Raw genomic sequence first — 230,686 nt, 5'->3', positions numbered from 1 at the left:
CTGTTGGGTACCGACCCGGCGGATCGGGTGTGGGGCACCTGGGATGGCATGGTTGCCGGCTCCGAAGATGAGCCGATCCCGCTGATCGAGCTGGTCCGGCAAGTGTTCAACGACAAGGCGGCGCGCCAGGGGTTTCGGCCAAACGATGCCGTAGTGAGGTCGTTTATTGGTCAGGTTCTGATAGAAAGCGGTGCCCGCAAGGAGAGTTTCTCGGCAGCCAGGGCCGTCGGCCTGTTGCAGCTGCGACCCGAAGTATTGGCCGATTGCGAAATTGATGAACGGTTTCATCTGCACCGAATGGCCCAGGTAGACTGTGCAGTCAGGCTCTACCAACAAAACGACCGGAACTTGCGACCGGTTTTCGATGAACGCTTTGGGCATTTGCCATCCGCCCAGCGCGAACAGCTTTATTCATTGCTGCTGGTACAGGCCTACCACGGCGGTATCGGGCGGTTAATGCAGTTGCTGGGTGATGAAGAACCGGGACTCGCTGCCCAGCAGTTTGCCGCCAATGCAGAACGTTACAGTGCGGAAGACATCGCTCTGGGGCTGGTGTTTCATAACATGGGTCGCATCAGTCTGGGGCTCGATTCCCTGTTTTATCTGGTCGATGTGCGCATCGCTACCGAAGCCGTGTGCGACACCCGGCCCCAAGCGTGTGAGCCGGCTACTGACGCCACTCAATCGACCAGTTCTGATCCCGGGCAAAATGATTGACGGCCTGAATCGACGGAAACCACTCGCTTAACAAAACCTCAGATGCGCGGTCAGGCTCGGCGTAGACCACCAGGAACAGGGCGCCGGGTTCATCGGGGTCTTCACTGAGAAGGCAGTAACCGCGGTAATAATTGCCTTCGACAATCTCGCCGAGGCAATTGAGGTGCAGTGTCAGGCCCATCTCAGCGTTGCCCGGTGGCCAATTTTTCCATACGCCGGGCCAGGTCAAAATCCTTTTCCGAGATGCCGCCTGCATCATGGGTGGTCAGCTGTACTTTGACCGTTTTATAGACGTTGAACCATTCCGGGTGATGGTTGCTCTTCTCGGCCACGATGGCCGCCTGCGTCATAAAACCGAAGGCAGTGACAAAATTCGAGAAGGTGAACGTTTTGGTCAGCTTGTCGTCTTCGAGTTCCCAGGGGAACGCCAGATCGGTATTCAGTGCGGCCAGTTCAGACTTGCATTCAACCGGTGTGTAGGCGTCTGTCATGGTGGAGCCTCCTGATGTTCAAGTGTGCCCTCACCATAACAAGGTCACCTTCCGGTGTGAATTGCCCTGGTAGTGAAAGTGACCCATGGCAGGCCGGGCCCCGTACTGAACGGCAACACAATCATTGCGACAAGTGAGGAGCACTGCATGTTCGACACCCTGAAGGATTACAGCATTGTCTACTCATTTGACCGGACCGGGTATCAGCGTCATGCCCGGCACTTCAGTGCGATAGACAACGCGCGGCTGGCCGGAAAGCGGGTGCTTGTTACCGGTGGTACCAGCGGTATTGGGGCTGCGCTGGCGCAGCGCCTGGCTGCTGCGGGTGCGACGGTCCTGGTAACGGGCCGGGGGCAAGGGAAGTTCGACGAATCCGGTCTGGCAGACTTCGGCGTGGAGTTCATAGAGCTCGACATGACCCGGTTTGATCAGGTGGTGTCACAACCGCTGCCCGAGCTCGATGCCCTGGTCTGCAACGCCGGTGGCATGCCCGACAAACTGATGCTGGTTGAAGACCGCTACGATGTGATCTTTGCCTCTCAGGTGGTGGGTCACTACTTGCTGATTCGCCGCTGCATCGAGCAATCGCTGTTGCCCGAAGGCGCGCCAGTGCACCTGACCGCCAGCGGCGGCATGTACTTGCAGAAACTGGAACTGGGCGACTTGTGCTGGCAGCAGCACCCGTACGACAAGGTGAAGTCCTACGCCAACGCCAAGCGCGCCCAGGTCATACTGAACCAGGAACTGGCCCGGCAATTTCCGACGTATACCTTTTCCGCGTCACATCCGGGCTGGGTAGGCACAGAGGCCTTGCGTGAAGCCTTGCCCGGGTTCTCCAATAAGATGGGCGACCGGCTGCGCACCAGCGAGGAAGGGGCAGATACCATCTACTGGTGCCTGGCCGAGGGCCAGGCACTGCCCGCCGGCGAGTTCTGGTTCGACCGGAAAGCCCGCAAGGTCTATCCGTTTTTCTGGACCCGCGAATCGTTTGAGACCCGACAATCGCTGCTCGATTTGTGTGAAGATGCCTGGCTGCGGCATGGGCCGGCAGCGAGCTAAAAAGCGCGCCAGTCGATGAGGCCCGGGGCAATTCTGGTGTACACTATCGGTCTGTAAACCGGCCGACCGGAGTGTTGCCATGACTGCCCCGACTTCCAATCTCATTATCTTTGACACCACGCTGCGCGATGGCGAGCAAAGCCCTGGCGCGTCCATGACGCGGGACGAAAAGGTTCGCATTGCCCGAGCGCTGGAAAAGATGCGGGTCGACGTCATCGAAGCCGGTTTCGCAGCCGCCTCGAAAGGGGATTTTGACGCCATTAACGCCATTGCCCGCTCGGTACGCGAGAGCACGGTGTGCTCCCTGGCGCGGGCACTCGACGCTGACATTGAAGCGGCGGCCGGTTCCCTGGAAGGCGCAGAACGTGCGCGCATTCATACCTTTATCGCCACCTCTCCCATTCACATGAAATACAAGCTGAAGATGCAGCCGGATGCGGTGGTCGAGCAAGCCGTGCGGGCGGTGACCAAGGCCCGCCAGTACACCGATGATGTCGAGTTTTCCTGCGAAGACGCCGGGCGCAGTGAGCTCGATTTTTTGTGCCGCATCATCGAGCGGGCCATTGCCGCCGGGGCGACCACCATCAATATTCCCGACACGGTCGGCTACGCCGTGCCCGAAGCCTTTGGCCAACTGATTCACGACATCATGCAGCGCGTGCCCAATGCCGACCAGGCGGTGTTCTCGGTGCATTGTCACAATGACCTGGGTCTGGCCGTGGCCAATTCCCTGGCAGCCGTGTTGCAGGGCGCCCGACAGGTTGAATGCACTATCAATGGCCTGGGTGAGCGTGCGGGCAACGCCGCGCTGGAGGAAATCGTGATGGCGGTGCGCACCCGTCAGGATCTGTTCCCGGTCGATACCGGCATCGATGCCCGGCATATTGTGCCGGCCTCCCGCCTGGTGTCATCGGTGACCGGGTTTCCGGTGCAGCCAAACAAAGCCATTGTCGGGGCCAATGCCTTTGCCCACGAATCCGGCATCCATCAGGACGGTGTGCTCAAGCACCGCGAAACCTACGAAATCATGTCGGCTGAAGCGGTCGGCTGGAACGCCAACCGCATGGTGCTGGGCAAGCACTCGGGTCGCAATGCCTTCAAAACCCGCCTGGTGGACCTCGGTTACCCGTTTGAATCGGATGCCGAGCTGGTCGATGCCTTTACTCGCTTCAAGACGCTGGCCGATAAAAAACACGACATTTTCGACGAAGATCTGCACGCTCTGATGTCTCAGGTCGAGCAGGACACCGCCGTACCCGACCGGATTCAACTGAAGCACCTGGTCAGCCACAGCGTGATGGGCGAATCGCCACTGGCAACCGTGGTGCTGGACATTGAAGGCGAGTCGCATGAGGCCACCGCGGCCGGAGACGGCCCGGTCGATGCCAGCTTCAAGGCGATCGACAGTCTGGTGCATTCCGGTACGCAGTTGCAGCTGTATTCGGTGAATGCCATTACCGCGGGCACTGAAGCGCAGGGTGAAGTGTCGGTGCGTCTTGAGAAGGCCGGGCGCATTGTGAACGGGGCAGGCAGCGATACCGACATCGTAGTGGCCTCGGCCAAGGCTTACATCAAGGCGTTAAACCTCATCTTAAACGCCCCCGCCAAACCTCACCCGCAAACCACCGTATGACCGATTTTACGCCCCTTTCAGAAGCCAGTCGCCAGCACTATCTGTCGGCGATGGGGATCGATAGCTGGTACCCCAGAGTGCGGCTACCGGCCGCGCCGGAGCCGCTGGTGTTTGATCTGGATGACACCGATTACGCAGCACCGCCCGTCGAAACCGGTTCGGTGGCGGCTCAACCAGCGCCGGAAGCCTCGCCCGCCACCTCGCAACAACCGGGTGAGGTACCGATTGAGAAGAACCCAACTGGGCCGGCAAGCGCCGCTGACGCCGGTGCGGAGCCTGCGGGCCCCCAGGTGGTGCGCAGCAAGGCGGCCCCGGTACCCCGGTTTGCCTTGTCGTTGAGCGTGGTTGGCGATTATCTGATTGCCGATACCCTGGCCCGTGGCCTCAGCCAGCCGACCGACAGCGGCCAGCAATTGTTGCTGAACATCCTGGCTACACTCGGGGTGGGAGCAGCCGACGTGCGGACTCATCATGTGGTGCAATGGCCCCTGTTTACCAACCGCAAGGTGGACCAGGGGCTGGACCAGGCTCGGGTGTACGTGGATGAGAAACTCGACCAGTTCATCCGTCAGTATCAACCCTCAATGATGCTCTCGTTTGGCGCGGTGATGCCCAAGCTTCAGGGCTGGCAGCAGCCGCAAGGCGACTATGGGGATTTGCCCTGGGTGGGGTTACCGTCCCTGTACCAGATGCTGAACGAGCCGATGAAGAAGGCGATCTGCTGGCATCGAATCAAGCCACTGGTCCGGTCCATCGACCGGCCCGCCTGATGCAACTGGTTCAAGCCGACCCGGAGTCGATCGAACGGGTGTTGCAGATTAATCTCGGGGCTGGCCCCCATCCCTGGCCAGAATCGGCGCTCCGGCGAGCCCTTAGTGCCGGAGAGGTGTTGCTCGCCATCGCCGACGGCGCCACGGTAGCTTTTCTCGTCAGCCAGCCCGTTCTGGATGAAACCACCCTGATGCACCTGGCGGTCGCTCGCGAACACCAGCGCCAGGGGTGGGGGCGGCAGGTGATGCAAGGCTGGCTGGCGCAGCAGCGATTATCCGGTCAGCAACGCCTTTTGCTGGAAGTGCGACGGTCTAATCAGGCTGCCATTTCCCTTTACCAGTCGCTGGGTTTCGACACCCTTGGTCAGCGCCGCGGTTATTATGTGTCGACTGACGGCGTTGAAGATGCACTGGTGATGGCGTTCGATCTGGGCCCCGATGGGTCAGCGCACCGGTGAATCCACGGACTCTGTGAGCAAGGCACTCAATGCCTGAATGGGCATGGGCCTGGCGTAATAATAGCCCTGCATGATGGTGCAGCCATGGGTCTGCAGAAAATCCGATTGCTCCAGAGTCTCCACTCCTTCGGCTACCACGTTCAGCGACAGGGTTTTTGCCATCGCCAGAATCGCCTGGGTGATGACGGCGTCGTTCTGGTCGCCGGGCAAGTCCATTATAAAGCTCCGGTCGATTTTCAGCTCTTTCAGCGGTAACTGCTTCAACCGGGACAAGGATGAATAGCCGGTGCCAAAGTCATCAATCGAGAAATCGATGCCCCGTTCTCGCCAGCTTTGCATGGCTTTCAGGGTACGATCCAGGTTTTCCATGGTGGCCGTTTCGGTGATTTCGAACATCACCGCGGGCAGATCCGTTCTGCGCTGATCGATCAGGTGGTGCAACAGCGTCATGGTGTTGTCGTTCAGCAAGGTCAGGTGTGACAGGTTGATCGACAGTGAGGGCAGGGTAGCCCGGCTCAGCCCGGTCAGGTTCATTTCAGTCAGTGCCTTTCCCACCACACATTCGGTGACCCGGTGAATCAGACCCTCACGCTCTGCCAACGGAATGAACTGGTCGGGCGGTACCCAGCCCCGTTCGGCGTGGTGCCAGCGTACCAGTACTTCCGCACCGACCCATTGCGATGTCGATACCGACCATTGCGGCTGATAAACCAGCGTAAAGGCCTGTTGCTCAATGGCATCGCGCAGGTCTTTTGCCAGCGACAGTCGTTCCAGTAAGGTGCGCTTCAGCTCTTCATGGTAAAACGAATGCCGGTCCCGGCCCTGGTGTTTCGCCCGAGACAGCGCCATATCGGCCTGGCGCATCATGTCTTGCCCGGTGCGGGCATCTGTGGGGAATTCACAGGAACCGGCGCTGAGGGTGTGATTGAGCATCAAATCGTGGTCACTGCTGCGCATGACGCTGTATTGCAGCCAGTCGAGTCGCTCGCGCGTATCCTGGGTGCTGAGTCCGGCGGGTGACAGGAGTCCGAATTCATCACCACCGAGGTGGGCGATGTACCAGTCCTTGCCCAGCAGGTGCCTGAGTTGCCGGCCAACCAGCCTGAGCAGTTCGTCGCCCCGGGCGTGGCCCTGTTCGTCGTTGAGATCGGTAAATTGATCGATGTCCATCAGGGTCAGGGTAAATCGCTGATCGCGGGCCTGGCCGTTATGGCAGCGTTGAGTCAGCTCCCGGGTAAAGGCCAGCCGGTTGGGCAGGCCGGTCAGGCCGTCTTCCAGGGCGACGATCTCAATTCTATGCAGCGTGCGGTGCATCAGTATGTACAACAGCGTGCCCGTGGCCAATACAAAAAGGCCGCCTTTAATGGTCTGCACCCGGTTAAGCAGCCGTGGGTCGTTGAACAGCGCTTCGGCAGCCTGGTCGGAAAAGGCAATCCAGAGTAAGGCAATGACGAGATAGGTCAGGGTGATGCGTCCGGCGGGTCGGGTGAAGCGATGTCGCATGAAACCAGAGATCCTTACGCAAGGGCACGGTAGTAGGCAGGCAACGGACTGCCACATCAGAGCCGCGCTGAACCATCAATGCCCTGAGTGTAGCTGACGGTTTGGGGGGCGTCTTATTGACGTCAGACGCCGATCGGTTACTCCGTTCGCGCCATCTGCAGGCTGGTGACCTGGGCCAGATGGGTCAGAAAGAGGGTTTCGGTGCCGCTGCGGAAATGCTCCGGGCTGGTGTGTCCGAGCGCCAGCACACCGATGACCGCCTGATCTCGGGTGAGCGGAGCCAGGGCAATGGAGCCCACCTCGGTGTTGGCGAACAGTAGCTGTGTCAGTAACGGTTCCAGTGCGCCACAGACCGCCTTGCCCTGGTCGACGACGGCCGGAAAGGCCTCGGCGATCTGATTGCGGGAGGTTTGCAGCCAGCCATCACCGTCGCCGGGCGCGCGATCAAACAGGATGACGGTGGTCTCATGCACGTCGAAGTCGCGTTGTAGACCCTGTTGCAACCGTTCCAGCAAACCATTCAGGCGGGTTTCAGGGAGCAGCTCGAGAATCAGCCGTTGCAGTTTCAGAAACAGGCGGTCGTTGCGTTGCGCCACCTGGATAAACTGGTTCAGGCGGTCGATCAGTTGCCGGTTTTCCTGGCGCAATATCTGGTTCTGGCGCTCGATCAGCGAAATAGCGTCGCCGCTTTCATGACGCAGATGCAGCTTTTTCAGAAGATTGGGGTGATCTTCAAAAAAGCGGGGATGATGACGCAGGTAGGCTACGATCGCCTCCAGGTCCAGTGTTTCGGTATTCACCGATTCAGTCACCCGATCACTCCTTCGTATACGGTCTCTACCGGCCCGGTCATCAGCACGTTGCCTTCACCGGACCATTCAATCAGCAGCGTACCACCGGGCAAGGTGATGCGTACATGGTCCTGAAACCATTGGTTGATCACGCCGGCGACCATGGCGGCGCAGGCACCGGTGCCGCAGGCCAGGGTTTCGCCCACACCCCGTTCAAAGACGCGAAGGCGAGCGTTATGGGTGTCGATCACCTGCAGAAAGCCAACATTGACCCGTTGTGGAAAGCGGGCGTGGCTTTCCAGTTCCGGGCCCAGGGTGTCGACCGGCGCGGTGTCGACGTTGTCGACCCGAATGACGCAATGGGGGTTGCCCATGTTGACGGCGGCCAGGCTGATCTCGCTGCCATCGTTCAGGGTGACCGGGTACAGGTTGGCCCGATTGTCGGCCTCAAAGGGAATGCGGTCGGGCGACAGGCGTGGCCGGCCCATGTCGACGGTCACCTGACCATCGGCATGCAGGATCAGTTCGAGGTCGCCGCCGGCGGTTTCCACGCGAATACGCTCGGCGTGAATCAGCTGGTGATCCACGACAAAGCGGGCAAAACAGCGGGCGCCATTGCCACAGTTTTCGACTTCGGTGCCGTCGGCGTTGAAAATGCGGTAGCGGAAGTCACGATCGGGCCGGGTCGGGGGTTCAACCAGCAACAGTTGATCGAAACCGATGCCCATATGGCGGTCGGCCCAGCGCTCGATATCGGCTGCCTTGAAGTCAACCGGCTGAGTAACGCCGTCAATGACCATGAAGTCATTTCCAAGACCGTGCATTTTGGTGAATTTCAGCCGCATAGACCCTCAGCTTAACCGCGATTCGAGTTGCAGTTGATCTTGCAGTGTCTCGCGCTTGCGCACCAGCTGGGATTCACTGCCCTGCACCATGATTTCTGCCGCCCGGTTTCGGGTGTTGTAGTTCGAAGCCATGACCATGCCATAAGCACCGGCCGACATGACCGCCAGTACATCGCCGGGCGCCAGCGTCATGCGGCGATCCTTGGCGAGAAAGTCACCGGTTTCACAGATGGGGCCAACCAGATCCCACCGGGCCTCGGTGCCCTGGCGAGCTTCAACCACCGGTTTGACGTCCATCCAGGCCTGGTAGAGTGCCGGACGAATCTGGTCGTTCATGCCGGCGTCGAGAATGGCAAAGGCGTGGTCCCCGTTGTATTTCAGGTATTCCACGCGGGTCAGCATGACACCGGCATTGGCCACGATGCTGCGACCGGGCTCGAGAATCAGCGACAGTGACCGGTCGGCCAGGGCCGCAACAATGGAGCGGACATGGGCGGCGACATCGGGTTCTACATCGTCATTCTGATACTTCACACCCAGGCCGCCGCCAAGGTCGAGATGCCGGATCTGGATACCGAGTTCGGCCAGGTCGTCAATCAGCGCAAGCAAGCGACCGAGGGCATCGGCAAAAGGCGCTGTATTCAGAATCTGAGAGCCAATGTGACAGTCGACGCCGACAACCTCGATGTTGGGTAACTGCTGGGCGTGCTGGTACACGGGTATTGCCTGGTCGATGGCAACGCCAAACTTGTTCTGTTTCAGACCGGTGGAAATATAGGGGTGTGTCTGGGCGTCAACATCTGGATTGACCCGTAAGGAAATACGGGCGGTGGTGTTCATTTCACCGGCGACCCGGTTCAGCCGTTCCAGCTCGCCCTCGGATTCAACATTAAAACAATGGATGCCCACCTCCAGTGCCCGGCGCATTTCATGGCTCTGCTTGGCCACACCGGAGAAGACCACTCTGGCCGGGTCACCGCCTGCGGCCAGTACTCGTTCCAACTCGCCGATGCTGACAATGTCGAAGCCAGCACCGCACTGGGCCAGCGCATCGAGCACGGCCAGATTGGAGTTGGCTTTAACGGCGTAGCAGATCAGCCCCGGGTGTTCGCCCAAGCCGGCCAGGTACTGTTTGAACTGAGACTCGATGGCCGTGCGGGAATACACATACAGCGGTGTGCCGTACTGCTCGGCCAGGTGCATCAGCGGCACCGCTTCAACGGTCAGTTGACCCTGTTGATAGGTGAAGGCAGAGACGGGGTTGGTCGATGATGCGGTTTGAGTCATGGTCGCTGGTCAGTGTCCAAAGTCAGAGGTAAGGGTGGTCCGGGCGTCGTCAGCGGGGAGGTACAGGTCACCCTTTTGCCCGCAGCCGACCAGCAACGCGGTGGCGCTGAATATAACGGCGAGCAATGTCAGGGTCCGGTGCTTCATGCGTAAGACTGGCTTGATGGCTGTAAACCTGAAGTATACGCGAGCACCCGAGGCTCGCCCACCCTGACAATGCAGTTAGGAGTCCAGTCAGAGCGGGTAACTGAGGCACTCGGGGTTAAGGTCGGCGCCTTCAGCGCCCGGGCCGGGTATACTGTCGGGTATCAGAAAGCTAAGGAGCAAAACGAAGCATGCGAAAGGCAAGGCGAACGGGTATTTCCCGGCTGGCGATTGGGATGAGCGCGGGACTGGCGTTGTGCTCGGGTGGTGTGATGGCGGAAGAGATCAAGCTGTATAACCTGGCGGTGGGCGCTTCGGTCGGTTCAGCCCTGGTGGTGAATCTGGTCAACGCTCGCCAGGCGGGGCTGGATTTTGGCTGGGACGACGGCAAAGAACGCGCCCGGTTACTGTTGAACTGGTCACTGCCCGTCGAGCGCACCTATGGGCCACTCCAAGTTACAACGGGGCTGGAGCTTGCCCTGGGTTCCAGTACCTATAAAGACGAAGAGCAACCCATGGCAAACCTGACGCCGCTGTTCGACTGGTCACTGCCGGCTGGCCCGGGTCATGCCGTGCTGGAAACCGGTCTGGGTGCGGCGTATCTCAGTTCGACCTCATTGGGGCCAGACCAATACAGCACCTACTGGCACTTCAGTCAGATTTTGGGGGTGGGGTATGTCTATCAGAGCTGGCAACTGGGCTGGCGTTATCAGCACATCTCCAACGGCAGTATCGAGAAGCCCAACAATGGCCAGAATTTTCATGGTCTGGTGTTGAAGTACCATTACTAGGGCGTGTTGCCGCAACGCTCTAGTTTGAGGCGCTGGTGTCTTCCCAGGGGCGGCCGTTCAGGCGTTCGTAGATGATTTCCATGCGTTCGCGATCGGCCGCGAAGTCTTCCCGGGCTTCGGTTTTGCGCGCTTCAACGTGATCGATTTCAGCCTGATAGTCTGCGATTTCCGCTTCTATCTCGGCCATTTGCGTCAGTAATTCGGCATCCACCGCCTGCCCGGCCCGTTCCTGGTTGGCCGCCTGCGATTGCAGCGCATTGAACTCAGTGCGCAGAATGTCGATACGGTTATCCTTCAGCCGGATCTCCATATCCAGACGGCTCAGCCAGGTACGCATGGCCCGGTCAACATCGCCCGGGCTGCGGTACAGTTTGACCAGCTCGGCGTCACGCACCCGCTCTTCCTGAACCCGTTGCTCTTCTGCCCGGCGATTGCGGATCTCTTCTTCACTGAGCTGAGGCGCTACTTCGCGTAACACAACGCCTTTGTCATCAATGATCTCATAACCGTTTTTGACAAATTCCGGCGGGATGCTGCTGTTGATGACTGTCTGGCCGTCGGCATCCTTGTAGCGGAAAAACTGGCGCGCCTCGGCCGCCAGAGGTATCAGGCTCAGCGTCAGCAACAGGGCGATCAGTCGATTGGACATAGGATACTGACTCATGTGTATTCAGATCATGGGTGGCCACCGGGCCGCTGCAGGCTGGGCTGTCGGTGCGGCAAACACCGCCTGTACGCCTGTTAACCGGTGAGCCTGGTTATCCCATTGTGCCTAGAAGTTCCAGCGTTGTCATCGGTCGGCCAAGGCACCGGGTTCCGGCTTGCTGATCAGTTTAGTTCAGTCTGCTGAATTCACCCTGAATCACACCACGCCGTAACGCGCCCGGTAATCTTCAACAGCGGCCAGGTGCGGGGCGAACTCGGGCTGGGTGGCAACGTAATCTATGACCTGGCTAAACGTAATCACCGGAATGATGGGCAAGCCAAACTCGGCTTCAAGCGCCTGAATGGCCGACCGTTCTTCGCCGGGTGCTTTTTCCTGGCGGTCCATTGCCACAACCGCGCCGGCCAGTTGCGCCTTCGGGAATTGTTGCAGCAGTGCCTGAACTTCCCGGATTGCGGTTCCGGCGGTGATCACATCGTCGACAATCACGATGCGCCCTTCCAGCGGCGCTCCGACAATCTGGCCGCCTTCGCCGTGGTCTTTGGCTTCTTTTCGATTGAAGGCGTAGGGAACGTTGCGTTCATGATCGCGCTGCAATGCCACAACGGTGGTGGTGGCCAGCGGTATACCTTTATAGGCAGGGCCGAACACCAGGTCGAAATCGAGGCCGGAGCTGACCAGCGCCCGCGCATAGACCTGGCCCAGCCGGCTCAGTGCCTCGCCGGTCTGGAATTGGCCGGCGTTAAAAAAATAGGGGCTGACACGGCCCGATTTCAGCGTAAATTCACCGAAGGTCAGGGCGCCGGCATCGATGGCGAAACGGATGAAATCTTGTTGCCATTGAGGGGTCGAGGCTGTACTTCCGGTCGAAAATGGTCTATCCATGGTGTTAGGCCCTTGTATCGGCTGATCTCGAACGAGGCCCGGTCGGACCTGCTGGCGAGAGGCTTTGGACTCCCGCTGGGCGCGGCAGTATAGCGGAAAGGCGGTTTCGATTAAAAAGCAGAATGACAGAACGCGAAAAAAATAAAAAAAGTGAGCCCCGGGGCACCGGGGCAGGCTCGATACCGATTGCATACGGCGGTTTTGCCCCAACAAAAGGTAAAAGCCGGAAAAACCTTTAAAATCAGTGACGCGATCGCCGTTCAAAGCCGTGACAGTGCGGGTTTGCGCCGATATGATACGCGCGCTTGTTGACTGGATAGACAGGATGAAAGTCGTCACCCTTAATGTAAATGGCCTGGTGAACGCTGCCCAGCGCGGTTTTTTCGAATGGTTGGAAAAACTGGACGCGGACGTGGTGTGTGTTCAGGAGGTCCGTGCCAAGGAATATCAGTTGCCCGAGGCGTTTCTCGACGTGCCGGGCTACCATGCCTTTTTCTTCGATGCCGAGGAAGACGGCTACTCTGGTACTGCCATCTATAGCCGGGTTATGCCCAAAGCCATTATCCGCGGGCTGGGCTCGCCGCAATGGGATCTGGAAGGCCGTTTTATTCAGGCCGATTTTAATAACGTGAGCATCGCGTCCATTGCCGTACCTTACGCGCAGACTGAAGATGAGATTGAACACAAGCTGGCCTTTCTGGATGTGTTGCAGCAGCACATGAAGAAAACCCGGCGCAAGCGCCGCGAGTTTATCTTTGCGGGCAGCTATCAGATCGCGCATCGTTCAATCGATCTTGGCAACTGGGAAACCCATCAGCGTGAATCGGGCTTTTTACCCGAAGAACGCGCCTGGATGGATCAGGTAACCGGCCCCATCGGCTTTGTCGATGCGTTCCGTCTGATGAACCGCAAGGATCGCCAGCACACATGGTGGCCCTTCGATGAAGCCCAGGCCAACGGCATGCGGCTCGATTACCAGATGATCACCCCAAACATTGCCGACTTTGTACTCGACGTCGGCATAGTGCGCGAACCACGAATCTCGCCGCACCTGCCAGTGGTCATCGAATACGACATCGATTTTTAAACCAAGTCCCCGGGCTGGGCCAGGCTTGTCGGAAATGGTCCGCACCGGATACCGGGTGTGCCCTTGTGGGGTCGGCGTAGATCCCTCCATGGAGCCTAGACCGCAGCATCCCTGCTGCGGACTACCCCACAAGGACACACCCGGCACCCGCCGCTTGCTACCTCAACGACCTCCAATATCGATATTAAGAGCTATTAAGTTAGTGGATTGCTAGCTTTTTGCTTGATCCAATGAAGCCTGGGATCAGTGCTGGCTACCGGATAGGCGTACCCGGTGGCCAGCACGGCTGTGAGCCAAATCAATATATTAGGCCACTAAACCCGCATCAATTTTTCCAGTTGTCGGCAATTAAGCGCTTCGATCAGGTCGCTGCGCTCCAGCGTTGGGCGGCCGTTGAGGTCGGCCAGGGTTCGGGCTACTTTGAGGACGCGGTGGTAGGCGCGGGCGCTGAGCCCGAGTTTGTCGAGCGCTGAGTCGAGCAGGGTTTGTTCGGCCTGGCCCAGCTGGCAGGCTTGTTCCAGCTGTTTGCCGGACAACTCCGCATTGGCGCAGCCCTGGCGCTCCAGTTGCCGGGCCCAGGCCTGTTCTACCCGGGCGCGAACGACGGAGCTGGATTCCTCCTCGGTATTGCGGGTTAGCAGTGCCTTGGGCAGGGCCGGCACCTCGATGTGCAGGTCGATGCGGTCCAGAAAGGGGCCCGACAGGCGGGCCAGGTAGCGTTGCATTTGTTCGCGGGTGTAGCGTTGCGAGCGCGGGTCGTCCGGGCTGTAGCCGCCGGGGGTCGGGTTCATGGCGGCGACCAGTTGGAAGCGGGCCGGGAAGCTGGTTTGGCGCGCAGCCCGGGCGATGTGGACTTCACCGCTTTCCATGGGTTCGCGTAATACGTCGAGCACGGTGCGCGGGAACTCGGCCAGTTCGTCCAGAAACAGCACACCCCGGTGCGCCAGGGTGACTTCGCCGGGCCGCGGAATGGAGCCGCCGCCAATCAACGCGACGCCTGAGGCGGTGTGGTGAGGTGAGCGAAACGGACGCTGGCCCCAGTTCAGTGGCAGGCCGCAGATGCTTTGCACGCTGGCGACTTCCAGCGCCTCGCGCTCGCTCAGGGCTGGCAACAGGCCCGGCAGGCGGGAGGCGAGCAGGGTTTTACCGGTGCCCGGTGGGCCGAAAAACAATAAGTTGTGTCGTCCGGCGGCGGCGATTTCCAGGGCGCGTTTGGCGCTGTGCTGGCCTTTAACATCGGCCAGGTCGGGCTGCGGCAGTCTGTCGCTGGCGGACTCATACTGGGCCTGTGGCAGCGGCTTCTGGCCGCTGAAATGGCTGGTGACCTGCAGCAGGTGTTCGCCGTAACGGACGTCGCTGTCGCTGGCCAGTGCGGCCTCGGCAGCGTTGTCTTTGCTGGTGACCAGGCTGCGCCCGGCGTCGGTACAGGCGATGGCAGCGGGCAAGGCGCCAGGGCCGGGCCGAAGGTCTCCGGACAGTGCCAGCTCGCCCAGGAATTCGAATTCCTCGATTTTGTCGGCTGGCACCTGATTGCTGGCGACCAATATGCCCAGGGCAATGGCGAGGTCGAACTGGGCCCCTTGCTTGGGCAGGTCGGCTGGTCCCATATTGACGGTGATACGCCGGTCCGGGAAGTCGAATTGGCTGTTGATGATGGCGGAGCGAACCCGGTCGCGTGCTTCCTTGACGGCGGTTTCTGGCAGGCCAACCATATTGAAGGCGGGCAGACCGTTCGACAGGTGTACTTCAATGGTAACCAGCGGCGCGTCCATCCCGACGCGGGCCCGGCTGTACAGGACGGCGAGTGTCATCTTCTTCCCTGACTATTATGCTGAAGGGTGTTCGTTGGGCCGAACGCTACGACAGCCCGGGCGGGTGAGCAAGTCAGGGTGCCTGGCTCTGTGATCGAGTCGACCTTCATTGGTATGATGACGTCTGTTTTCACTTCGGTGGGTTTTTTCACCCCGACCTAAAGGAATGTCTGTGACCAAACCAATCAAATGGGGGCTGATGGCCGCCGTATCGGGTGTTTTGTTGGTATTGCTGGTTGTCTGGAGTGTTCAGCGCTATCAGGACCGGCTTGAACGGGAGACCCACGCACCTGAGCGCTTGCAGCAACGGCTGATGGCGGTGCAGGCGGGCGACGGTACCTTACAGGCAGAGGATCTGGAGGAGGTCGGATTGCGGGCGCAGGAGGAGGCTCGCATCCGCCAGTTGCTGGCACAGGATCTGTCGCAAACGCCACATCCCGAACCGGACCAGGCGGTGGCGTTGCTGACACCGGGGGCCGTGTCGCTGGTGGCGACGCAGGAAGGTTTACTGGCAGCGCTGACGCGACGGCTGCTTGCCCTGCCGCAGGGCGACTGGGTGCGTACCATTGTCGCTGCCGATCACTGGGAACTGGCGGTGGGTGACACCTGCCTGACATTGCGTGATCGTGGCACCGACGAGGCCTATTGGCGCTGGACCTCAATCAGTCGCTGCGAAACCGACTGATTCTCTCCGATTCCCAGATATCAATCGCCGGGCCCGGTGAGCTGGCAGCCGCGACCATGGCCGCGGCAACCTGGTCGGCCGCTACCGGCCGGTACTTCAGCAGGGGGCCAGACAGCGCTGGTTTGATCACCGCACCGAACGCCGCACCCAGGCGTTCCCCGAGCCTGAATTCTTCGCGGTTGCCGAGCAGCAGCGAGGGTCGCATGATCACCAGGCGATCGAACCCGAGGGCAATGAGCTCCTGCTCGGCTTCGCCTTTGGTGCGCAAATACAGCTGGCGGCTTTGCGGGTTGGCCCCAAGGCTGGATACGAACAGGCACTTGCGGACGCCCAGATCCCGTGCCCAGTGTGCGGTATTGACCACCAGGTCCCGGTCCAGCGCGACGAAGGCATCCGGGGAGCCCGCTTTTTTAAGGGTTGTCCCCAGCGCGCAGAACAGGGTGCCGCCCTGCAAATCCATGGCCGAGGCATCGGGCCAGGTCTTGAAGTCGGTATTTACCCAGTGCAAATGGCGCTGGTGTTGAGGCTGGGGCCGGCGCGTCAGTAGCCAGACCGGGTCGAACAGCGCCGGCGTCAGGTGGTGCTGCAGGGCGTTGCCAACCAGGCCGGTGCCGCCTACCACCAGCGCTGTGGCCGGGTGCTGTCCTTTGCTGGCGCTGCTCATGCCAGGCTCTCCTCGTAGTCGGTTCCCGGTTGTTTCAGTTTATGCACATTGAAGGTGTCGGCCGGTTCCGGTTTGGCGAGATAGAAGCCCTGAAAGAAATCCACACCCATGCCCATGAGTATCGACATGGTCGCTTCGTCGTGAACGTGTTCGGCCACGGTGCGAATGTGCAGGTCCTGACACAGCTGCACCACCCGCTTGACCAGGATGCGGTTCACCTCGCTGTCGACCAGATGGCGGATCAGGCTGCCGTCGAGTTTGATCCAGTCTGGTTTTAACCGCATCACCCGCTCCAGGTTTGAATAGGCACTGCCGAAGTCGTCAATCGCCAGCTTGCAACCCAGTCGTCGCAGTTCATGCAGAGTATAGGTGAAGCGGTCGAAATCACGCAGACTGTCCGACTCGACAATTTCCAGCGTCACCCGCTCGGCGTCAACGCCCCCTTTGAGCCAGTATTTCAGCCGGTCGATCAGGGCCTCATTGGCCAGATCTCGGGCGGTGAAATTCAGGGTGAACCCAATGTTGTGGGGTTTCATCAGGCGGAAGGTTTCGTCGATCATCACCATCGACAGGCGCGGGTAGAGCTGTGTCGGTTTGACCAGATCGAGGAAGCTGGCCGGGCTGTAAATGACGCCCTCGTGGCGCACCCGCATCAGTGCTTCGACGTGGTGAACCTGGCCCTGGCGATCAAACAGCGGCTGCACATAGGGCAAAATGTCGCCACTGCCGAGCGCCGTGCGGATGCGGCTTAGCCAGATCAGCCCGTCGCGTTTGCCCCGGTCGGTTCCCGGCAAGTCGATTGCCCGGGCGATGGGTAGCTGGTGCCGGTAGGCGTGGCGCCGTGCCTCGGAGGCCTTGATCAGCAAGTCTTCCGTGCTGTGCGTCATATCGGCAGGCAATTCAGCCCGGTGCGCGGTGCCTGCGGTCAGCAGAATGGGCAATACGTTCTGCACCACCTTGTCACTGAACAGATCCGACTGGTTCTGCATGCGCTCGGTGAGCTGTGCCATGCCCTTGTAAAAGCTGTTCATTGGACAGGCATCGGGCGCCACAATGAGAAATTCGTTGGGCGAGCCGCGGAACACCAGCGCTGTGGTTGGCAGTAATTCGGTAATGTCGGTTTGGATGGAAGCGCTGAGACTGCGCAGCAGCTGGTCGCCCACGCTGTACCCGTAGAGGTTGTTGATCTGGCGCAGGTTGTTGATTTTAAGGCTGCAGACCTGAACGATGGGCCAGGGGTCGTCATCACGCAGGCACTGCAACAGGGCCACCCGGTTGGCCAGCCCCGTCACACTGTCGGTTTCAAATTTACGCAGCAGTTCCTGGGTGGTCCGGCGGATGTCATCTTCCAGGTTGCGGTTGACCTGGTCGAGGTCTTCGACAGAGGCTTGTATCAGCCGAAACAATGGGGCCAGCGCGTGGCGCTCCAGCACCGGCATGGGGCGTTCCACCGCCGGGTCTTCGGCAATGGCGACCGTCACCAGGCTGTGTTGCAGCAATTGGGTACGCCCCTTTTCCTGCATCAGCTCGCCATAACAAAAGACCCCGCTGAGCGGGGCCATGGCCTGAAACGGTTGCAGTTCCCGCGCGGTCTCCTGGTGATCAGAGCGCTGTCGGGAGGCGCAATTGAAACTTAAGATCAACTCGGGCCGCCGCGAATGCAACGCCTCGGCGCCCCGGTTAACCTGCTCCAGCGTCATTGACGGGTGGCTGTAGGCGAAGCGAACCCGGTCGCCCTCCAGCAAGGGCGTGCTCATGATCAGGCCGCCGTCAGCCAGTTGGCGTATCGGGGCGCTCAGGGTGTTTTGTTTGTCGGTGACACGCATCAGCGGAAAGTTTTCATAATGCACCTCTTCGGAGGGCGCCGGGCTTGTCGTCCGGTCATCGACGAGTGGTTCGGTCAGATAACGTTCATACAGTGTCTGCGCCGATTGCTGGTCGAGTTCATAGAGGGTGTTACCGACGGCTTTGGTGACGGTCCAGGTTCGACCGATCAGGTGCCATTCCGAGTAGGATTGGGTCATAACATCGAGCGTTTCATTGCTCAGGGTGATGGTCAGGGCATGGTGCTGCAGAAACTGACCATCAGCGTAGAGCCACCCCTGTCCATCCACAGAACAACAACCACCGACCAGCGCCAGATTCGGGTACTGCCGGTTGACCCAGTGTGCCAGGGCGGGCACGTCGCCCTGTTCGGCGCTCATAAAGGTCAGCGCCAGTCGACTGTCGGTTCGGCACACAGGATCAAACAGCCGCTCACCGAATTCCCGTTCATCACCTTCCCAGCGCAGGTAGTTCAGGCGCAGGTCGGTTCGTTCAAATGTCATGAACTGCAGCAGCAGGGCTTGTTCGCGGACTTTCCCGTCGTGTATCAGTTGGGGGCCGTAAGCGCCGGCAACGGTAGCCATGGGCCAGAGCGCCTCGACCCAGGGCAGGAGGCTGGCAAGTTGGTCCGGTTGTGCGCTGGAGAAAGCCAGAATAAGCAGGCGAGCGTCGTCCTCAATCGCTTTCTGAAGCGCCGCCAATCGTGCCAGGCCGTCGTCAGTGTCGATTTGAATCAGGAGGGTGTGAATGCTCACTGCCATATTTTGGGCAAGTTTGTGATTGAGTTCTCGCAGTTTAGGGTAAAGCAGCGTTTGAAGGAAACCCCTGCTTCTTGAAAATGAGTCGCAATTGACGATTTAGCCCTCGTGAATTGACGGCGGCGTCCATGCCGGTAACCATAACGGGCTGAAGACCATGTGCCGTTGATCACCGAGTGCCTCCGTGAAGCCTGTAGACAGTCCCTCCAACCTTCCTGACGTCAGGGGTGCCCCCGTCTTGCCGACACAGGCGTCAAGCGAGCCGGAGCAGGCGTCGCCCTGGTGGGTCTACCTGGTTCAATGCCGTGATGGCACTTTTTATACGGGCATCACCACTGACCTGCAGCGCCGGCTGCGCCAGCATAATGGTGAACTGGTAGGAGGCGCTCGCTATACGCGGCCGCGCCGGCCGGTCACCCTCGTTTATCAGGAGGCCTGCCGTGATCGCAGCCATGCAGGCCAGCGGGAAGCTATCGTGCGCAAGCTCAGCCGGTTACGCAAACAGGCACTCGCAACCCAGAACAGGTCTGAGTAGCGCCCTGGCCAGCGCCGGTTGTCACCAGGCTGACATAAAAGGGGGGTAGCCTCCCTGGCGCTGGCGGGGTTCTTGCCTACACTCTGAAGGCAGCCCGGCACTCTGGTTGCTGCAACTCAACAGAACAAGACAGAATGATCGCACACCACGGCTCTGGCCTGGGGCGAGTGCCCGTCAGGAGATCACCAATGGGGTCACCATTGCCGGGGTTCAGCACTGCATTAGGGCTACAGACTGAATGCTTTGCACTGTTCTGAGGCCTGGTAATAAAGCCGTCATTTTCGGGTTTCGGTTTGCCACAGAACGGGTTAAAGTGGAAATTCAGGGTTGACCAACAGGTCAGGTCCTGCCAAAAAAAGAATGAAAGGAGACTCAAACATGAAAACGCTAGTACCTGCCTCGCTGGGTTTGACGGCCATCCTCCTTAGCGGCTGCGCCATGATGGGTCCGAGCTACGAGCCGGACACCGACTATCAACTGACCATTTTGCATACCAACGACCACCACGGCCGTTTCTGGCGCAACAGCGACGGTGAATACGGTATGTCGGCCCGTAAAACCCTGATCGATTCCATTCGTGCTGAAGTCGCTGCTGAAGGTGGCGAAGTGTTGCTGCTGTCCGGTGGCGACATCAACACCGGCGTGCCTGAATCGGATTTACAGGATGCCGAGCCCGATTTTAAAGGCATGGCCATGCTTGAATACGACGCTATGGCCGTGGGTAACCACGAATTCGATAACCCGCGAGACGTACTGATGCAGCAGGCTGACTGGGCCGGGTTCCCGTTCCTGTCAGCCAACATTGTCTATAAAGACAATGGAAAAACGTTGTTCGAACCTTATGAAATGTTCAACGTCCAGGGTAACCGCATCGCCGTTGTCGGTTTTACCACCGAAGATACGGTGAGAATTGGCAACCCCGAGTACATCGGCGACCTCGACTTCCTGAGTCCGTCTACGGTCGGTCGCACCCTGATACCCGAACTGGATGCCAAATCCGAGCTGGTGATCGCCGTAACTCACATGGGTCACTATGCCAATGGCAACTTCGGTGGCAACGCTCCGGGTGACGTGACCCTGGCGCGCAATGTCGACGGTATCGATGTCATTGTCGGTGGTCACAGCCAGAATCCACTGTTCGAGCCCGACGTTGTTAACAACACGCTGATTTTGCAAGCTTATGAGTGGGGCAAGTACGTTGGTCGTTTGGACCTGACCATTCGCAATGGTGAGATCGTCAACTACGAATACGACCTGATTCCGGTCAACCTGAAAGAAGACGACCAACTGCTGCGTCCGGAAATTGCCCAGAACCTGGAAATGCTGGCCATGTTGGCGCCCTATCAGCAGGCAGGCAGTGCCGCGCTCGATACCGTCATCGGTTCCGCGAATGGTGATTTCATTGGGGACCGCAGTGTCGTCCGTAACCAGCCAACCAATCTTGGTGTGCTGGTCGCACGCGCTCAGCGGGTAAAAACCCAGGCTGACGTGGCCGTCATGAACTCCGGCGGTATCCGTGCCGATATGGACGGAGGCGAGCTGACCTATAAAGACGTGCTGACCGTGCAGCCCTTCGGCAACATGGTTTCCTACGTCGATCTGAGCGGTGCCGAGTTGCTGGACTACCTCGATGTGGCCGCTTCCAAGCAGGCAGGCAGCGGCGCCTTTGCTCAGTTTGATGGCATTAACCTGCGCATCAGCAACGGTGAAGTAACTCGGGCCATTGTCAACGGTCGGGAAATTGATCCGAACGGTACCTACCGTCTTGCGGTGAATGCCTTTATGGCTTCCGGCGGTGATGGCTACCCGGTACTCACGGATCACCCGAACTATGTGAACACCGGCTTTGTTGACGCGGACGTCATGGTTGAGTTCATTCAGGAAAACAGCCCGCTGAACATTGCCAACTTTAACCCCGGTCTGTCAGTCGTTCGTCGCTAAACGACTCAGTACCTTTGGTATGGAAAGGGCCGCCAAGTGCGGCCCTTTTTTCGTTCTGCGTTCCGGCATGGCTTTTTCCAGGCGTGCTGCTACTATGGCCGGCCTTTCAGTGGAGATGCCCTTTGGTGGCGAACACTGACCGTTTTCCATTCGTCCATCAGAGTTCTGCACATGACCCATTCCCTTTCCCCGGAAGAGCTTCACGACCTCCAGGCACTGTCCCCCTCAGAGCGTTATGACTACCTGATCGAGCTGATACAGGCTGGCCAGAGCGTCTGGTCTCTGCGCAGCGATCAGGGCACCGTACTGATGTCCAGTGATGGTCAGGATTGCCTGCCCATCTGGCCGCATACCGAATGCGTGCAAGCCTGGATTAACGGTGATTGGGCCGATTGCACGCCCATGGCCATCGATGCTGCTGCCTGGGAACAACGCTGGTTGCCCGGTTTGCAGGCCGATGGCATTGCCCTGGCTGTCTTCCCGAGCCAGGACGATGAAGGCGTAGTGGTTGAACCCGATGATATGGCGGCCTCGCTGTCTGCCGGGTAAGCCAGTGCTGTCAGTTTCTTCCGATTGCCATGTAACGACGGTATTTTTGGTCTTTGTTTGATCAATTTCCCACCGCAGCGGTGGGAAACCGCTTCGCTTTAGGTACAATAGCCGCCCTCTGAAACCCTTGAAATCCTTGATCTAAAGCTGTCTTTGCGGTCAGTTTCAGTCAGTGATTATTGAGTTGTTGCGACCCGGGTCGGGGTCGGTATCGGCAGCCCATCTATACTTGTGGAGAGTGACATGTTTGAGAAAAACCAAACCATCGCCGATTTTGATGCCGACATCTGGCATGCCATGGAAGCGGAGCGCGAACGCCAGGAAGAGCACATCGAGCTGATTGCCTCAGAAAACTACACTTCGCCACGAGTCATGCAGGCGCAGGGCTCACAACTGACCAACAAGTACGCCGAAGGCTACCCGGGCAAGCGTTACTACGGCGGCTGTGAGCACGTCGATGTGGTTGAAAACCTCGCCATCGAACGTGCCAAGCAATTATTCGGTGCCGGCTACGCCAACGTTCAGCCGCATTCCGGTTCACAGGCCAATGCCGCTGTGTTTATGGCCTTGTGCGAGCCGGGTGATACTGTGTTGGGCATGAGCCTGGCACACGGTGGCCACCTGACGCACGGTGCCTCGGTCTCGTTCTCGGGCCGCATCTACAATGCCGTTCAGTACGGTCTCAACGCCGACACCGGCGAGATCGACTACGAGCAGATGGAAGCCCTGGCGCGCGAACACAAGCCGAAAATGATCATCGCCGGTTTCTCGGCTTATTCCCGCATCGTTGACTGGGCCCGTTTCCGCACCATTGCCGATGAAGTGGGTGCCTACCTGCTGGTTGATATGGCACACGTGGCTGGCCTGGTGGCCGCCGGGGTTTACCCGAGCCCGGTACCGTTTGCCGATGTGGTTACCACCACCACTCACAAGACGCTGCGCGGCCCGCGCGGCGGCCTGATTCTGGCGCGTGAAGACGAAGAGCTGAACAAGAAACTGAACTTCGCGGTCTTCCCGGAAAGCCAGGGTGGCCCGATGATGCACATCATCGCGGCGAAGGCGATCTGCTTCAAAGAAGCCATGTCAGATGACTATAAGGCTTACCAGGCTCAGGTGGTCAAAAATGCTCAGGCTATGTGCAGCGTCTTTATTGAGCGCGGCATCAACATTGTCTCCAACGGTACCGATGACCATCTGTTCCTGGTCGACCTGATCGGCAAGGAATACACCGGTAAAGAAGCCGACGCCGCACTCGGCGAAGCCAACATCACCGTCAACAAGAACGCCGTTCCCAATGACCCGCGCTCACCCTTTGTGACCTCGGGCCTGCGCATCGGTACCCCGGCGATCACCAGCCGCGGCTTTAAAGAAGCCGAAGCCAGTGAACTGGCCGGCTGGATCTGTGACGTGCTCGACGGCCTGGAAAAAGGCGATGCGTCAGCCGCCATAACCGAGGTGAAGGCCAAGGTACTGGCCATCTGCGCACGACTGCCGGTCTATCGCTGATTACCTGCCTCAGGGGTTAGTTTAAAAAGGGAGGCCACTGGCCTCCCTTTTTTAGTTCAAGTTCTGGAGCTCGGGTTGGCTGGGTGGCATGAGCTCGCAGCAGCCACCGGGTGCGCCCTTGTGGGGTCGGCGTGAACCTGTCCATGGCGGTCCGACGTCTCGGGCCTAGACCGCAGGATATGAATCCCCTCCATGGGATTCACCCTTCGGGCTCGCTGCGCTCGTGCTAAAACGCTCCCGGCGTTTTAGTCCATGCTGCGGACTTCCCCACAAGGGCGCACCCGGTAGCCGCCGCTTGCTTCCCCGGCATTTTTGAAATGTTAGTCATTTGAAGTATGGGCGTAGGTAGCTATGGATAACCTGGTATTGCGCAGCCATCTGGCGCTGCTGCTGGCGATGCTGCTGTGGGGCAGTTCTTTTATTGCCCTTAAGCTGGCAGTGAATGATCTGTCGCCCATGATCGTGATTTTCATGCGCATGGCGATTGGTGCGGTTGCCTTTCTGACCGTCTGGCCCTGGTTGCGGCACGGCTTTGTGTACCAGGCGGGTGACTGGAAGTATTTGTTGGGTATGGCGCTGTTCGAGCCATGCTTGTATTTCATTTTCGAAGCTCAGGCACTGCGTTACACCAGTGCCGGTCAGGCCGGGATGATTACCGCCATGCTGCCACTGATGGTGGCCATCGCTGCCTTCTTTATTCTCAAAGAACGCAGCGGCTGGCGCCAGTGGCTGGGGTTTGGCATTGCCGTGATCGGCGTCATCTGGATGACCCTGACCGGTGAAGACAGTGAGCAGGCTCCCAATGCCTTGCTGGGTAACTTTCTGGAGTTTCTGGCGATGGTCAGTGCGGTGGGCTATACCCTCCTGGTCAAGCATCTGACCCGGCGTTATTCCGCCTTTTTGCTGACCGCCCTGCAGTCGTTTGTCGGCACGCTGTTCTTTTTTCCGCTGGCGCTGGCATCGCCCTGGCCCGAGCAGATTTCCCTGTCGACCTTTGGCTTGCTGATTTATCTGGGCCTGATCATCACCCTGGGTGCTTATGGTCTCTACAACTATTCGCTGACGCATCTGAAGGCAACGGTAGCCGCCGGTTACACCAACCTGCTACCAGTATTCACCCTGCTGTTTTCGATGTTGCTGCTCGGTGAGCGGCTGGTGCTCAGTCAGTGGCTGGCCATCGGCCTGGTGTTTGTCGGTGTCTTTCTCAGTCAGGACCGAAGCCATCGGTTGCCGCCAGAAGTGCCACCCCCGGTGACGGGTTAAGCGGGTGTGCCACCCGGGTTGCCGTGAAGCGCTGTAAAATCGTCGGGACAATGCCGGGCACGGCTAATTGGCGGCAGTGCATTGCTCTGCGAGAGGGTCTGGGTCACCTTAGGTGGGCTCGACCCAATCGGCGGAGATGACAGCGTGCAACCCTATTCAGTACTGGATCTGTTTAAAGTCGGCCTGGGGCCGTCTTCCTCACACACCCTTGGCCCGATGCGGGCCGCCGAACGTTTTGTGCAACACCTGAAAGAGCAGGGCAAGCTGGATGCGGTGGTGCAGATTCGAGCGGATCTCTATGGTTCGTTAGCGCTGACCGGTATTGGCCATGGCACTGATAAAGCGGTTGTGTTGGGTCTGTGCGGGCTGGATGCCGCAACGGTCGATCCCGAAGTGGCGGACCATACGTTTTTGCAGGTGAGAACAGATGAGCGGCTACCTTTGCCCGGTGGGCCGGTGTTGCGTTTCACCATGGGGGAATGCGTCCGCTTTTTCACCGATATTTTTCTGCCCGAACACCCCAACGGCATGCGTTTTACCGCTGAAGATGAGCACGGCATCGTGCTGCTCAGTGAAACCTGGTACTCAGTGGGCGGAGGCGCCATCGCCAACGAACTGGCGAAAAACTCAGCCAAACGCGACCTGTTGACCGAGTTTCCGGATCAAAGACCTTACCCCTTCTTCAACGCAACCGAATTGTTGCATCAGGCTGAGACCCACAATCTGACCATTGCCGACATTACTCTGGCCAATGAAGTGGGGTTGGGAAGTTCGGAAGAGGACGTTTTAGCCTGGGCCGATCACATCAATGAGGCCATGGTCAGTTGCATGAACCGGGGCATGGACCTGGAAGGCCCTTTGCCGGGCGGTATTCAGGTACAGCGTCGTGCGGCCCGCATGGCCCGCTCGCTGCGCAAGCAGGCCGAAGAAGACCAGCTTGGTGTAATCGACTGGGTCAGTGTTTATGCGCTGGCGGTCAATGAGGAAAACGCGGCCGGCGGTCGGGTGGTCACGGCACCCACCAACGGTTCAGCTGGTGTGATCCCTGCGGTGCTGGCATACATTCACCATCACATGCCCCGATTAAACGCAGACGATGAGCGCCGCTTTCTGATGACGGCGGCTGCCATTGGCTGGCTCTACAAGCGCAACGCGTCAATTTCCGCAGCCGAGATGGGTTGCCAGGGCGAGATTGGTGTAGCCAGTTCAATGGCAGCGGCCGGTCTGGCTGAAGTGATGGGTGGCACGGCGGCCCAGGCTGAGCATGCGGCGGAAATTGCCATGGAACATCACCTGGGCATGACCTGCGACCCCATCGGGGGGTTGGTTCAGGTGCCTTGCATAGAGCGCAATGCCTTTGGCGCCGTCAAGGCCATTCAGGCCGCGCGCATTGCCTTGCGGGAACCGGGCGATCACTGTGTATCGCTCGATGAAGTGATCGAAACCATGCGTCAAACCGGCGAAGACATGGCCTCCAAATACAAGGAGACCGCCCAGGGCGGGCTCGCGGTTAATGTGGTGGTTTGTTGATATATAGTGCCAGGATTGCGTTCCAGCTACCGGGTGAGTCTCTCCGGGGTCGGCATGAACCCATCCATGGGGCCTAGACTTCGGCATCCATGCCTCAGACTTCCCCGGAGAAACTCACCCGGCAGCTGGCACTCAGTTCGGTGTATGTTCAAGCTCTATCTTTTCTGCTGCTAACCATCGCGACTATAAGTGTGGAAAACCTTTACTCAACGGTAAATGCAAAACCCGTCGGTTTGGCAATGCAAAAGTTTGCCGGCACCGTGTTACTGCCGTTATTGGCAATGGTTTCATCCGGGTCCGCTTCAATGGTCTCCAGCATCGCGACCATATCGGCAATGCGCAGATAGGCTTCCGATGAGGCGCTGATGGTGTTGCTGCCATCGTGGCTGGGGTTGACGATCCATTCGGGCAGAGTTAGCCCAGGCTCACCGTCGGCGGCATTGATTCGGTTCCTGACGTGCTGCATGAAATTGTTGCGCCGGTTGTTAAGGCTATTGGTCGGAAGGTTGAGCTGAGCGCTGGCATCACCGTTTTGATGGCACTCGGCACAGACTTCCAGGGTATCGTCGATGTAGTCTTCGTAATAATTGCCAGTGGTCGGACAGCCGGGCAGTGAAAACGCCATATCGTCGAAGCGAAGAGTGACTTTGCCCAGTGGCCCGTCGGATTCACCGATCAGGAAAATGCGGTAATCGCCGGGTACCGTTGCTTCCAGGCGCTCATCGTTACCCGGGTCATCGGGGTCTTCGGCATAGACCAGCTGCAAATCACTGCTGGCTCCGAGTGAGCTGAAGGTTTCGCGTTCCTTGTTGCCGCGCTGAAAGCCCCAGCTGTAGGCATAGAGCCGTTCGTAGGTTTCGCTGGCATCCAGAGTAATGCGGGCTTCGTATTCTTCTGGGTCATCTTCGCCACTGACTCTCACGAATTCTACGGAAAACTCGGGGGCTACAATGGGGTCAAAGGTGTCTTTGGTGGTCCAGGGGTCCCAGTACTGATCGCCGTATCGGCTATTGGATTCAGGGCCACAGGCAGCCAGCAGCAGGGCGGTCATTGAAATGGCCAGGGTAGACGCCTTAGACAGCAAGTAAGGGCGATCAGACATGGTTAGCATGCTCTACATCAAGGTATGAAGGTAAAGTCATTGTATGCTTTACTGAGTAAGAAACGGTGACCGGGTTCTAGGTTTGGAGCATTGCTGTCGCCAAATTGCGTCATATTTGGCCTTTTTGTTGGGGTTAGGAGCAGGGCAGGCAATCACGCGAGTCCCGGGAAACCGCAGCGAAGGGCTCCATGTTCGGCGGGAAGGCTGGCTTGGGTGGCGACCCTACCTTGAAGCACAGGCAAGAATACCTTCAACCAGCGCGGTGATAGAGCGCTCAGGCAATAAGAGAGAGTACCGATGAAGAAATCTGTAAAGGCGATGTTGGTGGGTGTGGGGGCTCTGGCGGCGGCCAGTGCCTGGGCTGAAGGGGATGCGGCAGCCGGTCAGGCCAAATCGGCTGTGTGCGCGGCATGCCATGGCGCTAACGGCATCTCGGCGGTGCCCATTTATCCGAATCTGGCGGGTCAGAAAGAGGCGTATCTGGCCAACGTGCTGGCGGCCTATAAATCCAAGGAACGCCAGGGGGCCAATGCGGCGGTGATGTGGGGCATTGCAGCGTCGCTGTCGGAGCAGGATATTGCCAATCTGGCCGCCTACTACGCGAGCTTGCCTGCTGGCGGTTAAAGACAGGGGTCGCATTTTTTGCGGTTTTTATCGCCACGATCGAACCTAAGCTCAGGGGGTGCATTGGCACCCCTTTTTTCTGCCCGGCCTGATGGGCTCTGGCTTCCAATAAGGTGCCCACAGTTACTGTGGATAAGTCTGTGGGTATACTCTTTACAGCTGGCTCGAATCGGCATGACAGTGATGTTACTCCGGCTTGGTCAAAAAATAGACATATTAAAAAAATACTAATAAAAACAACTAGTTATAGGTGTGTTCTGATCATTTTCTGGCCAGGTGGCCTGGCTCGCTGTGCCCGTTTTCAGTGCATTCGGTTTTGTGAATAAACACCCTCTCCGGAACCCGCATGGTTATCAGCTTCCTAAAAAGTCAACGATTTTGTCGTGGTGGGCGTGTCGCCAAATAGTCGGTAGCAGAGTACACTTTAGCGGCTTGAAACACGGTTCAGACACCGTCCTTCCTTACTGTCCGAATGAGTTCTAACCGATGCACTGTCCATTCTGTAAAGCACAAGACACCAAGGTCATCGATTCCCGGCTGGTTGCCGAGGGTGAGCAGGTGCGTCGTCGTCGCGAATGCCTTCAGTGTGGCGAGCGTTTTACCACCTATGAAGGGGCCGAGCTGGTGATGCCGCGCATTGTCAAACAAAACGGCAATCGTGAGCCCTTCGACGAAATGAAGCTTCGTGCCGGCCTGCAGCGGGCGCTGGAAAAACGCCCGGTCAGTGTCGAGGAAGTCGAGGCGGCGCTGGCGCGCATCAAGCAAAGCCTGCGGGCAACCGGTGAACGTGAGTTGCCGTCACGCCGGCTGGGCGAGGTGGTGATGAATGAACTGCGTGAACTGGACCAGGTTGCTTATGTGCGGTTCGCGTCGGTGTATCGCAGTTTTCAGGATTTAAACGAATTTAGAAGTGAGATTGACCGGCTTGAAAAAAAGCGGACCGAATGAGGGTAGTGTGACGGAGACTCAGTCTGACGAATTCTGGATGGCCCATGCGCTGACACTGGCAGCCCGGGGTATCACCACGACCATGCCCAACCCTCGGGTTGGCTGCGTGATCGTCCGAGATGGCCAAAACGTCGGTGAGGGGTACCACGTGCTGGCTGGCACCGGTCATGCCGAAGTGCATGCGCTGGCCGCCGCGGGTGATCGGGCGCGCGGCGCCACCGCCTATGTGACGCTGGAGCCCTGCAGTCATCACGGGCGCACACCGCCCTGTGCCGAGGCATTGATAAACGCGAAAGTCGCACGTGTAGTCTGCGCCATCGAAGACCCCAATCCCAAGGTTGCCGGCCGGGGGCTCGCGCAGCTTGAGGCCGCAGGGGTAGTGGTACGCTCCGGGGTGCTGAGCCAGGATGCCGAAGCCCTGAATCGCGGTTTTCTGAAACGCATGCGCACCGGCCAGCCCTGGCTGACGCTAAAACTGGCCAGCAGCCTCGATGGGGCAACGGCAATGGCCAGTGGTGAAAGCCAGTGGATAACCAGCCCGGCTGCACGAGCCGATGTGCAATGTGCCCGGTCAGAACGTTGTGCCATTCTAACCGGGGTTGGCACCGTTCGGTCAGACGACCCCAGTCTGACGGTTCGCCTGGAGGGCATCGATCGGCAGCCGGACCGGGTGATCCTAGATACCCACCTGAACACCCCGGCCAACGCCAAAATGCTGTCCCTGCCCGGCAGGACCTGGGTTTTGCATGGCAATGAGGCCCCTGAAGAGCGCAAAGCAGTACTTGAAGAGGCCGGCGCCCGCCTTGTGGTCTTGCCGCGCGATGCGGCCGGGCATCTTGACCTGACTGCGGTGATGATCTGGCTGGGTCAACAAGCCTACAACGAGGTTTGGGCCGAGCCTGGGGCAACACTGGCAGCCACTTTGCTACAGATGAACCTGGTGGATGAGTTGTGGCTCTATCAGGCGCCCGTGTTACTGGGGGCGGCAACCCGGCCGCTGTTTTCGGCGAGTCTGAGCACGCTGTCAGAGGGCTTGTTTTTTTCGATGGTGGACACCCGGGCGGTCGGGTCAGATCTGCGCCTGCAGTTACGCCCGAAACGCCATCGCCTGTAACACAGGAAAAACACCCCAAAACGCAGCCTGGCACGGCGAATCGCCTGCGCTTCTGGTATGATGACGACTTGTGAACGCCGGGCTATCTGCGCCGGCGGTGACGATGGACCCGGCAGTGGAATTGAACGTGGCGCTGAACAGCATCGAAGACATTATTGAAGACATTCGTCAGGGTAAGATGGTTATCCTGATGGACGATGAAGACCGTGAGAATGAAGGCGATCTGATCGTCGCGGCGGAAAAAATCACCCCTGAGATCGTCAACTTCATGGCCGGCAAGGCTCGAGGGCTGATCTGCCTGACACTGACCGGCGAGCGGTGCGATTTTCTCGGCCTGGAATCCATGGTCAAGAAAGACAATGGCTCGGCCTATGGAACGCCCTTTACGATCTCGATCGAAGCGGCTGAAGGGGTTACAACCGGTATTTCTGCGGCTGACCGGGCCCGCACCATTCAGGTCGCGGTCGATCCGAACAGCAAGCCCACCGATATCGTGCAGCCCGGACATATTTTCCCGCTACGCGCCCAGCCGGGCGGTGTGCTCAGCCGCGCTGGCCATACCGAGGCGGGCTGTGATCTGGCCCGCATGGCCGGTCTGATTCCGGCCGCGGCCATTGTCGAGATCATGAAAGAAGACGGTACCATGGCGCGCCGGCCCGATCTGGAAGCCTTCGCCGAAGAGCATGGGCTGAAGGTCGGCACCATTGCCGACCTGATCCATTACCGCATTCTGAACGAGCGCACCATCGAGAAAGTTGAGCAGCGCTCGCTGAGCACCCGCGCCGGTGATTTCAACGTGCAGGTATACCGTGACAGTCTCTGTGGTGGCACGCACATCGCACTGACGCTGGGTGGGCCATTCAAACCTGAGAACCCCACACTGGTGCGGGTACACGTAGCGCAGACGCTGCGCGATCTGCTGGGGGTTAACCCGGCCCGTGGCCACGGCTGGACACTCGATGCCGCCATGCACCGGGTTGCTGAAGAAGGCGCTGGCGTGGTGGTTTTGCTGGATGTTCAGGAAGCCCCGGATGTGATGACCGAATTGAAAATGATGCAGGGCGATGACCGCGCCAACACGCGCAACCCGAACGTCGACAAGTATGGCACCTACACCACCATTGGTACCGGCTCGCAGATTTTGCGCGAGTTGGGTGTGGGCAAAATGCGCCTGCTCAGTTCACCGATCAAGTTCGGCGGCATTTCCGGGTTCGACCTGGAAGTGGTCGAGTACATTCCGGCCGCAGGCGATGAAGCCTGAAGGCGACTAACCTGTTCACAACCGTTTCATGATTAACCGACGGCGACCCGGGTCGGGTCGTCGTTCAGACAGGATCAGACAATGACTGCTATGACTTCAAACATTACTACCCTGGAAGGCGACTTTTCTCCCAACGACGCCCAGTACGCCATCGTGGTGGGCCGCTGGAACAGCTTCGTGGTTGAGAGCCTGTTGGACGGTGCGCTCGATGCGCTCAAACGCCACGGCATCAAGGACGAGCAATTAACGGTCATTCGAGCGCCGGGTGCCTATGAGCTGCCCATCGTCTGCCAGAAACTGGCGGAAACCGAGCGCTACAATGCCATTATTGCCCTGGGTGCGGTGATTCGAGGTGGTACACCGCATTTCGATTTTGTGGCCGGTGAAGCGGCCGGGGGCCTCAATTCCGTGGCGCTGACGGCCAACATGCCGGTCGTGTTCGGCGTACTGACCGTCGATTCGATCGAGCAGGCCATTGAACGTGCAGGCACCAAAGCCGGTAACAAAGGTGCCGAGGCGGCCCTGGTGGCGTTGGAAATGGTCAATCTGTTCAAACAGATCGAGGGTTAAGGCATGACCCAGCGTCCCAACATGGCAGCCCGCCGCAAGGCCCGCCGACTGGCCATGCAGGCTTTGTATCAGTGGCATTTGTCGTCGTCTCCGGTCAATCAGATTGAGGCCGAGTTCATCACCGATCACGATATGGCCAAGGTGGATCAGGACTACTTCAGCGAAGTGCTGCGTGGCGTGCCCAGCACACTGACGGAACTCGATAGCTACATTGAATCCGTCACTGATCGCTCGGTTCGCGAGATGACACCGGTCGAGCTGTCGATTCTGCGCATGGGTGCCTACGAGTTGGTGCACCGCATCGACGTCCCCTTTAAGGTCATCATCAACGAAGGCGTCGAATTGTCGAAGCTCTTCGGTGCCAGCGAAGGCCATCGCTACGTCAATGGCGTGCTGGACAAGCTCTCGCAGCGGCTTCGGGCGACCGAAGTAACCGCCTCCCGGGCTCCCCGGGACTGAGTGCCCGGTTACCGCTGCGAACCAATACGGTTCGGCCTGGCCAGGCTACAGGCCAAAAAAAACCGCCAACAGGCGGTTTTTTAATGCACTGACGCTTTGCTAATCAGGACTGGGCGTCAGACAGATCCATCTGTACTTCGACGCGAATCTGGCCGCTTTCCGAGCCGCTGTAGCCGCGCACGTCCAGGGTGTAGGTACCTGCGGGCAGATACTCTTCCAGGCGGGAGTTGGTGCCGTCGCCACCATCATCGTTTTCCAGTGACAGGCCCGGGCCAACCAGCGAGATCAGGGTGTCGACGGCCGATGATGAGGCGTCGATGGTCACCGTACGCGCTGCGTCCAGCCTAATGGTGTAGGTCAGGCTGCTGCCCGCTTCCAGATCGCCATAGACAATGTCTCCGGCTCTCAGGTCTCCGCTGTTCATCATCTCGCCTTCGACAGCGCTGCTGTTGACGGTCAGGTCATACAGGCCGTTGCCGGAATAGGCGCCGACGGTGAGTGTGTAGGTGCCGGGTTGCAGAAGGGTAGTGATCAGCGAATTGGTGTCGCCGCCACCATCATCGTCGCTGAAGTTCACACCATTGCCCGACAACGCCAGCGTGGTATCGAAGCTGGCAGAGTTCAGCGCGATGCTGACTTCCGATGGCTCTTCGATGGTCAGGGAGTAGTCGTTGTCGTAGTCGGCGCGCATGCCAATCAGGCTGCTGTTCGGCGCGATAATGCCGCTGTTGCGAAGGTCGCCTTCGAACGGTGTGACCTGAGTGTTCAGGGTGTAGATACCGTCGACGGGGTAGCTGTCATAGCTCAGTGCGGTCACGGTGTAGGTGCCGGGCATCAGGATGGACGACAGCTGTGAATCGGTGCCGGCGCCATAGTCATCGTTGTCGAGCTGAACGTCGTCACCGGTGATCGACAGCATGGTGTCGAAATCCTCGGAAGCGAGGCTGACGACGACTTCTGACGGGTGCTCCAGTTCAAGGGTGTAACGGTTACCTTCGGCCGACAGCATCAGGCCAGTCAGCGTCTCACCGGCGTCCAGCAGGCCGCCGTTGCGAATCCCGTCCGGCAGTGTCGTACTGGCGGTGTCCAGCTGATAGAACTGGCCTTCATCGACCAGGGCATCGGCACACAGGGGCAGTTCGGCATCGTAGTAATCGTATTCACTGTAGGTTTCAAATTCAGACGTCGGCCGCCGGCCGGGCTGAAGAACCAGTTCGTATTCACCGGGCTCAAGATAGGCATCGAGTGTCAGGGTGCTATCGCCGCAAGCGGTGGCTTCGGTGTTGACGGCCGGTCCGGTCAGCAGCATGCCCAGTGAGCGACTTGCGTCGTTCAGGGTAAAGCTGATCTGGGTGGGCGAGTCGATGCTCAGCGGGTAGCGGGTCGGGCTGTTGTCTGATGCCAGCGAGCCGACCAGTGACTGGTCTGCACTCAGTGTATCGCTGCGTCCGGCAATGGGCTGGTCGATCAAACGGTAGGGGCCATAGGCTTCATCGCTGACGCCGTTGACGACCAGCAGCGAGCACTGGCCCGCGTCCGGCCCCATCAGAATGTTGACGGATTCGCTGGTTGCCGGATCGACGCTGGCCTGGTCAATCAACCAGCCTTGTTCGTTAAACAGGGTCAATTCGGCGGCAAAGGGTGCCTGGAAGCGATAGAAAGCCCGGGGTTCGGCATCGGTGGCGCAAAACCAGTGTGCCGAGTAGCGAGCGCCATTGTTCAGGTTGGCGGGGCTGGCGGTATTCAGTTCTGATTGCAGGCCTTCGCCGCTAACCAGTTGAGGGGCATCCACAAAACGGTCCGAACCGGTGGTCGCGCAACCACTGGCCACGGCCAGGGCGGTGAGTGCGGGCAGCCAGCGGGCAGTGCCATTGAGTAATCGAGGTGCAGAATGTGTCACTATTACGTCTCCATACGTTACTTGAAAACCTGCCTGTCAGTCGGCACTCCGGTCAAGCCAGCCGCCGGGTAAGGAGTTCGTCTGACTTCCTGGTCACACGCTCAAACCGGACAGCCCAATGCAGTCGGAGCACCACCGGGCAAGAATCGGCACTATAGGGCGCTTTTAAAGTCGGGTCCAGTCGCCCTGGCCCGGTTCGATCAGTGGTTCTCATTTTCTGGAATTCAATTGAGTGGTTATGGCCCGCAGAGGCACCGCCGGGAGCCGACGCTCGAATCGTGCGAACCCCTAATCTGATGTGGCCTATTCCTGCAACAGCGCCCATTGCTCGCGCAGGGCAAGCAGGTGGTCGCTCCAGAAACGCTGGCTGTCGAACCAGGAGAAGGCGCGCGGGAAAGCCGGGTCGTCCCAGCGCTGGGCTATCCAGAGGGTGTGGCGGATCATGTGCACGGTGCGCAGGGGCTCGAGCAACGACAGTTCCTTGCGCGGAAAGGGCCGGAACTGCTCGTAGCCTTCCTCCAGTTCGTTGATCTGCCGTGCCTGCTCCTGTTTGTCACCCGACAGCAGTTTCCAGATATCCTGGGCTGCGGGGCCCATGACGGTGTCGTCGAGGTCGACGATCAGTAACTGGTCGTCACGACTGAGGATGTTGCCAGCGTGAAAGTCGCCATGGATGCGAATCGAGGCAGCTTGCCGGAACAGCGGCTCGAACCGGCGCTGAATCAGCTCGGCGATGGGGGCCAGGGTGGCCAGGTAGTTGGCGCGCAGGTCGTCGGGCAGCAGAGGGCTGTCGGCAAAGAAACGTTGCGCCTGAATAATGGGTTCGATCAGCGACAGGCTGGGCCTGTGCTGGAATACGGCCGTCTCGCCAACATTGTGCAGTCGGGCCAGGTGCTGGCCAATGCGGTACATTTGGTCCGGGTTGTCCAGTTCAAAGGCATGGCCGGCGCGCATCTCGAAGCAGGCAAACCAAAAGCCGTCGCGCAGGTGAACGATGTCATCCCCCAGTTTCATCGCCGGGACCACCGGGATTTCTGCCTCGAACAACTGGTCGGTAAAGGTCAGCTCCTCGCGAATTTGCGCTTCGCTCCAGCGTCCTGGCCGGTACGCTTTCAGTACCACCGGTTTGGCCTCTTCAATACCCACCCGGTAGACCCGGTTTTCGTAACTGTTTAGTGGGTAAATGCGGTAATCGGACAGGGTTCCGAGCGATTCCAGCCAGTCGATGATGCGGTCCTGGCTGAGGGTGTCGAACGGGTGTGCAGAGGTAGACATGAGAAACCCAGACTGAAAAGAGCGCCCATTGTAGAGTATTTGCAGCGCCTGTCATTGTTCCTCTGGCCAGGGGCGTCCGGCGTCCGGTCAGTGATTTCCCAGTGGCGTCCGGGCGAGCGTCCACAGCTCGACATGAGTGGCCCCAGCCTGTTGCAGGGTGCGGGTCAGCTCGGCGGCCGTAGCTCCGGTGGTGAGCACATCGTCGACAATGGCGACCCGTTTGGGGGGTGGCTTCAGAACCCGGAAGGCATCTCTGAGTGTCTGCCGGCGTTGAATCCGGTTGAGGCCTTCAAGGGGTGGGGTTGGGTGTTGCTTGACCAGGCTGGTCCAGACCGGCAGGCCAGCCTGTCTGGCCCAAAAGTCTGCCAGCCATTCTGCCTGGTTGAAGCCCCGCTTGCGGGCTTTGGCCCGATGCAGGGGAACCGGTACCAGGGCGTCAACCCCTGGGGCATGCATGCCCTGATGCTGCCACCACTGGCGTGCTAGAGCCCGGGCGCTGGCCAGATCCCGGTGATATTTCATGCGATGAATCAGGAAGCGGGTTGCCCCTTCCAGAACCCAGCCGACCGTCGCTGTCTGCCAGGGTGGTGGTCGTTGCTGGCATCGACCGCAGAGGGTGCTCAGAGTGTTGGGAGCGGCGCAGCCCGGGCAAGGGTCAGGCAAAGGCTCTAGCCAGCTGGCACAGACGTCACAGAGATGGCTTTTGGCCGACCGCTGCTCGCACAGCGGACACAAACTGCTCATCACCTGTTCCAGCAAGGGGGTAAAGGCGGCTATAACAGGCCGCAGTTTGGCATCGTTCCCTGGCATTCCGGGGTGCTCCCTGACCTCCGGTGGCTGTTTCCGCCCGTAGAATGGGGGCGAGGCTTCAAAGGTGTCGGCCACCTGCAGGCTATTGTGAAGAGTTTTTACAAAATGTTACAGCTTGGCGAGGTGGGTTGGTTAAAATGTAACCACGTTATCCGATTAAATGACCGTATCTGTTTCCTCATCAGGGCTACGGAGCGGAAGTCAGTTCGCCCCGGTCAGGGCGGGCTAGTGGAGGTGGAATGATCAGCTCAGTCATGAACGCAGGGGTTGCCGGCATTCAGGGAGGTTTGTACTCGCTGAACCGCAGTGGTCAGCAGATCGCCCAGGCGAATGTGCCCCCGAGTGAAGGTGGGCCAGAGTCGATTGTGGAGCCTCTGGTGAATCAAATTCAGGCGACAAATCAGGTCCAGGCCAGTGCGCGCGTGGTTGAAGCGGGCTCAGAAACCCTGGGCACCCTGATCGATATCCGGGTTTAGCGGAGCGAAGCGTAAACGATGTCTACCGTCAGCGGCCTTTATCCCAACGCCATCACCCCAACGGTCAGTCCGTTCGGGGATTTGGCCCAGCGCGCGCAACAGCGCCGGGATAACGACGCGGCGGTGTTTGCCCCGGTTGAAGAAACCGAAACAACGGCACCGGGTCAGAATCGTTCGGACCGGCGCGATAGTCAGCCTTTGCCCGGCCAGAACTCGCCATCCAATGGGCCCTCAACCGCCAATGCAGCCCCATCTTCCCCGTCTGAAGGCCAAGCCCAGCCATCCAGTGAAACCACACCGGCCGACGACACCAGTGCTTTCGCACGCCAGCGTGACGAAGGCCGGGCGGCGCGGCAACAGGCCGAGCAACGTCAGCTGGATCAGGATCTGGAGACCATCCGCGAGCTGGCGGCACGGGACCGGGAGGTTCGGGCGCACGAACAGGCCCACCAGGCCGTTGGCGGTCAGTATGCCGGTGGTATGTCCCTGACCTTCGAACGCGGGCCAGATGGCAAGCGTTATGCGGTGGCCGGTGAAGTACCGATCGATATCAGCCCGGTGCCCGGCAACCCGGAAGCCACCATGATCAAGGCCGAGCAAGTTCGTCGGGCTGCACTGGCACCGGCTGAACCTTCAGCGCAGGATCGATCGGTCGCGGCCGCTGCCATGCAGCTGAAAATGGAAGCCCAGATAGAAGTGCGCCAGGAGCGCCGTGAAGACCTTGCACCGCAAGAAGCCGAGGCCGAGGATGATGCCGTTTCTGAAAGCAACGACAGCGCTCCGGCCATTTCAGGTGCGGAGCGGTCCGGCTCGGAAGCCAGTGACGAAGAAGACGCCTCTGAACGCGAAGCCGACACAGCGCGTGCTGGAGTTGATCTGGCGGCGGTGACCCGCAGCTTGCTGGATGCGCAATATCAGGCTCAGTCCCGGGCTGACACTCTGGGTCGCCAACTCGACTTCATGGTGTAGTGGCCGGGTTAGAATTTCTTCAGGTTAGGCCCGCGTCGCATTTCCGCGAAAATACTCAGCTCCCAGGGGCGCATGGCCAATACCATGCCGGTGCCGAAGGTATCCTCCAGCGGCAGTTTGCCGTCTTCCTTGCTCAGTTCGTCAAATTCCCTGGCCAGCCGGCGAATGCTGTTTTGCAGATGCAGGTTCGACTGACGAGACAACATACCGGCAACAAACACCAGCAACTCCCCGGCTTTGGGGTCGAACTTGCAGTTGAAGAAGTCGCGCGCCACATTCTGTTCGAAAAAGCGATACACCGGGCCGTTGTGAATCCAGCGGAAATCGCGTGACAGCTTGGTTTTCACGCGGTTGCCGGGCAGCAGTTCGATGATGCCGAGCCGATCGAGCCGGGCCAGCAAACGGGTTGCTTCAAATTCGTCGATCACATAGGTCGAGATAATGTCTTCGTATTCCCAGCGGTTGACCAGTAACTGCGCCACCAGCAACAGCTTGGGGTCGGATACCAGTTCCCGTTCGTCCTCTTCATTGAGCTCATCCAGCACCATGGTGCCTTCATGCATGCGTGCCATCAGGTAGCCGAGATCGGCACCGGCCATGTCGCAGATCTCTTCCAGACGATTCAGCGTGAAGTGGCGCTTGGAAAACATACGCTTAACGTTGGCTTCACTGAGATTCAGTTTCTCGGCAACCTCGGCGTAGGTGATTTTTCGCTCACGCAGCAGTTTTTTAAGGGTGTCGACGAGTTGTACAGTTTGAGACATGACGTCCTTGGTGAAGGTAGCGCAATATGCTACCAATAGTCGCACATCTTTAAACTTCATGTACAGCGCTTGTGGTTACCCTGAACGCGCCTACTATGGCTCTTGCACCGACACAGCGGCCTGCAACAATGACGCAGGCCGCATTTTCCAGGCGGCACAACCGGATAGCGCCGTCTGCGAGCGACCGGCAGGTCTTACGGAGTGAACCATGCTGAAACTGAACATAATGAGAGGGCTGGGGCGGCTGATCAGTCGTGCCTTATTGGGCCCGGTGCATGTGCATGGCAGTGATCCTAGAACAACCGATGTCGATGTAATACTGATGCCGCGCAGTCTGAGCCCTGCCGACGGCTGGTTGTTCTGGTCCCGCCTGAAACGCCCGCCACTGTTTGTGGATAATGGCCAAACGTCCAACGGCTGGGGGCGCTGGTGGCGTGTGAGTGGGCGGAGCCCCCGTACCGGCGGGGGCATCATGGAAGAGCGTCTTGCCGCCTTTTTGAATGCGGGTCGCTGTCTGGTGATCTCCATTAATGGTGAATCACCCGAAGAAATTGATCACACCCAGCGGTTGCTGCGTGGTCTGCACGATCATCACCGCCATTTACGGGTGCAGGTGTTGACCTTCAATTACGATTTCCGCCACACCCTGGGCAGCCCGATTCACTGGATCTGGCGTCCCGGTGCCATCGACATGGTGGTTGAACCGTTGCATATCCTGAAAGAGTTGCAGCGCTTGCAGAAGCTGGCCTGGTCGATCAAGGGTTACCAGACGTTGCCGCAATGGCCGCTGATATCCCAGTCTGGGCGGGTACCGTCCAGCCTGTTGTTGTCCTGGCACGAGGTTCGGGCGCAGCGTCGCTGGCGCTGGCCGAAACCGGTTGCCTGGCTCTGGTTACCCGGAGCGCTGATATCGGCCCTGTTCAATGCCGTGCCGTTGCTGGTTGCCTATGGCGTCAGTCACAGCGCCCAGCAATGGCGTATCGAGCGGCAGATTGCCTGGCTGGGGCCGCTGTATCTGATCAACCATGTCGTGATCTGGGTGTCACTGGCGGTATTGCTCGGGCCCTGGGCCTGGCTGTATGGCATCGTGATCGCCATGGGGTTGCAACCACTGGGGCGTCTGGCCGATGCCATTCTGCAACAGGATGAGCTCGGAGGGTCGCGTTCGGTGCGCGAACGCATGGTGAACTATTTCGATTAACCGGTCGTTGCGAAGGCAACTCCAGCCAGCGGTGGCTGCCTGATTCAGGCACAGGCAGTCAATTGCCTGGACACTGCCGGTGCTTGTTCGGTAAAATCCCCGAAATTTGGGCACGGCACCCAGATCGTTTAACGCACAAAATCAGCAGGCTGCTATAGTCAGGTCCAGCCGGTTGCTATTGCAAGAACCCTGTTGATGACGAACGTAAACGACAGCGTCTCAGTTTCGAAAACGCAGAATTGATTGATGGGCGAGATGAGGGTTTCTTCATCTCGCTTTTTTGCGAAAGGGGCTGGGGGAGTTGTCTGACTGGTCAGTTTAGCGGTTACCGTCCGAGAAATAGACCAGGCCGCGCCTTGCCAATGACCCTGGGGTCATTGCCCACTCGCACTGCAAGATAGAGGAACGGATCTTTGAGTACGCCAGCCATACTCGCACTAGCTGACGGCAGTCTGTTTCGGGGGGTCAGCATTGGCGCCCCGGGAGAATCGATCGGTGAGGTGGTGTTCAATACCGCCATGACCGGTTACCAGGAAATTCTGACAGACCCCTCCTATGCCCGCCAAATCGTTACCCTCACTTACCCGCACATCGGTAATACCGGCACCAACTCCGAAGACGAAGAATCGGACCATGTCTGGGCCGCCGGTCTGGTCATTCGCGATCTACCCTTATTGCACAGCAACTTTCGCAGCGAGCAGTCACTGCAGGAGTACCTGTTCGACAATAACGTGGTGGCCATTGCCGACATCGACACCCGTCGCCTGACCCGTCTGTTGCGGGAGAAAGGCGCACAAAACGGCTGCATCATGGCCGGTGATAACCTCGATGAAGACCGGGCGCTGGAACTGGCGCGCGGCTTTGCCGGCCTCAAGGGCATGGACCTGGCCAAAGAAGTCACTACCGGTGAGACTTATCAGTGGCGGGAAACCAGCTGGTCACTGAACGATGGTCACCAGGTGCGCGGCGACGATGAATTACCACTGCACGTCGTTGCCTACGATTACGGTGTGAAGCGCAACATTCTGCGCATGCTGGTCGACCGAGGTTGCCGGCTGACGGTGGTACCGGCGCAAACCCCGGCGGCCGAGGTGCTGGCGCTCAAACCCGACGGCGTGTTTTTATCTAACGGCCCGGGTGACCCGGAGCCCTGCGACTACGCCATCACGGCCATTCGCGAGCTGCTGGAAACCGACATTCCGGTGTTCGGTATTTGCCTCGGCCATCAGTTGCTGGGCCTGGCCAGTGGCGCCAAAACGCTGAAGATGAAGTTCGGCCACCACGGTGCCAACCACCCGGTGGAAGTGATGTCAGACAAGACGGTGATGATCACCAGCCAGAACCACGGCTTCGCGATCGACGGTGATACGCTGCCAGACAACCTGGTTGCCACCCACCGCTCCCTGTTCGACGGCTCATTGCAGGGTGTGCACCGCACCGACAAGGCCGCCTTCAGTTTCCAGGGGCACCCGGAAGCGAGCCCCGGGCCGCGCGATTGCGCCCCTTTGTTTGATCACTTCATCGAACTGATGCAAGCGGATCGCCGATGAACGGTTCACGCCAGACGCCAGCAAACGTCTCCCGTATTCCGTCCAGCCATCTGCTATGAGCGAAGCGAATCATGCCAAAACGTACTGACATCAAAAGCATTCTGATCCTCGGCGCTGGCCCTATTGTTATCGGCCAGGCCTGTGAATTCGACTACTCCGGCGCCCAGGCTTGCAAGGCCCTGCGTGAAGAGGGGTATCGCGTCATTCTGGTCAACTCCAACCCAGCCACCATCATGACCGACCCGGCCATGGCCGACGCCACCTACATTGAACCGGTGGTGTGGAGCGAAGTTGCCAAGATCATCGAAAAAGAACGGCCCGATGCCCTGCTGCCAACCATGGGCGGCCAGACCGCGCTGAACTGCGCGTTGGATCTGGAGCGAGAAGGGGTACTGGAGAAATTCGGCGTCACCATGATCGGTGCCAACGCCGACACCATCGACAAGGCCGAAGACCGCGAACGGTTCGACGACGCCATGATTGCCATTGGCCTGGAAACCCCCCGCCATGGCATCGCCCGGTCGATCGAGCAAGCCTGGGAAATATTCGAAGACATCGGTTTGCCGTGCATCATTCGCCCCAGTTTCACCATGGGTGGCTCCGGCGGCGGCATTGCCTATAACCGGGAAGAATTTGTCGAGATCTGCGAGCGCGGCCTCGACTTGTCACCGACGCGGGAACTGCTGATCGATGAAAGCCTGATCGGCTGGAAAGAATACGAGATGGAAGTGGTGCGCGACAAAGCGGACAACTGCATCATCGTCTGCGCCATCGAAAACTTCGATGCCATGGGCGTGCACACCGGCGACTCAATCACCGTTGCTCCGGCCCAGACGCTGACCGACAAGGAATACCAGATCATGCGCGACGCCTCCCTGGCGGTATTGCGTGAGATCGGTGTGGAAACCGGCGGTTCCAACGTTCAGTTCGGCGTGAACCCGGAAACCGGTCGCATGGTGGTGATCGAAATGAACCCGCGGGTCAGCCGGTCATCGGCGCTGGCGTCCAAGGCGACGGGTTTTCCGATCGCTAAAATCGCCGCCAAACTGGCGGTGGGCTACACCCTCGATGAACTGCAGAACGACATTACCGGTGGGGTGACACCGGCGTCGTTCGAGCCGAGCATCGACTATGTGGTTACCAAGATTCCACGCTTCGCGTTCGAGAAATTCCCGCAAGCCAACGACCGCCTGACCACCCAGATGAAATCGGTTGGTGAAGTCATGGCGATCGGACGCAACTTCCAGGAGTCGATGCAGAAAGCCCTGCGCGGGCTCGAAGTCAGCGCCGCTGGCTTCGACAGCAAGGTCGACCTGAATACCGACGAAGCCAACGACATCATCGTGCGCGAACTGAAAGAACCCGGCGCCGAGCGTATCTGGTACATCGGCGATGCCTTCCGGGCCGACTTCAGCGTTGAGGAAGTCCACCGCCTGACCGGCGTTGACCCCTGGTATCTGGTGCAGATTGAAGACCTGATCAACGAAGAAAAAGCCCTGCAGGAATCCGGCATGAAAGACCTGGATGCCGATGCGATGCGTCGTCTCAAGCGCAAGGGTTTCTCTGATGAGCGCCTGGCTCACCTGATGGGCGTCAGCGAAAAAGAGCTGCGCAAAAAGCGCTGGGCTCAGGGTGTTCGTCCGGTCTATAAGCGGGTGGATACCTGTGCGGCCGAGTTTGCCTCCAGCACCGCCTATATGTATTCCAGTTACGATGAGGAATGCGAAGCGGCACCGAGTGACCGCGATAAAATCATGGTGATCGGCGGTGGTCCGAACCGGATTGGCCAGGGCATCGAGTTCGACTATTGCTGCGTGCATGCGGCACTGGCAGCGCGTGAAGACGGGTTCGAGACCATCATGGTCAACTGCAACCCCGAAACCGTATCGACCGATTACGACACCTCCGACCGCCTGTATTTCGAGCCAGTCACGCTGGAAGACGTGCTGGAAATCATCGACCTGGAAAAACCCAAGGGCGTGATCGTTCAGTTCGGCGGCCAGACTCCGCTGAAACTGGCACGTGAACTGGAAGCCGCCGGCGCACCCATCATTGGCACCTCGCCCGATGCGATCGACCGGGCGGAAGACCGTGAACGTTTCCAGGTAATGATCGAAAAGCTGAACCTGCTGCAGCCGGAGAACGGCACAGCCCGCAGCCTGGAGCAGGCACTGACCATTGCCCGTCGCATCGGTTACCCGCTGGTGGTGCGTCCGTCTTATGTATTGGGCGGTCGGGCGATGGAGATCGTTTACGAAGAAGCCGAGCTTGAGCGCTATATGCGCGATGCGGTGAAAGTCTCGAACGATTCCCCGGTACTGCTCGACCATTTCCTCGATTCGGCCATTGAGATCGACATCGATGCGGTCAGCGACGGACACCAGGTGGTGATTGGCGGCATCATGCAGCACATCGAACAGGCCGGGGTTCACTCCGGTGATTCGGCCTGCTCACTGCCGCCCTACAGCCTGCCGCAAAAAGCGCTGGACCTGATTCACCAGCAGATCACCGATATGGCGCTGGAACTGAACGTCATCGGCCTGATGAACGTGCAGATGGCCTGGCAGGACGAGCAGCTGTACATCATCGAGGTGAACCCGCGGGCTTCGCGCACGGTGCCCTTTGTGTCCAAAGCCATTGGTGTGTCTCTGGCCAAGGTCGCGGCTCAGGTGATGACCGGTAAAACGCTGGCTGAAATCGGTTTTACCACCGAGATCATCCCGCACTACTACTCGGTCAAGGAAGCGGTGCTGCCGTTCAACAAATTCCCGGGGGTCGACCCGATCCTGAGCCCGGAAATGAAATCGACTGGCGAAGTCATGGGCACCGGCGATACCTTTGCCGAAGCCTTCGCCAAGGCGATTCTGGGCGCAGGCACCACCCTGCCGCAGAAGGGCACGGTGATCATTTCGGTGAAAGACCGCGACAAGAAAGCCATACTCGGCGTCGCCCAATCGCTCAGCGAGTTGGGTTTCGATGTTCGCGCTACCCAGGGTACGGCGCGTTACCTCGAAGAGCACGGGGTGTCGGTGTCGGTGGTCAACAAGGTTAAGGAAGGTCGGCCGCACCTGGTGGATATGATCAAGAACCACGAAGTGGCGTTTATCATCAACACCGCAGAAGGGCGTCAGTCGATCATCGACAGTTCTGAAATTCGTCGTAGTGCATTGCAGCACAAGGTTTATTACACTACGACGATGGCAGGGGCTGAAGCGTCTGTAATGGCCATGCGCCTTGCCGAGAATACACCGGTACGTCGGCTGCAGGACTTGCACGCCACCCAAACGTCAACCGCCTGACCGGCGAGCGGGCGTTACAAGAGGGTGCTTAACGGCGCCCTTTTTTTATTCTGTTCATAACCGGATAGTCGGGTAGAAGCTACTCGCCTGTCCGCCCGAGTTCACCACACCGGCCAAGGCGGCCGGTTCATCAGGCAGGGTAACTGTATGCAACGCTATCCAATGACACTAGAGGGCGAACTGGCTCTGCAAAATGAGCTGCGCGACCTGAAGACCCATCAGCGGCCGCGGGTAATCAAGGCCATTGCCGAAGCACGCGAACATGGTGACCTGAAAGAAAACGCCGAATATCACGCGGCACGGGAACAGCAGGGGTTCATCGAAGGCCGTATTCAGGAAATCGAAATGAAGCTGGGCAATGCTCAGGTGATCAACATTCACGATATTCCGCACACGGGCAAGGTCATCTTCGGCACCACGGTCACCTTGCTGAATCTCGACACCGACAAGGGCGTCACCTACAAGATCGTCGGTGAAGACGAGGCCAACGTTAAGGTGAACAAGATATCGGTCACATCCCCCATCGCCCGCGCCCTGATCGGCAAAGAGGAAGGGGATGTTGTGGTGGTTAAAACCCCGGGTGGCGATGTGGAATACGAGATCGAACAGGTTCAGCACACCTGATCCGGCCGGCGCGACTGGATGGGACTTTTTGGCACAATAGTATTCTCAATATCACTCTTTATCGAATGCTTGCCTAAAATGGTATAGTCAGGCTATCCATTGAGTCCTTAACCCGTGAACAGGAGTACGCCAGGGATGCGAACCGCCTACATCACCGGGACCGGCAACTGCCTGCCCGGACCGGCCATCGGCAACGATGCCATGGAAAGCTACATTGGTACGCTCAGCCCGGCACACAGCCGGCTGGGTCGGGCCACCTTGCGCCACAATGGCATACAGCAGCGCCATTACGCGCGCACCGCCGACGGGCATACCACCCACAGCAATGCACAACTGGCCACAGCCGCCATTCGCGCGGCGTTGCACTCGGCCCGGTGCCGGGATAGCCGGCTCGATCTGCTTTGTACCGGTACCACCCAGGGAGACCTGTTGGTGCCGGGGTTCGCCAGTGCTGTTCAGGCCGAATTGGGCATCAGCAACCTGGAAGTGGCCTCGTTTCAATCGGTCTGCGCCAGCAGTCTGATGGCGCTTAAAACCGCCATGATGTCGGTGCAGACCGGTCAGTCAGAGGCGGCTGCCGTCAGTGGCAGCGAGTATTCCAGCCGCTGGTTTCAACCCTCGTTTTACGCGGACGACTACCGCAATACCCCGGATCCGGGCATCGAATTCTTGCGCTACACCCTGTCCGATGGCGGCGCGGCGGTCATTGTTGAACCCGAGCCGTTACCCGGTCGTCGCGCGTTGCGCATCGACTGGATTGAACAGCGTTCCTTCGCCGATCGATTCCCCAATTGCATGTACGCCGGGGCCGCCACCAATGGAGCAGAGGCCACACCCTGGAGTGTGTATGCCTCGCCGAGCGACGCGCACCAGGCCGGTGCCATTGCCCTGAAACAGGATTTCAAACTGCTCTACGAACTGTTCCCGGTCTGGATCGGCTACTACCTGGAACTGCTCGACCGGCGCCAGTTGAGCCCGAACGACATCGATGTCTTTTTACCGCACTATTCGGCCGAGTCGCTTGGGCAGGAAATGCAGCGCCTGCTGCAGGCGACCGGCGCCATGATTCCGCCAGAGCGCTGGTTCAACACCCTGAGCGAACGTGGCAATACCGGGTCTGCGTCGTTGTTTGTGATGCTGAACGACTGGCTTGAACGAAGTGAGCCGCAACCCGGCCAGCGCCTGCTGTGTTTTGTGCCGGAAAGTGGCCGCGCACTGGCAGCCTTTATGCACCTGACAGTGGTCTGAAACGGGAGTCTGCTATGACGACAACACACCAAATCGATACCGGATCAACCCAGAGTGTTACGCCCCCGGCCAGCGCTTCTGGCACCACCAGCCCGGATGTTCAACAGGTAATGCGCCGATTGACCCGTATCTGGGGGGATTTTGAAGGTCGCCTGCGCGCTGTCCCCATCATCGCCGATGCTCACGCCGGGCGGATTCGACTGTCGGACTACCGCACTCTGCTCAAAGACCACTACGCCCAGGTCATTGAAGGCAGCGGCTGGATCAGCCGGGCCGCTTCCTCGGTCAGCCGGCCCTATCTGGAGCAGCGCTCATTGTTTTTGCGACACGCGGTCACCGAACATCGGGATTATGAAATGCTGGCAAGGGATTACGCCGCCTGCGACGGAAACCCGGACGACCTCGCCGATGCCCGCAAGAACCTCGGCTCAATGGCACTCTCAGCCTGGATGTACCACCGCGCCAGTCAGCCCAACCCTTTCGATCTGCTCGGTGCCATGTTCATCATTGAAGGGCTGGGCCAGTGGTTTGCCCGCTCCTTTGCCGAGGCGGTAACAGCAAGCCTCTCGTTGAACGACGCCCAAACCGGCTTCTATCGCTACCACGCTGATCACGACCCGGACCATCTGGCCGAACTGGAAGAGGTACTGGGCAGCGGCGTGCTCGACATCCCGGGCATGGCCGATACCCTGGTGGAAACCGCAGCAGTAACCGCACGGCTGTATTTGCTGCAACTGGAAGAAGTGGGGCACTACGGATGAACTGGGATCTCGATTTTGAACATCAGCGCATCGACCCGCACGACCCCAACCCCTGGCTGGCGCTGTATCTGGATCAAAGCCTCGAGTTGCACGAACCGGCCAAACGGGCCTTGCTGCGAGGCTATAACTCCAAATCCCGCCGGTATCTGCTGCCGCTGGTCCGTCCTTTCGCCCGGCTGAGCATTATTGTGGTTAAGCTGGTGCGCATGGTGCTGCCCAAGCACTGGGCCTGGCCGCGTGCGCTGCACCGCACCATTTATTGGGGCCTGAAGCACTTTGTGCGGCGCGACAGCAATTATCTGATCCTGCGCCATTTCCACATCGGCACGGAAATCCTGCGTTTTATCGCCGACAACGCCGGGGTCGCCATCACTACGACGGACCCGCTGCGCCCGCGCACCCTGGCCGACCTGAAAGAAGACGCCTTTCTCGTGCACGACCTGAATATCTACAATTTTCTGCTCGAACTGAACAGCACATTGAAAACCGAAGGCCGGGTACTGGAACCCCCGGAACGGCTGAATTTCGACGCCATCACTGACGGCGAATTCGAGATGGACCCGGGCAAGCAGGGGCGCTTTAACGTAATTGACCTGCAGACGGCCATTGAATCCTACGTGCCCATGTACTCACTGATGCTGACCGATCACGACTTCTGGCGCGCCGCCAATTCGTTGCAGCTTGATGAGACCATCGCCATCTACCTGAGCCGCCTGTTGAATGACCCCTTACCAGTTGGCCTGGTCAATAATCGCCACCCCATGGTGCCGGTGATCACTCTGCATTCGGGCTTCCGGTTAATGCTGCATGGTTTGGATGCCGAGCTGATGCACGCCTATTTGCGCCAGATGAAGCGGGCGCAATTGGCTGCAGACTAAGCCACTAGCCTGCCAGCTCATCGGACTGCAGCAACTCAAAGTGGTTCAGACAATTGCGCACCAGCGCCAGTGTAGCGTCGGCCTGAGCTGGCTTAAGGCCCGATACCCAGTCGTTCAGTTGCCAAAGGTTGTCGCGCTGCTGACACCGGTAATCGTACAGCCTGGAATTGATCGACATAGTGGTGGGATCGATGTTCAGCGCCGATACCATGCCGTACATGCTCTGCAGACCGATGGCGGTGTTGTGCCGCGGCGATTCGTAAAGCCGGTAACTGGCCTCACTGATGCCGATCAGATTGGCCGCTTCCGATTGCGACAGGCCAATGGCCAGGCGAAAAGGCTTGAGGTTCTCGGCAACCAGACGATAGTAGTTCGGGGCATCGGGAAAGAGTGCCAGAGGTCGTTCATCGGGTGCCACAAGGTTTGCGGGGAAATCGGGGTTCTGGTGGCGGATCAGGGTGGTGAGGCTGTGCAGTTGATCCGGGTTGGCCAGGCTGATGTAGCTGACCAGTGGCTGCCATTTCAACGCATGAATCGGGGGTAATTCCGGCAACTGGCGTGGGTTGAGCAGGAGCCATTCTGTGGGCACGCCACAGCTCAGCGACCAGCGAATGGCCGTGTGCAGCTTGGGCAAGGAATGCCCGGTTTCGTAGCGCCGGAACGCCGTCAGTGACAGCGACATGCAGTGGGCTGTGGCCGCTTGTGACAGGCCCAGTGCCGTACGACGGCTGCGCAGATTTTCACTGAATACCTGGCCCAGCTGTTGGCTGTCGAGGGGAGGGAAGGCCTGAATAAATGCCTCGGGGGCATCGCCCAGAACGTCACGCGTCTTGCGGCGTACCGCCTTCAGTCGACTGGCATCCATGGTGGCGGACTCCTTGGTTACTGCGTCCCTGGCTGGATGTAAGCGATCACTGTCCGGAGTCTAGGGCCAGATAGGCGGGCCGTCCAACACTGGTTGACGCCACTTAACTGCGGATCAATAAATCGACAGTAAAGGCCGGGACCTGTGATGCACCGATCAGTCTTGCTGTCTCTCGCCAATCAGGCATGACCCCGGCCAGAGCGATGGGGTAGACTGGCAGCCGACCAGACCCGGCCCGGGGTCTGTAATCATAAGGAGAACACCATGAGTGCCGCCCTCGTCTGGATTATTGCCGGCATCGTACTGATACTCACAGAACTCATTGCGACCAGCATAGTGGCTGTTTTTATTGGAATCGGCGCAATCATCACCGGGCTGCTGCTGCAAGTGGGGCTGATCTCGTCGGTTCCCGTGCAACTGCTGACGTTCAGCCTGGCGTCGGTGCTGAGCCTGGTACTGGCGCGCAAGCAACTGAAGCAGTGGTTTCACGGCTCGACTGCCGACCGCGGCTCGGCGCAAAATAGCTTCCAGCAAGAGCTGGGTGAGCGGGTAACCGTGGAGCACGATTTCGATCAGGGTGCGGGCCGGGTGATTCTCAATGGCGTAGCCTGGGATGCCCTGTCGGAAGATGACCTGCGCGCTGGCGAGGTAGCCTGGGTGATCGCCAACGAAGGCATTCGCCTGACGGTTGCTCGCAACAAGTCTCACCGCTGAAATAAACACTCGTTACGCTAACGCTTTTAACACTCAATAAGGAAAGTAAGATGGATCTTTTTGCAGATTTTGGAACCTGGTTTGCGGGCGGTATCGCACTGGCCGTGATCATTGTCATTTTCAAGACGGCTCGGGTTGTGCCTCAAAAAAGCAACTTCGTAGTAGAGCGTCTGGGTAAGTATTCACGCACGCTGGACTCGGGCTTTCACCTGCTGATTCCGTTCATCGATAAGGTGGCTTACACCCACACTCTGAAAGAAGAAGTGATCGATGTGGCACAGCAAGCCTGTATCACCAAAGACAACATTCAGGTTGGCATCGACGGCGTCATGTACATTCAGGTCATCGACGCGCACAAGGCCAGTTACGGGGTCGATAACTACCGCAACGCAGCCAGCCAGCTGGCACAGACCACCATGCGTTCGGTCATCGGCCAGACCGATCTCGACAAGACCTTTGAAGAACGCGCCAAGATCAACGAGGAAGTCGTACGCGCGCTGGATGAAGCCGCAGCGCCCTGGGGCATCAAGGTGCTGCGCTACGAAGTCTCCGACATTGAGTTGCCCAACAGCATTAAAGATGCACTGGAGCAGCAAATGCGCGCCGAACGTGAGCGTCGTGCCGCCATTGCCAAGTCGGAAGGCGAACGCCAGGCGATGATCAACGTTTCCGAAGGTCAGAAGCAGGAAGTGATCAACCTGTCGGAAGGTGAGAAACTCAAGCAGATCAACGAAGCGGAAGGTCGTGCCGAAGAAATTCAGCTGATCGCCACCGCCACCGCCGAAGGCCTGCGCAAAATCGCCGAAGCCATTCAGACACCGGGCGGCAAAGATGCTGTCAGCCTGCGCATCGCCGAACAGTACGTCAAAGAATTCGGCAACCTCGCCAAAACCAACAACACCCTGATCCTCCCAGCCGAGCTGTCCAACGTCGGCGGCGCCGTAGCTGGCCTCGCCGAAGTCCTCAAACACGGCAAAAGTTAAGATCGTGCTGTGAGTTCGTGACGGCCACCGGGTTAGCTTATCCGGGGTCGGCGTGGACCCATCCATGGGGCCTAGATCGCAGCATCCATGCTGCGAACTCCCCCGGATAAGCTAACCCGGCAGCCGTCACTCGACTTGGCGGTTGCCACCGAATTTGTTTTCTTTGGAGGCCAGTCATCTGGTGGACTGGAAGAAAGCAATGCCGGAGCTTTTAGCCACAGGCACAGATCTAACGTTAACCTGGCTCAAGTTTCGGAGTTCGCACAAAACAAGCGCCGGCTGCCTGGGGTACCTCTGAGGGGTAGTCCGCAGCAAGGACTAAAACGCCAGGAGCGTTTTAGCATGAGCGAAGCGAGCCCGAAGGGTGAATCCCATGGAAGGGATTCATATCCTGCGGCCTAGGCCCGAGACGTCGGACCGCCATGGACAGATTCACGCCGACCCCTCAGAGGTACCCCAGGTGGCCGGCGCGGACCATTGCCACCAGGGAAACTGAACTCCGAAACTTGAGCCTCTAAACAAAATGCGGCTGCGAAGGCCCGCCGATTTGTCTGGCCAGATAACTGGCGTAATTGTCGGTCATGCCTGCGATGTGATCGATCAGCCGGTGATAAATCTCATCCGGAGACCAGGTTGCTGACGGTGCTTCCATGCCCATCAAATCGAAAACCCGTTTGGCGCGGTAACTCAGTTGCTGGTAATCCTGCTTGTTGTGCAATTCGAAACCGGCGGTCATGAAGGCTTGTAGCAGGGTGCTGAGCACCGCGTAGGCGCCGATTTCGGTTTCGGTTTTCTGGGTGTCGAGAAACACCTTGGTGTGCGCCAGGGCTTTGGCCTGGGCAATGCCGTTGCGAATGTGATCGGGGCACTGGCTGATCAGGTCGCCGTCGAATATTCCGTTCATGATCGCTGATTGATGTCGCACAAAGGTATCGACCACGGCGTCGACCATGATGCCAATGGTTTTGCCGCGCAGTGCGGCCAGTTGGCGATTGGGTGAAATGCCGTTGTCGCCGTCGTCGAGGTCGAGCCCGGAGCCACCCTGAATGTTCATGAACACCTTGCTGACTTCTTCGAAGTCTATGATGTGCAGTTCTACCGCGTCTTCCAGATCGATCAGGGCGTAGCAGATATCGTCGGCCGCTTCCATCAGGTAGCTGAGCGGGTGTCGCTGAAAACGATTCGGTTCAGCGGTTTGCAGGCCGAGGCTGTGGGCGAGTTTTTGCATGATCGCCAGCTCGGGTTCGAATACGCTGAATTTGCCTTTTTTGGTGGCGTGCTCGGCGGTCCAGGGGTACTTGATGCTGGCGCCCAGGGTGGGGTGAGTTAAGCGCAGGCCGCCCCGGTTCAGGTGGTACTCGACCTGGGCGATGATGCGAAAGCCCTGGGCGTTGCCTTCAAAGTGCGTCAGGTCGCGCTTGGTGGTCGCCTTGAGTGGTTCGAGCAGGTAGGCGTTTTCCGGTTGCTTGAACCAGTCCTGAATGGCGTATTCGCCAGCGTGGCCAAAAGGCGGGTTGCCGATGTCGTGTGCCAGGCAGGCGCTCTGTACAATCACGCCCAGGTCGTCGGGTTCGATCCAGTCGGGCAGTTGACCGCGAATGCGCTCGCCGACACGAATGCCGAGGCTGCGACCAACACTGCCGACTTCCAGGCTGTGAATCAGCCGGTTGTGAACGTGGTCGTTCTTGGCCAGCGGGTGAACCTGGGTTTTACCGCCCAGTTTGCGAAAGGCGCTGGAGAAGACGATGCGGTCGTGGTCTTTGTGAAAGTGGCTGCGCCCCACTTCTTCAGCGCCCAGTGCCTGATGGCCATAGCGTTCGGTGGTTAGCAGTTGTGCCCATTCCATCTGGTTATCCTGTGCGTGGTCGTTGACGGCAGATAGGGTATCATCGTCAGTCGTGCAGCGCCCAACAGCTTCATCATTCATACGCGTTATCATTCATACTGTTAGCAAAGAGGCAAAGGCTTGGCCAAATCGAAAACACAATACGTCTGTTCCGAATGCGGCGCCGATTATTCCAAATGGCAGGGCCAATGTGGTGAATGCAAGGCCTGGAATACCCTGAAGGAGTTTCGTGAAGCCACCGGTGCGGCGGCGCGTCAGCCTAATTTTCAGGACGACAAGCGCACGGGCTTCAGTGGCAGTCGCAGTCAGATTCAGAAGCTGTCGGATGTCAGTCTGGAAGAGCAGGCGCGCATTCCGACCGGTATGGGCGAGTTTGATCGGGTGCTGGGTGGCGGTCTGGTCGGCGGCAGCGCGGTGTTGATTGGCGGGCATCCGGGTGCGGGTAAGTCGACCCTGTTGCTGCAAACCCTCTGTCATCTGGCGCGCCAGTTACCGGTTCTGTACGTCTCCGGTGAGGAGTCGGTGCAGCAGATTGCCTTGCGCGCCCAACGCTTGAATCTGCCGATGGATGCCTTGTCGATTCTGGCAGAGACCTCGGTGGCCTCCATTACCGAAACCGCCCAGGAAACCCGGCCGCGGATTCTGGTGATCGACTCCATTCAGGTCATGCATGCGCCCGATGTTGAATCGGCCCCGGGCAGTGTGTCTCAGGTGCGTGAATCGGCCGCCTGGCTGACCCGTTTTGCCAAGCAGACCGGTACGGTGCTGATTCTGGTCGGTCATGTCACCAAAGATGGCAGCCTGGCCGGGCCCAAGGTACTGGAGCATATGATTGATGCGTCTGTGATGCTCGAAAGTTCCGGCGACAGCCGCTTTCGTACCCTGCGCGCCATCAAAAACCGCTTTGGCGCCGTCAACGAGTTGGGTGTTTTCGCCATGCTCGATGTGGGGCTGAAAGAGGTGAAAAACCCGAGCTCGATCTTTCTGAACAAGAGCAGCGAGCCGTCGCCCGGCTCGGTGGTGACCGTGGTTTGGGAAGGTACCCGGCCGTTGCTGATCGAACTGCAGGCGCTGGTTGATGGTACCAGCATGGGCCACCCACGGCGCATTGCAGTGGGGCTCGATACCAACCGCTTGTCGATGATACTCGCCATTCTGAACCGTCACGGCGGGGTGTTTACCGGGGATCAGGATGTGTTTCTGAACGTGGTCGGTGGTGTTCGTGTCACCGAAACCAGTGCGGATCTGGCGACGCTGCTGGCGGTGGTATCGAGTCTGCGCGACAAACCCCTGCCCAAAGACTGGGTGGTGTTCGGCGAATTGGGGTTAAACGGAGAACTGCGGCCGGTGCCCAATGGCCTGGAGCGGATTACCGAAGCGGCCAAGCATGGCTTTCGCAAAGCCATTATTCCGAAAGCCAACGCGCCGAAAAAGCCGATCGAGGGGATGACCGTGATCGGCGCGAATCGGCTGGATGAGGTGTTCAGTGCCTGGGCGGATGTGTAACGGCGTTAACCCTTCAGCAGCGCATCCCGGTAGGCTTGTGCCTGGGTGTGGTCTTGCAGGATGTCGGCGAGAGTCTGGCCTTCCAGGTTGGTGGCATTCAGGTTGCGGCCCCGCTCCCGGAACAGGGTGACAAAACGCTCGAAAGTCTCCTCGTTCATGCGAGTATAAGCCCGGTAAAGGCAGTGGAAATCCGGGTCTGTGCCATCATAAGTAGTGAAATTGAGGTAGTCTTCAAGGTGAGCTTCACCCCAGACTTCACCTTCAACCCGTTTTTTATCGCGTTTCATGAAAGGTCCTTGCTGGTTTGGCCAGGGAGCGCGCAGCGGTCGCAGTCTCTGACTCGAAAACGAGTGTGTATGGCCCGGAACGCCGGTAACCGGTCCGACCCGTCAGAGTATAAGGCAGCGAAGTTTAAGGTTATAAATGGTTGGCGTGAAATTACTTTTAAGAATATGGCAAGAGGGAGCCGCTATATCATCCGGCGAGAGCATGAGCTTCAGCCGGGGTTCAGCCGAGCCAGGTAGGCTGGTAGCCGTGTTTCAATGCTCAGAACGCCGGGCGTTCTGGTTCAGGAGCTAACATTATTTTTCATCGTCGACACAACCGTCGATACCGCAGCATCCGAGCTCTGGGAGTGAGCGCGGTGCTGGCGTTTGCGGCGCTGGTACCAACTCAGGCAGCTGAACTGCCCACGGTCGCGCGCAATGATATCGAGGTGTCACCGGGCAACCGCGGCCTGCGCAACGACCTGCGCGATCAGTTACAGGGCTATCGGGACTCCTTGCGTTCGATTGGCCTGAACCCCCGCGCCAGCCGGCTGGCCCAGGGCGAACGTGAGCAGATGCGCCAGGTACTGGAGTCCAACGGCTACTACGAAGCCGAGATCATTCATCGGGTCATTGAAGAAGCCGGAGAGACCGAAGGCGAGGTGCAGGAGCGGGTGCAATACCGCGTTGATACCGGCCCGGAGTATCAGGTGCTGAGTGTTCGGGTTGAAGGCGTTGAGGTGACCTTGCCCGACACCTGGCCATTGTCCGGCGAGGGCGAGCCTCTCGTGGCCGAGGCGATTCTGGCCGACCAGTCCGAATTGCAGACCATCATCGACAGCGACAGCTGTTACTTCACCCTGAACGTCAGCCATGAGGTGCGTCTGCAGCCAGAGAACGACGGCGGCGAGGTTACCTACCAGGTCAGTGCGGCCGACCCCTCGACTCAGGGTAAGGTGTCCTTTACCGGCCAGGAAGGGGTCGACGAAGCGTTTTTGCGCCGCCAGACAGCCCTGCGCGAGGGGGTTTGTTTTAGCCGCGCCAATATTGACCAGGCCATCATCAATCTTTATGAAACCCAGTTGTTCTCAGCGGTGCGGCGGAATTTGAACCGCTCTGAGGATGGCTCGGTCGATGTGAGTTTTGAGCTGACCCAGCGCGAGCCCCGAACGCTCAGCGCCGGTATCGGCTGGGACACAGACCAGGGCATTGGCCTGAAGGCCGGCTGGGAGCACCGCAACCTGGCCGGGCGAGCGCAGTGGCTTGAACTGGGCGCTGAATGGCAACGGGATCGCCAGAGCGGCAATATTCAGCTGACGCTGCCCGGCTTTCTGGACGCGCGCAACACCCTGGTGTGGAACAACAGCCTCACTCATGAAACACCGGACGACGATGAGTTCTACATCGGCGAGAGCCGGGCCACCATCGACCGGCGCGCCTCGCGCAACGATACCTACCGCTACGGTGTGGCCTACCGGCGCAGCGATGAGCGGGTCGGCGATGAATGGAATACCTTCAGTCTGATCCGCATCCCGCTGGCCTATGAATACGATTCAGTCCCCAACGACTTTAACCCCCAGAAAGGGTTGCGTTACAGCGTTGGTCTTGAACCGGTCTGGAGTCTGAATGGGTCAAGCGACCCGTTTTACGTCGGCAACCTGGGCTGGTCCAGTTTTCGCGACCTGACCGATGAGCTGGTGCTCGCCAATCGACTGGAGTGGACATCGCTGTGGCCCTTCAACGACTCGGCTGACCTCGACCGCATTCCAACATCAGACCGCCTGCTGGGCGGCGGCGGTGGCTCCGCACGGGGATACCCCTACCGGTCTATAGGTCTGGAAGGCAGTGATGTGGGCGGTACCCATCAATGGCAGGGCAGCCTGGAATTGCGCGGTCAACTGAGCGAAAACTGGGGCGCAGTCCTCTTTGGCGATGCCGTCAGCATCAGTGAAGACTGGAACCCGGCTGAACAGTCCGAGTGGTACTACGGCGCCGGCTTTGGCGTGCGCTATTTTACCCGCTTTGCGCCCATTCGCTTTGACCTGGGCTTCCCCATTAACGGGCGTGACAGTGATCCGGCGTTTCAGATCTACATCAGCCTCGGGCAGTCGTTCTGATGGCGATTCGACTGCGCACTGTCGCCCGTCGCGCCTGGCTCATTGGCCTGGCCTCGCTTGCGGGCCTGGTTCTGATTCTGGCTCTGGGTCTGGCGTTTCTGCTGGGCACCGAAACCGGCCGGTTAACGCTGCTGGCGCAAGCCGAGCGCTGGTTGCCGGTGTTCGTTGGCCAAACGCTGCGCATTGAGAACCCACATTGGGCGACGCTGGATGTATTGAGCTTCGATCGCCTCACCTATCAAGCTGGCGACAACGGCCCGAGCGTCGACGTCGTGGCCGGTAACCTGCAATGGCAGCCACAATACAGTTGGCAGCGCCGGGTCTGGATCGATGCACTGACGGCAGACCGGGTGCGCGTTGAGGTGCCCGGGGGCGCAGCTGCCGAACCGGAACCGGATGCCGCCGCACCCGCCGATCCGCTCGGTCAACTGCAGGCGGTCTGGAATCGCATTCCGCCGATTCAGCTCGCCCAGCTGTCGATTGCCGACTTTGAACTGAACCTGCCTGGTCGGGCGCCGTTACGCACCGCCATTGACGCCGATGCGGAAGTCAACTGGGGCAGTTGGCCGGCGCGCCTGTCACTGGCATTGACCGAAGGCGATGATCAGACCGTGTCGGCATCGGTGACCGTGGATGCGGTGGATTCGCTCAGTGTCCGGGGCGATCTGAATGCCGCCGCTGACGGTTCCTGGGCGAACTGGATTGACTGGCCGCTGGACGAACCCCTGATCGGCGAATGGGATCTGCGCCTGAGCCAGGTCGAATCCCAGTGGCGTGCAGACATTGAAACGCTGGCGCTGCCCTGGCGCGAGCACCGCCTGGGCATCACCGGCCAGGTCAGTTATAGCCCGGCCGATTCACGCCTATATCTGTCGCCATTGAATGCGGATATCGACGGTCAAAGGGCGCGACTCAGCGGCTACGTCGGGCCACGCCGGGCCGATCTCGGCATCGAGGCCGATGCGCTGCCTCTGGCGCTGTTGAACGATCTCATCCCGGTATCCGACCTGACCGGCACGGTGTCCGTTGCCGGCCAGTTGACCGGTGGCTGGCAGCAACCCCAGTTCGACGGCAGTGCACAGCTGGAGGGACGTCTGCGCGGAGATCCACTTAGCGTTCAGACCGAAAGCCGCGCTACGGCCACGGGGGTCAGGATTGACTCCGCCGAAATAAGCTGGGGTGAAGCCAGAGTCGAAGCCGATGGACAGGTGCAATGGGCTTCCCGGGAACTGGATCTGACACTGACCTGGGATGCGCTCGACCAAAGCCGCTGGCAGCCCTGGGTGCCCGCCTGGCCGGAGGTTCTGACCCTCAAGACCGGGGGCGAGGGCCGCCTGACCGGCACCTTTGACGACCCGCAGTTCCGTGGGCGTATCGACACCGCGGGGAGCTACCAGCAGGAACCTTTTGAGTTATCGACTGACCTGAGCGCCAACCGGGAACAGCTTGAGCTGAACGGCACCCGCCTGGCCACCGAGGCGGGCGACATCAACGCCCAGGGCCGACTGCAGCTGGATACCCTGGCGCTGGATGCGACGACCGAATTGCTAGACATCCGCTCCAGCTGGTTGCCGTTGGCCGGGGTCGAACTGCCCGTTGAACAGGACTGGGGTGTCAGCGGCCAACTGCAATGGAGCGGAACCGTGTCCGACCCGGTCGCCAGCGGCGACCTGAACCTGGAAGGCCGGTGGCAAAACCAGACACTGGCAGCGGCGTTGCAGATAGAGCGCTTCGACCTGACCCGGGTGCAACTCGGTCAAAGCCGGATACAACTGGCCGACACCGAAACAGAGCTGGCCGGGGAGATTAACTGGCAGGAGCGGTCACTGGATCTGAACGCCCGGGTCGGCGCCTTGCGCCTGGCGACCCTTCGGCCCTTTCTGCCCGCCATGCCCGACCTGCTCGCTGACCTGACCGGTAACACTACCGGTGAGGTTCAGGTGTCGGGCGCCTGGCTGGAGCCGGCCGTAACGGCCGATCTGGTGTTCGACGGTCGCTGGCTCGACCAGCCGGTCCGTGCAGAGGCCGATATATCCGCACAAAACCGCGAGCGCTGGCAGATTCGTCAGGCCAGTCTCAACTGGTCGGAACTCGGCGTGTCCTTTAGTGGTGAAGTACAACCCTTTGCCCGCTCGATTGACGGTGACTATGCCATCAACGATCTAACGCTCAACGACGTACGCCGGTTGCCCTTTGCCCTACCAGATACCCTGGCCTCTTTGACCGGCCGCGCCGGAGCGCAAGGCCGTATTGAAGGCGATCTAACTGCGCCAAGGGTCACTGCCGATCTGAACTTCGACGGCGAATTCGAGGCGACTGCGCTGACGTTATCGGCCTCGGTCACCGAGTTGACGCCCGCGCAACTGACGCTCGGTTCGCTGGCGCTGCAATCGGGTGACAGCGAGTTAACGGCCTCCGGTGTGATTGATCTGTCGCCACTGACGCTCAATATCGACACCGAACTGACCAACCTCGGCTGGGACCAGATAACACCCTGGTTGCCCGAGAGTGACAGCCTGGCGCTGGAAAGCCTGAGCGGCGAGAGCTCTGCTCGCGTCAGCGTTCAAGGCAGCTGGCCCAGCCTGGCCATTGAAGGCCAGGTTCAATCCCGCGGTCGGTATCTGGGCGATGACTACGACCTCGACTGGCAGGGCAGCGGTACCCTGGGTGACCGGCTCATGCATCAGGCCGAGGTAACCTGGGGCACGGCCATGCTGCAACTGGACCTGGAAAACCAGGGCGATCAGATTGAAGGCGATGCCCGTTTGTCGAGGGTGTCGTTGCAACGGTTGCGAGCCCTGGGGTTGCCTCTCAATGACGAACTCAACGGTGAAATTAACGGGCAGGCGAGTATTGCAGGCGTCATGACCGACCCCGAAGTCGATATCGAATTGAACGCCGGTGGTGAGTGGGCCGGATTTGTGGTGAACGGGCGTGGTAATGATCGCTGGAAGCTGAATCTGGTGGCCGCCGGCAGGATGGATGACTGGCAGATTACCTCGGCCTATGCAGACCTTGGCCCGGGCGGTGACGTTCGGGTGAGCGGCAAGGGAACGCGTCGTTCAGTCGATTTGCAGGCCGAGCTGTCGGTGCCCGAAACCGAGCGTTGGCTGGGCAGCAATAGCACCTGGGCGGGCAGCCTGGAGGGCGTCTTGCAGGTGTCGGGAACCCCCGATGAGCCCGCGGTGTCCGCCGAGCTGGAATGGGCATCGAATCAGTGGCCACTGGACGTGCAAGTAGACGTATCAACCGACTCGGGTCGCCACCACTTGCAGGCTCGGGTTCGCGAATCACAAACGCAGCGCCTGCTGCTCGATCTGAGCACTGAACAGACCGCACTGGCTGACTGGGCAGGCCCTCTTTACCGCAGACCCTTTACCGCCGAAGCCAGGATGGCCCTGAATGCCACCGTGCTGGAACCGCTGCTGCGCAACCGCCCCGATCAGGATTTCACCGGCAATGTAGATGGCCAGTTGTCGGTCTCTGGCACACTGGTACGCCCGGAATGGGCGGGCAGCATCCAACTCAGCGATGGCCGCTATGAAAACGCAGCCAGTGGCGCTGTTCTGGCCGACATGAGTGCCGAGCTCAAGGCCAGCAATCGCACACTGCAGTTTACTATGAACGCCAACGATACCAACGGCGGCGACGTCACCCTGGGCGGCGATGTGAACTGGCCGGAAAATCGCGACGTCTGGTGGATGCCGGAACTGGATCTGGAATTCGACGCCAACAACGCGCGCCTGGTGCGCCGTGCCGATGTTGACGCCACCATCGACGGGGCCATTACCGTCACCGGCCCCTGGCGTGATTTGCGCATCGAAGGCTTGCTCGATGTCTCTCCGCTGATTATTCAGCTTAATTCACTGCTGCAGAGTGGCGCTCCAACGCTCAACGTCATTCGCAGTGCCGAACAGGAAGCCGCCGAGGAAGAAGCGCGGCAACGCAGTGCTTTCGCGCCAGACGGGCAATGGGAGGTGCGGCTTCGGGCCCAGCGCCGTGCACAAATATACGGCCAGGGCCTGGCGGCGGAACTGTCGGGTGAGCTCGACATTACCGATGACCTGGCAAACCCGCAGATAGGCGGACGTTTTCAGGTGATTCGCGGTACCTACACCGCATTCGGGAAAAATTTCGAAATTGAACGTGGCAACATTCAAGTGCAAGGCAGTCAGTTGTTGCTGGATATTCTCGCCGTATACGAAGGGCCCGATATCACCGTCAACCTGAACATTCAGGGCACGCAAAATCAGCTGAGCCTGAACCTGACATCAACCCCGTCGCTGTCGAATGATGAATTGCTGGCGCGATTACTCTTTGGTCGCAGTATTGCTGAAATGTCGGCCTTGCAAGCAGTACAACTGGCGGCGGCACTGAACAGTCTGCGCAACCCTGGCAGCGGACTGGATGTCTTTGGCACCACCCGCGACCTGCTCGGGCTCGATGCGCTGACCCTCGACAGTGGCACCAACGAGGAAGGCGAATCCGGTGTGAACGTGCAAGCGGGCAAATACCTCAGCGACCGCATTTATCTGGAAGTCGAATCGGGAGTTGGGGCCGAACAGGGCCTGGAAGGCAGCTTGCAATTTCAATTAACGCCTCGCATCAATGCCGAACTTTATACCCGCGGGCAATTTGGTGCCGGTGGCGTTGAATTGAACTGGAAAAACGATTACTGATGGTGAGTGTGTTGTTAGGGTTGTTCAAAGATCTCCAAATAAATTCAGGCATAAAAAAGGCGGCCAATTGGCCGCCGAGCTCACACTAGAAAACAATCAGTCTTCAATTTCGTCTTCCGCTTCTTCGATGGAATCGCCGATCGCGTCGCCACCTTCTTCCAATGCATCGCCCGCACTGTCGGCAGCTTCCTCAACGGCATCGGCAGCTTGTTCACCTTCGCTTGGTTCATCGCAAGCGGCAAGACCCATTGCAAACATCAGGGCCAGTATCGTCGTTAATAGTGGGTTTTTCATAAACACTCCAGTTTTACATTGATGAATCGATAACCTGCCAATAACCTGAGGGCCCGATTGCAAAACCCAAGGGATGTTCGTCAATATCAGGCTATGGATCTCCGGGGCTGCGACAGAGTGCACAGTTTTACGCCACCTGACGTAACGGTTGAATCGGTTTGACGAAACAGGACTGGCTTGATCATTGTAGGGGTACAAACGACTGACATCGCCCGGCGGGCGTCACAGAATCAGAACGTGAGCGGTGTATAAAATAATGCTTGCGGCAGTAGCGAAAACCGTTGCATTTGCCTATTCTGGCCCGCCTGCCTAACCCGGTTATTGAGGTTACTGTGTCGGTTTTCTGGAAATTACGCTGGTTTTTCAAAGTCGAATGGCGCCGTTACTGCATTGCAGTAAGCGCACTGGTCATCGTCGGCTTTGCGGTTCTGATTCCGCCCTGGATCACCGGTCGGGTGGTCGATGGCATTGCCGCAGAGACACTCACCCTGGATCAGCTCTGGTTGAATGTTGGTATTGTGCTGGGCGTCGCCGTCGTCAGTTATGTGATGCGTGTCGTCTGGCGCGTGTCGTTGTTCGGCGCCAGTTATGCTCTCTCAAACCGCTTGCGTCGCGATATATACCGGCACCTGACTCGCCAGTCCTCGTCTTTTTTCCAGAAACACAATACCGGTGATTTAATGGCGCGTGCCACCAATGACATTCAGGCGGTGGAAATGACGGCCGGTGAAGCCGTACTTGCCTTGTTTGATGGCGCCCTGACCGGCATATTGGTATTAACAGTAATGACCACTCAAATCAGCTGGCAGCTCACGCTCATTGCGCTGGTCCCCTGGCCCATTGTCGGTTTTTTCATGTGGCGTTTTGGTCAGGAATTGCATGCCTCCTTCCGGCTCGCACAAGCCCGTTTTAGCGACTTGAACGACAAGGTCCAGGAAAGCATTTCCGGCATCCGGCTGATTCGTGCCTTCGGTCGCGAAAACGTCGAAGACGCTCAGTTCAACGCCATTGCCCGCGAAGCCAATGCCGCTAACCTCGCAGTAGCACGCACCGACAGCAAATACGACCCGGCCATTTCTCTGGCCGTGGGTATGTCGTTTTTTCTGAGTGTGGCCGGCGGTGCCTGGTTCATTGTGAACGACCAGCTAACCCTGGGGCAACTGACCAGTTTTACGTTGTATCTGGGCTTTATGATCTGGCCCATGTTCGCCGTCGGCTGGATGCTGAACCTGGTCGAACGAGGCCAGGCAGCCTACGAACGCATCGATGAGCTGATGCATACCGAACCGGACATCAAAGACAACGGCACCTTCACCGGCGATGCCGATGCCGCCATAGACATGACCATTCGTGCGTTTCAGCACTCGCCTGAACAGGCACCGGTATTACAGGACCTGTCACTATCGGTACAGGCCGGTGAGCTGATCGGCATTGTCGGCCCAACCGGTGCTGGCAAATCAACGCTACTTGATTTACTGGCCCGGCTGCAGGAAGGCGAGGGCGCAGACGTTCGGTTGGGTGGCCGGCCGGTCGCCGAGTTCACGCTCGACAACTTGCGCCGGCATTTGTCGGTCGTGCCGCAAACGCCATTTTTGTTTACCGCTACCGTGGCGGAAAACATTGCGCTGGGTCAGCCGGATGCAAGCCGCGACGCGATCGAAGCCGCCGCTCGTATTGCCCAGATTCACGAAGACGTTCTGCGCTTCAGCGACGGCTATGAAACGCTTGTGGGCGAGCGGGGCGTAACGCTCTCCGGCGGTCAGAAGCAACGCGTCGCCATTGCCCGGGCCCTGTTGACCGACGCTCCGGTACTGGTGCTCGACGATGCGCTCTCTGCTGTTGATGTTCGCACCGAGCAGGGCATTCTCTCGCACCTGAAAGCGGCCCGCGCCGGGCGCACAACGCTGATCAGCTGCCACCGGTTAACCGCCATCGAAGAAGCCGACCAGATTCTGGTGTTGGACCAGGGGCGTTGCATCGAACGCGGCACGCATCAACAACTGCTGGCACAGGGAGGCTGGTATCAGCGCACCTTTGCCTACCAGCAACTGGAACAAGTAGTGGAGGCTGGCCAATGAAAGGCACCTTTACTCGCTTGTTGCGCTACGGTCTGGCGTACCGGCCCATGCTGATTCAAGCCGTACTGCTGCTCACCCTGGCAACCGCCGGTAACGTGCTCGGCCCCTACCTGATCAAGGTGTTTATCGACAGCTTCCTGACACCGGGTTACTGGGCGGTGACACCGCTGGTGGGTTTGGTGCTGGCGTATCTGACCGCGCAACTGATATCCGCCGTGTGCTTCTTCCAGCAGGCCATTCGCTTTAACCGCATTGCGCTGAACGTGGTGCAGACCATTCGCGAGCAGGTATTCGCCAAGGTGATGCGCCTGCCACTGGCGTTTTTTGATCACACCCCGACCGGCAGCCTGATCAGCCGCATTACCAACGACACCGAAGCGATCAAAGACTTGTACGTCAACGTCATTTCCGTGGTGATTCAAAACAGCATCCGCATGACCGGCATTCTGATCGCGATGGCTTTTCTGAACCTGAAACTGATGCTGATTTGTGTGGTTCTGGTGCCAGCGGTGATCAGCATCATGCTGATTTACCAGAAGCTGTCGACGCCGGTGTTCCAGCAAGTGCGTACCCTGCTCAGTGACATTAACGCGCGCATGAACGAAGGCATTCAGGGCATGTCGGTGATTCAGCTGATGAATCAGCAAGGCCGCTTCAGCCGCGCCTTTGAAACCACCAGCACCGACCATTACAAGGCCAAGATCCGCAATGTCATGATCGATGGCCTGATGCTGCGCGCCCTGGTCGACCTGGTTTACATGGCCTTGCTCGCTGGCTTGCTGTTCGCCTTCGGCTGGGATTTCCTCAGCCCCGCCGGGGCGATTCAGGTCGGCGTTATCTACGCTTTTCTGAATTACCTGGGCAACCTGACCGAACCGGTCATCGACATGATCTCGCGGCTGAACATGTTTCAGCAGGCACTGGTCTCGGCCGATCGTGTGTTCAAACTGCTCGACGAATCGACGGTGGCTGTGCCAGCCCATCCGGAAAGCCCTCGCGATGCGTCGGTTAAATTCGAAATCGAGGCCTTCAGTTACGATGGCCGCAGCACGGTGCTGACCGACGTGAACCTCAGCATCGAACCCGGTCAGTTTGTCGGCATCGTTGGCCACACCGGCTCTGGCAAGAGCACGCTGATGTCGTTGCTGATGGGCTTTTACCCGGTTGAACTCGGCACCGTGCGGGTGGGAGAAATTCCCCTCGACCGCATTGACCCGGCCGAGCGCAGCCGACGCATGGGCCTGGTGCAGCAAGACCCGTTCATCTTCATGGGCACCATTGCCGACAACATTCGCCTGGAATGGGACCTCACCGATGCGGAAGTAGAGCAGGCTGCCCGTCAGGCCCAATTGCACGACGCCATCATGCGCATGCCCAAGGGCTACCAGACCGTGCTGACCGAACGCGGTGGCAACCTCAGCAACGGCCAGCGCCAGTTGCTCAGCCTGGCCAGAACCCTGGCCCGCAAGCCGGACATTCTGATTCTCGATGAAGCCACCGCCAACATCGACAGCCACACCGAGGCACTGATCCAGCAGTCGCTGATGGCACTGCGCGGCCACATCACCATCATCGCCATCGCTCACCGCCTGAGCACCGTCATGGAAGCGGACCAGATCGTTGTGCTCCACCAGGGCCACATTCAGCAACAGGGCCACCACAAGGCGCTGATGGCCGAAGAAGGCCTCTATCGCCACATGTATGAGTTACAGCAGCAAAAGGACCCTGTTGTTTCTGCTTAGGTGCCAGGGCCTTTGAATGTGGTTCTATTTGAATCGGCACGGAGAAGCTTCGGGCTGCCGGGTATGCTCATTGGAGGCCGTCAGACCGCAGGACGCGGGCTGTCGAGCCTACCTGGATGTATTTACGGCGTGCCTCCAATGAGCATACCCGGCAGCCCCTCTGGCTACCATCGGGCGTGGACAAAGCTGGCCATGGCTAAAGACCCAGCACATCCCGCCACCTTTACGTCCCTGCCCCCTGAAAATTCTTGCATATTGCTCAGATCTTTCTAAACTTTCAGAAAATACTGAAACTTCAATAATCTGATGATCTGCATCAAGGGTGTGGGATCGGGGTTCTGATAGAGGGCGCGATGAAGCTGACCACTGAACTGGAAAACATGATTCTGCACTTTGGCGAAATGGGCAGTCGCTGGGGCTTCAACCGCACCGTGGGGCAGATGCTGGCGTTGCTGGTGTTCAGTGATGAACCCCTGTCGGCCGACGATATTGCCGCGTCGCTGAGCATCTCGCGCGGCAACGTCAGTATGGCGTTGAAGGAGCTGCACTCCTGGCGGCTGATCCGGACGCACCGTGAGCCGGGCGACCGCAAAGACTACTTTTTGGCCAACGGCACCATCTGGGAGCTGTCGCAACAGGTGCTGGAAGAACGCAAGAAACGGGAAGTGGACCCAACCCTGTCGATGCTGCGCAGCCAACTGATGGCCAGTGAGCAGGATGACATGCCGCACCACGCCCGCCAGCAGATGCAGGAAATTCACGACCTGCTGGAACTGTTTAACCACTGGTTCGACGACATGCAGCACATGAAACCCGAACACCTGCAGGCACTGATGCGACTCGGGTCTGGCGTCGGCAAAGTATTGGAAATGACTGACCGGTTGCGACCGAAAACGAGAAAGAAAGCCATCGGCAATGACTGAAATATTCAAGATGTGGAGTTTGTCGAATTAACAAGCAGCGGTTACCTGGTGTGCCCCTGAGGGGTAGTCCGCAACATGGATGTTGCGGTCTAGGCCCGAATCGTCGGACCGCCATGGACAGATTTACGCCGGCCCCACAGGGGCATGCCAGGTGACCGATGCGGGCCAATGCCACCTAATGGGCCCGAACTCCGAATCTTGACTGAGTGTTAACTGTTTTTCCGGAGGATCTATGGAGTCACAATTGGCCGATGTCTTGATGTTGTCGCGCATTCAGTTCGCCGCCAACATCAGCTTTCACATATTGTTCCCGACCATCACCATCGCACTGGCCTGGTTTCTGGTTTACTTCAAAGTACGGCACGAAATCAGCGGGCATCCGGTCTGGATGCGGATCTATCGGTTCTGGGTGAAGGTGTTCGCGCTGAGCTTTGCGCTCGGTGTGGTCAGCGGCATTACCATGAGCTTTCAGTTCGGCACCAACTGGCCAGGTTTCATGGAAACCGTGGGTAACATTGCCGGGCCACTGCTTGGCTATGAAGTGCTGACTGCGTTTTTCATGGAAGCAACCTTTCTCGGCATCATGTTGTTCGGAAGCCAAAGAGTGCCCAGCTGGTTGCATACGCTATCAACGTTTCTGGTCGCCATTGGCACCTCGCTCTCTGCCTTCTGGATCATCGCGCTGAACAGCTGGATGCACACACCCGATGGCTTCGAAATGATCAATGGTGTGGCCCACCCCGTTAGCTGGTGGGACATCATTTTTAACGCGTCCATGCCATACCGGCTGACGCATATGATGATTGCCTCTGGCCTCACCGCGGCGTTTCTGATTGCGGGCTTATCGGCTTATCGCTTGTTGAAAGGCGATACCAAGCTGGCACCGCGCAAGGCGATGAGTGCGGGCATCGTTGTGGCGGCCTTGTTGATTCCAGTGCAGATTTTTGTGGGTGACTTGCATGGCCTCAACACCTTTGAACATCAGCCGCAAAAAGTGGCGGCCATGGAAGGCGTTTGGGAGACCGAGCGCGGTGCTCCGTTGCTGCTGTTTGCCTGGCCCGATGAAGAAACCCGTTCCAACGCCTTTGAAGTCGGTGTGCCCGGGCTGGCCAGTTTCATTCTGACTCACGATATGAACGGTGAAATTCGCGGGCTGAATGAATTTGAAGAAGAAGGGCATCCGCCGGTAAAACCCCTGTTTTTCGGTTTTCGCATTATGGTGGGTCTGGGGCTGTTAATGCTCGCGGTCAGTTGGCTTGGCAGCTGGTTTTTGTGGCGCCGGGGCGCGGTGCCGGTATGGATGCAGCGCACCCTGGTCGGCATGACGTTCTCGGGCTGGCTGGCGACACTGGCGGGCTGGTACGTGACTGAAATTGGCCGACAGCCCTGGCTGGTGTCAGGTGTATTGCGCACCTCGGAAGCGGTGACCACGGTACCGGGAGCGCAGGTGGGTTTATCGTTGACGATGTATCTGTTGGTCTACGCCGTCCTGCTGTTTGCCTACCTGCAGACCCTGTTTTACATGGCGCGTAAATCGGTTGAAGTCGAAGAGTTTGAACGCGAGGTCGATGTCGATCTCGACGAACTGCAAGCCCGCGCTGCCGCCGAGCCCAATGCCAACCACCAGGAGGCACGCTGATGATCATCACCGAATGGCTACCAGAAATATTTCTCGTCCTGATGGGCCTGGCCGTTCTGATTTACGCCGTGCTCGATGGCTATGACCTCGGCGTCGGCTTGCTGCTGCCGATGGATAACGAACCCCAACGCAGCCAGATGATCGCCTCCATCGGCCCGTTCTGGGATGCCAACGAAACCTGGCTGGTGCTGGCCGTGGGGATCTTGCTGATCGCCTTTCCCGAAGCCCACAGCCTGGTGTTGCGCGAGTTGTATTTGCCCGCCGCCTTCTTGCTGATCGGGCTTATATTGCGGGGCGTCTCCTTCGACTTCCGCGCCAAAGCCGTTACCGGCCATCGCCGCCTGTGGGATCACGCCTTCAAGGCAGGCTCGCTGATCACCTCGCTGACGCTCGGCTATATGCTGGGCCGTTATGTGCTGGCGTTTCAGACCGGCTGGGTGGCGCAGGGGTTTGCCGTGCTCAGCGGCATCTGCGTCAGCGCGGCGTTCGCCTACATTGGCGGTGCCTGGCTGGTGATGAAATCGGAGGGGGAATTGCAAATCCGGGCGGCCTACTGGTCGCGGCGCGCCGGCTGGTTTGCCGCCTTGGGCATAGCCGCCATCAGTGTGATGAACCCCCTGGTCAGTGCCGATGTGGCCGAACGCTGGCTCAGCATGCCTGCGGTGTTTCTACTGATCCCGATTCCGCTGGTGTGTCTGATTTTGGTAGTGCTGGTCGATCAGTACCTGAAGCAGGTGCCAACGCGGGATGATGTCGGTTGCTGGTTTCCTTTTGTTGCCGCAGCTCTGCTCTTTTTGCTGAGCTTTCTGGGCCTGGCTTACAGCTTTTTCCCATACGTGGTGCCGGGTAAACTCACGGCGGCGGAAGCCGCCAGTGCGACTGCCTCGCTACAGTTCATCGGCGTAGGCGTTGCCATTGTACTGCCGCTCATTCTGGCATATACGGCGTTTGCCTATCGGGTGTTCTGGGGTAAGTCGACCGAACTCAAATACTATTAATGTGCGGCTTACTGACCCAGATGCCCTGTCTTCACCCAGGCTTCGGCACCCGCCGCCAGTTCGACGGTCGATAGTGAGGTCGCCGGCAACCGAATCCAGGTGCCGGCACTCCATGGGCGCCCTGCGTAGTCGCAGGCACCGCTCAGCAACAGCAACTCTATGCCACCGGGGTGGTCTTCTGCGGTCAGTTTCAGGTTGTCTTGCGCGCGCAACCAATGCACCTGTTCGTAGTCGTTAAACAATACGGAGGATTCCCGTGACTGGCTCGGACTGACCACAAGGTGATTCCGATCATCGGGCCGGAATTGCTGCAGCTTCACCAGAATCAGGCAGCCTGGCTGGCTGCGTGGTTTGTGCTGTGACCCGGGTGGGTTGCGCACATAGGTGCCGGCCGGGTAATCCCCGTTTTCATCCGAGAACACCCCTGCCAATACCAGAAACTCTTCGCCCAGCGGGTGCTCATGCCCGGCAAACTGGCTGTTCGGTTCATAGGCCACCAGGCTTGTCGCCCGCGTCGTCTGCTCGCCACCGTTGCGCTCCAGCAATATTCGCTGAACACCCGGCGCTGGTGAAGGCACCCATTGGGCTTTGTCGGTATTGATGATGGCCGGTTGGGTAAGGTCTGCGTTCAGGGCGGTTACAGGCAGGGCGTCAGCGTGCTGAGTACGATTCGGGCGGTTTTCATAGAGCCGCCGCCAGTAGGGATCCAAAGCGTTCATTAACCAGTCCGTGCAAGCATGTATACATCAGTATACTCACAGACGCGTTGATTGGATGCCCGGCGTGACAGCAGGGGCGCGAATTTCAACGGCCCGTTAGAACATTGTTACCAAAGCCGACGTCAACCCAAGCCCGCCACCCAACAGCAGAACGAACAAAACCCCCGCATGAGCCACCGGGCGCCAACCGGCGGTTTTCAGGTCGCACCAGCGCGCCTTGATGCCAAGGGCGACCATCGCCAGTGCCAGTGCCAGTTGAGCCAGCCATTGCAATGCCGTGATGACAGCCGGCGGCAACCAACCCAGGCTGCCGACGCCAGCGGCGAGCATAAAACCGAAGACAAACCAGGGGATTGGCAGTGGGGCTCTGGTAGCGTCAGTCGATTCATGCCGACGCAAACGAATGAAAACCTGAGCCAGTACCAGAACAACCGGGGCCAGCATCATCACGCGCACCAGCTTGGTGACGACCGCAAATTCCATGGTCTCCGCACCCATCGACTGGCCAGCGGCGACAGCCTGAGCGACTTCGTGCACGGTGCTGCCGATGTAAATACCAAACCAGGCCGGGTCGAGCCCGGAATAGGCGAACAGCAGCGGGTAGGTGAACATGGCCAGGGTACCGAAGATAACCACCAGCGCCACCGAGAGGGTCACATCCTGATCTCGGCCTTTAATCACCGGGTTGGCGGCCATGATGGCAGCGGCACCGCAGACGGCACTGCCGACTGAAGCCAGCGAAGCAAGCTCGGGGCTCATTTTCAGGCACCGAATGCCAAACCAGATGCCGAAACTCAGTACCACCACTATCATAATCGCATCGGCCACCAGGGCAGGCCAGCCGACGGCGACGAGTTGGGTAAGACTCAGGTTAAAGCCAAACAGAATGATGCCCAGGCGCAGCAGCTTTTGCTGGGCAAACCCCAGCACGGCCTTGGTTTTGGCGGTCGGTTCGGTCGCCAGCGGCGAGTTGCCATAGAGCGCACCGATCAGCACGGCCAACGGCAGGGCGCTCAGGCCAATGCCCGCCAGCAACGGCAGTTGAGACAGCAACAAGGCTGCGCCTGCCAAACCTACCAGTATCCACACCATGACAAAGCTCCCATTCAAGTGCGGTTACTGTAGTTTGGTCCTTAACATAAGTATAATGGATATAACTTAACTAATAGTTCGGCTGGGCTTATGAATTTCACCCTGCGTCAACTGGCCATATTCGAAGCAACGGCTCGCCTCGGGCGCCTCACCCTGGCGGCCGAAGAACAGGCCATCAGCCAGTCTGCCGCCAGCCAGGCCGTCACGGAGCTAGAGCGGCAGATGGGGCTGGCGCTGTTTGAACGCCGTGGCCGGGAGTTAGTGCTTACGTCGGCTGGGCGCGACCGCCTACCGCAGGTGCGGCTGATTCTCAGCGATTGTCAGCGGCTGGCGGAAGGGTCGGGCGATGACCTTGCCGGTCAGCTACGCATTGCCGCTAGCACCACCATCGCCTGCTATGTCATCCCAGGCGTGTTGGCCCAGCTAACGGAGCAATACTCGGGCATCCGCCCGGCCATCGATATCCAGAACACCCGGGGCGTGCTGCAGCAACTGGAAACCGGCCAGGCACAGATTGGCTTGATCGAAGGGCCGGCCGTGCATGATTATTTGCAGATTCGGCGCTGGCAGGAAGACCGCTTGGCGCTGTTTGTAACCCGGAGTCACCCGCTGGCCGATGAAACACAGGTATCTGTCGACCAGCTGGAAACCCTGGACTGGATCGTCCGCGAGCCCGGCTCCGGTACCCGGGAGGTGTTCGATACTGCCATGCAGGCAGCGGGCATACAGCCGAAAATACGCTTAACCCTGAGCCGGCAGGAGGCCATTAAACAAGCCGTACTAAGCGGGCTAGGGGCCGGGTGTTTATCTCACCTGTCGCTTGATGCTGACGGGTCGGGCCGTTTTGTACCGCTTAATACGGATCTGACATTGGTGCGGTCTTTCTCTTGGGTGTGTTCGCCCGAGGCGATTAAATCACCGCTGGTGCAGGCGTTTATGAAGGCATTGAACCCAATGCATCAGCCATAAAAAAACCGCCAGGCCCATAAGGCACTGGCGGCAAAGCAGCAATAATGAGTTCTTAGTTCAGGTCGCGCTCGTAGCTTTCGTTGATCATCGCATCGGCTTTTTCAGCTTCGCTGCGCAGCAGGTCCAGCCACATTTCGCCGTCTTCAATGTTCTCGACAAACCAGTCGAACGCCGGGGTGGCCGCTTGCAGGAATTGCTCTTTCTCTTCCGGGGTGGGTACATAGACTTCACCGCCGGCTGCTGCGAAATCACGATAGGCCTGAATCGACTTGCGCTTCGGTGACGTGAAAGTCGCTTGCTGCAGGGCATCGAAACCATCGACAACGACGCGACGCATGTCTTCCGGCATGTCCATGAAAACGTCATTGTTCATGTACCACAGGGCCGCCATGTAAGCATGACCGTCGAGCGTCAGGTACTGCAGGCCGGCTTCCGGGAATTTCATCGACATAATGTCGGTGATGCCGTTCTTGGACCCTTCAACCACACCGGTTTGCAGTGAGGTGAACAGCTCTGGCCAGGGGATCGGTGTCGGGCTGGCGCCCAGGCCACGGGTCAGTGCCTGCGGCAGGTCGGCGACCACCGTGCGGATCTTCAGACCTTCCAGATCTTCCGGGGTACGCACGGTTCTCTGGGTGTTGGCAAAGTTGCGCCAGCCGCCCGTGTTACCGATGGTCATCAGACGAACCTGATCGTTGGAGTCTTCCAGAATGGCATCGCGCATTTCACGGGTGAAGTCACCGCGCAGCACGGTTTCAGCCATGCGGTCGCTGCTCAGAATGTAGGGCAGATCCAGCACCTGAACGTACGGATACATGTTGGCCACACCACCGGAGGTGGAGATGTAGATGTCGACCGACCCGTCTTCCAGGGCTTGCATGCACTCGGTACCGTTACCGCACAGCTGGGTGCCGAGGAAAATGTCGACTTCAATGGCACCGTTGGATTGGGCTTCAACGAAGTCTTTGAACACGACCAGGCCATCGTAATCTTCGTCGTTTTCATTGGCGTTGGAGACAGCGCGCAGACGGTAGTCTTCCGCGCTGGCAATGCCCATGCCCAGGGTTAACAGAGTACCGGTCACGGCTCCAACGCATTTTGCGATGAGTTTTTGCTTGCGATTCAAACGCATGGCTCTTACCTCTTGTTGTCGTTGTAGTGTTATTTATTGTTGGTTGTTGTGCTTTCGGTCTTGCTTTCAGTGTGCAACAGACGTTGCACCGTTCGTCATGCGGGCCAAGGCATCAGGCCCAGCAGACGGGGAACGGTCAGTGAAATTTCCGGTACAAAGGTGATTAGGAAAATCACCGCAATCTCGGCGGCCAGGAACGGCAGGATAGCCTTGGCGATCGATTCCACCCGCTCGCCGGAAACGCTCGAGGCCACAAACAGCACCAGCCCCATCGGCGGAGTCGCCAGCCCAACGGTCAGGTTCACGCTCATGATCATCGCAAAGTGCACCGGGTCGACCCCGATCGATGTGAAGATCGGCGCGAGAATCGGGCCGAGAATAATGATCGCCGGGCCGGCATCGAGAAACATGCCGACAATGAACAGCATGATGTTGATTAGAAACAACAAGATGTAGGCGTTCTCGCTCAGCGTCAGCATCCACTCGGCCAACATTTGTGCAGACTGCGACAGGCTAACGACGGTCTTAAACGCCATGGCCGAGCCGACCAGCAGCAATACCACCGCGGAACCCATGGCACTGCGCACAAAGACCGATGGCAATTCCGTCAGCTTGACCGATTTCAATACCCACACACTGAGTATCAGGGCGTACGCAACAGCGACGGCCGAGGCTTCAGTGGGCGTGAAAATACCGCCCAGAATGCCACCCAGAATAATGATCGGCGTCAGCAAAGGCAGAATCGCTTTCTTGGTCGCACCGGCACGCTCTGGCCAGGTGTATTTGTGGCCAGAGGTGGGAAAGTCATAGCGCTTGGCCATCAACGCAGTAATGAGCATCAGCGAAGCACCCATCAACACCCCTGGCACAATACCGGCCGCAAACAATGAGGCGACTGATACTTCCATGGTGTAGGCGTAAATAATCATAATGCCGGAAGGCGGAATGATCGGCCCGATGACGGATGAGGCCGCGGTAATGGCGGCCGCAAACTTACGTTTATAGCCGTTCTTTTCCATCGCCGGAATCATCATCGAACCGATGGCCGAGGTATCGGCGACGGCCGAGCCGGAAAGGCCGGCAAACAACATGCTCGACATGATGTTCACGTGAGCCAGGCCGCCACGAACATGGCCGATGAACGCCTGCGAAAAATCCACCAGTCGAAACGTAATGCCGCCCCGGTTCATCAGCTCACCGGCGAGCATGAAAAACGGAATCGCCATCAGCGGAAAAGAGTCGATGCCGTTATAGATGTTGCGAAACAACAGCGGCAAATCGCGGTCCATGCCTTCCCACAGCAGCATAAAACCGGGGGCAAACAGGGTGGCAAAAAACACCGGCATGCCAATTAGCAGCACGATCAAAAACAGAGGTAAAAAGAGAATCAACATACTGTTTACTCCATCGCCAGCTGGGCTCTGCCGTGTTTGGGTTTAATGCCAAGCCGGTCGTTGAAATCACGAAACAGCAGAGCGCCGGTTTCTTTCAGCAGCAGTTCAATGTTGACCAGAATCATGGTGCCAAAACAAACGGGCATGGCCAGGTAGATCCAGGCGCGCGGAAGGTTGAAGCTGGCTGCACGGGTGCGAAAACCACGCTGAAAAAACTCCAGCCCCATGGTGAACAGGTAATACAGAATGATCAGTGCGGCGACGTAGAGCACTATCTTCAGCAGCGCAGCGACAACGCGTGGCAGAAAATCGTGCAGCATTTCAATGGCAACGAATGAGCCTTCTCGGTAAGCCGCAGCAGCCACCAGCGCCATCATCCAGATCATAAAGGCGCGGGCCACTTCTTCGGGCCAGGGCTGGGCGTTATTGAACACATAACGCATCACCACCTGAAACAGGATGGACGACACCATCAGGGTCACGCAGATCCACGCGAGGAACTTGCCAACCTTGGCAATGGCGGTGTTCAGAAACATCAGGGCTTTCAACGGCAACAGCAGGGCGTTCATAGCAGAACACCTGGGTGTGCCGGATGCCGGTTCATTGTTGTCATTGTTGAACCTCTCTCATCAGGGCAGTGAAAACGTTAACAGCCCTTTTACTTGATGTAAATCAATAGTGGATGAATTTTTTCGCGAATGGTGTTCGGAATAAATTCATTCACTATTGATTTACTTTTTAAATTCAGGTTGCTAGAGTGGTGTTATCACAGGCTCAGAGTGCGGTGCGTGCCGGTTTCAGGCAGCCCGACCGTCCATCCAGGAGGCAGCATGACAATAAAAATCGATCACATACCCGAGCAAAAACAGGTCAATGGCCGGGATTTTCCGCTGGTAGTAGCACCGCACAACGACGCAGTAGCCAATGACGCCAGCGCCTTCGATGCCTGGGTCTCTGAGCAGCAGGAAGCCCTGAAAGCCCAGTTGATTGAGCACGGTGCCATCCTGTTTCGCGGTTTCCCGGTCACCGATGCCGATGCTTTTGAACGCCATCTGGATCACACCTCCTTCAAGAACATGCCCTACGTCGGCGGCGCGGCTCCGCGCAACCAGGTCACGGCGTCGCGCATCGTAACGGCCAACGAATCACCGGCGTCTGAGACCATTCCGTTTCACCATGAAATGGCCCAGGTACCGAACCCGCCGGGGTACATCTTTTTCTACTGCGAAAAAGCCGCCGAAGAGGGCGGTGCAACCTCAATTCTGCACTCGGGCGAGATCTATCGCGCCTTTAGCGACATCAACCCGGAATTCGCCGAGCGCCTGGAAAAAGAAGGCGTGCGCTACAACCGCGTCATGCCGGAAGTGACCGACAAGGGTTCGGCCATTGGCCGCTCCTGGAAAGACACCTTCCAGGTGCAGACTCGCGAAGACGCCGAACGCGTGATGACCGAGGCCGGCATGGACTGGGAATGGCTCGACAATGGCAATTTGCTGACGCGCACCCGCGTGCTGCCAGCCATTCAATTCGACAAAGAAACCCGGCAAAAGGTGTTCTTTAACGCCGTGCTGGCGGTCTATACCGGCTGGAATGACAGCCGCAACGTAGGCACCAAAGCGGTTACCACCGGTTCCGGCGAGTACATGGACCCCGAAGTCATGGATGCCACCGTTAAAGCCATGGATGAGTTATGCGTCAACTTCAAATGGCAAGATGGCGACGTGCTCTGGATCAGCAACTACACCGTCCTCCACGCGCGCCAGCCCTTTAAAGGCGAGCGCAGTATTCTGGCGTCTATCTCCTACAAGTGATCGTTAGCGGCGGTGGTTGCTCCTGGCACGGTAGGCTTCAGTGCCAGTCGTGTTTGTCTGTGGTTGGGTTTGCTTCCTGTACGGTAGGCTTTGGTGTCAGTCGTTCAGGCCCCCGCCGTTCCTTCCCTTCTCCCGGTCTGAAGGGGCTTCCATGCCCCATCATCCCTACCGCAGGCGTCCTGCCTGCTGTTCAGTGAAGCAACGCCGGTGACCTTTTGAATGAGGTTGCATCAACGTTTCTTAGCTTCACAGCGAAAGTTTTAAGTTTGTTCGATTGGCCGGCGCGGCCGGAGTCGAATAAGAACAAGTAGCCTCCAACGAACTAAAAAAGGCGCGTGAAAACGCGCCTTTTTCTTCTCTGGAAGTTAGCCTTCAAGGCACTTCCTGCCCCGCAGCAGCGGTCCAGATTTCGAACCAGGTCTCGCGGTCAATCGTGATGTCCATGGCCTGTGCCAGACCTTTGATGCGCTCGATGTTATTGGTGCCGACAACGGGCAGAATGCCAGCCGGGTGAGCCAGCAGCCAGGCAAACGCGGCGAGGTCGACGCGGCCCTGGGCTTTGGATTGGGCGACGTCTTCGAGCAATGGGCGCACGCGTTTAGCCGCGTCATCGGAACCGAAGATCTGGCCGCCGGCCAGGGGTGACCAGGCCATGGCCTGTATCTGGTCGAGTTGCATCGCGGCCAGGGTGCCGTCGGTGAAGGCGCTGCGTTCCAGTACGCTCATCTCGATCTGGTTAACGCACAGACGGTGCTTCATGTTCGCCTGCAGCAAACGCCACTCGTGAACCCCAAAGTTGGAGACGCCGACGGCGCGGATTTTCCCGCTGTCGATCAGCGCATCGAGGGCGGCACCGGTCTCGGCCGCATCCATCAATGGGTCTGGCCGGTGAATCAGCAACAGGTCCAAGTGGTCAGTGTGCAGGTGGCTCAGGCTGTTATCGACGCTGGCGTTAATGTACCCGGCGCTGGTGTCGTAGTGTTTGACGCGACGGTTCGGGAACTTGTCGGTGGCCAGGGCAATGTCGCACTTGCTGATCAGTTCCATTTTATCGCGCAGCGCGGGGTCGGCCGCCAGAGCAGTGCCGAACAGGATCTCGCATTCGTAGTTGCCATAGATGTCGGCGTGGTCGAACGTGGTGATGCCTTCGGCCAGAGCCGCATCGATTTTGGCACGAACATGGTCGACCGAGGTATCCTGATCATCGGCCAGGCGCCAGACGCCATAAACCAGCCGGCTCAGTTCGACGTCGGTGTTGGGAAGGTGAATGCGTTGCATGGTGTTCTCCACTGGGCGATCAGGCCCTTATTGTTGGCAATGAGTCAGAAATGTTGGCATTCGCACCCTAACAAGGTATGCTCAACATGTAAATGAATAGTGAATGAATTTCACTGATCAGGGTAACAACAATGACCACAACAACCCCGAAAATGTCAGGCAGTGCATCATCCGGTAAGAAGCAGACCAAACGCCTGCCATTGTATATTCAGATCAGCGAATTGCTGCACCGCGAAATCGCCGCCGGCCATTACCAGATTGGCGAACGCCTGCCGATTGAGGCCGATCTCGCCACCCAGCTGGGGGTGGCCATTGGAACCTTGCGCAAGGCGCTGTCCAAACTGGAAAGCGACGGCATGCTTGAGCGTCGCCAGGGCTCGGGCACCTATGTCAAAGCCACGCTGAACAACCGGGCCGTGTATCAACTGTTCCGGCTCGAATTGCTGGAAGGCGGGGGCATGCCCAATGCCGATACGCTCAGCGTAACAGCGGCCGAGAACCCCTACGTGGCCGGTCAGCTCGGGTTGGAGAGTAACACACCGCTGTGGTGTATCCGCCGGTTGCGTTACCTGAACCAGACACCGGCGGCCGCCGAGGAAATATGGCTCGATCAGCAGCACGACCCTGCGCTAAGTGCCGAGAAGCTACTGGAAAGTTTGTACAAACACTATCGCGATCACTTCGATTTCTGGATCACCCACATTGAAGACCGCATCAGTTGCACCGGCGCGCCAGGCTGGGTGGCCGACCTGCTCGGCAAAGCACCCGATACGATGCTGGGGTTTGTAGAACGGCTGAGCTGGTCGAGCAACGATCGGGTTGAAGAATTTTCCTACACCTGGTTCGACCCGACCGTGGTTCGTTACATTTCCCGTTTGTCGTAAGGCGTTTGGTAACGGGCCGTTCTGTTGAATGGTTCATGTTGCCTGTGGGCGACGTTTGAACATCACTTAAATGCACTTATTTGTCTCAGTAAACAGTCACAACAGTGGAGTACGCAATGGCACAGGTTCGATACGGCGTTTTGGGATGCGGCATGATGGGGCAGGAACACCTGCGTAATCTGGCGCTAATAGAAGGCGCTGAGGTGGTCGCAATTTTTGAACCCGACGCAGCCATGCGCGATGCCTGTGCTCAACTGGTGCCCGGTGCCAGCTTTGTCGATTCGGTCGAGGCCCTGTGTGCCCGGACCGATCTCGATGCCCTGCTGGTTGCCAGCCCGAACCATTGCCATGCCGACCAGTTACTGACCCTGCTGGCCCACACCCAACTGCCGATTCTCATCGAAAAGCCGCTGGTCACCCGCATCGACGACGTAGAGCCCGTCCGCGCGGCTGTGGCGGCGCACCCGGCCCCGGTTTGGGTGGCCATGGAATACCGCTACATGCCCCCGGTGACTCGCTTGCGTGAACACGTACAAGCGGTTGATGCCGGGCCCGTATCGATGCTCAGCATTCGCGAACATCGCTTTCCGTTTTTGCCGAAAGTGGGCGACTGGAACCGATTCAACGCCAACACCGGCGGTACCCTGGTCGAAAAATGCTGCCACTTCTTCGATTTGATGCGGTTGCTGCTCGAAAGCGAAGCGACCTCAGTGATGGCCAGTGCCGGTCAGGATGTTAACCACCTCGATGAAGCCTACAACGGCCAAACGCCCGACATTCTCGACAACGCCTACGTGATCGTGAATTTCGCCAACGGCAAACGCGCCATGCTGGAGCTGTGCATGTTCGCCGAAGGCTCGCGCTACCAGGAAGAGATCAGCGCCGTGGGGCCCACCGCCAAGGTCGAATGCCTGGTGCCCGGCCCCGGCCGCTTCTGGCCCGACCACCTGGGCGAGCCACCAACTCCCAAGGTGATAGTGAGCCCGCGCGACCCCAAAGGCCCAATAGAATCCGACATCCCGGTCGACCCGGCCCTGCTGGAGGCTGGCGACCACAACGGCTCTACGTTCTACCAGCACCTGGGCTTTTTCAAAGCCATCACCGAAGGTGCTGCGGTAGAAGTCACCGTAGAAGACGGCTTGAAAGCAGTCGTTCTCGGCCTGGCCGCTCAAGCCTCCGCTCAGGAAGGCAAAACCATGCGCATCACCAACAACGGCTTTGGTTTCGAACCCGCTTAGAGCACAAGCCCGTCCAAACTCCTTCAGGGGTGCGACTCGCCACCCACTAACCCAGCTCTCTCCCACCCAATGGGGGAGAGCTGTGGAGAGGGTTCTTCTCAATAGCCTGAACCCAACCAAACCAGGGCAAGTGTGGAGAGAGGGCGCAAACGATACCCTCACCACATAACCACTTGCCAACTTCATCTCAGAGTGCCATGGTGTCAATACAACCTATTCTGCCTTGGTGTGCCCTGTAACCGGCCGGGCGGTAGCGAATCTGATCGATTCTCACGCCTAACGTTATTGTTCCATTCAGTCGCGCGCTAGAACCCGAGACTCCGTTGAACCGACGCTAGCTACTACAAACTTAATTGTAACTGTGTGAACTTCATCGCAATCAAAGACTGAATCGCGACGCATATCCCTGTGAAAAACCGGAATATGCGTCGCAGACGACGCTGATGCATGGAATCATCGTCTGAAGCGACGGTTTTACTGGTTTTGATATCACTTAGGTGTGGCAGCCTAATGTCGCTTAATGCCCTGTGTAGCTGGGCCTTAGCGAACGTACTTTATGGGTTATGTGAAACTTCCGCCGGAATAAGGGGCGGAGTCGACGATGAACAAGCTGTTATGTGAGAATCTATGACTGATACTGTAATTCTGCAAAGAATTAGAAATCGAATAATAGAGCTGCTTGATTGGTTTAGTGACGAGTCAAAATTTAATAGTGCAATTTCGAATATTGAAATGTGGGAAGACTGGGTACGGGACAATGATGTTGAATCTTTTGAGTATCCAGTATTCACGCAAGAAGAAATCGTTTCCCTAAAACCAGTTTCGGTAGCATGGGAAAATATTTCCTTAGATACCAAGCAAACTGATACTGAGTGGATTGTTTTTTCTAGAAAATGTGCCGAGGCACTTACGATATTAAATAAACGTGGATTGCTATCAGAGACTGTGGCAATCACATAACAAATGCAGGCAGTCGACGCGAAAAATCCCGCGCAACTGCTGCAAGCGTTATACAACAGGACGAGTATGAGTGCTAAGCCTATTCTCGATAGTGATTTCTACCATGACGGAAGAGGCCCAGAGCTTCAAAGAGTCGTGTGGAAGCCTAGGGGAGCAGTCCTCGTTGGTTTCGAGTATTTCAATCCTGATGAGGAGTATGTCCCCGACAATTTGAGGCACTTGGTTTTAGAAGGCGTTGAAGCATACAGCATGGCCTCAGAAGAGGTGCACGGTAGCATCTTAGCCACTGGAGAAAGTCGAGCAGCGATATTTGAGGTTATGGATTCCACATGGCTGGCCTCTCTGAATCAAGCACACCTATCGAACTGCAAGCACTATCAAGTGATGTTCTACGACGAAGTTTTTGATTTGGTATGTAGAGGCATAAAGTCAGGTTTGGGGCCTATCAATGCATAACAATCGCAGGCACAGCGAAAGCTTTTTCGTTGCGGCTTTGCCTCCACTACAAAGCTGCGCGTGCTGCGGGCGTTATAACTGCAATAAATAGGAGGATGAAAATGGAAACCGTAGGTATGGTATTTGGAATTATAGGATTTATATTCGCATTAGCAGCGCTAAATGAAACTAGATCACTAAAAAAGAAGTTGGAAGAAAGTGGTGTTTTGACCGGGGAAAAATAACTAATTTTTCACTGCGCTGGCCTGCGCCGCTTGTCGGGTCACGCCAATGAGAAAGACTGAAAATGTTCATAGTAATAATCAGTAAGTACAAAACAATCAGTGAAGGCCAAAGTTATAACAAGTGTATCGTGACTCAGCGGCTACGCCACTTGGACCTCCGTTCCGTTGCTTCGCAACTACACTTCGGCCCCACATACAAGCGTTAAGAGCAAGGAGTTCATCAAAAAATGCCAGACTTAGCTAATAGGTGGGCAGGCCGTCTATACGGGACTAACACAGGAAATGTTTTTCTTGATTTAAATCAGGATGGACGAAATGTGTCTGGCAGATTGAGAATAATGGACTCAATTTTTGGTGTTTCGATCTACGATTACACCGGCTCGGTTGATGAAGAGTTTTTGTTGCACTGCACTCCATACCAAGCCGCTGAAGGTGTCGAGCTGGGGGATGTGAACGTAAGGGGGCATTTGACGCAAGAAGGCAACATTCGTGGAGAGTGGGAGTCGACAATCGGCACTGCTGGCACCTTTGAACTTTATCCACATGACATAGCGTCAGCAGACCCTTCTGAAAGGAATCGCAACCCAGAACAGATCCACAACAAAACTATTCCTTTGGGATCGGTTCGTCTTTTCAAAGACGACTTGATTCAACTGATCGATTTCATAAAAAAGGATTTTAGCAAAGGAAGAGTCATTGTGACTTACTCGCTAAGAGGTAGCGAGCTTACAAAATATGCCGATGATTTTTTTGAACAGCTAGATGGAATAGAGCGGCTAAACTACATCAAGATTGTAATCCAAGAACCCGAGGCGCATGGCATCAATCGTGTTATTGTCGTGGAGCTTGTGGCTAATGGGGCTAGTGAAATCCGTGTTTCCGGCATCAACGAATCATGGGTTCTTGGTAAATCTGAATCTATATTTCAAGCACTGAAACCAAAGCAGAATTCTTTAGTTACCACATATAGGAAGTATGGCCTTAATCTTAATGGGGCGATATTCATTGCTATGCTAATCGCTATACCCGATATGCAAGATTGGGAAAGAAGGGCTATATTTGTAATATCAGTGTTTTTTTTGCTCAACTTTTTGCTATTTGTTCATAATAAATTTATACCTAATACCGCAATTTATCTTGAGCAAGTTAAGCCAGGCTTCTTCAAGCGAGCATGGCCTAGTATTTTGTCTTGGGTTATTGCGGTTAGCAGCTCAATAGTTGCAGCATATATATTTTCACTTCTCAATAGCGGCGGCTCTTAACAAGCGCATGTTGCCGGACTGTGAACTTCACCCGCTTTAGTGGACACCTCAAGGCCTACCAGCGGTGTACCAAGGGGCCTCGCTTCGTGCCATTGAACAGCCACTTCAGTAAAGAAATATCGATCGAGCCATTCTCACCTGCCTTAAAACCCGGCACCAGCCGGTGTCTGATCCGTTTGACCGGGTCAGGCTGTCCAACGCGGCTGCCGCCGCAACGTCAACCAAAACCGAACGCCAACGCGACGGTCGTCGCAATTCCTGTCAATCGAACCGCCCATTCCGCTCGTAGTCGAGTCAATCAGCGTGATAGTAAAACCGGTTCCTGCCTAATCCTTTGGCGCGATACATGGCTTGGTCTGCCTGGTTAAGCAGGGAGTCGATTGTATCGGTAGGCTGGGTCAGGTAGCCGCCGACGCTGACCGTTATATGGCAATCATCGTGCATGGTTTCTTCAACCGCCAATCGAATTCGTTCCCCCAGTTGCATGAGGGTGTCGGCATCGCAGTCCACCATAACAATCAAAAACTCATCTCCACCCCAGCGAGCAGCCTGATCATAGATTCTGAGGTTGTCTCGCAACAAGGTGGCTACCTGAATCAACGCCTGGTCACCGCGGGCGTGGCCGTGTTGGTCGTTCAGTTCTTTAAAGTGGTCAAGGTCGATCCACAGTATCCCGAGCGATGTGTTCTCGCGATGGGCACGGTCGAGCCAGGTGGTCAGGGTGTCAGTTAGGCCCCGGCGGTTGAGTAGATTGGTGAGCGAGTCTATGCGGGCCAGGGTTTCCAGCTGGCGGGTGCGCTCCTGCACGCGATCTTCCAGCTCATCGGTATGGCGAAGAATGGACTCGGCCATCTCCCCAAAATACGCAATCAATCGGCCGACTTCTCTCTGTGCTTTGGGTAAGCGCTCAACCTTGAAGGTGCCATTCTGCAGCGCGAGCATTGACCCACCCATTTTTTGCATAGGGATCAAAAACCAGTGATTCAGCAGCAGGTAGATCATGACCAGGCTGGCAATCAGCATGACCGACATCAGCGCCAGGGTACGAAAAAAGGGCTCTACGGGCATCAGTTCGGTCAGGTCGATCAGGGTAACCGCAAACCAGTCAATGTCGGGTAGGTGGGCGATGCCGAGCAGGTGGCGGGTCCCTTCCCGGGTTACAAATACCGTTTCAACCGGCGTCTCACCCTGACGGTTTTGTATCAGCTCGAGCATCTTTTCTCTTACCATTGCCTCGTCTTCCGGCGTATCCAGTAACCGGTCGATGGTGTTCTTTTGGCCATCGGGTTTAACCTGGGTGGCGAAATCGATCAGCGACGCGTCGCGATAGAGCTGTATGGCGCCGCTGGCATCCAGAAACAACGAGGTAATGCCCGGCTGGTTAAGGTCGACGATGTCGCGCAAAAAGGGCGCCAGCTCAAGGCCTGTTCCGGCCAAGCCTAGAATCTCGCCCGTTTCGCTGCGAATTTGAGCATCGATCCACAGCATGGTGACGCCCAGCTCCGGGTCCGGGTTGACGTTGAGGTGAAAATCCCGTCCGCCCTTGATCAACTGATAAAACCAGGCATCTTTGGCGGCATGTTCATTCAGCGTGTATCGATGCAAGGCCGAGGCGTAATCGTTGTTGGCATTGTTGAAGTAATAGGCGCCGGTATTCTCTAAAGCGACGAAGAAGTTGCGGTCGCGAAAGCTCTGCCGGTATTGCTCCATCTCCTGTTCAGCTTTACGCGTCAGTTCCGGGTCATTCTGGCCATTGGCCCAGCGCTTAATAACGCTAGAGTTCGCGAATTGTTGCGACAGCGCGATTTCACGGTCCAGTGGTTGTGACAGCCGGGCGCTGTCATAGAGAACCTGTATCTCGGCTATCCGTTGCCCCCATTGCTCAATGATTGTTGTGGCGGAACGGTTAAAGAGATACAGCGCAATTAATGACGAGACGAAGATAAGTCCGGCCGTTATTAAGATGAAACGGTACTTCAGACTCAAGGGCGTGCTCCAGGATGGTCCTTTTACGTTCAAAAAGTATAGTCCAGCGACACGCATCTGCCTGTGGATTGTTGAGGTGTAATCGCCCGCCCAATGCCCGGTTTGGTTGACAGTGGTGACTAACCGTCAGCGCGGCTGCCCCTGCAGCGCCAGTTCGCGAATGATGTTGGCCATGTACCGCGTGGCCAGGGGGCGGTCGTGGTTGCGGTTCCAGAGCAGGCCTGGGGTGCGGATTGGCGTCGGGTTTTCCAGCGCCACAGCAACCAGACAGGGCTCGCCGCTCAGGGCGTTGTCGGAGACGATGCTGCACAAGTGCGTGCGCCGCACCAGTTCCACCATGGGGGAAATGGCGTTCATCTCAGCTACCACTTGCGGTTCGGCCCCGGCGGCTTCAAAGCACTCGTCCAGCAACTGCCGTGTCGAGAAATTCCGGGTCAACAGCGCCAGTGGCAACCCATTCAGCTCGACCATGCGCACCCGTTTGCGTTTCGCCAGCGGGTGGGTCGGGCTCATGATCAGCTTCAATTCTTCATTGAACAACGGCTCGAACCAGAGCCCGCGCGGCACCGCCGGCCGGTAGGAAATGCCCAGATCCAGCGTACCGTTCTCCAGCCCCTGGGCGATCTGGTCACCTGACAATTCCTCAACAATCACCTTCACCTGCGGAAACTTCTCCATAAAGGCGGCCAGGCACTGCGGAATCAGCTGCACGTTAAAGCTGTGCGTCGCCGCAATGCGCAATTCCCCGGTTAACTGATCGGGTGAGGCTTTCAAGGCCCCGACGGCGGCATCCACCTGTTTCAGAATGGGGGTAATGGTGTCCACAAAGTCACGCCCGGCCTGAGTCAGCGATACCGACTTGCCATCCCGGTTGAACAGCGTGACGTCCAGCTCATCTTCCAGCTGTTTGATCTGATGCGACAGCGTCGACTGGGTAACGTGGGTGCGTTCGGCCGCCCGGGTGAAGTTCTGCACCTCGGCCAGTGCCACGCAATAACGCAGGTGTCTCAGTTCCATGGGCGCTCCGGTAGGTTGTGGGTTAAATCATCGATGTCATCGATCATTAATATCGAAATTTATCATTTTTGTAAATTAAGGCGGGGGCATAAGGTGAGAGCAACTCAAAAACAACCATAAAAAACACGGGAGCCGACCATGAAGATAGGGCGAGAAACCACGCCGAAAACGGCCATCTGTACTTCGAACGAACACACCATCGTCGTGCGCGGCCAGGACCTGTGTCAGGACCTGATCGGCCAGACCAGCTTTACCGACTACTTCCTGCTGTTGCTAACCGGCAAGCAGCCTACTGATGCGGCCCGCAAGGTGGTCGATGCCACCCTGGTCTCCATAGCCGAACACGGCTTCGTGCCCAGCGTGCAGGCCAGCCGCATGACCTACGCCGCCGCACCGGATGCCCTGCAGGGCGCCGTCGCCGCCGGTATTCTCGGCTGTGGCCCGGTTATTCTGGGTGCATCGGAAACCGCCGGGAAAATGTTTGTGCGCATCCGTGAACGCATGAACGACGGCACCAGCCTCGATGACGCCGCCCTGGCCGAAGTACAGGCCCTGCGCGCCGAGCGTCAGCCAATTCCGGGCTACGGTCACCCGCTGCACAAGTCCCGCGACCCGAGAGTCGATGCGTTGTTCAAGGTTGCCCGCGAAGCCGGTGCAAACCTCGACTTTATCGCCACCGCCGAAGCCGTTGAGCGCGCCATTCCCCAGGTGATCAGCAAAGAACTTAAGTTGAATGTTTCCGCCGCGATTCCTGCGGTATTGCTGGGCGTCGATTTTCCGGTCTCGGCCCTGCGCGGTATCCCGATTCTGGCGCGGACCGCCAGTTTGATCGCGCACCTGTCAGAAGAAGCCGAACAGCCGAGCGGGTTTGCGCTCTCCTACCAGGCCACGCAAAACCTGGACTACACCGGCGAAACGCCCGACGGCTATACAGCCTGATACCGAGGAACCGTACAGATGATCAAAGTACTCGAAGGCATTACCGTGATAGAGCAGGGCACCTTCATTACCGGCCCAGCGGCTGGCATGTTGCTGGCGGATTTGGGGGCGAACGTGATTAAAGTGGAAATGCCGGGCACCGGTGACCCCTTTCGCGCCTTCAAGGGCGGCCTGTACAGCCCGCACTATCAGACCTACAACCGCAACAAGCGCAGCATCGCCCTGAACACCAAACAGCCCGAAGATCGGGCGATTTTCGACGACCTGATTCGCAACGCCGATGTGTATATCCAGAACTTTCGCCCCGGCGCCGCCGACCGACTGGGCGCGGGTGAAGACCGCCTGCGTGAACTGAACCCGGGGCTGATTTACTGCTCCATCAGCGGTTTTGGACCCGACGGCCCCCACGCTGGCCGCCCGAGTTACGACACCGTGGCCCAGGCCGCCAGCGGCTTTTTGAAACTGCTGATCAACCCGGAAAACCCGCGCGTGGTCGGCCCGGCTATGGCCGATGCGATGTCCGGCTTTTACGCCGCCTACGGCATTCTCGGTGCGTTGTATGAGCGCAGCCAAACCGGCAAAGGCCGCAAAGTCGAAGTCTCGATGCTCGAAGCCATGTGCCACTTCAACCTGGATGCGTTCACCCACTATTTCTCCGAAGGCGAAATCATGGGGCCCTACAGCCGCCCGCAGGTCTCGCAGAGCTACGTGATGGAATGCGCCGATGGCAAGTGGGTGGCGCTGCACATGTCCTCGCCCGAGAAATTCTGGCAGGGCCTGGCCAACGCCATTGGCTACCCGGAGCTGCTGCAGGATGAGCGCTTCAGCAGCCGCGAAGGCCGCATTGAGCATCAGGAGCAGATGATTGAGGTGCTCAAACCCGTCTTCAAACAGCACAGCCGCGACACCTGGTGCCAGCGCCTGGAAGCCGAAGATGTGCCGCACGCGCCCATGTACGACTCGAACGAGGTGCTCGAAGACGCCCAGGTCAAACACCTGCAACTGGAAGTATCAACGCAGCATCCCGAAATGGGCACCTTCCGGTCGGTGCGCTCGCCCGTATCCTACGACGGAGAGCGGCCGGTCAGCATTACCGCACCACCGACACTGAACGAACACCGCGACGCCATCGTCGCTGAACTTCAGGCACGCAAAAAATAAGAAACAGTGAGGGCCAACCCCATGTTCGAATTGCCGAAAAAAGAAGACATTTTCAACCACGGTATTCCATCCACACCGGATGACATTACCGAGATCGTCATCAAAGCCATGGGCCAGACCGAGAACCCGCGCCTGCGCGAGATTCTGACGGCCCTGGTCAAGCACCTGCATGCCTTCGGCCGTGAGGTGAAACTGAGCGATGAAGAATTCACCCAGGCGCTCGATGCGGTTACCCGCCTTGGCCACTTAAGCGTTGGCAAGCACAACGAAACCGTGGTGATGTCCGACGCGCTCGGCTTTTCCACCCTGGTGATGATTCTGAACCAGAACCGCGATGCCGATCAGATGTCGCCCGCCTTGCTCGGCCCGTTCTATACCCGCAAAGACCCGGAATACCCGAACGGCTTTAACATCGCCCGGGATACCCCTAAAGAAAGCGACATTCCTCTGTTCGTGCGCGGCCGTGTGCAGGATAAACACGGCAAGCCACTGGCCAATGCTCTGGTCGAAGTCTGGCACGCCTCTCCGGAAGGCCTGTACGACAACCAGGATGAAACCATGCCGGCCAACAACCTGCGCGGCAAATTCCGCACCGACGGCGACGGCCAGTTTCATTTCCGCACCATTCGCCCGGCCAGCTACCCGATTCCCACCCACGGCCTGGTCGGCGACATGTTGCGCGCCCAGGGCCGGCACCCGTTCCGCGCGGCGCACCTGCACTTCACCGTTTCGGCCGACGACCACGCCACCCTGGTGACGCAGATTTTCCCGCAAGACGATCTGTTCGTGGAATCGGACTGTGTGTTTGGGGTCACCAGTGCCGACCTGGCGATCGACTTCCCGATGCACGACGACGGCAAAGCGCCGGACGACGACGTAACCGGCGCCTACTGCACACTGGATTTGACCTTTGATTTATCACCCGGTGAATCGCGCTTGCCGCAATCACCGATCAATGCCTGACGACACACAAACGACCCGTTGTTAACGCAAGACTCTAAAAACAAAACAAGAGAGAGACGAAGCCATGAAAACAACCATTACCCGGGGCGCCCTGGCGGCCACTCTGACGTTGGCCGCCACACTGCCAACGCTGGCGACTGCTGAAGAAACCATTAACCTGACGGTCGGTTCCAGCCACCCCACCACCATCCCCTGGGTCGGCATGATTCCGAACGTGTTTATTCCCGAAGTCGACCGCATTCTGGCCGAAACCGGCGACTACGAAATCAACTGGACCGAAGCCTACGCCGGCCAGTTGTATGGCGCCAACGCCACGCTCACCTCAGTGGGCGATGGCATTGCCGACATTGGCTGGGTATTCAGCTACCTCGAAGGCTCGCGCATGCCGCTGAGCCAATTGAGCGCCTACACGCCGTTTACCACCAGCGACCCGGAACTGATTCTGGATGTGTTTGTCGACCTCATTAACGACCAGCCCGAACTGGCCGACGAATGGGAAGGCAACAACGTGGTGTTCCTGGGCGCGACCGCGTCTGACACCTACGACATCTACACCAACTTCCCGGTTAACGATTTATCCGACCTCGACGGTCGCCGCATTTCCGCACCGGGCGTATTGGGCGTTTGGCTCGACCCGGTAAACGCAACCCCGGTCGATGGCACCCTGGCCAGCTACTACACCGACATTCAGACCGGTGTGTCGGAAGGTGTTGTCACCCTGGCAACCGGCGCACTGCCGGCGCGCATTTATGAAGTGGCCCCGTACATCACTCAGGTGAACCTGGGTGTGGTGTTCTCGGGCGGTATTGCCATTAACCGCGATCGGTTCGAAAGCTTGCCTGAGGCAGTTCAGGCTGCGATGAAGCAAGCCGGTGCCGTTTACACCGCCGCCCACGGCCGCGACCTGGCCGAACGCTACCAGAGCTCGCTCGACCGCATGGTGGAACTGAGTGCCGACGGCAACAACCCGGTGCAGATCACCGCCCTCACGGCCGCCCAGCGCCAGGAGTGGATTGATGGCATGCCCGACCTGGCGCAGCAGTGGGTCGATAACAACGAAGCCCGCAACCTGCCCGCGAGCGACATTCTGCAAGCTTACATGAATGCCATTCGTGAGCGTGGCGTACAGCCAGAACGCGCCTGGGACGAACTCTGAGTTCAGTACCCAACTAGACGCAACGGCCGGGCATGTGCCCGGCCGTTACCACGGTCACTCCCTGGAGCAGTATGCCATGACCATTAAATCGCTAGTTTTCGGCCAGGGCACCGGTAACAGTCTGTTTGGCTACCTGGTGGATGGCCTGAACGCCGCCGGGTCGCTGTTGATCTTTGCCATCATGGCACTGATTTGTGCCGATGTGTTATCCCGCAATTTGTTTAACCAACCCATCGACGGCGTGGCAGAAATGGTCGCCGCCTCGATCGTGATGATTGTTTTCCTGCAGTTGGCCAGCACGCTGCGCCATGGCCGCCTGGCCCAGGCCGACATCTTTATTTACGGCTTTACCGTCTCATTTCCCCGCATCGGGCGCAGCCTGACCACCCTGTATTACCTGGCGGGCGCCGCCATGCTGGGCGTGGTCTATCAGGGCACCGTGCCGGTGCTGATGCGCGCGATCGATCGCAATCAATTCTTTGGCGTGGAAGGGGTGTTTACCTTCCCTGTTTGGCCCATTCGTACCGTGGTGGTGGTGTGCGCGGCCGTCACCGTACTGCAATTTTTGGTGTTGGCGGTACGCGAAGCCCTTTGCGTAGTGCGCGGCACCCCGATCAAGACACCGGTCGCCGCCGACGCTGAAGCCGCCACCCCTCGTTCAGGAGAACCCTCATGACCGGTTTGGAAATTGGCCTGGTCGCCGTTGTGGTCATGCTGGTGTTGATATACATCGGCATGCACATCAGCATCGCGCTGATGCTGGTGTCGTTCGGCGCCATTGCCACCCTGCGTGATTCCGGCCTGGCCACGCGCATGGTCGCTGCCGCCGCGAACGATTCGCTTGGCAGTTATTTATACGGCGTGGTGCCCCTGTTTGTGTTGATGGGCCTGCTCGTCGTGGTCTCCGGTGTGGGGCGCGATACCTTCGATGTGTTTCAGCGCCTGCTGCGCAAAGTGCGCGGTGGCCTCGGTTTGGCCACCGTGGGTGCCAATGGCATTTTTGCCTCCATTACCGGCATCAGTGTGGCCTCGGCGGCGGTGTTCACCCAGGTCGCCGTGCCTGAAATGCGTCGCCATGGCTACACCCCGAAATTTTCGGTGGGCGTGGTAGCCGGCAGCTCGGTACTGGGCATGCTGATTCCGCCTTCACTGTTGATGATCGTCTACGGTGTGTTGGCCGAACAGTCCGTTGGCCGCATGTTCATTGCCGGTATTATTCCGGGCCTGATTCTGGCGGTGAGTTTTTGCATCACCATCATGGTGCTGGCCTATGCCTTCCCGGATTTTATGAACCAAAAGGGCCACCAGCCCGTTGCCGACCAGGAAGGCACAAACCCATCACGCCTGGCCCTGGCCAGCAAACTGATCCCGATTCTGATTTTAATGCTGCTGGTATTGGGCGGCCTGTATTCCGGGTTTTTCACGCCAACCGAAGCCGGTGCGGTCGGCGCCTGCGGTGCCCTGGTGCTGGCGCTGGCAAAACGCCGCTTAACCTGGGGCTCCTTTTACAAGGTGCTGGGGGAAACCGGCCACGTGGCGGTGTCGATTCTGTTCCTGATTCTCGCCGCCTCCCTGTACAGCCGCATGCTCGCACTCACCGGGTTGCCGATGTCGGTCGCTCAGTGGGTCACCTCGCTCGACCTGGCCGTGTATGAATTTCTGTTCGTGTATTTGCTGGTGATCATTCTGATGGGCTGCATCATCGATTCGGTGTCGATCATGCTGATTGTGCTACCGATCGTGTTGCCGATTGCCCAGTTCTTCGGGCTCGATCTAATCTGGTTTGGCGTGATTACCGTGGTCGCGGTTGAGATTGGCCTGGTAACGCCGCCGTTTGGGATCTCGGTGTACACGGTAAAAGCCAGCCTGAACGACGACACCGTCTCGGTAAAAGAAATCTTCAAAGGGGTAACCCCCTTCTTCATCGCCATGCTGTTCGCACTCTTTGTGCTGACGGTGTTTCCAGCGCTCTCCACCACGCTGGCTTACCTATATTAGAGGTATCTGCTGCCATGACATCACTGTCGACCGCACCCCTGGAAGAAGCGCGCCACACCCCGTTGGATGACGGCGCGCTCAACCAACTGTTCTACGGCGCCCGAACCTTTGGCTACTGGCAAGACCGGCCCGTCGACGACAACAAGCTGCGCCAGTTAGCCGAACTTTCTGGCCTGGCCCCAACCAGCATGAACTGCAACCCCTTGCGCATTTATTTTCTGCGCACGGCCGAAGCATTCGAGCAACTGGTGCCCGCACTTAAGGAAGGCAATGTAGAGAAAGTACGCCAGGCCCCGGTGACCGCCATACTGGCTTACGACCGCCGCTTCTACGACAACCTGCCAACTCTGTTCCCCCACAACAAAGACGCCCGGTCATTATTTGTGGGCAACGAACCCCTGCGCGAAGAAACCGCCTTTCGCAATGGCAGCCTGCAGGGGGGGTATTTTATTCTGGCCGCCCGTGCCCTGGGGCTCGACTGCGGCCCGATCTCCGGTTTCGATAACGACAAGGTCGACCAGATTTTCTTTGGGTCGGAGAACCCGCATCTGCGCAGCAACTTTATTTGCAACCTGGGCTACGGCGATGAAACCCGGCTGCACGCGCGCGGCCCGCGCTTGAGTTTTGAAGAAAGCTGCCGGCTGTTGTAAGCCGGCGTCTAACGCAAACGTGAACAGATGTAGACATCGTCGCAACGGCGACGGACACACAAACAAAGGCAAGACGAAAACAACAAGAGGACGCTCCCATGTGCAGACTGTGTGACGCTAACAAAGCCAGTGGCCATTCCGAAGGCCGCAGAGACTTCCTGAAAATGGCCGCCGCCACCGGCGCCGTAGCGGCCTCCATGCCGTTACTGGCCGGGGGCGCACAGGCCGCCGCCCACTCGACCCAGGCGCAAATGCCCCCCGGCATCGGCAACGAAGGCCGCCGCACCCTAATCAAAGGCGGCGCCGTCATGAGCATGGACCCATCGGTGGGCGACCTGCCGGTGGGCGACGTATTGCTCGAAGGCAAGCGCATTGTACAAATCGCCCCGTCGATCAGCGTAGGCGAAGACGTTGCCGTCATCGACGCCAAAGGCAAAGTGGTGATGCCCGGTTTCATCGACACGCACCACCACCAGTTCGAAACCGCCCTGCGCAGCTTCCTGGCCGATGGCATTCTAATTAACGATGGCCAGCCGCACAGCGAGCGCAACTACTACGAGACGATTCTGCAGAACTTCTCGATGCATTACCGCACCGAAGACGTGTACATCAACGAACTGTTCGCCGGCCTGTCACAACTCGACGCCGGTGTAACCACGGTAATGGACGTGAGCCAGATCCACCATTCACCGGAACATTCCGACGCCGCCATTCTGGGCCTGAAAGACGCCGGCCGCCGCGGCGTGTTCGGCTACTTCGAAGGCTGGGGCGACCGCGCCCAATACCCGCAGGATGCCACCCGCATTCGCCAGCAGCACTTCGCATCCGACGACCAACTGACCAGCATGGTCATGGGCGGTGAAATCTACCTGCCGGGTTACGAAGAAGCCTGGCGCATCGGCCGCGAACTGAACCTGCCGATTGCCCTGCACGTGGTAGGCACCTTCGGTATGGCCGACACCTTCGACCAACTGGCGCGCGACGGCCAGTTCGGTGCCGACAACATCTTCATTCACATGACCGGCATGAGCGACATGGCCTGGCAGGCCGCCGCCGATGCGGGTTCTCACGTATCCCTTTCAGTACCGATCGAGATGACCATGCGCCACGGCATGCCACCCATCCAGAAGTGCCTGGACATGGGCCTGCAACCTTCGCTTTCCAGCGACGTGGAATGCACCATGACGGCCGACCCCTTCACCCAAATGCGCTCAACCATGACGCTGCAACGCGCCTTCGTGAACGAAAAGGCTCTGGCCGGTGAAGACAACCTGCCAGGCCTGCTCACCGCTAGAGATTGCATCCGCTTCCACACCCTCGAAGGCGCCCGCGGCCTGAAGCTGGACCACAAAGTCGGCAGCCTCACCCCAGGCAAAGAAGCCGACATCATTTTGTTGGATGCCGAAGCTATTAATGTGGCGCCATTGAACCATGTACCGGGTGCGGTGGTGACGCTCATGGAGCGCAATAACGTCGATACCGTGCTTGTCGCCGGGAAGGTTCGTAAGTGGCAGGGTCAGTTGGTGAATGTGGATGTTGAGCACCTGCGTGGGCAGTTGGAAGCCAGTCGGGATTATTTGTTTGAGGCGGCGGGTATAGAGCAGGATCTGTTCAGAGCCTAAAAGAAGCCACTCAACCCAATGCGCCCTCTCCCGCCTGCGGGAGAGGGCCGGGGAGAGGGCGCCCTTCAACTCTGAGAGCCAACCCCAGAACCCCACCCCCGTCCAGCATGAGCCGGTCGAAGGCCATTGGGGAGCAAGCCAAGCCCGAGTCCCTTACGAGCATAGGGGGGGCGCGAATGACACCGCTCAGCAGATAAATACTTGCCAACTTCGTCACAGAGTGCCATGGTGAATGGACAGCTTATTTTGACTTGGTGTGCCCTGTAACCGGGCGGGCGGCAGCTAGCTCAGAGCGTTTATGCAGAATTTTCAGTGATCAAAGACGACTCTCTGATCATGGATTAGGCAGTCCTTTGGGGTTTTCTGGGCTTGCATCACCCCCGCATATTCCAGGAGACACCCTGAAAATGCGTCGTTCAAGACGCTGATGTCTGGGATGGCCCTCGGAAGTGATTGTTTTTTCGGTGTTGATATCAACTGGAAGAGTGGCAGGAAATCTGATAAGGCTCACTAAATAGATGCTTCGCCAATCGTTGTAATTTTAACTCGTTTGGGATATTGCATTGATATGTGTCATCCTAGAAGTTGATCAATCACGTTATACGTAATTTAAGTCGGAATTTTGGCATGAAAGGAAAATACATTGCTCCATTTTTGGATGGCGAGGCTTTCAATTGCGTGAGTTGCCACGTCTACACCAAGCAAAATTGGTACTATTTGCGTGGTTCTAGCGGGCCCGATGGATATGGTGACCAGACTAACGATCCCAGGTTCCGAATCTCTTACTGTGAACATTGTAGATTCCCTACGATTTGGTACGGCGAGTCAGTGATTTTTCCGCTGAATATGTCGGTGGAACCCCCAAATGATGATCTTCCCGACGATATAAAAAGGGACTATGAAGAGGCTAGTTCCATCTTAAATTTGTCACCAAGAGGTACAGCAGCATTATTGAGATTAGGCATTCAGAAGCTATGTGCTCATCTCGGCCAATCGGGTAAAAATATAAATACAGACATCAAAGGGCTTGTTGCCGCCGGTTTACCACCTAGGGTTCAAGAGGCACTAGATAGTGTCAGAGTCATTGGAAACGATGCTGTGCATCCAGGGAAGATTGACCTGATGGATGATAGAAGCACTGCAAGCCAGTTGTTCAGGTTGGTTAATTTTATTGCACAGAAAATGATCACAGAGCCTCGCGAAATTGACGAGATATATAGAAACCTTCCTGCTGAAAAATTGCAGGGCATTAAGGATAGAGATGGCAATCAGTGACTGTATTACCAGGCCAGTCATAGCAACGTACATGGAGGCTTCGCCACCGTTACTCTGCCATACATGCTAGCAGGTGTTAGCTGAAGGGTATATTGGGTCTGAGTTCAACTTAAAGAAGGTAAGGAAGGTTATGTCAAAAAGAATAGTAGTCTTTAATCACAAAGGGGGAGTGAGCAAGACAACTTCTGTTTATAATATTGGATGGATGCTCAGTAAGGAACATAAAGTTCTAGTAGTAGATGCAGATCCACAGTGCAACTTGACCAGTCTTATTCTTCGTGATGATTTTGAAAAGTATTACGTAGAGGACCAGACTAAGAACCAAAACATTAAAGATGGAGTAAGTTCTGCTTTCTTGGGGCGTCCTCACCCTATCGAGCCAGTAGAATGTACGTCACCAAATAGAGCTCCAAATTTGTACCTATTAGCTGGTCACGCAAACTTATCTGAATTTGACGCAGCTTTGACATTTGCGCAAACATCTAATAATGCGATTGCAACATTGCAAAACCTGCCTGGTGCATTTTCCGAGTTGATTCGATTAACAGAAGAAAAGTATTCAATAGATTTCACAATTATTGATTTGAACCCGAGCCTGAGCGCCATAAATCAAAATCTGTTCTTATCCTCCGACGCGTTTATCGTCCCAACAAATCCTGACCCTTTTTCCGTTATGGCAATTGATACTCTGACAAAGACTCTTCCGAAGTGGATGACTTGGAAAAGAGCTTCATTGCCAATGTTTACAGATTCGGCATATCCAATGCCCGAAAGTGAGCCAAAATTCTTGGGTAGCTTAATTCAGCGATTCAATATCCGTAATGGTCAAGCTGCAGCCCCATATAGAAATAACATAGGCGAAATCAAGACAAAGATAGGGGGCGATTTTTTTGCTGCAATGGCGTCCTCAGGGATGGTGCTTGAAAACCATTATGATCATGAAATTGTATCGGAGGGATATTGTCTCGCAGAAATACCAGACTTCCAGGGGCTTTTACCAAAAGCATACGCAGCAGAGGTTCCAGTTTTTGAGTTGACTGACTCTGAAATAGGTGAGGTTGGCAGCGTTTTAGAAAATATGAGAACTAAACGCGACGGCCTTCTTGATAGCTTTGATAGATTAAAGAATAGAATAGAAAGTTTATTGAAATATGTATAATTCCTTTTTGCTGTTTAAAAATAATATAGCGGACGTTAAAGGTCTTTCAGAAGTTCACAGGTATCTAGAGGCTACTATATCATCTCCTTTTTCATTTGATGATCTTCTTAGATCTCAGATTGTCTATTCCGTTAGCGCTTTTGATAAGCTAATGCATGACTTAATACGAGTAGGTATGGTTCAAATATTTAAGGGTGCTAGGCCTCCTACGCCAAAGTATTTGGCTGAGCCAATACCAATGGAGCTTCATCGAGAAATTGCGACTGCCACATTCCCACCCAAGGAGCATTTGTTTGAGAATGCGGTGTTTAACAAGTTGAAAATAATTTCTTATCAAGATCCCTCAAAAATCTCAGAAGGACTTAGCTATATTTGGAATGAAAGTCAAAAGTGGCAGAAGATATCTGAAAATCTTCCGTTTAGTGATAAAGACATGAAAGTAAAGCTTAAGCTAATTGCAGGAAGAAGGAATTCAATTGTCCATGAAGCAGACATTGATCCGGTTACACTCCAAAAGTATGAGATAACTCAAACTGATTGTGACGAGGTAACAGAATTCTTATATTCCTGCGGCTCGGAGATATACAAGTTAGTTTCTTAGTGTTGAAGACGTAATAGGACAGGCACCGTAGTAATAAGATTGAAATACCTCGGTCATAGAAATTTGTTTTAGGTGGGTTGCAAGAAAATTAGTGGATAGGGCTAATCTGCACGAAAACCTACCAAATCTCCGGTTTTCAAGCGCGGAAGTGCCTCAGGTTGCCTTGTGACAAGATATTTTTTATAAGTGTGTATTTAGGTAAGTAGCTCTGCCAACCCAAGCCTAGGGGTTCTCTGGTAGCCGNGAAGTGCCTCAGGTTGCCTTGTGACAAGATATTTTTTATAAGTGTGTATTTAGGTAAGTAGCTCTGCCAACCCAAGCCTAGGGGTTCTCTGGTAGCCGAACTGCTGGAACTTGGATTTTATGGAAATGGCGGTACCCACGAGCCCTTTAAACTGGCTCTCGAAGTGTTGGGTGTTGTAGATCCAATGTTCAGCATCGATGTTTAGGCGTTCAAGAATCGGCGGTATGCCATTATGACAGGCACCTTAGGGCGTAATAGGACAGGCACCGTAGTAATAAGATTGAAATACCTCGGTCATAGAAATTTGTTTTAGGTGCGTTGCAAGAAAATTAGTGGGTAGGGTTAATCTGCACGAAAACCAGTCCAATTTCAGCTTTCCATGCACAGGAGCGCCTCAGATTGCCCTGTGAAGCGAATTTTAAGAAGGGAATGTTTAGATAAGTAGCTCTGCCAACCCAAGCCCAGGGGTTCTCTGGTAGCCGAATTGTTGGAACTTGGATTTTATGGAAATGGCGGTACCCACGAGCCCTTTAAACTGGCTCTCGAAGTTCTGGGTGCTGTAGATCCAATGTTCAGCATCGATGTTAAGGCGTTCAAGACGGCGGTATGCCATTGTCGATACTCCCACGCTTGTCATCCTTAAGTTGTCGCCCGGTCCAGTCTACCAGTTCCAGGTAATCCTGCAGCCGGAAGGGGAGGCCAGCAGGCATGTCTTGTCGCGGGTAACCTGCAAACGGGAATAGTAATGTTGGCTGATGTGGCTCTGTTGATTTCGGATCTTCTTGGGCCGTAACTATTCGTTGTTTGGCGGAAGTGTACTTTGAAGTTTCTGGTGTGGCAGCCATCTGTGCTCGGATGGGGTTTAAGTCTACATAGGCTAAGCAGGTTGCCAATGCTGTTTCATCGAGTAGCGCTTGAGATTTAAAGCGTGCCTCCCAGAAGCGGCCGGTGCAGCCGTCTTCGGCATTTGCCTGTCGGGCTATATCTTCATTCAGAGCTCGCATGAACCAGCTGATCGACATCAGGCGGTCGCGCCATTCCTCTACCCGTTCAGCGATGACCCTGAGCTGTTCGTCATACAGGTCTTTACCGGCCAAATACTGGTGGCTGAGAAAATTTCCGGCATATAGGGTGTGCCAGCGTTCGATAACTTCGGTATCCGTCCAAGACCCGGCTTTCTCGGCGTTGATGTGCAAAACCACATGGTAGTGGTTAGACATGACGGCATAGGCGCAGATGTCGAGCGCATACACATCGGCGCACTCTCGTGACACCCACATTAGGCAGCTATTGATATCAGCATTGTGATAGTTTAACTGTATAAGCTAGGAATGGGTGTCTCGGCAGCACACACTTTGTCATCAACAAAAGCTAACCATGCCATTAACCTGATGCCAAAATCTCAGCTTTGCTCTGGTTTTGCCACCGGTGATGGCGGGCGTTACATTTCAGGAGGTAGGCTATGGCCCAGGTAAATCAGGTTGAGAGGGCCTCGCGCGCTTGGCCAATTCTCGCAGCGGTAGCGAAAGACAAAAGAACTATTACTTATGGCGCGTTGGCGGGAGCACTCGGAATTCATCACCGCCCGATTCGCTACGTTCTCGGGTTAATTCAAGACTATTGCTTATCCGAGCAACTTCCACCACTTACCATACTAGTGGTTAGCCAGTCAGGTGAGCCCGGCACCGGGTTTATCGCCCATCGTTTTGACGATCTGGCTGCAGGCTATGAAGCAGTTTGGGAGTACAACTGGAACAGCTTGGAAAATCCGTTTGAGTTCTCCGCGGACGGAACATCGTTTGATGAACTAACAAAACGCTTAGTTCAGGATCCAAGCGATTCTGAAGAGGTATACGCAAAGGTTAAATCGCGCGGAGTCAAGCAACTGCTTTTTCGAAGCGCAGTTCTTCGTGCGTATAGGCACAAATGTGCGTTTACGGAGATCAGTTTTCCTGAGGCGCTTGAAGCCTGTCATATTATTCCGTGGTCTCAAGCCTCTGGTGAGCAGCGGTTAGATGTCCGCAATGGCATCCTCCTGAACAGCTTTCACCACAAGCTCTTTGATAGAGGGCTGATTACCTTTACTGAAGATCATGAGATTCATTACTTCGATCCGAGAAGTGAAGAGGGCGAATACTCTAAAATGGATGAACTTCTTACGTCTCGACTTCATGGCAAAAAATTGTATTTGCCCTTTCAGAAGAAACAACGGCCACTGGCTGAATACGTAAAAAGGCATCATGAAATTCAGGGGTGGAATATTTGAAACTGAAACAACATATTAAATGGACAGGCACCGTAGTAAAGCAGTTTGAGATGCTTCAGCCAAAGAGGTTTGTTTGAGGTGTGTTGCAAGAAAATTAGCAGATAGGGTTAATCTGCACGAAAACCAGGGAAGTTTTTGCTTTCCATGCACAGTAGTGCCTCAGATTGCCCCGTGGAGCTAACTTTTAAAAGGGAATGTTTAAGTAAGTAGCTCTGCCAACCCAAGCCCAGGGGTTCTCTGGTAGCCGAACTGTTGGAACTTGGATTTTATAGATATGGCGGTACCCACGAGCCCTTTAAACTGGCTCTCGAAGTGTTGGGTGTTGTAGATCCAATGTTCAGCATCGATGTTTAGGCGTTCAAGAATCGGCGGTATGCCATTGTCGATACTCCCACGCTTGTCATCCCTAAGTTGTCGCCCGGTCCAGTCTACCAGTTCCAGGTAATCCTGCAGCCGGAAGGGGAGGCCAGCAGGCATGTCTTGTCGCGGGTAACCTGCAAACGGGAATAGTAATGTTGGCTGATGTGGCTCTGTTGATTCCGGATCTTCTTGGGCCGTAACTATTCGTTGTTTGGCGGAAGTGTACTCTGACGTTTCTGGTGTGGCGGCCATTTGTGCCCGAATGGGGTTTAAGTCCACATAGGCCAGGCAGGTTGCCACCCGCTGTAGAGCCAACTTCATTAGGCAGCTTTCGATATCAGCGCTGTGATAGGTTAACCTAATAGGCAAGGAGGGGGTGTCTCGGCAGCGGTCTGGCCCCAAAGCCGGCCTCTGCGCATGGCGTTTTGAACATGAGTGATCTGTAAGAATGAGTTTCCTAGTTTCGTATATTATCGGAGAGGTAGTTATGCCATTAATATTTGGCATAGGGTGGAGTGTTGTATATTTTTTAACTCTTGGGCGCGTGAAACCAAAAAAGAAAACATTCTATAAGTATCCTATGGTTGCCTTGCTGGGGGTATATACAGCATGCGCAGCACCACCACTAATATATTTGGGGATCAAATCTCTGGGTCTCATTAGTTAAATTTCGGTTACCTCATCAATCAATGGGTCAGAGACATTGAAATAGCATTCTGATCAATGACTCTGACCTCATAGATTAGGCAAGATGATGTTTCACGAAGACAACAATCTTATAACCGACACCAGCTGCGAGTTGTTGCACAAACGGACCTAGCCGGAGCTGCCCGTGACTCGGTAGCGGTGTTCACCGTCTTTTGGCATGACAAGCCGCTCCTAAAGCCGGTTTCAGCGCCATAGCTCGGCCGCCACCTCAACAACAATGGCATGACGCTTGGCCAGCGCCTGGCGGTCGTCGTCGTAGCCACCCCCGATGACTGTTGCAACGGGAATGCCCCTATGCAGCAACTTGCTCAGCACCAGCCGGTCGCGCTGCCGGATGCCTGCTTCTGAAATGTTCAGGCGCCCCAGCGGGTCACCGGAAAAAACGTCCACACCGGCATCGTACAACACGATGTCTGGTGAGCAACGCCGCAGTGCTTCGTTCAGCGTGGTGTCGACGACATCCAGGTAGTCATCGTCTTCCATGCCGTTGGGCAAACCCACGTCCATATCGCTGGTTTGCTTGGTGAAGGGAAAATTGGTTTCGCAATGAATCGAGCAGGTAAACGCACCCTCATCATTCTTCAGCAAGGCCGCGGTTCCGTCGCCCTGATGCACGTCGCAGTCAAAAATCAGCACTTGTCGTACATCGGATTGCTTAAGCAGCACATGCGTGGCAATAGCCAGATCGTTCAGAATACAAAAACCGGAGGCGTGGTCATAGTGCGCATGGTGGGTGCCGCCCGCCAGGTGACAGGCCAGGCCCTGGTGCAGTGCCAACTGAGCGGTAAGCACCGTACCGGATGGCGCCAGTAAGGTGCGTTTGACCAGCCCTTCACTCCAGGGCAGGTTCATCTGGCGTTGTTCGTCGCGCGATAGGGTGTTGTTAATGAACCGGGCCAGATAATCCGGAGAGTGCGTCTGGTTCAGCCAGTGGTCACGGCACTTTCCTGGTCGGTAGGTGTTGTCGGGGGTCAGCAGTCCCTGACCGCGCAGGTAGTCCGCCAGCAATCCAAACTTTGCCATCGGGAACCGGTGTTTGGGCGGGAACGGGAAACTGTAGTCGGGGTGGTGCACCATGGGCGGCAAGCCAGACATCGGGTCTTCCTGGGAGCCTGTCGGACTTAGGATGAACCGGCTGCGGAAGCGGGACGACGGCCCAAATATCCGCAAATTTCGAGCACATAGACCCACTATGCACTCGAAATTTGCAAACATTTGGTCTCGCCGTCCCACTCCCTCGCTTCGATCCCCCTAAGTCCGACAGGCTCCTAGGGGTTAAAGCCACAGCGGGCTGCGGTTGTGCCAATTCAGATCAGTCGTTTTCCCCGACGGTCTCATTAAAGTGGGCCGGATCAAATACCATGCGACCGCTGATCGCGGCCATGGCGTCGGTTGGTTGCTCGTAAACCCAGACAGCATCGCTGATAACTCGGTCGCCCGTTACGAAGTCGTAGTAAGTGGCGTGGCCTTTGAACGGGCAGTAGGTTTGGGTGCCCGAAGGTTGGAGAGTTCCCGCGAGCATGGCATCCCGAGGCAGGTATTGGCGGTCGGGGTAGCCTGTCTCGCTCAATTGAACGGCCTGGCGGGTCTCGGCGATAATGTCGTCGCCCAGGCGCACAGTAACGGGGGCAGAATGGGGTGTCAGGGTGATGCGCCCTTCAGGGTTGTGAATCATTAAGAGCTCCGTCTTGGTGGTGGCAGTGGCCAAGTGTAGTCAATATCGACCCTCGATGTGTCGCGACTTCACCAGAATACCCAAACACCGGGGTTCACCCGAATAAAGGAGTGGTACAACGTGAATTAAGCAGCCCCCACGTAAAGCCCAGAACTAGCCGAAATACTCCTCCATCCACTGCACCAGTTTGCCGGTGTCCAATTCGGACAACGCCATGCTCTGAAATTCATCTCCGGCCTCCTGTTCGATGGTAATAAACTGATACAACAACTGGCCGGGCTGCCCGTCATGAAGAATCAGCATGATACGGCGGCGTGTCCGGTGACAGTCAATGGTCAGTACATCGGCCGGAATGCCGGCATCCCGCATCTTGCGGCGGACTTCAATGACGGGGTTGATGTGTTCGTGACTGGCCTGGATGCGGGCATGGGCATCGCTGACTGCATCAGATAACAGTTCCAAGGGATCTTCGGGCATGGTTGGGCTCGCTGGACATCGTTGACAGGTTTGATGAGCCAATCAGGGTAGCCCAATGAAGCCCGGTTAGACAAATGGTCGAACAGATGCGGCACAGTAATACTGGAGCATCGTTTCGGGTGGGTGTGTGAATTGAGTGACCAGCAGGATGGGTGTTTTTGGGTCACATTTGATGCAAGCGTCCAGCTTGGCCAGAAGGGAAGGGTGTTCGTTATTAAACAAGCAGGTTTAGTCTGTTGGTGTGACTGGAACAATTAAAGACAAAAGCCCCATAACGGGGCTTAGAGACTCAGTGCCTTACTTACAGGGTCACAAACAACTCTTCTTTTGGTCGACGTACCTTTTTCATGGGTGCCAGCCAGTCGTTCTCCGCATCCCGGAAGCCCAGCGGTAACAAGGCAGCGCTTTTCAGACCTTGCTCAGGTAAGTTAAGCAATGCATCGAGTGCTGCGTTATCGAAGCCTTCCATTGGGGTAGCATCGACCTTTTGTTCTGCCGCTGCCACCATCGCTATCCCCAGTGCGATATAGGCTTGTTTGGCGCTGTGCGTTGCATGCCAGTCTTGAGGAAGCGGCGAATAAGCGCCCCATAATCTGTCCAGATACGCATCCATGGTGTCACTTGGGAGATTGCGTTCTTTCAGCGTGTATTGGAATGTTTCGGCTATCGCGTCACGTTCATATTTGTCCCAGGAAGCGAAAACCAGCAAATGTGAACAGTCCAGAATCTGGCTTTGCTCGCTTGCGATCGGGTGGATTTTCTTCAACAGGTCGCGATCACTGATGACAAAAACTTTATACGGTTGAATACCGCTCGATGACGGTGAGAGTTGAATCGCCTCTAAGATAGCGTTCAATTTTTCGTCTGGAATGCTATTACCGTTCATTTTTTTGGTTGCATAGCGCCAGTTCAATTGTTCGATCAAGCTCATTACTTGTGTTTCCTGAATCATTTACTGAAATTCAGAATACACTTGCTATACTATATATACTAGTATACAAAAGTATAGTTACTATCCTTGGGGGTTTTGATGAGCACAGACAACCATGAAGGCATAAACTGCCCTAGCGAATACCTGTTGGCGTTAAGAGACACCATGGCCGTGGTTAACGGTAAATGGAAGTTACTGATTGTTTGCAGTCTATTCGAAGAGGCTAAGCGTTTCTCTGAAATTGGGCAGATGATTGACATAAGCCCACGAATGCTCTCGAAGGAGTTAAAAGAACTCGAACTCAATGGCGTCGTTGAAAAACACATCGTGTCTACAACGCCAGTAAGAATAGAGTACGAATTAACGGTAAGCGGCAAAGCCCTGGGGCCGCTTATGGAAAAAATGGTGGAATGGGGTTTGTCTCACCGTAAGGCATTGAATGAACAGAGCCGCCAGACCAAGAAAATCGCTTAAATGGGCCTTATAGTTAGCTGCAGGTGGGTCTCACTGCAGCCTGTATCCTGAATAAGGCTATTTCTGGTGGGTGTAGGCAATGTCATGCACCGGGCGAGCCGGTTCCCAGCGACACCCGATGCACGGTTCACGATCACTCCTGGCGAGTAGGACGATACAGTATCTCGTTAATGTCTACGTCTTCCGGCTGGCTCATAGCGAAGATGACGCAGCGTGCAAAGCTGTCGGCCGAAATCGCATGGTCTTTGTAGAAACCCGCCACCCGTTCAGAGACGCCTTCAGCGCCAACCGACGAGGGCAATTCCGTATCGACGGCGCCCGGTGACAAAATAGTGGTGCGTATGCCATAGGGTTTCACTTCTTTGCGCAGCCCTTCGGAGATCGCCCGCACCGCAAACTTGGTGCCGGAATAGACGGCGCTGCCAGGCCCAACGCTGTGACCCGCCACCGAAGAGACGTTGATGATCTGGCCGCTTTGCTGCTCTTTCATGTGCGGCAGGGCCGCCCCGATGCCGTACAGAACCCCCTTGATGTTAACGTCGATCATCTGGTCCCATTCGTCGTAGCGCAGCATCTCCAGCGGAGACAGGGGCATCAGACCTGCGTTGTTGATCATCACATCCACCCGTCCGTGGAGTGATATGGCGCGGTCCACCAGCGCCTGAACCTGGGTGCGGTCGGTGACATCGGTTTTGACCAGGGCATCCTGGCTTAGCCCAATTTCCTCGGCCAGCGCGGTCATGCGGTCCATGCGTCGTGCGCCGAGCACCAGTTTGGCGCCCGCTTTGGCCAGGTGGCGAGCGGTTTCGGCGCCCAGGCCACTGCTGGCGCCGGTAATAACAACGACTTTGTTTTCGATACCTTCTGTCATGAGAATCTCCTCTCTTGAGCATTGTCCGTTGAAACGGCACCCCCAATCGGGCTCTAACCGGACTCGGTGATCATGATTGGTCCGTTATTGGCGATTTCAAACTCGGTGGTTGGAGCAAGGCTTGAGGGGGTAGGCAACGCCGGCAGGCAGGCGGTCGCTTTCTGTGTTAGCGTTATAGAGGCTGAGCGCCGGGTGTCGCCGCTTGGAGACCGCGCCATCACAAGGGCGCCACTGGAATGTTATTCACTTTTGTCAGGTTTAGTCATGAGCAATGACCCCTTCTTTCACCATCCTGAACTCGCCGATCTGATCACGAAGCCAGAAGACTCTTTTTTCCGGGATTTTTCAATCACCAAGCTTGCCAGCATACTGACCGACAGAGGGTTACCGACCGGCTGGTGGCATAGCGATGAAGAACGAAATGCGATGAGGCAAGCAGCACTCAGTGAACACCGCTCGGAAGACCTCTGGGTCTTCGCCTATGGATCGCTGATGTGGGACCCGGCCATTCGGTTTACGGAGGTTCGGCGAGCTCGGGTTCAGGGCTATCAGCGCCGGTTCATATTGAAAGACATTCATGGCGGCCGTGGGACGCGCGAAGCGCCAGGTCTGATGGCCGCGCTGGACCGGGGCGGTGAGTGTGAGGGGTTGCTGTTTCGCATTGATCGGGAGGCTATTGAGACGGAGACCGATATCCTCTGGCGTCGTGAGTTCGTCGGGCCCGCCTACTTTCCGGTGTTTGTTCCCGCTCAAATGAGCGAGGGCACGGTCAATGCCCTGACGTTTGTTGCTGACTATGACGCCGAATTGATCGTGCCTGAACTCAGCCGAACAGAACAACTCGAGTACCTGGTGACGGGGTCGGGTTTTCTCGGAGACAGCGCAGACTACCTGAGAAACATTGCTCGGCAATTTCAGCTGTTTGGCATCGAAGACGCGGAAGTTGAAGCCTTGTATAGCGGGATGAATCTACTGGTGAAATGAAACCGTGCATCGTTAGAACCTTAAAGTCCCCGAATCAGTGTAGGCATGTATAGAGGCGCCGCTGGGTAGTCGTCAAAAGCGTTGGCAGAGCGGCCACCCATCACACACATTAAGCGCCGCCCTATACTGGCGATGCTACATAGACGAATCCAAAAAAGGTGGACCTCCCGGTAGATTGTTCTTAGTGCTGCATTGCAAGGCTAGCTGCATGGTAAGCTGACAGAAAAGCAGTGGATAGACATCAAAATATGCGAGGGTGAGGGCAATGGAAGTGTTTGGAATCATTGGTATGTCGATGGGTACCATGGGCTTTATTTTTGGAATTTACGGGATGAATGCGATGAGTCAGGTCGCCCAGCTTCGAAAAGAACACGACGCATTGAAGCAGAGCCTGATCGACTCGGGCGTTCTTACAGTCACCCAAGGCCCAGATTGAAGTGACGGTTTGATGGTGCCTGTACAGGGCTTCTGCGCCACATAGAACCCCAACCCAACGAAGACTCAACAACATGGGTCGTGAGCGAATGCTCAGTGAGTAATGTGCGGCTGACAGCAAGCATTGTGCATGTTGTACTATGAAGGACGATTCCGTGAATACCGAGTTTTTCGATTTCAAAGACCATTTGGATTCCGTTGAGTGGATAAACAGCCTCCCGAATGGATTGATACATCAACAAATCAATACTGGAATCCACACGGTTACCATCACAATGAACAATGCCGGCTGGGAGATCTACGTAGGCCCTAAAGACATGGGTACCGGCGGCGATGGTATTGCCATCCTGCTAGACAAAGACCTTTCCCTGGTGAACTATGAGATCGAAAGAATTGCACCGAGCCCTTTTTAGCGAGAGCCTATATGAGTGACGTGATTCAGATCGTTGCATTGACCTTAATGGCCGGAATTGCCATGCCTATGGGTGCTTCCCTTGCCGCGGTTGAACGCATCAGTCCGTACTGGCTGGAAACGGAAGTCCGCCATGGAATCATTGCGTTTGGTGGTGGAGCGCTCTTGTCGGCGGTAGCACTGGTGCTGGTACCAGAGGGGGTGGCTGATTTATCGATTCTCACCGTTGCGGTTTGCTTTACGGCGGGCGGCGCCCTGTTTATGGCCCTCGACATCTGGTTGGCCGCTAACAAAACACCGCTTAATCAACTGGCCGCGATGTTGTCAGACTTCGTACCTGAGGCCATCGCGCTGGGTGCGACGTTCACATTTTCCAGTGAAGCAGGGCTGCTGCTAGCGGGCATCATTGCACTCCAAAACCTGCCCGAAGGGTTTAACGCCTACCGGGAAATCTGTGAGTCTACGGAATACAGCAAAGGGCGCATTATCGGTGCTTTTACGGCCATGGCCTTCCTGGGCCCGGTAGCTGGCCTGATCGGCTATTTTTTACTGGCAGGGTACCCGATTGTGGTGTCGGGAATCATGGTGTTTGCTGCCGGTGGTATTCTCTACATCGTATTCCAGGACATAGCACCACAGGCCAAATTGAAGAATCACTGGGCGCCGCCTTTAGGCGCGGTTGCGGGTTTCTTACTGGGGGTTATCGGTCATATGCTGGTTGGAGGCTAGTCGCAATAGCACGCGTGCGAGCAGTGCTGTTCCTACTTGAGTTCTAGCTAGGGCACTGATCTATCTCGACTGGGTTTGGGTAGAGTAATTCGTTTCCGGAGCTCAACTGAGTCAACCTATCAAGTCTGAAAAAGGGGCCAGAAAGGCATGATTAGACATATCTTACTGATCAAGTTTAAGGCTGCTTCAACGTTGGCAGACACCGAGCATATTAAAAACCTGTTTATGGCCATGCCTGAAAAAGTCGAGGGTGTGGTTTCGGTAGAGTGGGGCATCAATGACAGCCCTGAAGGAAAAAACAAAGCCTACACACACTCGGTGTTGATGACGTTTGCGAATGAGGCCGGGCGTCAGAATTACCTTCCCCATCCCGAACACGATGCGCTGAAAAAAGTGTTTGGGCCATTGCTGGACGATATTATCGTTTTCGATTACTCACTCTAACGAGCGCGTTCAAACAGAGAGGGAAGGAACACGCCCGCCCCGGAACGCTGAACAGCCGGAACTACGCCTAACGGGTCTCAAACGACGGATGCTTTGGCTACAACCAGGCCGATTGCCAACCTGGCAGTGGCTGTTAGAATGCCAGCTCGCATTCGCCATCACCGGAGAACCTTCACCATGACAACCGCTCACACACATTACCCCATTGGCACGCCCGGCACTCCCTGGGGTGAAACGGAGCGCGCTGAATGGCTGGCAACACAGAGCCGGAAGCGCAGTTACGAGGCCGAGGTGTTGAGTGTGATTGAACGCCTGCGTGATCGTTTCGAGGTGGTAAGCTATGGCGACCTAAGCTATGGCGCCGATCATTACCCGCTGATGGCCATCCGCAGCCGCGACTGGCGGGATGATTTGCCCGTTGTGCTGGTGACCGGCGGCGTGCATGGCTATGAGACCAGCGGAGTGCATGGTGCGCTGCAATTCGTGGATCTGCATGCGGCGGATTATGCGGGCCGCGTTAATGTGCTGGTTGCGCCCTGTGTCAGCCCCTGGGCTTATGAGCGCATTCATCGCTGGAATGCGAACGCGATCGATCCGAACCGGTCGTTCCGCGAAGACAGCCCGGCTGAGGAGTCGGCGGCGCTTATGCGGTTAGTGGCGCCCATGGGAGATCGCGTCGTGATGCATATTGATCTGCACGAAACCACCGATACCGACGAAACTGAATTTCGCCCCGCACTGGCCGCGCGCGACGGCGAGCCATTCAAGCCCGGTGAGATCCCCGATGGGTTTTATGTGGTCGACGACAGCGACAATCCACAGCCCGATTTCCAGCAGGCGGTGATCCGCGCTGTTGAACAAGTCACGCACATCGCTCCGGCCGACAAGCGCGGTGAGATCATTGGCTCAACAGCGGTGGCCCGGGGCGTCATCGAGTACCCGCTCACTCAGCTTGGCCTGTGTGCCGGTATGACCGGTGCGGCGTTTAAAACCACCACTGAGGTGTATCCAGACAGCCCCAGGGCGACCCCGGAGCAATGCAATTCGGCACAAGTGGCTGCAGTGTGTGCAGCGATTGACTACGTTCTGGGCTGAGCAGATAGGGTGGGGCCGACCGGAGAGGGGTTCGGCTTAACCCACCCAGAGAACCTGCCGTATGACAGTGTGCATTACCGGCCAACAAGGCAACCTCTGGCCATTACTCGTAATCGTCTCTGTTCTTCTCTAACCGCGTGACGAGCCCTAACCTCAGCCCAATTCCAAACGCGCCAGTCAGAGTTGTCTTCTACTATGGGCGGCCAACGCCACAACAATTCTGCAGAAAGCTGACACCGCTCAGCTTCCGGTAATGCATCCAGTCGCTCCAAAACCACAGGCACGGCATCGGCCCCCAGCGCCAGCAGGTAATCCGTATCCAGCGATTGTTGCTGGTCAATGGTGCGCTCCAGATTCACGCTTGCTACCCAGCCTGCCGGGTTCATAAGCGCGAATACCAACACCATTACCACGCCCGCCAGAGTCGACCCGGAAGCAAACCAGTATAGGCGCCCTCGTAACACCGTTGCTGAAAACAGCAGCAGGGTGAATGCCAGCCAAAGCAGAATGGCCAACACGGTTAAGCGGTCCAAACTCAAACCGAACTCGTCGATATACAGCACGAACCGTTGCGTGGCGGAAACCAGCATGACCAGCACGAGACCGACCAGCACCAATGCCAGGCCGCGGTACAGGCGTTGGCTGGTGCTCACGGCACCGGCGAATAACAAGAGGCCCAGCGTCAGGCCGGCGATGGTCACCAGTTCGAAAAATCCCCGGCGGGCGTACTCGGCCATTGTGAGGCCGGAGATGCGTTGTATTGCTTCCTGGCCTCCGAACAGATAACCCAGCTGCAGTACAACGAACCCGCCGAACAGGAGGGCGAGTGAGCCCAAAACAATGAGGGTTTCATCCCGGCCAATGCTCGGTAGCGGTATTCGTCGGAATCGGTTGTCCTGGCCGTGGTCGACCACGACGGCCAGCCAGCCGCTTACGGCCCAGGCGATTAACAGGGCAACGATCAGATGGCTGCTCAGTTCGGTAATGGTGAACACATCGAAAGCACGGTCTGCGACACGGTTGAACCCCGCGTCCGCTGAAGACAATAGCCCGGTAAATACCCAAATAAGGGGGATGGCCAGCGCCAGGCCCCGGCCAACACCGGCCAGGCGGCGCAAAGCAGGGGCCCGGCCCCGGGTCGCTCCGGCCAGTAACGGAACGGCCCCGAACAAGGCTCTAAAGGGAACCGATACCATGGCGTAGAGGTGATCGAGCGGTAACGACCGGCCCAGTCGGGCACCCCAGCCAAGCATGATGATTTGCGAGACCGCAAGCGGCAGCAGCAGACATAATAAAAATTGAATGAAGCCGTTGTGACGCACCACCATCAGTGCCGCCGCCAACAAAGCCACGGTCGACCAGGCCACAACCGGCCGCCAACGAGTGGCCCCGGTTCGCCAGGCCAGCCAGGTAGTTCCGGTGCCCGCCATACCAATCCACACGACCAGCCCCGGCCCAATAGGCCCGGCTCGCAGGAGCAGATCTCCCAGAACGCCCAACAGTAGGGCACACAATAGCGTTTCGCGTTTCAGGCGTGCCGGTTCGACGGCGGCGTCGTTATCCATGTCGATTACTCCGATTATTGAAAGTACTTTAAAATACAAAGTTGGTTGGCAAAAAAATCAGCCGCCTTTCACGTGGCTGATGATGGCTTCCATGTGGGCCACATACTGCTCCAGTGCTTTGCGGCCTTCGCGGGTCAGGCGGTAGTCGGTGCGGGGCGTTCGGCCTTCATAGCCTTTGCTGCATGCCACATAACCGGCGTCTTCCAGTTTGCGGGCGTGCACGCTGAGGTTGCCGTCGGTCGCCTTTAATACTTTTTTTAGTTCGCTGAAACTGAGGCTGGCATCGGCCGCCAATGCACTGAGAATGCCCAGACGCACCCGGTCGTGTATTAACCGGTCGAGATCCGCCGCCGGGGCAGGGGCGGGTTTGGTGGTCGGCTTATTAGGCGCTGCGTTTTCCGCTGTTTTCTTAACTGCTTTAGCCACCGTAACGTCTCCAAATCAACAGGCCGAACAGGCCATGCAGGCCACCGAAGCCGAGCAACATCATCCAGCCGGTGGTGTCTGGCCAAAGCAGGGCGATTGCACCCGCTGCCATAAACGCCATGCCCATCACCGGAATAATGCTCACCGAGAACAACCCACCGGTCATCACGCTGACGCCATACAAACTCAGCCAAATGCCCTGAATCAACGCCAGGTTGCCGGTTGGGTACAGCACGACGGTTAATAAGCCACCGGCGGCCATCGGCGGTGAAAAGGCCAGCAGCAATTTCCGGGCAGAGCGGTTCCACAAGGTCGTACCTGCACTGGCCGCCTTGCGTGCGGTAAACCAGAGGCCAAGTACCGTCGCGACGGCGAACTCGACAAACCACACCGCCAATTCGAACCCGGGCTCCAGCGCGTTCGAGACCAACCAGGCCAAGGCCGCCGAAGCGCCGATCAGTGCATAACCCAGGCCGGAGAGTTCGGTGAAACGACCCGTGTTTTCCATGGTCTCGCGGATGAAACGCAGGTTATCGGCTGCGTGCTCATGCAGATGTGTCGGCTCAGGCTGGAAGGCCTGTGACTGGGTGTTGGTCATGGCGGGTTGGGCCCGATCGATAGGGTGTTGGCGAAGTACTTTATAAAATAAAGTAGCTGGGGGCAACCCGAATCTACAGATTGACTAACTGATGGGGTAGTATCGGGGTCTTATCACTGCCGATCACCTGTAGAAGACGTTGTATAAAACCATGAAGAAAGGGTTCGTTTTCCTGTTATTTCTGCTCTCGAGTGTGTCGGCCAGCGAGATCCGGCCTTTCGAATCAGACGGTTGCAGTTCTTTCCCGGATGGAACCCTCTGGCAGAACGAATTGTGGCTTGCGTGCTGCACCGCCCACGACTATGCCTATTGGCAGGGGGGCACCTTTGAGCAGCGCTTGCAGGCCGATCAGGAGCTGGAAGCCTGTGTCAGTGCCGTTGGTGAACCCGAGATCGCACGTCTGATGCTGGCGGGTGTCAGAGTCGGTGGTACGCCCTATTTACCCACGATGTTTCGTTGGGGGTATGGCTGGCCGTATCCGCGAGGCTATAAAGCCTTGAGTGATGAAGAGCGACAGCAAATAGAGGCATTGGAAGGGTGACGGTCTGGGAGGCCGGCGGTTATGTCCGGTACCGTCGAAACCTGACCTGGTCGTGCCTCGTGATGTCTGGCACACGGCCAATGTTCCGCAAGTGGCGCGGGTGCTACTTGTAACCGAAGGCGAAGGAACAGAACATCTCCCCAGGGTGTGAGCATCATGAAACATCCTATTTCAGCCCTGGAGTTTGCCGATGCGCCCCAGTCAATATACCCAACTGTGTACCATCGCCCGCCGGATCACTCGTGATACCGGCGAAGCGGAAGATGTTGCGCAAGAAGCGCTATTGGCCGCGTTTCTGGCAGGGCATACCGATTTTGAGGCCATCGAAACCCGGCGGTGGCTGGTCGGCGCCGTGCGGAATATGGCTCGCATGTCGCTGCGCGGCACCGTGCGCCGGCAAGAGCGCGAAAGCCAGTGGCAGGGTGCACAGCATATTCAGTCCGATCCCTCCGCTAACGGTTACCAGGCGTTGCCTGTCAGTCTGTCGCCTTCGCTCAAGGCGGTTGCCGCGCTGGCCTTATCGGGCCACAACCGGAAAGAAATCGCGTATTTACTGAATCTGACGGACGTAACGCTGCGTCAGCGCATTTGCTCCTTAAAGCGCGAGTTAACTCAGGCAGAGATGGCAATGCCGACTGAACTGCCGGGGTTACACCTGGGGCTGGCCTACGGCCGACTGCGCAGTGCTTTGTTGTCCAAGTTGTCGCATCGGGGCGGTGTGTTGGCCAGTCACGACCCCGATGGACATCTTTTTGTCATCAGTCGCTCACAAAATGGACGTCGGCGGCAATGAGTAGGTGGATAACCCACCAAGGAGAACACCATGAACTTCAAACCCAAAAGTGCCAGCATTGTTTACTACGTCAGCGACATTCAGCGTACGGAAACCTTCTACAACGAGACCTTCGGGCTTGGCCTGGAACGGATGGAGGGCGCTGACCCGTTCTGGCTGCAGGGGCAGCTGGAAAACGGCTTGGAGCTTATTTTCTTCGAAATGGAAGGCACGCGGGGCAATACGCCCGCTATTGTGTTCGAAGTGAGCGATGGCGGCATTGACGACATTGTCGCCGAACTGGCGGACTCAGGCGTTACGATTGTGACGCCGGTGTCAGAAGCGCCGGGAGGGTGGAGTGCTGATTTTCTGGACCCGGATGGCTTTGGTCTGGGTCTGTGGCAATCCGGTGAGTTGCCGCGTTCGTTAAAGCCCTAAGTCGTTTATTCGTAATGCACGGTAACGGTTCGAGGTACCTACAAGTCCGGAACGTCGTTGTTAAGCCGGAGGCAGCATCGCTCTGCCGACACCTGAGTTTTTTTCAGGCTCGTGGCGTTTATTCTGTGACGCAGGCACGGTTTCTGGCGGTACCCATGGCTATTCTGTGAGTGGTTGGCGGCTGGTTAGCTGCCTCTGAATACTCGCTGACAAGGATGTTTGCCATGATTCGATGCTCTGCTCGTTTGCTGTTGACGCCTATGCTGATTGCTGGGCTGATGTTGGCCGGATGCAATTCCTCTTCGGGAGACACCGCCGGTTCCGGCGATACGGGGGGCGATGACGGGGGCGGGTCGTCAGGGGCGGATTCGGTACAGGCCGTTGCCACGGTTCGCCTGGTGATGGGAACCGCGTATCTTGATGGCAGTGCGTCCTATCCGTCGGTTACGTCCTACCAGTGGCAACAAACCGCTGGCACGCCGGTCACGTTGTCGGACCCAACCGCTGCCCGGCCTGAGTTCACGATACCTGCCGTCGCCACTGGCGAAATACTGACCTTCCAGCTTACCGTCATGGGCGCAGATGATGCCTCAGACGAACAACTGATCAGCCTGGAGGTGACCCCGGAAGACCAGCCGACCCCGCGCTCGGCATTGGTTGGCCCGGCCGTTGTTGGCGAAACGCTGGCGTTCCCGGACTCTGATGGCTTCGTGATCGTTCACGATCTGGTTAAAATTCAACATTACCTGTATCTCTCGGCCGGTGAATCGGGGGTGCGCTATGTCGATGTGTCCGACCCTCAGGCTCCGGAAGTGATCGGGTCGATTGGTGCAATAGACCGGGTACGTGGCCTTGCCCTGAATGACCGCGGTGATGTGCTCTACATGGCTGACCACGAGGGCATTCGCGTCGTTGATGTGTCCGACCCGGGGCAGCCGACTGTTCTGACCAGTCTGTTAAGTTTTATTGTCGATCACGATGCCTATGCTGTTTTTGCCCGGGGCGACCGTCTGTATGCCGCCGGAGAAGACCTGGTGGTATACGATGTCTCTGACCCTGCCGCCCCGGTGATTGACGCTCGCTTCCAATTACCGTTTAACAATATCGTTATCTCTGACCTGGTGGTCGCCAACGATCTGGCCTATGTTCTGCTTGCTCAGGGCGGGTTGCGTATTTTTGCCCTTAACGAGAGTGACACGCCTGAGCTGGTCGGGTCGTACAGCATTGACGACCACACCAACGATATGTGGCTGACAGGCCCATTGCTCTATATCGCGACCGACGATCAGGGGGTGATCACTGTTGATGTATCCGACCCTTCCTTGCCTGGGTACGTCGGGTCGATGACCGAGAGCAACTCTTTGTACCCAAATCGTGCTCAGTCGATCGAAGTGTTTGGCGACCACGCCTATGTCGGTGGTGCGTGGTCGTTGCAGGCGTGGGACATTGACGAGCCCGCTCAGGCAAACTTTTTAGGCGAAGTTGTCAGCGCGGGCGACGCGGTGACCGTTGATGGCCAGTTTGCCTACGTTGCCTCGGGCGAGTTTGTCGCCGTTGTTGATATCAGTCGTCCGGAATCCCTGTCGGTTCTGAGTGAACGTACCGATCTGGACAGTTTCAATACCAGTGCCTCGGGTGGTTTCATTCGGCTGGGCGATACAATGGCGGTTTTAGCAGCCGGTAACCCAGCCACACTCAATGAGCTGGACACGGGCTTGGATACGCAGGGTGCCAATTACCGTTTTGTCGAAGACGATAGACTGTATGTCGTTGGTGCTGAACTCAGTGTGTTCGATGTGTCGACTATTGCCAGCCCGAGCCTGATCACTACCTACGCGCTGGACGACATTAACTTTCAGTTTGTCTACGTCAATGTGATTGTGGATGCAGATGATGACCGACTCTTTTTTATCGATACCCAGAATCAGGTGACGGTGCTGGATGTCAGCGATGCCGACAACCCAACCCTCATCAGGCCCGACTTCAGCGGGAGTGGGTATCAACTCCTGGCTGTGGAAGGCAACATCGCGTTCGTTTCCAAAAACAATGGCCAGACATTCAGTGCGGTGAACTTCAGCAACCCCGATAATTTGACGGAAATTGCGTCCCTAGACGTCACCGACCGGGACTACGTATCGCTGGGCGGCAAGGCATTGCGGGTGGGTGATCACCTGGTCGTGAGTGGCCGGTTGTCGAGCCGGGGGGATGGCCTGGCCATTTTTGATGTCTCTACCCCGGCTAGCCCTGCGCTTGTTGCCTACCCCCGGGAGTCGGATAATCTGGCAGACAACCTGACCGTGCTGGGCAATCTGGTCTTCTTGACGGAAGGCCAGAATTTAAATGGCTACGTCATGATGTACGACCTGTCAGACCCGGCGCACCCGGTCTATACCACCCTGACACCAGAGGGTATGTCGCGCTATTACCTGCAGGCTGCCGGCAACACTTTGCTGGTCGACGAAGACCGGGTGATTAATCAGATAAAGACGCATGTCGTGGATATTGGTGGCCTGCTACCCTGATCGGTACCAGCCGGCATCGTGGTATTCGATTACCCGGCTTAAACCCCTGATACCGACGGAATTAGCTGCCCAAAACGTGCAATCCGGCACAGAGTTCGGTGGTAGTATCTGTGATACTTCGAATTCACCGTCTTGCGGGAACCCCCTGTGCACCGTTTATTCATCGTTGTCAGTTTGAGCTTAATGGGCGTGCTTACCGGGTGCAGCCAGGAACTGGCCAGTTCGGGCTCGCCCCCCACGGCACCGGTTGCCGATGTACGCATCGATTGCAACGCCAACGACGATGAGTTCTTCAGCACCAAAGTCTGGCCGATTCTCCGGGAATGCAGCAGTTGCCACGTAGAGGGCGGGGTGGCGGTTAATCAGGGTGCCCGGTTCATTGTGGCCCCCGGCAACGCAATCGCCAGTCAGGACTTGCTGCGCGATTTCATTGCAGTGGCCGGCGATCGGCTTGTTAACAAGCCGACGCTGTATCAGGTCAGTCACGGCGGCGGGCACCTGTTCGATACCGATAGCCCCGAAGCGGCTACCCTGGCGGAGGCCGTGTTGCGGTACAGCCAGAGTGCACCGCAATGCACCGAGGAAGAATCACCCGTTGCCGAGCAGCCAGGGTACCGGGATGTTAGCCTGATCAGCCGTACCCGCACGCTGCGCAAAGCGGCCATCATGCTCGGCTCGCCCCTGCCGGACACCAGCACCCTGAACGAGGTACGCGACGATGACGACGCCTTAAGGGCTGAGTTGCGCGCTCTGATGCAAGGCCCCAGTTTCGAGGCCTGGCTGAAGAACGGGGCCAATGATCGCTTACTGAGTCGCAAATACCTCGATGGCATGAGCGAAGCCCAGGAAACCCTGGGCGGAACCTACTATGAGGCGCTGTACGAACGCACGGGTGAGGCCTTTAGTTCGGCCGATGCTGCTGCTACCGCCTGTGGCGATGACCTGGAGGCCGACACCAGTGTGTGTGCGTATGCGCGTGCCGAGCGACAGCGCGCCAACCTGATTTACCAGGAAACCCAGCGGGCTTTGGCTGAAGAGCCGCTGGAGTTGATCCGGCATGTGGTTACCAATGATCGTCCGTACCGGGAAGTGCTCACCGCCGATTACCGGATGATGAACCCCTTCACCTACGAGGTGCTCGACGGTGCCAGCTGGCAAAGCAGCTACGACCCCCTGGACCCGACCGACTGGCGCCCTGGCCAGATAAGGCGTTACCGGGTGGCCTGGGGCGTCTCCTTGCAGGCGCGAACCGGGCGCGACTATTTGCCTTCGGCCGGCATTCTCTCGTCACCGGTGTTTCTGGCCCGTTTTCCATCGACAGAGACCAACCGCAACCGGGCCAGAGCGCGCTGGACGTACCAGTTCTTTCTCGGGGTCGACATTGAGCGCCTGGCCGTTCGGGCGATGGATCCGGAAGAGCTGCAGCAGGTAACCAACCCGGGTGCTGAAGGCAGCAGCTGTTTCGGTTGTCATTCCCTACTCGACCCGGTTGCGGCCACTTTCCAGAACTGGGGCAACGACGGCCATTATCTGGATCGTCTGGGATACGATGCCTTGCCCCCCAGTTACATCGGTTCGGAGCATCACCAGCCGAATGACCGGTGGTACCGGCAACAGCTACCGGCGGGTTTCAATCAACAAACCATGCCGACGATTTCGCCTTACGGCCCGTTCAGTGGCCAAGGTGACGGGTTGCGCTGGCTGGCCGAGCAGATCGTCGCTGACGACCGCTTCGCCACCGGCACCGTGCAGTTCTGGTTCAAGGGTTTGCTGGGCCGCGAACCCCTGTTGCGGCCGTTAGAGCCGAGTGACCCGAATTACAGTGCGGACCTCGAAGCGTGGCAAGCCGAACAGGCGCTGATCCGGGAGCTGGGCCAGCATTTCCGCGACAACAACGAAAGCCTGAAATCGCTACTTGTCGAAATGATGTTGTCGCCCCTGTTTCGCAGTGAACGCTTTGACCAGGCGACTAGCGCACGTCGCGAGGCACTGCGCGAATTGGGTATCGGCCAGTTGTTGACGCCCGAACAACTCGATAAAAAGCTGACCGCCGTGCTCGGCCAAAGCTGGAAGCTGGACTGGCAACAACGTGGCCAGTTGCTGGAAAACTATTACCTGTTTTACGGCGGCATCGATTCCGATGGTATTACCGAACGCCCGCAGTATCTGAACAGCATGATGGTCTCGGTAACCGAGCGGATGGCCAACGAGCTTGCCTGCGAGCTGGTGTTCCAGGAGTTCTGGCCGGGCATGCCCCGAACCCTCTTTCCGATGGTCGAGATCACCACCGACCCGACCACTGAAGCGGGTGAAGCCGCCATTCGCACGAACCTGCAGCACCTGATGTGGCGGCTGTGGGGCACCACCGAACCGGCCGAGATCGACGCCGCCTGGGCATTGTACAAGGCGCTGTATGAGCAACGGCTGAGCTGGGATGAACCCACGCCTTACCTGTCGCAGGTGGCGATCTGGAGCGGCCCCGACGCTGACCCGGACGAAGACGAATATTGCCCGGTGCGGGATCGGGACCCCAACGACGGCGTCGCCATTTCCCTGAATTGGGACGGCATCACCAACAGCGACTGGGTGGCTGCCAGTAATGGCAACCCGGAGCCGGTGCGCGCGCACCTGGGCAGCTTCTACAATCCCGAACAGACACTCAGACCCTGGGTCGGTGTGCTGGTCTATCTGTTAACCGACATCCAGTTTCTGACGGAGTGACCATGGATCGCCGCGACCTGCTCAAAGCGCTGTTTGCCGCCGGGCTTGCCCCCGCACTGGCTCCTTTTGCCCGGGCCGAGGCGTTGCGTTACGAGGGCCCGATTTACATCACCGTATTTGCCGAAGGCGGCTGGGATGTCACCAGTCTGTGCGACCCGAAAAACGGCCAGCGGCTGAATCCGGCCAGTGGCGAAAACGTTTGGATTAACCACTGGGCCGAGGCCGGTCAAAGCATTGCCAGCACCGCCAGTGGTCTGCGATATGCGCCCTTTGCCGACAACGAACGGTTGTTTCAAACCCTGGGCTCGAAAATGATGGTCATCAACGGCATCGATACCCAGACCAACGCTCACAATGCCGGGGTGCGCCATACCTTCAGTGGCCGGTTTGCCGATGGTTACCCGGCCCAGACGGCGCTGGCCGCTGCCCAACATGGCGCGGGTTTGCCGCTGGCGTTTCTCAGCAATGGCGGCTACCGGGAAACCGCAGGCCTGACTCAGTTCACGCTGATGCAGGACCCAAGCACCCTGAGCGACCTGATTAACCCGAACGACCCAAAGTGGGTCGACAGCCATTATCACCGCGCGGAAAGCCTCAATCTGATTGCCGAGGCACGCCAGGCCAGGCTCGACCGGCTGATGGGCCAGCACCAGATCACGCAACGGCTGAGCGATGCGGCGCGCTTTATGGAATCGAGCCGGGCCGGGCGAGACCAGTTGGCGGCCCTGAACAATTTTCTGCCCGAGACCCTGGCACCCGCCACCGACGCCGATGGCCGCTGGCACCCCATTCTGCGGCAAATTCAGCTGGCGCTGGTGTCGGCCGCTGCCGGGTTAACGGTGTCGGCTGACCTGGTGCAGTGGGGCTTCGATACCCACGCTAACCATGACACCTCACAAAGCATCGCCCTGAGCCAACTCAGCGACGGACTCATCTATTTGTGGCAGGAAGCCGCCGACATGGATCAGCGCTTTGGCACCAACCTGGTGAGCAGGCTGCGCGTCGTTGTTGCCTCCGATTTCGGCCGCACGCCCTGGTATAACGACGGCGATGGCAAAGACCACTGGCCCCTTGGCAGCGCCATTCTGATGCGTGACACCGGTTTTGCCCAACACACAGTGGGTGGTACCAGCGACGATGTCGAAGCGCTCAGCCTGAATGCCGACCTGAGCCTGAACGCCGATCCGCAAGCCGCCGAACAATCACGCATTATCCGGCCGGCGCATCTGCAGCAATTGCTGCGCTACTGGGCCAGTGTTGAAACCTACAATGCAACTTTCCCTCTGGAAACCGGCAGTCTGGACTTGCGTTCGTTGCTTGGCTGATGAGTTTTTCTGATTCCTGTTAGGAATAAATTGCATAGCAATCATTCACTGGTGGAATGCATGTCTTTCCTCTAACTTGGCGGTTCGAAAGGAGTGCGAACCATGAGTTGGATTGGCTTTACCCTGTTGGCGGCGTTTATGCAGGCGGTTCGAACCGCCGGGCAAAAGCAGCTTTCCCTTCATTTAACCGCGATGAGTACGACGCTGAGCCGTTATTTGTTCGGCTTGCCGGTTGCGTTGTTGTATACGGCGGCACTGTGGTATTGGCAGCCTGATGCCTCGCCACAGTGGTCGGGTGGCTTTCTGATGTGGGCGGGGCTGGCGTCGGTGGCTCAGATAGGGGCGACCTGGTGTCTGGTAACAGCCTTTCAGTTTAACAACTTTGCTGTCGGTACCACCCTCGCCAAAACCGAAGCCTTGCAAACCGCGTTGATCGGCTGGTGGCTGTTCGGCTTACCGCTGGCCATGCTTGGCTGGTTCGCGTTGGTTGTCGGCTTTCTGGGTGTGCTGGTGATGGGTAACCCCAAAACCCTGTTCAGAAACAAACACGCCTGGCGCAGCCCGGCGCTGGTGTATGGGTTGGCCGCCGGTGCGCTGTTTGCGGTTGCCTCACTCAGTTTGCGAACAGCGGCTTTGTCGCTGAAGGTCGATACGTTGTTCGCTGCGGCGTTAACACTGAGCAGTATGGTGATGTTGCAGACAGTGATTTGCGCGGTTTGGGTAAGCGCCACCGAGACCAAACCCTGGCAGCGATTGTGGCAGTATCGCCGGCTGGCGTTGTTTATCGGCATCACCAGTGCTCTGGGTTCTATTGGTTGGTTTACGGCCATGGCTTTGCATAACCCGGCCCTGGTTAAAACGTTGGGGCAGGTCGAATTCCTGATGACGCTGGCAATTACCCGGTGGGTATTCCATGAGCGGATCCACCGCTATCAGGGGTGGGGTATGGTGCTGGTGGTAACCAGTGTCATCTTGTTGCTGCAGTAAACCGGGTTACTAAACCCTATGTTTTTCGGGTAGTGGCTGGGGAATGGCGTAAGTACTTGTAGACTCATTTAATTGCCATTTTTAGGTGCAATGCTGCCATGCCTTGTTTATATTGGTTTAGTGTAAAGATAATGGTAAAAGGAACTTACTTATGAAAATGAGTGTTCGAATGGCGGTCGTGATGGCTGCGGTTGGTTTGAGTATTGCGGGCACAACGCAGGCGGTGGATTGGCGCGCCAAGCCGAACTACGGCACCATTGAATTGAACGCTGGCTTTCGTCCGGACCCTTACACAACGTCAGTCAGAGCCGGGGGAGCAGAGTCTGCTCGCACTGTCGGGGATAACTGCCGTGGCTTTATCAGCAATGCTCCGGACATGGACCTGAACTACGACGCCGGCTCTACTTCTTTAACGATATATGCCGAGTCGTCAGCCGATATTACCCTAATCGTTTATGATGCCGCCGGTAATTGGCATTGCAATGATGATTACTCCAGCGCCGGTGGCACCAACCCAGCCATTCGCTGGACCAACCCGCCCTCTGGCAATTACAACATTTGGATTGGCACTTACGAGTCGGGCGGTTTGCAGGATTCTCAGCTGAGTGTGACGGAATTGGCGTTGCCATGGAGCCAAAACACGACCAATAGCACAGGTACCGGCATCGAGTGGGGCGATAATACCAGCAATTGGGCCGATGATGGCGAGTGTGATGACCCAAGATTCGCCGGTCCCGGTACCTCATCAGCGGCCGCCACGGTGCACCGTTTTCACGATGCCAATGACTGCCGCACCCTCTATCAGCAAGGGCAAATCTACCTTCGGGAATAAGTCGGGTCGGTTCGACAAACCCGTTGCAATCGGTATCGTATTCGCTAAACCAGTGCAGTCAAAACCTGACCGGTCGACGGCTTTGCTGCAATGGCATTACACTGCGCGCCTAAAACAATAACAGCGCAAGCAGAGACCCTGATGCAAGATCTCCTGAACGATATTGCCGGCAAAATGAAGCTGGCCACCGAGCGCGGCGAGGTCGCGAATTACATTCCCCAGCTTGCCCATGTCGATCCGCAGCAGTTTGGCATTGCCGTGGCAACGCCCGACGGCCAGGTATTTGCCGCCGGGGATGCCCGCGAACCCTTTTCCATTCAGAGCATTTCCAAAGTGTTTGCGCTGACGCTTGCGCTGGGTAAGCAGGGCGACAGTTTGTGGCAATACGTTGGGCGGGAACCTTCGGGCGACCCGTTCAATTCCATAGTTCAACTGGAACACGAATCGGGAAAACCCCGTAACCCATTTATCAATGCCGGGGCCATCGCGGTGGTCGATGCCATCATGATGGGGCACGAGCCCAAGGAAGTGTTGGCTGAGTTGTTAAGCTTCGTGCGTTTTCTGGCAAACGACGACCGTTTATATTTCGATCACGAGGTGGCGGCGTCGGAGCTTGAGCATAAACATCGTAATGCTTCGCTGGCGCACTTCATGAAAGCCTTTGGTCGATTGCACCACGATGTGGACAAAGTCATCGGTACTTACTTTCACCAGTGCGCCGTTGCGATGAACTGTGTGCAGTTAGCACAGGCGGGTTTGTTTCTGGTGTCGGATGGTGTGAACCAGGTTACCGGCACCCGAGTGGTGTCGGCACAGCGCGCCCGGCGAATCAATTCACTGATGATGATGTGCGGGCATTACGATGGCTCGGGCGAGTTTGCATTTCGCGTCGGCTTGCCAGGAAAAAGCGGCGTGGGCGGCGGCATTTTGGCCATTGCACCGGCCCGGGCCTCCATCGCGGTCTGGTCGCCCGGGTTGGATAATATCGGTAACAGCTTGCTGGGAACTCGTGCTCTGGAAATGCTGGTGCAGGAAACCGGCTGGTCGGTGTTTGGGCATTAATGCATTCCGGTTAGGTCTAAAGAAAGCACAGACTTACACACCACTTGCGCAATGTTTACATCGAGTGTGATCAGGGTATCAGGAAGTGCCCTGGTCAGGGGGGTACACTGGTGTTCAATCAGAAACCCTAACCACCCCCGCAACCGAGTAATCGGTCCGGGTTTTCAGTTGCGTATTTGTTGTCGCATGACGTCGTCACCCTGAAGTGCCTTTTTTCGGTGCGGTTCGTTCTGGAGCCCCCGAATGCGATGTGTGAACATCCTCATACCTGCTTTTTCCTTATTGCCGGTGCATGCAGAAACGACCAGTACCACCACCTTTCAGGTTGGCGCTCAGGTTCAGTCCAGCTGTCGGGTTGAGGTGGATGATCTGCGATTCTCCGCCCTTGATGAAACCGATGTGGAACGTCTCAACTCGTCAGCCTCCTTTGATGTTCATTGCACACGCGGCACCTATGTCGGCCTGATGCTCGACTCGGGCCAAAATGCTCACCCGGAGACCGGTGTGCGTCAACTTGCCGGGGAAGAGTCGCAGGCGTTTCTCGGGTATCGTCTTCAGCATCAAAAAGCTGAAACTGCAGCTACACAGACCGACTGGGGTAATGGGCCAGCGGTTCTGGTCAGCGATGGCACGCGGCAGGCGTTAACGCTCTATGGGGAACTGACCGAAGCCCCGAAAGGCTCGCGTTTTCTATCCGATACGCTAACCGTTACGCTGGTGTACTGATGCGCTCGTTTGCGTTGCTCGTGTTAAGTGGTTGGAGCCTGGCATCATTTTGCCTGGGAGCGGGGTTGCAGGTTACGCCGATTCTGCAGGAAATTCCCAGAGGGGAAACGACGGCCCTGTACCAGGTACGCAATACCGGAGAGGCCGCCGTAACGGTTCAGGTGAGTGCCCGGTTGTGGCAACAAAGCAACGGCGAACGGCTTACCTTGGATACCGACAGCATTCGAACCAACCCGCCGTTGATATCGCTTGAACCCGGTCAGGATGAATGGGTGCGGGTGGCGTTAATGAGTGAACGTACCGATGAAGAGCAAGCCTTCAGAGTGTACTTCAGCCAGGTACCGGAAACCGCTCAAACGCTGCACCCGGGGGTTAGAACGCTCATCAGGCTGGATACGCCCTTGTTCTTTCAGGCCCGGGAGCCGCAAACCAATCTTCAATGGGCCTTGCAGCAGAAAGCCGAAGGCTGGCAATTACAAGTACTGAACACAGGGACCCGCTTCGGGCAGTTAACGCGGCTGGTGGTGGAGACCGACGGCGGTCGACGCCTGCCCATTGCGGAGGGCGTGCTCTACGTTTTGCCCGGTGCTTCGAAGACCTGGCGCTTGGACCTGACCGATGTCGACGTGCAGGGCGGGCTTTCATTGCAGGTTGTGTCGGGTGGCCAGGTTCAATTTCAACCCTTGAACAACACTGAATAGCCCGATGATGAGAGGGCACATCAGCTTACGCGCAATGCTGTTGTTGGGAATGGTCTTTTTGGCATCGGCGAGGGCAGACCTATTGCCGCCCCTGGGCGAAGGCGATGACCGGCCGCGCAATCTCCGAGTTCAGTTGCAGCAGCAGGAGGATGGTACCTGGGTTTTGCCGATCTCCGACCTGACGGCATTTGGCTGGGCTCTGCCCAATGCCGCCTCGCTTCCGGTTTTTGAACAGGAAGGGCGACGTTACGTTCCGGCGAGCGCGTTGCCTGAAACCCTCGCCCGGGTGAATGAACGCGACGGCTATGTAAGCTTGCAGACAGAAGAACTGCTCGTTGTCGAAGACGAAGAAGCAAGCGAGTGGCTGCTGCCCATGGCGTTGAACAGTCAGGAAGTCAGCGAGCCTTACTCCCTGGTGCGGGAAGCAGGACAGTATTATTTGCCAGCGCAGACCCTGGAAGCCCTGGGTATTTCTCCAACCGCCATTGCACCCAATGCCGCGGGCCAGTATTCATTGCATGAACTGACCGAGGGGTTTTACTGGCTGGATGTGTCTCAGCCCAAACTCACCTTGTGGATGCCCACCAGTCGCTTTAAACCCTACCGAATTGAACGCAAGCGAGCCGACCCGCTGGTGCCGCAGCGTGGCTCTTCGTTCCTGCTCGATTATCGGTTAACCGAAGGCATCGATGAAGACGATGAGCGCTGGCGCACCGGTTTATTTGATGCCGCCGTGAGCCTGGGCACAGCCTATTGCGAAACCCAGCATCAGTACCGTTCCACCACTGAACGTTTTACTCGCCAGGGCAGCCGGTGCGTGCTGGACCGTCCGCGCTCATTACTCTCTGTAACGCTGGGAGATACCTTCACCTCCAACTCGGTAATCGGGCAAACCGTTGCGTATGGCGGCGTGCAAGTAGGCACCAACACCAAGCTGGTGCCTTCCTGGATAACGCGACCACGGCCTTCGTTGCGGGGTGCCGTGTTGACGCCGGCCATGCTGGAAGTCTGGATCAATCAGAACCTGGTCACTCAGGAACAATTGCCACCCGGTCAGTTTGAACTTTACGATTTGCCGGCCGCCAGTGGCGTCAGCGATATTCTCAGCCGCATTGAAGACAGCAGCGGTGTGCCTATTATCCAGCGCTTTGCGTTTTATTCGGATGCCTCCTTGCTTGCCCGGGGGCTTAGTGAATGGTCACTTTCATACGGGCATCGTCGGGCAGGTGTTATCGACGGAGAAATCCAGTACGACGAATTTCCCTTTGCTCTGGTGGCCGGTCGTTACGGGTTGACCAACCGGGTGACCTTCGGCGCGCGGGCTGAATGGTTCGAAACCGGACGCGTTGGCGCAGGAACCAGCTATTGGGGGCTGGGCCCGCTCGGCATGCTCGATGTTGGCGGCGCGTTGAGTTTTAACGAGGGCACTCAGGATACCGGTGCCTCCTGGCAATGGGGCGTTACCCGCCGGGCAAGCAAGGTGTCGCTCCGCTACCGGGAGCAGCGTACCGACGATGCATTCATTCAGTTCGGCAGTACGGTGCCCAACCGGTTACCGGATGTTGAAAAGCAACTGACGCTGGGCTGGTCGGTGCGCCGGGGAGTGTCGTTGTCGGTAGGTCGGCTGGAGCGGGAATACGAAACCCGGGCGGACTACCTGGCCAATAACGCCACCCTGGGGCTGAGCTGGGCGGGCCGTGGCACTGTGCGGTTGTCGGCATTGGATGTGATCGAACCGCAGCCGCGGCGACACTACAATCTCAGCTTTACGCTGACGCTGGGCAAGGGCCGTTCGATGACGGCTGCGATGTCGGGCGAAGAACTGGAAAACCGCGGTGTTCGTTATCAGTACCGGTCGCCCGGCGATGGCGGCTATGGGTACCGGGTGCATAGCGGCGTGCAGGGTGACGTGAGCGTGCAGGATGCCGAGTTGAAGCTGGATGGCAGGCTGGCAACGCTGCGCTTGAATGGTGAACGGCGCGATGGCGAACTCAGTGGCGACGCTGAATTAAGTGGCGCTCTGGTCATCAATGAAGCCGGTGCCTTCCTCAGCCGCAACCCGGCGGGCAGTTATGCACTGGTCGAGGCCGGTGTTCCCGATGTGCGGGTGTACCGGAACAACCGCCTGGTTGGAGAAACGGATAACAGCGGCCGGTTACTGGTGTCGGGGTTGAAGCCCTATACCCACAACCGGCTGCGCCTGGCGACTGAAGATCTGCCACTGGCCGCCAGTTTGGCGAAACCCGGTGTGCAACTGGTGCCGGGAAACCGCCAGGTATTAACGGCACAGTTTGATGTTGTTCTGGACCGCAGTATCACCGCGTACCTCATCGGCCCGGACCAAAACCCCTTGCCTGCAGGCACCACCGTGCGGTTCGAAGGGCAACCCGAAGCGCTAACGGTGGGCCACGAAGGCTTGCTTTATACCGACGTAGGCTTGCGTTCCTATTGGGTGGGTCAAGCCCGGCTGGGCGATCAGCAAGTGTGTGAGTTTGAACTGGAACTGAGCGAGGTGGAAGCCTACCCCGCAGACCTGGGAGCCGTACAATGCGAACCCTTATAACCGCAAAAACCGTTCTAACATACCTGGCCCCGGTGGTGCTGGGCAGCCTGGTGACCGGTGCGGCGGCCTGCACGGTCAGCGCAACACCGCTGGCGTTTGGCCCGATCGACCCGCTGGCGGATCAGCCAACGGAAAGTGTCGGCAGCCTCACTGTAGAATGCCCCGAAAGCATGGCCTACACCCTCAGCGTTACACCGGGCAAAGGCACCTATAACCAACGCCTGATGAGTGTTGGCGAGCTGACGCTGGCCTATAACCTCTACATCGATCAGGAGCACCTGTTTATTTTCGGGGACGGCACGGGCGATACCCGGGTGCTGACCGGCGAAGGGGTAAGCATCGAACACGGGGTGTACGGCAAGGTGCCCGCTCAGCCCAGAGCCTACCCCGGGCACTATACCGATGACATAGTGGTGACGGTGGCTTACTGAGGTGTATGGTGCGCGCTGATGTGGCCTCTAATATTGTGGGTCACTGGGTTGGTCCACTGACTTTTCACGCCTTCTCAGGGTATCGTTCTTTCATATCAATCAGTGACTGTCGCACCAGTTCTCTAAGCGCTGATGTATCCACATCCTCCAGCCGCTTGATGTATAAGCAAGACTTACCCAGCTTGTGTTTGCCAAGGCGCTCCAGCACAGTTTGGTAAGGCTCGAAGCCGGGGATGATGTAGATCGACAGATTCTGTTTTCTGGGCGAAAATCCAACCTGCATGAAATCACCTTCCCGACCACTGTCATAACGATAATGGTACTGGCCAAAGCCAATAATGGCCGGGCCCCAAAGCACCGGTTCCTCGCCGGATTCCTCTCGCATCAAATCAATCAGTTGGTTGCATTCGGCTTGTCGGCGTTCGTCGTCGAGCGACTCTATAAATTCCGCAATGGAGGTTGAGGTAGGTTGGGTTTTGTTGGCCATGAGGTGTTCTCCATAAGCTGTATTATTGACCCCGGCAGTGCAGGCTGGCTTGCCATTATTTATCCCTCTCTACTGCCCACTGTCTGAAAGGTGGCTCTGCAGCTCAATCACAGACGGCAGAATACTCCGGTAGAAAATATCAAACAGTACGGCCGTTTTATCCGAATTGTAAAACCCCGCAGTAAAGACGGCGACCAGGTCGTATTCGGGTACGATGAATATTAGCTGGCCCCCGTTTCCGCTGGCCCAAATCACTTTGACCCTCTTTTCACCGTAAGGCAACGTATCCATCCACCAGAGGTAGCCATAGGGTGTTTCTCGCACCTGGGTTTGAGGTTGGAGTGACGCTTGAATCCAATCACGAGGTATCAGCTGGCTACCTTCCCATTGGCCCTCTTGCAGCACCAGTAGCCCCAGCTTAGCCATGCCTTGGGGCGTGAGCAACAGGTGACCGCCGGTGTCGACTTTTTCGTCGTTATCGAACCTCGCCCAGCGATAGTTGTTAATACCCATAGGGCCGAACAGGGCGTCATCGGCAAAGTCGGAAAAATCCCTACCCGAAGCCTGGGCGATGACCTCCCCCAGGGCAATGACACCGGCGGTGCAATAACGGGCGACGTCGCCCGGGGCGTGAACGGGCGGTAAGGCGAGAAAGGAGGCGACCCAGTCCTGAGTGCGGTAGAGGCGGTCTTCCTGGCCCTTCGAGCGCCAATTAAAGTCGTCGCAATCAAGGCCGGAACTCATCGTAAGCAAGTGGCGGATCTGGATGTCATCCTTGTTGTCGACGTTGGGGTAGTTTTTTGCAAGAAAGTCCATGATAGGGCTTTCGACACTGGGTAAGACGCCCTGATCCAATGCCGCTCCCATCAATAGCGAGGTGATACTCTTCGTCGCCGAGCGCAGGTCATGAGGGTTATCCCGGCTATAGCCATTGTAGTATTCCTCGAACACCAGGCGGCCACTCCGTAAAACCAGCATGCTGTGAAGCTGATGGCTCTGCATGGCCGCCAGTTGGTTTGAGACATTGCCCAAACGGGCTGCGTCCAACCCTACCGACTCTGGTGTGCCGATAGGCAATGGCTCGTCTGCTGTTATGGGCGGGTGAATGGTGTTTACGGAAGCGCATGAGGTAAGGCCAACCGTCACTATGAGGCCGAAAGCCCAATTGAAGAGTCCGTTGACGTGCGACAGGAAGGGTGCTGCAACCGAGTTCGCCTCTGACAGCGCCTTCGTTGTACTAAGGGGGTTAGGCGTTTTCGCATTTCCTTGGGGCATTGGCCTGCTCCATTGCAGCTGGGTGTATCATGTTGCTCCAGATCAGTTAATCCGACAAGAGGCCAGAAGTCTAAAAAATACAGTGGGCCAGGCAGGTCGTCAGGCGTTAGCGGGGTGTTCCATTGAGTCGGCGTTCAATCACAAGCAACTGCTTCAGGTAGTCTTGTCAGATAACCCTACTAAGTAAGAGCAGGGCAAGGCCCTGCTCTTTGAGTGGTACCGGGTTAACCTTTATTTAATCCAATACTTACCCCAGTGAGTAATGTTGTACTGAGCGATTTTGCTCATGAACGACTGAATCGAGGGCTCGGTATCAACGGCCTCTATTTGCTCGTCAATCAGGTACGTAGAGTGCGCAAAAACCGAGGTGACAAAGGCGATGGCATCGGCATTGACCTCCAGTGCGCGCAGATCGACGTTATCTATGGTGTCGCAGGCCGAATGGTAGCACTCGTCGAAGGCCACACCGGCTTGACCGCCAAAAATCAACGCTTCCTCTTCGGTCTTAATAACCTCAGCACCGGTAAAGAGCCCGCCGAAGGGAATGTCTTCTACGAAGAATTCGGCGTAATCGGAGCGGAAGCTGATTTCGCTGTCGACATAGGATTCGCCTCTTAATTCGAAGTACTTCTGGAACACGCCCTCAATGGCCGCTGACCCTGCCGGGCCTTCAAGCCCGAACCCGGAGCCGTCGCCATCGTAAATGCCGTAAATAAAGTTCGGCGAGGCAATCATGTCGAAGTTCAGGTAGGCCTTGATCCGTTCAAGCTCGGTTTCACCCAGGTTTTGAACGTAACGGGTCGAGCCAACCAGGCCGGCCTCCTCGGCTCCCCACCAGGCAAAGCGGACTTTGTTGCGGGTACGGGCCTTCTTCATCAGATTGGCCATTTCCAGCAGAGCGGCGCTGCCTGACGCGTTGTCGTTAATGCCCGCGCCTTCGGCAACGGAGTCGAGGTGAGCGCCGAGCATCACAACGTTGTCCGGGTTACCCCAGCGGCTCTCGGCAATGACGTTGTCGACCGACCGGGTCTCGCGCAGTACATCAGCCAGCATTGACAAGACGAGGCCATCGGTTTCAGCCCAGGTAACGCCGTTGTCGTAGGTGGCGAAGAAGACCGGTATGCCGCCGCTGTATTCTTCACCCAGGGTAGCGTTGATCAGGCCTGTGCGATCATCGGCATTGCCCTGGTTAAAGATAATGATGCCAACGGCTCCGGCAGTGGCGGCGTTTTCAGCTTTTTGCTGGAAGCTGCAGGCACCGCGCTGCACCAGGGCAATATTGCCCGATTGAAACGAGTCGAAATCCTCGATTTCACAGCCGCTGGTAGAGGCATTGCCAGCACCGAGATCCAGGTCTACCGCCTGAACGGTGCCGGATACGTTGCCGGGTTCTGTCTGGGAGAGGTAGGTGAAATCTTCGTTCCAGACATAACTGGTTGGCGTCGGGGCCAGAGAGTTCAGTTGCCCGTCTCCCTGCTCGTAGTACGCGGTGAAGTCGAAGGCATCCAGGGTGACGTTGTAACCCATATCTTCGAGCGAATCAGCCACGAAGGCGACCGAGGCATCGTAGCCAGGCAGGCCTGAGGCCCGGTTGCCGTCGTTTTCGTCGGACAGGCGTTGGAAGGTTTCCAGATACGGCACGATGTTCTCAGCCTCCATGCAACGCGGCATGTGCATGGGCGTTGCCCAGCGGATTACCCGGCACTCATTCTTGTGCATGTAGGCTCCGCTCCAGTAGGCATCCAGAAAGTACGACAGGGCCGGAGGCGGGGCATTATTCGAATTGCCATGGAAGGGGTTTGCTGATGCGGCCGTGCCGATGAGTAAAGCGCCTGTGGCTATTGCTCCCGCCAGCAGGGTTACAGGTTGGATTGATTTCATGGTTTTTCCCTTGGTTGGTTATTGTTGTCTTTTGCCTATAACTCCATCAATACAGACAGTCGTTCCGCCTTGTACTGCTAAACCAAGTTGGGAGATACATACTGGTAGGTTCATGCAGGTTTTCCATGAACCGGTTCATTATTGGCGAAAAAAAACTGTTAGCCATCGTAAGCCTGGCGAAACAGAGGGAGAGGAGGGGGTACCTCTTTTATGGCAACAGTTCGGTTGATTGTTACGGTTTTGCCGCCTGGTAGGCCGCCTCCAGCCCCGACAGTACGATCGACTGAAACCCGTTATCCATCATGCATTGAAGACCCTGGGCCGTGGTGCCGCGGTATTCAATCAGGCGGTTAACCATGTCTTCGGGGTCAGCATTCAGGTGTTCCAACAGCCGGCTGCCACCAACCAATGTCTGCATGACGGCTTCAAAGGCGATGGCGTCGGAAATGCCCTTCTGTTTGGCATGCGCTAGCATGGCACTGGCCAGCAACGCCGGGAAGGCAGGTCCGGCGCCGGTTAAGGCGGTCATGTAATCCAGATCTTGCTCGGTTGCCAGTTCGCGTGCCTTGCCACAACTGCTGAGCAATTGCTGTGCTGCGGCCCGGTCGGCCCGGCTTGTTGCTGCGCTTGCGTGCCAGGGCATGTAGGCTTCGCCAATCTGTGCCGCGGCGTTTGGCATGGCGCGAATGATGCGCCCGCTGCCGGTCTTGCGAGCAAGCTCTGCGCTGGAGACCATGGCGAGCAGTGAGATGACCGGTTTGTCGCCAACCGGCAGGTCCAGCGCGGGCAGTTGATCCGGTCGCACAGACAGCACCACCAGATCTGCCAGGGCCAGCAGGTCGTGGTTATCGTTAACACAGCGAACCTTCGGCCAGGCATTGTAGGCATCACCGCCGGAACGAGACGACACCACCAGTTGGCGGGGCGACACCAGCCCCTGGTTCAGCAGGGCCAACCCCAGAGCGCGGCCCATCCAGCCGTGACCACCGATAATGCCAACAACGCTTCCAGCTAGTTCGTTTCCAGACATTCCGCCGCTCTCCGTTGGTCATAAGCCTGCAACCAGTCTTGCAGGTTGGGGGCATGGCGCGAGACAAACCGTTCGAGGTCAGACCGTTCGCAGGGGTGGCCGGTGAAAATCAGGATGTAGTCGGCAAAGCGACCGATGCGCACGGCTTTGGTCTCATGGGTGTGCATTGAAATATAGCCGATTTGCGTTAGATAAATCGTGCGTGCGCGGACGCCGGCTTCATGGGGTGGGTAGTTGAAGCGCAGCAACATCCTGGTCAGCGCTTGCAGCCGGCGTTCGTCGGCGGCGGCGACGTCTTTGGCCACTTTGGCGTTCTGCATGGCCCAGTTTCGCACGGCGTATTCGAATTCCGAGTCAAACAGTTGCTCATCGAGCCAGCAATCGAACACATTGAGCGTGGCTTCAACCACGGTGTCGGCATAGCGTTCGGTCTGCTGAATGAGGCCCTCGGTGTTGTGCGCTTTCCACCGGTCGATCAGGCGGTCGAGCAGAGCCTCCCGGTCTTTGAAAAACCAGTAGAAGCTGGTGCGGGATGTGTTGAGCGCTTTGGCCAGCGGCAGTATTTTCACCGCATCCACCCCGGATTGGATCAGCAGACGGTAGGCGGCATCGAGCCAGTCTTCTGCGCGGCCTTTGTCGGTATCGGTTGTCATGGTCCCCTCTGATGAAAATGAACGATTCCGTCGTCTGGCGTTACCTGAATGTACACCAGTGTCATTTTAATTGACACAAGTGTACATGATCGATAGCGTGTTTAACCAGCCGGTATTCGACAGGAGACGGACCATGGCTCAAGACCCGTTGTTGCAACCCTTCCAGCTCAAGCACCTGACGATCAAAAACCGTCTGATGATGACTGCGCATGAACCGGCCTACCCGGTAGACGGCATGCCTACCGAGCTGTATCGGGCTTACCATGTTGAGCGCGCCAAAGCCGGCATCGGCCTGACCATGACCGCCGGTTCCGCCGCCGTCGCGAAAGACAGCCCGCCGGTGTTTAACAATATTCTGGCCTACAAAGATGAAGTGGTGCCCTGGCTGCGTGAGCTGACCGATGCCTGCCACGAACATGGCACCGCGGTGATGATTCAACTGACTCACCTCGGCCGCCGCACCCGGTGGGACAAAGCCGACTGGCTGCCGGCTGTTTCCGCCTCCCACCATCGCGAAGCGTCGCACCGCGCCTTTCCCAAACAAGTCGAAGACTGGGACATTGACCGCCTGATTCGTGACTACGCCGACGCCGCAGAGCGTATGCACGCCGCCGGGCTCGATGGCATTGAACTGCAGGCGTATGGGCATTTGATGGATCAGTTCTGGTCACCACTGACGAACACCCTGGAAGCGCCTTACGGCGGCAGCCTGGATAACCGGTTACGCTTCACGTTCGATGTACTGCGGGCCATTCGCGAGCGGGTCGGGCCCGAGTTTATTGTGGGCGTGCGATATACCGGCGACGAACAACTGCCCGGCGGGTTAAACGCCGATGAAGGGCTGGCTATTTCGCGGCGCCTGAAAGACAGCGGCATGGTCGATTTCCTCAACGTGGTGCGCGGTCACATTGATACCGACCCGGGCCTGACCGATGTGATTCCGGTTCAGGGCATGCCCAGCGCCCCGCATCTGGATTTTGCCGGCGAGATTAAACGCCAGGTCGATTTCCCCACCTTCCACGGCGCCAAGATTCAGGATGTGGGTACCGCACGCTACGCCATCGAATCCGGCAAGGTCGATATGATTGGCATGACTCGCGCGCACATGGCCGACCCGCACATTGTGAGAAAGATCATGGAAGGGCGCGAGGAAGAAATACGCCCCTGCGTTGGTGCCAATTACTGCCTCGACCGCATCTACCAGGGCGGTGCCGCCTATTGCATACACAACGCCGCCACCGGGCGTGAAACCACCATGCCGCACGATATTCCCAGGGCCGGGCAGAAACGTCGTATTCTGGTGATCGGCGCCGGGCCGGGCGGATTGGAAGCAGCACGAGTCGCCGCCGAACGCGGGCATGAGGTGGTGGTCATGGAAGCCATGAGTCAGGCCGGAGGCCAGGTGCGGTTAGCCGCGCAAAGCGAACGCCGGCGCGAGATGATCGCCATCATCGACTGGCGCCTGGCGCAGTGCGACAAACTGGGTGTCGAGATTCGCTACAACTGTTGGGCCGAAGCGGATGAGGTACGTCAGGAGAACCCGGATGTCGTGATTGTTGCCACCGGTGGTTACCCGATTGAAGACAAACCCGGGGTGGGGCACGACCTGGTGGTCAATAGCTGGGATATTTTATCGGGTCACATCAAACCTGGAAAACGCGTTCTGTTGTTCGACGATGCAGGCGATCACCCGGCACTTCAGGCGGCGGAGATCATTGCCAGAACCGGTGCCGAACTGGAGATCATGACGCCGGATCGAACCTTTTCGGCCGAGATCATGGCGATGAACCTGGTGCCCTACATGAGAGCGCTGCAACGCCCCAATGTGACCTTTACGCCGACCTATCGTTTGAAGTCGGTTGAGCGTAATGCGGATAGCCTGGTGGCCACAATCACCAGCGATTATCTCGACCTTAACCACGAACGTCACGTCGATCAGGTTGTCGTGAATTACGGCATTACCCCCATGGCAGACATCTACTTCGATCTTAAGCCGTACGCCAGCAACGGCGGTGAAGTGAATTACGATGATCTGATTGTGGGCAAACCGCAAAACGTGGTGCGTAATGAAGGCGGTCGTTTTCAGTTGTTTCGCATTGGCGATGCGGTTGAATCACGCAATACCCATGCAGCCATATATGATGCGTTGCGGTTAACCAAAGATCTGTAAGGAATCTCTGCATACTTCCCTCTGGAGAAAATGTTCAGAGCCTCCCTAGCATTCGATCACGTTAACCGCCAACCCACCGCGCGAGGTTTCCTTGTATTTATCGAGCATGTCTCGTCCGGTGTCGCGCATGGTGCGAATGACTTTGTCGAGCGAGACGAAGTGTTCGCCGTCGCCACGCAGGGCCATCACGGCGGCGTTAATGGCTTTAATGGCGCCAACGGCATTGCGTTCAATGCAGGGCACCTGCACCAGACCCCCGATGGGGTCGCAGGTAAGGCCGAGGTGATGTTCCATGCCAATTTCTGCGGCGTTTTCAACTTGCTCCGGCGTGCCGCCGGTGACCGCTGCCAAACCAGCAGCAGCCATGGCGCAAGCCGAACCCACTTCACCCTGGCACCCCACTTCTGCTCCGGAAATGGAGGCGTTTTCTTTGAACAAAATGCCAATGGCAGCCGCGGTTAACAGGAAATCCACAACGCCTTCCTCACTGGCATTGGGGCACCAGTTCCAGTAGTAATGGAGTACGGCCGGAATAATACCGGCGGCACCATTGGTAGGCGCAGTCACCATTCGGCCGCCGTTGGCATTCTCTTCATTCACCGCCAGAGCATAGAGGTTTACCCAGTCCATGGCGCTCAGTGATGGTGAAATCATATCCTGTCGGTTGATGTCCATTAACGAAGCGTAGAGCTTTGCTGCCCGCCGCCGGACTTTTAGTCCGCCGGGTAAAATGCCTTCGTTCTTTATGCCATTCTGAACACACTCCTGCATCACCTGCCAGATGTGCAGAATGCCGTCGCGAATCTCGGCTTCGCTGCGCCAGGCCTGTTCATTGGCCATCATCACACCGGCGATGCTCAACCCGCTGGCCTTGCACTGGTTCAGCAAATCGACACCGCTTTTGAACGGGTAGGGCAAGGGGGTTGTGTCTTCCACAATGCGGTCTGCCCCGGCGGCTTCCTCATCAACCACGAAGCCACCCCCCACTGAATAATAGGTGCGCTGACGAATCACGTCGCCATCGGCACCGAAGGCGGTAAACATCATGCCATTGGGATGGTAGGGCAACGATTCCTTGCGGTGATAGGTCAGGTCGGTTGCTTCAGCAAAGGCAATGGTGTGCTCGCCGTGCAAGCACAGCTCACCCTGGGCGCGAATGTCGTCGAGCCTGGGGTTGAGCATGGTGGGGTCAATGGAATCCGGTCGGTGACCTTCAAGCCCGAGCATAACAGCAGGCCCGGTGCCATGGCCTTTACCCGTCGCACCGAGCGACCCGTACAATTGAATATCCACGCGAGTGACGTCAGTGAGGCGCCCGGCTTTGCGCAGACCTTCAACAAACAGGTAGGCCGCTTGCATGGGCCCGACCGTGTGCGAACTGGACGGGCCAATGCCGATTTTCAACATATCAAACAGACTGATGGCCACAGGCAATGCTCTTTAAAGACAGTTATCAGTAGTGAGCTGCGAGTTCCTGGCTAACAGCTCACAGCTCGAAGCTCACAGCTTTCCCTTCACCCGTACGCCGGGAAATCCCGGCACAACTGGGTAACCTGTTCTCGGGTTTCCGCAATGGCAGCACTGGCGTCGCCTTTTTGCAGTGCATCCAGAATATCGACAATCCAACCGGCCAGCGCCCGACATTCGGGTTCTTTCAAACCGCGAGTGGTAATAACCGGTGAACCAATGCGCAGCCCGGAGGTAACAAAGGGAGATTGCGGATCGTTCGGTACGGCATTTTTGTTGACGGTGATGTTTGCTTCGCCAAGCGCCGCATCGGCTTCTTTGCCGGTTAGCCCCTGTTTGACCAGGCTGAGCAGAAACAGGTGGTTATCGGTGCCACCGGAGACGACGTCGTAACCGCGTTCGATAAAGACATCGGCCATGGCGCGGGCGTTGTGCACTACCTGTTGCTGGTAGCTCTGAAATTCCGGCTCGGCCGCTTCCTTGAAGGCGACGGCTTTGGCGGCGATGACGTGCATTAACGGGCCACCCTGACTGGCCGGGAACACGGCCGAATTGAATTTCTTTTCCAAATCGGGCTGGCCCTTGCACAGGATCAAACCACCGCGCGGTCCGCGCAAGGTTTTGTGAGTCGTGGTGGTAACGACGTGAGCGTGCGGTACCGGGTTCGGGTAAACGCCTGCCGCAACCAGACCGGCTACGTGCGCCATGTCGACCATTAAGTAGGCGCCGACTGCATCGGCAATTTCCCGAAAGCGTGCCCAGTCGACAACGCGTGAATAGGCAGAGAAACCCGCGACGATCATGCCGGGTTTGTGCTCCTTCGCCAGGGCTTCAACCTGGTCGTAATCGATTTCGCCTGTCGTCTCATTCAGGCCATATTGTACGGCGTGGTAAATCTTGCCGGAAAAACTGACGTGGGCGCCGTGTGTCAGGTGGCCGCCATGGGCCAGGCTCATACCCAGAACGGTATCGCCCGGGTTCAGCAACGCCATGTACACCGCTGCGTTGGCCTGGGAACCCGAGTGTGGTTGCACGTTGGCGTAGTCGGCGCCGAACAGGGCACTGGCACGATCAATCGCCAATTGTTCTACCCGGTCGACGTGTTCGCAGCCACCGTAGTAACGCTTGCCCGGGTAGCCTTCGGCGTACTTGTTGGTCAGGCAGGAGCCCTGGGCTTCCATCACCAGTGGGCTGGTGTAGTTTTCGGAGGCGATCAGCTCCAGGTGGTCTTCCTGGCGCGTGGCTTCGTCCTGCATGGCCGCCCAGAGGGTTTCGTCGTAGTTGGATAATGTTTTGTTTTTGCTGAACATGGCTGCGATTCCCGGGTTATGACACCAGACCTGACCAAACAGGCAAGCGTATGAGAAAGTAACCAGCGGGATAGTAAGGCGGTTCACACGGGCACGACTGCTCGGGCACGACATGGGAACGAATATTTGCGACAGATGCCTGGCGCGTGTCCGGCCTCTGGTAGGACAACGAACATTCAGCGGGGTGCGCGGTTTCACCCCGTTATTCGTGGAAGTAGGACACGCCTGTGAGTGCCGTACCGGACATCTACTCCGGTACGCGAGTGACTTCGATGGTGCAGCTAATCGACAGTCGCTCGCCGCTGGACTGAGCATGGTCGATTAACGTGGCCAGGTCGGCCCGGGTTTGCAAGAGATCGTCCACTCGACGGGAGCCGGCAGAGTGGCTGTCTCCGAAGCGTTCCTTTCGGCTCAAGCTGTCCTGCTCATGGAACTGAATCTTGTTATTGATCAGTGTCATCAGCACGTTTCGGGCGTCGTCTGTCGAGAAGACGCCATCGATTAACAAAAAGTTGTTGGGGGTGGGCTCGTTGTTCATGGCTCTCTCCAGGTTGGGTTGGTGTTGTTCTTCCGGTGGCCTGTGTTGCTGGGCATCGTCTGCCTCTCATGAATCCTGCCAGTGGCCCTGCCGATAGTGTTGCACTTGCTGGCCTTCCAGGCGCACCAGGTACAGCCACTGGTTGTGGACCAGCTGACGCACGATGTCGTGTTTGCGGATCACGGCGTCGATGGCCTCGCGTGCTGCCTCTATAACGACCGTCAGGCGCAGTGGCGTGTGCCGCCAGTCATTCCCGTCGTGTACCGATTGCAGGGGCAGGCCGATTCTCAGATCGCCGCCGTTCCCTTCAAAAACACCGATTCGCCCGCCCACCACGTTGTGCAGAGTTTTGTTGCCACTGCCGTAACGGTGGTTGTCGACGGTGGAGGCGTAGTACTGCATGTTGATCCAGTGGGCGATTACCATGGGCGCGGTCATGATCTGCTCCAGCAGGGTGCCGTGCGGATCCTGGCGGTGATCGTAATCGTGCAGAAAGCAGCGACCGGCCAGGTCGATACCCCGAGTACGTGAGCGGGGCGCGACGATAAAGGCGGCGTTGTTGGCAAGGGCCCACTCCGGGCGTGTCTGCGACCAGTCGTTGGCCCGCGCGCGCAAGGCTTTGGACAAGGCATCGGGCCGATCCTGCCATTGTTCCAGGTCAACCGAGGATGCCCGTTCCCGGCAAGCTCCGGCTTGCGCATGTTTCAGGTGAGCCTGAATCGCAGTGAGGTCGTCGGCGTGGCTGTCTGGCAGCGCACCGGTGCCAAAGAGGTCGATCTGATCGGTCGTGGTGTTGTGCATTCCGGCCAGAAAAACGGTGCTGTCCGGGATATCGATGCCGGCATCACGCACGCCGGCGCGCACGGCGGGGTCGTTGAGCAGGCTGGCCAGAGCACGGGCGTTGACGTCGCCTCTCTGGCCGCAGCAGGCGCCGCAATCCAGCCCGGCCCGGTGCGGGTTGTTTCGGGTCTGGCTGCCATGGCCCAGCAGCAATACCAGGCGGGCAAACGGTCCGGTCAGGCCCATAGCGGTCAGAATTTGCTGTGCCAGGGCGGCTTGCTGCTCAGCATTTCCCGTTGCGCTGGCCTCCAGAATGGGGCTCAGAGCGTCGGTTTCGTCAGGTGACAGGCCGAGCCGGCTGTCATCCGCCAAGGGGGCCGATGAGGGCAGCGTGCGTTTGACCAGTTTGCTCAGATAACCCAGGCCCAGCGACTCGACCAGCACAAAGGCCGACAACGGCAGCGACTGAAACGTGTTCCAGCTTTTTTGGCCTTGCAGGCGAGTCTGACGGTTGCGGATGATGGCCGCATCGCGGGTGGTGTTGCCGGTGCTGTCGGTAACGGTCATCGCCGGGCTAAGCAGGCCCGGCAAATGCGGGCGGCTGGCACCGGTACCCAGCGGCTCATAGCGAATCGGCAGCCCGAAAAAGCCGGCAAAGCCCAGCGTCTGGATCCCGGGAGACTGCGCTTCCAGGTGACGACGAAACACTTCGGAGCGCACATCGATGCAAAACGCAGCCTGTACTTGCGGACGCGATGTGTCCCCATCGGTTGCGGGCTGGCGTATTTGGGCGAGCAGCCTTTGCTGATAATGGATTTCCTGTGCCCGCTGCCAGACCAGGGTTAACGTGTATGCCCGGTTGTCGGCGGCCTGGCGGTGGCTCTGCCAGGCCGATTGCCACCGTCCCCAGACCGAGCCGGGGTGGCGCTGGCCATCATCAACCAGGCACTCCCAGCTCAGCCGGATGGCAAGCAGGTCGACAAGGGTCTCATTGTCACTACCCGCCAGGCGTGCCTGCCAGCGCAGATAGGCGCACCAGGCGGCCCAGCCACTGATGCGCATAATAACGGCTTGAAGGAATTCGGGTACTTCCTGCTCCGGCACCTCCAGCTGGGCAAGTGCCTGCCTGATCTGTTGACGCGGCTCGTTCGCCAGTTGGTTGGCTCTGCCTGGTATCAGCGGGGCTTTCATCAGCAACGCAACACTGTGATCGTGACTGAGGGCTGTACGCCAGCCAGCATAGAGCGGCTGGGTCTGATCCGGCTGCCAGTCGGATTGGTCGCGGTCGAAATGGGCCGCGCAGTACTGGGCGATCTGATGCGTGATGGTGTCGCACCAGGCTGGCTCGTGGCGCAGGTCGCGATGCTGATCGAGGCTGTCTGCAAGCAAGGGCGCCGGGGCTGGCTGAGCGTCGTCTGCGTTCAATACTGCCATCAGCTCAGCGGTGTCCGGTGCAGGCTGATGCTCGCTCCGGGCCTGCTCGAGTGCCTCAGGGGTGATCTCCCCCGACTCCCAGGCATTGCGATACCAGGCAGCAGGCGACGCCAGGGGTGAGCCGGCAATCCGTGCCAGCTGGCTGGCGACGTCGCCGAACGGCTGGTCAACATACCCCCAGTAAGGATTGACGGCGATCATCCGGTCCAGCGGCCAGGTCGGTGCGATGCGTTCGACCGTGGTATCTATGGCTGCCTCTACGGTTTGCTCGTACGTACTGGTCGCGTTAGCTGCTGTACTCATACGGTTTCTCCATTGGGGGTCAATGTCCGGTTGACCCGGGTCTGCGCCTGAGTCGGACTGAGCCGCGCCGGCCATACCCGGAAGGTGATGCGGGTGAAGGTTTCATCCAGATAAAAACCGTTGTAGGCCCAGGGGTAGAGCCGGGTTGCCAGCTGGCTCCGGGGGTAGCGTCTTATCCAGAACTGGAGGCCGTATAACGACGTGAAGCACAGAATGACCCAGGCGGTCAGCCCTCCCGAGAGCGTACCCGCTGGCGGCACGATCGAGGCGAATACCAGATGCCAGATGAGGTAGAGCTGGGTCAGGCCAAGCACCAGGGCGATGCCGCGCAGCAGCAGCGCAGGTTGGTGCCCCTGGCCGAACCACAGCAGGGGCGCCAGACCCAGAGACAGAATGACCAGCGTCGCCGCCGGCAGTGACAGGCCCGGCAGGAAGCCGTGCCAGACCCATACGGACACACTGACCAGCAAACCACTGGCCAGGGCCCCCAGCAGCGTCCACCAGAGCGACTCGCCGTTGGCGCGGCCCGCGAACAGGTCCCGATGTCTGGCGGCTTCGACGGTGTCGCCAGCGCTGAGAAAGGCGTGAGCCTTGTACAGTGAATGGGCAACCAGGTGCAGCAGGGCGAGTTCGTACAGACCCAGCCCGATTTCCAGCAACATAAAGCCCATTTGAGCACAGGTGGACCAGGCCAGGCGCACCTTGATGCTGATGCGGGTCAGCATCACCAGGCTGGCCAGCACCGCCGTCGTACTGCCGGCCACCACCAGAACGATTTGCGCCGCTGGCGCCATGCATAGCAGTTCAGCGAGCCGGATCAGGACAAAGCCGCCCATGTTAACAACCCCGGCATGCAACAGCGCCGACACCGGAGTAGGGGCTTCCATCACCTGAATCAGCCACCCATGCAGGGGCAGCTGTGCGGTTTTGAGAATGGCTGCCAGTGCAAACAGGACGGCTGCCAGGTGCAGGGAGACCGGCAGGGTTTCAGCGTTTAGCAGATAGAAACTGAGGTCATCAAGCTGCAAGGTACCGCAGGCGGCGTAGATCAGAAGCAGAGCCACGGCCAAACACAGTTCGGCACAGCGACTGACCAGGAATTTCTTGTGGGCAACGATCTGGGCGGCCTTGCGTTCCGGATAGTGAGTCAGCAGTACGTGCAGGCCGATGCTGGTGCCGGTCCAGGCCAGCACGATGACCAGCAGGTGGCGGCTCAACAGCAGCACGCCGACCGAGGTCAGCGTAAACAGCATGGCACTGATAAAGCGGCTTTGCAGGCGGTCGCCGGCGAGATAGCGGGAAGAGAAGTTCACAATCACCCAACCCAGCAATGACACCAGTAAGGCGGCCACGAGCCCCAGTCGGTCGATGCCGGCGCCGGCGATCAGCGAACCCGCGGTCGCCGCAACAACCGAGGCCACGGTGGCCAGCAACCCGATCAGAGCCGTTTGACGGGCAATGGACCAATGGTGTCCGGGGAGGGCGTAGACCAGCAACCAGCCGATCAGGTAAATAATGGGCAGTAGCCAGCCACTTATCAGTATCTGCATACGAGTGTCTCCCTGATGCAGGCGTTCGTTGATGTCCGGTAGCGTTATCCTGCCCTGTCATAATGGTTTTTAAAAATATATGATTTAGAAGATATTATTCTTATTTATGGAACGAATGGATGCGAAACCTGAATTTCCATCACCTGTACTATTTCTGGGTGGTCGCCAAAGAAGGTCACCTGACCCGGGCCGCCCGTCAGTTGCACGTTTCCCAATCCGCGCTGTCCTCGCAGATTCGTCTGTTACAGGAGCAGCTTGGGCATGAGCTGTTTTCGCGGGAGGGTCGCTCGCTGCGGCTGACCGAGTTCGGCCATGTTGTGCTGGAATATGCCGAGAGTATTTTCACCCTCGGCAGCGAGCTGCTCTCGCTGACCGAAAGTGGTGAACTGCAGCATCTGAAACAGTTGCGGATAGGCTCGGTGGCGACGTTATCGCGTAATTTTCAGGAGAACTTTCTGCGCCCGGTCATTGGTGAGTCGGACGTGAAGCTGGTGATCCGATCCGCCAGCCTGGAGGAATTGCTTGACCTGCTCAGCATTCACAAGCTCGACCTGATTCTCTCCAATCGTTCGGTCGTGGCCGATTCGTCAACCACCTGGCGCTGTCAGCAAATTGCCGAGCAACGGGTCTGCATCGTCGGGCCACCCGGCCCGGCGGCCAAAACGTTTCGGTTCCCGGAGGACCTCGAACACGCCAAATTATTGCTGCCGGGTCCGAGCAGCGACATTCGCCGTCAGTTTGATGGAGTACTCAGCCAGTTCGGAATTGAGATCGACCCATTTGCCGAAGTCGATGACATGGCAATGCTGCGCTTGTTGGCCCGAGACTCGGGTGGCCTGGCCGTGGTACCGGAAGTGGTGGTGCAGGATGAACTCGAGAGCGGCCGGCTGGAAACCTACTGGGTGCTCGACACCATCGTCGAACGCTTTTATGCGATTACCGCCAAACGACATTTTGAGCTGGTGCCCCTAAAAACCCTATTGGAAAAATCGCAGGCGGGGTTCAAACCGCTCAGTTCCGGTTAGCCGTTTTTTCTGACCAGAGCACCGGCTCCCGTGAGGTGGGTGACCTGGTCGGATGGGGTCACTGTCGGGTGCAGCGCCCATGTTGATCGAACCGGAAATACCCAATACCATGAGCACCCGAATTCGGAGTTAATGGTATGACAACCGATGCAACAGCGCTGACTGCGTTGTTGGCCGAGCAGGCCATTCACCGCCTGATACTCGATGCCCAACAGGCAATCGATACCCAACAATTCGATGACTTTGCTGCGCTGTTTACCCACGAAGGTCGACTCTACCGGCCCACCACCCCCGAGCCTCTGATTGGCCGTGAAGCGATTCGGCAGGCGTATCTGAACAACCCGCCAAACCGGCTGAACCGGCATCTTGTCACCAACCAGCGCGTCAGGTTGATGTCTGAAACCGAAGCGCACTCTCTGGCGTACGTGACGCTGTATTCCAGTGAAGCCGGTGAGCGGAAGTCTGACGTATTCGGTGCACCGGTTCACCGCAGTCTCGTTGGCGAGTACCATGACCACTGTGTGTTAACCGACGATGGCTGGCGCTTACAGGAGCGCCGGGCTCTGTTTGTCCTGAATCAATCGATAGCGAGTCAGCAACCATGAAACCGACATTGATGTTATTGCCTGGGCTGATGTGTGATCACACTGTCTACGAGCACCAGATCAACGCATTGAGCGAAGCCTGGCAGTGTGTTGTTGTAGACTATAAAGACGATGACAACCTGGTCACCATGGCCCGGCGGGTACTCGACAACGCACCCGACTCTTTCGCCATGGCCGGCCATTCAATGGGCGGACGCGTTGCGCTGGAAGTCATGCGCCTGGCGCCGGAAAAAGTGCAACGCCTGGCGTTGCTCGATACGGGCTATGCGTCCCTGGCCGATGGCGAAGTGGGTGAAAAAGAAGTGGCAGGCCGGATGGCCCGGGTAAAAACGGCCCATGAACAGGGTGTGGCGGCCATGGCCCGCGACTGGGTAACCGGCATGGTCCACCCGGACCGGCTGAATGATACGGCCTTGATCAGCGCCATTGTTTCCATGTTCGAGCGCAAGACACCGGCGATTTTTGAAGCCCAGATCAAGGCGTTGATCGAACGTCCCGATGCCGCGTCGGTGCTGTCGAACATTGACTGCCCGACGTCGTTCATCGTCGGCCGTCAGGATGCGTGGAGCACGCCGGAACAGCACCAGGCGATGGCCGATAAGGTTCGGCACAGCCGACTGGAAATCATCGAAGACGCCGGCCATATGAGTACCATGGAGCAGCCCCAAGCGATGACCGATGTTTTCTGGAGTTTTTTGAGTTGATTTTTTTAGCTGAGAGCTTCTAGCTTCGAGCTGTGAGTAAAAGATTAAAACCTGTTGCAACGAGGTTGCTAGGCAGGAAACGCTGAATGCTCACAGCTCACAGCTCACAGCTCACAGCTCACAGCTCACAGCTCACAGCTCACAGCTCACAGCTCACAGTTCATTCTTCAGGCGCATTAAACCGGTGCATCCGGCTATCCCAACTGCTGAAGATGCCCAGATCATACCCGTAGGTAAGATTGATCATCAGCGGCCCCTGGGTGCGGATACGATCGTTCCCTTGCAGTAACTGGCGAGCAATGTCAGCGGCCAGGTCTTCGTCTTCTACCCGGTTTTCGGTGAGCATGACTTGAGCGCTGGTGAATCGATTTTCGACGTCATCCCGCTGCGAATCCACCCGGGCAATCTGTACATGATTTGCGATGTCGAGCTGCAGCAGTTGGGCCGCACTGCGGTCAAGGTCGGGCTGTGGCTCGGCAATGTTTGATTGTTGCACCGCCGCCGGCAACGCCAGCGACAGAACCAGAACAAACCCCACGGTTACCGAATGACCGAGCCAGATAGGCTCGGGCCGTTGCGGGTCGCTCTCCACGTTTGCCACGAAGGTCCTGCAGATCCAGTCGTGCGGACCCTGGCGGGTGCGGCGGTTGAACACCATCAAATAAGCGGTCGATACCAGGCCGCCAAACAGCACCAGTGACACCGGGTAAATCCAGAAACTGTGCAACAGCGCACCGGGTAACCCGGAACCTTGCACAAAAAATGGTGTGATCAGAATCAGGCTGCGCAGCAGCGAGACATCGAGCTTGATGCTCTCGTTATGCAGATTCACGACGCGAATGGCGAGCAGCCGTTTGCCAATGGTCTGGCCGTTATTCAACTCGCTGTTCAGAATACCGAAATAGAGCAATGCAATCACAAAGCCAATGGCGCGGGCCCAGACAGACAGCTCTACAAAATAGGATTCGAATACCCAGCCCAGCACAAATCCGATCGATACCAGCACAGCGGCATCAATGACCAGGGCGCCTACACGGCGGTAAAGGCTACTCAGCCAATCGGGGGACGCTAACATGTACTCTCAACCTGAAACCTAAAACAGGTTGGTATCATACCTGATTTGGAGAGATAGGCAGGCATGGCGGCTTAACTCAAGGAATATTAGCAGAGGAAAGCATTGCTGGGGATCAGCGAGTGGGGTAACAAAACCTGTGGGTGACCCTGGCTTTTCAGGGGCACCCATCAAGTAACAGGACCTGGCTGGCGTTTACTCGGCTTCGAGCAACTGCTCCAGGGTGTTGAGCGATTCCATCGCCGGCAGGCACTGGGCTACGCTGGCATTGGGCTCCCGGCCTTCTTTGATGGCCGCGAAGAACTCGCGATCCTGCAGTTCGATGCCGTTGTTCGATACCGCAACTCCACTCAGATCCACCGGGTTTTCATTGCCGTCGACCAGGTCGTCGTAGCGGGCAATATAGGTGCCGTTGTCGCAGATGTAGCGGAAGAAGGTACCGAACGGGCCTTCGTTGTTGAACGACAGCGACAGCGTACAGATGGCACCGCTGGGTACTTTCATACCAATGCTCATGTCCATCGCGATGCCCAGCGTCGGATGAATTGGGCCCTGCAGTGCTTGCAGTTTGCTGGCACGCTCACCGACCTGATACTGGAACAGATCAACCGTGTGGCAAGCATGGTGCCACAGCAGATGGTCGGTCCAGCTGCGCTCCTGACCCAGTGCATTTTTGTTGCTGCGACGGAAGAAGTAGGTCTGCACATCCATCTGCTGAACCTTGAGCTCACCTTTCTGGATTTTATCGTGAATCCACTGGTGGCTGGGGTTGAAGCGACGGGTGTGACCGGCCATGGCGACCAGACCGGTTTCTTTCTGAACCTTAACCAGTTCGCGAGCGTCGTCGATGTTATCGGCCATCGGAATCTCAACCATCACATGCTTGCCGGCTTTCAGGCAGGCAATGGCCTGGCTGGCATGCACCTGGGTCGGGGTGGCCAGAATAACGGCATCCAGTTCCGGCTGGGCGAGGGCGTCGTCCAGTTCAGTGAATGCATGGGGAATGTTGTTGTCTTTGGCGAAGGCTGCCATCTTTTCGGCGTCGCGGCCGACGACAGAGTGGACCTCAATGCCGTCGATGTTGCGAACGGCGTCGAGGTGCTTCATGCCAAAGGCGCCAGCCGCGCCTGCGATACAAATTTTCATGATTGAACCTCCTTCATGGGAGTGAGTTTAAAGGTCTTGATCATGGCATCGGTGGTACCGGCGTAGTCGGCCGGGTCTGCAACGATGCCCGAGTGTCCCAGGCGTTCCTGCCAGCGAACGGTGCTCGCTGACAAGGGTTCTTCAAGGCCCAGGTGGTTCAGAAAATGGCACACCTCTTCCATTTCGGAGGCGCGGCGAACGCCGTGTTGCGTCATGCGCTCCAGGTTATAACCGGCGCGTTTTTCCCAGTTGAAACCGGGGTGGGAATGTTCCAGCGAGGCCAGCACCTGAGTGTCGACACCGGCCAGTCGGCCAGCCAAAACACATTCGGCAAAAAGCGCCTCCATTCCCTTGACCATAATACTGCGCACCATCTTCACGGACGAAGCAGTACCGACCGGCCCGGTTTCAATGGTCGCGTTCATGGCCAGGGCATCGAGCACGGCTTTGGCGTCTTCGACATGGCCGCCGCTTAACAGCAAAGGTGTTCGATTCTTGCCAGGGTTCACCGGGGCCATTACCGCGACATCGACATAACGACCACCGGCCGCGTCAACGACATTGGCAGAGGCCTGTTTGGTCTGTGGCGCGCAGGAATTGCAGTCGAAAAACAGGGCGCCTTTTTTCATCAGCGGTGCGGCGGCCTCTGCCACGGCAAATGCCTGATCGGCCGTCACCACCGACATCACTATGTCGGCCTCACTGACCGCTGCTCCCAGGCTGGCACACACCGGTACGTCCAATGCGTTGCAGCGGGCTTGCATGGCCTCGTATGCGGCTGTACCCGGCGATTCTGTCAGGCTATCGTAGCTGTATACCGAACTGACCGGGCCGTGATCCATACCGCTCCAGAACGCTTCGGCGGCTTCACCGAAGCCAATAAAACACAGCTTGAGATCGGTCGTGTTCATGGTCTTCTCCCTCGGCTGCCCGGTTAGCACTCAGCGTTCCCAATACAGACGCATTGGGTTGTCGATCAGCAGTTTTTGCTGCAGTTCTTCGGTAGGTGCAATGTGCGGAATCACATCGACCAGTTGACCATCGTCCGGTACGTGTGACGACATGTTCGGGTGTGGCCAGTCGGTTCCCCAAAGCACACGGTCCGGAAAGGTTTCAACCAGCTTGCGAGCGAACGGAATGACATCGGTGTATGGCGGTCCGTCGATGGTCAGGCGTTCCGGGCAACTGACTTTGGTCCAGATATTGGGGTTGTCGGCCAGCAGGCTTACAAAAGAGGCAAACTCGGCACTGTCGACGCCCTTGCTGACATCAGGCCGGCCCATATGGTCAACCACAATGGTGGTGTCGAACTTGGCCAACAAAGGCTTCAGCCCTTCGAGATCAGGTGCTTCGAAATACACCACAATGTGCCAGCCAAAGGGTTTGATCTTCTCGGCGATTTCCAGAAAATCTTCCCAGGGCGTCGTGTCGACCAGGCGCTTAACAAAGTTAAAGCGAACACCACGCACACCGGCCTCGTCCATTTTTTTCAATTCTTCATGGGTGACTTCTTTGCCCACAAAGGCAATGCCGCGAGCCTTGTCCCCAGCAGTCACCAAAGCATCGACCAGTGCATCGTTATTTTTGCCATGGCAAGACGCCTGAACAATCACATTGCGGCTAAACCCTAAGTGATCGCGCAGAGCAAATAGCTGGTCTTTACCGGCATCACAAGGCGTGTATTTACGCTCAGGCGCATAGGGAAACTTATCCGCCGGGCCAAACACGTGACAGTGTGCATCAACGGCACCCTCAGGGGCTTTGTAATCCGGCTTTTTAGGATTCGGATGAAACGGCAAATAGCCATCGCTCATAGTCATTGCTTGTTCTCCTGATTGCTTTAATTGTAGGCAATCTTTTTTCAGAAACGGTCCACAGATGCGACCGGGATTCGGAGGCGCGTTACCCATTAAGGGGACGTTCGCCACATGGATGTGGCGACCGAGGCTACATGGACGTATTTACGCCGGCCCCGTATGGGTAACGTGCCTCCGAATACCCCACTGTCTCAGCCAGCACCAGCCCTTGGCCGGGTAGTTAAATAAAAATCCGACCGTCCATTAATTTTCGAGCGGTGCGCAGTATCGCAGCGCTTTCAATATCGCCCTTCGCATCGCGTTTTAAAACAACGGTAGTCTCACCAATCGGATGTTCGATTGACATAGTATTACCGGAGAGTTCGGCCACTTCGTTTGCAACGCTGTGTTCAAGGGCGGCGGCCGTTGCTACGGAAACGGCACCCAGCACGCCAATGGATGCGTGACACCGGTGCGGAATAAACGTGCGTGTTGACAGCACACCGCCATGGGTTGGCGGACTGACCAGTGTCATTTTCGGCACGGTTTTGTCCGTTACGTCACCCAGGTTCATCAGGTAACCCGCCTGTAATCGAATCTTTTCCAGCCGCGCCTTCAGCGTTTCGTTGGCTTCCAGTTCTTCGCGGGTTTCCGTGCCGGTGATGTCGAAATCCCGAGCGCGGAGAATCACGCAGGGCATGCCGTTATCGATGCAGGTAATTCGGGTGCCTTCGACGGTGTCGTAGGCGTTGCCCGTTGGCAGCAAGGCGCCGCAACTGGAACCGGCCGTGTCCTTAAAGGTGATTAATACCGGTGCCGAGGTTCCGGGCACACCGTCGATGGCGGCATCACCGTCATAGTTCACCTGGCCGCCGGGTGTCATGACCCGGGCGACGGCTACCTGGCCGGTATTGACCATAAAGATGCGTACGTCGGTTTCATCGCCGGTGGCGTCAACCAGCCCGCGCTCAATCGCGAAGGGGCCAACGCCGGCCAGCATGTTGCCGCAGTTTTGCGCATCAGACACCAGTGCCTGATCGACATAGACCTGCAGAAACAAGTATTCAACATCGCAGTCGTCGCGGTCGGACTTTTTAACCACAGCCACCTTCGACGTCAGCGGGTCGGCGCCGCCCATGCCGTCAATCTGGCGCGGGTCGGGCGAGCCCATGACGCGCAACAGGGCAGCGTCACGCTTGGCGGTATCTTCGGGCAAATCATCGGCCAGAAAAAAGCCGCCCTTGGACGTACCGCCACGCATCCACATGCAGGCGATATCAGACATATTTCAGGCCCTTTTCAGCAAGCCGCTCGCGCATGTTGTAAATGTCGAGACCGAGTTCACCCGCGGCCAGGCGCTGGCGCTTGGCTTCTTCGTTGGCCATGCGCTGGCGGGATTTCTCGAGAACTTCTGCGGCTTCTTCGCGGCGGACCACACAGACGCCATCGTCGTCGGCGACGATGATGTCACCCGGGTTAACCAGTTCCCCAGCGCAAACCACTGGCACGTTGACGGAGCCCAGGGTTTCTTTAACGGTGCCCTGAGCGAAGACGGTTTTGGACCAGACCGGAAAGTTCATCTCAGTCAGGTCTTTGGTGTCACGCACACCGCCGTCTATGATCAGGCCAACGCCACCGCGAGCCTGCATCGAGGTAGCCAGCAAGTCACCAAAGTAACCGGCGTTGGAGGGTGAAGTCGGGGCCAGTACCAGAATGTCGCCTGGCTTAACCTGTTCAATGGCCACATGCACCATCCAGTTATCACACGGCGGTGCTGAAATGGTGACGGCGGAGGCGGCTACCTGAGCCCCTTTGTAGATGGGGCGCATATAGTCGGCCAGCAGGCCCTTGCGGCCCTGGGATTCGTGCACGGTAGCCACGCCACATTCAGCCAGTCCGTCGATAATGGCCTGGTCGGCACGTTCAATGTTTTGCACAACAACGTTGGGATGGGACAGGGTAGACATAGCAGCCTCCATAATTCATCGCATCGAAAGCTGAGGAGCCAGCCCCGATGAATTGTGTTGTTTGGCAAGAGCCCGACTGTCAGACCCTTGCGGAGAAAAGCGTTACAACAACCCGAGTGCCAGTACCGGAAATGCGATAATCAAGGCAAGTCGCACAATGTCTGACAGCACGAAGGGAATCACCCCTTTAAAAATTGACGTGATGCGCACGTCTTTGGCGACGGAATTGATTACGAATACGTTCATGCCAATCGGTGGTGTAATCAGGCCCAGTTCAACCGTAATCACGGTGACGATACCGAACCAGATCGGGTCGAAACCGGCGGCCATGGCCAGCGGGTACACAATGGGAACCGTCAGCAGCAGCATGGCAATGCTGTCCATCACCATGCCCAGTACAATGTAAAACGCCAGAATGCACATCAGAATCATGATGGGCGACAGATTCAGCTCGTTCACCGTGTTGACCAGGCTGTTGGACACCTGGGATACCGACAGAAAGACACTGAAAATCTCGGCGCCGATGACCATAAAGAAAATCATCGTCGAAACGACCAGCGTTTCCGCCACGGCTTCAATAAAGTCTCTGCGGTTCATGCCCCGGTACAGCGCGATGATCAGGGCACCAAAGGCACCGACGGATGCCGCTTCGGTGGGTGTGAAAATACCGCCGTAAATGCCGCCAATGATCAGAGCGAAAATACCGCCGAAGGGGATCAGGCCTTTAAGGCCGGACAACTTCTGGCGCAGTGTCGTGGCTTCACCAGGGGTGGCCAGTTGCGGAAAGATCTTTACGGTAATGGCAATGGCTACCATGTACAGCAGCAGGCCCATAAAGCCAGGGATAATGCCGGCAATGAACATGTCGCCAACCGACTGCTCGGTCAGCAAGCCATACAGCAGCAAGGCAATGGATGGTGGGATCATGATCCCCAAAGTGCCGCCTGCAGCGAGTGTGCCGGTGGCCAGGGAGTCGGCGTATCCGTTTTTCTTCATTTCCGGCAGGGCGACTTTCGACATGCTCGCAGCGGTGGCCAGTGACGAACCGGAAATGGCCGAAAAAATGCCGCAGGACATGACCGCCGCCAGCGCCATGCCACCGCGCCAGGCTCCGAACAGGGTTTTGGCACCGTGAAACAGTTCAGCCGACATGCGCGCCTTGGAGGCCAGCACACCCATGAAAATGAACATCGGAATCGGGCTGAAGTCGTAGTTGGATATGGTTTCAAACGCGCCGCTTTCCAGAATAGAAATAGCGGGGTCAAAGGCGACGATCCAGCCAAAGCCAACGAAGCCGGCAATGGCCATGCCCAGGGCAATGGGCATGCGCAATGCGATCATGCCTAGCATGCCGGCAACACAGATAAAACCGATCAATTGGGAACTCATAGCGTATCACCCGTTGTCTGAGAGTGGTCGTCGAAAAACATCTGTTCCCAGGCAAGGGCAAAACCGCGCAGTCCAAGCATGAACATGCCGATCGCGGCGATGTAGTAAATGTTATCCATGGGCAAGGCCAGGTCTTGAGTGGTTTCACCGGACATCGCGGCCGAATGGGCTGACTCGATGAGGCGAACGGTCATCAGAAACCCGAAAATGCCAAACAACAAGGTGTAGAATCCGGACATGACCGACTTGATTCTGTCGGACCAGCGGTCGGTGAAAATATCCACCACCACCTGGCCCCGGGCCAGGCAGTAGGGCATGGAATAGGCAAAGGTAATCATCATACCGTGGCGGACCATCTCGAAGCTGCCATTAAATGTCAGGTCAACAGCGCCGCCGGTCAGGCCGAAAATGGTACGGGTCAGGACTTCTATCAGTACGATCACCATGGTAAGGATCAGGGCCGTACCACCGATAATATTGAAGCCGAGTGAAAGCTTTCGTATCCAGTCAATCAGGTTACGCACAGGGATCGCTCCAGGGAATCAGGAAGGCAGTGCCTTGCGTTCACTCCGAACGCAAGGCACTGGTTGGAAGCCGTTTAGACTTCACACTGTGAACGCAACGCCATCGCGCGTTCGTACACTTCACGGGCTGGCAGACCACGGCCTTCCAGATCAGACAGGTAAGTCTCTTTAGCACGCTCAATGTACGGGGCCCAGGCTGGGTTGCTGGTGCCGCCTTCGATCTGAATGATCTCGTGACCGGCATCAACCGCCTGCTGGCGACCGGCTATGTCCTGTGCGTCAAACACTTCGCCAGCGCGCACTGACCAGTCCATGCCAGAGTTGGCATCGATGACGGCTTTGTTTTCGGCGGACAGGTTGTTATAGACGCTTTCGTTCATGGTGAGAATGAACGCCAGGGTGTACAGGCCACCAATTTCAGTGTGCGAATCGGACAGCTCGTTCAGGCGGAAAGACAACGCACCTTCCCAGGGCAGAGCAACACCGTCGATAACGCCACGCTGCATGGAGGTGTAGCTTTCCGGCGCCGCCATGCCGACTGGCTGGGCACCCAGTTCAGTCAGAATGTTGCCGACAACCGTGGTGGGGCGACGAATGCGCAGACCTTGCAGATCTTCAGGCGTTTCGATGCTGGTACCGGAGACGTGGAAACCACCTGGGCCGTGGGTGAAAATGAAGACCGGCTTGGTGTCATCGTATTCCTGGTCGATGTGACCTTCATCCATCAGGTTCTGCAGAATGCAGGCACCTTGCTTGCCGCTGTCGGAGACGCCGGGCAATTCAACCACCTGGGTCAGCGGGAAGCGGTTGGCGGTGTAGCCCTGAACGGTAGCAGTGGCGTCCATAATGCGGTTTTTAACGGCATCGTACTGAGCCGGCGGGGCAGCCAGCTGGCCACTCGGATAAACCTGGACTTCGATCCGGCCGTTGGAATCTGCCTCAACGGCATCGGCCCAGGCCTGTACCACATCCGTATGAGCCGCAGCGACTGAAGGCCACAGGTGGCCAACGCGCAGTGTGACTTCTTCAGCCTGCACAGAGGCGGCGGAAACAGCCATCAGGCCAATCAGGGATGTTGTCTTAACGTGCTTAAGCATAATTCAGTTACCTCGTTGTTTTTGTAATACACCGGTCCCATAGGTCGATGTATCCGGCCGGTCTTTCCCGGCCAGGCGGCTTATTACTGCAAGACTACTGCAAGTTCCAATCAACAGCTGCCCGAGTGTAACGGGAGTTGCCGACCATTGGCACAGAGTGTAATCCAGATCCTGAATTTAGCCTGAACGCTCAGGCAATCTGCAACCGTCCTGAACCCAGTATTCACAGCCCGGCCCGGGTGAACCAGTTAGTTTTCCTTAACAAGGTATTAGTTTATGTTATAAGTTGGTTAAACTTATGTTACATCAGAGGCAGTGGGAGCCGCCTAGTGCTCGATAAAATCCCCAATCTTCGGCATTTGCGAGCCTTCAGTGAGGTGGCTCGTTCGCACAGCATCAGCACCGCCGCCGAGCGTATATTCCTGTCGCAATCGGCCGTTACCCAGGCCATTGGCAAGCTGGAGGCGCGTCTGGGTATCAGTCTGTTTGTGCGTCGCCACAACGGCATGTACCTCACTGACAGCGGCGAACTGCTGGTACACCGGGTGGATCGCTGCATGGCTTTTCTGCGCACGGGCACACGTGAAGCGGTACGCATCGCCGATCGCAAGCAGGACGGAGTACGTGCCTCGGTTCACCCCTCTGATCAGTTGACCAATGCCCATTTGCGCGCCTTGCTGGCACTGCAAACGGCGACCAGCTACAGCACCGCCGCTCGCTCGCTGGGTATTTCACAACCGGCGGTCTACCGGGCCGCTGGTGAACTGGAAGGGCTGCTTAACGCCGTTCTGTTCGAAAAAACCAGTATTGGCATCTCCCTCACCCGGGCCGCCTTGCGCCTTGCCCGTTTCGCCCTGTTGGGGTTGCGCGAACTCGAACAGGGCCTGTTCGAAGTGCAGGAAATGCACGGGGCCGATTCCACCCTGATTCGGGTCGGTTCGATGCCACTGGCGCGCACCTTTCTGCTTCCGGCGGCCATTAACCGTATATCGACGCTGAAACCGGAAATTCGGGTCGATGTGCTCGAAGGCCCATACGATGACCTGTTGAATCGCTTGTTGCATGGTGAACTCGACTTGCTGATCGGCGCGCTGCGCGACCCGGCACCGAGTTCGGACATTCAGCAGGAGCAACTGCTGACCAGCCCGATCTCGGTCGTCGCCCGCAAACAGCACCCGCTGGCGGGGGGTGGCACACTGACCCTCGATGATCTGCGCGGCTATCCCTGGGTAGTCCCGCGTGAAGGCACACCAGCCCGCTCTTTGTTCAACCGGATGATTGCTGCCCAGGATCCGTCTGCGCTCAGAGGTGTGATTGAATGCAGCTCGCAGATCGTGATTCGGGAGTTGTTGCTGGGCAGTGACCGCCTGACCTTCATTTCCAGCCACCAGATCGAGCATGAACAGCAGGAAGGCATTTTGACGGTGTTGAACATTGATATGCCGCCGGTCGAGCGGCCCATTGGCATCACCACCCGTAAAGACTGGCAACCAACCACCACGCAACGGTTGTTTATATCCATTGTTCGGTCACTGGCGCAGTCGCTGGCGCAAACGACCCGGTTGGTCCGCTAGATCACGAAGCCCGGGGGCTTTCGTTCAACACCAGTTGCCGGAAATAGTGGTCGCGCACGGAAGAAACCTGGGCGTCGATGGCCGCCGTGGTGGCTTGGCTTCCGGCAAAAAACCGAAAGGCGTCGATGCCCTGGAAGACAAACAAGTCAACGCCTGACAGTGTTGCTGCACCACACTCTTCAGCTGCGATCAGCAATTCGGTACGAGCGGGGATATAAACGGCGTCGAATACCCATTGCTGGTCGTGCACGTGATCGGTCTTGATCGGGCAACCCGGGTGATTGATGTGGCCGACCGGCGTGCAATTGACGATGCCGTCAAAACTCGCCATGCGACGCTTGGCTTCACTGGCCGACAGTGTCTCGGTGTTGATGCCCTGACGGTTTAGGTCGAGACTCAGGGCTTCACCCCGGGTCGCGTCGCGTTCCACCAGGCCAATCGAGGTGACACCCAATGCCCCCAACGCGCAAGCGACCGCTCGACCAACACCGCCGGCGCCGACCAGTAATACCCGGCCCGCAGGCCGGTTGGCAAATTGGCGCTGGTAGGCGCTGATAAAGCCGCTGTAATCGGTGTTTTCCGCATGTATTTTGCCGCCCTCAAAGATCAGGGTATTGGACGAGCCCACGCGCTGAACGCCTTCGCTGAGCGTATCGGCCAGGTTGCGGGCCGCTTCCTTGAATGGAAAAGTGACGTTGCTGCCGCGATAGCCTTCGGCTTGCAAACGCGCCACCGTGGCTGGGAAATCGAAGCCATTGACGCCGAGCGAATCGACCAGGTCATATTGCGTGTCCAGCCCAACCAGACTGCCCAGTCGCCGGTGCAGGTCGGGCGATTGTGATTTGGCGATGCCCTCGCCAATCAACGCCAGTTTCATGGCCACTGTCATGATAAGGGATCTCCTTGGGTGTCTGCAGACGGGTTGGCCAGGGCATCCGCCTGTTGCTGGGCGGCGGCACGGACGAACGCATTGGGCGCGCCGAGGCCCTGATAGCCATCGCGTTGCACCAGTTCGAAAAAGAAGGATTGATGATCGGGCCGCACGTAGAGCTGGCGGAACTCGCCAGTGCCATCCTCGTCATACAAGACGGAGTGATCTTGCATCCACTGAACCTCGGATTCTCCCAGTTCATAGCGCGCTTGCAGATCCCGGTAGTAGTTCACCGGAATGGTCAGCGTGGGTGTGTGGGCGTCGGCCAAACCTGCGACAGTAGCGGTCATGTCCTGGGTGCGCAGCGCAATGTGCTGCACACCGGAGCCGCCCACTTTTTTGACCAGCCGGTTGCTGGTGGTCTCCGGTGAGGCACTGGCGTTCAGTGCCAGGCGGAAGCGGCGGCTCTGGTTCGCTTCACCGCTGTTGTGTAACACCTGGCTCTGGATCAGCCCTTTGGGGTCGGTCACATCAAAGGAAGCGGTCGGTTCCAGCGCAAACACCGAACGGTATTGCAACATTACCGACAGGTAATCGTGATACGACAGCGACAGACTCAGGTGGTCGACTTCCACCACGGGGCCTTTCGGAACCGGTTGGGTATCGACGGTGAATTCGGTATCCCAGACTTTGCTCAGTTGCGAGGCGTCGACAATGTAGGCCAGTGACCCGTCGACGTTGCGCATCGCCGTCATGTCGTGGCTGGCGTTGACATCTTTGGGTTCAACCAGGTCGTAACCCAGCTTTCGGGCACGCTTGATCGCCTGGTAAGCGTTATCGACCTGCACGCCAAAGGCACTGACCGAGGTGGCTTCGCGCCCGGGCACCCGGCCAGCGAAATCGCGTTCGGTATTGATGACGACGTTCAAGTCGTTCATCGCCCAGCGCTCGGCCGCAACCTGAGCGTGCTTGCCGACGCAGCGCAACCCCAGGGCAGCCAGGTCGGTGCGCAACACATCGGCGCGATCCGGGTTGATGGCAATTTCGATAAACGCCAGGCGTTCAACCGGTTGCGGTGCCGGTACCGAACTCTGGTCGGCCATGGTGCGCAGTAGCCGGTAGGAGTGCATGCCATCGCGGGCAGTCTGGTCCGAGTGGCCCATGCGAAACACGTCGTTGAAAATTTCGTGCGAGAGGGCACCGTCGTAACGGGTTTCACTCAGCCTTTCCATAAACTGCTGCATCTGCAATTCACCCTGGCCCGGGAAACAGCGGTAGTGACGGCTCCAGGAGAGATGATCCATGGAAAGCCGTGGCGCATCGGCGGTTTGCACCAGGAAAATCCGGTCGCCGGGAATACTGGCGAGCGTATCCAGCTCGGTCTGGCGTGAGAAGATGTGAAAGGTGTCGAGCACCAGGCCGACGGAAGCATGGTCGGCACGGCGCACCACTTCCCAGCTGTCGCGGTAATCGTGAATATGAGTGCCCCAAGCCAGTGCTTCAAAGGCGATGCGCAGACCGCGCTTGGCGGCCCGGTCACCGAGTTCGGCATAGTCTTCAGCGGCACGCGCGATGCCGGGTTTGGCATTGGGGTGAACCGAGCTGCAACACATCAGCAAGTCGGTGCCCAGCTCTTCCATTAAATCGAACTTGCGTTCGGCCCGGTCGAAGGCGCGCTGGCGGTCGCGACCTTCGAGCCCTTCAAAATCACGAAAGGGTTGCAGCGTGACCAGTGTCATACCCCGGTCACGAATCAGTTGCCCGGCTTCGCGCGCGGTGCCGTTAAAGGCGGTCAAATCGTTTTCGAAAATTTCGATGCCTTCAAAACCGGCATCGGCTATCGCATTGATCTTGTCGCTCAGTGCGCCACTCAGGCACACCGTGGCTATGGATGAGTACATGTCATTTCTCCGTTCGGCATGGTTGTCTGACGGACTGGCCGTGGTCAGAGGTAACCGGTAATTCTGGGCAGGAAGGTCACCAGATCCGGTACAAAGGCGATGACCACCAACACCAGAACCTCGACCAGCAACATGGGCATGAGCCGGCGTACAATGGCTGACAAACCAACCCGGGCGACCGAATCGGCGACAAACAAACACAGCCCAACCGGTGGCGTAATCAGACCGATCATCAGGTTGAAGATCACCAGAATGGCGAAGTGCAATGGTTCGATGCCAAGCCCGACGGCGATCGGGTGCAGAATGGGGACCAGTACCAGAATGGCGGCAATGCCTTCCAGCACCAGGCCAACCAGTAAGAGCAACAGCATGACCGCCAACAGGAAAATGACCTGGGAGTCGATGGCCGATAGCGCCCACTCGGTAATGATGTTCGGAATACGGTTGTAGGTGAGCAGCCAGTTGGCCGCCGAGACCGCGGCCATAATGATCATGATCACCGCGCTGTCACGCATCGCCCGGGTGAAAATGTGCGGCAGCCGTGATACAGGAATGGAGCGGTACAGTACCAGGCCAACAATGAGGGCGTAGACCACCGCAAAAGACGCCGCTTCCGTCGGGGTAACAATGCCCAGCAGAATGGAACCGATAACCGCGATGGGCATAAACAAGGGAATCAGCCCGTTGAAAACCGCTTTTCGCCGGGTGCCGGGCGCATGTGTCTTCTTGGTACCGAAATGGCCGGCAAAGAAAAAGACGTAAATGGACAGACCCGAGGCCAGCAGCAGACCCGGAATAATACCGGCCATAAACAGACCCGGAACCGACACACCGCTGACGGTAAGGGCGTAGATTATGACCGGAATGCTGGGCGGAATAATCGGGCCGATGACCGATGAAGCCGCGGTTAATGCCGCCGCAAAATCACGCGGGTACCCTTCTTTTTCCATTTCGGGAATGAACACCCGGCCGAGCGTCGAGGTATCGGCGATGGCGGAGCCGGACAGGCCGGCGAACATCACCGACGCCCAAATGTTCACCTGCGCCAGGCCCGCCCTCATATGCCCAACCAGGGCATTGGCCAGCGCAATAATACGCCGGGTAATACCGGCTTCGTTCATCACTTCACCGGCGAGAATAAACAGCGGTACTGCCAGCAACGGAAAGGAATGCAAACCGCCAAAGGCTTGTTGGGCGACGATACGAATGTGGTAGGGAAAATCAGCCCCGGCCATGAACACCAGCAGGGTACCGAGAATAACAAAGGCGAACGGCACACCAATGACCAGGGTGATTAACAGCAATGCGTAGATCATGCGTCAACCTCCGCTTCGGTCATGCCCAACAGACGGCAGGCGCCCATGGTCAGTGCAGATATTGACAGCAAGATGCCGCCCATCAGCGTGGAGAACTGAAACATCCACAAGGGTAAGCCGATGCTGGGCGAGTTGCGGCTGCCGCGGCTGTCGATGAATTCGTAGCCGGAAATGGCAAAGCCGATGCCGACACAGAGTACGAGAACGTCGATCAGAATCAGGTTGTAGTGCCGGATCGAGGCCGGCAATAAATCGACCACAATGGAGAAACGCACATGGCGATCCTGTAAATAGGCCAGGGCAACACCAAACATAATGCCGTAGATCATGGCGTAAATGGCGGCATCTTCGCCCCAGGTAAGGGAGCGACCAGCGGTGTAGCGCCAGAACGCATTGGCAAATACGATGGAGAATACCGTCAGCATCATCAGACCGGCGCCGGTACCGTTAATACCGATCAGCAGACGACGAAACAGGCGAAGGGTTGCGGACATAACTCGGGCCCCGGACGTGTGGCAGGAAGTGCGACAGAAAATCGTGGAGCCGGACCTGCTTAGGCAGGCCCGACTCCAGAGTAGCGCCAGTGCGCTGATCAGTTGGCGGTGGCGTTGTCTACCGCCTCGGCCAGGCGATCGATCCACTCGGCATCGCTGCCCAGTTCGTCACGCAGGTAGGCCTGAACGGCCGGTTGCGCAGCGGCACGGAATTCGGCCATCTGTGCATCGGTCGGCTGGGTCACTTCCATGCCTTCTTCGATCAGCTTGGAGACGCCTTCAGCGGAACCAAATTGCTGAATGGCACGGCCCACTGTTCCGGCGACCACGGCAGCACGTTGCAGCGCGGCCTGATCACTGTCGGACAACGACTGGAACAGGTCCTCGTTAATCAGGATATGATCAACACCGTAGACGTGGCGGTCCAGCGTCAGGTATTTCTGGAACTCGTAGAAGCTGTTGCCGTAGATCACCGAGATCGGGTTTTCCTGGCCGTCGACCACACCGGTGGCCAGCGCAGTCGGGACTTCACCCCAGGCAATGCCTTGTGGCTCGGCGCCCAGGCCACGTACCATCTCCAGATACAGCGGAATGGTTTGCACCCGGAATTTCAGGCCTTCCATATCGGCTGGCGAAGCAATCGGGCGTACCGAGTTGGTGAAATGGCGGAAGCCGGTTTCACCGTAGGCCAGGGTGCGCAAGCCGGTTTCTTCCAGGCAGTGATCCGCCAGGGCCTGTCCGAATTCACCGTCCATCACTTCCCAGGCAACCGGTGCTGAAGGAAAGGTGTAGGGGATGTCGGTGACCGCGGCTGCGGCGCAATAGTTGGCGTAGGAACCGGAGACCATGCTGATGCTGATGGTGCCATCCTGAGTGCCTTGCACCAGGTCGTCTTCACTGCCGAGTGAGCCGGCCGGAAACAGATCGACGGTCATGTCCGTTTCGGCTTCTACCAGGTTCTTGAACACCTGACTGGCGGCACCTTTTTTGGAGGTTGTCCAGTCGTTCGGGTCTACGTGGGCGAATCGCAGGTTCTCGGCAGAGACGGCACCGGCGGTAATCAGAGCGATGGCCAGACCGCTGGCCTGAAAGGATAAGCGCTTCATGGTTACTTCCTCTTGTTGTTGTATGGGGTGTAGCTGTGTATGTGTCAGTCTTTCAAATCGGGCCACGAGACGCCGGCAACTTCACAGAGTATAGCCAGGCGATGATCGTCAAATTCATAATGTACGAAATGGTACGTTCAGTCAACCTGTGGCATACTGAGCGCATCGCAGACGGAGGGAAGTCAGAATGACCACACACAAGGTGGCCGCAAACGGCAAAGAACGCACGCGCAAGAATGACCCGGTGCGCGTACAAGCCGATATCATGCGGGTTGCGACCCGGGAGTTCTCTGAAAAAGGCCTGTCTGGCGCACGCATCGACGAGATCGCTGAGAAAACAAAAACGTCTAAGCGGATGATTTATTATTACTTTAAAGACAAAGAAACGCTGTATCTGAAAGCACTGGAACGCTCCTATCAGCAAGTGAGACAGCAGGAAGGGGAGCTGGAACTCGATCACCTGGAGCCGATTCAGGCCCTGAGCAAACTCGTTGCTTTCACCTTTGAGCACCACATCAAAAACCCGGATTTCATTCGCATGGTGATGATCGAGAACATTCACCACGGCCGCTTCATTGAGCAGTCCGAACTGATTCAATCGCTTAATGCCGGCGCGGTGGATGAACTGCAGAAAGTCTATCGTCGTGGCCTGGAAACCGGTCAGTTTCGGCCCGGCCTTGAAGCGCTGGAGTTGCACTGGCTGATCAGTGCCTTGTCGTTCTTCAATGTCTCGAACCGCTATACCTTTTCGCGAATTTTCAACTGGGACCAGAACGCAGCGTCCAACCAGGAAAAGCTCGCCAGCCATGTGATCGATATGGTCTTGCGGTATGTTGTGAAGCCTGAATTAATGGCGGACTGAACGCGCGCGCATCTACGAGCCAACAGCGCCAACCTGCACACAACCGCCCGGGTGATTTTCCGCCATGCAAGACATTTCCGTTGTTAACGTCATTGTTCCTATTTTTATGGTCATCGGCATCGGCTACCTGGCGGTGCGCACCGAGCTGATGCCCAAATCAGTGATTCCGGGCATGGGCCGTTTTGTGCTGTATTTTTGCTTGCCAGCACTGATTTTTACCACCCTGACCACGACCTCGATCGCCACCGCCATCACGCCCTATTATCTGATCGCCTATGGTGCGGGCTCACTGCTGGCGTATCTGCTTGGCTTTGCTTTCTCAAAAGGCGTGTCAAAGTCCTCGACCTCTGAAGCCGGCTTGAATGCGCTTGGCATGAGCCTGAGTAACAGTGCTTTTGTTGGCTACCCGGTCTTGTTGCAGGTCTTTGGTACCCTGCCTGCCGCTGCGTTCACCATGACGTTGATGGTGGAAAATCTGGTGATCATGCCTTTGGCGTTAATGGTGCTGGAGCTGTCGCGTGCCTTGTCCGGGGGTGGCAGCACGCGTCAGGTAATCAGCAGTTTTGTGCGGCGCCTGGTGACACAACCGATCTTACTGGCCATTGTATTGGGCATTGTTTACAGCCTACTGGGGTTAGGCCTACCCGATATTGTATCCAGCGGCCTGGGTTTTCTTGCTGAAGCCTCGGCCGGTGTGGCGTTGTTTGTGATCGGTGGGTCGCTGGTGGGCATCAGCATCAAGGGGGATGTCTGGAAAATCAGCTGGGTAACCGTGGGTAAGTTGTGCATTCACCCGTTGCTGGTTGCATTGATGGTCTGGTTGTTGCCACCCTTTGACCGCCAGTTACAGGTCATTGCGATTCTGATTGCCTCGATGCCCATGCTCAGTATCTATCCGGTCGTCGCCGGCAATTACCTCGACCCGGCCCGCTACGCGGCGACGCTGGTTGTAGCGACGCTCATGTCTTTTGTATCAATCTCAATCGTTCTTGCGGTGTTGTTTTAAGAGAAAGCTAACAGCTCATAACTCGCAGCTCACAGCTTTTCTTTTCACGGCCACGCAGCAAACGTCGTATCTTCGCTCGGCGCCTGTTTGCGAATTTTCCGGCGCCAGGTGCCGGGGGCATCGATCATGTGTCGCTTAAAAAACCGATTGAAATAGGCCGGGTCTTTGAAGCCCAGTCCGTACGCCACTTCCGCGACCGACAAGGGTGAATGCGCCAGTCGCTGACACGCTTCGCTGATCAGTTTGCGTTGTATGATCATGCTCGGGGTCTGGCCGACGTCTTTGTGCGTTGCGAATTCGAGCCGTCGCTCACTGACCCCCATGTGTCGGGTGTAATCCGACACCTTCCAGTGATCCCGAAAGTGCAGCTCGATCAACCCCAAAAAACGTTGAAACAACGTCGAGCGAATCAGGTCGGTCTCGGGTGCAATTGACGGTTCGGCATGCTGGCGATGAATGAGTGCCAGCAGGGTTGTTAATTGAGCGGCAACCACGGTTTGGGCGCCCGGTTCGTTGTCGGACAGTTCAGCACGAATGGCACTGAAGCAGGGCGACAAGCGTTCGAGCAACACATCGTCGGTCAGTGGCAGTTCGTGCAAGGCATCGGCCATTGAACGGAACGGAACCTGCGCATCCAGGGTGCGGCTGACCGCCGGAATCAACCAGTCTTCCGACACCGTTAACAGCACACCGTGGCTACCTGCGGCAAAGTCACACCCCAGCATCATACCGGCCGGTGCCCACAACAAGGTGGGTGCCACAAGCTCAAGGTGTTCCCCTTTGAAACGCACCTTCCCACGGCCCGACAACAGCAGGATGCATTGGGCGAAATGGCGCCAGTCCTGTTTGGGGGCGGTCCAGGTCAGGGCGGTTCTGGGGTAGGTGATGTCCACCAGGTCCAGGTGCCGCTGTATCGGCTGTTGCAGCGCTGAATCGTTCATTAATTAACCTCTTTGATGGAGTAATGTACAATTTTTTGTTGTAAAAGTGCAATACAAAGCGGTTCCACCTTGTTCAGCTTTTGACTATCGTTCATCCATCAAAGCTCGTAACGCTTCGATCCCACAAAAAAATAACTCGAGGATCGCACCATGTTTGACGTTGCCATGCTGGTTAACAACCAGCCGACGCCCGCACACAGCAATCGTGTGTTTGACTGCAAAAATCCGATTACCGGCGAGGTCGTCACCCGGGCGGCGGCGGCCACCATCGCCGATGCGCGCGCCGCAGCCGATGCCGCAGCCGAAGCCTTTCCGGTCTGGTCTGAGATGTCACCGAACGAACGCCGAACCGTGTTGTTGAAAGCCGCCGACTGTCTGGCCGCGAAAGCAGACCAGGCAGCGCAAACGGTGATGCAGGAAATGGGTGCTACGCCGATGTGGGGTGGTTTTAATATTCACCTGGCGTCGTCGATGCTGCGCGAAGCCGCCGCCATGACAACTCAGCTGACCGGAGAAATTGTACCCTCCGATGTACCCGGCATGACCGCCATGGCCGTGCGCCAGCCGGTCGGTGTTGTGTTGGGTATTGCGCCCTGGAATGCGCCCATTATTTTGGGCGTTCGATCCATTGCCATGCCGTTGGCCTGTGGCAACACGGTTGTGTTCAAGGCCTCGGAAATTTGCCCGGCGACGCATCAGCTCATCGTTGAAGCACTGGTCGAAGCCGGTGCGCCGGCCGGTGTCGTCAACATGGTAACCAACGCTCCTGAAGACGCGCCCGACATTGTCAAAGCATTGATTGAACACCCGGCCATTCGTCGCGTGAACTTCACCGGTTCGACCAGAGTGGGGCGCATCATCGCCCGGTTGTGCGCGGAACAACTGAAGCCCGTCTTACTGGAACTCGGTGGCAAGGCGCCCATGGTGGTGCTGGATGATGCCAACGTTGATGCCGCCGTAAACGCAGCGGCCTTTGGTGCCTACATGAATCAGGGCCAGATCTGCATGTCGACCGAACGGTTGATTGTGACGCCGGGTATTGCCGATGAGTTCGTCGATAAGCTGGCTGCCAAAGTTCAAACCATCAGAGCAGCGGCGCCTGAATCCCAATCTGAAATCCTTGGCGCCGTGGTTAATCAGGCGGCACTGGATCGGCTCAACCGGCTGATCGCCGATGCGGAAAAGAAAGGCGGTCAGATTCTGGCCGGCGGGCAATCGGATTCTGTGTTGATGGACGCCACCCTGATCGACGGGGTCACGCGTTCAATGCAAGTCTACAAGGAGGAATCGTTCGGGCCGCTGTTGTCGATCATTCGCGCGCAGGATGAAGAAGACGCCATTCGCATTGCCAACGACAGCGACTATGGCTTGTCATCGGCGGTGTTCAGTCAGGATTACAACCGCGCCATGGCCGTGGCCAAACGCATCGACAGCGGCATCTGCCACATCAACAGCCCTACTGTTCAGGACGAAGCCCAGATGCCTTTTGGCGGCGTCAAAGACAGTGGCTATGGTCGTTTTGGCAGCAAGGCCGCCATTGCGGAGTTTACCGAATTGCGTTGGGTAACCAACCAGGCCGGCGACCGGCATTATCCATTTTAGTGAGACACTCCCAACAACAAATACCCTATTAAGAACAGCTCACCCCGGTGAGCCAGTGGCAAGACCAAAACAACGATAAAAAAAGAGGAACGACCCATGAAACTCAAGACTCTGTCCACACTGGTGGGCGCTGTTACCCTGGCCGGTGCGGCCGTATTTTCCGGTTCTGCTCTGGCAGAAGACACCATTCGCATCGGTGCGGCAGCCCCCAAAACCGGCCCATTGGCGGGCGGCGCTGCCGTGACCTACTGGCCCAACGTAGAGCTGTGGGCGCACCAGGTTAATGAGCGTGGCGGCATTCTGCTGAGCGACGGCGAGCGCCACCCGGTCGAAATTATCGAATACGATGACCGCACCAACCCAACTGAAACCATTCGTGCGGTTCAGCGGCTTGCGACCAGTGATGGTGTCGACTTTATCATTCCGCCATACGGCACCGGTATGGCACTGGCCACCGCGCCGATATTCGACCGCCTCGGTTACCCGATGATCAACGTAACCGCTATCACCGACCAGACTGATGCATTGACCGACCGGTATGACGGTGTGTTTTTTACTCTTGGCAAAACCACGCCACTGGCCCAGGGCATTGCCCGACTGGCCGCCGATATGAAAGCTAATGGCGAAGTGGGTGATCGCCTGGCCATGGTGAACGTGGCCGATGCGTTCGGTATTGAACTGGCCGAAGCGGCGCGCGGTATTTTTGAAGAAGCGGGTTTCGATATTGTGTACAGTACCTCCTATCCGCCGACGATTCAGGACGTGACACCGATCATCAACTCGGCCTTGGATGCCGACCCCGATTTGTTCGTGGCGTTCTCCTACCCGCCCGACACCTTTGCTCTGACCGAACAGGCGCAGGTGTCTGGCCTGATGGATGAAGTCGACGTGTTTTATACCGCCGTGGCCAACGCTTTCCCGGCCTATCGCAATCGCTTCGGTGACAGCATCAACGGTGTTTATGGCGTCGGTGGTGTGAACCCGGAAGACCCGGCCTTTGTTGAATACAAGGAAGCGCATATGGACGTCACCGGTGCCGAGCCGGATTACTGGGCCAGTGCCGTCATGTATTCCTCATTGCAGGTGCTCGAGCAAGCCATCGAAGGCGTGGGCACGCTGGACCGTCAGGCGGTGACCGAGTATCTGAAGAACAACAGCTTCGACACCGTGATGGGCGAATGGACCTTCGAAAACCAGCAAATCACCAACTACTGGACCGTTGGCCAATGGCAGAACGGCGACTTCTATGGCCTGGGCTCCACCGAGGGCATGGACGGAACCGCCGACCCGATGTAATACGGGTCGCTGCGCAACCGGAGGCTCGTCTCATCGGGCTCTCCGGTTGCAAGTCCACTCTGGTCTTTCGTTTTAATCGCATTTCTTACGGGCCTCTTCAGGTAGTTTAGCTATGCAAATCTTAATCACGGGGATCTTCCTCGGGGGCGTGTATGCCATCATTGCAGTCGGCTTGTCGCTGCAATACGGCGTGTCCCGAATCATGAATCTGGCGGTCGGTGAAATGCTGGTGGCGGGTGCTTTTGCGGCTTTCTGGTTCAGCACCGCCCAGAGCCTGAACCCTTATTTGTCACTGCTGGTGGTGATACCGGTGGCTTTCTGTGCCAACTGGCTGATTTACCGGTATCTGTTATTGCCGCTGGTGCGCCGTGCCAAAACGCGGGGCCAGCTGGAGGTGGATTCCATTCTGGTCACCTTTGGTCTCAGCTTCACCCTGGTGGGTATTTTTCTGTGGGCGTTTGGCGGCCAGTTTTTCAATTACAGTTTCTTGTCGGTGCCGGTCGAGATTTTCGATTCGCGCTACGGGCAAAACCGGGTGCTGGCCTTTGCCATTGCTTTTGTAGTGTGTGCGGCCCTGTGGATCTGGCTCAACCACACCCGCTCCGGTCTGTCGATGCGCGCCATTTCGGTCGATACCCGCGCCGCCAGCCTGGTGGCCATCGATGTGGAAAAATCCTCGAACTTTGCCTTTGCACTCGGGGGCGCCATTGCCGCGACCGGTGGCATGGTGCTCAGTACCTTTTTAACCTTCGATGCCTCCATCGGCATTGTGTTCACACTGAAAGCGCTGGTCATTGTGATCATGGGCGGCGTGGGTGATATTCGCGGCGCCATCGTGGCTGCCCTGGTGCTTGGCATTACCGAGACCGTTGTTGCCCGGTTGATTGACCCTGGCCTCACGCTGGCGGCTGCCTACGTTCTGTTCCTGTTAATTCTGCTGTTTCGTCCCCAGGGCTTGTTCGGGAGGGCGCAAACATGAAGTTGACGCAAACCGATGTATGGCGGGGCGTGGCGATACTGCTGGTCTTTTTTGTGCTCGCCTGGTTGCCGGCGGTGCCGGGTGCCGACGGGTGGCTGTCGATCGTGGTGCCGATCACCATGTACACCGTGCTGGCCACTTCCTGGGCGATTTTCTCAGGTCCGACACACTATGTATCGCTGGCCACCGCCGCCTTCTTTGGCGTGGGCAGTTACACCCTGGCTCTGGGTCTAGACAGTGTGCCATATCCGTTGCTGTTGTTGATGGCGGCGGTACTCGGTGGCGTAATGGCCGCCTTGGTCGGCTGGGCCACGCTGCGCTTGTCGGGTGTGTATTTTGTGATTTTCACGCTGGGTCTGGCTGAACTGATTCGACAGGTGTTTACCTGGTATCAGAACAACATGGGCGGCACCCGGGGCAGTTATGTGTTCACCGACTTCACCGACGCGCACATCTACTGGCAGTTGCTGGCACTGGCGTTGCTGGTGTATCTGGTCGGTTGGCTGATCAACCGTTCGCGACTTGGCTTTGCCATTCGCATCATCGGCGGTGACGAGTCGGTCGCCAAACACAGCGGTATCAATGTCGCCTGGTCGAAGATCGTGTTGTTTATGGTCTCCGGCTCGGTGGCGGCGGTGGTGGGTGCCATTCTGGCCCCGCGTTTCGTTTACATTGAACCGGCCATGGCCTTTAACCCGCAGTTGTCCTTTATGGTCGTGATCATGGCCTTGCTGGGCGGAACCCAACGGTTGTGGGGGCCGCTGATGGGCGCCATTCCTTTTGCGCTGGTGTGGGAAATCATCGCCTCCAACTTCCCGGCCCAAACCACCTTGTTGATGGGGCTGGCGTTCTTACTGGTGGTGTTTTACATCCCCAACGGCATCAGCGGTGTGGTGCTTCGCTGGTATCACCAGGCACGCGCCAGGCAGGGGGTGAACCATGAGTAGTGCCGTATTGCTTGAAGTGCGCAAGGTGGTCAAACGCTTTGGCGGGCTGGTGGCCATTAACGGCGTCAGCTTCGATGTGCACGAACACGAGGTGCTGGGGCTGATTGGCCCGAACGGTTCCGGTAAAACCACCATGATGAACCTGATCTCCGGCGCGCTGCCGGCGACCGATGGTTACATCGCCATGGATGACAAACTGCTGACCGATCTGCCCACGCGCAAGATTGCCCGCGCCGGTATCGCCCGAACCTTTCAACTGGTGAAGGTGATTCCATCGATGACGGTGCTCGAAAACGTCATGGCCGGTGCCGTCTTTGGCCACAAAAAACTCTGGGGCCATGCGTTGGCGGTTTACGCCGAACGCCAGCTGGAGCGCGTTGGTCTTTTTGGCGTTTCGCACAAGCCAACAGCCGATCTGACCTACATCGATCAGAAACGGGTCGAGCTGGCCCGGGCGCTGGCGTCCGACCCCAAGGTCATTTTGCTCGATGAGTGGCTGGCGGGCCTGAACCCGACCGAGCTGCAAACCGGCATCGAACTGATTCGCTCGCTGCGTGACGACGGGCGTACGGTGATTCTGGTGGAGCACGTCATGGATGCCATTCGTAGCCTGTGTGATCGCTGCGTGGTGATGAGCACCGGCAACATCATTGCCCAGGGCACGCCCGCCGACGTGCTGGCAGATCCGCAGGTTATCGAAGCTTATCTGGGAGAAGACTATGAGTGATTCACAGGGTCTTCAGGTCACCGGCGTCAGCGTCGCTTACGGAAAGCACCAGGCGCTGGACAACGTGTCCATCTCGGTCGCGCCTGGTGAAATCGTCGTGATTCTCGGGGCGAATGGCGCAGGCAAGAGCTCGTTGCTGGGCACCATTTCCGGCTTGGTCGAACGCAGTGCCGGTTCTGTCACCATCAATGGCACGGCCACCGCAGGCTATAAAGCCCATCAGGTTGTTGCTGCTGGTTTGGCGCTGGTACCCGAAGGCCGAGGCATCTTTGGCGACCTGACCGTTGAAGAAAATCTCACCCTCGGGGCGTATTCAACGTTCGCCCGAGAACGAGAAGAAACGCAACGCCAACTGGTCTATCAGTTGTTCCCGAAGCTCATCGAACGGCGCCAGCAAATCGCGCGCACCATGAGTGGCGGTGAACAGCAAATGGTCGCCATTGGTCGTGCCATGATGTCGGCACCGGGCATTCTGATGCTCGATGAACCGTCTCTGGGGTTGTCGCCCTTGCTGGCCAGCGATGTGTTCAAAACCCTGAAAAAAGTCCGGGAAACCGGGCTGGGTATCCTGCTGGTTGAACAGAACGCCAAACAGAGTTTGTCGATTGCCGACCGCGGTTATTTGCTGGAAAACGGGCGCATTACCGCCGAAGACAACGCACAGAACCTGTTGAATGATCCGGCCGTGCGTGAAGCCTATTTGGGGGGCGCTGGCAGCAAGGAAGCACCGGTGACTCATCACGCCAAACCAACGGCTACACAGACAGTCGAGCCGGTTTCGGTCAATCGGCCAGTAGCGCCAATACCCGGCCACGTTCAACCGGCGGGACTCGACAAACGCGCTCCTCTGGCATCCGACCGTTTGGCCGGTGGCAACATTCAGGATTGGATACGCACCGCCGAAGTGCTGCAACGTACGGCCTGGCAAACCGGCGTACGCGCCAACCGAAAAGAGATCGCCGGGCCAAGCGACAACACGTCCGGTAGCCTGGCCGATATGCTGGCGCGAATGGAGCAGGCCGCCCGTCGGTCATCGGCCGACGGCGATGCATCAAGCCGCGAATCATCAAACAATGATTTATCAAATAACAACCGGGGTGGTTAACCATGCATCCGTTCAAAGGCAATTACATAGGCGGCCAGTGGGTGCCCACCGACCGCACCTTTAATGACCTCAATCCGTCTACCGGTGACATCTGGGGCAAGGCACCGGATTCCGGCGTAGCCGAAACCCGTGCCGCGATTCGCGCCGCCCAGGAAGCCTTCCCGGCCTGGCGTGATTTACCCTACACCGAACGCTCGGCCTACATGCTGAAAGTGGCGGACATATTCGAGAAGCGCAAACCCGACATCGTGAAAGCCGTGCAAGCTGAAGGCGGTGGCTGGTTTGGCAAGGGCATGTTTGAAGTGGGCTATACCGCCGGGGTGTTCCGCGCGGCGGCCGCCATGAATTACAACGCGATCGGTGAAGTGTTGCCCTCCGAGCACGGCAAGGTCAGCATGGCCATGCGCCAGCCCATGGGGGTGGTGACCGTGATCAGCCCTTGGAATATGCCGCTGATTCTGACCTCTCGTGGTTTGTCGTTCCCCTGTGCGACCGGCAATACCATTGTGCTGAAACCCTCTGAAGATACACCATACGTGGGCGGACTGATGTTCGCAGAGATATTCGAGGAAGCTGGCGTACCACCCGGTGTGTTGAATGTCGTGACGTGCTCGCGGGAATCGGTGACGGCGGTTGGTGACGAGCTGATTGAAAACCCGGCGGTCAAGGGCATTTCCTTTACCGGTTCAACCCCGGTGGGTCGCTTTATCGCGGCCAAGGCCGGAGCGCATTTGAAGAAAGCCTGTGTAGAGCTCGGTGGTAAGGATTCGCTGATTGTCTGTGACGACGCCGATATGGAGCGGGCTTTGTCGGCCGCCAACTTCGGCAGCTTCATGCACCAGGGCCAAATCTGCATGTCAGTAGAAAAAGTACTGGTGCACGAAAACATCTACGATGAGTTTCTGCGCAAATTCATCGCCAGGGCGGCAAAGCTGAAAATGGGCGACACCACAACCGATCCGTCGAATGTGATCGGGCCACTGATTAATGACCGCCAGGCGGCTCGTGTTAAAGACCAGATCGACGACGCGGTGGCCAAAGGCGCGAAAGTGGTTCTGGGTGGCGGTGTTCAGGGGCGTTTTGTCGAGCCGACGATCATGACCGGCGTCACGCCGGATATGAAGCTCTATCAGGATGAAACCTTCGGCCCGGTGGTGCCGGTGATTCCGTTCTCGACCGACGACGAAGCCATCGCCATTGCCAATGACACCGAATACGGCCTGTCATCCGGCATCATCACCGCCAATGAAGAACGGGCGTTGCACATGGCCCGGCTGCTGGAAACTGGCTCCTGCCACGTGAACTGTTCATCGATTAACGATGAACCTCATGTGCCCTTTGGCGGCTCGAAGGCGTCTGGCCTGGGCAATCACGGTGGTCGCTGGTCGGTCGAAACCTTTTCACAAACCCGCTGGATCACACTGGACCGGGGCGGTCGTCCGTACCCGCCAGTGTTCTGATACCGCACTTAACCGCATGGCCCGGCAGGCTTCGGCAGGCCGGGTGTTTGGGAGACTAACAATGAACAATAACAAGCGTCAGTGGGAGATTGGGCATGGCTAACGCTATTATTTGGGTGATTCTCGGCCTGATCGTTCTGGCCATTGTCATCGCCATTCTGGCTAAATTCTATCAACGCGGAACCCGTGAGGTGAGCCTGGTGAGAACCGGCCTCGGCGGGCGAAAAGTATCGCTCGACGGTGGCGTACTCGCCATTCCGTATTTCAACAACGTCGCCCGGGTGAACATGCAGACGCTGCGCCTGGAAGTGAAGCGCGCCGGCAATGGGTCGCTGATTACCCAGGATAAACTGCGGGTCGATGTGGGCGTTGAGTTTTATGTGTCGGTCATTGATACCGAAGAAGGCGTATCACGGGCCGCGCAAACGCTCGGCAACCGTACCTTTGATGCGGGAAAGTTGTGTGACCTGATTGAAGGCAAACTGATCGACGCGCTGCGTTCCGTGGCCGCGCGGTTCACCATGGACGACCTGCACGAGAAGCGTGGCGACTTCGTACGCCAGGTAAAAGAGCTGCTCGAACCGACCATGACCAGCAACGGCCTGGCACTGGAAAGTGTCTCGCTGACTGACATGGACCAGACCCCGTTCGATGCGCTCGATGAAAACAACGCCTTCAACGCCGCCGGCATGCGCAAGCTCTCCGAGCTGATCGCCCGGTCGCGCAAAGAACGCGCCGATATCGACGCCGATGCCGAGGTCGCGGTGCGCCAGTCGGCGTTATCCCTGGCCAAACGCAAACTCGATTTCGACCTTGAAGAGGCCCAGGCGCGCATTCAGCAAACCCAGCAAATGGAAGTGTTGAAGGCTCGTCAGATGGCCGAAGTGGCCGCGTACAAAGCGGAGAGCGAACGTGCCATTGCCACCAGCCAGATCGAGATGGAGCGCGCCATTCGCGAAGCCACGCTGAAGCGGGACATCGAGCTGAATGAGAAGCAGCGTGAAGAGCGGGAGTCGCAGATCAAGCTGGAAGAAACCGAAGCAAAAGTCATTGCTGCCAAAGATAAAGTAGCGACTGGCAAAGCCGTCAGCGATGCCGAACGCGCCAAGAAGGTGGCAGCGCTCCAGGCTGAAGAAGCCGCCGCAACTCGCGTCGCCAGTGCCAATGCCCACCAGGCTGAATTGCTGGCCGAAGCCGAAGGGCGCCGTGCCATGGTCGCCGCTGAAAACGGCATGAGTGATAGCCTGATGGCAATGAAGACTGAGGCGTCCAGGCTGCAGGCCTTACCTGAGATCGTTGCGCAGATGGTGAAACCGGCGGAGAAAATCGAGTCGATCAAGATCCATCAGATCACTGGCCTGGGCCAACCACTGGGCAGCGACGGCAATCGCGTTGGCGAACGGCCCGCTGTGAATCAGGCGCTCGACAGCATCATGAGTATGGCAGTGCAGTTGCCGGCTTTAAAAAAGCTGGGTGAGGAATTGGGGGTCAGTTTCGATTCCAGTCTGGACGCTGTGCGCAGTGGCAACCGGGATGAGTTGCATAAATAATTGATGCGCTGACGGTACAAAAAAGGCAGGTCGGGAGACCTGCCTTTTTTTTAGCTGAAACCCTCTGCTGGGTTACTTCACCCCAATACTCAACGGCGGTTTCATTGCTTCCGGCACCGATTCCCGATCCCAGAATCCGATCAGAATTCCCTGGCGCCGCGACAACCCGTTGGCGTTTTGTTCCATCTCCCGGCTGACTGCCCGGCGGTTATGTAAGGTGGCACTCCAGTCGAGTAGCTGATCGCGCAGGGCACGTCTCACGCTTTCGTAGCCCGGGTCGCGACCCAGATCCACCAGTTCACTCGGATCGTTGTGCAGGTCGAACAGCATGTCGGGAAAGCCGGGGCAGTGTACGAGTTTGTAGCGTCCGTTGAAGGCCATGGTCATTCTGGCCGCCAGCGCATCAACGCCCAGTTGTGCGGCAACTGGCAGGCGACCGTAATCGTCTTCGGCGACAATGAAGTCCCGCTCGAAGGGGCTGGGTGTCTGGTGTAGGAAGGGAAGCAAAGAGCGGCCTTCGAGGCGGTGTTCGTGCTCGCTAACCTGGCCGCCCGCGCATTCGATCAGCGTCGGCAGTACATCGATAGCCCCCACCAGCGCATCGCATTGCTGGCCGCGCGTTACGTTGGCGTCTGCGCGTGGATCAACAACGATCAGCGGTAATTTCACCGAGGGCTGATGAAACAGATCCTTCTCGCCCAGCCAGTGATCACCCAGGTAATCGCCGTGATCGGCGGTCAGCACAATCAGAGTGTCATCGGTTAACCCTTTGGCATCCAGGTGATCCAGAAGGCGACCGATATGATCGTCCACTTCTTTAACCAGCCCGAAATACGCCGGTAGAACGTGCGCGCGTTTTTCGTCGTCACTGAACGTCTGGCTGACACCCAGTTGCATGAATTGCCGGTAGATCGGATGCGGGTCCTGCCGCTCGGCTTCCGACTTCACGGCCCGACCGAAGTCAGCATCCCGGTACAGGGAGTGATAGGGGTCTGGTGCAATGCAGGGCCAGTGCGGTTTGATGTACGACGCGTGCAGGCACCAGGCGTCATCACCCAGTTCATCAATGGTGTCGATAATACGATTGGTCAAATAGGCCGTTTCCGAATGCTCTTTGGGAATGCGGGCAGGTCGGTGCGCGTGCTCCAGGTAGAAGCCGGAGACGATGTCGCCGTTGTCCGTTTCCGCCGCATTGGCCCATTCAAGCCAGGGGTTGTCGCCTTCGAAACCGTGCGCGCGCAAATAGGCGTTGTAGCGAGGTTCCTGTTTGGAGTACTTACCCATCGGGCCTTCCGGGTGCAAACCATCGTCGTGCTCGCCCTCGGTAAAACCGGCGTTATACAAGCGTTGACCGAGTTCCGACCCCGGCTCAATGCCAAGCCGGTCCATGCCATCCAGATCGGGTTTCATGTGGGTTTTTCCCAGCAGAACAACACGTTGGTTCAAGGGCTTTAAATAGTCGGCCAGCGTCCATTCACTCAGACTGAAAGGCCAGTCGTTCCAGGTAGCCCCGTGCGAGCGCATGTGCAACCCGGTATAGAACGACGCGCGCGAATTGCCGCAGCTGGTGCCCTGGGTGTAGGCGTTGTTGAAGCGTACGCCGCGCTTGGCCAGTCGATCGATGTTGGGGGTATCGACCACGGTATTGCCATAGCACGACAGGGCATCCCAGCGCAGCTGATCGATCATGATGAAGAGCGTATTTTTGACGGCGTTCATTCGCTTATCCTTTGGCCAGTTGCGGGTTGGCGTTGGGTCGATGTCCGGTCTGGTGGCGGATCGCATGCACCGCCAGGTGCAGCAAACCCAGCCCGAGGCAAACAATGCTCACCATCAGGTACGGCGATAGCAGCCCCAGTGCCAGTGCAAACCGAACGCCGCTGTCTGGCAGTGATATAACGCGGCGGTCAAACCGGGCCAGGCTGCTGGTGATCAGGTACAGCGCCAGTACCAGTTGTGCGATCAGCCAGGCGTAGGCACCAAGAGAGAAGTCAGCCCCTGCAGCGGCCGTCGTGAGCATTAACGGGTTGTAGGCAAACGCAAAAGGGATCAGAAACAGCACCGCTGAAATTCGGGTACTGGCTATGGCAGTCGCCATGGGCTTACCACCGGAAATGGATGCTGCGGCGTAGGCGGCAATGGCCACCGGCGGGGTAATGACCGACGCGACGCCAAAGAAAAACACGAACATGTGGGCGGTCAGCAGTTCCATGCCGAAGGCCTGCAAGGTGGGCCCCATCACTGAAATAATGGCGATGTAGGCGGGCAGGGTGGGCATACCCATGCCGAGCACAATGCAGCCGAGCGCGGTAATCAACAAGGCCGCCAGCAGTGAATAGTCGGAGGCATTCGACAGCAGAACCGCAAAGGTGGTTGGAATGCCGGTAGCCGCCAGCGTCGCAACAATAATGCCGACCACAGCAATGGCCATCGACAACCGGCCAACGGTGACGCCGCCCTCGGCCAGGGAGGTGAGCAACACGAGGGGCTGCCGTCTGACCGCCGGGTTCAGAAAACTCAGAACCAGCAACAACAGGATAGCGCTAATCGATGCACCAGCGGGTGATAACCCTTCGATCAACAACCAGACTATGGTGCCCAGTGGCGCCAGCAACAACAGCAGATTGATCCAGTCCTGGCGATCGATGGGCTCCGGCAGGTCGCCTTCCGGCTCGGCACTTAGGCCCAGCTTTTTCGCTTCAAAGTACACGGCGAGGAACAGGCTGGTGTAGTAGGCAATGGCCGGAATCATCACCGCCACGATGACGGTCAGATAGGAGACACCGACATAATCGGCCATCACCAGCGCAGCGGCGCCCATAATGGGTGGCAATATCTGCCCGCCGGCCGACGCCGACGATTCAAGCCCACCGGCGAAGTCGCCACTGAATCCGCGCTTGCGAATCATCGGAATGGTCACCACCCCGGTGCCGACGACGTTGGCCACGGCGCTGCCGGAGACGGTACCGAACATGCCTGACGCCATGATGGCCGCGTAGGCAGGGCCGCCCCGAAAGCGTTGCATCAGAGCGAAGGAAATACGAATCATCGACGAGCCAGCGCCGCAGCCTTCCAGAATGCCACCGAGAATAATAAAGGGCAGAACGGTCGATAGGATGACCGCGAAAATGGAGCCGACCACGCCGTTGTCGCTGCCGAACCAGAGGTTGGCGGCCAGACGGTCCATGGCGTTGCCACCTGCGGTTTGCAGTACCCCGGGCCAGTATTCACCGGTGCCGAGATACAAAACGGCGATCAGTCCGATGATGGCGATTGGCGCGCCCCAGAGCCGCCAGCAAATGACGGTCGCCACCAGAACGGCCATCAGCGCGGTGAGGCCATCCCAGGTGGTGAAGAACATGATCGACATTTCCATGATCTGCGCGACTTGAAAATAGCGGATGCTGCAGTACACCGTCAGGGCGATCAGAGTCAGGTCGAAGAGGATACGTGGTGTCGACGGCACGCTGTTGATCAGTGCCTGTTCGCGCCACAGATACACGACCCCGATGATCACGCACAGGGTAAAAAAGAATGGCCGGAACCACTGAAGTTCAAAGGGCCCCAGACGCGGCAGAAAACCGTAGCTTGGTAGCACATTAATCAGGCCAACCAGCGCCAGCAGTCCGCCGACGACCCAGAGGGCGTATTGCAAACGATTGGCTAGCGTCATGGACGGTGTCGACATGGGAAAGTCCTCCGGGCGCCTGGGATCAGGCACCCTGGTTTAACAGGCGGAGCGGTCTGGCGACCGCGCCGGCTCAGGCCTATCAGGGCATCAGGGTGTCAGGAATGGCGATGTCGTTTTCCTGATAGTAGCGAACCGCACCGGGGTGCAGTGGTGCGTTGACGCCTTCAAAGGGGTTGTCGGTGCTGATGGTGCGCAACAACGCATTGGAGGCTTTCAGCTCGTCGATGTTTTCCCAGTACGCCTTGGCCAGTCGATAGGCGACGTCATCGGACATAGAGGCGCCCACGCCCATCCACATGATGTTCGAGGCGGTGTAGATGTCCTGGTCGCCATTGACCTGACCCCGGTAGGTGCCAGCTGGAATCACGGTGAAGGACATGGCGGCCGCTTCGGTGTAGTCGTTCCATTCCGGGGTGCCAATGCGGTCTTCGGGGATGCCGAGTATGCGAATCGGGTTCTGCAGGCTCATTTCGTTGATCGATTGCTGGCCCACGGGCGCCGACAGCACCAATACATCGTACTGGCCATCCTGAAAGCCCTGTACGGCGGATCCCCAGGGCGCGCGAATGGCTTCATAGTCGCCATCGACCAGGCCGGAGGCGGCTTCGATCATGCCCATGATCTGCATGTTGGCGGCACCGGCCGGTGGGCCGACAAAGACGCGTTTGCCGCGAATGTCATCCCAGCTTTCAATGCCGTCCCGTTCCCAGGTAATGGCGTGATAGGTGCTGCCGGGCAGGCCGGTAATGGCGCGTACATTTTCAGACAGTGCTTTTGCCTGGTCGGCATTGCTGGCATAGGGGCCGACGCCGGCTTTCATGGCGCTGAACGCCGGTGGCGGTACCACGGAAGAGCCCAGCTGGCCGGCGCCCAGCATCATGACTGAGCGGGTGAGCGTTTGCCCGAGCACGACTTGCAGGTTAATGCCTTCGCGGCTGGTGTACTGGGCGTAAGCCTGCGGCAACATGCCGGTAACCGAGGCGGCGCCACCGGCGTCCATTTGCAGGTTTTCAGCCTGGCTGAAACTGGCAGAGAAGGTCAGAGCCAGCGTGGCCAGGCCCAGAGACAGTGATTTTTTCATATCGACCTCGTCGTGTTCAGGTTGTTTTTGGAGTTGTGTGGGTGTTCGACGTTCACAAAGTGTGCAATCTTTAATCGCATTCGTATAATTCATTTTTAAACTCTTAAACAGGCAATTTTGTATGCTTCTATGGCATGAGCACGCATCGGCCACCTGGGACGCCTCTGTGGGGTCGGCGTGAATCCGTCCGTGGAGCCTAGGCCGCAACATCCCTGTTGCGGACTCCCCCACAGAGGCATCCCAGGCAGCCGTTGCTCGGGCTGGTGCCAACTCCGAAATGTCATGTACAGAGCTTTAAAGCGATATTCGTCAAATAGTGAGTGAAAATGGAATCCAAACATCTGGTACAGCTAGCCACCATTCTAGACAGCGGCTCAATCAGCGCCGCTGCGGCCCGCCTGAACGTTACCCAGCCGACGCTGACGCGCAACATCCAGACGCTGGAGATGCAGGCCGGTGGTCCGCTGTTTACCCGCAGTCGGCACGGCGTGCGGCAAACGCCATTGGGGGCCGATCTGGCGCGGCATGGGCGGGCCATTGCCAAGGCCGTTTGGTCGGCGCAGCAGGTGGCGGTGCGTCATGGGCTGGGGCTCAAGCAGGAATTGCGCATTGGTGTGGGTCCGTTGCTGGCCAACAACCTGATGAACGAGATGGCTCAGGATCTGATGGCAGAGCATGACGATTTATCGCTGCTGATTCGAGTGGACACACCGTACCGGATGATCGAACAGATTCACGACGAAGAGCTCGACCTGGTGTTTTCGCCCAAGGTGCAATCCCAAACCCGGGATCTGGTGTGCGACCTGGTGCTGGAAGACCGTTTGGTTGTGGTGGCTTCTAGCCAGCACCCCCTGGCTATTAGGGCTCAGCAGAACGGCTCGCTGGCGCTGTCGGACATTAATGATCAAGCCTGGATCAACATGGGTACCTACGCGCGCTTCGAGGAGTCACCGGTTGAGCGGTTGCAAGCGATGGGGGTCAGCGGCATTCGCACGCCTGTGGCCCTGTCGGGCGATGCGGCGATTACGTTGAAAATGCTGCGAGAGGGCCGACACCTCAGCCTGATGCCGGAAAAACTGACCTTGCGGGTCGAGCGGGATTACAATCTGATGGTGCTGCCGGTGGGTGCTGATTTCGGCCGTCGCGATATTTTTCTCTGGTACCGGGCAGAAGACCTCGACCGGCGCTGGATACAGATTGTCAGCCAGGCGTTTGCGCGTCGGATGACCGACAACGAGCCCGGTTAGGCGGTGTTAGTACAGCCACTGCAATCCAAACAGCCAGACACACAAGAACCCAAAGCTCACCAGCAGATAACGCCGGTTCCAGTTCCAGGCCAGATGCCGCGGTGAGACCTGGCTCAGGTAGCCGACAATCGATACCGAAATGGTAAAGGGTGACGAGTTCACCGTTAAACACCAGGCCGACATCAAACCCAGCGCCAGCAATTCATTGGTCAGCCCGAAGGCGGTCACTGGTTGCAGCGCTGAGGCTAACAGCGTCACAGAGACGATCGGGTTAAAGCCAACCTGGCCAAGCGCGACGGTCAGCACCATGGCGGCGATTAGCAGAAAATAGCCATCCAGGTGCAGCGCCGAGACCAGCCACAACACTTGGGATTCAGTCACCAGCCCTGAAATGGCAGCCCCCAGAAACCCAGCCCCGGCCAGCAGGCTGACCTCACCACTTAACGGCGCGACCTGATTCGGGATGTCGGCTTTCAGGCGACGGCCGAGCAAGACCAGAGCGCCCGGCATTCCGGCGCGGTTACCCTGCCAGGCCAGCCAGCCAATGCCCACCAGAGGGCTGGTGAGAATGACCGCCAGCGTCAGCGACAGATCCGTCCGGGTTTCCAACAGAAAGGCAGAGCAGGTCAGCAGGCCGATTAAGCCGACCAGTTGCACGGCCGGTCGCCAGCTGTAATGGCGTGTGGCATTTGCCATGCCTGGCGGGGCTCGCCGTGGGTTGTGGCGAAAATCCTGAATCCAGCCGATCAGAATCAGCAAGGCGGCCGTCACAAAGCCAATGGGCAGAATGTCTTGCCAGCGCAGGCCGGGAATGATGGTCAGCAACAGGGCCAGGGTAATGGAAAACGGCGAGGTCATCGGCAGAGCGGCAAACCCCCGCAACATGGCGAGCGACATGCGCCGCTGTCGGGTGCGCTGAACACGCACCTGGCCATTGGCCGCGGCCAGGGTATTGCCCCGGGTGACCATCAAACCAAGCAAATGCAGCACACCGAAATTGAGAATCAGCCCGAACAGGGCGGTGGTGTAACTGAGAATACCGTAGCGCCGACCCGGAGGCTGGTTCACCGCCAGGGCACCGCAGCGGCGTACCATGCGCGACCGCTGGGCGGCCAACCGCAGAAAGCTCAGGGCAATCAAAAACGTTGAGAAGTAACCGGCGCGATCGAACGCGGTGCGCAACACGCTCCAGGGGTCTTCCGCCCAGGGCAGAAAAACGCCGCTGAACAGTGCCAGGCCGACGAGAATGCGGGGCGACTGGGGTAAGCGGCGCCAGCGCACAACAATAAACAGAATGAGCGCAACGCCCGCAACCCAGAGCGCCGGTTCGAGGTTTGCCAACTGATACAGCAAGGTACCGGTCAGCACGGTAGCCAGCAGGGGTAAAGCCAGGGAACGTTCCAGTAACATCAGGCGGCTCGGGGGTTGCAGTAAGCTTAACAGTGTAAGTCGTCGCGCCCGGGAATGCGAAGCTGTCGTCTTCATGAAAGCGTCATCGGCCCTATGCTATGCTTTGCGGTCTTCAACACCACACAGGGCCTTCAATGCGCATTCTTACTGACACCCACGCCCATACCGTCGCCAGCGACCACGCCTTCAGCACCGTGCACGACTACTTCCAGATCGCCCGCGACAAGGGCCTGCAACTGTTCAGCATCACCGATCACGCGCCCACCATGCCCGATGGCGCGCATTACTGGCACTTTGGAAACATGAAAGTGATTCCCCGCGTCGTCGGCAATGTCGGTATGCTACGCGGCATTGAAGCCAACATTCTGGAACCGGAAGGCGGTCTGGATATTCTGGACAAGATGCATCCGTTTCTCGACTTCGCTATCGCCAGTTTCCACGAGCCGGTGTTTGCGCCCGCCGATAAAGCGACATCGACCCGAGCGGTGATCAACACCATCAAAACCGGCGAATGCCAGATTGTGGGCCACCCGGGAAACCCCAATTACCCGCTGGACTACGAAGAAGTCATTCGCGCCGCACGCGACAATAACGTCGTGCTGGAAATCAACAACTCCTCCTTCTCGCACTCCCGCCTCGGCAGCGAATCGAACTGCGTGCATATCATGGAACTGATTGACCGGCTCGACTGGAAAGTCGCTTTTGGCTCGGACTCGCACATCGCCTACAGCGTCGGTGACTTCGAGCATGCCATTTCACACGCTGAGCGCATTGGATTCCCGGAAGCGCGCATTGTTAACGCTACCGCACCGCGCTTTCTGCGTTTTTTGGGCGAGCACGATAAGCCCGTTGCTCAAGAAATGGCAGAGTGGGCAAGTCAGTTCGAAATGGAAGCGGAGTAACCCTAAAGGTTAACTCTGGTGTCGTGAGTCAGAAATTCGCGACAATTTAACCACTTGCTATCCAAGGGGTGCCACAGATGCCTACTGAAGGTCGTTAGGCCGCATGGATGCGGCATCCGAGCCCCCATGGACCAAAACGCCAGGAGCGTTTTGGCATGAGCGAAGCGAGCCCGCAGGGTCAGTCCCATGGATGGGACTGATATCGGTTCACGGCGTACCTTCAGTAGGCATCTGTGGCGCTCCGCCTGGCACCCAAGTGAAGGTTGATGGCCAAGCAAGTTACCCCGCGAATTTCTGACTCATGACACCAGCCACCGAATCACTAAAGCCGCCCAGCCTCAATAATCCGGTCCAGAAACGCTTGGGTGCGCTCGTGTTGCGGGTCGTTGAACATGCGGTTTGGGTCGCCTTCTTCGAGAATGCGGCCGCCTTCCAGAAAACAGACCCGGTCGGCGACGTCGCGGGCAAAGCCCATCTCGTGGGTGACGATGACCATGGTCATGCCCTGGGCTTTCAGTTCCTTGATGATGCCGAGCACCTCGCCCACCAGTTCCGGGTCGAGCGCAGCGGTGACTTCATCGAGGAGTAATACATCCGGCCTGTTCATCAGCGCACGCACGAAAGCCACACGCTGCTGCTGACCGCCGGATAACTGTTCCGGGTAAGCTTTGGCAAAGCTGTTCATGCCGAACCGATCCAACTGTTCCAGTGCGGATGCCTCGGCGTCTTTACGGCTCTTGCCGTGCACTTTGCGCGGTGCCAGCGTTAAGTTATCCAGCACCGTCAAATGCGGAAACAGATTGTACGACTGAAACACAATGCCGATGCGCTTGTGCAGGCCGACCTTGCCGAAGCGCTGATCGGTGACCGGCACATCATCCAGATAGATGTCGCCGTAGTCCGCTTTTACCAGCCGATTGATGCAACGCAACAGCGTCGATTTGCCGGAGCCGGAGGCGCCGATCAGGCAAACCACCTCGTGCAAATCGACCGACAAATCCACCTGATCCAGCACCAGCTTCTCGCCAAAATACTTGGTCACTTCCGATAATTGGACACGCGGCACCGCTTAGCCTCCTACTTGCAAACGACGGGCGCGATCGCGCCGGGTAACGTAGTCAGCCAGTCGTGCCATCGGAATGGTGGCCAGCAGGAATAAGCCGGCTGCAACGATCAGCGATGAATAATTGAAGGTCGAGGCCGTGTAGATTTGCGCTTCTCGTACTGCATCGCGCACACCGATGATCGACAGCAACGCCACATCTTTTTGCAGGGCAACCACGATGTTCATCATCGCTGGCAGCACATTGCGCACCGCTTGCGGCAGAATCGCGTAAATCATGGTTTGCCATTCGGTCAGGCCGAGCGACTTGGCCGCCGCCCACTGGCCTTCGTGCACGGCATCGATGCCCGAACGGTAGATTTCACAGACATAGGCCGAGTAACTCAGCACCATGGCGACTGCCCCCCAGAACAGACTGCTTGAAGGCAAGCCGGGCAGGTTCAGTGCCGGTATGCCAAAACCAAACAGCAGCACCAGCAGCAACACCGGCAGGCCGCGAAACAGGTCTATGTACAGAATCACCATCAACCGGAAGGGTGCAAACCAGGGCGCGCGCAGCGATCGGATGACCGCCAGGGCAATGCCCAGCACCAGAATGCAGGCCAGCACTATCAGCCAGATGCGCATGTTGATCCAGAACCCCTGCAGCACCCGCGGGAAGGCGGCGATCATGGCGTCGACATTGAAAAACTGCAGCTTAATGCGCGGCCACTGCTCGGCCGAGGTGATTACCCAGGCCAGTGCGCCAAACACGACAAGAATACTGATGAGGCTGATCAGGCTGGGAGCCAGGGCTTCCCGCCAATTATAGGAGCGGCCGGGCGGAGGCGGGGGCGGGCGCCTTTCGGCGCCGCCCAGCGATCCCGTATTGGGCGATTGAGAGTCGGTCATTCGGTGATGATGGGTAGATCGGGGTCGGCAATCAGATACTCGGCTTTCAGGTCTTCGACCACACCGCGGTCGATAACTGCCGTCAAAGCGTCATCCACCCAGGGAATCAGCGGGTTGTTGTATTCGAACAAAAGACCATGGCCGCGGTCGTTTTCATCCGGCGGCAGCAGCGCAACGATGTTGGCTTCCGGTACCTGAACGGCGGTGACGTACAACGCCGTGGGCAGAGAGATCAGGGTGCCGTCAATCTGGCCGGCACGCATGGCCTGGAACACATCGACCTGCTCGTTGTAGATGGCCGCTTCGGTAACGCCCAGTACGTTGACCAGGTAGTCGTTATCGGTCGTACCAATGGTCGCGCCCCAGCGAGCGTCGCGCAGGTCTTCGTAGCTGGTGGCGTTTTCGAGGGTATTGCCGGGTAAGGCGAGCACGGCTTTTTCAGGCTGAAAATAGACCCGGCTGAAGCTGACGATCTGCTTGCGCGCTTCGGTGACGGAAATTTGCTGAATGGCGAAATCGTAGGGCTTATTGCCCGGGGCAATCGCCTGGTCGAAGGTCTGGCCGACCCAGACTACATCGTCGGCATCAAAGCCCATTTCAGCGGCCAGTTCGTACACCAGGCCGTTCTCGAACCCTTCACCACTGGCCGGGTCGTTGTTCAGCATCCAGGGTGGGTAAACCGGGTCGCCGGTGCCGACGGTCAGTTTGCCGGGCGTGACCAGGCGCGGGTCCATGGTCGTTCGTTCTTCGGCAAACGCCTGGGTTAATACAGTCATCAACAACGACAACAGAACGATTGAACCGCGACGGAAAGCAGTGCGTTCAGACATGACAGGACTCCAATGTGTAGGTCGTACCCGACCAGGAAGGGGGCTTTCACTGCCGACAGCGCGGCCGCGTTAGAGTAAACAGGGCGGTGACATCCGGCAGAAAGATAGGTGAATGCTGACGAATCGTGGCTCACAGGTCAAGCAGCTTCAACCCGGGCGTGGCCTGCCGGTCAGGCACAGTCCACCGTGTTCGGTTGAGGGGCGGCATCACAAACATACAAGGCCAGGCTGATCACCGGTATACTAACCTGACGTTGTACGATGAGACTGCGGTGCGAGATCAGCACTGAAATCTGGTTTAAAGGAACCACGTTGTGATTGAAGTTGTCGGTTTATCCCTGGCTTTCGTGCTTGGCCTACTGGTGAAGCGAATAGGCCTGCCACCCCTGGTGGGCTTTTTGCTGGCGGGTTTTGGCCTGAACGCCCTCGGGCCTTATGTCGGCCTGCCTTCCTATACCGGCCCGGTGCTCGAACACATTGCACACCTGGGTGTCCTGTTGCTGTTGTTTACCGTTGGCCTGAAACTCAAGCTCAAGAACCTGGTTCAGCCTGTAGTGGTTGGCGGGGCCCTGTTGCATTTTGGGATGACGGTGGTGGTGTTTGGTGCAGGCATCGCGTTCTTTACCGACCTGCCCATCGCAACCGTGATATTACTGGCCGTTGCGCTCAGTTTTTCATCGACCGTTCTGGCGGCCAAAACGCTTGAGGCAAAACGTGAACTCGGTGCCTTTCATGGCCGGGTCGCCATTGGCATTCTGATCATCCAGGATCTGATCGCGCTGTTGGTGCTGAGCGTTGCAGGGGGGAATTCACCCTCCTGGTGGGCATTGCTGGTATTCGCACTGCCCTTGTTAAGGCCCGTGCTGTACTGGTTGCTCGACATGGCGGGGCACGACGAATTGATGGTGCTGATGGGCATGGTGCTCGCCGTTGCCGTGGGCGGCATGGGCTTTGAAACGCTGGGGCTCAGTTCCGAGTTGGGTGCACTGGCGATGGGGGTGCTGCTCTCTGGCCACTCACGCTCGCAGGAGCTGTCTCATTCCTTGTGGGGCCTGAAAGAAGTCTTCCTGATCGGCTTTTTTCTGCAGATCGGCATGAACGGCCTGCCGGATGCCCAGGCGCTGATATTTGCGGTCGTCTTTGCTCTGGTATTGCCGCTGAAAGGCTTGCTCTTCTTTGGGTTGCTTATCCTGTTCAGACTGCGCGCCCGCAACGCCTTTCTCGGTGCGCTGAGCCTGACTTGTTACAGCGAGTTCGGGTTGATTGTGGCCGCTGGCGTGCTGGAAGAGTGGCTGGTGCCGCTGGCCATTACCGTGGCGTTGTCGTTTATTATCGCCGCACCGCTGAACCGTTTGGCGCACCCGATATTCGAGTGGCTGGAGCTGAAGCTGATCCCGCTTGAACGTCACAGCATGCATCCGGATGAGCAACCCGCATCGCTCGGCGATGCGACCATTATTGTGATGGGTATGGGGCGAACCGGAACCGCCGCCTATCTCGCACTGGAAGACCGTGGCTTCAAAGTCGTCGGGCTCGATTCAGACCCCGATAAAGTCGCCCGCCAACAGGAAAAGGGCCGTACGGTCGTTTATGCCGACGCTGAAGACATCAGCTTCTGGCATGCCGTAGACCTGTCGGGTATCGAAGCCTTTATCATTGCCATGCCGGACACCGAAGGGGTTGTTGTTGCTGCCCGTCAAATTCGCAGACAAGGCTTCAAGGGGCCAGTGGTTACCCATGCCCTCTACGAAGACGCTGCCATTCTGATGGAAGCCGCCGGCGCCGATGAAACCTTCCTGACCATGAACAGTGCAGGCATGGGCCTGGCCGAACGGGTGTCTGCGCGGTTGGCGGGGCACGGAAAGTAGAGGCAACTGCACGGTTCGGGGCCGTCTTGCTGGTATTCAACAGCAACGAGCTCGTCAGATGGTGGGCTCGATTCATCAGCCCGGACAGATAGGCCGGGTTCACCTTTGCTCAGGTTTCGCGCAGCACAAACGCCGGTGCCAGCCGCTGACTGAGTTCAACCACTTCGCCCCGAATAGACTGATTCAAGGCCTGAAGGGCCGTGGCCACCAGTGCTTCGACAGGCTGGGCAATGGTGGTCAGTTGAACGCCTGCGCTTTCCGCCTGGGGAACATTATCGCAACCAATCAGCCTGACGGAATCGGGTACAGCAATGCTGGCCAGCCGGAATGCGGCCAGGGCGCCCATGGCCAGAGCATCGCACGCGCAAAACACCCCATCGACCCCGGGGTGATATTGCAACAGGGTTTGCGCCGAGGCAAAGCCAGCATCGTGACTGTAGTCGGTGTTTTGCAGCACCACAGCGGGTGTGATGCCCGCTGTGTGCAGCGCTGCCAGAAATCCTTGCTGACGTTCCTGAGAAGCCTGCCCATCTTTACGACCCGCAATATAAGCCGGGGCCTGACAGCCTTGCTGTATCAGATAATCTGCAGCCAACCTGCCGACGGCCCGGTTGTCGGTCAGAATGGCCGGAACAGGGGTTTGCCTTGCTTCACGACCAAGCAGCACCGTAGGAATGTGCAGGGCCAGAAAGGCCTCAGTGGCTTCCGGTGACAAGCTGCCTGCGGCAATAATGGCGGCATCAACCTGGTAGGCAATCAGCCGGTCCAGAGCGTCGTCCAGTTGGCCGTTTTGGTCTGGCATGATCAGCATGGGTACCCGGCCTTCGGCCTGCAATGCCTGAGTCAGCTGTGCAAAAAAGTAGGGCTGAAACGGGTTATCGAACTCTCCCATCACAACGGCAACCAGGCCACTGTGCCGACCCTTTTTAGAGTTGACCAGCGAGCGCGCCAGGGCATTTGGCCGATAGCCTAACTGGTTGGCAACCTGAAGAATGTGGTGTCGGCGTTCTCGGCTGATGCTGGCGCCGGGCGTAAAGGCACGGGAAACCGCTGAACGGGAAACCTGTGCCGACCGTGCAACATCTGAGGCGGTAACTGCAATGCGGTTTTTGTTCATAGGGCGTTGCCTGTGATTGAGTAGCGCCAGTGCCCTTGTTGCAGTGTTATGCGGTCGCCAGCCACAGGGACGCGAATATCCGCGAACGATGCCGCTGCTTCCCGGATAGCAGGCTGATGTTCAGGCCCAATATGATAGGGGCACAGCAAGCTACCTGCTTTGCGCGATAATTGCTGACACAACGGCCAGTCACCGTGGTTTGAGCGCGGCGGTAACGCCAGGCTCGACTGGCATTCCTGAAACACCACGTCGGCCGATTCCAGCCAGGGCTGATTGTAGCGGGTGGGGCGGCCATCGCCACTGTAAAACAAGGTACCATGCCGGCTGCGCAACCAGAGCGACAGGTTACGTACCGGGTGTCGGCTAACGGCCGTCTGGCATTGCCAGGGGCCCAGGCTTGTCAGCCCCAGACTTTCCTGCCAGAGAATGTCAAAACTGCACTGGTTCGAAGGCCACAAACCAAAGCTCGCCAGTTGCTGCAACCGGGCCCACTGGTCTCGCTGGGCATAAATCAACACTGGTTTGCGGCGCTTCGAGTGCTGCCAGAAATTGATCAGGGTCGTTAGCCCCAGGCAATGGTCCGGATGACAGTGGGTAAAGTATAGGGCGTCGATCTGCTCAATGCCGATGTCGTGCCGCCACAGCGCCGGGGGGACGGTGGGCCCACAATCGACCAGCAGCGTGAACTCTGATTCCTGTACCAGAATCGAGGCGTTCACACCGTAAGGTTCATAGGCGCTTCCCGCGCCGATTACCGTAATGTTCATGATAATCCCTAGTGCGATTGCATGGCAAAGCCACGCAGCAGGTGCCGTTGCAGATAGCCCGCCAGAATCAGAACTGGCAGGGAGCTGATCACCCCAATGGCCATCAGTTCGCCCCAGTACGTCTGGTTTTCGGTGGCGAAGGTGGCAATGAACAGTGGCAGGGTGAAATTGCTCGGGGTTTGAATAAACAGCAGTGCAAACAGAAACTCATTCCAAGCCAACAACATGGCGAAAATGAGCGTGGCCACCAGGCCGGGTGCGGCAAGCGGTAAGACGACACGGGTCAGTCGGCGAAACAATCCCGCGCCTTCCAGCGTGGCGGCTTCTTCCAGGTCTACGGGTATTTGGCGAACAAAACCGAGCAGCATCCAGATGCAAAACGGAAGAGTGTACACCTGATAACTGAGCATCAACCCCGGCAACGAATCGAGCCCGTTCAGGCTGCGCAGAATCCGGTACATGGGAATGGCGACAACGATCGGCGGCAGCATTTTCACGACCAGAACCAGCAGTAAAAACATCCGGTCCAACTGGGCTGGAAAGCGAAACCGAACCAGCGCATACGCCGCCAAAAACGCCAGCGTCAAAGACAGGGCCGTCGTGCCCAGTGCGACGACCAGGGTGTTCACCAGACGTTGCCCGACACCCTGTTGCCACAGGCTGATAAAGTGCTCCAGCGTCGGCGCATTGGGTAGCAGACTTAAACCCGTGCCGACATATTCTCCGGCCGGTTTAAACGCTGTGCCGAGCATCCACAGCGTTGGCAGCGTAAAAAACAGCAGTAAGACAATCATCACGGCGTATCGAAGCGAATGGGTCATGTTGGCCTCCGCATTACCTGCCAGGCATAGGCCAGGCTCAACACGAGCGCGATGACCAGCATGATAACGGCAATGGCACTGGCAGCGCCCAGGTTGAAGAATTTAAAACCCTGCTTATAGGCCATTAGCGACAACGTCTCAGTGGCAAAGGCCGGGCCGCCGCCGGTCAGCACATAGACTTTGTCGAATAATTTAAAGGTATCGATACTGCGCAACAGCAAGGCCAAAAACAGGTAGGGGCGCAGCAACGGCAGGCGAATGTGCCAGAACTGTTGCCAGGGCGTAGCCCCTTCCAGCGTTGCGGCTTCTTCAATGTCTTGCGGAATGCCTTGCAGGCCCGCCAGTAGAATCAGAAACGCCATGGGCGTCCATTGCCAGGTATCGACCAGCACGATTGACCAGAGCGCAAGCGCCGGGTCCGATAGCCAGGGCTGCCGGGAAAGCCCAACCGCATCGAACAGATTGTTCAGCCAGCCAAAGTCGAAATGCATCCAGGCTTTCCAGATGGACGCGCAGACCAGGGTCGACAACATCATCGGGTAGATGAACAGCGGCAATAGCCACTGCCGGCGGGGGAACGGCCGTGCAAACAGTAGGGCCAGCAGCAGCCCAAGCCCGACCTGAACAACAGAAGCCGAGACGGTAAAGCGCACGGTATTCCAGGTCGCCTGCTGAAAAAACCAGTCGTTCAGCAGGGTGTTAAAGTTGGCCCAGCCAACAAAGGTCAGCGCATCGCTTTGGTACTCGGCATCGGTAAACGCCAGCACGAAGCTGTAGGCGATGGGGTAGAGGGTGAGCAACGCCAGCAACAACAACGCCGGGGCGAGCAGCAAGGCGGGTTGCCATCCGGATCGAAACATAACCGAATCCTGATCATTGAAATCGAATAACCGGACACCCGAATGAGTGCCCGGTTATTATGACGTCCGCTGAATTACAGGGCGGCGGCCATACGTTGGTGGGCTTGCTGGGCGGCTTGCTCCGGCGTGATGCGACCCAACAACGCCAGTTGCAGGTAATCACCCATGATCGATTCCAGTTCCTGCCAGGCATTGATGCGTGGGCGCGGTGCACCCTGGCGAAGGGCATTCAACTGGTTCGGGTACCAGCGGTAGGTGTCGACCACCTCGGCATCGCTATACACGCTGCTGCGGGTGGGCGGCAAACCCAGGCTTAGTGTCAGGTCACGCTGGTTGTTTGCACTGGTGAAATAGGCCAGAAAGTCTTCAGCAGCTGCGGCGTTTTCAGCGTTGGCGGAAACGCCCATCTGCCAGACACCCAGCATCGGTGTGGAGGCATTGACTTCACCCGGCGGTGGGATGATTTCAACCTGGTTCACGACCTGCGACAGTTCCGGGTCGTCCATCGTGGGTACCCAGGATGGCCAGACTTCAATCGCCATTGCCGCCTTGTTCTGTTGAATGGCGTCGCGCACTTCGCCCGAGTTATACACTTCAATACCGCGCGGGGCGATCTCTCTGAGGCTCACGAAATCGCGAATGGCCGCTACGGTTTCCGGGCTGTCGAAATTCACAGCGCCGTCACCGTCCACAATGTTGCCACCGTAGGCCCACAGCATCGGCAAAAAGCCAGTCACAATCGGGTTACCCTGAGTACCACGGAACACCACGCCGGAGCGATCGGCCGTGTGTAACTGCTTGCCCTGGGCAATGACATCACTCCAGGTTTCGGGTTCGTCCATCAGATCCGAGCGGTAGGCGAACATCGCCACGTTGCCGACGACGGGCAATGAATACAGCGGGCCCTGGCCAACGGGATAACGCGAAATATCCGTCAATGCCGGAATGAAATCCTGACTAACACGATCTTCGTTCAGTTCAGCCAACCAGCCCTGGCTCATGAACTCGGTGGCCCAGGTGTCATCGATCATCACCAGATCGAAACTGGAATCCCCTTCGCGCATGCCGATAACCAACTTCTCGTACAGCGAGCCATAAGGCAGCTTCAGCAGTTCAATGTCCATGTCTGGGTGTTCGGCCTGGTAAGCCGCAACGCTCTGCTCCAACGCCCGACCCATCAGATCATCACGCCCTGCGATCACCAGGTCTGCCGCCTGGGCAACCCCGGCCACGCTGACCGCCAGGCCCAGCAGGGCCGTTGCCATTTTGGTTTTTGTAAACATCCTGTTTTCCTCCATCGTTTATTCGGTGGTTATAGGGTTATTGCCTGTATCGAATGTCGAGTCTTTATGGTGATTCGAGCCAAGTGCACACGTGTGCAATCTAGGCTTTGAACATGACGGCCCTATAACAGGGCCGTGACGGTTTTGTGACTTTCAGAGTGCTTAGAGTGGGAGAATGGCAAAACGTTGCCTGGCGTATGCACCGTTGCAATTGGCCAGGCGCGCTTGAACGCCCGATGTCTGACTGCCATTGGGGATTTCAGCGCAGCGATCACCCATGCCGACGAGCTGGCCCTGGGTAGTTAACCGCCATTTTTCGCTATCACCGCCATCGCAATCCCAAAGGTGCAAGGGCTTGCCTGCGGTAGATTGCCCGCCTTCAATGTCAAAGCAGTACGTTTCGTTGCCGACAGACCGTAACTGGGTTTCATCGCTGTATCTGAATAGCTGGTTGGCGTTGCCGGTGCAGGCTGACTGGATTAGATCACTACCATTCCCGTACTGGGCATTCTCAACGGTCAAACACAGGCCGCTGTGCTCTGCCTGGAGCGCAAAGCGGTTGGGAATGGAGCGGCGTTCACCGTTCAGGGGAATGTGCTGGCCATAGGTATCGAGTGTTTCGCGGCTGATCATCGAAGCGCCGGATGCCACCGCCATGTAGGCCTGGTGGAAGGCATCGAACCGGTGTTCATCCGATGCCCAAAGATTCACCAGTTGCCGGTTCAGGGCCGAAGCCTCCAGCGTTTGCGACACGTACTTGCCCGCATCCGTGTTCCCGCAAACCACCCAGTCGTTGGCTGCATAACCACTGAAATCCTTGGCTGAACCATACGCATCAAAGTAAGCGGCGCCTTCCGCCTGAGGGCAGACAAGGGCATTGGCATTCGCACCAAATTGCTCGACATAAGCACGCTGGGTCTGGTTCTTGGCACCGATGGGGCCACCGGTAATCAGCACCAGAAATTTACCCCGCATACTGCCCAGAGAGGGCCAGCCAGCAGCCAACACCCCTTCGCGCAGGCTGGTGTGCCCGGTATATTGGCGCACCTGTTCCGGCGTAAGAATGCGGTTGCCCAGCTCGTTTGCCAGTGCCGAATTCAACTGCTGACGGGCCGAAGCGCCCCAGCCGGCCCAGAGCCCGGCTTTCAGGTCGAGCTGCAGGGTAATGGGCAAATGGTTTGGGTGGCTGTCACTCCAACTGGCCAGATCAGTCAGGCAATCGGCAAACCAGCCCCCCGTGCCACCCTGACAGTTGTTGTCCAAATCCCCCTGGGTGGGGACATGCTTGACGACCAGAGACCCACCGGATTCCCAGACATCCAGTTCAACCACCCGGTTACCACGCTCCAGCACATCCAAAATATCCGGGAAATGCGCCGTCTCGTAGGGGTTGTGAGGCCGTGACCAATAGGCCTGGTCGTAAGCCAGTGAATCGTTCAGGCCAGCAGCCGATGGGGTGTTATCGGCCCAGGCACCGCTGGTTAGCAGGCTGACGCCCGCGATAATTGCCGCTATTGTCGTTTTCATGGTGTCATCCTCGGTTGCTTGCACACGCGTGCAGACTCAGGCTGACGGGCCGGGATGACAGAGGCTTGAAGGTAGAATGACCGTTTTGTGGAAAACCGGGCGGGGCGAGCTAACCTCTTGAAATACCAAACAATTGTGGACTTAGAGCGCTAAATCTGTATACTGCGCCCCGTTATGCGCCCGTAGCTCAGCTGGATAGAGCGCTGCCCTCCGGAGGCAACGGTCGTAGCAGTACCCCGGAACCGAAGGCAACGGTCCAAAATGCCAATTTTGTTGAAAACCGCCCGTAGCTCAGCTGGATAGAGCGCCGCCCTCCGGAGGCGGAGGTCAGAGGTTCGAATCCTCTCGGGCGGGCCATTTCGCTGCATTTACAGCAATTTTCGACGAAATTAAGCTCTAGTAATACCCCTGTCAAATTTCATGCCTCAAAATATAGCTAGCGATTGGTTTGACCTCTGCTCTAATTGAGAATCCCCACGTTTTATAAAGCGAATTAGTGTTTGTGACCAAATTGTGGCCATGGTGTGACCATATTTATTCCAATATTTTTCTAAGAAGCGTAAGTCTGACCTTCGCCCATACATCTTCAGCGTTTGTTCTGGTCACAGGTGTAAAAGCCCTTTTCGCATCGAAGCAGCCGTAACTCACATAAAATCTTCTAACTTCAGCCCCTAACGGTACCAAAATCTTATTTTCTGCTGCCGCCGGATTAAATGGTTTGTTGTTCCCGCGGACCCCACGCGAATTCCGGTCCCTTAACCTGTTGACATGCATAAGGTCGGAATTTTCGCGTTGTATAGCAGAGGAGTGACAATTTATAATTTCATCTCGCATAATATCACTTTGTTTTGAATGCTGTGTTACTCTCCGATAGATGGGTTAATCGTCAAATAATGAGGCTATTACCATGATCCGCTGTCATCTCGCCCGCATGATGGGTGAGCACAAAATGCGCATATCAGACGTTGCCAGAGAAACAAGGCTGAGCAGGGCCACTGTTACCCTGCTGTACAAAGAAACGGCGCAGAAAGTGGATCTGGGAGCCATCGAAAAGCTATGCCTGTTGTTCGAATGTCAGGTGGGTGATCTTCTAGAGCTGACACAGCAATAATCAAGGAACGTGATGAAGTTTAACGAAGACACCCGAGTAAAAATCCCGACCATTCTCCACCTGATGAGGCTGGGTTATCAGTATCTCTCGCTCAAGGGCCAGAGTTGGGATCTGGACACCAACATATTCCCTGAGCTGTTCTCATCGGCGATCACCCGAATCAACCCCGGCATCGAGGCGGACGATGTTTCCCGGCTCCTGGAAGACGTCAAGCTGCTGCTCGACAACGAAGACTTGGGGCGCGCCTTCTTTGAGCGGCTAAGCGACCGCTCCAACATCAAGCTGATCGACTTCGAAAACTTCGACAACAACAGCTTCCACGTCGTTACCGAGCTGACCTGCCAGAATGGCGATGAAGAGTTTCGGCCAGATGTCACCCTGCTGATCAACGGCATGCCGTCAGTCTTTATTGAAGTGAAGAAGCCGAATAACCGTGAAGGCATATTGGCGGAGCGGGATCGCATCAACAAGCGCTTCCAGAACCCCAAGTTCAAGCGCTTTGCCAACATCACGCAGTTCATGATTTTCTCTAACAATATGGAGTATGACGACGGCGACCCGGAACCTGTTCAGGGCGCGTTCTACGCCAGCAGCTCCTATCACAAGCCGGTCTTCAATTACTTCCGTGAGGAAGAGATTCTGAACCTTACGGCCCTGCTCAAGCCGCTATCGGATGGTGACGAGCTCAAGGTGTTGAAGGACAACAACCTGGAAGTCATTCGCAGCAATCCCGAATTCATTGTCAATAAAGACCCGAACCGGCCAACTAACCGTATTTGCACCTCTCTGGTCAACAGGGATCGGCTTGCGTTTATCCTGCGTTATGCGCTCGCCTATGTGTCAGAGACTGACGGGCTGCAAAAGCACATCATGCGCTATCCGCAGCTATTCGCTACCAAGGCTATCGAAAGGAAACTCAATGATGGCGTTAAGAAGGGGATCATCTGGCACACCCAGGGCAGCGGCAAAACAGCGCTGGCTTTCTACAACGTGCACTTTCTGACGGATCACTTCCAGAAACAGCAGATCATTCCCAAGTTCTACTTCATTGTCGATCGGCTGGACTTGCTGCAACAGGCGCACCGGGAATTCACCGCTCGCGGCCTGAAGGTGCACACTGTTAACTCCCGTGAAGCCTTTACCCGCGACATCAAGGCAACCCAGGTTATCCACAACCATTCCGGCAAGCCTGAAATCACGGTCGTGAATATCCAGAAATTTAAGGACGACCCGGATGTCGTCTCAACCAAGGACTACGATGTTGCCATCCAGCGCGTGTATTTCCTGGATGAAGTCCACCGCAGTTACAACCCCAGAGGCAGCTTCCTGGCGAACCTGAGCCAGTCGGACACCAATGCCATCAAAATTGGCCTCACGGGTACGCCACTGTTAGGCGACGATTACAACTCTCGAGTGCTATTCGGCGATTACATTCACAAATACTATTACAACGCGTCTATTGCCGATGGCTACACACTACGTCTGATCCGGGAAGAGATCGCCACCAACTATAAGATGGTGCTGCAACAAGCCCTAGATGAAGTGGAAGTCAAAATGGGTGACGTGGATCGCAAGCTTATCTACGCCCACCCGAGCTTTGTCGAACCCATGCTCGATTACATCATCACCGACTTTGAAAAAAGCCGGGGCGCACTGAATGATGCCACCATAGGCGGCATGGTGATCTGCGATAGCGCAGATCAGGCCAAAGCCATGTCTACACTCTTTGAAGAAAAATACGCAGATACAATAGCCCTCAAAGAATCCAATGACAGTGTTTATGAACTACCCAAGGTGGCTGAAAACAAGCCTGAGTATAAGGTTGCAAAGAAAGGTAACAATAAGGCCAGAACCTCAGCGCTGATCCTGCATGACATAGGCACCAAGGAAGAGCGTAAGGATTGGGTGGAAGACTTCAAAGCCGGGAAAATCGACTTCCTGTTCGTATTCAACATGCTGCTCACCGGGTTTGATGCCCCAAGGCTAAAGAAAATTTATCTGGGCCGAGTCATCCGCAAGCACAACCTGCTACAAGCCTTAACACGGGTAAACCGCACCTATAAGGATTTCCGTTACGGCTATGTGGTGGACTTTGCCGACATCCGCAAGGAGTTTGATGCGACCAACAAAGCCTATTTTGACGAGCTGCAATTAGAACTCGGCGATGAAATGGAGCACTACTCCAACCTGTTTAAATCCCAGGAGGAAATAAAGCAAGAAATCGAGCATATCAAGGATGTGCTGTTCCGCTTCGATATCGAAAATGCCGAGGTCTTCACCGACCAGATAAGCCAGATTCAGGACAGGGAAACCATTCTGGCCCTGAAGAGAGCACTGGGCGATGCGAAAAGCCTCTACAACCTCATCCGCCTGCAAGGTGAGTACAGCATCCTGGATGAGCTGGACTTCGCCAAACTGAACATCCTCTATCGGGAAACCTGTAACCACCTGGATATGCTCAACCTCAAGGAGAGCATTGAGCAAGGCACGGATACCGACAATTTACTAAATGTGGCCCTTGAGGATGTCATCTTTAAATTCATCAAGGTGGGCGAAGAAGAACTGGTGCTGGCCGATAAGCTGAAAAACACCCTACGCCAAACCCGCGAAGCCCTGGCCAGTAATTTTGACCAACAAGACCCCAAGTTCGTCAGCCTAAAGGAAGAGCTGGAAAGGCTCTTCAAGAAAAAGAACCTCAGCGAAGTCACCCAGGATGAAATGGTGGCCAACATCGATTCGCTCAACAAGATCCACGAGCGCGTTAAGGAGCTGAACCGCGAGAACAACCAGCTTCGCCAGAAATACCATGGCGATGCCAAATACACCCGCATTCACAAGCGCCTGCAAGAGCGTGGCGGCATCAGCGAGTCAGAGCGCAAGATCTTTGAAGCCCTCACTGGGGTAAAGCAGGACGCCGATGAGCAGGTACTGAATAACAGCCAAATACTGGACAACGAAAGCTATTTTGAACGCCAGATGATGCCTTTGGTGATCAGGCGCTTCAAAGGCGAGCAAAACATACAACTCAACGCCGACGCCTCACGCTATATCAATCACCTGGTTGTCGCCGAATACCTGAATGAATTTAGTACCGGAGCACGTACGTGGTAGAACTTGAATTTAGAGAAAAAACTAAGGCGCTGATCGATAGCCTGAAGAACATATGCGCCCACTATGGCTTGGGTAACGACGGCAATGAATTTAAAGTCATCACCCAAACCTTTCTATACAAGTTCCTGAACGACAAATTCGCCTACGAGGCGAAGAAGATCGACGAGAAGGTCGCCAACTCGGAAACGTGGGAAGAAGCCCTAGTCGCCATGAGCGAAGACGAGCTAGAAATGCTCCAGTTGCAAATGGGCGGGGATACCGCACGTTTAAAGCCGCACCACTTTATCAGCTATCTGTTTAGCCGGCAGAATACACCGGACTATGCCAAGCTGTTTGATGATACCTTGCGCGATATTGCCCAGACCAATAACGAAGTTTTCGCGGTAAAAACCGATGGCGGCGCAAAAGTGGTGCTGTTTGACCGCATTAGTGAGTACATCGCCGACGAATCCAAGCGCGATGCCTTCTGCCGCGCCATCATCAACAAGCTTGTTGAGTTCAGCTTCGAGCGAATTTTCACCCAAAAATTCGACTTCTACGCCACTATCTTTGAATACCTGATTAAAGACTATAACAGCAATTCAGGTGGAAAGTACGCCGAGTATTTTACCCCCCATGCAGTCGCAAGGATCATGGCCGAAATTCTGGTGCCGCAAGCCCTACGCGGAAAAGTGAAGAATGTCGCCTGCTACGATCCATCAGCAGGCTCTGGCACACTGTTAATGAATGTGGCCCATGCCATTGGTGAAGACCGTTGCAGCATCTATACCCAGGACATCTCGCAAAAATCCTCAAATCTGCTGCGTCTTAACCTGATTTTGAACAACCTGGTGCATTCCATCCCGAACGTGATCCAGGGTAATACCGTTCTTCACCCCTACCACAAAGACGGCAAAGACCTAAAGCGTTTTGACTATATCGTCTCCAATCCGCCATTTAAGCTGGATTTCAGCGATTTCCGCGATGAGCTGGACAGCAAAGAAAACAAAGAGCGTTTCTTTGCTGGTATCCCTAAGGCACCTGCGAAAGCCAAAGACAAAATGGCAATCTATCAGCTATTCTTACAACATATCGTCGCGTCGTTAAAACCTGGTGGCAAAGCGGCCGTGGTGGTTCCCACAGGCTTTATTACCGCCCAATCGGGTATCGACAAAGGCATTCGCACGCACCTGGTACAAAATAAAATGCTGGCAGGCGTGGTATCCATGCCATCCAATATCTTTGCTACTACAGGAACCAACGTCTCCATTCTGTTTATAGATGACAGCAATAAAGGCAATGTGGTTTTGATTGATGCATCAAATCTGGGTGAAAAAATCAAGGACGGAAAAAACCAGAAGACCGTGCTTAGTCAGAATGAAGAACAGCGTATTATCGATACCTTTAATGCCAAGAAGGCAACGGAAGATTTCTCCGTTGCCGTCAGTTATGACGAAATCGAAGCCAAAAACTACAGCTTGAGTGCTGGTCAGTATTTCGATGTGAAAATCGAGTATGTGGATATTACGCCAACGCAGTTTTCGGAGAAAATGCAGGGCTTTACCTCGGACTTGGAAGGCCTTTTTAGTCAATCGCGTGATATTGAAAAGGAAATTTTCTCGCAACTTAAATCATTGGAAATTGCCAAATGAAAGCGAGAAGTACATTGGGAGAGCTAGCCGAGGATATCACAGTTGGCTTCGTAGGATCTATGGCAACCGAGTACGTTGCTGAAGGCATACCTTTTCTTCGCTCTCTGAATGTAAAGCCTTATTCTTATGAACCAAGTGATCTCAAATACATATCACAAAAATTTCACAAAAAGATAAGAAAGTCCGCATTAAGCCCGGGAGATGTTGTAGCAGTTAGGACCGGAAATCCAGGGGCATCATGCGTAATACCCGAAACGCTACCTGAAGCAAACTGTTCTGATCTGGTCGTTATTAGATGCGGAGAATTGCTAGATCCGCATTTCGTATCATACTACATAAACTCAGTGACACACTCTCACGTTAAAAACCAATTAGTGGGGGCAATACAGAAACACTTTAACATTGGTTCTGCCAAGGACTTGCCATTTCCCGACCTGAATAAAACTCAACAGGCCGAAATCTCAAGCGTATTACGTGTAATCGATAAAAAAATCGAACTCAACAACCGCATCAATACCAAACTGGAAGCCATGGCCAAAACCCTGTACGACTATTGGTTCGTACAGTTCGACTTCCCCGATGCCAACGGCAATCCCTACAAAACCTCAGGTGGCAAGATGGTCTACAACCAAACCCTGAAGCGGGAGATACCGGAGGGGTGGAGCGACAAGACGCTATCCCAAATCGCCAACATTACTATGGGTCAATCTCCAGAGGGGAGCTCCTATAACGAAGTAGGTGTTGGGACTATTTTTTATCAAGGTTCCACGGACTTTGGATGGTTATTTCCCACCACCCGTCAATACACAACAGCACCAAGCCGCATGGCAAAGAAAGGTGACATTCTTTTGAGTGTCCGCGCTCCTGTTGGTGACATGAATATTGCTAACTCTGATTGTTGTATTGGTCGCGGGCTTGCTGCACTGAATAGCAAAACCGGGTCGGACGGATTTCTGTTTTATGTGATGAAGTATTTCAAACAGATTTTTAATCGTCGAAATTCTGAAGGAACAACGTTCGGCTCCATCACAAAAAACGATTTGCACTCTCTCACACTGGCATACCCAACAGCGGATCTGCTCAAGAAATATGATGACGTAGTCACGAATTATAACAAGATGATCTTCGAGCGAAGCCTTGAAAATCGTGAGCTTATCAGTCTTCGAGATTGGCTGCTCCCCATGCTAATGAACGGCCAGGTGATAGTAAAGTAAGGAATTTAGACGATGACCATAAGCCAAATTGACATAAGGAACATCAAAGGCATTTCAAATGAGTGCTTTAAGGTGCAGCTGAAGGCGCAAAAGCCAAATCTTCTGGTTGCACCCAATGGCTTTGGTAAAAGCTCGGTTGCCACTGCGTTTTCTTCGATGAACACAAAGCGCATAGATCTTGCGGACAAGGATTACCACAAAGAAAACGACAAGCTGGCGCCAGAACTTAGCATTACGGTTGATGGCCAGAAATTAACAGCAGATAGAACCAAAAACGAAATTCGCCAAAAATTTGATGTACTTGTGATCAACAGCGGCTTAACACCGAAAGCCAAGAAGCATTTCAAGGGTGCTGTATCATCAAGCCTGGAAGTTAAGCCAATAACGATCTGCAAAATCCCTGAGAAAGTGGAATTTTCCTATAAAGCAGCAGAAGCTAAGGAAAGCTTTGGCCAAAATGGCAAAATCTTGCCAAACATTTCTAGCCTTCTGAAAGATTCTCGACTCTTAGATGCAATTCTGGGCAGCGATCTCCCCAAATTTACCCAAAAACGTATTCAGGCTGCGTTGACCGCCCTTATCGAACGAATAAATCAACAAAACGGTACCGCTGCTGAAATATCACAATGGATTCTTGAAAACTGTATAGATGATTTTCGAACCATTCCACTGTTGAGAGAATTGGGTAATCGCCTTGTTCAGCTTAACCTTTCTGATTCCGAAGTGGAGGGATTCTTAGTAGCCTATCAAGTCGCAAAAATCCATTCAGCCGACCCGAAAGGGTTCACTGCTGCCATAGAATGGCTGAAATATACCACTGTGAAAGCGCATTATGTTGAGCTGCTTTCCAATTTCAAAAGCTCCAATTGGCAGTGGTCGAAAGTTGAAGAGTTCAAGAAAAAGAAAACCTTATCTATAACCTTCCCGAAGGCGCACCAGCTTTCAAACGGCCAACGCGACATTATAACGCTGGTCGTTCAGCTGCATAAAACCCTATATGAGGGTTCTAAGAAGCCCTTAATATTGGTCATAGACGAAGTTTTCGATTATCTGGATGACGCCAACCTGGTGGCGTTCCAGTATTACGTAACGTCAATTATTGAAGCATACAAAGAACGTGAACAACTCATCTACCCACTAATACTGACGCACCTTGACCCCGGAGTATTCTTTGATTTCTGCTTCAACAAGCACAAAATTCAAGTCAATTACCTTCAGGCAAAGCCGACCGGCAAGGCACAAAATACTCGGCGGCTTATAGAAGCAAGAGAAAATCAAGAGCAAATCAAGGATAGGTTAGAAAAGTACTGGTTTCACTTCCATATTGACCCATGTGAGATTCCAGAACATAACTGGCCAAATAACCTTCCACAAGACTGGAGGAATTCGGGGGAGTTTCATAATTACACCCAGAGCGAGCTGACACGATACCTGGAAAGCAAGAATTACGACCCTCTCGCCGTATGTTTTGCTACACGTATTGCTGTTGAAAAACTCGGTTATGGCCTGCTGGCACATGACAACCAGAAAGACGATTTCCTAGAGACCAGGAAAACCAAAAACAAAATGGATTTTGTGGCTAACACTGGTGTCGATATCCCGGAAAGTTACTTCCTGCTTGGGTTGATTTACAACACAAACCTGCATTGGAACCAAGAACGGGACTACGTATCCCCGCTTTCGGCAAAGCTGAACCACCCAACCATAAGGCAATTGATATCCGGCCTTGCTGACGTGGCATATAATAAGGGTGTATAAATGATTAGAGATGAATATCTTCGTTTTTTATCAACAATGAAGACACCCGCTTCAAGCCGTTCCTGCTATTGGCCATTACACGTATGTTTGTAAAGTCTATTTGTCCAAATACCCAGTGGCACAACCGATTGGCCGAACACCTGGAATATTTCCCGGAGCAACACTCGTCAAAGAAGTTGAGCTTGATTGGGGCAGGGATTATGGAAGATTGGAGGAATTGGTGGTAACCAGAAAATAAGATCCCCAGCGTAAGTTGCTAGCAACCAAGAGGCCGGAATCGTGTTGGATGTAATATTAGACATGCTGTGGACAGAACGAAAACCTCATCGAGAAGCTAGGAACGACAAGCTTTGCTCATTGCTTCTCAAACAACTCTCCAACCTCACAATCAAACAGATCACAAAGCTTCTCAACCGTCTCAAAATCAACCCGCTGCGCTTTCTCTTTATACAGCAGCGTCACCGTATTCCGGTTTAAGCCCGTCTCACGAGCCACATCCATCACTTTCATTTTTCGCTCGCCCATCAGGCGCGCCAGGTGGCACTTGATCACCGTTCGATCCTCTAAGTGTTATCCAGAATAACAAAAAGTCATTGCAAGAGTCATTATGTGGTGTAGAATGTCATTTAGGGTGACATTATGCATTGTTGAAAAGCATTCTGTCATAGAGGATAAATCAGACATAAGGTGATTGCTATGAGCGATTCACAAACTTATCTCACCACCGGTGAGTTGGCCATGAGGATCAAATACGACACCCGGACCATCCGGGAACGCCTTAAAGACTCAGTGCTGCTTGAGGGGGTTCATTACATTCGTCCCTTTGGCGGCCGGAAGATTCTGTATATTTGGGAGTCGATTGAGCGGGATATGCAGAACTTCTCAAACACCAGCATGCAAGCCATCCCGATGGCGCGGGGGGCAGTGGCGCATGGGTAATATTGTCGAGCGGCCTGAGACGGGCAACTTGTACTTCGATTTCCGGTATGGCGGTAAACGCTGCCGGGAGCAAACGTCGCTTCCAGCCAATGCGGCCAACCGCAAGCGCCTGGAAAAGGTTCTTCAGAAAATCGAAGCCGAAATCACCCTGGGTACCTTTGAGTACGGGAAGTACTTCCCAAACAGCCCCAGGGCAGAGTCGCTGAGCACCAAGGCGATCAAAAACAAAGCGGAGTATCGGGAGTCGCCACTGTTCAGTGACTTTGCGGAAACCTGGTTCGGTGAGATGCGCGTTCAGTGGCGGAGTTCCCATGCCAAAACGATCCGCGGCACGCTGGATACCTATCTGCTGCCTACCTTCAATGGACAAGAGGTCGCCCGCATCACCCGGGCAGACATCCTGGAGTTCCGGTCCACACTCGCCAAAGTACGTAACCGGAGCAACAAAGGGCTGTCTGCTAGTCGCATTAACAAAATCATGACGCCACTGCGCATGATCCTGAATGAAGCGGCCGACCGGTTTCAGTTTACCTCACCCTACCAGGGGATTAAATCGCTGAAGGTGCCCAAAACGGATGTTGAGCCCTTCACACTGGATGAGGTTAGCCAGATCATCGAACGCGTACGGCCGGACTACCGCAACTACTACACCGTGCGGTTCTTTACCGGCCTGCGGACAGGGGAGATCGACGGCCTGAAATGGGAGTACATCGACTTCGGGCGCCGGCAGATTCTGGTGCGGGAGTCTCTGGTTCAAGGGGAGATGCAGTACACCAAGAACGATGGCTCATTCCGGACCGTGGACATGTCCCAGTGGGTGTATGACGCCCTGATGGCCCAGAAGGAGGTAACCGGCCAGCATGCCTATGTGTTTTGTAACCGCGTTGGCTCGCCTGTAGAGCACAACAACGTCACCAAACGGGTCTGGTACCCCTTGTTGCGTCACCTAGGCCTGCGCAAGCGCCGGCCCTATCAGACCCGTCACACCGCGGCGACGCTCTGGCTCGCCTCGGGCGAAAGCCCGGAGTGGATCGCCCGGCAAATGGGCCATGCCACCACTGAGATGCTGTTTCGGGTGTATTCCCGCTTCGTTCCGAACCTGACCCGTCAGGACGGCAGCGCCTTCGAGCGCCTGCTGGCCAGCAATCTGGGGCCTTCCGAGCAGCACACCCCATCCAGCGAGACCCATGCTGAATCGTCAAAAACAACCGTTAAGGAATCCTCATGAGCCCTAAACTCACGCTTGTATCCAACCTATCCGTTGCACGCGTACCGGCCGTGTCGGCTGATACCGTTCAAACGATCACCACTGCGGCCATGAAGCGGCTGTTCATTAAAGACGATGCCAGTCTGATCGGGCTGTTGGGCGGCGGAAACAGCCTGCCAAGCTCGAATCGCGAGATGCTGGCCCGGTGGATTGAGGAATACCTCAACGATCCGGACCATACCATTCAGCCAGTGGAGCTAGAGATCCTGTATGACGACTTGCATAAGGCTTTACTGTTGGCCTGGTGGGACTGGAATGACGTAGCCTCGGAGGCTCCGGGGGTATAGAACAGGAAAAGGTATTAGATGAGGCAGCTTAGGCTGCCTTTTTTGCATTCGGTCCAGACATAAGTTCATTGCAAAAGAGTTTGCTTGGCATCACTAAATCAGTTGGCTAATTCTAGAAGCGCCATCTTTCAGAACTGGTAATAGGTCATTCACCAGTTCGTCCTTTGTGCGACGCTGAGCTTGGGTGCTGATGCCTATGGCGGCCACCGCTTTGCCCCTGCTGTCACGGACCGGAACAGCAATTGCTAACAGACCGACTTCCAACTCCTGATCGACGATAGCATAACCCTGCTTCTTGATCTCAACCAAGGCCTCTCGGATCTTTGGGACCTCTGTGACGGTATAGGGTGTGAGGCCTGTTGGTGGGTTTCGTTCGAAAAACTGTCGTTGTTCATCTTCATTTAAATCTGCTAACAGGACTCTGCCTATCCCTGCAGTATGAACTGGCACGACACGGCCTGGGCTCAGATTGATCGTGAGCGCTCTTGGCCCTTGAGCACGAGCTACGAAGATAAGCTGATCCCGTGATAGAACGCCAATGGAACAAGATTCACTGAGATGGCGAGATATTTCTTCTGCCACCGGGTTGGCAAGTTGCCACCATGGCAGGTTGGAAAGGTAGTTGTAACCGAGGGTCATGACCTTGGGGGTGAGCGTGTAGCGTTTACCTTCCAGCGACAGGTAGCCGAGATCTACCAGTGTTAGCAGGAATCTCCTAGTGGTTGCCCGGTTCATTCCAACGGTATCGGCAACTTCACTCAGCGTCATCGTCGCATGGCCTTCAGAGAAGCACTGTAAGACCACAAGCCCTTTATAGAGGGATTGAGCGCGGTCTGAGGACTTGTCCAGTATGTCCTTTGTCATGTTCTTTAGGTTCCAGTTTTCAATCTATTTGTTCGTATAATGACACAATTTTCATCCCACTCTCCACTTGCTGCAAAACGAATCCCTTTGCGTACGCACCGTTCCGTTTGATGTACAAAAATCTACACCTCCCTTGATCTGCGTCATTAATGGGTTTCAGAGCGTTTTGGTTTGTAGGTATCACTCAGCGTGATCTTTAAACCAAGGTTTGCCATTGACAGCCCCGCACACCTAAAACTACCGTTATGAGAACAATAATTCCTAAAATGAAATTTGTGAGGTGCCTGTGAGTTTGGAAAACCATCATTCCATAAAACGTTCAGGGCTAAGTAAGCTCGGTGATTGTTGCCAGGAAGTCTTGCCTCTGTCCGTCTCGGTGAGCGGTGGAGACACAAATGAATAGCAACAGACGCGAGCTTACCGGATTCGTAGCGCTTTTAATGATGGTGCTCGCGGCGTTAGTTCCCATCTCGGCGCTAATTTTTGGACTCCGGATACTGCCAGAGTTCGGTTTGGTGATTTATAAGGAACAGTTCCTGGCCTTCTTTCTTACGCTGTGCCTGGTGCTGACCTTTATGCTCAAACCGGCGTACTCGGGGGCGGCAAACGACAGGGTTCCCTGGTATGACACGTTATTGATCATCGCAACCCTGGGTTCGGGTGGTTATGTCGCGTTCTGGTATCACGAGCTGGTCGGGATGATGGGTCTCATCACGCAAGATAAAGTTATCGTGAGTGCCATTGGATTGGTGGTTCTATTGGAAGCGGCCCGTCGGTTGGCGGGCTGGACAATGGTGCTGGTTGGGCTGGCTGCTTTGTCTTATGCGTTCTTTGGCCATTTACTGTCAGGCATGTTCGAAACTCGAAACATTCCGTTTGAGCGCTTGCTCATTTATAACTATTTGGGGACGGATGCCGTCTTGGGAACGCCCCTCTATGTGGCGGCAACGATCGTGACTGCCTTTGTTCTTTTTGGGCAGGTGCTTTTTTTAGTGGGCGGTGGCGACGCGATTTCTAACTTCTCCTTTGCCTTAATGGGAAAGCGCCGTGGTGGTCCCGCCAAAGTGGCCGTATTCTCCAGCGCATTGTTCGGGTCGCTGTCTGGCAGTGCATCTGCCAATGTTGCCACAACCGGTATGATCACGATCCCCATGATGAAGCGGGTCGGCTACAAAGACACACAATCAGGGGCGATTGAAGCGGTGGCGTCTACGGGCGGCTTGGTGTTGCCCCCTGTTATGGCGGCAACTGGCTTTCTAATGGCCGAGTTTCTCGGCGTGCCCTACAGCACAATTGCGCTTGCAGCGGCAATTCCAGCTCTTTTGTTTTATCTGTGCGTTTACCTGCAGGTGGATCTTGAAGCAGGGAAAGGGGGGATTTCAGCTTGGGAATCGAATGAGCTACCGTCGATGATGCAGTCGGCAAAACAGGTCATTCCTGTGGCGCTCTCATTTGGTGTGCTGTTGTATGTATTGTTCGGCATGATGCAAAGTCCGGAAAATTCGGCCTTTGCAGCAACGGCCGCTACTGTGGTGATCAGCCTGGTCGTACCGGCGATGCGTCGGAGTATTATTAAATACCTGACGGTGTTGGCCAGTGCGGGCGAGGCGGTTATCTTTATTGCCGTTATGTGTGCTGTGGCTGGTTTGGTAGTGGGTTGCCTTGGTTTAACTGGTTTAGGGTCGAGCCTGTCCCAGAACCTGGTAGCAATAGCCGGGGGCAATGTTTGGTTGCTGCTGCTCTTTGCTGCGCTGGGCTGTATTGTTCTGGGCATGGGTGTCCCGGTAACGGCAACCTACATCATACTGGTTATCCTCGTTGGACCGGCTCTGGTTCAGGTTGGCGTGAACGAGCTGTCAGCGCACATGTTCGTATTTTACTTTGGAACACTCTCTTTTCTGACACCACCCGTGTGTCTGGCAGTATTTGTAGCTGCCTCTATTGCTGAAGCCAACCCCTGGCGTACCGCGCTCTATGCACTTAGGTTTGCGGTCATCGCTTATCTAATTCCCTTTGTTTTTGTATTTAACGATTCCTTTCTAATGCAGGGCAGTGTGACAGGCATCGTTCACGCTGTGCTGGCAGGTATTGTTGGCGTCTTTCTATTGGCCGTCAGCCTGGTAGGTCACTGGGTTCAGCCTGTGCACCCCCTACTGCGACTGGTGGCATTGGTGGCTGGTTTGCTCGCGTTCTGGGTGGGTGCCACATCGTGGATCGTTTTGCTGTTTACGTTATTAGCACTCGTTGCGCTTTATGCCTGGCAACGACGCAACCGTGTGAATACGGCCATCGCTTAAAGACGTTACGTTTAATCGCCGCCGAACCTGGTAGGTTCGGCAAACCTGGCCATTGGCCACCTTCAGGAGGTAATTACCGTGAATAAGAAAAAGACCCTGAACACCTTGTCCCGAACGCTCATAGGCTTGCTTGCAGGCGCTTCCGCTACCGTTGCGACAGCCGATATTCTCGTTATGGGTGGAAACCCAGCGGGCAGTCTTTTTTATACCCAGGCGCAGGCGCTTGCCGCAACGATCAGTAAGCACACTGGTGACCGGGTAGACGTACTGCCACAGCCTGGTACTGTCTTCTTCCCGATGTTTATGACACAGGAAGCTGATCTGGGCATTGCCAGCCCAGTTGAGGCTAAGCTAGCGTATGACGCTGAGGCCCCCTTTGATGGCGCCAATGGCGGTGATGGTTATGCCATGCGCACCCTGATGCTTGGTTCCATAAATCGTTTGTCATTGGTGACTCGGGAAGACGACAACATCGAGTCGATCAGCGACTTGCAGGGTCGTCGTGTTGTAGCTGACTACGGTGCTTTCGCAGGGGCCACCAAGACGTCCTTGGCAGCGCTTGCCAATGCGGGACTGACTACAGACGACATCCGTGTGGTACGGGTGTCGAGTTACCCTGAAGGTGTTCGCGCTGTCATGGAAGGGCGAGCCGATGCAGCCGTTGGATCGGTGGGCAGCGGCATCTTGCAGGAATTGGATGCATCGTCCGGTGCTCACTTACTCCCAATTGATCCTTCAAGTGAAGCGATGGCACGTTCGCAGGAAGTTGGCCCTGCTTTTGTCCCTTACTTGGCCAGTGCCGGACCAGTAGGCATCGACACTGACACTCATGTACTGAGCTACGCAACCACGCTCTATGCGCGTCCGGACATGGACGAGGAAGCCATTCTGAGAGTGATGAACGCACTCTGGGATCATGCCGATGAACTTCCGGGTATCACCCGTACGCTGTCAACCTGGGTTCCGGAAGGCTATGCCAGCACCGACGTGGTTATTCCCTATCACGAGGTGGCTATCGAGTTCTTCCGTGAAAAAGGTGTTTGGTCCGATGAACTCGAGGCGCGCCAGCAAGAGTTACTGAACAACTGATCAGAATGCAGTGCTTGAAAAACCGCTCCAAAGCGGGTTTCTGGAGCGGTTTTTTTTGCAATACGATCGTTACCTAAACAAAAGTTATTAAAATGAAATCCATCCAGGTGGATGGATGAGGAATCAGCCGTTATGACTACCTCAAATCAACTGGTCTTGACCAGTGTTGCGAATGTTCCAGCCGACGATGTTATAGCGATTCGAATCGAAGGACATGACCTAGCTGTTTACAACGTCGATGGAACCTTTTACGTATCGGATGATCGGTGTAACCACGGCAATGCAAAATTGTCTGAAGGATTTCTGGATGGCGATGTAATTGAGTGTCCTCTTCATGGTGGCTGTTTCAAAGTAACGAACGGAGAGCCCTGTGCGTCTCCTGTTACCCAGCCTATGAAAATGTATTCGGTGAAAGTTGAGGGTGGGGAAATCATTCTGACCGATCCGAGTGAACTGGACGCTTCCTGATGTCGACATCAACCCACATTGTGATCATCGGAACGGGTATTGCGGGTGTGTCTGCGGCCCAGGGTGCCAGAGAAGTCGACCCCGGGGTACGAATTACTCTGATTGGTGAAGATTGCTACCCACCCTATGACCGAACCCACCTGTCAAAGCAGATGCTAAAACCAGAGGCACGACTAGAAGCGTCCAGCCTAATGGAGTCAGAGTGGTTTGATCAGAATGACATACAGCTCATTTTGAATACCCGTATTGAGCACATTGACACTGCCGCTCAATCAATTCTAACCAGTGTGGGTGAAACCATTCAGTACGATGCATTGGTGCTTGCGATGGGTACCCGCGCCCGACAGCTCCCAGCTTCTCTGGGACAGATTGAATCAACCCGTATACATACATTGAGAAGCGCGGAGGACGCCCTACGCCTTCAGGGTGCATTGGATGATTCAAAGCGCCTTGTCATTGTCGGTGCGGGACTGATTGGGCTTGAAGTGGCCGCCGCTGCTCGAGCCAGAGGTATAACCGTTGACGTTATTGAAGCGGGCTCACGAATCCTGCAGCGCAGTTGCGACCCATACACCGCCGACCGTATTGCCAGCTTACATGCCGAGAATGGAGTCAAGCTGCACCTTGGACAATCCATCGAATCAGTCTCTGAGTCAGCCCAGGGGTCGGTCACATTGCACATGTCTGATGGTACTGCCCTTGAAGCAGACCTCATGGTGGTTGGTATTGGCGTGATTCCCAATACAGGCCTGGCAGAGTCAGCGGGTATTGCCGTTGATAATGGCGTTGTTGTTGATGGTTTTGGGCGGACAAATGTTCTCAATGTTTATGCCGCTGGTGATGGTGCCAGCCTGCCTATACAGGGGCGAAATTGCCTGACCCGACTCGAGACCTGGCGACATGCACAGGATCATGGGCGGTGTGTCGGGATGAATGCGACTGGGCAGGAAAATGAATACAAGGCTCACGCTTCGTTTTGGTCAGACCAGTATGAACACCGAATTCAAGGCGTGGGTTTGATCGATGCCGAGATAGGTTTAGCGCTGGTGCGGCGGTACGAAAGCGGCGCTCATGTCAGCTTCCTGTTGGATCAAAATCGTGTGCTAAAAGCTGTACTGGGAATTGATGCCGCGAAAGATGTCAACGCCATGGGTAAGTTGGTTGGGCAAGTGATATCCGTTTCAGATCAAGAGCTAAAAGACGAGCACCAGCCAATGGTGCCCATCGTTAAGAAATTACTCAAGAAGGTTAGCTAAGGGGATACAGAACATGACTGACATAATTGCGACCTCAGGCGGTGTTAAATGGCCTTCGGACAAGGTATCTACAATTCCGTTTCAGGTTTATACAGACGAGAATCAATACAAGATTGAAAACGAGAGAATCTTCAAGGGTTCAACCTGGAACTATCTGTGCCTTGACGCTGAGTTGCCAGAACCGGGTAGTTTTATTGTCTCAAGGATAGGAGAGACACCCATCGTTATTACTCGCGATGAAGACGGCCAATTAAATGGCTTTGTTAATCGATGTGCGCATCGTGGTTCCTTGCTGTGTCTAAAACACAAAGGTAAAGCCGAAAACCTGACCTGCGTTTATCACGCCTGGAGCTATGATCTAAAAGGTAACCTGACTGGGGTTGCCTTCCAGCGGGGTGTAAAGCGCCAGGGTGGAATGCCCGATCAATTCAAAAAAGAAGATTATAACCTTCGGAAGATTCACGTTACCGAATTTTCCGGACTTGTATTTGGTTCGTTCTCGGACGATGCACCAGACATCGAGTCGTATCTGGGTAGCGAAATAGCGGATCGAATACGTCGAGTACTGAACCGACCAGTGAGAATATTGGGGCATAATACCCAAGTCCTGAACAATAACTGGAAGCTCTATATGGAGAATACGAAAGATAGCTATCACGCTAGTATTCTTCACACCTTCTTTACCACCTTCGAGCTTAACCGTCTCAACCAGAAAGGCGGGATCATTGTTGATGATAGCGGTGGAAACCATGTCTCTTATTCGAAGATTGATCCCAGCTTGTCGAACGATGACTATGGCAGTCAGAATATTCGTTCCAGTAAAGATGAGTATCGTCTTGAAGACCCCAGCTTGCTTGATGGTGTGGATGAATACGGTGATGGCGTTACGCTTCAGATATTGACCGTCTTCCCTGGGTTGGTTTTGCAACAGATACAAAACGCCATCGCGATACGTCAGATCGTGCCCACAGGAGTCGAAACTACCGAGTTGGTTTGGACCTATCTGGGCTTCCAGGATGACGACGAAGCAATGGTTGAACGCCGCCTTAAGCAGGCCAACCTGGCGGGTCCAGCCGGGTTCATCTCCATGGAAGATGGCGCTGTGGGCAACTTTGTTCAACGCGGTATCAACGGGACTGAAGAAGATACCAGTGTGGTTATGATGGGGGGCGAGACGGCGGAAAGTCAGGCCTTCCGTGCAACTGAAACCTCGGTTCGAGGCTTCTGGAAAAAATATAGAACCTTAATCGAAGGTCAGGTTCCCAATGCCTAAGGCTGAATCCAAGGAGATTCGAATGAACGAACAAACTCGTAACCTCATCGAAAACCTGATGGCTGAGTATGTCTCACGCATTGATAATGATGACCTAGAGCGTTGGCCAGACCTGTTTACTGACAAGTGTCTCTACAGCGTTACGAATCGCGAGAACCATGCCCAGGGGTATGCGCATGGAGCGATATGGGCCAATTCTAAAGGCATGCTGAAAGACCGTGTAAGTGCATTACGTGAAGCCAATATTTATGAAGAACAAGTCTATCGGCATATTGGTGATGCAGTTCGTCTGATCACGTTGGACAACGATATCGTAACGGTTCAGTCTAACTTTATGGTAGTACGTACCATGCACACCGGGGATATTCATCTGTTTGCTACCGGCATGTACCTTGATCGCATTCGCATCCAAGGAGATACAGCCTTGTTCGAAGAGCGCATAGTTGTTTGCGACAGTCAGAAAATTGATACCCTGCTGGCGATTCCGCTGTGATGAATCAACGCCCGACCATTGCAATGCCCATAGGTGACCCGGCTGGCATCGGGCCAGAGGTCGTTTTGAAGGCTCTCATGGAAGAGTCGCTGTATGGGCAAATGGACCTCATTGTTGTCGGTGAGGTTGAACCACTCAAGCGCCATATTGAAGCTTGCCAGTTACAGCTATCAGTCGGTGAAGGCTTCATTTCCCTGCCCAATGGTCGACAGGTTCCGCTTCAGAAAGTTCCAGCACTAGAAGGCCAGAACTGGCAGTTCGGGGAGGTAAGCTCCGTGACAGGCCTGGCCTGCTATCGCTATGCAAAAGCCGCGATTGAACTGGCGATGAGCCAGTCGGTTACAGCCGTTGTTGCAGCACCTCACACAGAAGCTTCTGTTAACGCGGCCGGAATCCATTTTCGGGGCTATCCAGGCTTGGTAGCAGAGTTGACGGGTACCCCGGCCGATAAGACGTTCCTGATGTTGATGTCACCGGTCTATCGGGTGGTGAATGTTACGCTCCACGAGCCCTTGAAAGATGCTCTTATACGATTGGATGGAGCTTTGATCCTAAACGCCTTGCATGCGACACGAGATGCTCTTGCTGCCCTTGGCTTGCCAGGGGGGCGCATTGGCGTTTGCGGATTAAACCCTCATGCTGGTGAGGGTGGTTTGATGGGGAAAGAAGAGGCACTCTTCATTAAAACGGCAATAACCGATGCGGTTGAGGAAGGTATTAATGCCCATGGGCCCTATGGGGCTGACGCGCTTTTTGCCGATCGTGAGTTTGATGCCTATCTCGCTATGTACCATGACCAGGGGCACATACCGATTAAGGTTGCTTCACCAAGACAGGCATCGGCCATCACCATAGGGACTCCTGTTTTGTTTGGTTCTGTTGCACATGGGAGTGCTCTTGACATTGCAGGGAAGGGATTGGCGACACCAGCAGCGATGGTCCAAGCAGTAAAAAATATAGCTAATGGTAAGTAATTCTTAATAGATGATTAATAATTAGAAGGCTTCTGGACGGGTGGCTAGGTTGTATTGGCAAGGTTGAAGGTCGATATGGCCAAACAGTTGCTTAGTACCTGGGCAGACGTACTTGCTAAAACTTCTTCAAACAGGCGACCTGTCTCATGGGTCGCTTGGGTACCATTATGGCTTAAAGTGTCAACAATGGTGCCCTAACCAGCAGCTCGATTTGGCCAAGGCAGCTGTAGTCGGTCTGGGCGATCATGTGACCCCTGAATATCGATGAATTCAGGGACTATGCTATCGGGGTGGGGCGTGGCCAAAAATCGATGTACAGACGACTTCGAGGGGATCTTTCGGACGTCAGCCTACGTTGCCCCAGGCACGGCTACCCTCGCCTAAGAACGTTAACAGTCCTAGTTTCCGGCTTAAATGGGGGTTATTACAACAGCCGAGTTCTATGACCGATTCTTGTGTGCCTCTCCCCTAACACTCACTTAGACCGCAAACGCATAGCCGGTTCCGACTGTCCTGTTTCCGCAGGGCCAGTACGGTCTGAAGCTGCAACATCGTCTCAATAAACAAGCGGTGGAACGCAGAATCCATGGAACGGGCTTGGGTATTTACAGGCGGGAGATCACTTTCTGGTCAGTTTAAGCCGATCCTTTAAAGTATCTTAAGATCTTCTAAATACGCATAAAGTATACCTAAAAGAGCTTAAATCCATTTTTGTTCTCACCACTTAAAACAGTTTTGGTCCGTCTTGAGGCTCAGCTTCCTGAATCGGAGAACCTTGACAAACCCGTCAAGTTGGCCCAAATTTCAATAATATTAGATATCTAATTTTATTCTCTTGATCCAGATCAAGGTATTGAAAATCCCTGACAACAAGACGAAGAGGTAAGGGGCCAATGTTATCCCACGAAGACAATGAACTGCTGTGTCGCATTGAAGGTGATGCCCCTATGGGCAAGATCATGCGAAGCCACTGGATGCCAGCCTGTCTATCGGAAGAAGTGCCTGAAATCGATGGCAAGCCTATTCGGGTTCGCTTACTGGGTGAAAACCTGGTGGCGTTTCGTGACAGTGAAGGGCGCGTTGGGGTGGTTGATGAAAAGTGTCCGCATCGGAAAGCGTCGATGGCACTGGGACGCAACGAAGAGTGTGGCCTGCGGTGTCTCTACCATGGCTGGAAAATTGATGTGGATGGCAACGTCGTGGAAATGCCGTCAGAACCTGCTGAGTCAAAGTTGGCTGAAAAGGTAAAGGTCAAAGCCTACAAAACGCATGAAGCAGCCGGTTTCATCTGGGTTTACATGGGCGACCAGTCAAGCGTTCCGGACTTTGAGCCGCCTGTTTTTCAGCCTGAGACAAACACCAAAATTGCCATAGGCAAGGCCATTATTAATTGTAACTGGGCGCAGATTCTGGAAGGGGCTATCGACTCGGCGCATTCGTCGACGCTGCATTCGACCGATATGGTACCTGCACGCAAAACCAATGCGGAAGCCGATGAATCACTCTGGTACCGCCCGTCAACTGACCGGGCTCCACGCCTGCAGATTGAAACAACGCCTTTTGGCTTCCGTTATGCCGCCATCCGTCGGCCGATCAAGGATGCCAAAACACATGATTACGTGCGAACGACGTTGTTTATTGCACCGCATACCGTACAAATTCCGCCGAATAACCGGTACAACATCGCCATTGTTCATGTGCCGATCGATGATACTCATACTGCTTTTCACTTTATCGCCTGGGGTAAGCCGGAAACCACGCCCGATACAGAGAGCTGGCGTAAATTTCTCGCCTTGCAGGTGGGAATTGATGTGGATGAGTCTTTCCACCGGTTTAATGATTATGAAAAGAATTACGGTCAGGACCGGATCATTATGAAAACCGGTGAAAGTTTTACCGGTATCCGTGGAATTCCGAACCAGGATGTGGCGATGTGGGAGACCATGGGCCCTATCGCTGACCGTTCTGAAGACCGTCTGGGAGCCAGTGACCTGGCAATCGTGGAGTTCCGTCGTCAGATGGTGCGGGCGGCCAAAACGGTTGCTGACGGTGGACCTGTGATTGGAACCAGTGAACCTCGCGTTGCGCATAGCAAGCTGAAGTCTTTCGAGGGCATTGTACCCAAAGGCACGGAATGGCGATCCATTGGTCGAGCCCCCGAGGAGTCCGAGTTGGCTGAATCTGAAGCAACCAACGCCTGAATAGCCGAGCGAGAATAACCTATGAGTAAATTGAATCTATCGGTAGCCGTCGGAAATTACGACCGGATGCGTCCACTGATTGATGGCGATGTTCAGATTGATGGTGTAGACCCAGTATTCATGCTGCATGACCCGGAGGAGATATTTTTCCGGGCCTTTCGACATGCGGATTTTGACATCACTGAACTGTCGATGAGCAGCTATACCGTAAAAACCGCCAATGACGACTGCCCATACATTGGCGTGCCTGTCTTTCCATCGAGAGCGTTTCGTCATACCTCCATATATATTCGAACTGATAGAGGCATTAATACGCCTCAGGATTTGCGTGGAAAGCGCATTGGTGTGCCGGAGTATCAGCTGACCGCAAACGTCTGGGTTCGGTTGTTTCTGGAGGAGGACTATGGTGTCAAGCCTAACGAGATGACCTGGGTGCGAGGTGGGTATGAAGAAGCTGGTCGAGTTGAAAAGATTAATTTGAATTTGACCGACGGTGTCGAGGTGGTTAATGCGCCTGAAGGTGAGACTATTTCAAACATGCTTGCCAACGGTGATATCGATGCCGTGATCGGACCCCGTGCACCAAGCTGTTTTACGCGGGGAAATCCGAACGTTGGCTACCTTTTTTCCGATCCGATGGCTGAAGCAAAAGCCTGGTATCAGCGTACGAAATTATTTCCGATAATGCATCTTTTGGGCATTCGAAAAACGTTGGTTGAGGCGCATCCCTGGTTGCCTTTTTCAGTGTATAAAGCATTTGAAGCATCCAAACAAAAGGCTATGAAGCACCTGACGGATACTTCGGCGACCAAGGTAACCTTGCCCTTTGTGGAGGATCAGCTACGCGCGGCCCGTCAGTTGATGGGTGAGGACTTCTGGTCCTACGGTTTTGCGGCCAACCGGGAGACACTAGCGCGTTTCCTTGCACAGCATCATGCGGAAGGATTGTCTAGCCGGTTGGTCAGCCCGCAAGAAATGTTTCATCCCGCCAGCATGGAGAGTTTCAAGATCTGAGCGCCCGCAGTACGGGAGGGCACCGTCCAGTGCTGCTTCAGATACCCGGTGCAGAGCCGATCGGCCCGTTTGCTCGCGGCCGCTCGGTTGAACCTTAATCACAACTGTCAGTAATAAGATCCAATTTTGCTAGTTTAAAACGAATGAACCATCTACAAGAATAAGAGGTCCGACATGAAAAAATTTATCCAGCAGTCCATTGCCGCGCTGGCAACCGCCGGTGCATTGTTGAGTGCCACTCCAGCGCACGCTGAACCCTATACAATGAATGTTGCCGGTGCTTCACCGGGTGGCCTCTGGACCTTGCTCGGTGCCGGTATTGATGCCGGCGTCCGCGAGGCCTATCCGGGCTCGACGATCACCTATCAAACGTCTGGTGGAGGTATTGCCAACGTTGCTCTGTTGCAACGTGATCAGGCTGACATGGCGCTGATTCATGACGCAGAATTATTGTTAGCCAAAAATGGCGGTGCGCCTTTCCGTGAGCCGATCGATAGCATCAGAGTGTTGGCGTATATGTATACATGGGCGCCGATGCAGCCGTTGATGCGGGATAGCTTTGCCGAAGAGTACGGTATCGAGTCCTTTGAAGACATCGCCAGGGTCAAGCCTCCCATTACGGTAGCCATTAACCGTCGTGGAAACATTGCCTCTAGTGTTGCTGAGGAAATGCTCGCGGCCATAGGTGTCACCGAAGAAGACATCGAGAGCTGGGGCGGGCAGTTGATCTATGCCGCATCTGACGAGCAAATGAGCTTGATCCAGGACCGTCGTGCCGACATGATTCTCAACAGTCTCTTTGTTCGTCATAGCTCGATCATGCAGGCTGGGAACAGTGTGGACCTGACCTTGCTGCCAGTGGGCGATGACACGATTGAAACTGTCAATGAAGCCAGTGGTACCATTGCTTTCGTGATACCCGAAGGATCTTACGAATGGTCTCCTGCTGCCGCACCCACAGTATCTCTGGGTGCCGCTCTGGCGGTGCGTTCTGACATGGACGAACAGACAGCCTACAACTTGACCAAAGCGTTGTTCGAAAACCATCAACTGATCGCCAGTGTACACCCGGCAATGCGAGCTCTGACCCAGGAAGTGATGGCGTCGATCGATGTTGTGCCTTTCCATGAAGGCGCCTTGCGTTACCTCGAAGAGGTTGGCTTGCGCTGAACTTTGTTGCGGGGCCCAGAAGGGGCCCCGCCTGACGCGTTAAAGTGCTTTTAATAAAGACTTCCTGCTGATTGTTCTGTTTTCATGTTTTTGGACCCATAAAGAGGGTATTGGACTATGAGTCAACTCCTGAGTGCGCTGATTGAGACGGGAACCCGACGCGTTCTCTCCGGAGCGTTGAAAACCGGAGTGCAGAGTTGCGCCGCGCTGATCGCTATTGGCGTGATATATACAACCACCATTGTATACATCGACCTGTATGTGATGACGGTAGTGTTTCTGTCCGCCATTCTGGCTCTGTTATTTTTAATGTATACCGCCGGTCCTGCTGCGAGGCAAGACAGGCCTAGTGTTCTGGACTGGATATTCACGACCGCCAGTTTGGTCGTTGGCGTGTACTTTGCGACTGAAAGCGAACGGATTACAGAGCGTATCACCTTGCTATTTCCATTGGAGACAATGGACCTGGTGATGGCAACAGTGTTGTTGGTTCTGACCATAGAAGCTACGCGACGAACTGTCGGCCTCGGGCTTACCAGTGTCGTGTCAGTATTCGTCGCCTACAATCTTTTTGGCTATAACCTGCCGGCCGGATTTGGCTTTCGGCAAGTCAGTTACAACCATTTTCTCGATATCATGATGTTTACCACAGACGGACTTTTTGGCGTTCCGTTGCGTGTAGCGGCGACCTACGCCTTTTTATTTGTGATGTTTGGTACCTTTTTGTCACGCGCCGGAGGTGCCGAGTTTTTCTATAACTTTGCCTCCGCCATTGCGGGCAAGAAGGCCGGCGGACCCGCGAAAATTGCGGTTATTTCTTCAGGCTTGTACGGCACCATGTCGGGTAGTCCAACTTCGGATGTTGTGACCACGGGTTCGATCACCATTCCAATTATGCAACGTCTGGGCTACAGCAAAGCACTGTCGGGCAGTGTTGAAGTAGCCGCCTCAACCGGGGGCAGTCTGTTACCACCCGTGATGGGGTCTGCTGCCTTTATTATGGCTGAATACACCGGCATCAGTTATCGCGACATCGTGATTGCTGGCGTCGTTCCGGCTTTGTTGTACTACCTCTGTGTCTATACTCAGGTGCATTTGCGGTCACAGAAGATGGGGCTCAAGGGCCTCAGCGATGACGAAACACCCAAGCTGAAAGCAACGCTTAAAAATGGCGGTCTGTTTATTGTTCCTTTGTTGGCGTTATCGACGGCGCTAGTCATGGGTTATTCCCCAACCTATGTGGCAGCGGTCGCGACCGCGGTCGTGTTGCTGGTGGCTGCGGTCAGGCCGTCGACGCGTATGGGCCTGGTTGCCATTTGGCTGGCATTGGGTGAGTCTACCTTGCGCATGGTGTCTGTCGTGGCGGCTTGTGCAGCGGCAGGCCTGGTCATCGGTGGTATTTCAATGACTGGCCTTGGCGGCAAATTCGCCGAGCTTGTGTTTGTTTTGGCCGGAGACAGTACGTTTCTGGTACTGGCTATCTCAGCCATTCTCGCCATTATTCTGGGTATGGGTATGCCGACTCCCTCTGCGTTCATCTTGTCAGCGGTGCTGGTTGGCCCGACCATGCTGGCACTTGGGATCGGTGTCCTGCAGACCAACATGTTCATCCTGTATTTTGCGGTCCTGTCTGCGATGACACCACCGGTAGCGGTGGCGGCCTTTGCGGCGGCAGCCATTGCCGATGCCAAACCGCTTGAGATAGCGGTAGGGGCTGTGCGGCTGGCGATCACAGCCTTTGTCGTCCCCTTTGCGTTTGTCTACGGTGATGGACTACTGCTAAATGGCTCTGCCAGTAACATCATTATCTCATGCAGCACAGCGGTGGTTGGGGTGATCTTGCTCAGTATTGGTGTCGAGGGGTATTGGAAAGAACGTCTCAATACGACGGCACGACTGGGCTTTGGGATTGCCGGTTTGCTGTTTATTTTCCCCAGTGTGATCGCCATTGTCGCTGCGATTGTGATTGCATTGGGCTCAACGATGATGACGCCGCACCTGAGAACGCGCCTGAAGTTTTCGCCCTAGTTAGTCGGGCATCCAGCTTCATCATGACAGAGGAACCCGAATAGTTCCTCTTTCGTTTTTTGGATGACGTAATGGCGGGCAGTCTGATGGCCGTGTTCTGGTCTTTGTTATCGGCAATGATGTTTGCTGGCACCTTTATCCTGGTCAAGCTGGGACGACGCACGGTTACTACGGTCGCCACACTGTGGATCACTCTGTCGTTCAATGTGGTTATTTTGTGGTTCTGGAGCCTAACGGTTCAACCGGTTGATTTTACAGATTGGTGGGGCTGGCGCTATTTTGCATTGGCGGGGTTGTTTGCTCCCCTACTGGGTCGACTCTTTCAGTTTATTGGAATGGCCAGGTTAGGCGCTAACATAACGACCCCAATCACTCTGACACACCCTTTGGTGACGGTTCTGATCGCGGTGGTGATTCTTAGTGAGCCGGTCACATTCACCAAGCTCGTGGGCGGTGTCCTGGTTTTGATAGGGTCTCTTGCGGTTGGCTCTCAGGGTGCTTCGGCGACTGCGCTTTCGTCAGTGTTGGAGGGCCAACAGCGACGCTATCTCTGGTTTCCGGTTGCTGCATCTCTGGCATACGGTATCTCGGTGGTGTTTCGCAAAGTGGGTATCGATCTTGGTACCGATGCGGTCACCGCCAGTGCAGTGACAACCTCGGCTTCCTGGGTTGTGGTGACACTGTTTGTAACACTGCGCTGGCAGTGGCAGCGCATTCGCTGCAGTACGTTCGAACTGGGGTATTTGGCGGCCGCCGGTGTGTTGTCGAGTTTGGGGCCCGTGTTTTTCTATCTGGCGTTGCAGCGGGGCGCATTGATCGTTGTTGCGCCTTTAGCCGCGACGACTCCTCTGTTTGTAATGCTGGCAACCTGGGTGCTGTCGCGGGAGGGAGAACTGTTCAGCCGAACCGTGTTAACCGGTACGCTGGTCACCGTCATTGGCGTTAGCCTGATGACGGCATTTTGATATCAACGTTAATTGCTGCAACCAGTCAGCACTTTACTAGCGGGAGGTGCTGAGTCAGAGAGGTGTCGAGTTTAGCCGTTACAGGCCGCTGTCAAGCCATTGCTGCTGGGCATGACGAGCTCGCATTCTCCACAACTGCCAGGGCCGTTCGACCTGGCCTTCAATGGTTTTCTGCGTGGTTTCCATTTCCCCTTCACTGAGAAATTCGATCGGGCCGAGGCGGCTTGCTTCCGCCTGAAGCCGGGCGTTGACTTCCACATAAATGGCTCGGAACACAGCTTGTTTCAGCGTGGGTGCGACCACGGTTGAACCATGCCCACGCATTAGCACGACGGTGTTGTCGGCCAGTGTTGAAGACAGGGCAGCACCGAGTTTGGGGTTGGTGATCAGCAAATCGGTGGAATCGCCGGCGACATCACGAATCTCAAAGATGGGCGCTTCGCGTCCGATAAAACCACTCATGTGGCATAGAGGGCGCAATGGGTTGGACTTTACCGCGCTGAATGGCACGACAGAAGGCGAATGACTGTGTACAACGGCCATGACATCCGGCCGGGCTCGGTATATTTCACCGTGAATATAGCGCTCCAGGTAGACTTTCCGGGTATCACCATCGACGACTTCACCGTCGAGATCAAATTCAATGATGTCTTCGCGTTTAACCAGTCCGGGTGCCATGTTGCGAGCGAGAAAATAATGTTCAGGGTTATCCGGGTGGCGCACACTGACATGACCGAAGGCGTCGACCACCCCCTCGTTGAATAGAATCAGGTTGGCATCAACCAGGTCATCGAGCAGTTCCAGCACAGTAGCTGAGTGGTTTTTCATTGTTTTGTGCCTCTTGGCTGTAGTCGTCCGGAGTCCAGTAGGGAAAGGCCCGCCAGTCCCGATACGCAAGGGTTAAGGTTGCGGTGTGCTGACACCAGGCCGGCAACCGCTTAGTTCGGTATAACATCCGAGGTTACTCATGGCCGTTGACCTCACTGTCGGCTGCATTGTCGATGGCGAGGTTGTCGATCATTGCTAGCAACGTATTGCGTGTGGTCGTGCGGTCGGCCTCGGACACTCCTGCCAGAGCGACCCGGTTAACGTCTTCGGCTAGCGGTGTCAGTACGTCTTTCAGTGCCCGCCCTTTGTCGGTGAGAAAAATGTGCAGCTTGCGCCGATTGCCATTGAGGTGACGCCTCTCAATCAACTGATTGGCTTCCATCGCTTTAAGTGCGGTAAACGTAGTCGGCTCCATCACACCGGCTTCTTCACTGAGTTCGCGCTGCGTGAGCCCCTCGGTCACCCATAGAATTCGCAAGAATGACCAGTGTCCAAAGCTTACACCATGGTTAGCAAGGCGACTTTGCAAGCTTTTTGCCAGCAAGCGACTGGCATCCCGCACCATGTGAGCCATGCGGTCATTGGGTACGTCGCGATGCCAATGTTGCAAAACACTCTGCGTTTCCCGGCTACTGTTAATTGCCATCTCGTACTTCCTTACAGGTGAATTACCCCTTCTGAGGGGCGACGGGGCACTGGTGAAACAGATCGACTGCCTGACCGGTTCTCGCCGATTCGAGCAGCGCGAAGCATACTTCCATGGTGGCCAGCCCCCAGGCTCCGGAGTGGATGGGTGCTTGGTTGTCGCGCACTGCGGCCACCCATTCGTCGAGCACTTCTCGCCTCGGAATATCGGGTTGGGCTAAGGGTAAAGTACGGTGCGCGGTGTGACCATAGACTTCAACGCCTTTCGGTCCGGGTTTCAGGTCTGCTGAATCACAGCAGGCGAGCACAAAGCCAAAATGATTGTGACCAATGCCTTGCAAGGAGGTGTCAGACAAGCCCAGGGTGTTGCCGTAAGCGCGTTGATTTTTTAGTACTGCTTCGGCTTCGGGTGATTCAATCATAGCCAGCGCTTTGCGGGCTTTGCCATAGTCCCCCGTAGTACGTTGCTGACCCAGTTCTCCATGCCAGTCGAGCAGGGCGTCGCTGTCATAATGTGCATAACCACTGTAGGTCAGGGAGGCAAAAGCGCCATTAGAGAACGTCAGTAGAGCGCTGTAAGCACCTTCGGTAGGCCGCTGAGGGTCCCAGCGCCCGGTTTGTGCCATTACCCGGGTGACTTCACCGCCACCCAGCAATCGTACGATGTCCACCTGGTGAGCCGCCTGGCTGTATACGACACCACCGCCCTGAGTGGTGTCCAATTCCTCCGGGCGACGCGGCCGGTACAGAAAGTCCGTAAAGTTCATGGCCTGAATCATGCGCACGGCCCCGAATTCGCCTGAGCGTATCAATTCTGCCGTGCGCAAATAAGGTGTGTCGAAACTGTGGCTGTGCCCTACCAGTAACCATCGCTTGGCATCGTGCATGGCATCGATCATCGCCTGGCAGTCGGTCAGTGACAGCGCCATGGGTTTTTCCACCAGGACATGCTTGCCCCAGCGAGCAGCGCATTCGACTTGTTCCCGATGCAGTGCATGAGGCGAAGCGATATAAATGGCCTCAACCTCCGGGGACTTGCACAGGGCCTCAAAGGACGTGTAGGTCCGACCCTGAAAGTCGGCTTCAAATCGGGCCCGAGCATCGTCTCTGGGGTCGGTCGCGGCGACCAGACGGATGTTAGGGTGGGCTGCCAGAGTCGGTAACAGCAACATGAAGCCCCGTCCGAGGCCCGCAATGCCAACGCGCAGTGGTTCAACCGCCGTCATTCTGGTAAGCCGATGACCAGGCGCGGGCTGAGAGCCCGGGAAACGCAGGGCATGATGTAGCGTTCCTGCTCCTGTTCGCTCAATACCAGATCACGGTGATCGCCTTCGCCTTTTAGCAAGTCACAGCGGCAGGTACCGCAGGTACCGCTTTCGCAGGACGAGGGCACGTCTAGCCCGTACTTGGCCAAGGCCTCGAGCAGTGTTTGGTCGGTACCGACGGTGATGACGTCTTCCTGCCCCTTAATCTGCACCTCGAAAGGCTGATCATCGGGTTGGTGAGCGGCGTCGCTGGCGCCAAAATCTTCGAAATGGACACTGCTGGGCGACCAGTGCCCGGACATGTCGCGGACTTCCTCCATCAACGCACGCGGGCCACAACAGTACAGATAGGCTCCTTTGGGCTGCTCAAGGACCGGCCACAGGTCAAAACGGTTATCTGCTTTTCCCTCGCTGTGGTGAAGGGTAACCTTTCCACGGAATTCGGAACTGCCAAGCTCATCCAAAAAGGCGGTTTCCTCGGCATGGCGACTTAGATAATAGAGTTTCCAGGGCTTGGTACTGGTCTGGATCAGTGTTTGAATCATCGAGTATAGTGGAGTGATGCCAATACCCCCGGCAATAAAAACATAGCGGCTAGGGTTGCCGGTCAGCGGAAAGTCGTTGATCGGTGCAGAAATCATAAAAGGATCTCCTACCTGACTGTCATCGATGAGGCTGCGAGAGCCGCCTTTGCCATCCGCTTCATATTTAACAACGATGATATAACGGTCCGTTGTGTCAGGTCCCTGACACAGGGAGTATTGCCGCTCTTCGCCATTAGGTACTTGTATCCGGATGTGCGCACCCGCTTCGGCTACCGGCAATACGACATCGTTTTGGGCGGTAAACTCAAACTGAACAATGCCGCTGGCAATCGTCGTCCTGGCTGAGAGGGTAACCGGTAGATCAAGGAGCGGATGGGCCATGGGATGCAACCTCCAAATAAACTTATATATCTAAGAATGTTGGCAGTGTTACTAAAATAGGCGATCATTGCAAGTCTGAATCGGCACCGGGGCGCTATGTGCAGGAGTTTGCTGTGGTAGCTCATCGTTGTCTGACGTCGTCAGATATTCATGTTTAGTGTGAGGATTTATGTATTCGATTGAACCGGCAGCGCTTGTCGCTGCCATTAAAACCAATGTTTCAGATGCGCTGGCCGAAGATATAGCCAATGGTGATATCAACGCAGCACTGATCCCGGAGCAAAGCACTGCAACGGCTACCGTTATTACGCGTGAGTCAGCGGTTGTTTGTGGTACGGCCTGGGTCGAGGAGGTGTTTGCTCAGCTGGACCCCTCGGTTACGGTCAACTGGCATGTAGAAGACGGGGACAGGGTGGAGCCCAATGAGACACTACTGACGCTTCAGGGTAACGCCCGGTCCTTGCTGTCGGCAGAGCGTGTGGTCTTGAATTTTTTGCAACTGCTGTCTGCTACGGCGACGCGGGCTGCCCATTTTGTTGAAAGAGTTTCCAGTACCGGTGTGACGTTACTCGACACTCGAAAAACGCTGCCGGGCTTGCGTCTTGCTCAGAAATACGCCGTGACATGCGGTGGCGCAAAAAGTCACAGGATGGGACTCTATGACGCCTACCTGATAAAGGAGAATCACATTGCTGCCAGTGGTGGAATTCAACAGGCAGTAGCCCTGGCACGCACAATGAACCCAACGACTATTGTTGAAGTCGAAGCGGAAACCCTGGTGGAGTTTCAAGAGGCTCTTAACGCCGGTGCAGACATTGTCATGCTGGATAACTTCTCTCTGGATGAAACCAGAAATGCGGTGGCGCTTGCAGCAGGACAGATAAAAATAGAGGCGTCCGGAGGGGTGAACGACGAGTCACTGGTTGACATTGCACAAACCGGTGTTGATTTCATTTCTATGGGGACATTAACCAAGGATGTAGCGGCGATCGACTTGTCGATGCGTTTGACAGTTGTGCCAAGCGCTCCATGCAATCAATGAATGGGTGAGAGACACGTCCGTGTTAAAGGTCCCACGCTTGGGACCGTGGTTTTCATATTATATGAGACCGGACAAGAGACGAGGGATGAAGCAGGCCGTGCTAATCGTGCTTTGCAGCAGCGATTAACTCAGAGCTATTGGTCTTGCTTAGGCCTGTATCCACGCGGACCACGATTTTTCGCAGCTCTTGACTGATTGAGGATGCACTTCTTACCAACAATTGGCTATGCTTTTTTGTGAATGATCGGCTTTCCCAATCGAGACTATCTGGACATGCATTACCTGGCGGCCCTGGGTGTATTGCAGGCTCTATTCAGGCTGTATGACGCGGAAGGACCACTTACGGTTAATGAGCTCTACAGTACAGGGTCTGGCTATCGCCGTGCTCAACTGGGATTAGTGGCCGTGAACGGGCTGATTAAAAATCAACTCAGCGAGTTCCAGAGAAGCTCAAAACGACTCTCTGGCGCCCCGGCCGGCTATGCATTGGCTGCGAAAGGGCGCTTCCATCTGAATCGCTTAATGGCCCGAGAGGCACCTGATATTGATGACAGAGGCCATCTTTTACGATGGTTGACGTTACTAAGGAATAACGGGATCAACTCATTTGCGCAGCTGAGACTGTTGGTGCAGATTGATGAAACCCCTGGAGTGTGCGGAAAAGAGCTATTTACCTACCGGTCGGGTAGTAATAACGAGCAGATAGATCACTTTGTGGAACACGAGCTGGTGTCAGAGGTCCTTGTCGGCACGCGAAAGGAGAAGTACCCAGGCAAGCGGTGGGCAGTGCTAAGGGGGTACTTAAACAGACCGATTACATATGAGTTGCTATCTGGAACTTTTTCTCTGCATTCAGACTCTTTCAAGTCGAGAATTAATCAAACCTAGTCTCTTGATGCAGGTTCTAAGACATGGTTTTAAATAAAAAGGGAATATAAAAGGCCAAAGAGACTTCCCGTTAATTTTGGATAGCTTTAATGGGATTCGATAAATTCACTATTATGATACCTTATCCAGAAAACGCTTCAAATGTTCACTCGTGGGGTTGTTGAATATCTTATCTGGAGACCCGTATTCTTCAATTTCTCCTTGGTGTAGAAAGAGAACGTGGTCTGCTACATGCCGCGCAAAATCCATTTCATGCGTGACCAGGATCATAGTCGTGCCTTCCTCGGCGAGTTTCTTCATCGTGTTCAAAACGTCGCCAACTAATTCAGGATCCAACGCTGATGTGGGTTCGTCAAAGAGTAGAATATCAGGTTCCATTGCTAGCGCTCTAGCAATCGCGACCCTCTGCTGTTGACCGCCTGAAAGATGAGCCGGGTAGTAATTATGAAAAGTATCATCGAAGCCGGCGCGCTTCAGACATGACTGGGCTACGTTAACAGCAACCTTTTCTGTCCGTCGCAGCACATGCTGTTGAGCTAACACAACATTTTCTAAAACTGTCATATGAGGCCAAAGGTTAAAGTTCTGAAAGACCATTGAAAGTCTGCTACGTAACCAGCGCAGCTGACCATTGTTGCGAACAGTAAGCTCATCATTGTCACCACGCACCAATTCAATAGACTGATCGTTCAGGAACATGCAACCTTTGTTTGGTCTCTCCAGGAAATTCAAGCATCGAAGGAATGTGCTTTTACCAGAACCAGAAGAACCAATTAGGCAGATAATATCGGACTTCTTTGCGGACAAAGACACATTTCGAAGAACCTGATGCTGGCCAAATGATTTGCTCAGGCCAGTTACTCTCAATATCTCAGTCATATGCTAGCTAACCTATCAGGGTTTGTCTTGGTACTTGTTTCCATGGGCCTTAAATGAGCCAGCCAGCGCTTCTCCGCGCGATTGAAGAGTGCTACCAGTATGAAAGACAAAGCGAGGTATATTAGCGCGGCAGTACCAAAAGCAGCAAAGGACTGATAAGTAGCTGAGTTTGCATCACGTGCTACTTTTAATATATCAGGTACCGTAACCGTAAAAACGAGGGAGGTAGCGTGTAGGACCAGGATGACCTCGTTGCTGTAGGCCGGCAAGGCTTGTCGTAGTGCAGCGGGCAATACGATACACCGATACAGCTTGTAGCCAGAAAACCCATAGGCTTTGGCAGCTTCGATTTCGCCGTGGGGTAGAGAGCGAATAGCACCGGCGAAAATTTCGATGGTGTAGGCGGTAGTATTGAGTACCAGCGCCAGTAGTGCACACCGGTAGCCGCTGCTAAAAAACCAGTCAAGAAAATCACTTTCCCGGACAAACCCCAGGGTGTATATGCCGGTGTAGATAACCAACAATTGGACGAAGAATGGCGTGCCCCGGAAGACATACGAGAATAACCAGATTGGAAGCGCAATAAAACGATTTTTAGATAATCGGCCTACAGCCAGGGGGATGGATAGAATGAACCCGAAGACCAGTGTTATGACCAGTAGAAACAAGGTAACTGCGATACCAGTAAACTGATACCCATCAGTCCACAAGAATGCCTGACCATACTCTTTAATTATATCAATCATATCGAATACTGCTTTATGCCAATAGAGTAGCGACGCTCAAGATACCGGAGCAATAGGTTTGATATCGTCGTTAACATGAGGTAAATAGCCGCAGCTAACAGTGAAAAGGTCAAAAACTGATAGGTCGCCTTACCGGCAGCCTGGGTGGCGTGTACCAGATCAGCCAAACCTATGATCGAAACCAAAGCTGTTGCCTTAAGCGTGATTTGCCAGTTGTTGCCGATCCCAGGTAGAGCATGGCGCATCATTTGGGGAAAGAGAATTAGCCGAAATACTTGCCATGGGCTGAAACCGAATGCCAAACCAGATTCGAGTTGTCCCTTGGGTACCATCATAAAGGCACCACGGAAAGTTTCGGCGAAGTAGGCCCCGTATATAAAACCAAGCGTTAGCACCCCTGCGGAAAAGGGATCAATGTTAACGATCTCAGTTTGTAGTAATCCCGTGACTTCGTTAAATAGACTTTGAATGCCATAGAAAATGAGTAGCATCAGAACCAGATCAGGGACACCACGGATGAGTGTGGTATATAGGGAGGCGAGCATCCTTGCCCAACCGGGAGCAAATAGCTTGCAGCAGGCTACACCAAGTCCGATTCCAATGGCGATTGTGACCGATAAAACCGCCAGGTTTATGGTCGTCAACGTGCCCTGTAGTATGACTGTGCCGTAGCCGTACAACATTAGCTAGTTCTCCCGGAATATACTGATACCACTAGTGTTAGTCGAAGCTATAAACGTCGAAATCAAAATATTTCGATGCCAATTCATCATAGGTTCCGTCTTCACGAATTGCGGAAATCGCAGTGTTGATGCGTTCTCTTAGTTCGGTGTTTTCCTTGCGTAAGCCAATACCGGTACCTGGCCCAAAGATCTCCTCGTCATAAACACGATCCCCTACGAACTCAAATCCGGCTCCCTGGGGTTTGTCAAGAAAGGCCTGCTGCAGCACAACGCCATCATCCAATACGGCGTCTAGCCGACCGAAAACCAGGTCGGTGTATGCCTGTTCTGAGTCTTCATAAGAAGTAATCCGCACGCCTTCAGGCTGCCAATACTCCTTGGCGTAGGTTTCAAATACTGACCCCTGGATCACCCCTACCTCATTCCCGGCCAGATCCTCAGGGTTGTCCGTCAATGAAGAGCCTTTTTCAGCAACCAGAAATCCGGGGGTGTTGTATAGCATGCTGCTGAATGCGATTTCCTGCTTGCGTTGCTCGGTAATTGAAAGAGCAGACAAAATGGCATCGAATTTCTGTACTTTTAAGGCTGGAATCATGCCGTCGAAGCTGTTTTCTACCCAGACGCACTCCACGTCAAGCTCGTCGCAGATGGCCTCTCCCAAATCGATGTCGAAGCCACCCAGGCTGCCATCAGGATTCTTATATTCAAAAGGGGGGTAGTTTGCGTCTACTCCAAACCGCAGTGTTTCCCCAATAGCATATGAAGACAGTAGTAGTGAACCTGCGAGAGTCATCATTTTGATTGTTTTGTTTGCAAGCATTGTCATTCTCCTCGGTTGAAATTTTCAGATGGATTTTTCGCCTCTGAATTCTTTGGTGAGTCTTTCATGAAATTCTGGCGATATTGAAAAGCGGTGCCCGAAACCCCCTTCTTCGCGACAAACCTGAGCTGCGTATACGGCCCCTTCGGACAAGCACTGGTCGAGTGTCTTACCGGCCAAGCTTGCCGTTAGATAAGCGGCGATGAAACCATCGCCTGCAGCCATTGTGTCTACAACTGTGGTTTCTACTGCAGGCTGTTTGGCGCTAATTTCGGTCGTAAAGGCCATTGAGCCTTGCCCGGCTCGTGTCATTACAACCTGGTGGGCGCCCAGATCAAGGCATCTCTGTGCAAGCAGCTGACACTCGAGTTCTGATTGATCGCTTGCCGAGATGAATAGGATGTCGACATAAGGGCAAACGGCACGTAATTGCCTGTCAGTCCAGTCATCTGAAATGTCATAACTCAGCTTCTTGCAAGCTCCGTGTAGCTCTGGAAGGCGCTGGTCTAGCCCGCTATAAGTACTGGTATGGACAGCGTCGAACTGCGATATATATGTTTGAATAGCGGGAGAAAGCTCCAATCGCTTGCAAACACCGGCGTCGCTGCCCAAGAAGCGCCTGTCACCATGATTGTTTTCGACACAAGCCCATGCATTATTTCCTTTCACGGTCTGGCATCGCGATACATCAACGGATTCTCGAGCTAGGCTGGCAAGTAGACGCTCCCCGTGGATGTCATCACCAACGGCACCTAAATAGGCTGAACGGGCTCCCAGTCGACTGCAGAAAACAGAGACATTGACGGCATTGCCACCTGGAAAGCCCAGAGCTTCATCAAGGTAAACATCGATAGTGTTATCGCCCAGGCCTAATACGCTAACCATCTCAGTACTCCAGTTTCCACATGTAACGACGTGTTGTTAGTGGTTGTTCGTTGAGTTCTGCCAGATGCACCGCGATGCGTTCCGCCGCGAAGCCCACAATGTAAGGGGCGAGTATGGCTCTGACTGAAGAGGAAATGCCTTTCATTGGAAATGTTCTGGCGTCATATACTTCTGCTCGGCCGACAAAGCGCTTGCAAAAACGCTCCACCCGTTCCATCTGAGGTCGGCTAGGGTCTTCTCCCAAATACAATATGGCGGCGGTGGCGTCATCGAATGACTCGAATGGACCATGGAAAAACTCAGCCGCTTCCAGCGGGATGCTATGCAGCCATTGGCTCTCGGCTAGAATGCAAACACCAAGAACATACGCTGCTGTAAACATGGGCCCTGACGCCAGGTGATAGATGACTTTGTCATTCTTGATGGCATGCGCAATGTTTCGGGCACGCTCATCCTGTTCAATGGCGGCATCCGCCAAGGCTTCTGGTAGATGTTCAAGAGAGCTAAGAAGTTCTGATTCATGAGGCCATTTTTCGCGCTCGGCTAACAAGCCTCCGATCAGGGCCTGGAGCACCATGAAGCAGCCAAAATAGGCTTCTTCGGTAGGCCCCAGTAAGAATGTGTCGGAGACAGCTCTAGCCAGTGGCAAATCTTCAGTTTGGGTTACTGCGACGGTGAGGCAGGGCTTGCCTAGAAGGTATTCGGCTAATTCAACGGTTTCGCTAGTGGTACCGGACTTGGATGCCATGACTACCAGTGTTCTTTCATCCAAACGCGGAGGGGCCATCTGCATGAACTCGGCTGGAAAGTAACGACGGACTTCCAGGCTGTTGCTGAGATGTTCCACCCAGTACTGCAGCCCGAGCATTATCCGGTTGGGTGCACCACAACTGATGAAGTAGATGCGGTCTACCTGATGTGCCAGGTGACGACCGTGCTTTGCTGCTGGTACCAGTTGCGTAATGGATTCTGCCAAGGATCCGGTGAATTGCTCTCGGTGGAAGTACGTTGACATGCTGCCCTCTTAAACTATGAGTCACTGTTATTGATGCGAACGAAGTTATACCAAAAAAAACCACGCATCAAATAAAAATAGACCATAGACAGTGAAATTGTTATGATGGTCTAGTTATTTGCGGGTAAGCTTTTTAGAAACGTGAGCATTGAAAGCCAGATAAATAGTGAATATATTGGAAAATAGGCGACTTTAGATGGAATAGTGAATGTTGTGCGCTTTTCCATGGCGCTATTGAATTTAGACCATTTCTTCGGTTAGGAACCAGCCATGTCATCGTCAACTATTAGTCACCGTCCTCATAAGAAGGCATATGAAGCGCTACTTGATCTTTTAGAGCAGCCAGATTTTGATCAGGGCTCCCAGCTACCTGCCGAACGGTCACTAGCGGAGAATTTGGGTGTTAGCAGGATGACACTTC

The 230,686-nt window shown here is 56.4% G+C and carries 209 protein-coding genes and 1 tRNA gene (2 of these 210 cut by a window edge); 121 read left to right on the top strand and 89 right to left on the bottom strand.

Features of this window, described 5'->3' with window-relative positions; all coding sequences use genetic code 11:
- Window positions 1–717 carry the 3' portion of a hypothetical protein gene (locus EP166_RS12960; protein ID WP_181952720.1) on the top strand. The gene continues 444 nt to the left of window position 1, outside the view, so the window shows 717 of its 1,161 coding nt (coding positions 445–1,161); the start codon falls outside the window, past its left edge; it ends in the stop codon at window positions 715–717.
- Here EP166_RS12960 and EP166_RS12955 read toward each other — a convergent pair.
- Window positions 668–898, bottom strand: a complete 231-nt coding sequence (locus EP166_RS12955; RefSeq protein ID WP_127557605.1) for a hypothetical protein — start codon at window positions 896–898, stop codon at window positions 668–670. The genes EP166_RS12960 and EP166_RS12955 overlap by 50 nt on opposite strands.
- Before the next feature lies 1 nt (window position 899).
- Window positions 900–1,208 carry a 4a-hydroxytetrahydrobiopterin dehydratase gene (locus EP166_RS12950; RefSeq protein ID WP_127557603.1) on the bottom strand — a complete coding sequence of 103 codons (309 nt, stop codon included), beginning with the start codon at window positions 1,206–1,208 and terminating at the stop codon, window positions 900–902.
- 147 nt (window positions 1,209–1,355) lie between these two features.
- Here EP166_RS12950 and EP166_RS12945 point away from each other — a divergent pair, with 147 nt between their 5' ends.
- From EP166_RS12945 to rimI, 4 genes are all read left to right on the top strand, one after another.
- Window positions 1,356–2,267 carry an SDR family NAD(P)-dependent oxidoreductase gene (locus tag EP166_RS12945; protein WP_127557601.1) on the top strand — a complete coding sequence of 304 codons (912 nt, stop codon included), beginning with the start codon at window positions 1,356–1,358 and terminating at the stop codon, window positions 2,265–2,267.
- A 79-nt stretch (window positions 2,268–2,346) separates the two neighbouring features.
- The gene (locus tag EP166_RS12940; protein ID WP_127557599.1) at window positions 2,347–3,900 is read left to right on the top strand and encodes a 2-isopropylmalate synthase; all 1,554 of its coding nucleotides are present in this window, start codon (window positions 2,347–2,349) and stop codon (window positions 3,898–3,900) included.
- Window positions 3,897–4,670, top strand: a complete 774-nt coding sequence (locus EP166_RS12935) for a hypothetical protein (protein WP_127557597.1) — start codon at window positions 3,897–3,899, stop codon at window positions 4,668–4,670. Before EP166_RS12940 ends, EP166_RS12935 begins: the two co-directional genes overlap by 4 nt.
- Complete coding sequence (rimI, locus tag EP166_RS12930) at window positions 4,670–5,128, top strand: ribosomal protein S18-alanine N-acetyltransferase (RefSeq protein ID WP_127557595.1); 459 nt, start codon at window positions 4,670–4,672, stop codon at window positions 5,126–5,128. The genes EP166_RS12935 and rimI overlap by 1 nt, the downstream gene beginning before the upstream one ends.
- On the opposite strand, the gene EP166_RS12925 is transcribed toward rimI, so the two are convergent.
- The 5 genes from EP166_RS12925 to lptM all read right to left on the bottom strand — a co-directional run bounded on the left by EP166_RS12925 (window position 5,114) and on the right by lptM (window position 9,701).
- Complete coding sequence (locus EP166_RS12925; RefSeq protein WP_164743928.1) at window positions 5,114–6,631, bottom strand: putative bifunctional diguanylate cyclase/phosphodiesterase; 1,518 nt, start codon at window positions 6,629–6,631, stop codon at window positions 5,114–5,116. The two genes, rimI and EP166_RS12925, sit on opposite strands and share 15 nt — an antisense overlap.
- A 137-nt stretch (window positions 6,632–6,768) precedes the next feature.
- The gene (locus EP166_RS12920) at window positions 6,769–7,443 is read right to left on the bottom strand and encodes a DUF484 family protein (protein WP_164743927.1); all 675 of its coding nucleotides are present in this window, start codon (window positions 7,441–7,443) and stop codon (window positions 6,769–6,771) included.
- Window positions 7,440–8,267 carry a diaminopimelate epimerase gene (dapF, locus tag EP166_RS12915; RefSeq protein WP_127557589.1) on the bottom strand — a complete coding sequence of 276 codons (828 nt, stop codon included), beginning with the start codon at window positions 8,265–8,267 and terminating at the stop codon, window positions 7,440–7,442. Before dapF ends, EP166_RS12920 begins: the two co-directional genes overlap by 4 nt.
- Window positions 8,268–8,273: 6 nt before the next feature.
- A complete protein-coding gene (gene lysA, locus EP166_RS12910; protein WP_127557587.1) occupies window positions 8,274–9,554 on the bottom strand; it encodes a diaminopimelate decarboxylase in 1,281 nt (426 codons plus the stop codon).
- 9 nt (window positions 9,555–9,563) lie between these two features.
- Window positions 9,564–9,701 (bottom strand): LPS translocon maturation chaperone LptM, encoded by a 138-nt coding sequence (lptM, locus tag EP166_RS12905; RefSeq protein ID WP_127557585.1) that lies wholly within the window; start codon window positions 9,699–9,701, stop codon window positions 9,564–9,566.
- 188 nt (window positions 9,702–9,889) lie between these two features.
- Here lptM and EP166_RS12900 point away from each other — a divergent pair, with 188 nt between their 5' ends.
- Entirely contained in the window at window positions 9,890–10,489 is a 600-nt protein-coding gene (locus EP166_RS12900; protein ID WP_127557583.1) for an acyloxyacyl hydrolase, read from the top strand.
- 19 nt (window positions 10,490–10,508) lie between these two features.
- Here EP166_RS12900 and EP166_RS12895 read toward each other — a convergent pair whose 3' ends face one another.
- Window positions 10,509–11,138, bottom strand: coding sequence for a hypothetical protein (locus tag EP166_RS12895; protein ID WP_127557581.1), 630 nt, complete (start codon window positions 11,136–11,138; stop codon window positions 10,509–10,511).
- Window positions 11,139–11,351: 213 nt separating this feature from the next.
- Window positions 11,352–12,038, bottom strand: coding sequence for an orotate phosphoribosyltransferase (gene pyrE / locus EP166_RS12890; RefSeq protein ID WP_127557579.1), 687 nt, complete (start codon window positions 12,036–12,038; stop codon window positions 11,352–11,354).
- A gap of 325 nt (window positions 12,039–12,363) precedes the next feature.
- On the opposite strand from pyrE, the gene EP166_RS12885 reads away from it, so the two are divergent.
- Window positions 12,364–13,125: an exodeoxyribonuclease III gene (locus EP166_RS12885; RefSeq protein WP_127557577.1), complete on the top strand. Its 762-nt coding sequence runs from the start codon at window positions 12,364–12,366 to the stop codon at window positions 13,123–13,125.
- A gap of 314 nt (window positions 13,126–13,439) precedes the next feature.
- On the opposite strand, the gene EP166_RS12880 is transcribed toward EP166_RS12885, so the two are convergent.
- Window positions 13,440–14,936 carry a YifB family Mg chelatase-like AAA ATPase gene (locus tag EP166_RS12880; RefSeq protein WP_127557575.1) on the bottom strand — a complete coding sequence of 499 codons (1,497 nt, stop codon included), beginning with the start codon at window positions 14,934–14,936 and terminating at the stop codon, window positions 13,440–13,442.
- Between the two features lie 172 nt (window positions 14,937–15,108).
- Here EP166_RS12880 and EP166_RS12875 point away from each other — a divergent pair, with 172 nt between their 5' ends.
- A complete protein-coding gene (locus tag EP166_RS12875; RefSeq protein WP_127557573.1) occupies window positions 15,109–15,621 on the top strand; it encodes a hypothetical protein in 513 nt (170 codons plus the stop codon).
- Here the strand turns inward: EP166_RS12875 and EP166_RS12870 are convergent.
- Both EP166_RS12870 and EP166_RS12865 read right to left on the bottom strand, forming a co-directional pair.
- Window positions 15,599–16,285, bottom strand: a complete 687-nt coding sequence (locus tag EP166_RS12870; protein WP_127557571.1) for an NAD-dependent epimerase/dehydratase family protein — start codon at window positions 16,283–16,285, stop codon at window positions 15,599–15,601. The two genes, EP166_RS12875 and EP166_RS12870, sit on opposite strands and share 23 nt — an antisense overlap.
- Window positions 16,282–18,864: a bifunctional diguanylate cyclase/phosphodiesterase gene (locus EP166_RS12865; protein ID WP_164743926.1), complete on the bottom strand. Its 2,583-nt coding sequence runs from the start codon at window positions 18,862–18,864 to the stop codon at window positions 16,282–16,284. Before EP166_RS12865 ends, EP166_RS12870 begins: the two co-directional genes overlap by 4 nt.
- Before the next feature lie 241 nt (window positions 18,865–19,105).
- On the opposite strand from EP166_RS12865, the gene EP166_RS12860 reads away from it, so the two are divergent.
- From EP166_RS12860 to EP166_RS12835, 6 genes are all read left to right on the top strand, one after another.
- The gene (locus EP166_RS12860; RefSeq protein ID WP_127557567.1) at window positions 19,106–19,402 is read left to right on the top strand and encodes a GIY-YIG nuclease family protein; all 297 of its coding nucleotides are present in this window, start codon (window positions 19,106–19,108) and stop codon (window positions 19,400–19,402) included.
- A 378-nt stretch (window positions 19,403–19,780) separates the two neighbouring features.
- Entirely contained in the window at window positions 19,781–21,343 is a 1,563-nt protein-coding gene (gene ushA, locus EP166_RS12855; protein ID WP_220432559.1) for a bifunctional UDP-sugar hydrolase/5'-nucleotidase UshA, read from the top strand.
- A gap of 171 nt (window positions 21,344–21,514) precedes the next feature.
- Window positions 21,515–21,892, top strand: a complete 378-nt coding sequence (locus EP166_RS12850) for a DUF2750 domain-containing protein (protein ID WP_127557563.1) — start codon at window positions 21,515–21,517, stop codon at window positions 21,890–21,892.
- 243 nt (window positions 21,893–22,135) lie between these two features.
- Window positions 22,136–23,398: a serine hydroxymethyltransferase gene (gene glyA / locus EP166_RS12845; protein ID WP_127557561.1), complete on the top strand. Its 1,263-nt coding sequence runs from the start codon at window positions 22,136–22,138 to the stop codon at window positions 23,396–23,398.
- 351 nt (window positions 23,399–23,749) lie between these two features.
- Window positions 23,750–24,661 (top strand): DMT family transporter, encoded by a 912-nt coding sequence (locus EP166_RS12840; protein ID WP_127557559.1) that lies wholly within the window; start codon window positions 23,750–23,752, stop codon window positions 24,659–24,661.
- A gap of 144 nt (window positions 24,662–24,805) precedes the next feature.
- Complete coding sequence (locus tag EP166_RS12835; RefSeq protein WP_127557557.1) at window positions 24,806–26,191, top strand: L-serine ammonia-lyase; 1,386 nt, start codon at window positions 24,806–24,808, stop codon at window positions 26,189–26,191.
- A 202-nt stretch (window positions 26,192–26,393) separates the two neighbouring features.
- On the opposite strand, the gene EP166_RS12830 is transcribed toward EP166_RS12835, so the two are convergent.
- Window positions 26,394–27,293, bottom strand: coding sequence for a hypothetical protein (locus EP166_RS12830; protein WP_127557555.1), 900 nt, complete (start codon window positions 27,291–27,293; stop codon window positions 26,394–26,396).
- Window positions 27,294–27,590: 297 nt separating this feature from the next.
- On the opposite strand from EP166_RS12830, the gene EP166_RS12825 reads away from it, so the two are divergent.
- The 6 genes from EP166_RS12825 (at window position 27,591) to nusB (ending at window position 32,269) form a co-directional block, all read left to right on the top strand.
- The gene (locus tag EP166_RS12825) at window positions 27,591–27,917 is read left to right on the top strand and encodes a c-type cytochrome (RefSeq protein WP_127557553.1); all 327 of its coding nucleotides are present in this window, start codon (window positions 27,591–27,593) and stop codon (window positions 27,915–27,917) included.
- 486 nt (window positions 27,918–28,403) lie between these two features.
- A complete protein-coding gene (gene nrdR, locus EP166_RS12820) occupies window positions 28,404–28,865 on the top strand; it encodes a transcriptional regulator NrdR (RefSeq protein ID WP_127557551.1) in 462 nt (153 codons plus the stop codon).
- A gap of 7 nt (window positions 28,866–28,872) precedes the next feature.
- Window positions 28,873–29,979 (top strand): bifunctional diaminohydroxyphosphoribosylaminopyrimidine deaminase/5-amino-6-(5-phosphoribosylamino)uracil reductase RibD, encoded by a 1,107-nt coding sequence (gene ribD, locus EP166_RS12815; RefSeq protein WP_246026288.1) that lies wholly within the window; start codon window positions 28,873–28,875, stop codon window positions 29,977–29,979.
- A 103-nt stretch (window positions 29,980–30,082) separates the two neighbouring features.
- Window positions 30,083–31,240 (top strand): bifunctional 3,4-dihydroxy-2-butanone-4-phosphate synthase/GTP cyclohydrolase II, encoded by a 1,158-nt coding sequence (ribBA, locus tag EP166_RS12810; RefSeq protein WP_425470035.1) that lies wholly within the window; start codon window positions 30,083–30,085, stop codon window positions 31,238–31,240.
- Window positions 31,241–31,321: 81 nt separating this feature from the next.
- Window positions 31,322–31,810 carry a 6,7-dimethyl-8-ribityllumazine synthase gene (ribH, locus tag EP166_RS12805; protein ID WP_425470034.1) on the top strand — a complete coding sequence of 163 codons (489 nt, stop codon included), beginning with the start codon at window positions 31,322–31,324 and terminating at the stop codon, window positions 31,808–31,810.
- 3 nt (window positions 31,811–31,813) lie between these two features.
- Entirely contained in the window at window positions 31,814–32,269 is a 456-nt protein-coding gene (gene nusB, locus EP166_RS12800) for a transcription antitermination factor NusB (protein WP_127557549.1), read from the top strand.
- 103 nt (window positions 32,270–32,372) lie between these two features.
- Here the strand turns inward: nusB and EP166_RS12795 are convergent, their stop codons facing one another.
- The 3 genes from EP166_RS12795 to EP166_RS12785 form a co-directional block, all read right to left on the bottom strand.
- Window positions 32,373–34,169, bottom strand: coding sequence for a PPC domain-containing protein (locus EP166_RS12795; protein ID WP_127557547.1), 1,797 nt, complete (start codon window positions 34,167–34,169; stop codon window positions 32,373–32,375).
- Between the two features lie 303 nt (window positions 34,170–34,472).
- Window positions 34,473–35,444, bottom strand: a complete 972-nt coding sequence (locus EP166_RS12790) for a serine/threonine protein kinase (protein WP_127557545.1) — start codon at window positions 35,442–35,444, stop codon at window positions 34,473–34,475.
- 87 nt (window positions 35,445–35,531) lie between these two features.
- Entirely contained in the window at window positions 35,532–36,254 is a 723-nt protein-coding gene (locus tag EP166_RS12785; RefSeq protein ID WP_127557543.1) for a ComFC family protein, read from the bottom strand.
- 239 nt (window positions 36,255–36,493) lie between these two features.
- Here EP166_RS12785 and EP166_RS12780 point away from each other — a divergent pair, with 239 nt between their 5' ends.
- Window positions 36,494–36,730 (top strand): hypothetical protein, encoded by a 237-nt coding sequence (locus EP166_RS12780; RefSeq protein ID WP_127557541.1) that lies wholly within the window; start codon window positions 36,494–36,496, stop codon window positions 36,728–36,730.
- A gap of 18 nt (window positions 36,731–36,748) precedes the next feature.
- Window positions 36,749–37,699 (top strand): putative metalloprotease CJM1_0395 family protein, encoded by a 951-nt coding sequence (locus EP166_RS12775; RefSeq protein ID WP_127557539.1) that lies wholly within the window; start codon window positions 36,749–36,751, stop codon window positions 37,697–37,699.
- Window positions 37,700–37,707: 8 nt separating this feature from the next.
- On the opposite strand, the gene EP166_RS12770 is transcribed toward EP166_RS12775, so the two are convergent.
- Window positions 37,708–38,463 carry a helix-turn-helix domain-containing protein gene (locus tag EP166_RS12770; protein WP_127557537.1) on the bottom strand — a complete coding sequence of 252 codons (756 nt, stop codon included), beginning with the start codon at window positions 38,461–38,463 and terminating at the stop codon, window positions 37,708–37,710.
- 208 nt (window positions 38,464–38,671) lie between these two features.
- Between EP166_RS12770 and EP166_RS12765 the strand changes: the two genes are divergently transcribed.
- The 7 genes from EP166_RS12765 (at window position 38,672) to EP166_RS12735 (ending at window position 48,024) form a co-directional block, all read left to right on the top strand.
- Window positions 38,672–39,664 (top strand): hypothetical protein, encoded by a 993-nt coding sequence (locus EP166_RS12765; protein WP_127557535.1) that lies wholly within the window; start codon window positions 38,672–38,674, stop codon window positions 39,662–39,664.
- A 413-nt stretch (window positions 39,665–40,077) separates the two neighbouring features.
- Window positions 40,078–41,214: a glutamine-hydrolyzing carbamoyl-phosphate synthase small subunit gene (carA, locus tag EP166_RS12760; protein WP_127557533.1), complete on the top strand. Its 1,137-nt coding sequence runs from the start codon at window positions 40,078–40,080 to the stop codon at window positions 41,212–41,214.
- 71 nt (window positions 41,215–41,285) lie between these two features.
- Window positions 41,286–44,513: a carbamoyl-phosphate synthase large subunit gene (gene carB / locus EP166_RS12755; protein WP_127557530.1), complete on the top strand. Its 3,228-nt coding sequence runs from the start codon at window positions 41,286–41,288 to the stop codon at window positions 44,511–44,513.
- Between the two features lie 147 nt (window positions 44,514–44,660).
- Window positions 44,661–45,137 carry a transcription elongation factor GreA gene (gene greA, locus EP166_RS12750; protein WP_127557528.1) on the top strand — a complete coding sequence of 159 codons (477 nt, stop codon included), beginning with the start codon at window positions 44,661–44,663 and terminating at the stop codon, window positions 45,135–45,137.
- A 135-nt stretch (window positions 45,138–45,272) separates the two neighbouring features.
- Complete coding sequence (locus EP166_RS12745; protein ID WP_127557526.1) at window positions 45,273–46,385, top strand: 3-oxoacyl-[acyl-carrier-protein] synthase III C-terminal domain-containing protein; 1,113 nt, start codon at window positions 45,273–45,275, stop codon at window positions 46,383–46,385.
- A gap of 14 nt (window positions 46,386–46,399) precedes the next feature.
- Window positions 46,400–47,146, top strand: a complete 747-nt coding sequence (locus tag EP166_RS12740; protein ID WP_127557524.1) for an iron-containing redox enzyme family protein — start codon at window positions 46,400–46,402, stop codon at window positions 47,144–47,146.
- Complete coding sequence (locus tag EP166_RS12735; RefSeq protein ID WP_127557522.1) at window positions 47,143–48,024, top strand: DUF6999 family protein; 882 nt, start codon at window positions 47,143–47,145, stop codon at window positions 48,022–48,024. Before EP166_RS12740 ends, EP166_RS12735 begins: the two co-directional genes overlap by 4 nt.
- 4 nt (window positions 48,025–48,028) lie before the next feature.
- Here EP166_RS12735 and EP166_RS12730 read toward each other — a convergent pair whose 3' ends face one another.
- Window positions 48,029–48,889, bottom strand: a complete 861-nt coding sequence (locus tag EP166_RS12730; protein ID WP_127557520.1) for a helix-turn-helix domain-containing protein — start codon at window positions 48,887–48,889, stop codon at window positions 48,029–48,031.
- Window positions 48,890–49,153: 264 nt separating this feature from the next.
- Here EP166_RS12730 and EP166_RS12725 point away from each other — a divergent pair, with 264 nt between their 5' ends.
- A complete protein-coding gene (locus EP166_RS12725; protein WP_127557518.1) occupies window positions 49,154–49,603 on the top strand; it encodes an NfeD family protein in 450 nt (149 codons plus the stop codon).
- A gap of 50 nt (window positions 49,604–49,653) precedes the next feature.
- Window positions 49,654–50,586, top strand: a complete 933-nt coding sequence (locus tag EP166_RS12720) for an SPFH domain-containing protein (RefSeq protein ID WP_127557516.1) — start codon at window positions 49,654–49,656, stop codon at window positions 50,584–50,586.
- Between the two features lie 514 nt (window positions 50,587–51,100).
- On the opposite strand, the gene EP166_RS12715 is transcribed toward EP166_RS12720, so the two are convergent.
- Window positions 51,101–52,513 carry a deoxyguanosinetriphosphate triphosphohydrolase gene (locus EP166_RS12715; protein ID WP_246026287.1) on the bottom strand — a complete coding sequence of 471 codons (1,413 nt, stop codon included), beginning with the start codon at window positions 52,511–52,513 and terminating at the stop codon, window positions 51,101–51,103.
- A gap of 39 nt (window positions 52,514–52,552) precedes the next feature.
- On the opposite strand from EP166_RS12715, the gene radA reads away from it, so the two are divergent.
- Window positions 52,553–53,938 carry a DNA repair protein RadA gene (gene radA / locus EP166_RS12710; protein WP_127557515.1) on the top strand — a complete coding sequence of 462 codons (1,386 nt, stop codon included), beginning with the start codon at window positions 52,553–52,555 and terminating at the stop codon, window positions 53,936–53,938.
- 5 nt (window positions 53,939–53,943) lie between these two features.
- Here the strand turns inward: radA and EP166_RS12705 are convergent, their stop codons facing one another.
- A complete protein-coding gene (locus EP166_RS12705; RefSeq protein WP_127557513.1) occupies window positions 53,944–54,225 on the bottom strand; it encodes a PA4642 family protein in 282 nt (93 codons plus the stop codon).
- A gap of 356 nt (window positions 54,226–54,581) precedes the next feature.
- Here EP166_RS12705 and EP166_RS12700 point away from each other — a divergent pair, with 356 nt between their 5' ends.
- Window positions 54,582–56,321 carry an autotransporter assembly complex protein TamA gene (locus tag EP166_RS12700; RefSeq protein ID WP_127557511.1) on the top strand — a complete coding sequence of 580 codons (1,740 nt, stop codon included), beginning with the start codon at window positions 54,582–54,584 and terminating at the stop codon, window positions 56,319–56,321.
- A complete protein-coding gene (locus EP166_RS12695; protein ID WP_127557509.1) occupies window positions 56,321–61,000 on the top strand; it encodes a translocation/assembly module TamB domain-containing protein in 4,680 nt (1,559 codons plus the stop codon). Before EP166_RS12700 ends, EP166_RS12695 begins: the two co-directional genes overlap by 1 nt.
- A 96-nt stretch (window positions 61,001–61,096) precedes the next feature.
- Here the strand turns inward: EP166_RS12695 and EP166_RS12690 are convergent, their stop codons facing one another.
- Window positions 61,097–61,294, bottom strand: a complete 198-nt coding sequence (locus EP166_RS12690) for a hypothetical protein (protein ID WP_127557507.1) — start codon at window positions 61,292–61,294, stop codon at window positions 61,097–61,099.
- A gap of 281 nt (window positions 61,295–61,575) precedes the next feature.
- Here EP166_RS12690 and EP166_RS12685 point away from each other — a divergent pair, with 281 nt between their 5' ends.
- The 5 genes from EP166_RS12685 (at window position 61,576) to cydB (ending at window position 68,674) form a co-directional block, all read left to right on the top strand.
- Window positions 61,576–63,372 (top strand): ABC transporter transmembrane domain-containing protein, encoded by a 1,797-nt coding sequence (locus tag EP166_RS12685; protein ID WP_246026286.1) that lies wholly within the window; start codon window positions 61,576–61,578, stop codon window positions 63,370–63,372.
- The gene (locus EP166_RS12680) at window positions 63,369–65,114 is read left to right on the top strand and encodes an ABC transporter ATP-binding protein (RefSeq protein WP_127557506.1); all 1,746 of its coding nucleotides are present in this window, start codon (window positions 63,369–63,371) and stop codon (window positions 65,112–65,114) included. Before EP166_RS12685 ends, EP166_RS12680 begins: the two co-directional genes overlap by 4 nt.
- 353 nt (window positions 65,115–65,467) lie before the next feature.
- On the top strand, window positions 65,468–66,037 hold the full coding sequence (locus EP166_RS12675) for a GbsR/MarR family transcriptional regulator (RefSeq protein ID WP_127557504.1): 570 nt from the start codon (window positions 65,468–65,470) through the stop codon (window positions 66,035–66,037).
- A 232-nt stretch (window positions 66,038–66,269) separates the two neighbouring features.
- Window positions 66,270–67,676: a cytochrome ubiquinol oxidase subunit I gene (locus tag EP166_RS12670; protein WP_181952719.1), complete on the top strand. Its 1,407-nt coding sequence runs from the start codon at window positions 66,270–66,272 to the stop codon at window positions 67,674–67,676.
- A complete protein-coding gene (gene cydB / locus EP166_RS12665) occupies window positions 67,676–68,674 on the top strand; it encodes a cytochrome d ubiquinol oxidase subunit II (RefSeq protein WP_246026285.1) in 999 nt (332 codons plus the stop codon). Before EP166_RS12670 ends, cydB begins: the two co-directional genes overlap by 1 nt.
- An 8-nt stretch (window positions 68,675–68,682) precedes the next feature.
- Here cydB and EP166_RS12660 read toward each other — a convergent pair whose 3' ends face one another.
- Window positions 68,683–69,393: a cupin domain-containing protein gene (locus EP166_RS12660; RefSeq protein WP_127557502.1), complete on the bottom strand. Its 711-nt coding sequence runs from the start codon at window positions 69,391–69,393 to the stop codon at window positions 68,683–68,685.
- A gap of 96 nt (window positions 69,394–69,489) precedes the next feature.
- Window positions 69,490–70,485 carry a YeiH family protein gene (locus tag EP166_RS12655; protein WP_127557500.1) on the bottom strand — a complete coding sequence of 332 codons (996 nt, stop codon included), beginning with the start codon at window positions 70,483–70,485 and terminating at the stop codon, window positions 69,490–69,492.
- Window positions 70,486–70,575: 90 nt separating this feature from the next.
- Between EP166_RS12655 and EP166_RS12650 the strand changes: the two genes are divergently transcribed.
- A complete protein-coding gene (locus tag EP166_RS12650; RefSeq protein WP_127557498.1) occupies window positions 70,576–71,454 on the top strand; it encodes a LysR family transcriptional regulator in 879 nt (292 codons plus the stop codon).
- A gap of 52 nt (window positions 71,455–71,506) precedes the next feature.
- Here EP166_RS12650 and EP166_RS12645 read toward each other — a convergent pair whose 3' ends face one another.
- The 3 genes from EP166_RS12645 to EP166_RS12635 form a co-directional block, all read right to left on the bottom strand.
- Window positions 71,507–72,586: a TRAP transporter substrate-binding protein gene (locus EP166_RS12645; protein WP_127557496.1), complete on the bottom strand. Its 1,080-nt coding sequence runs from the start codon at window positions 72,584–72,586 to the stop codon at window positions 71,507–71,509.
- A gap of 95 nt (window positions 72,587–72,681) precedes the next feature.
- Entirely contained in the window at window positions 72,682–73,980 is a 1,299-nt protein-coding gene (locus EP166_RS12640) for a TRAP transporter large permease (protein ID WP_127557494.1), read from the bottom strand.
- A gap of 5 nt (window positions 73,981–73,985) precedes the next feature.
- Window positions 73,986–74,549, bottom strand: a complete 564-nt coding sequence (locus EP166_RS12635) for a TRAP transporter small permease (RefSeq protein ID WP_127557492.1) — start codon at window positions 74,547–74,549, stop codon at window positions 73,986–73,988.
- A gap of 261 nt (window positions 74,550–74,810) precedes the next feature.
- Here EP166_RS12635 and EP166_RS12630 point away from each other — a divergent pair, with 261 nt between their 5' ends.
- Complete coding sequence (locus EP166_RS12630) at window positions 74,811–75,791, top strand: TauD/TfdA family dioxygenase (RefSeq protein WP_127557490.1); 981 nt, start codon at window positions 74,811–74,813, stop codon at window positions 75,789–75,791.
- 372 nt (window positions 75,792–76,163) lie between these two features.
- Here EP166_RS12630 and EP166_RS12625 read toward each other — a convergent pair whose 3' ends face one another.
- On the bottom strand, window positions 76,164–77,069 hold the full coding sequence (locus EP166_RS12625) for an aldo/keto reductase (RefSeq protein WP_127557488.1): 906 nt from the start codon (window positions 77,067–77,069) through the stop codon (window positions 76,164–76,166).
- A 131-nt stretch (window positions 77,070–77,200) separates the two neighbouring features.
- Here EP166_RS12625 and EP166_RS12620 point away from each other — a divergent pair, with 131 nt between their 5' ends.
- The 6 genes from EP166_RS12620 (at window position 77,201) to EP166_RS12600 (ending at window position 82,093) form a co-directional block, all read left to right on the top strand.
- The gene (locus EP166_RS12620; protein WP_246026284.1) at window positions 77,201–77,953 is read left to right on the top strand and encodes a GntR family transcriptional regulator; all 753 of its coding nucleotides are present in this window, start codon (window positions 77,201–77,203) and stop codon (window positions 77,951–77,953) included.
- Window positions 77,954–78,069: 116 nt separating this feature from the next.
- Window positions 78,070–79,191, top strand: coding sequence for a Gfo/Idh/MocA family protein (locus EP166_RS12615; RefSeq protein WP_127557486.1), 1,122 nt, complete (start codon window positions 78,070–78,072; stop codon window positions 79,189–79,191).
- Between the two features lie 627 nt (window positions 79,192–79,818).
- Window positions 79,819–80,151: a hypothetical protein gene (locus tag EP166_RS12610; RefSeq protein ID WP_127557484.1), complete on the top strand. Its 333-nt coding sequence runs from the start codon at window positions 79,819–79,821 to the stop codon at window positions 80,149–80,151.
- A gap of 66 nt (window positions 80,152–80,217) precedes the next feature.
- Window positions 80,218–80,607, top strand: coding sequence for a hypothetical protein (locus EP166_RS12605; RefSeq protein ID WP_127557482.1), 390 nt, complete (start codon window positions 80,218–80,220; stop codon window positions 80,605–80,607).
- 101 nt (window positions 80,608–80,708) lie between these two features.
- On the top strand, window positions 80,709–80,831 hold the full coding sequence (locus tag EP166_RS21635) for a hypothetical protein (RefSeq protein ID WP_281276792.1): 123 nt from the start codon (window positions 80,709–80,711) through the stop codon (window positions 80,829–80,831).
- Window positions 80,832–81,058: 227 nt separating this feature from the next.
- Window positions 81,059–82,093 (top strand): hypothetical protein, encoded by a 1,035-nt coding sequence (locus EP166_RS12600; RefSeq protein WP_127557480.1) that lies wholly within the window; start codon window positions 81,059–81,061, stop codon window positions 82,091–82,093.
- Window positions 82,094–82,387: 294 nt separating this feature from the next.
- On the opposite strand, the gene EP166_RS12595 is transcribed toward EP166_RS12600, so the two are convergent.
- The gene (locus EP166_RS12595; RefSeq protein WP_127557478.1) at window positions 82,388–84,079 is read right to left on the bottom strand and encodes a GGDEF domain-containing protein; all 1,692 of its coding nucleotides are present in this window, start codon (window positions 84,077–84,079) and stop codon (window positions 82,388–82,390) included.
- Between the two features lie 126 nt (window positions 84,080–84,205).
- Entirely contained in the window at window positions 84,206–85,096 is an 891-nt protein-coding gene (locus EP166_RS12590; RefSeq protein WP_127557476.1) for a LysR substrate-binding domain-containing protein, read from the bottom strand.
- Between the two features lie 138 nt (window positions 85,097–85,234).
- Between EP166_RS12590 and EP166_RS12585 the strand changes: the two genes are divergently transcribed.
- From EP166_RS12585 to EP166_RS12535, 11 genes are all read left to right on the top strand, one after another.
- The gene (locus tag EP166_RS12585) at window positions 85,235–86,035 is read left to right on the top strand and encodes a citryl-CoA lyase (RefSeq protein WP_127557474.1); all 801 of its coding nucleotides are present in this window, start codon (window positions 85,235–85,237) and stop codon (window positions 86,033–86,035) included.
- A gap of 18 nt (window positions 86,036–86,053) precedes the next feature.
- Window positions 86,054–87,196, top strand: a complete 1,143-nt coding sequence (locus tag EP166_RS12580) for a CaiB/BaiF CoA transferase family protein (protein ID WP_127557472.1) — start codon at window positions 86,054–86,056, stop codon at window positions 87,194–87,196.
- A gap of 21 nt (window positions 87,197–87,217) precedes the next feature.
- The gene (locus EP166_RS12575; RefSeq protein ID WP_127557470.1) at window positions 87,218–88,159 is read left to right on the top strand and encodes a dioxygenase family protein; all 942 of its coding nucleotides are present in this window, start codon (window positions 87,218–87,220) and stop codon (window positions 88,157–88,159) included.
- Window positions 88,160–88,223: 64 nt separating this feature from the next.
- Complete coding sequence (locus EP166_RS12570) at window positions 88,224–89,315, top strand: C4-dicarboxylate TRAP transporter substrate-binding protein (RefSeq protein ID WP_127557468.1); 1,092 nt, start codon at window positions 88,224–88,226, stop codon at window positions 89,313–89,315.
- 76 nt (window positions 89,316–89,391) lie between these two features.
- Window positions 89,392–89,991 (top strand): TRAP transporter small permease subunit, encoded by a 600-nt coding sequence (locus EP166_RS12565; RefSeq protein WP_127557466.1) that lies wholly within the window; start codon window positions 89,392–89,394, stop codon window positions 89,989–89,991.
- Window positions 89,988–91,313, top strand: coding sequence for a TRAP transporter large permease (locus EP166_RS12560; RefSeq protein WP_127557464.1), 1,326 nt, complete (start codon window positions 89,988–89,990; stop codon window positions 91,311–91,313). Before EP166_RS12565 ends, EP166_RS12560 begins: the two co-directional genes overlap by 4 nt.
- A gap of 14 nt (window positions 91,314–91,327) precedes the next feature.
- Entirely contained in the window at window positions 91,328–91,963 is a 636-nt protein-coding gene (locus EP166_RS12555) for a malonic semialdehyde reductase (RefSeq protein WP_127557462.1), read from the top strand.
- Window positions 91,964–92,061: 98 nt separating this feature from the next.
- Entirely contained in the window at window positions 92,062–93,585 is a 1,524-nt protein-coding gene (locus EP166_RS12550; protein ID WP_127557460.1) for an amidohydrolase family protein, read from the top strand.
- 627 nt (window positions 93,586–94,212) lie between these two features.
- On the top strand, window positions 94,213–94,860 hold the full coding sequence (locus EP166_RS12545) for a DUF4145 domain-containing protein (RefSeq protein WP_127557458.1): 648 nt from the start codon (window positions 94,213–94,215) through the stop codon (window positions 94,858–94,860).
- 130 nt (window positions 94,861–94,990) lie between these two features.
- Window positions 94,991–96,019, top strand: coding sequence for a ParA family protein (locus tag EP166_RS12540; protein WP_127557456.1), 1,029 nt, complete (start codon window positions 94,991–94,993; stop codon window positions 96,017–96,019).
- Window positions 96,012–96,620, top strand: a complete 609-nt coding sequence (locus EP166_RS12535; RefSeq protein ID WP_127557454.1) for a HEPN domain-containing protein — start codon at window positions 96,012–96,014, stop codon at window positions 96,618–96,620. Before EP166_RS12540 ends, EP166_RS12535 begins: the two co-directional genes overlap by 8 nt.
- 837 nt (window positions 96,621–97,457) lie before the next feature.
- Here the strand turns inward: EP166_RS12535 and EP166_RS21315 are convergent.
- Complete coding sequence (locus tag EP166_RS21315; RefSeq protein WP_220432558.1) at window positions 97,458–98,117, bottom strand: hypothetical protein; 660 nt, start codon at window positions 98,115–98,117, stop codon at window positions 97,458–97,460.
- Window positions 98,118–98,326: 209 nt separating this feature from the next.
- Here EP166_RS21315 and EP166_RS12525 point away from each other — a divergent pair, with 209 nt between their 5' ends.
- Window positions 98,327–99,130, top strand: a complete 804-nt coding sequence (locus EP166_RS12525; protein ID WP_127557452.1) for an HNH endonuclease — start codon at window positions 98,327–98,329, stop codon at window positions 99,128–99,130.
- 198 nt (window positions 99,131–99,328) lie between these two features.
- On the opposite strand, the gene EP166_RS12520 is transcribed toward EP166_RS12525, so the two are convergent.
- The 5 genes from EP166_RS12520 to EP166_RS12500 form a co-directional block, all read right to left on the bottom strand.
- Window positions 99,329–99,811 (bottom strand): hypothetical protein, encoded by a 483-nt coding sequence (locus EP166_RS12520; RefSeq protein WP_127557450.1) that lies wholly within the window; start codon window positions 99,809–99,811, stop codon window positions 99,329–99,331.
- 570 nt (window positions 99,812–100,381) lie between these two features.
- Window positions 100,382–101,293 (bottom strand): histone deacetylase family protein, encoded by a 912-nt coding sequence (locus tag EP166_RS12515; protein WP_246026283.1) that lies wholly within the window; start codon window positions 101,291–101,293, stop codon window positions 100,382–100,384.
- Between the two features lie 217 nt (window positions 101,294–101,510).
- Complete coding sequence (locus EP166_RS12510; RefSeq protein ID WP_127557448.1) at window positions 101,511–101,873, bottom strand: DUF427 domain-containing protein; 363 nt, start codon at window positions 101,871–101,873, stop codon at window positions 101,511–101,513.
- A 153-nt stretch (window positions 101,874–102,026) separates the two neighbouring features.
- Window positions 102,027–102,350 carry a hypothetical protein gene (locus tag EP166_RS12505; protein ID WP_127557445.1) on the bottom strand — a complete coding sequence of 108 codons (324 nt, stop codon included), beginning with the start codon at window positions 102,348–102,350 and terminating at the stop codon, window positions 102,027–102,029.
- A 301-nt stretch (window positions 102,351–102,651) separates the two neighbouring features.
- Entirely contained in the window at window positions 102,652–103,281 is a 630-nt protein-coding gene (locus EP166_RS12500) for an NAD(P)H-dependent oxidoreductase (protein ID WP_127557443.1), read from the bottom strand.
- A gap of 99 nt (window positions 103,282–103,380) precedes the next feature.
- Between EP166_RS12500 and EP166_RS12495 the strand changes: the two genes are divergently transcribed.
- Window positions 103,381–103,755 (top strand): winged helix-turn-helix transcriptional regulator, encoded by a 375-nt coding sequence (locus EP166_RS12495; RefSeq protein ID WP_127557441.1) that lies wholly within the window; start codon window positions 103,381–103,383, stop codon window positions 103,753–103,755.
- Window positions 103,756–103,888: 133 nt separating this feature from the next.
- On the opposite strand, the gene EP166_RS12490 is transcribed toward EP166_RS12495, so the two are convergent.
- Complete coding sequence (locus EP166_RS12490; RefSeq protein ID WP_127557438.1) at window positions 103,889–104,626, bottom strand: SDR family oxidoreductase; 738 nt, start codon at window positions 104,624–104,626, stop codon at window positions 103,889–103,891.
- Window positions 104,627–104,890: 264 nt separating this feature from the next.
- On the opposite strand from EP166_RS12490, the gene EP166_RS12485 reads away from it, so the two are divergent.
- From EP166_RS12485 to EP166_RS12465, 6 genes are all read left to right on the top strand, one after another.
- Entirely contained in the window at window positions 104,891–105,610 is a 720-nt protein-coding gene (locus tag EP166_RS12485) for a gamma-glutamylcyclotransferase (protein ID WP_164743925.1), read from the top strand.
- 265 nt (window positions 105,611–105,875) lie between these two features.
- The gene (locus EP166_RS21160) at window positions 105,876–106,046 is read left to right on the top strand and encodes a hypothetical protein (RefSeq protein WP_164743924.1); all 171 of its coding nucleotides are present in this window, start codon (window positions 105,876–105,878) and stop codon (window positions 106,044–106,046) included.
- A 154-nt stretch (window positions 106,047–106,200) separates the two neighbouring features.
- The gene (locus EP166_RS12480) at window positions 106,201–106,458 is read left to right on the top strand and encodes a hypothetical protein (RefSeq protein WP_127557434.1); all 258 of its coding nucleotides are present in this window, start codon (window positions 106,201–106,203) and stop codon (window positions 106,456–106,458) included.
- Between the two features lie 11 nt (window positions 106,459–106,469).
- Window positions 106,470–107,186, top strand: a complete 717-nt coding sequence (locus EP166_RS12475; RefSeq protein WP_127557432.1) for a ZIP family metal transporter — start codon at window positions 106,470–106,472, stop codon at window positions 107,184–107,186.
- Window positions 107,187–107,333: 147 nt separating this feature from the next.
- Window positions 107,334–107,630 carry a Dabb family protein gene (locus tag EP166_RS12470; protein ID WP_127557430.1) on the top strand — a complete coding sequence of 99 codons (297 nt, stop codon included), beginning with the start codon at window positions 107,334–107,336 and terminating at the stop codon, window positions 107,628–107,630.
- A gap of 177 nt (window positions 107,631–107,807) precedes the next feature.
- A complete protein-coding gene (locus EP166_RS12465; protein ID WP_127557428.1) occupies window positions 107,808–108,725 on the top strand; it encodes a M14 family metallopeptidase in 918 nt (305 codons plus the stop codon).
- Between the two features lie 74 nt (window positions 108,726–108,799).
- On the opposite strand, the gene EP166_RS12460 is transcribed toward EP166_RS12465, so the two are convergent.
- From EP166_RS12460 to EP166_RS12450, 3 genes are read right to left on the bottom strand one after another with little or no spacing between them, the layout of a single operon-like run.
- Window positions 108,800–110,290 carry a DUF4153 domain-containing protein gene (locus tag EP166_RS12460; RefSeq protein WP_127557426.1) on the bottom strand — a complete coding sequence of 497 codons (1,491 nt, stop codon included), beginning with the start codon at window positions 110,288–110,290 and terminating at the stop codon, window positions 108,800–108,802.
- A 57-nt stretch (window positions 110,291–110,347) separates the two neighbouring features.
- Window positions 110,348–110,716 (bottom strand): winged helix-turn-helix domain-containing protein, encoded by a 369-nt coding sequence (locus tag EP166_RS12455; RefSeq protein ID WP_127557424.1) that lies wholly within the window; start codon window positions 110,714–110,716, stop codon window positions 110,348–110,350.
- A complete protein-coding gene (locus EP166_RS12450) occupies window positions 110,709–111,314 on the bottom strand; it encodes a hypothetical protein (protein WP_127557422.1) in 606 nt (201 codons plus the stop codon). The genes EP166_RS12455 and EP166_RS12450 overlap by 8 nt, the downstream gene beginning before the upstream one ends.
- Before the next feature lie 151 nt (window positions 111,315–111,465).
- On the opposite strand from EP166_RS12450, the gene EP166_RS12445 reads away from it, so the two are divergent.
- The 13 genes from EP166_RS12445 to EP166_RS12385 all read left to right on the top strand — a co-directional run bounded on the left by EP166_RS12445 (window position 111,466) and on the right by EP166_RS12385 (window position 126,935).
- Window positions 111,466–111,855: a hypothetical protein gene (locus EP166_RS12445; protein ID WP_127557420.1), complete on the top strand. Its 390-nt coding sequence runs from the start codon at window positions 111,466–111,468 to the stop codon at window positions 111,853–111,855.
- Window positions 111,856–112,045: 190 nt separating this feature from the next.
- On the top strand, window positions 112,046–112,648 hold the full coding sequence (locus EP166_RS12440) for an RNA polymerase sigma factor (protein ID WP_127557418.1): 603 nt from the start codon (window positions 112,046–112,048) through the stop codon (window positions 112,646–112,648).
- Window positions 112,649–112,678: 30 nt separating this feature from the next.
- On the top strand, window positions 112,679–113,065 hold the full coding sequence (locus EP166_RS12435) for a VOC family protein (protein WP_127557416.1): 387 nt from the start codon (window positions 112,679–112,681) through the stop codon (window positions 113,063–113,065).
- Window positions 113,066–113,289: 224 nt separating this feature from the next.
- Window positions 113,290–115,587, top strand: coding sequence for a PKD domain-containing protein (locus EP166_RS12430; RefSeq protein ID WP_164743923.1), 2,298 nt, complete (start codon window positions 113,290–113,292; stop codon window positions 115,585–115,587).
- A 147-nt stretch (window positions 115,588–115,734) separates the two neighbouring features.
- Window positions 115,735–118,308: a DUF1588 domain-containing protein gene (locus tag EP166_RS12425; RefSeq protein ID WP_127557412.1), complete on the top strand. Its 2,574-nt coding sequence runs from the start codon at window positions 115,735–115,737 to the stop codon at window positions 118,306–118,308.
- A gap of 2 nt (window positions 118,309–118,310) precedes the next feature.
- Window positions 118,311–119,633: a DUF1501 domain-containing protein gene (locus EP166_RS12420; RefSeq protein ID WP_127557411.1), complete on the top strand. Its 1,323-nt coding sequence runs from the start codon at window positions 118,311–118,313 to the stop codon at window positions 119,631–119,633.
- Between the two features lie 102 nt (window positions 119,634–119,735).
- A complete protein-coding gene (locus EP166_RS12415) occupies window positions 119,736–120,620 on the top strand; it encodes a DMT family transporter (RefSeq protein ID WP_127557409.1) in 885 nt (294 codons plus the stop codon).
- A gap of 151 nt (window positions 120,621–120,771) precedes the next feature.
- The gene (locus EP166_RS12410) at window positions 120,772–121,452 is read left to right on the top strand and encodes a hypothetical protein (protein ID WP_127557407.1); all 681 of its coding nucleotides are present in this window, start codon (window positions 120,772–120,774) and stop codon (window positions 121,450–121,452) included.
- Window positions 121,453–121,593: 141 nt separating this feature from the next.
- Window positions 121,594–122,514 carry a glutaminase gene (locus tag EP166_RS12405; protein ID WP_127557405.1) on the top strand — a complete coding sequence of 307 codons (921 nt, stop codon included), beginning with the start codon at window positions 121,594–121,596 and terminating at the stop codon, window positions 122,512–122,514.
- Between the two features lie 243 nt (window positions 122,515–122,757).
- Window positions 122,758–123,240: a spore coat protein U domain-containing protein gene (locus tag EP166_RS12400; RefSeq protein WP_127557403.1), complete on the top strand. Its 483-nt coding sequence runs from the start codon at window positions 122,758–122,760 to the stop codon at window positions 123,238–123,240.
- Window positions 123,240–123,941 carry a fimbrial biogenesis chaperone gene (locus tag EP166_RS12395; RefSeq protein ID WP_127557401.1) on the top strand — a complete coding sequence of 234 codons (702 nt, stop codon included), beginning with the start codon at window positions 123,240–123,242 and terminating at the stop codon, window positions 123,939–123,941. Before EP166_RS12400 ends, EP166_RS12395 begins: the two co-directional genes overlap by 1 nt.
- Window positions 123,942–123,999: 58 nt before the next feature.
- Entirely contained in the window at window positions 124,000–126,504 is a 2,505-nt protein-coding gene (locus EP166_RS12390; protein WP_164743922.1) for a fimbria/pilus outer membrane usher protein, read from the top strand.
- Window positions 126,489–126,935, top strand: a complete 447-nt coding sequence (locus EP166_RS12385; RefSeq protein ID WP_127557397.1) for a Csu type fimbrial protein — start codon at window positions 126,489–126,491, stop codon at window positions 126,933–126,935. Before EP166_RS12390 ends, EP166_RS12385 begins: the two co-directional genes overlap by 16 nt.
- A 64-nt stretch (window positions 126,936–126,999) precedes the next feature.
- Here EP166_RS12385 and EP166_RS12380 read toward each other — a convergent pair whose 3' ends face one another.
- The 5 genes from EP166_RS12380 to EP166_RS12360 all read right to left on the bottom strand — a co-directional run bounded on the left by EP166_RS12380 (window position 127,000) and on the right by EP166_RS12360 (window position 132,261).
- Window positions 127,000–127,422, bottom strand: coding sequence for a DUF1801 domain-containing protein (locus EP166_RS12380; RefSeq protein ID WP_127557395.1), 423 nt, complete (start codon window positions 127,420–127,422; stop codon window positions 127,000–127,002).
- A 69-nt stretch (window positions 127,423–127,491) separates the two neighbouring features.
- Window positions 127,492–128,697 (bottom strand): serine hydrolase domain-containing protein, encoded by a 1,206-nt coding sequence (locus EP166_RS12375; RefSeq protein WP_127557393.1) that lies wholly within the window; start codon window positions 128,695–128,697, stop codon window positions 127,492–127,494.
- 231 nt (window positions 128,698–128,928) lie between these two features.
- Entirely contained in the window at window positions 128,929–130,578 is a 1,650-nt protein-coding gene (locus tag EP166_RS12370; RefSeq protein ID WP_127557390.1) for a M28 family metallopeptidase, read from the bottom strand.
- A gap of 232 nt (window positions 130,579–130,810) precedes the next feature.
- Complete coding sequence (locus tag EP166_RS12365) at window positions 130,811–131,608, bottom strand: pyrroline-5-carboxylate reductase family protein (RefSeq protein ID WP_127557388.1); 798 nt, start codon at window positions 131,606–131,608, stop codon at window positions 130,811–130,813.
- Window positions 131,590–132,261 (bottom strand): TetR/AcrR family transcriptional regulator, encoded by a 672-nt coding sequence (locus tag EP166_RS12360; protein WP_127557386.1) that lies wholly within the window; start codon window positions 132,259–132,261, stop codon window positions 131,590–131,592. The genes EP166_RS12365 and EP166_RS12360 overlap by 19 nt, the downstream gene beginning before the upstream one ends.
- A gap of 133 nt (window positions 132,262–132,394) precedes the next feature.
- Between EP166_RS12360 and EP166_RS12355 the strand changes: the two genes are divergently transcribed.
- Window positions 132,395–134,431, top strand: coding sequence for an NADH:flavin oxidoreductase (locus EP166_RS12355; protein ID WP_127557384.1), 2,037 nt, complete (start codon window positions 132,395–132,397; stop codon window positions 134,429–134,431).
- Window positions 134,432–134,476: 45 nt separating this feature from the next.
- On the opposite strand, the gene EP166_RS12350 is transcribed toward EP166_RS12355, so the two are convergent.
- The 5 genes from EP166_RS12350 to EP166_RS12330 form a co-directional block, all read right to left on the bottom strand.
- Window positions 134,477–135,859: an L-serine ammonia-lyase gene (locus EP166_RS12350; RefSeq protein WP_127557382.1), complete on the bottom strand. Its 1,383-nt coding sequence runs from the start codon at window positions 135,857–135,859 to the stop codon at window positions 134,477–134,479.
- A gap of 86 nt (window positions 135,860–135,945) precedes the next feature.
- Complete coding sequence (gene glyA, locus EP166_RS12345) at window positions 135,946–137,208, bottom strand: serine hydroxymethyltransferase (protein WP_127557380.1); 1,263 nt, start codon at window positions 137,206–137,208, stop codon at window positions 135,946–135,948.
- A gap of 247 nt (window positions 137,209–137,455) precedes the next feature.
- On the bottom strand, window positions 137,456–137,746 hold the full coding sequence (locus EP166_RS12340; protein ID WP_127557379.1) for a hypothetical protein: 291 nt from the start codon (window positions 137,744–137,746) through the stop codon (window positions 137,456–137,458).
- 66 nt (window positions 137,747–137,812) lie between these two features.
- Entirely contained in the window at window positions 137,813–140,263 is a 2,451-nt protein-coding gene (locus tag EP166_RS12335) for a YbcC family protein (protein ID WP_127557377.1), read from the bottom strand.
- Entirely contained in the window at window positions 140,260–141,813 is a 1,554-nt protein-coding gene (locus EP166_RS12330) for an NADH-quinone oxidoreductase subunit L (protein ID WP_127557375.1), read from the bottom strand. The genes EP166_RS12335 and EP166_RS12330 overlap by 4 nt, the downstream gene beginning before the upstream one ends.
- Window positions 141,814–141,932: 119 nt before the next feature.
- Here EP166_RS12330 and EP166_RS12325 point away from each other — a divergent pair, with 119 nt between their 5' ends.
- The 3 genes from EP166_RS12325 (at window position 141,933) to EP166_RS12315 (ending at window position 144,147) form a co-directional block, all read left to right on the top strand.
- Window positions 141,933–142,838 carry a LysR family transcriptional regulator gene (locus tag EP166_RS12325; protein ID WP_127557373.1) on the top strand — a complete coding sequence of 302 codons (906 nt, stop codon included), beginning with the start codon at window positions 141,933–141,935 and terminating at the stop codon, window positions 142,836–142,838.
- A 137-nt stretch (window positions 142,839–142,975) separates the two neighbouring features.
- Window positions 142,976–143,443: a nuclear transport factor 2 family protein gene (locus tag EP166_RS12320; protein WP_127557371.1), complete on the top strand. Its 468-nt coding sequence runs from the start codon at window positions 142,976–142,978 to the stop codon at window positions 143,441–143,443.
- Complete coding sequence (locus EP166_RS12315; RefSeq protein ID WP_127557368.1) at window positions 143,440–144,147, top strand: alpha/beta fold hydrolase; 708 nt, start codon at window positions 143,440–143,442, stop codon at window positions 144,145–144,147. Before EP166_RS12320 ends, EP166_RS12315 begins: the two co-directional genes overlap by 4 nt.
- A 160-nt stretch (window positions 144,148–144,307) precedes the next feature.
- Here EP166_RS12315 and EP166_RS12310 read toward each other — a convergent pair whose 3' ends face one another.
- From EP166_RS12310 to EP166_RS12270, 9 genes are all read right to left on the bottom strand, one after another.
- Window positions 144,308–145,222 carry an RDD family protein gene (locus EP166_RS12310; protein ID WP_127557366.1) on the bottom strand — a complete coding sequence of 305 codons (915 nt, stop codon included), beginning with the start codon at window positions 145,220–145,222 and terminating at the stop codon, window positions 144,308–144,310.
- A 192-nt stretch (window positions 145,223–145,414) separates the two neighbouring features.
- On the bottom strand, window positions 145,415–146,365 hold the full coding sequence (locus tag EP166_RS12305) for a Gfo/Idh/MocA family oxidoreductase (RefSeq protein WP_127557364.1): 951 nt from the start codon (window positions 146,363–146,365) through the stop codon (window positions 145,415–145,417).
- Window positions 146,362–147,276, bottom strand: coding sequence for an NAD(P)-dependent oxidoreductase (locus tag EP166_RS12300; protein WP_127557362.1), 915 nt, complete (start codon window positions 147,274–147,276; stop codon window positions 146,362–146,364). The genes EP166_RS12305 and EP166_RS12300 overlap by 4 nt, the downstream gene beginning before the upstream one ends.
- Window positions 147,277–147,306: 30 nt before the next feature.
- A complete protein-coding gene (locus EP166_RS12295) occupies window positions 147,307–148,179 on the bottom strand; it encodes an amidohydrolase family protein (protein ID WP_127557971.1) in 873 nt (290 codons plus the stop codon).
- Window positions 148,180–148,402: 223 nt separating this feature from the next.
- Complete coding sequence (locus EP166_RS12290; protein WP_127557360.1) at window positions 148,403–149,446, bottom strand: 4-oxalomesaconate tautomerase; 1,044 nt, start codon at window positions 149,444–149,446, stop codon at window positions 148,403–148,405.
- Window positions 149,439–150,128: a 4-carboxy-4-hydroxy-2-oxoadipate aldolase/oxaloacetate decarboxylase gene (locus EP166_RS12285; RefSeq protein ID WP_127557357.1), complete on the bottom strand. Its 690-nt coding sequence runs from the start codon at window positions 150,126–150,128 to the stop codon at window positions 149,439–149,441. Before EP166_RS12285 ends, EP166_RS12290 begins: the two co-directional genes overlap by 8 nt.
- A gap of 102 nt (window positions 150,129–150,230) precedes the next feature.
- On the bottom strand, window positions 150,231–151,517 hold the full coding sequence (locus tag EP166_RS12280; RefSeq protein WP_127557355.1) for a TRAP transporter large permease: 1,287 nt from the start codon (window positions 151,515–151,517) through the stop codon (window positions 150,231–150,233).
- The gene (locus EP166_RS12275) at window positions 151,514–152,041 is read right to left on the bottom strand and encodes a TRAP transporter small permease (RefSeq protein ID WP_127557353.1); all 528 of its coding nucleotides are present in this window, start codon (window positions 152,039–152,041) and stop codon (window positions 151,514–151,516) included. The genes EP166_RS12280 and EP166_RS12275 overlap by 4 nt, the downstream gene beginning before the upstream one ends.
- A 74-nt stretch (window positions 152,042–152,115) precedes the next feature.
- Entirely contained in the window at window positions 152,116–153,138 is a 1,023-nt protein-coding gene (locus tag EP166_RS12270) for a TRAP transporter substrate-binding protein (protein WP_127557351.1), read from the bottom strand.
- A 329-nt stretch (window positions 153,139–153,467) separates the two neighbouring features.
- Between EP166_RS12270 and EP166_RS12265 the strand changes: the two genes are divergently transcribed.
- Window positions 153,468–154,712: a LysR family transcriptional regulator gene (locus EP166_RS12265; RefSeq protein WP_127557350.1), complete on the top strand. Its 1,245-nt coding sequence runs from the start codon at window positions 153,468–153,470 to the stop codon at window positions 154,710–154,712.
- Window position 154,713: 1 nt separating this feature from the next.
- On the opposite strand, the gene EP166_RS12260 is transcribed toward EP166_RS12265, so the two are convergent.
- The 5 genes from EP166_RS12260 to EP166_RS12240 form a co-directional block, all read right to left on the bottom strand.
- Entirely contained in the window at window positions 154,714–155,601 is an 888-nt protein-coding gene (locus EP166_RS12260; protein ID WP_127557348.1) for a shikimate dehydrogenase family protein, read from the bottom strand.
- The gene (locus tag EP166_RS12255) at window positions 155,598–157,484 is read right to left on the bottom strand and encodes a bifunctional sugar phosphate isomerase/epimerase/4-hydroxyphenylpyruvate dioxygenase family protein (protein ID WP_127557346.1); all 1,887 of its coding nucleotides are present in this window, start codon (window positions 157,482–157,484) and stop codon (window positions 155,598–155,600) included. Before EP166_RS12255 ends, EP166_RS12260 begins: the two co-directional genes overlap by 4 nt.
- Before the next feature lie 44 nt (window positions 157,485–157,528).
- Entirely contained in the window at window positions 157,529–158,800 is a 1,272-nt protein-coding gene (locus EP166_RS12250; RefSeq protein ID WP_127557344.1) for a TRAP transporter large permease, read from the bottom strand.
- Entirely contained in the window at window positions 158,797–159,294 is a 498-nt protein-coding gene (locus EP166_RS12245) for a TRAP transporter small permease (protein ID WP_127557342.1), read from the bottom strand. The genes EP166_RS12250 and EP166_RS12245 overlap by 4 nt, the downstream gene beginning before the upstream one ends.
- A gap of 98 nt (window positions 159,295–159,392) precedes the next feature.
- Window positions 159,393–160,400 carry a DctP family TRAP transporter solute-binding subunit gene (locus tag EP166_RS12240; RefSeq protein ID WP_127557340.1) on the bottom strand — a complete coding sequence of 336 codons (1,008 nt, stop codon included), beginning with the start codon at window positions 160,398–160,400 and terminating at the stop codon, window positions 159,393–159,395.
- Window positions 160,401–160,587: 187 nt separating this feature from the next.
- On the opposite strand from EP166_RS12240, the gene EP166_RS12235 reads away from it, so the two are divergent.
- A complete protein-coding gene (locus tag EP166_RS12235) occupies window positions 160,588–161,262 on the top strand; it encodes a TetR/AcrR family transcriptional regulator (protein WP_127557338.1) in 675 nt (224 codons plus the stop codon).
- Window positions 161,263–161,326: 64 nt separating this feature from the next.
- Window positions 161,327–162,268, top strand: a complete 942-nt coding sequence (locus tag EP166_RS12230) for an AEC family transporter (protein ID WP_127557336.1) — start codon at window positions 161,327–161,329, stop codon at window positions 162,266–162,268.
- Between the two features lie 44 nt (window positions 162,269–162,312).
- On the opposite strand, the gene EP166_RS12225 is transcribed toward EP166_RS12230, so the two are convergent.
- The gene (locus tag EP166_RS12225) at window positions 162,313–163,209 is read right to left on the bottom strand and encodes a helix-turn-helix domain-containing protein (protein ID WP_127557334.1); all 897 of its coding nucleotides are present in this window, start codon (window positions 163,207–163,209) and stop codon (window positions 162,313–162,315) included.
- A 150-nt stretch (window positions 163,210–163,359) separates the two neighbouring features.
- Between EP166_RS12225 and EP166_RS12220 the strand changes: the two genes are divergently transcribed.
- The 8 genes from EP166_RS12220 to EP166_RS12185 all read left to right on the top strand — a co-directional run bounded on the left by EP166_RS12220 (window position 163,360) and on the right by EP166_RS12185 (window position 172,875).
- Window positions 163,360–164,811, top strand: coding sequence for an aldehyde dehydrogenase (locus EP166_RS12220; protein WP_127557332.1), 1,452 nt, complete (start codon window positions 163,360–163,362; stop codon window positions 164,809–164,811).
- A 96-nt stretch (window positions 164,812–164,907) separates the two neighbouring features.
- Window positions 164,908–166,107, top strand: a complete 1,200-nt coding sequence (locus tag EP166_RS12215) for an amino acid ABC transporter substrate-binding protein (RefSeq protein WP_127557330.1) — start codon at window positions 164,908–164,910, stop codon at window positions 166,105–166,107.
- 112 nt (window positions 166,108–166,219) lie between these two features.
- Window positions 166,220–167,086, top strand: coding sequence for a branched-chain amino acid ABC transporter permease (locus tag EP166_RS12210; protein ID WP_127557328.1), 867 nt, complete (start codon window positions 166,220–166,222; stop codon window positions 167,084–167,086).
- Entirely contained in the window at window positions 167,083–168,033 is a 951-nt protein-coding gene (locus EP166_RS12205) for a branched-chain amino acid ABC transporter permease (protein WP_127557326.1), read from the top strand. Before EP166_RS12210 ends, EP166_RS12205 begins: the two co-directional genes overlap by 4 nt.
- Window positions 168,026–168,760: an ABC transporter ATP-binding protein gene (locus EP166_RS12200; protein ID WP_127557324.1), complete on the top strand. Its 735-nt coding sequence runs from the start codon at window positions 168,026–168,028 to the stop codon at window positions 168,758–168,760. Before EP166_RS12205 ends, EP166_RS12200 begins: the two co-directional genes overlap by 8 nt.
- A complete protein-coding gene (locus tag EP166_RS21750) occupies window positions 168,753–169,865 on the top strand; it encodes an ABC transporter ATP-binding protein (RefSeq protein WP_127557322.1) in 1,113 nt (370 codons plus the stop codon). Before EP166_RS12200 ends, EP166_RS21750 begins: the two co-directional genes overlap by 8 nt.
- A 2-nt stretch (window positions 169,866–169,867) precedes the next feature.
- Window positions 169,868–171,325, top strand: coding sequence for an aldehyde dehydrogenase family protein (locus EP166_RS12190; RefSeq protein WP_127557312.1), 1,458 nt, complete (start codon window positions 169,868–169,870; stop codon window positions 171,323–171,325).
- Window positions 171,326–171,420: 95 nt separating this feature from the next.
- Window positions 171,421–172,875 carry a flotillin family protein gene (locus tag EP166_RS12185; protein ID WP_127557310.1) on the top strand — a complete coding sequence of 485 codons (1,455 nt, stop codon included), beginning with the start codon at window positions 171,421–171,423 and terminating at the stop codon, window positions 172,873–172,875.
- Between the two features lie 72 nt (window positions 172,876–172,947).
- Here the strand turns inward: EP166_RS12185 and EP166_RS12180 are convergent, their stop codons facing one another.
- The 3 genes from EP166_RS12180 to EP166_RS12170 form a co-directional block, all read right to left on the bottom strand.
- The gene (locus EP166_RS12180; RefSeq protein ID WP_127557308.1) at window positions 172,948–174,594 is read right to left on the bottom strand and encodes a sulfatase-like hydrolase/transferase; all 1,647 of its coding nucleotides are present in this window, start codon (window positions 174,592–174,594) and stop codon (window positions 172,948–172,950) included.
- A 4-nt stretch (window positions 174,595–174,598) separates the two neighbouring features.
- A complete protein-coding gene (locus tag EP166_RS12175; RefSeq protein ID WP_246026282.1) occupies window positions 174,599–176,563 on the bottom strand; it encodes a TRAP transporter permease in 1,965 nt (654 codons plus the stop codon).
- Between the two features lie 82 nt (window positions 176,564–176,645).
- A complete protein-coding gene (locus tag EP166_RS12170; RefSeq protein WP_127557306.1) occupies window positions 176,646–177,647 on the bottom strand; it encodes a TAXI family TRAP transporter solute-binding subunit in 1,002 nt (333 codons plus the stop codon).
- 326 nt (window positions 177,648–177,973) lie between these two features.
- On the opposite strand from EP166_RS12170, the gene EP166_RS12165 reads away from it, so the two are divergent.
- The gene (locus EP166_RS12165; protein ID WP_127557304.1) at window positions 177,974–178,894 is read left to right on the top strand and encodes a LysR family transcriptional regulator; all 921 of its coding nucleotides are present in this window, start codon (window positions 177,974–177,976) and stop codon (window positions 178,892–178,894) included.
- Between the two features lie 6 nt (window positions 178,895–178,900).
- Here the strand turns inward: EP166_RS12165 and EP166_RS12160 are convergent, their stop codons facing one another.
- Window positions 178,901–180,304 (bottom strand): hypothetical protein, encoded by a 1,404-nt coding sequence (locus tag EP166_RS12160; RefSeq protein WP_164743921.1) that lies wholly within the window; start codon window positions 180,302–180,304, stop codon window positions 178,901–178,903.
- 134 nt (window positions 180,305–180,438) lie between these two features.
- Here EP166_RS12160 and EP166_RS12155 point away from each other — a divergent pair, with 134 nt between their 5' ends.
- Window positions 180,439–181,206, top strand: a complete 768-nt coding sequence (locus EP166_RS12155) for a phosphatase (protein WP_127557300.1) — start codon at window positions 180,439–180,441, stop codon at window positions 181,204–181,206.
- Between the two features lie 322 nt (window positions 181,207–181,528).
- On the opposite strand, the gene EP166_RS12150 is transcribed toward EP166_RS12155, so the two are convergent.
- The 3 genes from EP166_RS12150 to EP166_RS12140 are packed head-to-tail and all read right to left on the bottom strand — an operon-like array spanning window position 181,529 to window position 183,990.
- Window positions 181,529–182,272 (bottom strand): amino acid ABC transporter ATP-binding protein, encoded by a 744-nt coding sequence (locus EP166_RS12150; RefSeq protein WP_127557298.1) that lies wholly within the window; start codon window positions 182,270–182,272, stop codon window positions 181,529–181,531.
- Window positions 182,273–182,275: 3 nt separating this feature from the next.
- A complete protein-coding gene (locus EP166_RS12145; RefSeq protein ID WP_127557297.1) occupies window positions 182,276–183,160 on the bottom strand; it encodes an amino acid ABC transporter permease in 885 nt (294 codons plus the stop codon).
- Window positions 183,157–183,990, bottom strand: coding sequence for a substrate-binding periplasmic protein (locus tag EP166_RS12140; RefSeq protein WP_127557295.1), 834 nt, complete (start codon window positions 183,988–183,990; stop codon window positions 183,157–183,159). The genes EP166_RS12145 and EP166_RS12140 overlap by 4 nt, the downstream gene beginning before the upstream one ends.
- Before the next feature lie 314 nt (window positions 183,991–184,304).
- Here EP166_RS12140 and EP166_RS12135 point away from each other — a divergent pair, with 314 nt between their 5' ends.
- On the top strand, window positions 184,305–185,858 hold the full coding sequence (locus tag EP166_RS12135; RefSeq protein ID WP_127557293.1) for a cation:proton antiporter family protein: 1,554 nt from the start codon (window positions 184,305–184,307) through the stop codon (window positions 185,856–185,858).
- A gap of 109 nt (window positions 185,859–185,967) precedes the next feature.
- Here the strand turns inward: EP166_RS12135 and EP166_RS12130 are convergent, their stop codons facing one another.
- From EP166_RS12130 to EP166_RS12105, 6 genes are all read right to left on the bottom strand, one after another.
- Window positions 185,968–186,975 carry a LacI family DNA-binding transcriptional regulator gene (locus EP166_RS12130; RefSeq protein WP_127557291.1) on the bottom strand — a complete coding sequence of 336 codons (1,008 nt, stop codon included), beginning with the start codon at window positions 186,973–186,975 and terminating at the stop codon, window positions 185,968–185,970.
- On the bottom strand, window positions 186,972–187,742 hold the full coding sequence (locus EP166_RS12125) for an MBL fold metallo-hydrolase (protein ID WP_127557289.1): 771 nt from the start codon (window positions 187,740–187,742) through the stop codon (window positions 186,972–186,974). The genes EP166_RS12130 and EP166_RS12125 overlap by 4 nt, the downstream gene beginning before the upstream one ends.
- Window positions 187,743–187,750: 8 nt before the next feature.
- Window positions 187,751–188,563 (bottom strand): carbohydrate ABC transporter permease, encoded by an 813-nt coding sequence (locus EP166_RS12120; protein ID WP_127557287.1) that lies wholly within the window; start codon window positions 188,561–188,563, stop codon window positions 187,751–187,753.
- Window positions 188,560–189,423 (bottom strand): carbohydrate ABC transporter permease, encoded by an 864-nt coding sequence (locus tag EP166_RS12115; RefSeq protein ID WP_127557285.1) that lies wholly within the window; start codon window positions 189,421–189,423, stop codon window positions 188,560–188,562. Before EP166_RS12115 ends, EP166_RS12120 begins: the two co-directional genes overlap by 4 nt.
- A 74-nt stretch (window positions 189,424–189,497) precedes the next feature.
- Window positions 189,498–190,706 (bottom strand): extracellular solute-binding protein, encoded by a 1,209-nt coding sequence (locus EP166_RS12110; RefSeq protein WP_127557283.1) that lies wholly within the window; start codon window positions 190,704–190,706, stop codon window positions 189,498–189,500.
- A gap of 162 nt (window positions 190,707–190,868) precedes the next feature.
- Entirely contained in the window at window positions 190,869–192,233 is a 1,365-nt protein-coding gene (locus EP166_RS12105) for a Ca2+-dependent phosphoinositide-specific phospholipase C (RefSeq protein ID WP_127557281.1), read from the bottom strand.
- A 280-nt stretch (window positions 192,234–192,513) separates the two neighbouring features.
- Between EP166_RS12105 and EP166_RS12100 the strand changes: the two genes are divergently transcribed.
- The 6 genes from EP166_RS12100 to EP166_RS12075 all read left to right on the top strand — a co-directional run bounded on the left by EP166_RS12100 (window position 192,514) and on the right by EP166_RS12075 (window position 201,058).
- Window positions 192,514–192,590 (top strand) — tRNA-Arg (locus EP166_RS12100).
- Window positions 192,591–193,140: 550 nt separating this feature from the next.
- Complete coding sequence (locus EP166_RS12095; RefSeq protein ID WP_127557279.1) at window positions 193,141–193,344, top strand: helix-turn-helix domain-containing protein; 204 nt, start codon at window positions 193,141–193,143, stop codon at window positions 193,342–193,344.
- Window positions 193,345–193,356: 12 nt separating this feature from the next.
- Window positions 193,357–196,455, top strand: a complete 3,099-nt coding sequence (locus EP166_RS12090) for a type I restriction endonuclease subunit R (protein WP_127557277.1) — start codon at window positions 193,357–193,359, stop codon at window positions 196,453–196,455.
- Window positions 196,449–198,086 (top strand): HsdM family class I SAM-dependent methyltransferase, encoded by a 1,638-nt coding sequence (locus EP166_RS12085; RefSeq protein WP_127557275.1) that lies wholly within the window; start codon window positions 196,449–196,451, stop codon window positions 198,084–198,086. Before EP166_RS12090 ends, EP166_RS12085 begins: the two co-directional genes overlap by 7 nt.
- Window positions 198,083–199,300 (top strand): restriction endonuclease subunit S, encoded by a 1,218-nt coding sequence (locus tag EP166_RS12080; RefSeq protein ID WP_220432556.1) that lies wholly within the window; start codon window positions 198,083–198,085, stop codon window positions 199,298–199,300. Before EP166_RS12085 ends, EP166_RS12080 begins: the two co-directional genes overlap by 4 nt.
- Window positions 199,301–199,312: 12 nt before the next feature.
- Entirely contained in the window at window positions 199,313–201,058 is a 1,746-nt protein-coding gene (locus EP166_RS12075; protein WP_127557273.1) for a hypothetical protein, read from the top strand.
- 354 nt (window positions 201,059–201,412) lie between these two features.
- Here the strand turns inward: EP166_RS12075 and EP166_RS12065 are convergent, their stop codons facing one another.
- On the bottom strand, window positions 201,413–201,610 hold the full coding sequence (locus EP166_RS12065; RefSeq protein WP_127557271.1) for a helix-turn-helix domain-containing protein: 198 nt from the start codon (window positions 201,608–201,610) through the stop codon (window positions 201,413–201,415).
- Window positions 201,611–201,754: 144 nt separating this feature from the next.
- Here EP166_RS12065 and EP166_RS12060 point away from each other — a divergent pair, with 144 nt between their 5' ends.
- From EP166_RS12060 to EP166_RS12050, 3 genes are read left to right on the top strand one after another with little or no spacing between them, the layout of a single operon-like run.
- The gene (locus EP166_RS12060; protein WP_127557269.1) at window positions 201,755–201,997 is read left to right on the top strand and encodes a hypothetical protein; all 243 of its coding nucleotides are present in this window, start codon (window positions 201,755–201,757) and stop codon (window positions 201,995–201,997) included.
- Window positions 201,990–203,225 (top strand): site-specific integrase, encoded by a 1,236-nt coding sequence (locus EP166_RS12055; RefSeq protein ID WP_127557267.1) that lies wholly within the window; start codon window positions 201,990–201,992, stop codon window positions 203,223–203,225. The genes EP166_RS12060 and EP166_RS12055 overlap by 8 nt, the downstream gene beginning before the upstream one ends.
- The gene (locus tag EP166_RS12050; protein ID WP_127557265.1) at window positions 203,222–203,551 is read left to right on the top strand and encodes a hypothetical protein; all 330 of its coding nucleotides are present in this window, start codon (window positions 203,222–203,224) and stop codon (window positions 203,549–203,551) included. The genes EP166_RS12055 and EP166_RS12050 overlap by 4 nt, the downstream gene beginning before the upstream one ends.
- A gap of 93 nt (window positions 203,552–203,644) precedes the next feature.
- Here EP166_RS12050 and EP166_RS12045 read toward each other — a convergent pair whose 3' ends face one another.
- A complete protein-coding gene (locus EP166_RS12045; protein WP_127557264.1) occupies window positions 203,645–204,415 on the bottom strand; it encodes an IclR family transcriptional regulator domain-containing protein in 771 nt (256 codons plus the stop codon).
- 395 nt (window positions 204,416–204,810) lie between these two features.
- Here EP166_RS12045 and EP166_RS12040 point away from each other — a divergent pair, with 395 nt between their 5' ends.
- The 12 genes from EP166_RS12040 (at window position 204,811) to EP166_RS11985 (ending at window position 219,643) form a co-directional block, all read left to right on the top strand.
- The gene (locus EP166_RS12040) at window positions 204,811–206,712 is read left to right on the top strand and encodes a TRAP transporter permease (RefSeq protein ID WP_127557262.1); all 1,902 of its coding nucleotides are present in this window, start codon (window positions 204,811–204,813) and stop codon (window positions 206,710–206,712) included.
- Window positions 206,713–206,790: 78 nt separating this feature from the next.
- Entirely contained in the window at window positions 206,791–207,801 is a 1,011-nt protein-coding gene (locus tag EP166_RS12035) for a TAXI family TRAP transporter solute-binding subunit (RefSeq protein WP_164743920.1), read from the top strand.
- Between the two features lie 132 nt (window positions 207,802–207,933).
- The gene (locus EP166_RS12030; RefSeq protein WP_127557258.1) at window positions 207,934–208,269 is read left to right on the top strand and encodes a non-heme iron oxygenase ferredoxin subunit; all 336 of its coding nucleotides are present in this window, start codon (window positions 207,934–207,936) and stop codon (window positions 208,267–208,269) included.
- Entirely contained in the window at window positions 208,269–209,525 is a 1,257-nt protein-coding gene (locus EP166_RS12025) for an NAD(P)/FAD-dependent oxidoreductase (protein ID WP_127557256.1), read from the top strand. Before EP166_RS12030 ends, EP166_RS12025 begins: the two co-directional genes overlap by 1 nt.
- Before the next feature lie 13 nt (window positions 209,526–209,538).
- Window positions 209,539–210,798: an aromatic ring-hydroxylating dioxygenase subunit alpha gene (locus tag EP166_RS12020; protein WP_127557254.1), complete on the top strand. Its 1,260-nt coding sequence runs from the start codon at window positions 209,539–209,541 to the stop codon at window positions 210,796–210,798.
- 22 nt (window positions 210,799–210,820) lie between these two features.
- Entirely contained in the window at window positions 210,821–211,291 is a 471-nt protein-coding gene (locus EP166_RS12015; protein ID WP_164743919.1) for an aromatic-ring-hydroxylating dioxygenase subunit beta, read from the top strand.
- A gap of 77 nt (window positions 211,292–211,368) precedes the next feature.
- On the top strand, window positions 211,369–212,265 hold the full coding sequence (locus EP166_RS12010) for a PdxA family dehydrogenase (protein ID WP_164743918.1): 897 nt from the start codon (window positions 211,369–211,371) through the stop codon (window positions 212,263–212,265).
- An 893-nt stretch (window positions 212,266–213,158) separates the two neighbouring features.
- On the top strand, window positions 213,159–214,466 hold the full coding sequence (locus EP166_RS12005) for a Rieske 2Fe-2S domain-containing protein (protein WP_127557248.1): 1,308 nt from the start codon (window positions 213,159–213,161) through the stop codon (window positions 214,464–214,466).
- A 21-nt stretch (window positions 214,467–214,487) separates the two neighbouring features.
- A complete protein-coding gene (locus tag EP166_RS12000) occupies window positions 214,488–215,480 on the top strand; it encodes an ABC transporter substrate-binding protein (protein WP_127557246.1) in 993 nt (330 codons plus the stop codon).
- Between the two features lie 174 nt (window positions 215,481–215,654).
- Window positions 215,655–216,650 carry a TAXI family TRAP transporter solute-binding subunit gene (locus tag EP166_RS11995; RefSeq protein ID WP_127557244.1) on the top strand — a complete coding sequence of 332 codons (996 nt, stop codon included), beginning with the start codon at window positions 215,655–215,657 and terminating at the stop codon, window positions 216,648–216,650.
- A 117-nt stretch (window positions 216,651–216,767) separates the two neighbouring features.
- Window positions 216,768–218,678, top strand: coding sequence for a TRAP transporter permease (locus EP166_RS11990; protein WP_127557242.1), 1,911 nt, complete (start codon window positions 216,768–216,770; stop codon window positions 218,676–218,678).
- A gap of 71 nt (window positions 218,679–218,749) precedes the next feature.
- Window positions 218,750–219,643: a DMT family transporter gene (locus EP166_RS11985; RefSeq protein WP_127557241.1), complete on the top strand. Its 894-nt coding sequence runs from the start codon at window positions 218,750–218,752 to the stop codon at window positions 219,641–219,643.
- A gap of 78 nt (window positions 219,644–219,721) precedes the next feature.
- On the opposite strand, the gene EP166_RS11980 is transcribed toward EP166_RS11985, so the two are convergent.
- From EP166_RS11980 to EP166_RS11965, 4 genes are all read right to left on the bottom strand, one after another.
- Window positions 219,722–220,471, bottom strand: a complete 750-nt coding sequence (locus EP166_RS11980) for a class II aldolase/adducin family protein (RefSeq protein ID WP_127557239.1) — start codon at window positions 220,469–220,471, stop codon at window positions 219,722–219,724.
- A gap of 133 nt (window positions 220,472–220,604) precedes the next feature.
- Complete coding sequence (locus EP166_RS11975; protein ID WP_127557237.1) at window positions 220,605–221,117, bottom strand: MarR family winged helix-turn-helix transcriptional regulator; 513 nt, start codon at window positions 221,115–221,117, stop codon at window positions 220,605–220,607.
- Window positions 221,118–221,139: 22 nt separating this feature from the next.
- Window positions 221,140–222,342, bottom strand: a complete 1,203-nt coding sequence (locus EP166_RS11970; protein ID WP_127557235.1) for a Gfo/Idh/MocA family oxidoreductase — start codon at window positions 222,340–222,342, stop codon at window positions 221,140–221,142.
- The gene (locus tag EP166_RS11965) at window positions 222,339–223,307 is read right to left on the bottom strand and encodes a PDR/VanB family oxidoreductase (RefSeq protein ID WP_127557233.1); all 969 of its coding nucleotides are present in this window, start codon (window positions 223,305–223,307) and stop codon (window positions 222,339–222,341) included. Before EP166_RS11965 ends, EP166_RS11970 begins: the two co-directional genes overlap by 4 nt.
- A 169-nt stretch (window positions 223,308–223,476) precedes the next feature.
- Here EP166_RS11965 and nadC point away from each other — a divergent pair, with 169 nt between their 5' ends.
- Window positions 223,477–224,349, top strand: a complete 873-nt coding sequence (gene nadC, locus EP166_RS11960) for a carboxylating nicotinate-nucleotide diphosphorylase (RefSeq protein ID WP_127557231.1) — start codon at window positions 223,477–223,479, stop codon at window positions 224,347–224,349.
- Window positions 224,350–224,589: 240 nt separating this feature from the next.
- Window positions 224,590–225,237, top strand: a complete 648-nt coding sequence (locus EP166_RS11955) for a hypothetical protein (protein ID WP_127557229.1) — start codon at window positions 224,590–224,592, stop codon at window positions 225,235–225,237.
- A gap of 111 nt (window positions 225,238–225,348) precedes the next feature.
- Here EP166_RS11955 and EP166_RS11950 read toward each other — a convergent pair whose 3' ends face one another.
- The 6 genes from EP166_RS11950 to EP166_RS11925 are packed head-to-tail and all read right to left on the bottom strand — an operon-like array spanning window position 225,349 to window position 230,265.
- The gene (locus EP166_RS11950; RefSeq protein ID WP_127557227.1) at window positions 225,349–226,116 is read right to left on the bottom strand and encodes an ATP-binding cassette domain-containing protein; all 768 of its coding nucleotides are present in this window, start codon (window positions 226,114–226,116) and stop codon (window positions 225,349–225,351) included.
- On the bottom strand, window positions 226,113–226,862 hold the full coding sequence (locus EP166_RS11945; RefSeq protein ID WP_127557225.1) for an ABC transporter permease: 750 nt from the start codon (window positions 226,860–226,862) through the stop codon (window positions 226,113–226,115). The genes EP166_RS11950 and EP166_RS11945 overlap by 4 nt, the downstream gene beginning before the upstream one ends.
- The gene (locus tag EP166_RS11940) at window positions 226,859–227,545 is read right to left on the bottom strand and encodes an ABC transporter permease (protein ID WP_127557223.1); all 687 of its coding nucleotides are present in this window, start codon (window positions 227,543–227,545) and stop codon (window positions 226,859–226,861) included. The genes EP166_RS11945 and EP166_RS11940 overlap by 4 nt, the downstream gene beginning before the upstream one ends.
- 37 nt (window positions 227,546–227,582) lie before the next feature.
- On the bottom strand, window positions 227,583–228,365 hold the full coding sequence (locus EP166_RS11935; protein ID WP_127557221.1) for an ABC transporter substrate-binding protein: 783 nt from the start codon (window positions 228,363–228,365) through the stop codon (window positions 227,583–227,585).
- A gap of 24 nt (window positions 228,366–228,389) precedes the next feature.
- On the bottom strand, window positions 228,390–229,250 hold the full coding sequence (locus EP166_RS11930; RefSeq protein ID WP_127557219.1) for a PfkB family carbohydrate kinase: 861 nt from the start codon (window positions 229,248–229,250) through the stop codon (window positions 228,390–228,392).
- Between the two features lies 1 nt (window position 229,251).
- A complete protein-coding gene (locus EP166_RS11925; protein WP_127557217.1) occupies window positions 229,252–230,265 on the bottom strand; it encodes an SIS domain-containing protein in 1,014 nt (337 codons plus the stop codon).
- Window positions 230,266–230,535: 270 nt separating this feature from the next.
- Here EP166_RS11925 and EP166_RS11920 point away from each other — a divergent pair, with 270 nt between their 5' ends.
- Window positions 230,536–230,686: the start of a GntR family transcriptional regulator gene (locus EP166_RS11920; RefSeq protein ID WP_127557215.1), read on the top strand. 608 nt of this gene lie beyond the right edge of the window; only the first 151 of its 759 coding nucleotides appear in the window; the start codon lies at window positions 230,536–230,538; the stop codon falls past the right edge of the window.

It is taken from the genome of Saccharospirillum alexandrii, assembly GCF_004000275.1.
GTDB classification, from domain to species: Bacteria; Pseudomonadota; Gammaproteobacteria; order Pseudomonadales; family Natronospirillaceae; genus Saccharospirillum; species Saccharospirillum alexandrii.
Note: the sequence above shows the minus strand (reverse complement) of the source record. Positions and strands in the feature narration are given on the sequence as shown.

What these genes read in the sequence shown, in the direction of transcription:
- EP166_RS12525 (WP_127557452.1), top strand. Translation starts at nt 98,327, where the DNA reads ATGGCCCAGGTAAATCAGGTTGAGAGGGCCTCGCGCGCTTGGCCAATT.
- ushA (WP_220432559.1), top strand. Translation starts at nt 19,781, where the DNA reads ATGAAAACGCTAGTACCTGCCTCGCTGGGTTTGACGGCCATCCTCCTT.
- EP166_RS12295 (WP_127557971.1), bottom strand. Translation starts at nt 148,179, where the DNA reads ATGAGCGATGGCTATTTGCCGTTTCATCCGAATCCTAAAAAGCCGGAT.
- EP166_RS12515 (WP_246026283.1), bottom strand. Translation starts at nt 101,293, where the DNA reads ATGTCTGGCTTGCCGCCCATGGTGCACCACCCCGACTACAGTTTCCCG.
- EP166_RS12775 (WP_127557539.1), top strand. Translation starts at nt 36,749, where the DNA reads ATGTCTACCGTCAGCGGCCTTTATCCCAACGCCATCACCCCAACGGTC.
- EP166_RS12690 (WP_127557507.1), bottom strand. Translation starts at nt 61,294, where the DNA reads ATGAAAAACCCACTATTAACGACGATACTGGCCCTGATGTTTGCAATG.
- EP166_RS12870 (WP_127557571.1), bottom strand. Translation starts at nt 16,285, where the DNA reads ATGAGCAGCGCCAGCAAAGGACAGCACCCGGCCACAGCGCTGGTGGTA.
- EP166_RS12360 (WP_127557386.1), bottom strand. Translation starts at nt 132,261, where the DNA reads ATGACAACCGATACCGACAAAGGCCGCGCAGAAGACTGGCTCGATGCC.
- ribBA (WP_425470035.1), top strand. Translation starts at nt 30,083, where the DNA reads ATGGACCCGGCAGTGGAATTGAACGTGGCGCTGAACAGCATCGAAGAC.
- EP166_RS12370 (WP_127557390.1), bottom strand. Translation starts at nt 130,578, where the DNA reads ATGAAATCAATCCAACCTGTAACCCTGCTGGCGGGAGCAATAGCCACA.
- EP166_RS12925 (WP_164743928.1), bottom strand. Translation starts at nt 6,631, where the DNA reads ATGCGACATCGCTTCACCCGACCCGCCGGACGCATCACCCTGACCTAT.
- EP166_RS12130 (WP_127557291.1), bottom strand. Translation starts at nt 186,975, where the DNA reads ATGAACAAAAACCGCATTGCAGTTACCGCCTCAGATGTTGCACGGTCG.
- EP166_RS12165 (WP_127557304.1), top strand. Translation starts at nt 177,974, where the DNA reads ATGGAATCCAAACATCTGGTACAGCTAGCCACCATTCTAGACAGCGGC.
- EP166_RS12010 (WP_164743918.1), top strand. Translation starts at nt 211,369, where the DNA reads ATGGAAGAGTCGCTGTATGGGCAAATGGACCTCATTGTTGTCGGTGAG.
- EP166_RS12160 (WP_164743921.1), bottom strand. Translation starts at nt 180,304, where the DNA reads ATGTTACTGGAACGTTCCCTGGCTTTACCCCTGCTGGCTACCGTGCTG.
- EP166_RS21750 (WP_127557322.1), top strand. Translation starts at nt 168,753, where the DNA reads ATGAGTGATTCACAGGGTCTTCAGGTCACCGGCGTCAGCGTCGCTTAC.
- EP166_RS12305 (WP_127557364.1), bottom strand. Translation starts at nt 146,365, where the DNA reads ATGAAAATTTGTATCGCAGGCGCGGCTGGCGCCTTTGGCATGAAGCAC.
- EP166_RS12680 (WP_127557506.1), top strand. Translation starts at nt 63,369, where the DNA reads ATGAAAGGCACCTTTACTCGCTTGTTGCGCTACGGTCTGGCGTACCGG.
- EP166_RS12325 (WP_127557373.1), top strand. Translation starts at nt 141,933, where the DNA reads ATGCGAAACCTGAATTTCCATCACCTGTACTATTTCTGGGTGGTCGCC.
- EP166_RS12785 (WP_127557543.1), bottom strand. Translation starts at nt 36,254, where the DNA reads ATGCCAGGGAACGATGCCAAACTGCGGCCTGTTATAGCCGCCTTTACC.
- ribH (WP_425470034.1), top strand. Translation starts at nt 31,322, where the DNA reads ATGACTGCTATGACTTCAAACATTACTACCCTGGAAGGCGACTTTTCT.
- EP166_RS12405 (WP_127557405.1), top strand. Translation starts at nt 121,594, where the DNA reads ATGCAAGATCTCCTGAACGATATTGCCGGCAAAATGAAGCTGGCCACC.
- EP166_RS12650 (WP_127557498.1), top strand. Translation starts at nt 70,576, where the DNA reads ATGAATTTCACCCTGCGTCAACTGGCCATATTCGAAGCAACGGCTCGC.
- EP166_RS12670 (WP_181952719.1), top strand. Translation starts at nt 66,270, where the DNA reads ATGGAGTCACAATTGGCCGATGTCTTGATGTTGTCGCGCATTCAGTTC.
- EP166_RS12575 (WP_127557470.1), top strand. Translation starts at nt 87,218, where the DNA reads ATGTTCGAATTGCCGAAAAAAGAAGACATTTTCAACCACGGTATTCCA.
- EP166_RS12380 (WP_127557395.1), bottom strand. Translation starts at nt 127,422, where the DNA reads ATGGCCAACAAAACCCAACCTACCTCAACCTCCATTGCGGAATTTATA.
- EP166_RS12055 (WP_127557267.1), top strand. Translation starts at nt 201,990, where the DNA reads ATGGGTAATATTGTCGAGCGGCCTGAGACGGGCAACTTGTACTTCGAT.
- EP166_RS12620 (WP_246026284.1), top strand. Translation starts at nt 77,201, where the DNA reads ATGACCACAACAACCCCGAAAATGTCAGGCAGTGCATCATCCGGTAAG.
- EP166_RS12395 (WP_127557401.1), top strand. Translation starts at nt 123,240, where the DNA reads ATGCGCTCGTTTGCGTTGCTCGTGTTAAGTGGTTGGAGCCTGGCATCA.
- EP166_RS12565 (WP_127557466.1), top strand. Translation starts at nt 89,392, where the DNA reads ATGACCATTAAATCGCTAGTTTTCGGCCAGGGCACCGGTAACAGTCTG.
- EP166_RS12210 (WP_127557328.1), top strand. Translation starts at nt 166,220, where the DNA reads ATGCAAATCTTAATCACGGGGATCTTCCTCGGGGGCGTGTATGCCATC.
- EP166_RS12590 (WP_127557476.1), bottom strand. Translation starts at nt 85,096, where the DNA reads ATGGAACTGAGACACCTGCGTTATTGCGTGGCACTGGCCGAGGTGCAG.
- EP166_RS12490 (WP_127557438.1), bottom strand. Translation starts at nt 104,626, where the DNA reads ATGACAGAAGGTATCGAAAACAAAGTCGTTGTTATTACCGGCGCCAGC.
- EP166_RS12745 (WP_127557526.1), top strand. Translation starts at nt 45,273, where the DNA reads ATGCGAACCGCCTACATCACCGGGACCGGCAACTGCCTGCCCGGACCG.
- EP166_RS12190 (WP_127557312.1), top strand. Translation starts at nt 169,868, where the DNA reads ATGCATCCGTTCAAAGGCAATTACATAGGCGGCCAGTGGGTGCCCACC.
- greA (WP_127557528.1), top strand. Translation starts at nt 44,661, where the DNA reads ATGCAACGCTATCCAATGACACTAGAGGGCGAACTGGCTCTGCAAAAT.
- EP166_RS12000 (WP_127557246.1), top strand. Translation starts at nt 214,488, where the DNA reads ATGAGTAAATTGAATCTATCGGTAGCCGTCGGAAATTACGACCGGATG.
- EP166_RS12095 (WP_127557279.1), top strand. Translation starts at nt 193,141, where the DNA reads ATGATCCGCTGTCATCTCGCCCGCATGATGGGTGAGCACAAAATGCGC.
- EP166_RS12270 (WP_127557351.1), bottom strand. Translation starts at nt 153,138, where the DNA reads ATGCTTAAGCACGTTAAGACAACATCCCTGATTGGCCTGATGGCTGTT.
- EP166_RS12175 (WP_246026282.1), bottom strand. Translation starts at nt 176,563, where the DNA reads ATGTCGACACCGTCCATGACGCTAGCCAATCGTTTGCAATACGCCCTC.
- EP166_RS12025 (WP_127557256.1), top strand. Translation starts at nt 208,269, where the DNA reads ATGTCGACATCAACCCACATTGTGATCATCGGAACGGGTATTGCGGGT.
- EP166_RS12355 (WP_127557384.1), top strand. Translation starts at nt 132,395, where the DNA reads ATGGCTCAAGACCCGTTGTTGCAACCCTTCCAGCTCAAGCACCTGACG.
- EP166_RS12780 (WP_127557541.1), top strand. Translation starts at nt 36,494, where the DNA reads ATGATCAGCTCAGTCATGAACGCAGGGGTTGCCGGCATTCAGGGAGGT.
- EP166_RS12555 (WP_127557462.1), top strand. Translation starts at nt 91,328, where the DNA reads ATGACATCACTGTCGACCGCACCCCTGGAAGAAGCGCGCCACACCCCG.
- EP166_RS12520 (WP_127557450.1), bottom strand. Translation starts at nt 99,811, where the DNA reads ATGAAGTTGGCTCTACAGCGGGTGGCAACCTGCCTGGCCTATGTGGAC.
- EP166_RS12005 (WP_127557248.1), top strand. Translation starts at nt 213,159, where the DNA reads ATGTTATCCCACGAAGACAATGAACTGCTGTGTCGCATTGAAGGTGAT.
- EP166_RS12615 (WP_127557486.1), top strand. Translation starts at nt 78,070, where the DNA reads ATGGCACAGGTTCGATACGGCGTTTTGGGATGCGGCATGATGGGGCAG.
- EP166_RS12330 (WP_127557375.1), bottom strand. Translation starts at nt 141,813, where the DNA reads ATGCAGATACTGATAAGTGGCTGGCTACTGCCCATTATTTACCTGATC.
- EP166_RS12320 (WP_127557371.1), top strand. Translation starts at nt 142,976, where the DNA reads ATGACAACCGATGCAACAGCGCTGACTGCGTTGTTGGCCGAGCAGGCC.
- EP166_RS12015 (WP_164743919.1), top strand. Translation starts at nt 210,821, where the DNA reads ATGAACGAACAAACTCGTAACCTCATCGAAAACCTGATGGCTGAGTAT.
- EP166_RS12500 (WP_127557443.1), bottom strand. Translation starts at nt 103,281, where the DNA reads ATGAGCTTGATCGAACAATTGAACTGGCGCTATGCAACCAAAAAAATG.
- EP166_RS11970 (WP_127557235.1), bottom strand. Translation starts at nt 222,342, where the DNA reads ATGACGGCGGTTGAACCACTGCGCGTTGGCATTGCGGGCCTCGGACGG.
- pyrE (WP_127557579.1), bottom strand. Translation starts at nt 12,038, where the DNA reads ATGGATAGACCATTTTCGACCGGAAGTACAGCCTCGACCCCTCAATGG.
- nadC (WP_127557231.1), top strand. Translation starts at nt 223,477, where the DNA reads ATGTATTCGATTGAACCGGCAGCGCTTGTCGCTGCCATTAAAACCAAT.
- EP166_RS12255 (WP_127557346.1), bottom strand. Translation starts at nt 157,484, where the DNA reads ATGTACTCATCCATAGCCACGGTGTGCCTGAGTGGCGCACTGAGCGAC.
- EP166_RS12505 (WP_127557445.1), bottom strand. Translation starts at nt 102,350, where the DNA reads ATGCCCGAAGATCCCTTGGAACTGTTATCTGATGCAGTCAGCGATGCC.
- lysA (WP_127557587.1), bottom strand. Translation starts at nt 9,554, where the DNA reads ATGACTCAAACCGCATCATCGACCAACCCCGTCTCTGCCTTCACCTAT.
- EP166_RS12155 (WP_127557300.1), top strand. Translation starts at nt 180,439, where the DNA reads ATGCGCATTCTTACTGACACCCACGCCCATACCGTCGCCAGCGACCAC.
- EP166_RS12340 (WP_127557379.1), bottom strand. Translation starts at nt 137,746, where the DNA reads ATGAACAACGAGCCCACCCCCAACAACTTTTTGTTAATCGATGGCGTC.
- EP166_RS12730 (WP_127557520.1), bottom strand. Translation starts at nt 48,889, where the DNA reads ATGGATGCCAGTCGACTGAAGGCGGTACGCCGCAAGACGCGTGACGTT.
- EP166_RS12935 (WP_127557597.1), top strand. Translation starts at nt 3,897, where the DNA reads ATGACCGATTTTACGCCCCTTTCAGAAGCCAGTCGCCAGCACTATCTG.
- EP166_RS12315 (WP_127557368.1), top strand. Translation starts at nt 143,440, where the DNA reads ATGAAACCGACATTGATGTTATTGCCTGGGCTGATGTGTGATCACACT.
- EP166_RS12485 (WP_164743925.1), top strand. Translation starts at nt 104,891, where the DNA reads ATGAGCAATGACCCCTTCTTTCACCATCCTGAACTCGCCGATCTGATC.
- EP166_RS12535 (WP_127557454.1), top strand. Translation starts at nt 96,012, where the DNA reads ATGTATAATTCCTTTTTGCTGTTTAAAAATAATATAGCGGACGTTAAA.
- EP166_RS12510 (WP_127557448.1), bottom strand. Translation starts at nt 101,873, where the DNA reads ATGATTCACAACCCTGAAGGGCGCATCACCCTGACACCCCATTCTGCC.
- EP166_RS12540 (WP_127557456.1), top strand. Translation starts at nt 94,991, where the DNA reads ATGTCAAAAAGAATAGTAGTCTTTAATCACAAAGGGGGAGTGAGCAAG.
- EP166_RS12385 (WP_127557397.1), top strand. Translation starts at nt 126,489, where the DNA reads ATGCGAACCCTTATAACCGCAAAAACCGTTCTAACATACCTGGCCCCG.
- EP166_RS12220 (WP_127557332.1), top strand. Translation starts at nt 163,360, where the DNA reads ATGTTTGACGTTGCCATGCTGGTTAACAACCAGCCGACGCCCGCACAC.
- EP166_RS12205 (WP_127557326.1), top strand. Translation starts at nt 167,083, where the DNA reads ATGAAGTTGACGCAAACCGATGTATGGCGGGGCGTGGCGATACTGCTG.
- EP166_RS12115 (WP_127557285.1), bottom strand. Translation starts at nt 189,423, where the DNA reads ATGTTTCGATCCGGATGGCAACCCGCCTTGCTGCTCGCCCCGGCGTTG.
- EP166_RS12940 (WP_127557599.1), top strand. Translation starts at nt 2,347, where the DNA reads ATGACTGCCCCGACTTCCAATCTCATTATCTTTGACACCACGCTGCGC.
- EP166_RS11925 (WP_127557217.1), bottom strand. Translation starts at nt 230,265, where the DNA reads ATGTCAACGTACTTCCACCGAGAGCAATTCACCGGATCCTTGGCAGAA.
- EP166_RS11995 (WP_127557244.1), top strand. Translation starts at nt 215,655, where the DNA reads ATGAAAAAATTTATCCAGCAGTCCATTGCCGCGCTGGCAACCGCCGGT.
- EP166_RS12030 (WP_127557258.1), top strand. Translation starts at nt 207,934, where the DNA reads ATGACTACCTCAAATCAACTGGTCTTGACCAGTGTTGCGAATGTTCCA.
- EP166_RS12335 (WP_127557377.1), bottom strand. Translation starts at nt 140,263, where the DNA reads ATGAGTACAGCAGCTAACGCGACCAGTACGTACGAGCAAACCGTAGAG.
- EP166_RS12705 (WP_127557513.1), bottom strand. Translation starts at nt 54,225, where the DNA reads ATGAAACGCGATAAAAAACGGGTTGAAGGTGAAGTCTGGGGTGAAGCT.
- EP166_RS12675 (WP_127557504.1), top strand. Translation starts at nt 65,468, where the DNA reads ATGAAGCTGACCACTGAACTGGAAAACATGATTCTGCACTTTGGCGAA.
- EP166_RS21635 (WP_281276792.1), top strand. Translation starts at nt 80,709, where the DNA reads ATGGAAACCGTAGGTATGGTATTTGGAATTATAGGATTTATATTCGCA.
- EP166_RS12285 (WP_127557357.1), bottom strand. Translation starts at nt 150,128, where the DNA reads ATGTCTACCCTGTCCCATCCCAACGTTGTTGTGCAAAACATTGAACGT.
- EP166_RS12415 (WP_127557409.1), top strand. Translation starts at nt 119,736, where the DNA reads ATGAGTTGGATTGGCTTTACCCTGTTGGCGGCGTTTATGCAGGCGGTT.
- EP166_RS12120 (WP_127557287.1), bottom strand. Translation starts at nt 188,563, where the DNA reads ATGACCCATTCGCTTCGATACGCCGTGATGATTGTCTTACTGCTGTTT.
- EP166_RS12950 (WP_127557603.1), bottom strand. Translation starts at nt 1,208, where the DNA reads ATGACAGACGCCTACACACCGGTTGAATGCAAGTCTGAACTGGCCGCA.
- EP166_RS12020 (WP_127557254.1), top strand. Translation starts at nt 209,539, where the DNA reads ATGACTGACATAATTGCGACCTCAGGCGGTGTTAAATGGCCTTCGGAC.
- glyA (WP_127557561.1), top strand. Translation starts at nt 22,136, where the DNA reads ATGTTTGAGAAAAACCAAACCATCGCCGATTTTGATGCCGACATCTGG.
- EP166_RS12655 (WP_127557500.1), bottom strand. Translation starts at nt 70,485, where the DNA reads ATGGTGTGGATACTGGTAGGTTTGGCAGGCGCAGCCTTGTTGCTGTCT.
- EP166_RS12225 (WP_127557334.1), bottom strand. Translation starts at nt 163,209, where the DNA reads ATGAACGATTCAGCGCTGCAACAGCCGATACAGCGGCACCTGGACCTG.
- glyA (WP_127557380.1), bottom strand. Translation starts at nt 137,208, where the DNA reads ATGTTCAGCAAAAACAAAACATTATCCAACTACGACGAAACCCTCTGG.
- EP166_RS12050 (WP_127557265.1), top strand. Translation starts at nt 203,222, where the DNA reads ATGAGCCCTAAACTCACGCTTGTATCCAACCTATCCGTTGCACGCGTA.
- EP166_RS12110 (WP_127557283.1), bottom strand. Translation starts at nt 190,706, where the DNA reads ATGTTTACAAAAACCAAAATGGCAACGGCCCTGCTGGGCCTGGCGGTC.
- lptM (WP_127557585.1), bottom strand. Translation starts at nt 9,701, where the DNA reads ATGAAGCACCGGACCCTGACATTGCTCGCCGTTATATTCAGCGCCACC.
- EP166_RS12465 (WP_127557428.1), top strand. Translation starts at nt 107,808, where the DNA reads ATGACAACCGCTCACACACATTACCCCATTGGCACGCCCGGCACTCCC.
- EP166_RS12045 (WP_127557264.1), bottom strand. Translation starts at nt 204,415, where the DNA reads ATGACAAAGGACATACTGGACAAGTCCTCAGACCGCGCTCAATCCCTC.
- EP166_RS11985 (WP_127557241.1), top strand. Translation starts at nt 218,750, where the DNA reads ATGGCGGGCAGTCTGATGGCCGTGTTCTGGTCTTTGTTATCGGCAATG.
- EP166_RS12635 (WP_127557492.1), bottom strand. Translation starts at nt 74,549, where the DNA reads ATGAACGCCCTGCTGTTGCCGTTGAAAGCCCTGATGTTTCTGAACACC.
- EP166_RS12215 (WP_127557330.1), top strand. Translation starts at nt 164,908, where the DNA reads ATGAAACTCAAGACTCTGTCCACACTGGTGGGCGCTGTTACCCTGGCC.
- EP166_RS12170 (WP_127557306.1), bottom strand. Translation starts at nt 177,647, where the DNA reads ATGAAAAAATCACTGTCTCTGGGCCTGGCCACGCTGGCTCTGACCTTC.
- EP166_RS12715 (WP_246026287.1), bottom strand. Translation starts at nt 52,513, where the DNA reads ATGAATGATGAAGCTGTTGGGCGCTGCACGACTGACGATGATACCCTA.
- EP166_RS12235 (WP_127557338.1), top strand. Translation starts at nt 160,588, where the DNA reads ATGACCACACACAAGGTGGCCGCAAACGGCAAAGAACGCACGCGCAAG.
- EP166_RS12400 (WP_127557403.1), top strand. Translation starts at nt 122,758, where the DNA reads ATGCGATGTGTGAACATCCTCATACCTGCTTTTTCCTTATTGCCGGTG.
- EP166_RS12955 (WP_127557605.1), bottom strand. Translation starts at nt 898, where the DNA reads ATGGGCCTGACACTGCACCTCAATTGCCTCGGCGAGATTGTCGAAGGC.
- EP166_RS12365 (WP_127557388.1), bottom strand. Translation starts at nt 131,608, where the DNA reads ATGTCTGGAAACGAACTAGCTGGAAGCGTTGTTGGCATTATCGGTGGT.
- nusB (WP_127557549.1), top strand. Translation starts at nt 31,814, where the DNA reads ATGACCCAGCGTCCCAACATGGCAGCCCGCCGCAAGGCCCGCCGACTG.
- EP166_RS12560 (WP_127557464.1), top strand. Translation starts at nt 89,988, where the DNA reads ATGACCGGTTTGGAAATTGGCCTGGTCGCCGTTGTGGTCATGCTGGTG.
- EP166_RS12440 (WP_127557418.1), top strand. Translation starts at nt 112,046, where the DNA reads ATGCGCCCCAGTCAATATACCCAACTGTGTACCATCGCCCGCCGGATC.
- EP166_RS11940 (WP_127557223.1), bottom strand. Translation starts at nt 227,545, where the DNA reads ATGTTGTACGGCTACGGCACAGTCATACTACAGGGCACGTTGACGACC.
- EP166_RS12900 (WP_127557583.1), top strand. Translation starts at nt 9,890, where the DNA reads ATGCGAAAGGCAAGGCGAACGGGTATTTCCCGGCTGGCGATTGGGATG.
- EP166_RS12885 (WP_127557577.1), top strand. Translation starts at nt 12,364, where the DNA reads ATGAAAGTCGTCACCCTTAATGTAAATGGCCTGGTGAACGCTGCCCAG.
- carB (WP_127557530.1), top strand. Translation starts at nt 41,286, where the DNA reads ATGCCAAAACGTACTGACATCAAAAGCATTCTGATCCTCGGCGCTGGC.
- dapF (WP_127557589.1), bottom strand. Translation starts at nt 8,267, where the DNA reads ATGCGGCTGAAATTCACCAAAATGCACGGTCTTGGAAATGACTTCATG.
- EP166_RS12895 (WP_127557581.1), bottom strand. Translation starts at nt 11,138, where the DNA reads ATGTCCAATCGACTGATCGCCCTGTTGCTGACGCTGAGCCTGATACCT.
- rimI (WP_127557595.1), top strand. Translation starts at nt 4,670, where the DNA reads ATGCAACTGGTTCAAGCCGACCCGGAGTCGATCGAACGGGTGTTGCAG.
- EP166_RS12140 (WP_127557295.1), bottom strand. Translation starts at nt 183,990, where the DNA reads ATGTCTGAACGCACTGCTTTCCGTCGCGGTTCAATCGTTCTGTTGTCG.
- EP166_RS12825 (WP_127557553.1), top strand. Translation starts at nt 27,591, where the DNA reads ATGAAGAAATCTGTAAAGGCGATGTTGGTGGGTGTGGGGGCTCTGGCG.
- EP166_RS12605 (WP_127557482.1), top strand. Translation starts at nt 80,218, where the DNA reads ATGAGTGCTAAGCCTATTCTCGATAGTGATTTCTACCATGACGGAAGA.
- EP166_RS12600 (WP_127557480.1), top strand. Translation starts at nt 81,059, where the DNA reads ATGCCAGACTTAGCTAATAGGTGGGCAGGCCGTCTATACGGGACTAAC.
- EP166_RS12145 (WP_127557297.1), bottom strand. Translation starts at nt 183,160, where the DNA reads ATGACCGACTCTCAATCGCCCAATACGGGATCGCTGGGCGGCGCCGAA.
- EP166_RS12310 (WP_127557366.1), bottom strand. Translation starts at nt 145,222, where the DNA reads ATGTTAGCGTCCCCCGATTGGCTGAGTAGCCTTTACCGCCGTGTAGGC.
- EP166_RS11990 (WP_127557242.1), top strand. Translation starts at nt 216,768, where the DNA reads ATGAGTCAACTCCTGAGTGCGCTGATTGAGACGGGAACCCGACGCGTT.
- EP166_RS12245 (WP_127557342.1), bottom strand. Translation starts at nt 159,294, where the DNA reads ATGTCCGCAACCCTTCGCCTGTTTCGTCGTCTGCTGATCGGTATTAAC.
- EP166_RS12840 (WP_127557559.1), top strand. Translation starts at nt 23,750, where the DNA reads ATGGATAACCTGGTATTGCGCAGCCATCTGGCGCTGCTGCTGGCGATG.
- EP166_RS12240 (WP_127557340.1), bottom strand. Translation starts at nt 160,400, where the DNA reads ATGAAGCGCTTATCCTTTCAGGCCAGCGGTCTGGCCATCGCTCTGATT.
- EP166_RS12630 (WP_127557490.1), top strand. Translation starts at nt 74,811, where the DNA reads ATGACAATAAAAATCGATCACATACCCGAGCAAAAACAGGTCAATGGC.
- EP166_RS12585 (WP_127557474.1), top strand. Translation starts at nt 85,235, where the DNA reads ATGAAGATAGGGCGAGAAACCACGCCGAAAACGGCCATCTGTACTTCG.
- EP166_RS12660 (WP_127557502.1), bottom strand. Translation starts at nt 69,393, where the DNA reads ATGAACGCTTTGGATCCCTACTGGCGGCGGCTCTATGAAAACCGCCCG.
- EP166_RS12060 (WP_127557269.1), top strand. Translation starts at nt 201,755, where the DNA reads ATGAGCGATTCACAAACTTATCTCACCACCGGTGAGTTGGCCATGAGG.
- EP166_RS12460 (WP_127557426.1), bottom strand. Translation starts at nt 110,290, where the DNA reads ATGGATAACGACGCCGCCGTCGAACCGGCACGCCTGAAACGCGAAACG.
- EP166_RS11980 (WP_127557239.1), bottom strand. Translation starts at nt 220,471, where the DNA reads ATGAAAAACCACTCAGCTACTGTGCTGGAACTGCTCGATGACCTGGTT.
- EP166_RS12830 (WP_127557555.1), bottom strand. Translation starts at nt 27,293, where the DNA reads ATGTCTGATCGCCCTTACTTGCTGTCTAAGGCGTCTACCCTGGCCATT.
- EP166_RS12290 (WP_127557360.1), bottom strand. Translation starts at nt 149,446, where the DNA reads ATGTCTGATATCGCCTGCATGTGGATGCGTGGCGGTACGTCCAAGGGC.
- EP166_RS12090 (WP_127557277.1), top strand. Translation starts at nt 193,357, where the DNA reads ATGAAGTTTAACGAAGACACCCGAGTAAAAATCCCGACCATTCTCCAC.
- EP166_RS12770 (WP_127557537.1), bottom strand. Translation starts at nt 38,463, where the DNA reads ATGTCTCAAACTGTACAACTCGTCGACACCCTTAAAAAACTGCTGCGT.
- EP166_RS12185 (WP_127557310.1), top strand. Translation starts at nt 171,421, where the DNA reads ATGGCTAACGCTATTATTTGGGTGATTCTCGGCCTGATCGTTCTGGCC.
- EP166_RS12610 (WP_127557484.1), top strand. Translation starts at nt 79,819, where the DNA reads ATGACTGATACTGTAATTCTGCAAAGAATTAGAAATCGAATAATAGAG.
- EP166_RS12640 (WP_127557494.1), bottom strand. Translation starts at nt 73,980, where the DNA reads ATGTTGATTCTCTTTTTACCTCTGTTTTTGATCGTGCTGCTAATTGGC.
- nrdR (WP_127557551.1), top strand. Translation starts at nt 28,404, where the DNA reads ATGCACTGTCCATTCTGTAAAGCACAAGACACCAAGGTCATCGATTCC.
- EP166_RS12945 (WP_127557601.1), top strand. Translation starts at nt 1,356, where the DNA reads ATGTTCGACACCCTGAAGGATTACAGCATTGTCTACTCATTTGACCGG.
- EP166_RS12445 (WP_127557420.1), top strand. Translation starts at nt 111,466, where the DNA reads ATGAAGAAAGGGTTCGTTTTCCTGTTATTTCTGCTCTCGAGTGTGTCG.
- EP166_RS12435 (WP_127557416.1), top strand. Translation starts at nt 112,679, where the DNA reads ATGAACTTCAAACCCAAAAGTGCCAGCATTGTTTACTACGTCAGCGAC.
- cydB (WP_246026285.1), top strand. Translation starts at nt 67,676, where the DNA reads ATGATCATCACCGAATGGCTACCAGAAATATTTCTCGTCCTGATGGGC.
- EP166_RS12880 (WP_127557575.1), bottom strand. Translation starts at nt 14,936, where the DNA reads ATGACACTCGCCGTCCTGTACAGCCGGGCCCGCGTCGGGATGGACGCG.
- EP166_RS12080 (WP_220432556.1), top strand. Translation starts at nt 198,083, where the DNA reads ATGAAAGCGAGAAGTACATTGGGAGAGCTAGCCGAGGATATCACAGTT.
- EP166_RS12720 (WP_127557516.1), top strand. Translation starts at nt 49,654, where the DNA reads ATGGATCTTTTTGCAGATTTTGGAACCTGGTTTGCGGGCGGTATCGCA.
- EP166_RS12790 (WP_127557545.1), bottom strand. Translation starts at nt 35,444, where the DNA reads ATGTCTACCTCTGCACACCCGTTCGACACCCTCAGCCAGGACCGCATC.
- EP166_RS12695 (WP_127557509.1), top strand. Translation starts at nt 56,321, where the DNA reads ATGGCGATTCGACTGCGCACTGTCGCCCGTCGCGCCTGGCTCATTGGC.
- EP166_RS11950 (WP_127557227.1), bottom strand. Translation starts at nt 226,116, where the DNA reads ATGACTGAGATATTGAGAGTAACTGGCCTGAGCAAATCATTTGGCCAG.
- EP166_RS12280 (WP_127557355.1), bottom strand. Translation starts at nt 151,517, where the DNA reads ATGAGTTCCCAATTGATCGGTTTTATCTGTGTTGCCGGCATGCTAGGC.
- EP166_RS11965 (WP_127557233.1), bottom strand. Translation starts at nt 223,307, where the DNA reads ATGGCCCATCCGCTCCTTGATCTACCGGTTACCCTCTCAGCCAGGACG.
- EP166_RS12375 (WP_127557393.1), bottom strand. Translation starts at nt 128,697, where the DNA reads ATGCCCCAAGGAAATGCGAAAACGCCTAACCCCCTTAGTACAACGAAG.
- EP166_RS11955 (WP_127557229.1), top strand. Translation starts at nt 224,590, where the DNA reads ATGATCGGCTTTCCCAATCGAGACTATCTGGACATGCATTACCTGGCG.
- EP166_RS12850 (WP_127557563.1), top strand. Translation starts at nt 21,515, where the DNA reads ATGACCCATTCCCTTTCCCCGGAAGAGCTTCACGACCTCCAGGCACTG.
- EP166_RS12725 (WP_127557518.1), top strand. Translation starts at nt 49,154, where the DNA reads ATGAGTGCCGCCCTCGTCTGGATTATTGCCGGCATCGTACTGATACTC.
- EP166_RS12125 (WP_127557289.1), bottom strand. Translation starts at nt 187,742, where the DNA reads ATGAACATTACGGTAATCGGCGCGGGAAGCGCCTATGAACCTTACGGT.
- EP166_RS12765 (WP_127557535.1), top strand. Translation starts at nt 38,672, where the DNA reads ATGCTGAAACTGAACATAATGAGAGGGCTGGGGCGGCTGATCAGTCGT.
- EP166_RS12470 (WP_127557430.1), top strand. Translation starts at nt 107,334, where the DNA reads ATGATTAGACATATCTTACTGATCAAGTTTAAGGCTGCTTCAACGTTG.
- EP166_RS12450 (WP_127557422.1), bottom strand. Translation starts at nt 111,314, where the DNA reads ATGACCAACACCCAGTCACAGGCCTTCCAGCCTGAGCCGACACATCTG.
- EP166_RS12740 (WP_127557524.1), top strand. Translation starts at nt 46,400, where the DNA reads ATGACGACAACACACCAAATCGATACCGGATCAACCCAGAGTGTTACG.
- EP166_RS12180 (WP_127557308.1), bottom strand. Translation starts at nt 174,594, where the DNA reads ATGAACGCCGTCAAAAATACGCTCTTCATCATGATCGATCAGCTGCGC.
- EP166_RS12075 (WP_127557273.1), top strand. Translation starts at nt 199,313, where the DNA reads ATGACCATAAGCCAAATTGACATAAGGAACATCAAAGGCATTTCAAAT.
- EP166_RS11935 (WP_127557221.1), bottom strand. Translation starts at nt 228,365, where the DNA reads ATGCTTGCAAACAAAACAATCAAAATGATGACTCTCGCAGGTTCACTA.
- EP166_RS12040 (WP_127557262.1), top strand. Translation starts at nt 204,811, where the DNA reads ATGAATAGCAACAGACGCGAGCTTACCGGATTCGTAGCGCTTTTAATG.
- EP166_RS12625 (WP_127557488.1), bottom strand. Translation starts at nt 77,069, where the DNA reads ATGCAACGCATTCACCTTCCCAACACCGACGTCGAACTGAGCCGGCTG.
- EP166_RS12105 (WP_127557281.1), bottom strand. Translation starts at nt 192,233, where the DNA reads ATGAAAACGACAATAGCGGCAATTATCGCGGGCGTCAGCCTGCTAACC.
- EP166_RS12495 (WP_127557441.1), top strand. Translation starts at nt 103,381, where the DNA reads ATGAGCACAGACAACCATGAAGGCATAAACTGCCCTAGCGAATACCTG.
- EP166_RS12545 (WP_127557458.1), top strand. Translation starts at nt 94,213, where the DNA reads ATGAAAGGAAAATACATTGCTCCATTTTTGGATGGCGAGGCTTTCAAT.
- EP166_RS11930 (WP_127557219.1), bottom strand. Translation starts at nt 229,250, where the DNA reads ATGGTTAGCGTATTAGGCCTGGGCGATAACACTATCGATGTTTACCTT.
- EP166_RS12645 (WP_127557496.1), bottom strand. Translation starts at nt 72,586, where the DNA reads ATGCGTTTGAATCGCAAGCAAAAACTCATCGCAAAATGCGTTGGAGCC.
- EP166_RS11945 (WP_127557225.1), bottom strand. Translation starts at nt 226,862, where the DNA reads ATGATTGATATAATTAAAGAGTATGGTCAGGCATTCTTGTGGACTGAT.
- EP166_RS12260 (WP_127557348.1), bottom strand. Translation starts at nt 155,601, where the DNA reads ATGACAGTGGCCATGAAACTGGCGTTGATTGGCGAGGGCATCGCCAAA.
- EP166_RS12410 (WP_127557407.1), top strand. Translation starts at nt 120,772, where the DNA reads ATGAAAATGAGTGTTCGAATGGCGGTCGTGATGGCTGCGGTTGGTTTG.
- EP166_RS12735 (WP_127557522.1), top strand. Translation starts at nt 47,143, where the DNA reads ATGAACTGGGATCTCGATTTTGAACATCAGCGCATCGACCCGCACGAC.
- EP166_RS12580 (WP_127557472.1), top strand. Translation starts at nt 86,054, where the DNA reads ATGATCAAAGTACTCGAAGGCATTACCGTGATAGAGCAGGGCACCTTC.
- EP166_RS12200 (WP_127557324.1), top strand. Translation starts at nt 168,026, where the DNA reads ATGAGTAGTGCCGTATTGCTTGAAGTGCGCAAGGTGGTCAAACGCTTT.
- EP166_RS12550 (WP_127557460.1), top strand. Translation starts at nt 92,062, where the DNA reads ATGTGCAGACTGTGTGACGCTAACAAAGCCAGTGGCCATTCCGAAGGC.
- EP166_RS12230 (WP_127557336.1), top strand. Translation starts at nt 161,327, where the DNA reads ATGCAAGACATTTCCGTTGTTAACGTCATTGTTCCTATTTTTATGGTC.
- EP166_RS21160 (WP_164743924.1), top strand. Translation starts at nt 105,876, where the DNA reads ATGGAAGTGTTTGGAATCATTGGTATGTCGATGGGTACCATGGGCTTT.
- EP166_RS12250 (WP_127557344.1), bottom strand. Translation starts at nt 158,800, where the DNA reads ATGATCTACGCATTGCTGTTAATCACCCTGGTCATTGGTGTGCCGTTC.
- EP166_RS12570 (WP_127557468.1), top strand. Translation starts at nt 88,224, where the DNA reads ATGAAAACAACCATTACCCGGGGCGCCCTGGCGGCCACTCTGACGTTG.
- EP166_RS12430 (WP_164743923.1), top strand. Translation starts at nt 113,290, where the DNA reads ATGATTCGATGCTCTGCTCGTTTGCTGTTGACGCCTATGCTGATTGCT.
- EP166_RS11975 (WP_127557237.1), bottom strand. Translation starts at nt 221,117, where the DNA reads ATGGCAATTAACAGTAGCCGGGAAACGCAGAGTGTTTTGCAACATTGG.
- EP166_RS12420 (WP_127557411.1), top strand. Translation starts at nt 118,311, where the DNA reads ATGGATCGCCGCGACCTGCTCAAAGCGCTGTTTGCCGCCGGGCTTGCC.
- EP166_RS12300 (WP_127557362.1), bottom strand. Translation starts at nt 147,276, where the DNA reads ATGAACACGACCGATCTCAAGCTGTGTTTTATTGGCTTCGGTGAAGCC.
- EP166_RS12475 (WP_127557432.1), top strand. Translation starts at nt 106,470, where the DNA reads ATGAGTGACGTGATTCAGATCGTTGCATTGACCTTAATGGCCGGAATT.